156 protein-coding genes are annotated in these 171002 nt (G+C 63.5%); 74 read left to right on the forward strand and 82 right to left on the reverse strand.

Translation table 11 applies throughout. The features are described from left to right. Window positions 1-103: 103 nt before the first annotated feature. Window positions 104-373 (forward strand): hypothetical protein, encoded by a 270-nt coding sequence (locus A9971_RS30335; protein ID WP_011063558.1) that lies wholly within the window; start codon window positions 104-106, stop codon window positions 371-373. Between the two features lie 90 nt (window positions 374-463). Here the strand turns inward: A9971_RS30335 and A9971_RS30340 are convergent, their stop codons facing one another. From A9971_RS30340 to A9971_RS30350, 3 genes are all read right to left on the reverse strand, one after another. Then, complete coding sequence (locus A9971_RS30340) at window positions 464-1081, reverse strand: FKBP-type peptidyl-prolyl cis-trans isomerase (protein ID WP_007924751.1); 618 nt, start codon at window positions 1079-1081, stop codon at window positions 464-466. A gap of 127 nt (window positions 1082-1208) precedes the next feature. Further along, window positions 1209-1514: a DUF6482 family protein gene (locus tag A9971_RS30345; RefSeq protein WP_011063559.1), complete on the reverse strand. Its 306-nt coding sequence runs from the start codon at window positions 1512-1514 to the stop codon at window positions 1209-1211. A 135-nt stretch (window positions 1515-1649) separates the two neighbouring features. Beyond that, complete coding sequence (locus tag A9971_RS30350; RefSeq protein ID WP_015637095.1) at window positions 1650-2138, reverse strand: TIGR00645 family protein; 489 nt, start codon at window positions 2136-2138, stop codon at window positions 1650-1652. A gap of 162 nt (window positions 2139-2300) precedes the next feature. On the opposite strand from A9971_RS30350, the gene A9971_RS30355 reads away from it, so the two are divergent. Then, complete coding sequence (locus A9971_RS30355) at window positions 2301-4127, forward strand: hypothetical protein (protein WP_183001041.1); 1827 nt, start codon at window positions 2301-2303, stop codon at window positions 4125-4127. A 3-nt stretch (window positions 4128-4130) separates the two neighbouring features. On the opposite strand, the gene A9971_RS30360 is transcribed toward A9971_RS30355, so the two are convergent. Both A9971_RS30360 and A9971_RS30365 read right to left on the reverse strand, forming a co-directional pair. After that, window positions 4131-4472 carry a hypothetical protein gene (locus A9971_RS30360; RefSeq protein ID WP_015637097.1) on the reverse strand — a complete coding sequence of 114 codons (342 nt, stop codon included), beginning with the start codon at window positions 4470-4472 and terminating at the stop codon, window positions 4131-4133. Between the two features lie 214 nt (window positions 4473-4686). Continuing rightward, entirely contained in the window at window positions 4687-7125 is a 2439-nt protein-coding gene (locus A9971_RS30365) for a Lon protease family protein (protein ID WP_015637098.1), read from the reverse strand. A gap of 276 nt (window positions 7126-7401) precedes the next feature. Between A9971_RS30365 and A9971_RS30370 the strand changes: the two genes are divergently transcribed. From A9971_RS30370 to A9971_RS30385, 4 genes are all read left to right on the forward strand, one after another. Continuing rightward, window positions 7402-7890, forward strand: coding sequence for a DUF3015 domain-containing protein (locus tag A9971_RS30370; protein WP_011063564.1), 489 nt, complete (start codon window positions 7402-7404; stop codon window positions 7888-7890). Window positions 7891-7982: 92 nt separating this feature from the next. Further along, window positions 7983-9836 carry a DUF4105 domain-containing protein gene (locus A9971_RS30375; RefSeq protein ID WP_026020072.1) on the forward strand — a complete coding sequence of 618 codons (1854 nt, stop codon included), beginning with the start codon at window positions 7983-7985 and terminating at the stop codon, window positions 9834-9836. 159 nt (window positions 9837-9995) lie between these two features. After that, complete coding sequence (locus A9971_RS30380; protein ID WP_041119948.1) at window positions 9996-10352, forward strand: hypothetical protein; 357 nt, start codon at window positions 9996-9998, stop codon at window positions 10350-10352. A 73-nt stretch (window positions 10353-10425) separates the two neighbouring features. Then, complete coding sequence (locus A9971_RS30385) at window positions 10426-10917, forward strand: GreA/GreB family elongation factor (protein WP_183001042.1); 492 nt, start codon at window positions 10426-10428, stop codon at window positions 10915-10917. Window positions 10918-10923: 6 nt separating this feature from the next. Here the strand turns inward: A9971_RS30385 and gdhA are convergent, their stop codons facing one another. Then, window positions 10924-12261: an NADP-specific glutamate dehydrogenase gene (gdhA, locus tag A9971_RS30390; protein ID WP_041119950.1), complete on the reverse strand. Its 1338-nt coding sequence runs from the start codon at window positions 12259-12261 to the stop codon at window positions 10924-10926. A 288-nt stretch (window positions 12262-12549) separates the two neighbouring features. Next, a complete protein-coding gene (ettA, locus tag A9971_RS30395) occupies window positions 12550-14214 on the reverse strand; it encodes an energy-dependent translational throttle protein EttA (protein ID WP_011063569.1) in 1665 nt (554 codons plus the stop codon). A 282-nt stretch (window positions 14215-14496) separates the two neighbouring features. On the opposite strand from ettA, the gene A9971_RS30400 reads away from it, so the two are divergent. The 5 genes from A9971_RS30400 to A9971_RS30420 all read left to right on the forward strand — a co-directional run bounded on the left by A9971_RS30400 (window position 14497) and on the right by A9971_RS30420 (window position 22985). Beyond that, window positions 14497-18345, forward strand: a complete 3849-nt coding sequence (locus A9971_RS30400) for an EAL domain-containing protein (RefSeq protein WP_404944732.1) — start codon at window positions 14497-14499, stop codon at window positions 18343-18345. Between the two features lie 196 nt (window positions 18346-18541). Next, complete coding sequence (glyA, locus tag A9971_RS30405; RefSeq protein WP_183001044.1) at window positions 18542-19795, forward strand: serine hydroxymethyltransferase; 1254 nt, start codon at window positions 18542-18544, stop codon at window positions 19793-19795. 352 nt (window positions 19796-20147) lie between these two features. After that, window positions 20148-21461, forward strand: a complete 1314-nt coding sequence (locus A9971_RS30410) for a C4-dicarboxylate transporter DctA (RefSeq protein WP_015637104.1) — start codon at window positions 20148-20150, stop codon at window positions 21459-21461. 79 nt (window positions 21462-21540) lie between these two features. Beyond that, on the forward strand, window positions 21541-22254 hold the full coding sequence (locus tag A9971_RS30415; protein ID WP_041119954.1) for a FadR/GntR family transcriptional regulator: 714 nt from the start codon (window positions 21541-21543) through the stop codon (window positions 22252-22254). Window positions 22255-22289: 35 nt separating this feature from the next. After that, window positions 22290-22985, forward strand: coding sequence for a GntR family transcriptional regulator (locus A9971_RS30420; RefSeq protein ID WP_183001045.1), 696 nt, complete (start codon window positions 22290-22292; stop codon window positions 22983-22985). 6 nt (window positions 22986-22991) lie between these two features. On the opposite strand, the gene yjiA is transcribed toward A9971_RS30420, so the two are convergent. The 3 genes from yjiA to A9971_RS30435 all read right to left on the reverse strand — a co-directional run bounded on the left by yjiA (window position 22992) and on the right by A9971_RS30435 (window position 26358). After that, window positions 22992-23963 (reverse strand): GTPase, encoded by a 972-nt coding sequence (gene yjiA, locus A9971_RS30425; RefSeq protein WP_019095101.1) that lies wholly within the window; start codon window positions 23961-23963, stop codon window positions 22992-22994. 114 nt (window positions 23964-24077) lie between these two features. After that, window positions 24078-24275: a YbdD/YjiX family protein gene (locus A9971_RS30430; protein ID WP_007937254.1), complete on the reverse strand. Its 198-nt coding sequence runs from the start codon at window positions 24273-24275 to the stop codon at window positions 24078-24080. A gap of 16 nt (window positions 24276-24291) precedes the next feature. Next, window positions 24292-26358 (reverse strand): carbon starvation CstA family protein, encoded by a 2067-nt coding sequence (locus tag A9971_RS30435; RefSeq protein ID WP_011063576.1) that lies wholly within the window; start codon window positions 26356-26358, stop codon window positions 24292-24294. A 216-nt stretch (window positions 26359-26574) separates the two neighbouring features. On the opposite strand from A9971_RS30435, the gene A9971_RS30440 reads away from it, so the two are divergent. Next, window positions 26575-27036: an isoprenylcysteine carboxylmethyltransferase family protein gene (locus A9971_RS30440; RefSeq protein ID WP_015637107.1), complete on the forward strand. Its 462-nt coding sequence runs from the start codon at window positions 26575-26577 to the stop codon at window positions 27034-27036. 54 nt (window positions 27037-27090) lie between these two features. Beyond that, window positions 27091-27459: a PilZ domain-containing protein gene (locus tag A9971_RS30445; protein ID WP_011063578.1), complete on the forward strand. Its 369-nt coding sequence runs from the start codon at window positions 27091-27093 to the stop codon at window positions 27457-27459. A 7-nt stretch (window positions 27460-27466) separates the two neighbouring features. Here the strand turns inward: A9971_RS30445 and A9971_RS30450 are convergent, their stop codons facing one another. From A9971_RS30450 to katB, 4 genes are all read right to left on the reverse strand, one after another. Continuing rightward, window positions 27467-28195, reverse strand: coding sequence for a hypothetical protein (locus tag A9971_RS30450; protein WP_019095099.1), 729 nt, complete (start codon window positions 28193-28195; stop codon window positions 27467-27469). 34 nt (window positions 28196-28229) lie between these two features. Beyond that, on the reverse strand, window positions 28230-29597 hold the full coding sequence (gene radA / locus A9971_RS30455; RefSeq protein ID WP_011063580.1) for a DNA repair protein RadA: 1368 nt from the start codon (window positions 29595-29597) through the stop codon (window positions 28230-28232). Between the two features lie 45 nt (window positions 29598-29642). Then, a complete protein-coding gene (locus A9971_RS30460; RefSeq protein WP_015637109.1) occupies window positions 29643-30203 on the reverse strand; it encodes an ankyrin repeat domain-containing protein in 561 nt (186 codons plus the stop codon). A 66-nt stretch (window positions 30204-30269) separates the two neighbouring features. Beyond that, window positions 30270-31811: a catalase KatB gene (katB, locus tag A9971_RS30465; RefSeq protein WP_183001046.1), complete on the reverse strand. Its 1542-nt coding sequence runs from the start codon at window positions 31809-31811 to the stop codon at window positions 30270-30272. Window positions 31812-32098: 287 nt separating this feature from the next. Here katB and mscL point away from each other — a divergent pair, with 287 nt between their 5' ends. Beyond that, window positions 32099-32512, forward strand: coding sequence for a large-conductance mechanosensitive channel protein MscL (gene mscL, locus A9971_RS30470; protein ID WP_011063583.1), 414 nt, complete (start codon window positions 32099-32101; stop codon window positions 32510-32512). A gap of 47 nt (window positions 32513-32559) precedes the next feature. Here mscL and A9971_RS30475 read toward each other — a convergent pair whose 3' ends face one another. Beyond that, window positions 32560-33336 (reverse strand): ferredoxin--NADP reductase, encoded by a 777-nt coding sequence (locus A9971_RS30475; RefSeq protein ID WP_019095097.1) that lies wholly within the window; start codon window positions 33334-33336, stop codon window positions 32560-32562. Window positions 33337-33550: 214 nt separating this feature from the next. On the opposite strand from A9971_RS30475, the gene A9971_RS30480 reads away from it, so the two are divergent. Then, window positions 33551-34675, forward strand: a complete 1125-nt coding sequence (locus A9971_RS30480; RefSeq protein ID WP_015637112.1) for a methyltransferase — start codon at window positions 33551-33553, stop codon at window positions 34673-34675. Between the two features lie 96 nt (window positions 34676-34771). On the opposite strand, the gene A9971_RS30485 is transcribed toward A9971_RS30480, so the two are convergent. From A9971_RS30485 to A9971_RS30495, 3 genes are all read right to left on the reverse strand, one after another. Continuing rightward, window positions 34772-34939: a DUF2474 domain-containing protein gene (locus A9971_RS30485; protein WP_011063586.1), complete on the reverse strand. Its 168-nt coding sequence runs from the start codon at window positions 34937-34939 to the stop codon at window positions 34772-34774. Window positions 34940-35051: 112 nt separating this feature from the next. Next, window positions 35052-36059, reverse strand: coding sequence for a cytochrome d ubiquinol oxidase subunit II (gene cydB / locus A9971_RS30490; protein WP_011063587.1), 1008 nt, complete (start codon window positions 36057-36059; stop codon window positions 35052-35054). Between the two features lie 3 nt (window positions 36060-36062). Continuing rightward, window positions 36063-37502, reverse strand: coding sequence for a cytochrome ubiquinol oxidase subunit I (locus tag A9971_RS30495; RefSeq protein WP_011063588.1), 1440 nt, complete (start codon window positions 37500-37502; stop codon window positions 36063-36065). Between the two features lie 573 nt (window positions 37503-38075). On the opposite strand from A9971_RS30495, the gene A9971_RS30500 reads away from it, so the two are divergent. Next, a complete protein-coding gene (locus A9971_RS30500; protein WP_019095094.1) occupies window positions 38076-39314 on the forward strand; it encodes an MFS transporter in 1239 nt (412 codons plus the stop codon). A gap of 34 nt (window positions 39315-39348) precedes the next feature. On the opposite strand, the gene A9971_RS30505 is transcribed toward A9971_RS30500, so the two are convergent. Further along, on the reverse strand, window positions 39349-39645 hold the full coding sequence (locus A9971_RS30505; RefSeq protein ID WP_047289358.1) for a hypothetical protein: 297 nt from the start codon (window positions 39643-39645) through the stop codon (window positions 39349-39351). A gap of 437 nt (window positions 39646-40082) precedes the next feature. Between A9971_RS30505 and A9971_RS30510 the strand changes: the two genes are divergently transcribed. After that, window positions 40083-40361, forward strand: a complete 279-nt coding sequence (locus A9971_RS30510) for a type II toxin-antitoxin system RelE/ParE family toxin (protein ID WP_183001047.1) — start codon at window positions 40083-40085, stop codon at window positions 40359-40361. Window positions 40362-40376: 15 nt separating this feature from the next. Next, complete coding sequence (locus A9971_RS30515) at window positions 40377-40667, forward strand: HigA family addiction module antitoxin (RefSeq protein ID WP_053154009.1); 291 nt, start codon at window positions 40377-40379, stop codon at window positions 40665-40667. Between the two features lie 3 nt (window positions 40668-40670). Here A9971_RS30515 and A9971_RS30520 read toward each other — a convergent pair whose 3' ends face one another. After that, on the reverse strand, window positions 40671-41222 hold the full coding sequence (locus tag A9971_RS30520) for a DJ-1 family glyoxalase III (RefSeq protein ID WP_103407251.1): 552 nt from the start codon (window positions 41220-41222) through the stop codon (window positions 40671-40673). A gap of 66 nt (window positions 41223-41288) precedes the next feature. After that, the gene (locus tag A9971_RS30525; protein WP_019095092.1) at window positions 41289-41738 is read right to left on the reverse strand and encodes a DUF4879 domain-containing protein; all 450 of its coding nucleotides are present in this window, start codon (window positions 41736-41738) and stop codon (window positions 41289-41291) included. A 206-nt stretch (window positions 41739-41944) separates the two neighbouring features. Between A9971_RS30525 and A9971_RS30530 the strand changes: the two genes are divergently transcribed. Both A9971_RS30530 and trmA read left to right on the forward strand, forming a co-directional pair. After that, a complete protein-coding gene (locus tag A9971_RS30530; protein WP_015637118.1) occupies window positions 41945-43237 on the forward strand; it encodes an NCS2 family permease in 1293 nt (430 codons plus the stop codon). After that, on the forward strand, window positions 43234-44313 hold the full coding sequence (gene trmA / locus A9971_RS30535) for a tRNA (uridine(54)-C5)-methyltransferase TrmA (RefSeq protein WP_183001048.1): 1080 nt from the start codon (window positions 43234-43236) through the stop codon (window positions 44311-44313). The genes A9971_RS30530 and trmA overlap by 4 nt, the downstream gene beginning before the upstream one ends. 171 nt (window positions 44314-44484) lie before the next feature. On the opposite strand, the gene A9971_RS30540 is transcribed toward trmA, so the two are convergent. The 7 genes from A9971_RS30540 to A9971_RS30570 all read right to left on the reverse strand — a co-directional run bounded on the left by A9971_RS30540 (window position 44485) and on the right by A9971_RS30570 (window position 54313). Next, entirely contained in the window at window positions 44485-45822 is a 1338-nt protein-coding gene (locus A9971_RS30540) for a TolC family outer membrane protein (RefSeq protein ID WP_183001049.1), read from the reverse strand. Beyond that, window positions 45819-47168, reverse strand: a complete 1350-nt coding sequence (locus tag A9971_RS30545; RefSeq protein ID WP_183001051.1) for an HlyD family type I secretion periplasmic adaptor subunit — start codon at window positions 47166-47168, stop codon at window positions 45819-45821. The genes A9971_RS30540 and A9971_RS30545 overlap by 4 nt, the downstream gene beginning before the upstream one ends. After that, complete coding sequence (locus A9971_RS30550) at window positions 47165-48958, reverse strand: type I secretion system permease/ATPase (RefSeq protein ID WP_183001053.1); 1794 nt, start codon at window positions 48956-48958, stop codon at window positions 47165-47167. The genes A9971_RS30545 and A9971_RS30550 overlap by 4 nt, the downstream gene beginning before the upstream one ends. Window positions 48959-49176: 218 nt before the next feature. Next, a complete protein-coding gene (locus A9971_RS30555; RefSeq protein ID WP_183001055.1) occupies window positions 49177-49794 on the reverse strand; it encodes a heme acquisition protein HasA in 618 nt (205 codons plus the stop codon). A gap of 83 nt (window positions 49795-49877) precedes the next feature. Beyond that, window positions 49878-52583: a TonB-dependent receptor gene (locus A9971_RS30560; protein WP_053154025.1), complete on the reverse strand. Its 2706-nt coding sequence runs from the start codon at window positions 52581-52583 to the stop codon at window positions 49878-49880. Between the two features lie 131 nt (window positions 52584-52714). After that, complete coding sequence (locus tag A9971_RS30565) at window positions 52715-53728, reverse strand: FecR family protein (protein ID WP_183001057.1); 1014 nt, start codon at window positions 53726-53728, stop codon at window positions 52715-52717. A 63-nt stretch (window positions 53729-53791) separates the two neighbouring features. Then, window positions 53792-54313 carry an RNA polymerase sigma factor gene (locus tag A9971_RS30570; RefSeq protein ID WP_011063603.1) on the reverse strand — a complete coding sequence of 174 codons (522 nt, stop codon included), beginning with the start codon at window positions 54311-54313 and terminating at the stop codon, window positions 53792-53794. Window positions 54314-54572: 259 nt separating this feature from the next. On the opposite strand from A9971_RS30570, the gene aroQ reads away from it, so the two are divergent. Both aroQ and A9971_RS30580 read left to right on the forward strand, forming a co-directional pair. Then, window positions 54573-55022 (forward strand): type II 3-dehydroquinate dehydratase, encoded by a 450-nt coding sequence (gene aroQ, locus A9971_RS30575; protein WP_011063604.1) that lies wholly within the window; start codon window positions 54573-54575, stop codon window positions 55020-55022. Continuing rightward, the gene (locus A9971_RS30580; RefSeq protein ID WP_183001059.1) at window positions 55019-55873 is read left to right on the forward strand and encodes a shikimate dehydrogenase; all 855 of its coding nucleotides are present in this window, start codon (window positions 55019-55021) and stop codon (window positions 55871-55873) included. Before aroQ ends, A9971_RS30580 begins: the two co-directional genes overlap by 4 nt. Window positions 55874-55940: 67 nt before the next feature. On the opposite strand, the gene A9971_RS30585 is transcribed toward A9971_RS30580, so the two are convergent. The 3 genes from A9971_RS30585 to quiC form a co-directional block, all read right to left on the reverse strand. Beyond that, window positions 55941-56165, reverse strand: coding sequence for a hypothetical protein (locus tag A9971_RS30585; protein ID WP_015637127.1), 225 nt, complete (start codon window positions 56163-56165; stop codon window positions 55941-55943). Window positions 56166-56279: 114 nt separating this feature from the next. Further along, on the reverse strand, window positions 56280-56957 hold the full coding sequence (locus A9971_RS30590) for a TetR/AcrR family transcriptional regulator (protein ID WP_011063606.1): 678 nt from the start codon (window positions 56955-56957) through the stop codon (window positions 56280-56282). Window positions 56958-57059: 102 nt separating this feature from the next. Then, a complete protein-coding gene (gene quiC, locus A9971_RS30595) occupies window positions 57060-58970 on the reverse strand; it encodes a 3-dehydroshikimate dehydratase QuiC (RefSeq protein WP_011063607.1) in 1911 nt (636 codons plus the stop codon). Window positions 58971-59507: 537 nt separating this feature from the next. Between quiC and A9971_RS30600 the strand changes: the two genes are divergently transcribed. After that, window positions 59508-60842 carry an MFS transporter gene (locus A9971_RS30600; RefSeq protein ID WP_011063608.1) on the forward strand — a complete coding sequence of 445 codons (1335 nt, stop codon included), beginning with the start codon at window positions 59508-59510 and terminating at the stop codon, window positions 60840-60842. 90 nt (window positions 60843-60932) lie between these two features. After that, entirely contained in the window at window positions 60933-62555 is a 1623-nt protein-coding gene (locus tag A9971_RS30605) for a methyl-accepting chemotaxis protein (protein WP_183001060.1), read from the forward strand. A 6-nt stretch (window positions 62556-62561) separates the two neighbouring features. Here the strand turns inward: A9971_RS30605 and A9971_RS30610 are convergent, their stop codons facing one another. The 4 genes from A9971_RS30610 to A9971_RS30625 form a co-directional block, all read right to left on the reverse strand. Further along, the gene (locus A9971_RS30610; protein WP_183001062.1) at window positions 62562-63440 is read right to left on the reverse strand and encodes a DMT family transporter; all 879 of its coding nucleotides are present in this window, start codon (window positions 63438-63440) and stop codon (window positions 62562-62564) included. A 100-nt stretch (window positions 63441-63540) separates the two neighbouring features. Next, window positions 63541-64356 carry a sugar phosphate isomerase/epimerase gene (locus A9971_RS30615; protein WP_183001064.1) on the reverse strand — a complete coding sequence of 272 codons (816 nt, stop codon included), beginning with the start codon at window positions 64354-64356 and terminating at the stop codon, window positions 63541-63543. A gap of 7 nt (window positions 64357-64363) precedes the next feature. Next, window positions 64364-65416 (reverse strand): Gfo/Idh/MocA family protein, encoded by a 1053-nt coding sequence (locus A9971_RS30620; RefSeq protein ID WP_015637134.1) that lies wholly within the window; start codon window positions 65414-65416, stop codon window positions 64364-64366. A 196-nt stretch (window positions 65417-65612) separates the two neighbouring features. After that, window positions 65613-66389: an IclR family transcriptional regulator gene (locus A9971_RS30625; protein ID WP_015637135.1), complete on the reverse strand. Its 777-nt coding sequence runs from the start codon at window positions 66387-66389 to the stop codon at window positions 65613-65615. A 304-nt stretch (window positions 66390-66693) separates the two neighbouring features. On the opposite strand from A9971_RS30625, the gene A9971_RS30630 reads away from it, so the two are divergent. Further along, window positions 66694-67542: an aldo/keto reductase gene (locus A9971_RS30630; RefSeq protein WP_015637136.1), complete on the forward strand. Its 849-nt coding sequence runs from the start codon at window positions 66694-66696 to the stop codon at window positions 67540-67542. Window positions 67543-67598: 56 nt separating this feature from the next. On the opposite strand, the gene pcaG is transcribed toward A9971_RS30630, so the two are convergent. The 3 genes from pcaG to pcaQ form a co-directional block, all read right to left on the reverse strand. Next, window positions 67599-68204: a protocatechuate 3,4-dioxygenase subunit alpha gene (pcaG, locus tag A9971_RS30635; protein WP_015637137.1), complete on the reverse strand. Its 606-nt coding sequence runs from the start codon at window positions 68202-68204 to the stop codon at window positions 67599-67601. Window positions 68205-68214: 10 nt separating this feature from the next. Beyond that, window positions 68215-68934 carry a protocatechuate 3,4-dioxygenase subunit beta gene (pcaH, locus tag A9971_RS30640; protein WP_011063616.1) on the reverse strand — a complete coding sequence of 240 codons (720 nt, stop codon included), beginning with the start codon at window positions 68932-68934 and terminating at the stop codon, window positions 68215-68217. Window positions 68935-69037: 103 nt separating this feature from the next. Next, window positions 69038-69967: a pca operon transcription factor PcaQ gene (gene pcaQ, locus A9971_RS30645; RefSeq protein WP_015637138.1), complete on the reverse strand. Its 930-nt coding sequence runs from the start codon at window positions 69965-69967 to the stop codon at window positions 69038-69040. 139 nt (window positions 69968-70106) lie between these two features. On the opposite strand from pcaQ, the gene A9971_RS30650 reads away from it, so the two are divergent. Continuing rightward, window positions 70107-71003: a neutral zinc metallopeptidase gene (locus A9971_RS30650; RefSeq protein ID WP_011063618.1), complete on the forward strand. Its 897-nt coding sequence runs from the start codon at window positions 70107-70109 to the stop codon at window positions 71001-71003. Further along, window positions 71004-71975, forward strand: coding sequence for an alpha/beta hydrolase (locus tag A9971_RS30655; protein WP_183001066.1), 972 nt, complete (start codon window positions 71004-71006; stop codon window positions 71973-71975). It abuts the gene before it with no gap. A gap of 72 nt (window positions 71976-72047) precedes the next feature. Here the strand turns inward: A9971_RS30655 and A9971_RS30660 are convergent, their stop codons facing one another. From A9971_RS30660 to A9971_RS30670, 3 genes are all read right to left on the reverse strand, one after another. Next, entirely contained in the window at window positions 72048-72641 is a 594-nt protein-coding gene (locus A9971_RS30660; protein ID WP_183001068.1) for an HAD family hydrolase, read from the reverse strand. Then, complete coding sequence (gene tesB / locus A9971_RS30665; RefSeq protein ID WP_077934829.1) at window positions 72638-73507, reverse strand: acyl-CoA thioesterase II; 870 nt, start codon at window positions 73505-73507, stop codon at window positions 72638-72640. Before tesB ends, A9971_RS30660 begins: the two co-directional genes overlap by 4 nt. A gap of 103 nt (window positions 73508-73610) precedes the next feature. Beyond that, complete coding sequence (locus A9971_RS30670) at window positions 73611-74180, reverse strand: GNAT family N-acetyltransferase (RefSeq protein ID WP_047337875.1); 570 nt, start codon at window positions 74178-74180, stop codon at window positions 73611-73613. Between the two features lie 75 nt (window positions 74181-74255). Here A9971_RS30670 and A9971_RS30675 point away from each other — a divergent pair, with 75 nt between their 5' ends. Both A9971_RS30675 and A9971_RS30680 read left to right on the forward strand, forming a co-directional pair. Further along, window positions 74256-75176 (forward strand): histone deacetylase, encoded by a 921-nt coding sequence (locus A9971_RS30675; protein WP_077934830.1) that lies wholly within the window; start codon window positions 74256-74258, stop codon window positions 75174-75176. A 455-nt stretch (window positions 75177-75631) separates the two neighbouring features. Then, the gene (locus A9971_RS30680; RefSeq protein WP_183001069.1) at window positions 75632-76873 is read left to right on the forward strand and encodes a TIGR03862 family flavoprotein; all 1242 of its coding nucleotides are present in this window, start codon (window positions 75632-75634) and stop codon (window positions 76871-76873) included. A 77-nt stretch (window positions 76874-76950) separates the two neighbouring features. On the opposite strand, the gene A9971_RS30685 is transcribed toward A9971_RS30680, so the two are convergent. Then, the gene (locus A9971_RS30685) at window positions 76951-78285 is read right to left on the reverse strand and encodes a DEAD/DEAH box helicase (protein WP_161466711.1); all 1335 of its coding nucleotides are present in this window, start codon (window positions 78283-78285) and stop codon (window positions 76951-76953) included. A gap of 215 nt (window positions 78286-78500) precedes the next feature. Between A9971_RS30685 and A9971_RS30690 the strand changes: the two genes are divergently transcribed. The 3 genes from A9971_RS30690 to A9971_RS30700 all read left to right on the forward strand — a co-directional run bounded on the left by A9971_RS30690 (window position 78501) and on the right by A9971_RS30700 (window position 83433). Next, window positions 78501-78959, forward strand: a complete 459-nt coding sequence (locus A9971_RS30690; protein WP_041119988.1) for a hypothetical protein — start codon at window positions 78501-78503, stop codon at window positions 78957-78959. Between the two features lie 341 nt (window positions 78960-79300). Beyond that, window positions 79301-82195: a carbohydrate-binding protein gene (locus tag A9971_RS30695; RefSeq protein ID WP_183001071.1), complete on the forward strand. Its 2895-nt coding sequence runs from the start codon at window positions 79301-79303 to the stop codon at window positions 82193-82195. Between the two features lie 176 nt (window positions 82196-82371). Further along, on the forward strand, window positions 82372-83433 hold the full coding sequence (locus tag A9971_RS30700) for an alpha/beta fold hydrolase (protein ID WP_183001073.1): 1062 nt from the start codon (window positions 82372-82374) through the stop codon (window positions 83431-83433). Here the strand turns inward: A9971_RS30700 and yedA are convergent, their stop codons facing one another. Continuing rightward, window positions 83434-84342: a drug/metabolite exporter YedA gene (gene yedA, locus A9971_RS30705; RefSeq protein WP_015637147.1), complete on the reverse strand. Its 909-nt coding sequence runs from the start codon at window positions 84340-84342 to the stop codon at window positions 83434-83436. It abuts the gene before it with no gap. 161 nt (window positions 84343-84503) lie between these two features. Between yedA and A9971_RS30710 the strand changes: the two genes are divergently transcribed. Further along, entirely contained in the window at window positions 84504-84950 is a 447-nt protein-coding gene (locus A9971_RS30710; protein ID WP_011063630.1) for an Lrp/AsnC family transcriptional regulator, read from the forward strand. A 10-nt stretch (window positions 84951-84960) separates the two neighbouring features. Here the strand turns inward: A9971_RS30710 and A9971_RS30715 are convergent, their stop codons facing one another. The 3 genes from A9971_RS30715 to A9971_RS30725 form a co-directional block, all read right to left on the reverse strand. Further along, window positions 84961-85572 (reverse strand): PolC-type DNA polymerase III, encoded by a 612-nt coding sequence (locus tag A9971_RS30715; protein ID WP_011063631.1) that lies wholly within the window; start codon window positions 85570-85572, stop codon window positions 84961-84963. A gap of 27 nt (window positions 85573-85599) precedes the next feature. Continuing rightward, a complete protein-coding gene (locus A9971_RS30720) occupies window positions 85600-86079 on the reverse strand; it encodes an NYN domain-containing protein (RefSeq protein ID WP_011063632.1) in 480 nt (159 codons plus the stop codon). Between the two features lie 136 nt (window positions 86080-86215). Then, the gene (locus A9971_RS30725; RefSeq protein ID WP_053154073.1) at window positions 86216-86998 is read right to left on the reverse strand and encodes a DUF2076 domain-containing protein; all 783 of its coding nucleotides are present in this window, start codon (window positions 86996-86998) and stop codon (window positions 86216-86218) included. Between the two features lie 181 nt (window positions 86999-87179). Between A9971_RS30725 and A9971_RS30730 the strand changes: the two genes are divergently transcribed. Together A9971_RS30730 and A9971_RS30735 are read left to right on the forward strand one after the other, a co-directional pair. Further along, window positions 87180-87842: a YciC family protein gene (locus tag A9971_RS30730; protein ID WP_011063634.1), complete on the forward strand. Its 663-nt coding sequence runs from the start codon at window positions 87180-87182 to the stop codon at window positions 87840-87842. Between the two features lie 88 nt (window positions 87843-87930). Next, window positions 87931-89007 (forward strand): endonuclease/exonuclease/phosphatase family protein, encoded by a 1077-nt coding sequence (locus A9971_RS30735; RefSeq protein ID WP_015637151.1) that lies wholly within the window; start codon window positions 87931-87933, stop codon window positions 89005-89007. A 181-nt stretch (window positions 89008-89188) separates the two neighbouring features. On the opposite strand, the gene hrpB is transcribed toward A9971_RS30735, so the two are convergent. Beyond that, the gene (hrpB, locus tag A9971_RS30740) at window positions 89189-91708 is read right to left on the reverse strand and encodes an ATP-dependent helicase HrpB (protein ID WP_183001075.1); all 2520 of its coding nucleotides are present in this window, start codon (window positions 91706-91708) and stop codon (window positions 89189-89191) included. Window positions 91709-91838: 130 nt separating this feature from the next. Between hrpB and A9971_RS30745 the strand changes: the two genes are divergently transcribed. Beyond that, window positions 91839-92258 carry a hypothetical protein gene (locus tag A9971_RS30745; RefSeq protein WP_011063637.1) on the forward strand — a complete coding sequence of 140 codons (420 nt, stop codon included), beginning with the start codon at window positions 91839-91841 and terminating at the stop codon, window positions 92256-92258. A gap of 27 nt (window positions 92259-92285) precedes the next feature. Beyond that, entirely contained in the window at window positions 92286-93182 is an 897-nt protein-coding gene (locus A9971_RS30750; protein ID WP_077934836.1) for a cation diffusion facilitator family transporter, read from the forward strand. Here the strand turns inward: A9971_RS30750 and A9971_RS30755 are convergent. Next, complete coding sequence (locus A9971_RS30755) at window positions 93176-94276, reverse strand: DUF6515 family protein (protein ID WP_011063639.1); 1101 nt, start codon at window positions 94274-94276, stop codon at window positions 93176-93178. The two genes, A9971_RS30750 and A9971_RS30755, sit on opposite strands and share 7 nt — an antisense overlap. A 417-nt stretch (window positions 94277-94693) precedes the next feature. Here A9971_RS30755 and A9971_RS30760 point away from each other — a divergent pair, with 417 nt between their 5' ends. Together A9971_RS30760 and A9971_RS30765 are read left to right on the forward strand one after the other, a co-directional pair. Then, window positions 94694-95173: an Lrp/AsnC family transcriptional regulator gene (locus A9971_RS30760; RefSeq protein ID WP_011063640.1), complete on the forward strand. Its 480-nt coding sequence runs from the start codon at window positions 94694-94696 to the stop codon at window positions 95171-95173. Between the two features lie 110 nt (window positions 95174-95283). Next, a complete protein-coding gene (locus A9971_RS30765) occupies window positions 95284-95493 on the forward strand; it encodes a DUF2788 domain-containing protein (protein ID WP_003228500.1) in 210 nt (69 codons plus the stop codon). Here A9971_RS30765 and A9971_RS30770 read toward each other — a convergent pair. From A9971_RS30770 to A9971_RS30785, 4 genes are all read right to left on the reverse strand, one after another. Continuing rightward, window positions 95488-96054: a pseudouridine synthase gene (locus A9971_RS30770; protein WP_161466734.1), complete on the reverse strand. Its 567-nt coding sequence runs from the start codon at window positions 96052-96054 to the stop codon at window positions 95488-95490. The genes A9971_RS30765 and A9971_RS30770 overlap by 6 nt on opposite strands. A gap of 146 nt (window positions 96055-96200) precedes the next feature. Then, entirely contained in the window at window positions 96201-97673 is a 1473-nt protein-coding gene (amn, locus tag A9971_RS30775) for an AMP nucleosidase (RefSeq protein WP_015637154.1), read from the reverse strand. A 99-nt stretch (window positions 97674-97772) separates the two neighbouring features. Next, a complete protein-coding gene (locus A9971_RS30780) occupies window positions 97773-99425 on the reverse strand; it encodes an acyl-CoA dehydrogenase family protein (protein WP_065363626.1) in 1653 nt (550 codons plus the stop codon). Between the two features lie 74 nt (window positions 99426-99499). Then, the gene (locus tag A9971_RS30785) at window positions 99500-101866 is read right to left on the reverse strand and encodes a hybrid sensor histidine kinase/response regulator (protein ID WP_183001077.1); all 2367 of its coding nucleotides are present in this window, start codon (window positions 101864-101866) and stop codon (window positions 99500-99502) included. A gap of 289 nt (window positions 101867-102155) precedes the next feature. Here A9971_RS30785 and A9971_RS30790 point away from each other — a divergent pair, with 289 nt between their 5' ends. The 4 genes from A9971_RS30790 to A9971_RS30805 all read left to right on the forward strand — a co-directional run bounded on the left by A9971_RS30790 (window position 102156) and on the right by A9971_RS30805 (window position 105669). Next, window positions 102156-102953 (forward strand): hydroxymethylpyrimidine/phosphomethylpyrimidine kinase, encoded by a 798-nt coding sequence (locus tag A9971_RS30790; protein ID WP_015637156.1) that lies wholly within the window; start codon window positions 102156-102158, stop codon window positions 102951-102953. An 18-nt stretch (window positions 102954-102971) separates the two neighbouring features. Then, window positions 102972-103595 carry a thiamine phosphate synthase gene (gene thiE, locus A9971_RS30795; protein WP_011063646.1) on the forward strand — a complete coding sequence of 208 codons (624 nt, stop codon included), beginning with the start codon at window positions 102972-102974 and terminating at the stop codon, window positions 103593-103595. A gap of 17 nt (window positions 103596-103612) precedes the next feature. Next, window positions 103613-104896, forward strand: coding sequence for a glutamate-1-semialdehyde 2,1-aminomutase (hemL, locus tag A9971_RS30800; protein WP_011063647.1), 1284 nt, complete (start codon window positions 103613-103615; stop codon window positions 104894-104896). A gap of 218 nt (window positions 104897-105114) precedes the next feature. Next, on the forward strand, window positions 105115-105669 hold the full coding sequence (locus A9971_RS30805) for a tetratricopeptide repeat protein (protein WP_011063648.1): 555 nt from the start codon (window positions 105115-105117) through the stop codon (window positions 105667-105669). A gap of 77 nt (window positions 105670-105746) precedes the next feature. Here the strand turns inward: A9971_RS30805 and A9971_RS30810 are convergent, their stop codons facing one another. Beyond that, complete coding sequence (locus tag A9971_RS30810) at window positions 105747-106073, reverse strand: DUF1820 family protein (RefSeq protein WP_007927079.1); 327 nt, start codon at window positions 106071-106073, stop codon at window positions 105747-105749. A gap of 134 nt (window positions 106074-106207) precedes the next feature. Here A9971_RS30810 and miaB point away from each other — a divergent pair, with 134 nt between their 5' ends. From miaB to lnt, 5 genes are all read left to right on the forward strand, one after another. Beyond that, on the forward strand, window positions 106208-107536 hold the full coding sequence (gene miaB / locus A9971_RS30815; RefSeq protein ID WP_011063650.1) for a tRNA (N6-isopentenyl adenosine(37)-C2)-methylthiotransferase MiaB: 1329 nt from the start codon (window positions 106208-106210) through the stop codon (window positions 107534-107536). Window positions 107537-107649: 113 nt separating this feature from the next. Then, window positions 107650-108669 carry a PhoH family protein gene (locus tag A9971_RS30820; protein WP_011063651.1) on the forward strand — a complete coding sequence of 340 codons (1020 nt, stop codon included), beginning with the start codon at window positions 107650-107652 and terminating at the stop codon, window positions 108667-108669. Then, window positions 108662-109120: an rRNA maturation RNase YbeY gene (ybeY, locus tag A9971_RS30825; RefSeq protein WP_011063652.1), complete on the forward strand. Its 459-nt coding sequence runs from the start codon at window positions 108662-108664 to the stop codon at window positions 109118-109120. The genes A9971_RS30820 and ybeY overlap by 8 nt, the downstream gene beginning before the upstream one ends. Before the next feature lie 42 nt (window positions 109121-109162). Further along, window positions 109163-110002: an HlyC/CorC family transporter gene (locus tag A9971_RS30830; protein WP_011063653.1), complete on the forward strand. Its 840-nt coding sequence runs from the start codon at window positions 109163-109165 to the stop codon at window positions 110000-110002. Between the two features lie 190 nt (window positions 110003-110192). Next, window positions 110193-111716 (forward strand): apolipoprotein N-acyltransferase, encoded by a 1524-nt coding sequence (gene lnt, locus A9971_RS30835; protein WP_053160199.1) that lies wholly within the window; start codon window positions 110193-110195, stop codon window positions 111714-111716. A gap of 44 nt (window positions 111717-111760) precedes the next feature. Here lnt and A9971_RS30840 read toward each other — a convergent pair whose 3' ends face one another. Both A9971_RS30840 and A9971_RS30845 read right to left on the reverse strand, forming a co-directional pair. Then, the gene (locus A9971_RS30840) at window positions 111761-112522 is read right to left on the reverse strand and encodes a YdcF family protein (RefSeq protein WP_183001081.1); all 762 of its coding nucleotides are present in this window, start codon (window positions 112520-112522) and stop codon (window positions 111761-111763) included. Window positions 112523-112649: 127 nt separating this feature from the next. Next, window positions 112650-112970 (reverse strand): hypothetical protein, encoded by a 321-nt coding sequence (locus A9971_RS30845; protein WP_011063656.1) that lies wholly within the window; start codon window positions 112968-112970, stop codon window positions 112650-112652. Between the two features lie 260 nt (window positions 112971-113230). Here A9971_RS30845 and leuS point away from each other — a divergent pair, with 260 nt between their 5' ends. From leuS to A9971_RS30870, 5 genes are all read left to right on the forward strand, one after another. Next, the gene (leuS, locus tag A9971_RS30850; RefSeq protein ID WP_183001083.1) at window positions 113231-115837 is read left to right on the forward strand and encodes a leucine--tRNA ligase; all 2607 of its coding nucleotides are present in this window, start codon (window positions 113231-113233) and stop codon (window positions 115835-115837) included. Between the two features lie 89 nt (window positions 115838-115926). Next, on the forward strand, window positions 115927-116532 hold the full coding sequence (gene lptE / locus A9971_RS30855; RefSeq protein WP_011063658.1) for an LPS assembly lipoprotein LptE: 606 nt from the start codon (window positions 115927-115929) through the stop codon (window positions 116530-116532). A gap of 39 nt (window positions 116533-116571) precedes the next feature. Next, the gene (gene holA / locus A9971_RS30860; RefSeq protein WP_011063659.1) at window positions 116572-117609 is read left to right on the forward strand and encodes a DNA polymerase III subunit delta; all 1038 of its coding nucleotides are present in this window, start codon (window positions 116572-116574) and stop codon (window positions 117607-117609) included. A gap of 112 nt (window positions 117610-117721) precedes the next feature. Beyond that, entirely contained in the window at window positions 117722-117883 is a 162-nt protein-coding gene (gene arfA / locus A9971_RS30865; protein ID WP_015637164.1) for an alternative ribosome rescue factor ArfA, read from the forward strand. A gap of 63 nt (window positions 117884-117946) precedes the next feature. After that, window positions 117947-119269: a lytic murein transglycosylase gene (locus A9971_RS30870; protein ID WP_015637165.1), complete on the forward strand. Its 1323-nt coding sequence runs from the start codon at window positions 117947-117949 to the stop codon at window positions 119267-119269. A gap of 46 nt (window positions 119270-119315) precedes the next feature. On the opposite strand, the gene A9971_RS30875 is transcribed toward A9971_RS30870, so the two are convergent. From A9971_RS30875 to A9971_RS30935, 13 genes are all read right to left on the reverse strand, one after another. After that, window positions 119316-120263, reverse strand: coding sequence for an LD-carboxypeptidase (locus A9971_RS30875; protein WP_011063662.1), 948 nt, complete (start codon window positions 120261-120263; stop codon window positions 119316-119318). A 151-nt stretch (window positions 120264-120414) separates the two neighbouring features. Further along, window positions 120415-121437 (reverse strand): lipoyl synthase, encoded by a 1023-nt coding sequence (gene lipA / locus A9971_RS30880; RefSeq protein WP_011063663.1) that lies wholly within the window; start codon window positions 121435-121437, stop codon window positions 120415-120417. A gap of 1 nt (window position 121438) precedes the next feature. After that, a complete protein-coding gene (lipB, locus tag A9971_RS30885) occupies window positions 121439-122086 on the reverse strand; it encodes a lipoyl(octanoyl) transferase LipB (RefSeq protein ID WP_015637167.1) in 648 nt (215 codons plus the stop codon). Then, complete coding sequence (locus tag A9971_RS30890) at window positions 122086-122361, reverse strand: DUF493 domain-containing protein (protein ID WP_011063665.1); 276 nt, start codon at window positions 122359-122361, stop codon at window positions 122086-122088. The genes lipB and A9971_RS30890 overlap by 1 nt, the downstream gene beginning before the upstream one ends. Before the next feature lie 81 nt (window positions 122362-122442). After that, entirely contained in the window at window positions 122443-123600 is a 1158-nt protein-coding gene (locus A9971_RS30895; protein ID WP_125062968.1) for a D-alanyl-D-alanine carboxypeptidase family protein, read from the reverse strand. Window positions 123601-123786: 186 nt separating this feature from the next. After that, window positions 123787-124785, reverse strand: a complete 999-nt coding sequence (locus A9971_RS30900; RefSeq protein ID WP_011063667.1) for a septal ring lytic transglycosylase RlpA family protein — start codon at window positions 124783-124785, stop codon at window positions 123787-123789. Further along, window positions 124785-125795: a lytic murein transglycosylase B gene (gene mltB / locus A9971_RS30905; RefSeq protein WP_011063668.1), complete on the reverse strand. Its 1011-nt coding sequence runs from the start codon at window positions 125793-125795 to the stop codon at window positions 124785-124787. The genes A9971_RS30900 and mltB overlap by 1 nt, the downstream gene beginning before the upstream one ends. 17 nt (window positions 125796-125812) lie before the next feature. After that, window positions 125813-126916 carry a rod shape-determining protein RodA gene (gene rodA, locus A9971_RS30910; protein ID WP_015637169.1) on the reverse strand — a complete coding sequence of 368 codons (1104 nt, stop codon included), beginning with the start codon at window positions 126914-126916 and terminating at the stop codon, window positions 125813-125815. A gap of 31 nt (window positions 126917-126947) precedes the next feature. Next, entirely contained in the window at window positions 126948-128843 is a 1896-nt protein-coding gene (gene mrdA, locus A9971_RS30915; protein WP_011063670.1) for a penicillin-binding protein 2, read from the reverse strand. 12 nt (window positions 128844-128855) lie between these two features. Next, window positions 128856-129323 (reverse strand): 23S rRNA (pseudouridine(1915)-N(3))-methyltransferase RlmH, encoded by a 468-nt coding sequence (gene rlmH, locus A9971_RS30920; protein WP_011063671.1) that lies wholly within the window; start codon window positions 129321-129323, stop codon window positions 128856-128858. Between the two features lie 9 nt (window positions 129324-129332). Next, on the reverse strand, window positions 129333-129755 hold the full coding sequence (gene rsfS, locus A9971_RS30925; RefSeq protein ID WP_015637171.1) for a ribosome silencing factor: 423 nt from the start codon (window positions 129753-129755) through the stop codon (window positions 129333-129335). Between the two features lie 60 nt (window positions 129756-129815). Then, window positions 129816-130460 (reverse strand): nicotinate-nucleotide adenylyltransferase, encoded by a 645-nt coding sequence (nadD, locus tag A9971_RS30930; protein WP_011063673.1) that lies wholly within the window; start codon window positions 130458-130460, stop codon window positions 129816-129818. Then, window positions 130460-131725, reverse strand: a complete 1266-nt coding sequence (locus A9971_RS30935) for a glutamate-5-semialdehyde dehydrogenase (RefSeq protein WP_011063674.1) — start codon at window positions 131723-131725, stop codon at window positions 130460-130462. The genes nadD and A9971_RS30935 overlap by 1 nt, the downstream gene beginning before the upstream one ends. A gap of 176 nt (window positions 131726-131901) precedes the next feature. Between A9971_RS30935 and A9971_RS30940 the strand changes: the two genes are divergently transcribed. Together A9971_RS30940 and A9971_RS30945 are read left to right on the forward strand one after the other, a co-directional pair. After that, a complete protein-coding gene (locus tag A9971_RS30940) occupies window positions 131902-132588 on the forward strand; it encodes a DNA-3-methyladenine glycosylase (RefSeq protein WP_019094179.1) in 687 nt (228 codons plus the stop codon). 45 nt (window positions 132589-132633) lie between these two features. Then, entirely contained in the window at window positions 132634-133950 is a 1317-nt protein-coding gene (locus A9971_RS30945; RefSeq protein ID WP_053160163.1) for a bifunctional DedA family/phosphatase PAP2 family protein, read from the forward strand. A 42-nt stretch (window positions 133951-133992) separates the two neighbouring features. Here A9971_RS30945 and A9971_RS30950 read toward each other — a convergent pair whose 3' ends face one another. The 3 genes from A9971_RS30950 to A9971_RS30960 are packed head-to-tail and all read right to left on the reverse strand — an operon-like array spanning window position 133993 to window position 135669. Continuing rightward, on the reverse strand, window positions 133993-134583 hold the full coding sequence (locus A9971_RS30950) for an LON peptidase substrate-binding domain-containing protein (RefSeq protein ID WP_015637174.1): 591 nt from the start codon (window positions 134581-134583) through the stop codon (window positions 133993-133995). 10 nt (window positions 134584-134593) lie between these two features. Next, a complete protein-coding gene (locus A9971_RS30955) occupies window positions 134594-135310 on the reverse strand; it encodes an LrgB family protein (RefSeq protein WP_183001085.1) in 717 nt (238 codons plus the stop codon). Continuing rightward, window positions 135307-135669, reverse strand: coding sequence for a CidA/LrgA family protein (locus tag A9971_RS30960; protein WP_011063679.1), 363 nt, complete (start codon window positions 135667-135669; stop codon window positions 135307-135309). The genes A9971_RS30955 and A9971_RS30960 overlap by 4 nt, the downstream gene beginning before the upstream one ends. A 178-nt stretch (window positions 135670-135847) precedes the next feature. Between A9971_RS30960 and A9971_RS30965 the strand changes: the two genes are divergently transcribed. From A9971_RS30965 to A9971_RS30975, 3 genes are all read left to right on the forward strand, one after another. After that, on the forward strand, window positions 135848-136303 hold the full coding sequence (locus tag A9971_RS30965) for a MaoC family dehydratase (RefSeq protein ID WP_015637175.1): 456 nt from the start codon (window positions 135848-135850) through the stop codon (window positions 136301-136303). 103 nt (window positions 136304-136406) lie between these two features. Continuing rightward, a complete protein-coding gene (locus A9971_RS30970; protein WP_183001087.1) occupies window positions 136407-138125 on the forward strand; it encodes a C13 family peptidase in 1719 nt (572 codons plus the stop codon). A 28-nt stretch (window positions 138126-138153) separates the two neighbouring features. Then, on the forward strand, window positions 138154-138795 hold the full coding sequence (locus tag A9971_RS30975; RefSeq protein WP_011063682.1) for an oxidoreductase: 642 nt from the start codon (window positions 138154-138156) through the stop codon (window positions 138793-138795). Between the two features lie 60 nt (window positions 138796-138855). Here A9971_RS30975 and A9971_RS30980 read toward each other — a convergent pair whose 3' ends face one another. The 4 genes from A9971_RS30980 to A9971_RS30995 form a co-directional block, all read right to left on the reverse strand. After that, window positions 138856-139143 carry a YceK/YidQ family lipoprotein gene (locus A9971_RS30980; protein ID WP_015637176.1) on the reverse strand — a complete coding sequence of 96 codons (288 nt, stop codon included), beginning with the start codon at window positions 139141-139143 and terminating at the stop codon, window positions 138856-138858. Next, window positions 139136-139768 (reverse strand): flavin prenyltransferase UbiX, encoded by a 633-nt coding sequence (gene ubiX, locus A9971_RS30985; protein ID WP_011063684.1) that lies wholly within the window; start codon window positions 139766-139768, stop codon window positions 139136-139138. The genes A9971_RS30980 and ubiX overlap by 8 nt, the downstream gene beginning before the upstream one ends. Continuing rightward, window positions 139765-141114, reverse strand: coding sequence for a UDP-N-acetylmuramate:L-alanyl-gamma-D-glutamyl-meso-diaminopimelate ligase (mpl, locus tag A9971_RS30990; protein WP_011063685.1), 1350 nt, complete (start codon window positions 141112-141114; stop codon window positions 139765-139767). The genes ubiX and mpl overlap by 4 nt, the downstream gene beginning before the upstream one ends. 131 nt (window positions 141115-141245) lie before the next feature. After that, window positions 141246-143168 carry a sigma-54-dependent Fis family transcriptional regulator gene (locus A9971_RS30995; protein ID WP_041120007.1) on the reverse strand — a complete coding sequence of 641 codons (1923 nt, stop codon included), beginning with the start codon at window positions 143166-143168 and terminating at the stop codon, window positions 141246-141248. A 375-nt stretch (window positions 143169-143543) separates the two neighbouring features. Here A9971_RS30995 and A9971_RS31000 point away from each other — a divergent pair, with 375 nt between their 5' ends. The 16 genes from A9971_RS31000 (at window position 143544) to A9971_RS31075 (ending at window position 159276) form a co-directional block, all read left to right on the forward strand. Continuing rightward, window positions 143544-145064: an aldehyde dehydrogenase family protein gene (locus A9971_RS31000; RefSeq protein ID WP_011063687.1), complete on the forward strand. Its 1521-nt coding sequence runs from the start codon at window positions 143544-143546 to the stop codon at window positions 145062-145064. A gap of 177 nt (window positions 145065-145241) precedes the next feature. Next, window positions 145242-146522, forward strand: a complete 1281-nt coding sequence (gene eutH, locus A9971_RS31005) for an ethanolamine utilization protein EutH (protein WP_011063688.1) — start codon at window positions 145242-145244, stop codon at window positions 146520-146522. A 25-nt stretch (window positions 146523-146547) separates the two neighbouring features. Then, complete coding sequence (locus A9971_RS31010) at window positions 146548-147984, forward strand: ethanolamine ammonia-lyase reactivating factor EutA (protein WP_011063689.1); 1437 nt, start codon at window positions 146548-146550, stop codon at window positions 147982-147984. Between the two features lie 29 nt (window positions 147985-148013). Further along, complete coding sequence (locus A9971_RS31015) at window positions 148014-150209, forward strand: ethanolamine ammonia-lyase (RefSeq protein WP_183001089.1); 2196 nt, start codon at window positions 148014-148016, stop codon at window positions 150207-150209. A gap of 51 nt (window positions 150210-150260) precedes the next feature. Beyond that, complete coding sequence (locus tag A9971_RS31020) at window positions 150261-151655, forward strand: ethanolamine ammonia-lyase subunit EutB (RefSeq protein WP_011063691.1); 1395 nt, start codon at window positions 150261-150263, stop codon at window positions 151653-151655. Window positions 151656-151666: 11 nt separating this feature from the next. Further along, entirely contained in the window at window positions 151667-152491 is an 825-nt protein-coding gene (eutC, locus tag A9971_RS31025; protein WP_041120010.1) for an ethanolamine ammonia-lyase subunit EutC, read from the forward strand. 106 nt (window positions 152492-152597) lie between these two features. Further along, entirely contained in the window at window positions 152598-153056 is a 459-nt protein-coding gene (locus tag A9971_RS31030; RefSeq protein WP_011063693.1) for an N-acetyltransferase, read from the forward strand. 242 nt (window positions 153057-153298) lie between these two features. Further along, window positions 153299-153955 (forward strand): DedA family protein, encoded by a 657-nt coding sequence (locus A9971_RS31035; protein WP_011063694.1) that lies wholly within the window; start codon window positions 153299-153301, stop codon window positions 153953-153955. 5 nt (window positions 153956-153960) lie between these two features. Beyond that, window positions 153961-154773: a zinc-dependent peptidase gene (locus A9971_RS31040; RefSeq protein ID WP_053160168.1), complete on the forward strand. Its 813-nt coding sequence runs from the start codon at window positions 153961-153963 to the stop codon at window positions 154771-154773. Window positions 154774-154990: 217 nt separating this feature from the next. Next, complete coding sequence (gene ppa, locus A9971_RS31045; RefSeq protein WP_011063696.1) at window positions 154991-155518, forward strand: inorganic diphosphatase; 528 nt, start codon at window positions 154991-154993, stop codon at window positions 155516-155518. Between the two features lie 15 nt (window positions 155519-155533). Continuing rightward, on the forward strand, window positions 155534-155923 hold the full coding sequence (locus A9971_RS31050; RefSeq protein ID WP_183001102.1) for a hypothetical protein: 390 nt from the start codon (window positions 155534-155536) through the stop codon (window positions 155921-155923). A gap of 52 nt (window positions 155924-155975) precedes the next feature. Continuing rightward, window positions 155976-156452 (forward strand): hypothetical protein, encoded by a 477-nt coding sequence (locus A9971_RS31055; protein WP_015637184.1) that lies wholly within the window; start codon window positions 155976-155978, stop codon window positions 156450-156452. A gap of 138 nt (window positions 156453-156590) precedes the next feature. Then, complete coding sequence (locus A9971_RS31060) at window positions 156591-157079, forward strand: GGDEF domain-containing protein (protein ID WP_183001091.1); 489 nt, start codon at window positions 156591-156593, stop codon at window positions 157077-157079. Window positions 157080-157235: 156 nt separating this feature from the next. After that, complete coding sequence (locus tag A9971_RS31065) at window positions 157236-157607, forward strand: hypothetical protein (protein ID WP_011063715.1); 372 nt, start codon at window positions 157236-157238, stop codon at window positions 157605-157607. Between the two features lie 10 nt (window positions 157608-157617). Continuing rightward, window positions 157618-158067, forward strand: coding sequence for a DUF3828 domain-containing protein (locus tag A9971_RS31070; protein ID WP_011063716.1), 450 nt, complete (start codon window positions 157618-157620; stop codon window positions 158065-158067). Between the two features lie 126 nt (window positions 158068-158193). Further along, the gene (locus tag A9971_RS31075; protein ID WP_183001093.1) at window positions 158194-159276 is read left to right on the forward strand and encodes an alpha/beta hydrolase; all 1083 of its coding nucleotides are present in this window, start codon (window positions 158194-158196) and stop codon (window positions 159274-159276) included. Between the two features lie 33 nt (window positions 159277-159309). On the opposite strand, the gene nirK is transcribed toward A9971_RS31075, so the two are convergent. The 7 genes from nirK to A9971_RS31110 form a co-directional block, all read right to left on the reverse strand. Next, window positions 159310-160398, reverse strand: coding sequence for a copper-containing nitrite reductase (gene nirK, locus A9971_RS31080; RefSeq protein WP_183001095.1), 1089 nt, complete (start codon window positions 160396-160398; stop codon window positions 159310-159312). A 113-nt stretch (window positions 160399-160511) separates the two neighbouring features. Then, window positions 160512-161330, reverse strand: coding sequence for a YfaP family protein (locus A9971_RS31085; protein WP_015637188.1), 819 nt, complete (start codon window positions 161328-161330; stop codon window positions 160512-160514). A 3-nt stretch (window positions 161331-161333) separates the two neighbouring features. Further along, on the reverse strand, window positions 161334-162977 hold the full coding sequence (locus A9971_RS31090; protein ID WP_183001097.1) for a DUF2300 domain-containing protein: 1644 nt from the start codon (window positions 162975-162977) through the stop codon (window positions 161334-161336). A gap of 1 nt (window position 162978) precedes the next feature. Next, complete coding sequence (locus A9971_RS31095) at window positions 162979-167556, reverse strand: alpha-2-macroglobulin (protein WP_183001099.1); 4578 nt, start codon at window positions 167554-167556, stop codon at window positions 162979-162981. Further along, window positions 167553-168212: a DUF1175 domain-containing protein gene (locus A9971_RS31100; protein WP_015637191.1), complete on the reverse strand. Its 660-nt coding sequence runs from the start codon at window positions 168210-168212 to the stop codon at window positions 167553-167555. Before A9971_RS31100 ends, A9971_RS31095 begins: the two co-directional genes overlap by 4 nt. Further along, a complete protein-coding gene (locus tag A9971_RS31105) occupies window positions 168197-169909 on the reverse strand; it encodes a DUF2138 domain-containing protein (RefSeq protein ID WP_183001100.1) in 1713 nt (570 codons plus the stop codon). Before A9971_RS31105 ends, A9971_RS31100 begins: the two co-directional genes overlap by 16 nt. Before the next feature lie 37 nt (window positions 169910-169946). Next, the gene (locus A9971_RS31110) at window positions 169947-170738 is read right to left on the reverse strand and encodes a YfaP family protein (protein ID WP_169893396.1); all 792 of its coding nucleotides are present in this window, start codon (window positions 170736-170738) and stop codon (window positions 169947-169949) included. Window positions 170739-171002: the final 264 nt, after the last annotated feature.

The following is a 171002-nucleotide window of genomic DNA, read 5'->3' on the forward strand; positions in this document are numbered from 1 at the left end:
AAAACAATTTCTGCACAGAAAAAAGCAGAAACCGCCAATAGGCACTTGCTATTCACTGAATAAGAATTATTCTCATTGAACCCCATTCAAGGAGATGACGACCATGACTTATTTGATTGATGCCTGGCTGGACCGCCCACACCCTTACCTGCGAATCCTGCATCGGGAAACCGGGGAAGTCTGTGCGGTACTGGAAGAGGAAGCCCTGAACGAGCTGCAGGACCAGGGAGATCTGGACCTGAACGGCCTGAGCTCCAGCGAACCGCTGGTACTCAAGGAATTGGTGCGCAACCTGTTTTTGTTCTGCTACGCCAGAGCCTTGCGGCCGACCGGTACCGATGGTCAAAGCCTGGGCGCAAAAATCCGTCTATGAAACCTAAGCCGATCAAGGGGCAAGCTTGCCGGCGATGAGCAGACCGCGAGTGCGCAGCCTTCATCGCCAGCAAGCTGGCTCCTACAGGGGTTACAGAACGTCCAGCAGCTCGACGTCGAACACCAGGACGCTGTGCGGCGGGATGCTGCCCACGCCTTGTGCACCGTAAGCCAGTTCGCTCGGCACGTACAGACGCCATTTGCTACCGGCGTTCATCAGTTGCAGCGCTTCGGTCCAGCCCGCGATCACGCCGCCAACCGGGAATTCGGCAGGCTGGCCGCGCTCGTAGGAGCTGTCGAACACAGTGCCGTCGATCAGGGTGCCGTGGTAGTGAGTGCGAACGCTGTCTTCACGGGATGGCTTGGCGCCTTCGCCCTGGGTCAGCACTTCGAACTGCAGGCCGGAAGCCAGGGTGGTGATGCCTTCACGCTTGGCGTTTTCCGCCAGGAATGCCAGACCGGCACCGGCAGCCGCTTCAGCCTTGGCAGCGGCTTCAGCCTGCATGATTTCGCGGATGACTTTGAAGCTGGCAGACATTTCTTCCTGACCCACACGGCTTGGCTTACCGGCGAAAGCGTCGGTCAGACCGGCCAGGATTGCATCCAGGCTCACGCCCGGTGGCGGGTTGTCACGCAGTTGGTCGCCCAGCTGACGGCCGATGCCGTAGCTGACGCGGGTTTCGTCGGTGGACAGATTTACTTCGGACATGACACTGCTCCGCTGTGCGGACGGCTCGGGAAAGGCCGTGGAAACACAGCACCTTCCGGAGCGCCCGGAACCAAAAGGGCGAGCAGACTAGCACAGAAGTCCGGCGACAATCAGCGCAACCCCGGCGCTACCAGCCGGAGTGCAGGGTGATTGGCACCTTGAGGCTTTCCTCGGCGCTGGCAGACAACCCGCACATCTCGTCATGCACCGAGGTGTGGATCAGGTTGAACGGCAGCTTGGGAAACGACTGCAGCACTTCACGGGCATGCTCCACCGAACGCAGATGAAACATCTGCCCATGGGCATCGCTCAACGGGTATGCAGCCCCGTGCATGCGCGCCTCAAGCAGGTAGATTCCGCCTTCCAGCGAAATCAGGTTCAACTCATCGACTTTTCCGGCAATGGCGTAGGCATTCATTTCCTGCAGGTTCATGAGCGCACCTCGTGCAATTGAAAGCCATGACCCCTACAGGCATATGCCCCGCCCGGAAAAAGCACAAGCCACAAACAACGCCGCCCGTCCGTTTCGCAACGGCCGGGCGGCAAGTGTCCGGTGGGCAGGGGGCGGTCAGTGCTTGGTCAGCTTGTCCAGGTACCCCATGGCAAATGCCGAGATCACGAAGGTCATGTGGATCACCACGTACCACAGCAGGTACTCGGTGGGGGTGTTCTTGGCGTCCATGAACACCCGCAGCAGGTGGATCGAGGAGATCGCGACGATGGACGCCGCCACTTTCATCTTCAGCGACGAAGAATCCATCTTGCCCAGCCAGCTGAGCTTTTCCTTGTCCTCATCGATGTCCAGCTGCGACACGAAATTTTCGTAGCCGGAAATCATCACCATCACCAGCAGGCCACCCACCAGCGCCATGTCGATCAGCGACAGGAGCACCAGGATCAGGTCGGACTCGGCCATGGAGAACACATTGGGAATAACGTGGAAGACTTCCTGGAAAAACTTCAATGCCAGTGCCAGCAGGCCCAGGGACAATCCGAAGTAGATCGGCGCCAGCAGCCAGCGTGAGGCATACATTGCATTTTCGATAAAACGTTCCATTGAATCTCGTACCCGGTGTAAAAACGGCGGCGAGTATATCAGCGCGCCAAAAGCCCATAAACCACAGACAATCCCCTGACCCACGGGTTTTTCCGAGCGTTTTTTCTGCTAGTGTCGAAGCCATTGCCACCGCCCACCGACACTGGACAGGAAGACTGGAAAATGGATTTGCGATTGCCTTTGGCCAGCTTCGGCCTTGGTCTGGCGCTGCTGATCAGCGGCGGCTGTTCACCCAGCGACGAAAAGAAGCAGGCCAGCCTCGAAGAGAGGACCGCACAGTTTGAAAAATCCCTGGACGCCATCCAGGACCCCAAGCTCAAGGACGCCATCGCCGACCTCGGCGGCTCACTGCTGCTGCTGGAGCGTGCACAGATCAAGCTCGACAGCAAGCCGATCGAAACCGAATACGGTGACGACAGCCTGGCCCTGCTCAAGCACTACCCCACGGCCCAAGCGCTGGTGGACACCTACGTCAATGGCCTGTTCGTGCTGCGCAAGCCCTCCAGCTCGGACTACCTGACCGACCTGCAGCCGGTGTTCCCCTTCAGCTTCAACATGCCCGCGCAGTTCCCTTTTCCCCATGGCCTGGAGTGGCAGTCCGTCACCCTGAGCAACAAGAAGGTCATCCCCTTTCAGCCCGAATGGTCGGAAACCGACCCGGGGATTCAACTCAGCCCGTCCAGTTCCAACCTGACCAACCCGGATGACCTGACCGTGACCTATCCCTTCATCGAGGGCCTGGAAGTGGACAACAAGAACCAGCCGCAGCCGGTCTCGCTGCAGGGCAAGCTGGAAGTGATAGCTCCCGGCCGCACCCTGACCTTCGAACTGACCCGGGCCGACATCGGCAAGCCACGCCAGGACGGCAACATCAGCCTGACCTTGCTGGCGCTGGAAAAGAATGTCGCCGAGATCGAACTGAGCAATAACGCCGCCCTGCCTGAGGAAGCCGACGACGCCTCCCTCAACCCCTTGCTGGCGCAGGCTCGGGACAGCAGCGGGCAAATCCTCTCTCGGTCGGGCTCGATCAATGAGAGCGCCCAGCAGGTCGCCTTTTATCGCCGGCAACTGGCCGAGATGCAGAAGCAGAAGAGCTGGAGCGAGGCCTTCGAGAAGCAACTGGAGGATGAGCAGAAAGCCTTCGACCAGCAGCACACCCAGCATTACGCCAAGGTGTATTTCAACGGCCAGATCGACAAGCTGGAGGTCGCCGTACTCGACTTCGCTCAGGCCAGCGTGACCCGCAAGGACCTCGACCTGCCGGTACACCGCTTCGATCGGCTCACCACCGACAAGAACATCCAGCCACTGCCGATGCCGGTGGTGGTCTATGACGATCAGGCCGCCAGCTACCTCAAGGGCGCGGAGCTTGATGAGGATTCATTGAAAAAGTCCGTGACCATCAGCCAATCGGTGGAAGATGCCAGTGCGGCACGCATTGAGTTCAGCCATCCGCGGACCTTCAACGACGAACTGCTGGGCTCGGAGTTCAATGCCGGCGACACCCCGCTGACCTTCTTCACTCAGGACGACAAGGGCCAGCGTGGCGAACCGATCGAACTGCCGGACGAGGCCTTTGAAATCGACCCCATGCGTGGCGTCATCACCTACGACCTGAACCTGTTCCCGGAAACCCCGGCCTATGCCGTCGGCTCTATCCCGCTGTTTCTCGCCAACATCGAGAAAAAGACCATCAGTGCCCAGCAACTGCCCAAGGGCCTGGAGCTCAAGGGCAATGCCCTGATAGTCGACCAGAAGCTCTTTCCCGGGGATGCCTGGCGCTTCTATGCCAAGGACGACAGTGGCCAGTACCTGAAGGAGATCCTTGCCGTCAGCCACGGCGCCTCGAACAACGGGCCCGCGCTGTTCGACGTGCATTACTTCTACGGCCAGCCCAGCCAACTGGAAAGCTACGAGCGCAGCGAACTCAATGCCGTCGAATACGGCTTCGAGGTCAAACTCGACAAAGCCGAGCCGACACCACCCTAGCCATCAATGTTCGGGATGGAACTGGAAATCCCCGGCGTGACGCCCCCGCTCACCGTTGATCTGCCGCAGTTGGGCCTGCAGATGCAGGCACCATATCTGCGGATCGTCGGCCAGTTGGTAACCGTGGGTAGTCAGGCTTTCAACGATCGAATCGAGGATCGATTCGGCCACCACAGGTCCGCAGAACGGCCCCTGGGACTTGATCGCCGAGGGTTGTTCACCGGCCATTCCGGCGGCGAAGAGAAGGGTCCACATACCGTTGTCCCCCGCCAAAGGGCGAACAATGCATTCGATACGGGTAACCAGGCCAAGGCATTGGCGAGTAAGGCAAAGGTTGCGCGACATGGCGGCGACCCTCGGTAGATCCACTATTCAGCCTTCAACGCAAGGCTGTTTCGATCCAGCGACGACTGTCGTTCTCCTTGCCCTGAGAATAGAAGAAAAGCCTGATAAACAAAGTTGACCGATCCAACAGGCGCCGAATGGTCTATTTTGAAAAATTGGCGTCAGCGGCCTGGCGCCGATGGCGAGGGAATACTCCCCTCGCCATCGAACAGCATCACGCCGGCTTGGTATCGGCCAACGCCTCCTGGGCCTGTTCCTTCTCGGCCTCCTTCAGGTCGTCTTCGCTGATCATCTCGGCAATCACCCGCAGCCGCTCCACCACACGCGCATTGACGCTGCCCTCGGGGAACTGCCCTTCGGCATCCGGCTCGCCAGCCGGCTCGCCCACCAGGAGGCTCAGGGCCTCATCGGCCTGGCGCACCGCATACACATGGAACTGCCCGGCTCGCACCGCCTGCAAGACCTTCTCGTCGAGCATCAGTGTGGCGACGTTGGCCTGGGGAATGATCGCCCCCTGCTCCCCGGTCAGGCCACGGGCCTCGCACAGACGGAAGAAGCCCTCGATCTTCTCGTTGACCCCGCCGACCGCCTGCACCTCACCAAACTGGTTGATCGAGCCGGTAATGGCGAAGCACTGCTTGAGCGGGGTTTTGGAGAGCGCCGAAATCAGCGTGCAGGCCTCGCCCAGCGAAGCACTGTCACCGTCCACATAGCCATAGGACTGCTCCAGGGCGATGCTCGCGGAAATCGCCAGGGGGAACTCCTGGGCGTAACGGCTGCCCAGGTAACCCGTGAGGATCATCACCCCCTTGGAGTGGATCGGCTGGCCGAGATTGACCTCGCGCTCGATGTCGACGATACCGCTGCCGCCGGGGTAGACCGTGGCCGAGATCCGCGCCGGCACGCCAAAGGCCGAGTCCCCGACCTCCAGCACCGTCAGGCCGTTGCACTTGCCTACCGCGGCACCATCGGTGTCGATGAGGATGATGCCCGCCAGCATGTCGTCGAGAATCCGCGCCGACACCCGCCCGGTACGCGTGGCCTTGGCCTTCAGCGCGCGCTCGATATGCCCGGCGTCGGTCATTTCATCCGAAGCCAGGTGCCGGATGAAATCGGCTTCGCTGACCAATTGGAACAGATCACCGATACGCGCCGACAAGCGTCCCTGATGCTCCGCCAGGCGCGCACTGTAGGTGGCCAGCCGCGCCACGGCGTCGGCGGTCAGTGGCGCCATGCCCTCTTCCGAGGTGCGGGTTTTCAGCAACTGGGCGAACTGCTCCAGGCTTTCGTCCACCATCGGAATGTCTTCGTCGAAATCCACCAGTACCCGGAACATCTCCTGGAAGTCCGGATCCAGGTCCTGCAGCGTGTAATACAACTGGCGGGCGCCAATGATGATGACCTTGACCTGCAGCGGAATCACCTGCGGCGTCAGGGTCACAGTGGCCAGGCGGCCCATCTCGCCCAGTGGCGACTCCATCTTCAGCTTGCGCGATTGCAGGGCGCGCTTGAGCGCGTCCCAGACAAAGGGTTCGCTGAGCATCTTCTCGGCTTCCAGAATCAGGAAACCGCCATTGGCCCGGTGCAAGGCGCCAGGGCGCAACTGCCGGTAGGTGGTGTAGAGCGCCCCCTGGTCGGTGCTGTACTCGATGCGCCCGAACAGGTTGTCGTAGGTCGGATGGGGCTCGAATACCACCGGGGCGCCACCGCTGGCCGGGTGACCGACCACCAGGCTCGGGCAGTACTGTTCTTCCAGCAGCTTGCGCGCCACGGCGTCGGTCTTGCTGTCGTCCACCAGTTGTTCGACCACGGTCTTCAACAGATAGACCTGCATGGCCTGCAGGTAACCGCAGACCGCGGCGTTTTCCGCGTACTTCTCGGACAGCGGCGCGAGCAAGGGCTGCAGGGCCAGGGTGATGGTTTCTTCATTGAGCTGGCGCAACTGGTTGCTCGACTCGCGCTTCCATTGCGGCAGGCTCGCCAGTTCTTCGTTGAGGCGCTCCTCCAGGGCGGAAATGTCCTCGTGGAAGCGTTCGCGATCGGCCTCGGGCAACTGGGCAAACTCAGCCTCGTCCAGGGCCTTGCCTTCGAACATCGGGGTAAAGGCGATGTTGCTGCTGTCGCGGTACAGCGCCACGTCCTTTTCCAGGGCCAGGCGCTCGATCACATCCAGGGCGCGGTCATAGCGCTGGTTGAAGGCGCGATCGATGGCGCTCTTCTTCTGCTGGTACGAAGGGTGCTCGAAGACCGCCGGAAAGGTGGCCAGCAGGTTATCGATCAGGCCGTTGATGTCGCTGATGAAACTGCCCGCGGCCCCCGCTGGCAGCTCCAGTGCCCGGGGTTCCCGGGGCTCGTCGAAGTTGTTGACATAGACCCAGTCCGACGGGGTCTGCAGGCGCTTGCCTTCGGCCTTCAGATAGCGTTTGACGAAAGAGAAGCGGCCGGTGCCCGGCTCGCCCATGACAAAGACGTTGTAGCCGGGGCGCGGCATGGCCACGCCAAACTGCAAGGCTTCGACCGCACGTTCCTGGCCTAGCACACCGCGGAAGGGCTCCAGATCATTGGTTGTGGAGAAGCTGAACTGTTCAGCAGAGAAAGGACGGGTCAGCGCTTCAGGCGCAAGACGCAGGCTGGCAGCAACAGGATCAGGCATCGGGCTTCCTTACATCAGGCGGGGCAGATGGCGGCATTCTGGCGCCGGGTATGCCCGGCTGGCAAGGCGCGCCTCAGCGGAAAGCATAGCCAAGCCGCAGGCCACGACCCGCACCAAGTAAAACCAGCTGTTTCAGGTATTGTTTTGTAAATAGTTACGGAACCTGAGGAACCTGCCTAAACTCCAAACTGCGCGGCTGGATAGATAACCGGCCCACTGGCGCCCACACGGGCCAGTCTCCCTGTCCATTGGTATGCACACAAAGAGAACAACGCTATGAAACGGATTCTTCTCGGTACTCTTTTCACCGCTGTATCCCTCAACGCCATGGCCCAGGCGCCAGGCGGCCCGGATTGCGGCTGGGGCAACATGCTGTTCGAAGGCCAGCGCGGCACTCCGGCGCACTTCCTCGCATCCACCACCAACGGCACCTCAGGCAACGCCACTTTCGGCATGACCTCCGGTACCAACGGCTGCTCGACCAATGCCTCGCTGACCTATGGCGGCAAGTCCTGGTTCGCCATGAACGGCATGATGAACGAGCTCTCCGAAGACATGGCCAAGGGTCAAGGCGAAGCCCTGACCACCTACGCCGTGGTACTCGGTGTAGCCCCTGAGGATCGCGCGCACTTTGCCGCGGTTACCCACGAGCACTTCCAACAGATCTTCAGCAAGGCTGACGTGACCGCGGAAGATGTGCACACCAATACCCTGGCCGTGTTGAAAAACGACGCGCGCCTGGCCAAGTACGCAACCCCAGCTTAAGCTCGCCCCACCCGCTCCTCGCGAGGAGCGGGTTTTATTTTCCGGACCTTGCCCACCTTGGGTCTTTGTATTTCCGACTTAAGTTGCCCAACATGCTCAAACGCCTTGCCTACCTGGCGCTCTGTGTCTGCGCCCCGCTGTATGCCGCGCCTCACATCGACCCTCAACGTTTGCAGCAACTGGCCAATGACCCCTTCTGGATATCCATAGGTCACTACGAAACTGCCAAGCTCGGCGGCTGGCGCAGTTATGTCAGCGACCCGAAATTCTTCCTCGCTGCCGACGGTGCCCATCATCCCGACGCTGAGCTGGCCGCGACTCTGAACGCCCTCTACGCCCCCGCCGATGCGGGTGACCAGCATGCCCAGTGCGTCTACCCGTCCCGCACCCGCTGGCTCAAGGCGCAACTGGGCCTGAATGACTTGCCTGCGGTGGAGTGCGCCGAGTTCAAGCAATGGTTCAAGGATGTCTCGCCCCACAGCACGGTGATGATCTTTCCCGCGGCCTACCTGAACAGCCCCTCGTCGATGTTCGGCCACACCCTCCTGCGCATCGATCAGGCGGACGTACAGAGCAACAACACCGCGCTGCTCAGCTACGCAATCAACTTCGGGGCCTATATCGAGGGCTCGGACAACAGCATTCTCTACGCCTGGAAAGGCCTGATGGGCGGCTATCCGGGGCTGTTCGCTCTGGTGCCCTACCAGGAGAAGCTCTCGGAATACCGCAGCCTGGAAAACCGCGACCTGTGGGAATACCGCCTGAACCTGACCCAGGCCGAAACCGAACGCATGGTGGAGCATGTCTGGGAACTCAAGCAGATCAAGTTCGACTACTTCTTCTTCGATGAAAACTGCTCCTACCGGCTCCTGGAACTGCTGCAAGTGGCGCGCCCCAGCCTGCGCCTGACCGAACAGTTCCCGCTGACGGCGATCCCTACCGATACGGTCAAGGCAGTCAAGGACGCCGGGCTGGTGGAACGCATCGACTATCGCCCGTCCCGGGAGCGGGAGCTGCTGAGCCGCGCCCAGCCCCTGGACCCGGAAGAACAGCAATGGGTGCTCAAGGTCAGCGCTGACCAGAAGCAATTGCAGGCCCCTGAGCTGAAGGCTCTGCCCCGGGATCGCCAGGCCTTGATCGTGGATGCCGCCTACCGTCTTGAACGCTACCGGGCCAACGGCCTGGAACGAGATGCGCAGCGCTCGCAACGCAGTTTCGAACTGCTGCGGGCAATCAACCAGAACCCGGCACCGGAGCTGCAGATCCAGCGCCCCGGCCTGCCGGAAGACGGCCACCAGTCGCGCACCTGGCAGCTGGGAGTCGGCACCCGGGACGACAAGGCCTTCGCCGAGTACGGCCTGCGCATGGCCTATCACGACCTCAACGACAACGCCGAAGGCTTCCCGCTGGGGGCGCAGATCGAGATCCTGCAGATGAAGCTGCGCCAGTACGAAGGCAACCACTGGCAGTTGCAACAGTTGGACCTGGCGACCATCCGTTCCCTGACCCCACGCAACGACCTGCTGCAACCCTGGTCCTGGCAGGTCACCGGCGGCCTGGAGCGAGTACCGGGCAAACACGACGACGAGACCCTGGTCAGCCACGTCAACGGCGGGGCCGGCGGCACCTGGCAGTTGGGCGAGGACACCCTGGGCTTTGTCCTGGGCACGGTGCGGGTCGAGCACAACGCCGACTTCGCCGGTTTCATCGCCCCGGCAGCGGGCTTCAACTCTGGGCTGCTGTGGAAAAACCCGCTGGGCAACTTCAGCCTTGAGGCCAAGGGCGACTACTTCACCAATGGCGAGGTACGCCGCAGCCTGAGCCTCAACCAGCAGTGGGAGCTGTCGCGCAACCTGGGCCTGCGCCTGAGCGCACAGCGGGAGTTCAGCCAACTGGCGACTCCGGTCAACGAGGTCATGCTCGAACTCAAGTGGTATCACTACTAAAGGCAGCCAGAGGCCGCTCTCAAGGGCCCTGGAAGGTGCTGCGAACCTTGTCGCAGCCTGCGCCAGCGGCCCCAGGTAAATGGGTTGATCACCCGGCTTTCACGGCTTGCTGACAAACGCCCTTCTAGACTTCACGCAGAGGAAGCCTGGGAGACGAAAATGTGGCGGTACGGGTGGGCAGTGCTGTTGCTGGCGCTAGTCGCTGGCTGTGAATCAACCCATGAGCATCTGCTGGCGCAGGGCTATCCGCCGGCCTTTGCCGATGGCTTCGATGCCGGCTGCGTGAGCGGCCGCCAGGCGGCAGGCTCCATGAGCGGAGAGTTTCGCAAGGACGTACCGCGCTATCTCAAGGACGCGCAATACGCCGAAGGCTGGAACGACGGTTTCCGCCAATGCCAGGCCATGTTGGAGAACCAGGACCGCAACGAGTATCGAGAGCGGCACTGGGACGAGCGCGAGCGAGCCTGGCAGCAGGAAAAGGACCGCGATGCGGCCCGGGCCTATCGTTCGCCGTAGGTCGCTTTCAGGTAACCGCCCAGGTGAAAAGCCTGCAACCATGGTCCACCCGCCTCCCTTCAAGGAGAAAACTGTGAGCCGCGCTTTCGTCAATGAAGATCAAGCCGCCCAGACCGAGCAGCCGGTGGAGCGCCAGATCAGCGCCCAACCCAATTACGTCACGCCCCAGGGCCTTGCCGAATTGCAGGCCAGGGTTGCCCTGCTGCACAGCCAGCACAGCGAGCAAAACGACCTGGGAGATGACGCCGACAAGCAGCGAATGGCCGAGCTTGAGCGCGACCTGCGCTATTTCACCCAGCGCCTGCACAGCGCCCAAGTGGTGACGACGGCCACTTCAACCGACAAGGTGCAGATCGGCAGCCGAGTGACCTTCGCCGATGAACAGGATCGCCAGCAAAGCGTGCAATTGGTGGGGGAGGATCAAGCGGATGCGGCCAAGGGGCTGATCAACTGGGCCTCGCCCCTGGGTCGTGCCCTACTGGGAGCACAACCGGGGGACGAAGTCCTGTGGCAAAGGCCGGCGGGCAATCAGTTGATCGAGATCATCTGCATCGAACCGGCCTGAGACGGTTCAGACCACGCCCTGGGCCAGCATGGCATCGGCGACCTTGACGAAGCCGGCGATGTTCGCGCCCTTCACGTAGTTGATCCGGCCATTCTCTTCGCCATAGTGCACGCAAGCGTGGTGGATCGACTGCATGATGTTGTGCAGCTTGCTGTCCACTTCACCGGCGGTCCACAGCAGGCGCATGGCGTTCTGCGACATTTCCAGGCCACTCACCGCCACGCCACCGGCGTTGGACGCCTTGCCCGGGGCGAAGAGGATGCCCGCGTCGATAAAGATATCCACAGCCTCCAGAGTGGTCGGCATGTTGGCACCTTCGGCGACACAGGTGCAGCCGTTGCGCAGCAGGGTACGGGCCGCCTCGGCGTCCAGTTCATTCTGCGTGGCGCAGGGCAAGGCGATATCGCACGGCAGGTCCCACGGAGTCTTGCCGGCGCGGAACTCCAGGCCGAACTGGCTCGCCAGCTCGCTGATACGCCCACGCTGCACGTTCTTGAGTTCCAGTACCGCCAGCCACTGCTCTTCGCTCAGGCCCGACTCGCAATACAGGGTGCCTTCGGAATCGGACAGGGAGATCACCTTGCCACCCAGGTCCATGACCTTGCGCGCCGCATACTGGGCCACGTTGCCGGAGCCGGAGATGGCCACGCGCTTGCCTTCGACCCGATCACCGCGGCGCTTGAGCATTTCCTCGGCGAAGTACACGCAGCCAAAGCCCGTGGCTTCGGGGCGGATCAGGCTGCCACCGTAGCTGATGCCCTTGCCGGTCAGCACCGACGTGAACTGGTTGCTCAGGCGTTTGTACTGGCCAAAGAGGAAACCGATTTCCCGGGCACCCACGCCGATGTCACCGGCCGGGACGTCAACGTCGGCACCGATATGCCGGTACAACTCGCTCATGAAGGCCTGGCAGAAGCGCATCACCTCGGCGTCGCTCTTGCCCTTGGGGTTGAAGTCCGAACCGCCCTTGCCGCCGCCCATGGGCAGGGAGGTCAGGGAGTTCTTGAAGGTCTGCTCGAAGGCGAGGAATTTCAGCACGCCCATGTTGACCGAGGGATGGAAGCGCAGGCCGCCCTTGTACGGGCCGATGGCACTGTTCATCTGGATGCGGAAGCCGCGGTTGACCCGGACCTTGCCCTGATCGTCGACCCACGACACGCGAAACACCACCGCGCGTTCAGGCTCGCAGATCCGCTCGAGAATACCGGAGCTCAGGTAGTGCGGATTGGCTTCGAGAAACGGCCAGAGGCTGCGCAGGACCTCTTCCACCGCCTGATGGAATTCAGGCTGGTCCGGGTCGCGTTTTTTCAGGCGGGCGAGGAAGTCTTCGACGGATTCGATCATGGGAAGTCTCGGCAAATTTATTGTCGTTAAGAAGAGATTTGCCCGGGACTTTATCAATTCAATCCGCACCGCGACAGCGCAAAATGTCGCAGATATGAATTTAAATGGTGCAATAAATATAAATAGCCCGGTTCTACAGGTATTTTACGCACCGAATTGGTGACAAAAATTGACTGTTTTGCACTCACTTTGAACGTTGAGCCACGCCCCCAAATTAACCGCCGTGGTTTCTGCCAGGCATAAAAAAACGGAGCCCGAAGGCCCCGTTTTTTTCAAGCAGCTAACCGATCAGGCCAGCTTCTTGTGCCGTACCCGGTGCGGTTGCGCCGCGGCTTCGCCCAGGCGTTTCTTGCGATCGGCTTCGTACTCGGTGTAGTTGCCTTCGAAGAACACCGCTTGGGAGTCGTCTTCGTACGCCAGGATGTGAGTGGCCACCCGGTCCAGGAACCACCGATCGTGGGAGATCACAATGGCGGCGCCCGGGAAGTCCAGCAGGGCTTCTTCCAGGGAGCGCAGGGTTTCAACGTCGAGGTCGTTGGAAGGTTCGTCGAGCAGCAGGACGTTGCCACCCTCCTTCAGGGTCAGGGCCAGGTGCAGGCGGCCGCGCTCACCACCGGACAGGTCCTTGACGAACTTCTGCTGGTCGCCGCCCTTGAAGTTGAAACGGCCGACGTAGGTACGCGACGGGATCTCGTAGTTGCCGATGCGGATCTGGTCGGAGCCGTCGGAGATCTGCTGGAACACGGTCTTGCTGCCGTCCAGGTCCTCACGGCTCTGGTCCACGCAGGCAAGCTGCACGGTTTCACCGATCTCGATGCTGCCCGAATCCGGGGTTTCCTTGCCCATGAGCATGCGGAACAGGGTCGATTTACCGGCACCGTTACCGCCGATCACGCCGACAATGGCGCCCTTGGGCATGGAGAACGACAGGTTGTCGATCAGCACGCGATCGCCGTAGCCCTTGGTGACGTTCTTGAATTCGATGACCTTGTCACCCAGGCGCGGGCCGGCCGGGATGTAGATCTCGTTGGTTTCGCTGCGCTTCTGGAATTCCTGGGACTGCATTTCCTCGAAGCGTTGCAGACGAGCCTTGGATTTCGACTGGCGGGCCTTGGCGCCTTTGCGCACCCACTCCAGCTCTTCCTTCATGGCCTTTTCATGGGCCGACTGCTGCTTGGATTCCTGGGCCAGACGGTCGGACTTGGCTTCCAGCCAACCGGAGTAGTTGCCCTCGTAAGGAATGCCGGCGCCGCGGTCGAGTTCCAGAATCCAGCCGGCAACGTTGTCCAGGAAGTAACGGTCGTGCGTGATCGCAACCACGGTGCCCGGGAAGTCATGGAGGAAGTGCTCCAGCCAGGCGACGGAGTCGGCGTCCAGGTGGTTGGTGGGTTCGTCGAGCAGCAGCATGTCAGGGGCCGACAGCAGCAGGCGGCACAGGGCCACACGACGCTTCTCGCCACCGGACAGGTGCTCGACCTTGGCGTCCCAGGCCGGCAGGCGCAGGGCGTCGGCGGCCACTTCCAGCTGGCGCTCCAGGTTGTGGCCGTCGCTGGCCTGCAGGATGGCTTCCAGCTTGGCCTGCTCGGCGGCCAGCTTGTCGAAGTCGGCATCCGGCTCGGCATAGGCGGCGTAGACCTCGTCCAGGCGAGCCTGGGCATCCTTGATCACGCTGACCGCTTCCTCGACCACTTCACGCACGGTCTTGGCCGGGTCCAGCTGGGGTTCCTGGGGCAGGTAACCGATGTTCAGGTCCGGCATCGGGCGGGCTTCGCCCTCGAACTCGGTGTCGACGCCGGCCATGATCTTCAGCAGCGTGGACTTGCCCGAACCGTTGAGGCCCAGCACGCCGATCTTGGCGCCAGGGAAAAAAGACAGGGAGATGTTTTTCAGGATTTCCCGCTTCGGCGGAACAACCTTGCCCAGCCGATGCATGGTGAAGACGTATTGAGCCATGGTGAACCTAGCGTCAGTGACAGATGAATAGAACGGGCCGGGCCCGGGCCAGGCCATGCGCTGCGCCGGCATTGACCATGATCAATACCGACGGGCGGAAAAAGCCTGATTGTCTGGAGCTGGAACGCTCCCGCGTAACCGGCAAAACTACCTCAATGCACGATCCAGGTCCAGCCAGGCGGGACTGGCACTTTGCCACAACTCAAGGCATGCTAGCCGCCCTTCGGGCGTCCGGCTTATAGTGCACGTCGCGCCAGCCCAGCCAAACCGCAGGATCACAGCTTGTTCAACGTCACTTCGCCAAAGCCCGCGCGCGCCGCAGCCCCCGGGCCGGCCTATCCTATGCGTGGCACACTCAAAGGCGCACTGGCGACGCTGGTGCTGTTGCTGCTGGCCCTGTTGTTCTGGCAGTTGCTCGATCAACTGCAACAGACCCGCCAGGACCAGCGTCAGCATGCCATCGACTACAGCGCCGACCTGGCCGACCACCTGAGCCTGAACCTGGCGCTCAACGCCCAGATCGCCCTCAATCTGCTGCCCATCATCGAGGCACCGCAAGACAGCCAGCAGCAACAGCAACTGCTTCAGAAACTCCAGCGCTCGCTGCCAGACGTACGCAGCTTTGCCCTGCTGGACAGCAAGGGGCAGATCCTCAGCGACAGCGCCACCGACAGCCAGGACGCCCTGTGGCTCGCCGAGCTGGTCCAGCGCATCCGTGCCCAACGCTACTACTACAGCAACCCCGCCGATGGCTCGGTGGTGCATGTCCTGCTGCACCAGTCCAGCGGAGGGAGCCGCGGCTACTGGGTCCTGCGCCTGGCTCCGAGCTTTCTGCAGACCCTGGTGCGGCAAAGCGAAGAGGGCTTCAAGCCCACCTGGGTGATCGAGAACCGCCTCAGCCACCAGGTGATCAAGCGCGATGAGCGCAGCACTTCGACCCCAGGCATGCTGGATCCCGACGAAATGGCCAGCAGCGTACTGCTGGTGCCCCTGAGCAACAGCGACTGGCAACTGCGCGGCCTGTTCGACCAGCGGGCCGTGCTCGAGGCGCTGCTGCCGGCCTTCATTGGCAAGTGCCTGCTGGGCCTGGCCTTCTCCCTGCTGCCGGTGATCGCCCTGCTGAACATGCGCCGGCGCCAGCGCCAACTGCACGAAGGCCGGCGGCGCTATCAGGACATTTTCGAAGGCACCGGCGTGGCCTTGTGCGTCATGGATATCTCCGGGCTTCCAGGGTTGCTCGACAAGCACAACCTGCACAACAGCGACCAACTCAAGCGCTGGCAGGCCAGCGATCCTGGCCACCGCCTGCAACTGCTCAGTGAATTGCGCATCACCGAGGTCAACCAGGTTGCCCTGCGCCTGCTCAACGTCGAATCCAGCGAGCAGGCCTGGCAACTGCTGATCGAAGGCAGCCCGAAGAACGGCAACGCCATCGGCAGCCAGTTGCTCGAAGCCGTGATCAACCAGCAGAAACAGCTGGAACTGGAGATCAAGCTCAGCGACGCCCAGGGCAACGACCAGCATCTGTGGCTGGTCCTGCGCCTGCCCGAGGCCATCGCGGACTACAGCGCGGTGATCCTCAGCATCAGCGACATCACCAGCCGCAAGCTGATCGAACTTTCACTGCTGGAGCGCGAAGGTTTCTGGTCGGACGTGGTGCGCACCGTGCCCGATCACCTGTACGTACAGGATGTGATCAGCCAGCGGATGATCTTCAGCAACCACCATCTGGGCCAGACCCTGGGCTACAACAAGACCGAGCTGCACCAGATGGGCGAGTACTTCTGGGAAATCCTCCTGCATCCGGAAGACGCCGACCTGTACCACCGCCTGCGCCAGGAGCAGCGGCACTCGGCCTATGCCCAATTGCTGCAATGCCAGTTGCGTTTCCGCCACCGCAGCGGCCAGTGGCGGCGCTTCGAGATCCGCGAGCAGGCCCTGGCCCGGGACCGCTACGACCAGGTGACGCGGATCATCGGCGTGGCCAAGGACATCACCGACCAGATCGAGGCCAGCGAGTCCCTGCGTGACAGCGAGCAGCGCTACCGCATGCTCGCCGAAAGCATCAGCGACGTGATCTTCTCCACCGACAGCAAGCTTTCGCTGAACTACGTCAGCCCTTCGGTGCACGCGGTGCTCGGCTACGACGTGGAGTGGATCTTCCAGAACGGCTGGCAGTCGACCATCGCCAACCCGCAGCAGCTGAGCGGCATCTACACCCTCATGGACCGGGTCAGCAAGGCCCTGGACAAACCCGAGCAACTGGCGCAATTGCGCAGCCAGGTGCAGACCCAGCTGTTCCTGTTCGACTGCCTGCGGGCCGATGGCCGCAAGATCCCCATCGAACTGCGCCTGGTACTGGTGTGGGACGAGCATGGCGCCTTCGAGGGCGTGCTCGGGGTCGGCCGCGACATCAGCCAGCAGCGCCGAGCGGAAAAGGACCTGCGCATGGCGGCCACGGTATTCGAGCACTCGACCTCGGCGATCCTGATCACCGACCCCGCCGGCTATATCGTCCAGGCCAACGAGGCGTTCAGCCGGGTCAGCGGCTACGCGGTGTCCCAGGTGCTCGACCAGTTGCCGAACATGCTCACCGTGGACGACCAGCAGGAAGCCCACCTGCGCTATGTACTCAAGCAACTGAACCAGCACAGCACCTGGGAAGGCGAAGTCTGGCTCAAGCGCCGCAATGGCGAGCACTACCCGGCGTGGGTCGGGATCACCGCAGTGCTCGACGATGAAGGCGACCTGGCCAGCTACGTGTGCTTCTTCAGCGACATCAGCGAACGCAAGGCCAGTGAACAGCGCATCCACCGCCTGGCCTACTACGACGCCCTGACCCACCTGCCCAACCGCACTCTGTTCCAGGACCGCCTGCACACCGCCCTGCAATCGGCAGAACGACAGAAGTCCTGGGTGGTGCTGATGTTCCTCGACCTGGACCGCTTCAAGCCGATCAACGACTCCCTGGGCCATGCCGCCGGCGATCGCATGCTCAAGGAAATGGCCACGCGCCTACTGGGCTGCGTCGATGACGACGACACCGTGGCACGCATGGGCGGCGACGAATTCACCCTGCTCCTGCAGCCGCGCTCCAGCCGTGAGATGGCCCTGAACCGGGCGATCCATGTGGCCGAGCAGATTCTCGCCAGCCTGGTCAAACCCTTCGTCCTCGAAGGCCGCGAGTTCTTTGTTACCGCCAGTATCGGCATCGCTCTGAGCCCCCAGGATGGCAACGAGCTGAGCCAGTTGATGAAGAACGCCGACACCGCGATGTACCACGCCAAGGAACGCGGCAAGAACAATTTCCAGTTCTACCAGGCAGACATGAACGCCAGCGCCCTGGAGCGCCTGGAACTGGAAAGCGACCTGCGCCACGCCCTGGAGCAGGAGGAATTCGTGCTTTATTACCAACCGCAGTTCAGCGGTGACGGCAAGCGCCTGACCGGCGCCGAGGCGCTGCTGCGCTGGCGCCACCCGCGTCGCGGCCTGGTACCGCCGGGTGACTTCATTCCGGTGCTCGAAGAACTGGGGCTGGTGGTGGATGTGGGCGACTGGGTGATCAGCGAAGCCTGCCGCCAGCTCAAGTCCTGGCACCAGGCCAAGGTGCGGGTGCCGAAGGTTTCGGTGAACATCTCCGCCCGGCAGTTCTCCGACGGCCAGCTGGGCATGCGCATCGCCACCATCCTCAAGGACACCGGCCTGCCACCGGCGTGCCTGGAGCTGGAACTGACCGAAAGTATCCTGATGCGCGAAGTCAGCGAGGCGATGCAGATTCTGGATGGCCTGAAGAACCTCGGCCTGAGCATCGCGGTGGACGACTTCGGCACCGGCTACTCATCGCTGAACTACCTCAAGCAGTTCCCCATCGACGTACTGAAGATCGACCGCACCTTCGTCGACGGCCTGCCGTCCGGCGAGCAGGATGCGCAGATCGCCCGCGCCATCATCGCCATGGCCCACAGCCTGAACCTGGCGGTGATCGCCGAAGGCGTGGAAACCCACGAACAGCTGGAGTTCCTGCGCGAACATGGCTGCGACGAGGTCCAGGGCTACCTGTTCGGCCGGCCGATGCCGGCCAACCGCTTCGAGGCGCAGTTCAGCAACGACGCCCTGTTCATGTTCGACTAACATCCCCTGCTTGCGTAATTGCCGGCCTGCCGGCGAAGGCGGTCTCAGGGGCCTCTTCGCTGGCAAGCCAGCTCCTATACAAGCCCGTACCCAAGTGAAGGCCACTTGTCTGCGACATGATGTCCTTTCATATGCCATCTAAAACCCATTGGGTTAGAATGCCTCCCTTTTCTGCCCCCGATCCTTGAGGACCGCCATGTTCAGCCGTGATTTGACTATTGCCAAGTACGACGCCGATCTCTTTGCCGCCATGGAGCAAGAAGCTCAGCGCCAGGAAGAGCACATTGAGCTGATCGCTTCGGAAAACTACACCAGCCCAGCGGTGATGGAAGCTCAAGGCTCGGTACTGACCAACAAGTACGCCGAAGGCTACCCAGGCAAGCGTTACTACGGCGGCTGCGAATACGTCGACGTGGTTGAGCAGCTGGCCATCGACCGCGCCAAGGAGCTGTTCGGCGCCGACTACGCCAACGTCCAGCCACACGCCGGTTCCCAGGCCAACGCCGCGGTCTACCTGGCCCTGCTGCAAGGCGGCGACACCATCCTGGGCATGAGCCTGGCCCACGGCGGTCACCTGACCCACGGCGCCTCGGTGTCCTCCTCCGGCAAGCTGTACAACGCTATCCAGTACGGCATCGACGCCAACGGTCTGATCGACTACGACGAAGTCGAGCGCCTGGCCGTCGAGCACAAGCCGAAAATGATCGTGGCCGGTTTCTCCGCCTACTCGCAGATCCTCGACTTCCCGCGTTTCCGCGAAATCGCTGACAAAGTGGGCGCCTACCTGTTCGTCGACATGGCCCACGTGGCCGGTCTGGTCGCCGCTGGCGTCTACCCGAACCCAGTACCATTCGCCGACGTGGTCACCACCACCACCCACAAGACCCTGCGCGGTCCACGTGGCGGCCTGATCCTGGCTCGCGCCAACGCCGACATCGAGAAGAAGCTCAACTCCGCCGTATTCCCTGGCGCCCAGGGCGGCCCACTGGAGCACGTGATCGCCGCCAAGGCCATCTGCTTCAAGGAAGCACTGCAGCCTGAGTTCAAGGCTTACCAGGAACAAGTGGTGAAGAACGCCCAGGCCATGGCCGAAGTGTTCATCGAGCGCGGTTTCGACGTGGTGTCCGGTGGTACCAAGAACCACCTGTTCCTGCTGTCGCTGATCAAGCAGGACATCTCCGGCAAGGACGCTGACGCCGCTCTGGGCAAAGCCTTCATCACCGTGAACAAGAACTCCGTGCCAAACGATCCACGCTCCCCGTTCGTCACCTCCGGCCTGCGCTTCGGTACTCCGGCCGTGACCACTCGTGGCTTCAAGGAAGCCGAGTGCAAGGAACTGGCCGGCTGGATCTGCGACATCCTGGCGGACCTGAACAACGAAGCGGTGATCGACGCTGTGCGTGAGAAGGTCAAGGCCATCTGCAAGAAGCTGCCGGTATACGGCGCTTAATCAGCCCGCAGACTGCAGCAGAAAAAGCCCGGCCCAGTGCCGGGCTTTTTTGTGCCCGCAGGGCCGCGGCGACAGGCGGTGAAAGGAGCCTGCGAGGTCTTGCGAACGCAAGATGCCCGGGCGGCTGGTCCGGCCGATCGCAGCCTGCGACACCGGCTACAGTGGCCAGGGGAGGAAAAACCACTGGTCAGACCGGTAAAGCCAATCTGCACCCTCCCCCTTGTAAACCCATAAAACCCGAGCGTAGACTGCGCCTGCACTGGACATACCGGTAAGACCACAATAATTAAGTCCTCCATCCGCTGCGCATCCCCCGCGCACGGCAGACAGGACACCGACCAGGATTCCCCCCATGCTCAGATGGTGCTCGCGTTCGATTTTCCTCCAGGTTGTCCTCGGACTGATGCTCGGCATCGTGTGCGGACTCACCCTCCCCGAATACTCCTCCCAGCTCAAACCCCTAGGCGATGGTTTCATCAAGCTGATCAAGATGCTGATCGGGCTGATCGTGTTCTGCGTGGTCGTCAGCGGCATCTCCGGTGCCGGCGACCTGAAAAAGGTCGGCCGCATCGGCCTCAAGTCGGTGATCTACTTCGAGATCCTCACCACCGTGGCCCTGGTGATCGGCCTGATCATGGCCTTCAGCACCGGCATCGGCAGCGGCGCCAACATCCATCTGGAGCAACTGTCCACCGCGGACATGGGCGACATCGCCCAGCGTGGCCAGCACATGCACACCACCACTCAGTTCCTCATGGACCTGATTCCCACCTCGGTGATCGGTGCTTTCGCCGAGAACAACATCCTCCAGGTACTGCTGTTCTCGGTGCTGTTCGGCAGCGCCCTTAACCTGGTGGGTGAGGCCGCCTCGGGCATCTCCCGGCTGATCAACGAACTGAGCCATGTGATCTTCCGCATCATGGGCATGATCGTGCGTCTGGCGCCCATCGGCGTGTTCGGTGCCATCGCCTTCACCACCAGCAAGTACGGCCTGGATTCGCTGCAGCACCTGGGCAGCCTGGTGGGGCTGTTCTACCTGACCTGCTTTGCCTTCGTCGCGGTGATCCTGGGCCTGGTGATGCGTTTGTCGGGCCTGCGCATGCTGCCCTTTCTCAAGTACCTGCGCGAAGAGTTGCTGATCGTCCTCGGCACCGCTTCCTCCGACGCCGTGCTGCCGCAGATCATGCGCAAGCTGGAACACCTGGGGATCGGCAGTTCCACCGTAGGCCTGGTGATTCCCACCGGCTACTCGTTCAACCTCGACGGCTTCTCCATCTACCTGACCCTGGCCATCGTCTTCATTGCCAACGCCACCGGCACTCCGCTGTCCATGTCGGACCTTTTGACCATTCTTCTGGTGTCGCTGATCACCTCCAAGGGCGCCCACGGCATCCCCGGCTCGGCGCTGGTGATCCTGGCGGCAACCCTGACTGCAATCCCGGCGATTCCGGTGGTGGGCCTGGTGCTGGTGCTGGCGGTGGACTGGTTCATGGGCATTGGCCGCGCCTTGACCAACCTGATCGGCAACTGCGTGGCCACCGTCGCCATCGCCCGCTGGGAAAAGGACATCGACGTGCAGCGGGCCAACAAGGTGCTCAGCGGCCAGCAGGGCTACACCTTCCAGGCCCGAAAACCGGTGACCGGCGCCCACCAGCAGGAATTTTGACCCGACCTTGTGCCTGTCATCGGCAGGCACAACACTCGGCGCGGCAACAGCGCGCTATTAATCGTTCATGGAGTCAACAGTGATCAGCTCGTCAACAGTGGTGAATTCAGTGGTAGAAAAGCTCCGGGCCGCCCTGGCCCGCGGCCAGTGGCGCTCCGGCGACATGCTGCCAGGGCAACGCGAATTGGCCGAGCAACTGGGCATCAGCCGCCCCAGCCTGCGCGAAGCGGTGATCGTCCTGGAGACCCTGGGCCTGGTGCGCTCCATGCCCGGCAAAGGCGTGGTGGTGCTGGACACCCCCCTGGACGAAGCGCAGGGCAGCGACAGTGCAGTGGCCGGGGCCAGCCTCGAAGACGTGCTGCAACTGCGCTACACCCTGGAGCCCTTCATCGTCGGCCTGGTGGCGCAATCCATCAGCAGCAAGGAAGTTGGCCAGTTGCGCCTGACCCTGATGGACATGCGCGAAGCCCTTGAAGCCGGCGACAGCGAAGCCGGGGTCAACGCCTACATCGCCTTCCACGAGGAACTGTTCACCCTGACCAGCAACCCGATCTTCCAGAACGTGGTGCAACAGACCAGCAATGCCCTCAAGCAAAGTGCACAGATCCTGCGCAATTCACCGGAGCACCTGGCCGAACGCCTGGAAGAAAACGAGGCGGTGGTGCGGGCCATCCGCAACAAGAACAGCGCCCTGGCCAGCGCCGAGATGCGCCGGCACATCCTCCAGGAAGGCCAGCGCATGGGCATCGAACTGAATATCCCGGACGATCACCTGGGCAACAGCGCCCAGTAATCCCCCCGAGTCAGCAACCGGACTGGAGACAGGCCATGGTCAGCTACGCCCTGAAAAACAATCCCTTCACCCGGGTGGCCAGCCTGCCAAGGCGCCCTCGGGGCGAAAGGAAGCTGCTGGTGGATGATGTCTACCCGCAGATCTTCGACGCCATTCTCGAACAGCGCATCGCTCCCGGCAGCCGCTTCACCGAAGACAGCCTGGGGCAGGCCTTCGGCGTCAGCCGCAGCATAGTGCGCCAGGTCCTGGCGCGGCTTTCCCATCAGCAAGTGGTGATCCTGCGGCCCAATTACCGGCCCCAGGTGGCGGCGCCGGACCTGGAACAGACCCGGCAGATCCTGCATGCCCGGCGCCTGACGGAAATCACCCTGGTGCGCCTGGCCTGCCAGCAGCCCCGGTGCCAGTTGCAACCCTTGCGCGAGTTGATCGCCCAGGAGCGCGAGGCCATCGCCCGCGACCAGCGCGGGCCGGCTATCCGCCTGTCCGGGGAGTTCCACCTGCAACTGGCGGAAATCGCCGGCAACGGGCCCCTGGCACAGTTCCTCGGCAGCCTGGTGCCCCTGACCTCACTGGCCATCGCCCAGTTCGAGGGCCAGGCCCGCAACTACTGCTCCTGGCAGGAACACTCGAAGATCATCGATGCACTACAGGAGGCCGATGCCGAAAAGGCCGAAACCCTGATGAACCAGCACCTGGCGCACCTGGAGCAGCGCCTGCTGGGCGGCCTGTAGCCGCCATCAGCCCGCGAGCATCCGCTCGAACCCCTGCCGGATCTTCTCTTCCGGCAGATCGTCGGCAATGAACACCATCACGCTCTCGCGCACTTCGCCTTCGGCCCATTCGCTGTCCCAATCGAAGCCATAGAGCTTGAGCACGCCCTGGAACACCATGCGCCGGGGCTCGTCGATAACGCTCAGCACACCTTTGTAGCGCAGCAGTTGCTTGCCGTGGTCTTCCAGCAGCTCATTCATGAATTCGCTCAGGCGATCCAGGTCCAGGGCTTGCTCGGTGCGCAGCACCAGGCTGGAAATCCGGTCCACTGACGGCGCCTTGCTCACTGGCCGCAGGCTGAGGCCGCCCCCCAGGTCGGCATTGAGATTGAACCCCCGCACATCCAGCAGCTCGGCCAGGTCGATCTGGCCGTGCTCCACCAGGCGGATCGGTGCCCGGCGGTTGATCCGGGTCAGGCGCTGGCCGAGGGCTTCGAAAGTCGCCTCGTCCACCAGGTCACGCTTGCTCACCAGCAGCCGGTCGGCAAAACCGATCTGCGCCTGGGCAATGGTCTGGGTCAGGTGGAACTCGGCGTGCTTGGCGTCCACCAGGGTGATGATGCCGTCGAGGATATAGCGTTCGCGCAGTTCCTCATCGATGAAGAAGGTCTGTGCCACCGGCGCCGGATCGGCCAGCCCGGTGCACTCGATCACCAGCCGGTCAAAGGCGATCTCGCCGCTGTCCAGACGCTCCAGCAACAGGTACAGGGCCTTGGTCAGGTCGGTGTGGATAGTGCAGCAGACGCAGCCGTTGGACAGGGTCATGACCTGTACCGGCTGCTCGCCCAGCAACTGGGTGTCGATGCCGGCATCGCTGAATTCGTTCTCGATCACGGCGATCTTCAGGCCGTGCTCGGCCTTGAGCAGGTGGCGCAACAAAGTGGTCTTGCCGGCGCCAAGAAAACCGCTGAGCACGGTCACGGGAATAGGGTTGTGCAAAACAGGATCTCCCACGCATAAAAACGTAGAAGCCGGCTTGTCGGCGATGGCGTCCGAAGAACCGCTATCGCCGGCAAACCGGCTCCTACAGGGGTGTGGCTCAAACGCTGTGTTTCAACAGCACTTCGGACCGCCCTTACCGCCGTATCGCGCCTCCTGGCGTTCCCGGAAGAACGCCTCGTACGACATCACCGGCTTGTCCGGGTGCTTGGTTTGCATATGCTCGACATAGTTGTCGTAGTCGGGCATGCCGACCATCAGGCGCGCGGCCTGACCGAGGTATTTACCGAGGCGACTCAGGTCATTGAACATCGTTGCAATCCTCGAGTTACGCGTCCGGCACGGCCTGATAGGGCGATTCTTTATCCGTACGCTCCTTGCTGCCCCAGGCGGCGATGCCGACCTTGAGCGCGTAGAACAGGATGCTGAACACCACCAGCAGGAACAGGGCTGTCAGGGTCGCGTTGGTGTAGGCGTTGAAGATCACGTGCTGCATCTGCGTGATGTCCTTGGCCGGAGCGATGATCTGGCCGTTGGCCATTGCATCGCTGTATTTCTTCGCCAGCGACAGGAAGCCGATCGCCGGGTTGGCGTCGAACAGCTTGATGAAGCCTGCGGTGGTGGTGCAGATCAGCAGCCACACAGCCGGCAGCAGGGTGACCCAGATGTAGCGCTGGCGCTTCATCTTGATCAGCACCACGGTACCCAGCATCAGGGCGATACCGGCCAGCATCTGGTTGGAGATGCCGAACAGCGGCCACAGGGTGTTGATGCCGCCCAGAGGATCGATCACGCCCTGGTACAGCAGGTAGCCCCAGAGCGCCACGCAGCCTGCGGTGGCAATCAGGTTGGCGGTCCACGACTCGGTGCGTTTCAGCGCCGGAACGAAGGAGCCCAGCAGGTCCTGGAGCATGAAGCGCCCGGCACGGGTACCGGCGTCCACCGCAGTGAGGATGAACAGGGCTTCGAACAGGATCGCGAAGTGGTACCAGAAGGCCATGGTGTTCTCACCCGGCAATACATGGTGGAGGATCTGCGCGATCCCCACTGCCAGGGTCGGCGCGCCGCCGGCACGGGCCAGGATGGTGTTTTCACCGATGTCCTTGGCCACCGCCTGCAGTTGGTCCGGGCTGATCGCAAAACCCCAGCTGCTGACAGTCTGGGCTACCGCCACCACGTCGCCGCCGACGATGGCCGCCGGACTGTTCATGGCGAAGTACACGCCCGGTTCGATCACCGAGGCCGCGACCATGGCCATGATCGCCACGAAGGACTCCATGAGCATGCCGCCGTAGCCGATGTAGCGGGCGTTGGCTTCGTTATCCAGCAGCTTGGGCGTGGTGCCCGAGGAGATCAGCGCATGGAAACCGGAGACCGCGCCACAGGCGATGGTGATGAACAGGAAGGGGAACAGGCCGCCTTTCCACACCGGGCCGGTGCCGTCGGTGAACTGGGTCAGGGCCGGCATCTTCAGCTCGGGCATGGTGATCAGGATGCCGATCGCCAGAGCGATGATGGTGCCGATCTTGAGGAAGGTCGACAGGTAGTCCCGCGGTGCCAGGATCAGCCACACCGGCAGTACTGCCGCGACGAAACCGTAGCCGATCAGCATCCAGGTGATCTGCACGCCGGTGAAGGTGAACATCTTGCCCCACACCGGATCCGCCGCCACCTGGCCACCCAGCCAGATGGAGCCGAGCAACAGCAGCACGCCGATCAACGAGATCTCACCAATGCGGCCCGGGCGGATGTAGCGCATGTACACGCCCATGAACACCGCGATCGGGATGGTCGCCATCACCGTGAAGATGCCCCACGGGCTCTCGGCCAGGGCCTTGACCACGATCAGCGCCAGCACCGCGAGGATGATGATCATGATCAGGAAGCAGCCGAACAGCGCGATGGTCCCCGGGATACGGCCCATTTCCTCACGGACCATGTCGCCCAGGGAACGGCCGTTACGCCGGGTGGACAGGAACAGCACCATGAAGTCCTGCACCGCACCGGCCAGGACCACCCCGGCAATCAGCCACAGGGTGCCGGGCAGGTAGCCCATCTGCGCCGCCAGCACCGGGCCCACCAGGGGGCCTGCGCCGGCAATGGCCGCGAAGTGGTGACCGAAGAGGATGTGCTTGTTGGTCGGGACGTAGTCCAGACCATCATTGTTGACCACGGCGGGCGTGGCCCGTCCCGGGTCCAGCTGCATCACGTTGTTGGCAATGAACAGACTGTAATACCGGTACGCCACCAGATAGATGGCCACGGCGGCGACCACAATCCACAAGGCGTTGATCGCCTCGCCGCGACGCAATGCAACTACGCCAAGGGCGCAAGCTCCTACGATTGCCAGCAGCAGCCAAGGAACATGGCGCAACAGGCTATTATTATTTTTCATTTTTTTATTCCAGCCAGGAGGATAGAAAAACCGCGTTTCGAGTGTAGCGCTACTGCTCTTAAAGACCACCCCCCACGTTGGTCTAGAGCCTTCTTTTAACTTATGAGGGCGGTTTTTCTTGCTCCCGATCTGCCTGAGCGGCGCCCGCCAGGAAAAAACCGGAACCCTGGGCACTTGCCGACAGTCGCACGCTTGAGCCTTGGTGCAGGAACCTCCATGTCAACGCCACCCGAACAACCGCCATTGCCACCGCCACTCCTGTATTTACTGTGCCTGACCCTGGCGCTGTTTCTCAGCGGCTGGCTGCCCTTGCCGCTGCCGGTCAATAACGGCGTGCGCAGCCTGGCAGTGATCCTGATCGTCTTCGGGCAGGGCTTGTCGTTCTGGGCCATGTGGCGTTTCCGGCAACAGCGCACCACCTCCAGCAACTTCGACCAGCCCGACCAGTTGCTCCGCGATGGCCCCTTCGCCATCTCGCGCAACCCGATCAACCTGGGCGACACCCTGGGCTACTGCGCCATTGCCCTGCTGCTGGGCAACCTGTGGCCCTGGCTGTTGCTGCCGGGGCTGCTGTACCTGATGAACCGCACGGTAATCCGCCCGGACGAGAGACAACTGCTGGAGCTCTTTGGCCAGCCCTACCGTGACTACTGCCGCAAGGTCCGGCGCTGGTTGTAGCGACAGGCGCGAACCGGGGTCTATAGTTCAGGGCACCATGCAGAGGGCCAGCCCATGACCGAGCAACACGACGACCGCCGACGCTTCAAACGCATCGCCTTCGATGCCCGGACCGAACTCAGCCAAGGCACCCACCGCTGGCCGGTACGGCTGCTGGATCTTTCACTGAAGGGCCTGCTGATCGAGCGCCCCGATCCGTGGCTGGGCGACCCGGCGCGCCCCTTCGAGGCCGACATTCACCTGAGCTCCGACGCCGATGTGCGCATGGACGTACAACTGGCCCATGACAATAAGGGCCAACTGGGCTTCGTCTGCCTGCACATCGGCCTGGAGTCCATCGAGCACCTCAGGCGCCTGATCGAATTGAACCTGGGAGACCCCGAGGAGCTGGAGCGCGAGCTCGGGGCCTTGATCGATATCTGATGGCCTTTCAGGGAAACAGCGCGGGCTCGGGAAACTCGCTTTCCGTGTCCCAGTAACCCGCCTGCTGGCGCGTGGCGACAGTCCACTGGCCGTCGGCATAACGGAAGGTGCGATAGGTGGTAACGAACTCTTCGTTCTCCATCGATGAAGCGGACGACACCTGCTGGATGCTTTCCGTGCCGCCACCAACGGACGGTACGATCTGCCAGGCCGCCTTGCCGGTCTGGGCAAACACCAGCGGCTGCTTCTCCGCGCCCTCCCCCTGGCACAGCACCGGGTCCAACTGATTCTGTTCCGGCATCAGCACTTGGGTGGCCGGGCCGCTGTAGCTGCCCATGGGAGCGGTCTGGTCGATGGTCAGGAAAAACGCCGGGGACGGCAGGCCGTTCAGCGGTGCCTTTTCCACGGTGGCCATCGGGTAGCCCAGGGACTTCTGCGCCAGTACCTCGCCGCTATCGGACACCAGGCGCGCCTGGGCTCCCAACGGCGCGCTCGGCTGATCCCCCTCCGGCTCGGCAAAGCTGTCGGCGTCCAGGCCATTGCCCCAGCTATCGGCATGCAACTGGGGGGTGATGCGCACATCCTCCAGCACCTCCAGCACCGAACCGTCGCCCACCAGCACCTGCTGGGCAATCCGATAGCCTTCCGGCACCTCGGCCGGCTGTGCCAGGGCCAGGCCGCAATAGCCCAGCAACCCCCAACCCAACACCCGCCCCCTGAATCCGCTCATGGCCATATCACCTGCTTCCTTTCAAAAAAGACCTGCATGCTTACTCGAAAAGTGCATCCAGCGCCTGCTCCAGGCGGGTCACGGCAATGATCTTCAAGCCCGGCGGCGCCTCTTTCGGCGCGTTGCCCTTGGGCACGATAGCTCGCTTGAAGCCGTGCTTGGCCGCTTCCTTCAAGCGCTCCTGACCGCTGGGCACCGGGCGCACCTCACCCGACAGGCCGACTTCGCCAAACACCAGCAGGTCATGGGGCAACGGACGGTTGCGCAGGCTCGACATCACGGCGGCCATCAACGCCAGGTCGGAGGCGGTTTCCAGCACCTTGACCCCGCCCACCACGTTGAGGAACACATCCTGATCGTGGGTGGGGATGCCGCCATGGCGATGCAGCACCGCCAGCAGCATGGCCAGGCGGTTCTGGTCCAGGCCCAGGGTCACCCGGCGCGGGTTGGCCAGGTGGCTGTCATCCACCAGCGCCTGGACCTCCACCAGCATCGGCCGGGTGCCTTCCCAGGTGGCCATCACCACGCTGCCCGGAACCTCTTCCTGGGCACGAGTCAGGAAAATCGCCGAAGGATTGGAGACCTCCTTCAATCCGCGGTCAGTCATGCCGAATACACCCAGCTCATTCACCGCACCGAAACGGTTCTTCACCGCCCGCAGCAAGCGCAGGCGCCCGTCGGATTCGCCTTCGAAATACAGCACGGTGTCCACCATGTGCTCCAGCACCCGCGGCCCGGCCAGGGCCCCTTCCTTGGTCACGTGGCCGACGAGGAAGATCGCCGTGCCGCTCTGCTTGGCGTAGCGCACCAGCAAGGCCGCGCTCTCGCGCACCTGGGACACGCCGCCCGGGGCCGACTGCAGTTGTTCGGTGAAAATCGTCTGGATCGAGTCGATCACCATGACCTTGGGTTTTTCTACCCGGGCCGTGGCGATGATGGTTTCGATGCAGGTCTCGGTCATCACCCGCAGTTGGTCCTGGGGCAGGCCCAGGCGCCGGGCGCGCATCGCCACCTGCTGCTGGGATTCCTCACCGGTGACATACAGCGCCGGCATGCGCGTGGCGATATTGCACAGGGTCTGCAGCAGGATGGTCGACTTGCCGATCCCCGGATCACCACCGATCAGCACCACCGAACCGTCCACCAGGCCGCCGCCCAGTACCCGATCGAGTTCACCGGAAGCGGTGGAGAAACGCGGAATTTCCTCGACGCTGACTTCCGCCAGGGTCTTGATCTGCGCCTGCTGCCCGGCCCAGCCGGTGCGCCCGGCAGGTGCCGCCGCGCCGCCGCTTTCGATCATGGTCTCGGTCAGGGTGTTCCAGGCCCCGCACTCACCGCATTGCCCGGCCCATTTGGGAAAGGTGGAGCCGCACTCGGTGCAGCCGTACATGCGCTTGGCCTTGGCCATCTGAACCCCCGGCAAAAACCGCGATGATAGCTCAGCTGGCGCGGATCAGCGCGGTGCGGCGGTACGTATCTGCCCGCTGGCCAGGCGCGTGGCGCTATTGCCCAGGGGATCCTCGGCATTCAGGTCGGCGCCCTTGGCGGCCAGGGCGTCAAGCAATTCGACCCGCTTGAACAACCCGGCGTACATGGCGGCGGTCTGCCCGGCGCCATTGCGCTGGTCGGGGCTGCAATCGGCGGCCAGCAGGCGCCGGGCGATCTGCACCTCGCCCTTGAAGATCGCCCCCATCAAGGCCGTGTTGCCACGCTTGTCCTGGGCGCAGGCGTTGGCCCCAGCGGCCAGCAGGCGCTCCACCGCCGGGCCCTGGCCGTGATAGGCCGCGAGGATCAGCGCGGTGTAGCCCTTTTCATCCTGGGTATCGAGGGAATAGCCGGCCGCGATAAAGGTGTCGAGCATTTCCACATCGCCACGGCGGGCGGCATCGAAATAGTAGTTTTCCAGCTGGACCTTGACCGCCACCGGGTCGGCGGCGGCCGCTGCTTCGGCCGTAGGCTGCGCGTAGGCGGCAAACGACCAGGCCACTGACAGCAGCGCTATAAAAAGACGCATGGCGCGACTCCTCTGTCGGAAAAAGACGTCACGCCCGGGCGGGCGTGACGGGTAAGGCTCGCTCGATCAGTCGCTCAACTTCGCCGCCAGGGCCTTGACTCGGGCCAGGTCGCCCTTGGCCACCTTGGTCACCCCAGTGCCGTATTCAGGGTCGGCCTTGTAAAGGAACGACAGCATGATGTGCTTGCTCTCATCATCAGTGGTGGCCAGGGAGCCGCCGAAGCTGTCGATCAGGTCCTGGCGTTCCTTCTTGCTGAAGGAGCGATACAGGTCACCGGCCTGCTTGAAGTTCTGCTCGCGCTGGATCTTCGCCTGCTGGGTGCTGCCCGCCAGCGCCATCTGGCTGTAGCGCGCGGTCTGCGGCTCTTCGCGTGGCATCAGGCGGCTTGGCTGGTAGTTGACCCCCATGCTGCTGTGGCCCAGGTTCATCGCGCCGTCCTGGTTGCCGTTGTTCACCGGGTTCTTCGGCGCGTTGATCGGCAGTTGCAGGGCATTGGCGCCGATGCGGTACATCTGGGTATCGGCATAGGAGAACACCCGGCCTTGCAGCAGGCGGTCTTCCGACGGTTCGATGCCTGGCACCAGATTGGCCGGTGCCATGGCCACTTGCTCGGTTTCCTGGAAGACGTTGGCCGGATTGCGGTTCAACACCATCTGCCCGACTTTGCGCTCGGGCACACCGGGCCAGATCTTGGTAGCGTCCAGCGGGTCGAAATCAAACTTGGCCAGGTCTTCGGGTTTCAATACCTGGACATACAAGTCCCACTTGGGAAAGTCCCCTTTATTAATGTGGGTTACCAAGTCATTAGTCATATGGCTGTAATCGCGGCCCTGTACCTCCACCACTTGTTTCGGGTCGAGATTCTTCAGACCCTGCAGGCTCTTCCAGTGGAACTTCACGTAGTGCACTTCGCCCTTGGCGTTGATCAACTTGTAGGCATGCACACCATTACCGTCCATTTCCCGGTAACTGGCCGGAGTGCCGGAGTTGGAATACAGCTCGGTCAGAGTACGGGTGGCTTCTGGAACATGGGAGAAGAAGTCGAAACGCCGCGAGTCATCGTCGAGATTGGTGCGCGGATCGGGTTTGAACGCATGCACCATGTCCGGGAACTTGATGGCATCACGAATGAAGAAGGTCGGGAAGTTGTTGCCCACCAGGTCCCAGTTACCGTCCGCGGTATAGAACTTGGTGGCGAAGCCCCGTGGATCGCGCAAGGTTTCCGGGGAGTGGTTGCCATGCACCACCGCCGAGAAACGCACGAATACCGGGGTCACTTCGCCGGCGGCAAACACCTTGGCACGGGTCAGGTCCGTGAGGTTGTCGGTTACCGTGAAAGTACCGTGGGCACCCGTGCCACGGGCATGCACCACACGCTCTGGAATGCGCTCGCGGTCGAACCGCTGGAGTTTCTGAATCAACTGCACGTCTTGCAACAGCACCGGGCCGGTGGCGCCCGCAGTCTGCGAATTCTGGTTGTCGCCCACTGCCGCACCGTTGTCGCGGGTCAGCGTGGCGGCCTGTACGGAAAGGGAAAGCATACTGGCGGCAAGCACGCCCAGTACGCGTCGCTGGGAAAGACTCCCAAGGCCAAGAGAAGCGGTCATGTTGTATTCCTCTAGTTATATAAGGCGCATCTCGATGCGCCTGCTAGAGGCTAGTGACTAAATATTTGAAAGATAAATAGAAAGGCCGTAACCGCTCGATTGACAGAATGTACTGGTTATATCGTGGGGCGCGGGGTATATCGCGCGCGACTTGATGGCACTTTGAATAAACTATTTGCCTCTTTATCGGTCGATAACCCCGCGAGCTGTAAAAAGTTGTTTCGGCAAAATACTTTTTGCTGAATTACACTGCCGTAACCAACCTCATCTGTAGCAAGGAATAACCTATGGGCGTGCTAAGTGAATTCAAGGCCTTCGCGGTCAAAGGTAATGTGGTCGATATGGCCGTCGGTATCATCATCGGCGCCGCGTTCGGCAAGATCGTCTCGTCCTTTGTTGGCGACGTGGTCATGCCGCCAATCGGCCTGCTGATCGGTGGGGTGAACTTCGGGGATCTGGCGGTCACCCTCAAGGCGGCTGCGGGCGATACGCCGGCAGTGGTCTTGGCGTACGGCAAGTTCATCCAGAGCATCATCGACTTCGTGATCATTGCCTTCGCCATCTTCATGGGGGTCAAGGTGATCAACCGTCTCAAGCGCGAAGAGGCCGTGGCCCCGACGCTGCCGCCGGTGCCGACCAAGGAAGAAGAGCTGCTGGGGGAGATCCGCGACCTGCTCAAGGCTCAGAACAACAAGCCCTGAGGCTGATCCCGCAATACGACAACGGCGCCCTGATGGCGCCGTTTTCATTACCAGTAGTTTTCCACCGCCACCTGCCCCGGTCGCCGGGTCAGGCTCAGGCTCATGCCCCGCTGCTTGAGCAGGGCGCGGGTGTCATCGATCATCTGCGGGTTGCCGCAGAGCATCACCCGGGAGTGCTCGGGGCTCAGCTCCACGCCGGCGGCACGCTCCAGCTCACCGTTCTCGATCAACTGGGTGATGCGCCCGTTGAGGCTGCCCGGATGCTGCTCGCGGGTCACGGTGCTGATGAATTGCAGCTTGTGGGCAAATTCCGCCAGGTATTCGCGCTGGGGCAACTCGGCCAGCAGGCGCTGATAGGCCAGCTCCTTGGCCTCGCGCACGCTGTAGACCAGGATGATGCGTTCGAATTTTTCCCACACCTCGAAGTCCTGGAGGATCGACAGGAACGGCGCAATCCCGGTGCCGGTGGATAGCAACCAGAGGTCGCGACCATCGACGAAACGGTCCAGGGTCAGGTAACCAAAGGCCTGGCGATCCACCAGCAGGCTGTCCCCCACTTCCAGGCGGCTCAGCTCGCTGGTGAACTCGCCGCCGGGCACCACGATGGAAAAGAACTCGAGAAACTCATCGAACGGCGACGACACCATGGAATAGGCGCGCCACACCGTACTGCCGTCGGCCTTGGTCACCCCGAGGCGAGCGAACTGCCCGGCACGAAAGCGAAAACCCGCATCCCGGGTGGTGCGCAGGGTGAACAGGCTGGAGGTCAGGGGCTGGACCTCGAGCAGGGTCTGGCGGGTGTACTTTTCTTCACTGGCAGTCATGACAGGCTCCACAAAACCGATGCGCTAGTGTCCCGCAAAGCGCCGCGCAGAAACACCGGCGGTTTGTAGTGGCATAGAGCGCGGGCAATCAGCGACAAAAAAACGTACCATTTAGCCCCGCTTCGAACAGCCCGCGCTGCCGCTGTCCGAAGGTTCCCGTGCGCTCGACAGCCCCCACCGCCGGGACATTCACCGATTACCTAGAGTCCGCCCCATGCCCCTGCTTGCAAGCCCCTTCGCCCAGCTCGACCTGATCCGCCAGCCCGAACAGCAGAACGAGCCACTGCAAGCCTTCGACGCGGCGGACGAATACCTGCTCAATCACCTGGCCGAACAACAACCGGCCAGCGACACCCGGGTGCTGGTGCTCAACGACAGCTTCGGCGCCCTGGCCGCGAGCCTGCTGGGCAAGGTCCAGGTCAGCAGCAGTGGCGACTCTTACCTGGGCGCCCTGGCCCTGGAAAAGAACCTGGTGCGCAACGGCCTGCCCTTCGACGCCGTGCGTGTGGTGCCGGCCAGCGAGCCCCTGGCCGGCCCCTTCGACCGGGTGCTGATCCGCGTCCCCAAGACCCTGGCCCTGCTGGAAGAGCAACTGATCCGCCTGCAAGGGCAGCTGGCCCCCGGCGCCCAGGTGGTGGCGGCGGCGATGGTCAAGCACCTGCCCCGCGCCGCCGGTGATTTGCTGGAGCGCTACATCGGCCCGGTCCAGGCCTCGCTGGCGGTGAAAAAGGCTCGGCTGCTGATTGCCACGCCGCAAGACAAGCAGCCCGTCGTGTCGCCCTACCCGACCCGCTATCGCCTGGAACAGCCGGCCATCGAGCTGCTCAACCACGCCAACGTGTTCTGCCGCGAAGGCCTGGACATCGGCACCCGCGCCTTCCTCCCGCACCTGCCGCAGAACCTCGGCAGCGCCCGGGTCGCGGACCTGGGCTGCGGCAACGGCGTCCTGGCCATTGCCAGCGCCCTGGACAACCCCCAGGCCCATTACACCCTGGTGGACGAATCCTTCATGGCGGTGCAATCGGCCCGGGAGAACTGGCAGGCCGTGCTGGGCGAGCGCGAAGCCCAAATGCGAGCCGGCGACGGCCTGGCCGGACAGGCAGCGCAATCCCTGGAGGTGGTGCTGTGCAACCCGCCGTTCCACCAGCAGCAGGTGGTGGGCGACTTCCTCGCCTGGCGCATGTTCCAGCAGGCCCGGGAGGCCCTGGTGGTAGGGGGCGCACTGTACATCGTCGGCAACCGCCACCTGGGCTACCACAGCAAGCTGGCGCGGCTGTTCCGCGGCGTCGAGCAAGTGGCGGCAACCCCCAAGTTCGTCATCCTCAAGGCCCGCAAGTAAGGGCTCGCCAGAACACAGCGGCCTTTTCGACAGGCAAAAAAAACCCTCCACCAAGGGAGGGTTGAAACCGAGCCGCAAGGCAACGGGATGGGATGATCAGTGGGTGGTCAGGCCTGCGGCATTCATGAACATGCGCATCAGGCTGGCGACCACGAACAGGGCCAGGACACTGCCGCCCCAGATCATTACCAGCCAACCCAGGCGCTGCCACAGCGGCTTCTTTTCCGCCTGTTCGATTTCCTGCAAAGAGTGTTTACCGCTCATGACCTCAACTCCTGCCTAACCCGTATTCCCGTAGGAGCTGGCGTGCCAGCGAAAGCGACCGCAAGCTCGGCGCAAGGCGCGAAGGCCTCTTCGCCGGCAAGCCGGCTCCTACCTAGTGATAACCGTCTTCGTGGGTGACCTTGCCGCGGAACACGTAGTAGCTCCAGAAGGTATAACCCAGGATGAACGGGATGATGAACAAGGTGCCCACCAGCATGAAGCCCTGGCTCTGCGGCGGCGCGGCGGCGTCCCAGATGGAGATCGACGGTGGCACTATGTTCGGCCACAGGCTGATGCCCAGGCCGCTGTAGCCGAGGAAGATCAGCACCAGGGTCAGCAGGAACGGCGTGTAGTGGGCGTTGCGGGCCACGGCGCGGAGCAGGCCGTACATGGTCACCAGCACCAGGATCGGCACCGGCAGGAACCAGAACAGGTTCGGCAGGGTGAACCAGCGCGCGGCAATCTCGGCGTGGGCCAGGGGCGTCCAGATGCTGACGACGCCGATCACCGCCAGCACCACGTAGGCCAGGGGCCGCGCCAGGTCATGCATCTGCAGTTGCAGCTTGCCTTCGGTCTTCATGATCAGCCAGGTGCAACCGAGCAAGGCATAGGCCACCACCAGCGCCAGGCCGCAGAACAGGGTGAACGGGGTCAGCCAGTCCAGGGAACCGCCGGCGAACTGGCGGTTGACCACCGGCAGGCCATCGATAAATGCCCCCAGGGCCACGCCCTGGAAGAAGGTCGCCGCCACCGAGCCGCCGATGAAGGCCTTGTCCCAGATGTGGCGCTTGTCTTCCTTGGCCTTGAAGCGGAACTCGAAGGCCACGCCGCGGAAGATCAGGCCCACCAGCATCAGGATCAGCGGCAGGTAGAGTGCCGAGAGCACCACCGAGTAGGCCAGCGGGAAGGCGCCGAACAACGCCGCGCCCCCCAGTACCAGCCAGGTTTCGTTGCCGTCCCAGACAGGCGCGACGGTGTTCATCATTACGTCACGGTCGCGGTCGTCCTTGACGAACGGGAAGAGAATCCCGATCCCCAGGTCGAAGCCGTCCATGACCACGTACATCATGATGCCGAAGATGATAATCACGGCCCAGAGCAGCGGAAGATCAATACCCATGACTCAGTTCCCCTTGTTCAGGCGGGTGCCGTGGTCGGCGTCGTGGTCATCGTCGGCTGCGGACAGCGGACGGGCCGGGGTGCGTTTCTGGCCGGGGCCACCGTGGCTGGTTTCGGCACCTTCGTTGGTAACCGGGCCTTTGCGCACCAGGCGCATCATGTAGCCGATACCCACGCCGAACAGCGAGAAGTACACCACCACGAACAGCGCCAGGGTGATGCTCATCTGCACAAAGCTGTGGCCGGAAGAGGCATCCGCCGTGCGCATCAGGCCATAGACCACCCACGGCTGGCGGCCGATCTCGGTGGTGAACCAGCCGGCCAGGATCGCGATCAACCCGGACGGGCCCATCCACAACGCCAGGTACAGGAACGGGCGCGAGGTGTAGAGGGTGTCGCGCTTGCGCAGCCAGAGGCTCCACAGGCCGGTGAAGATCATCAGCATGCCCAGGCCGACCATGATCCGGAACGACCAGAAGACGATGGTCGAGTTGGGCCGGTCCTCGGGTGGGAACTCCTTGAGCGCCGGCACCTGCTTGTCCAGCGAGTGGGTGAGGATCAGGCTGCCCAGGTAAGGGATTTCCACCGCGAAGCGGGTTTTCTCGGCCTTCATGTCCGGCCAGCCAAAGAGGATCAGTGGGGTCGGCTCGTTGCCGACGTTCTCCCAGTGGCCTTCGATGGCGGCGATTTTCGCCGGCTGGTGCTTGAGGGTGTTGAGGCCATGGAAGTCGCCGATCACCGCCTGCACCGGCGCCACGATCAGGGCCATCCACATGGCCATCGACAGCATGCGACGAATGGCCGGGTTGTCCCGCCCGCGCAGCAAGTGCCAGGCTGCGGACGAACCGACGAAGAACGCCGTGGCGACGAACGCCGCTACAGCCATGTGCGCCAGGCGATAGGGGAATGACGGGTTGAAGATCACCGCCAGCCAATCCACCGGGATCACCTGGCCGTTGACGATTTCATAGCCTTGCGGGGTCTGCATCCAGCTGTTGGACGAGAGGATCCAGAACGTCGAGATCAGGGTGCCGATGGCCACCATCACCGTGGAGAAGAAGTGCAGCTTGCGCCCGACCTTGTTCCAGCCGAACAGCATCACCCCGAGGAAACCGGCTTCGAGGAAGAAGGCCGTGAGCACTTCATAGGTGAGCAAGGGGCCGGTGACGGACCCGGCAAAGTCCGAGAAGCGGCTCCAGTTGGTGCCGAACTGGTAGGCCATCACCAGGCCGGAGACCACGCCCATGCCGAAGTTGACGGCAAAGATCTTCGACCAGAAGTGGTAGAGATCGCGGTAGGTGTCGTCGCGGGTCTTCAGCCAGAGGCCTTCGAGTACCGCCAGGTAGCTCGCCAGGCCGATGGTGATCGCCGGGAACAGGATATGGAACGAGATGGTGAACGCGAACTGAATTCGGGCGAGATCAAGAGCCTCTAAACCGAACATAAGCTTTCCTCTATCAGGTAATACCGGCTGCCGGCCAGAGGCCTGCACCCACTGCCCCCACGGATATGGAGTGCGGCGAATTCGGATTCGTTCTTTTTTAAACCATCGCTACGCAGGGAGTCTGGCACTTGGGCCACCACATCAGCCTTTGCAAAAAGGTTTTGATCTGGATCAAGCAACATTGAAAGAGTAGTCCTAATTTCGCCATGCAACTCTGTGGTTATTTGCCGCGTGACAGCTTGCCTCACCCTCTCAAGCCCGGGGTTTTCCCGGCTTTTCCCCACCCAAAACGCCTGTAGCCGCTGCTGAGCCTGCGAAGCTGCGAAAGGCCGGGCCGCGTTCGGTACGCAGGGCCTTGGCTGGCAACTTCCCGTCGAACCTGCGGCGTATTCAAGATCCTGGCGTCTCCTTCGGAGCCGTTCGCAGCCTGCGGCAACGGCTACAGGGTTCGCGACCAGGTGTTCGAGCGAAAAACAAGATAGATGCGCGGCTAACGAATTTTCCCCGAGCCGCAACTATTGGTTACATCTTGGTGATAATCTCGTGGCACTCCCCGCTCAGATCTACCGCCCGATGCCCAGCCAAGACCCTCTGCTGCTCCGTCACCATCGTCCGTTCATCGCGTTCTGGCTGGCGCGGATCTTTACCGCCAGCGGCTTCCAGATGCTCACCGTGGCCATTGGCTGGAACCTCTACCAACTGACCGGCAATGTGCTGGACCTGGGTCTGGTGGGGCTGGTGGAATTCGCCCCGCGGGTGCTGTTCATGCTGCACACCGGGCATGTGGCCGACCGCTACGACCGGCGTCGGGTGGCGGCCATCTGCCAGTCGCTGCAAGCCCTGATCGCCCTGGCCTTGGCCGTCGGCAGCCTGACCGACAGCGTCACCCGGGAAATGATCTTCATCCTGGCCTTCCTGCTCGGCGGCGCCCGCTCCTTCGAAATGCCCACCACCCAGGCCCTGCTGCCGAGCATCGTGCCCGCGGCGCTGTTTCCCCGGGCGGTGGCCGCCGCGCAATCGGCGCAGCAGTCGGCGACCATCGTCGCCCCGGCCTTGGGCGGGTTGCTGTACGCCTTCGGCAGCGTCTGGGTCTACGGCCCCACCGTGGTCCTGTACCTGATCGCCTGCCTGCTGATGCTCAACCTGCCGGCCCGGCAGACCCCGTTGAACAAGGGCAAGGCCACCCTCGATTCGCTGCTGGCGGGCATCCGCTTCATCCGCAGCCGCCCGGACATCCTCGGCGCCATCTCCCTGGACCTGTTCGCGGTATTGCTGGGTGGCGCCACCGCGCTGCTGCCGGTGTTCGCCAAGGACATCCTGCTCACCGGCCCCTGGGGCCTGGGGCTGCTGCGTTCGGCGCCAGCGGTGGGGGCCTTGCTGATGTCCCTGTGGCTGGCGCGTTTTAGCGTCGAGCGCAAGGTCGGGCGGGTGATGTTCACCGCGGTCGGGGTGTTTGGCGTGGCCACCATCGCCTTCGGCCTCTCGACTTCGTTCTGGTTTTCCCTGGCGGTGCTGGTGGTGCTGGGGGCGGCGGACATGATCAGCATGGTGATCCGCGCCTCCTTCGTGCAACTGGAAACCCCGGACGAAATGCGCGGCCGGGTCAGCGCGGTGAACGGCCTGTTCATCGGCGCTTCGAATCAGTTGGGGGAGTTCGAATCCGGGCTGACCGCCCACTGGTTCGGCACGGTGCCGGCGGTGGTGCTGGGCGGGGTCGGCACGCTGCTGGTGACCGGCGTCTGGATCAAGCTGTTCCCGACCCTGGCCCAGCGCGATCGGATGATCGAACGGGTCGAGCAACCCAAGGCCTGAAGCCGCGCCGGGCTGGCGCGGCCAGGTTCAAGCCTCAGTGGCTGGGCTGAGCCTCAGCACAGGATCGCCATTTCGCCGCCTCCAGCAGGTCGCAACCATCCTGGGTCAGCACATAGAGCACGTCGATGATGTGGGGAATGTCCTTCACATCGCCGTGGCTGAAGTTCAGGCAGCAGAGGGTTTCCAGCAGATTGGCAGCCGTGCGCATGCGTTGCTCGGCGGCTTCGTGCAGCGCCTCAGGGGAGGCATTGGCGTTGATAAAAAACACACCTGGCCGGCTTATGTTGGATTTAAGCGGCACATAGTGAGCAGCAGTTTTCGGGGTATTCATCATTAGATCCTTCTTTATGAATGACCGCCCCAATCGTGACCAAACGATGGGTGGCGGACTGTGCACAGGTTGGTCAACCGGGAAGAAGGCACCCGGCACACCCGAAGGTGTCCCGCGCACAGCCCACCATTAAGCGTGCGGACACGAAAAAGTGCCTGCAAACCAGGGTGGCGCGTGCGCCTTCTAATTTCGGGTGACCAAACCCGGCCGCTGAATTGGCAGCGACGGCGCGAACTATAGGGGTGATGGGACGGGCGGTGCAACAAGCGGCTGGTTAGCCTTTGTTACCCGTTCACAAGCCCCGTGCCCGACTCCTTGCCGAACCGAGCTGCGACAGAGAAACGCCCCGTGGGGGGCCTCGTAACAGGTTATTGATCATTCTCTGCAATACAAAACCGCTACGAAGCGTGTAAGGTATCGCCTTACACTCGCACCCCATGATCAAGTCCTTTCAGCACAAAGGCCTGCACGCCTTCTATGAAACCGGGTCGACTCGTGGAATACGGGCCGAGCATGCACGCCGGTTGGCCCGCCAGCTGTCGTTCATGGATCACGCCAGCGAACCGGCAGACCTCAATCTGCCGGGCTGGCGGCTGCACCCGCTCAGGGGCGACCTGCTTGGCTACTGGTCCCTGGTAGTGTCCGGCAACTGGCGAGTGATCTTTCGTTTCGTAGGTTCGGATATCGAGCTGGTGGATTATCTGGACTACCACTGAACAGGAGGCAGGATCATGCCCATCCACAACCCGCCCCACCCCGGTGACACCCTGCGCCTGGATATCTTGCCCGAACTGGGCATCAGCGTGACGGAGCTCGCGCGGCATATCGGCTACGCCCGCCCGCACCTGTCCAAGGTGTTGAACGGCCATGCGCCAATCCGCGCGGAACTGGCGGTCAAGCTGGAACGCGCCGGAATCGGCAAGGCCAAGGTCTGGCTGGCGGTACAGGCCGATTACGACATCTGGCACACCGAGCAGGAACTGCAACCGCTGATCGAGCCCATCGTGGCCCATGTTGGCTGAGCCCTAAACCAGCAGCTCTCCAGCCACCTTGGCGCGCTTGCCGCGACCGCACAGCGCTTCCACCAGGGCCAGGGCAAACGCCAGGGCCGCGGCGGAGCTCTGGGCGGTGATGCAGTTGCCATCCACCACCACCGGCTGGTCGACAAAGGTGCAGCCCAGCAGATGATGGCTGGCGCTGGGCAGGCAGGTCATGCGCCGCTGGCGCAGCACGCCATACGCCTGCAAGGCCAGGGCCGGGGCTTCGGCGATGCCGGCGAACAGGCGCCCCGCTGCGGCCTGATCCTTGACCAATTGCTGCAGCGGTTGATGGGCCGCCAGGTGCTGGGCGCCCACCGCGCCGCCGGGCAATACGATCAGGTCGAAGCGTTGGGCCAGCACGTCCACCAGCATGGCGTCGGCGGTCAAGCGGGTGCCCCGGGCGCAGGTGAGCATGCGCCGGCCTTCGACGCTGGCGGCCAGCACTTCGACTTCGGCACGGCGCAATACGTCGATCAGGGTCACGCTTTGCAGGTCGTCGATGCCTTCGGCAAGGGTGACCAGGGCTCTGAAGGTCATGGGGATGACTCCGCGTGGAGGTCTTTAAAGCTTAGTCAGCTTTGCCGGCTGCCGTTCAGGGCGCCGTCACTTGATGTAGATCTGCGCGCCCAGGCTGTTGCCCGGGGCGTTGAGCGAGGTGTTGCGAAAGCTGAAGGTGCCCTCCTGCTTGCCCGCCAGGTCGAAGACATAGACATAGCCGACGGTAGTCCCCGAGTTGCCGCAGGGCACATAGCTGGAGCCGTCCTCGCACACCGGCGAGCGGGTGCCATCGACCTCGAAGCCGTCCAGGGTCACATGGGGCTCGCGGCCGTAGCCGATCTCCAGCACGTAGACCTTGATGTTCGGGCCGTTGTGATCGCACTGGGTCCGTTCACGGCCGTCGGAGACATCCTCCAGGCCGCAGGAAGGTGACAGCACCTTGAGAATCTCCACCCGGCTCAGCGGCGGGGCCGAGCGCGCCATGACCGGGGCCGCCAGCCAGCAGGCTGTCGCGCCGAGCAATGCCAGGGCTGTCATTTTCACTGTGCTGCGCATAAATCCCCCCTAAAACCAGGGCGCAGTATGCGCTACTTGCCAGCGCGGCAAAACATCGCCGACGATCGCAGCCATTGGCCCACGCTGCTGGTATGATGCGCGGCTTTTTCCGACCCAGAGCAAATCCGCAGGCACCTTATAAAGTCTGTGCTTTGCTGTTGGAGTCGATACATTCACGGCGCCCGGCGGCGCCACGGGGAGCAGACATGCTGGAAAGGCTGTTTCAACTCAAGGCACACAACACCAACGTGCGCACCGAGATTCTTGCGGGCGTGACCACCTTCCTGGCCATGGCCTACATCCTTTTCGTCAACCCGAGCATTCTCGGCGAGACGGGCATGGACAAGGGCGCGATCTTCGTTGCCACCTGCCTGGCGGCGGCCATCGGTTCCACCGTCATGGGCCTGATCGCCAACTACCCGATCGCCCTGGCACCGGGCATGGGCCTGAACGCCTTCTTCACCTACACCGTGGTCCTGCACATGGGCCACACCTGGCAGGTGGCCCTGGGTGCGGTATTCATCTCGGCGGTGCTGTTCTTCCTGCTGTCGATCTTCCGCATCCGCGAATGGATCATCAACAGCATCCCCCTGCCCCTGCGCTCGGCCATTGCCGCCGGTATCGGCCTGTTCCTGGCGCTGATCGCCCTGCATAACGCCCAGATCGTCGTGGGCAACGAGTCGACCCTGGTCGGCCTGGGCGACCTGAGCAAACCGGCCCCTATCCTCGCGGCCCTGGGTTTTGCCCTGATCGTGGCCCTGGAAGCCCTGAAAGTGCGCGGCGCGGTGCTGATCGGCATTCTCGCGGTGACCGTCGTCTCCATTCTCATGGGCGTCACCCCGTTCGGCGGCGTGACCTCGATGCCACCGTCCCTGGCCCCGACCTTCCTGCAACTGGACATCAAGGGCGCCCTGGATATCGGCCTGATCAGCGTGATCTTCGCCTTCCTGTTCGTCGATCTGTTCGACAACTCCGGCACCCTGATCGGCGTCGCCAAGCGCGCCGGCCTGATGGGCAAGGACGGCCACATGCCGAAAATGGGCCGGGCGCTGATCGCCGACAGCACCGCCGCCATGGCCGGTTCCTTGCTGGGCACCTCGACCACCACCAGCTACATCGAATCCGCGGCGGGCGTGAGCGCCGGCGGCCGCACCGGCCTGACCGCCATCGTGGTCGCGATCATGTTCCTGCTGGCGCTGTTCTTTTCGCCACTGGCAGCCAGCGTACCCGCCTTCGCCACCGCACCGGCCCTGCTGTTCGTCGCCGTGCTGATGACCTCGGGCCTGGCAGAAATCGACTGGGAAGACATCACCGTCGCCGCTCCCGTGGTCGTCACCGCCCTGGCCATGCCGTTCACCTATTCCATCGCCAACGGCATCGCCTTCGGCTTCATCGCCTGGACCGTGATCAAACTGCTGTCGGGCCGTGCCCGTGAGCTGAACGCGCCCCTGGTGATCCTGTCGATCCTGTTCGTGATCAAGCTCGGTTACCCCGCATGACTTTTGACGCCGCAAGCTACACCACCCAGTTGAATGACAAGGTCGCGCGCTTGCGCGACCTGCTGGCCCCCTTCGATGCCCCCGAGCCCCAGGTCTTCGACTCGCCCCTGCAGAACTTCCGCCTGCGGGCAGAGTTCCGCCTGTGGCGCGAGGCCGGGGAACGGCACTACGCGATGTTCTCCCAGGACGACAAGCGCACGCCGATCCTCATCGAGGAGTTCCCCATCGCCAGCCAGCGCATCAACCAGTTGATGCCCCGGCTCAAGGCCGCCTGGCAAGCCAGCGCGCCCCTGAGCCACAAGCTGTTCCAGGTGGAGTTCCTCACCACCCTGGCCGGCGACGCGATGATCACCCTGTGCTATCACCGCCCGCTGGACGAGCACTGGCACAAGGCGGCGAGCCAACTGGCCGCCGACCTCAAGGTCAGCGTGATCGGCCGTTCCAAGGGCAAGCGCGAAGTCATCGGCCAGGACTACGTGGTGGAAAAGCTCGAAGTCGGCGGGCGTACCTTCAGCTACCGCCAGCCCGAAGGCGCCTTCACCCAGCCCAACGGCACGGTGAACCAGAAGATGCTCAACTGGGCCTATGAAGCCCTGGGCGAGCGCCAGGACGACCTGCTGGAGCTGTATTGCGGCAACGGCAACTTCACCCTGCCCCTGGCCACCCGGGTGCGCAAGGTGCTGGCCACCGAGATCAGCAAGACCTCGGTGAATGCCGCCTTGAGCAACCTCAGCGAAAACGCTATGGATAACGTCACCCTGGTGCGTTTGTCGGCCGAAGAGCTGACCGAAGCCCTGAACGAAGTTCGGCCGTTCCGCCGCCTGCAGGGCGTGGACCTCAAGAGCTACGAATTCGGCAGCGTGTTCGTCGACCCGCCTCGGGCCGGCATGGACCCGGACACCTGCGAACTGACCCGGCGCTTCGACAACATCCTGTACATCTCCTGCAACCCGGAAACCCTGGCGGCCAACATCGCCCAGTTGCACGACACCCACCGCATCACCCGTTGTGCTCTATTCGACCAGTTCCCCTGGACCCACCACATGGAATCCGGGGTTTTGCTGACCCGCCGCTGATTTGCCGTGCAATAGCCAACAGCCGTCCTCGTGACGGCTGTTTGCATTCTGCCGCCCTCCCGCTCCGTAGGAGCCGGCTTGCCGGCGAAGGGGCCCTTGAGCCTTGCGCCAATCTGGCCGACGCTTTCGCTGGCAAGCCAGCTCCTACAGGGGGCGGTACGGCAATGGGGTTCAGCCCAGGGGGCGGAAGTAACCGGCCAGTTGCTGCAGGTCCTGTTCGTTGAGCAGGCCGGCGTAATACTTGAGCTGAATCCGCGCCAGCAGGTAGGCATGCCGGGCATCCGCCAGGTCGCGACGGGCGGTGAATAGCTGTTGTTCTGCATCCAGGACGTCGAGGTTGACCCGCTCGCCGCCGTGCACGCTCTTCTGGGTCGCGGTCACCAGGGCCTCGGCGGAGCTGACGGCCATTTCATAGGCCCGGACCTTGGCCGCGGCGCTGGTGTTGAGGTTGAACTGCTTGCGCAGTTCGTTGAGGGTGGTGGCGGTCTTGGCGTCCAGTTCGAACTGGGCCTGGGACAGCTGGCTGGCCGCCTGTCGGGTCGAGGCCGATACCGAGCCACCGGCAAACAGCGGCAGGCTGACCTGGATGCCCACGGTATTGGTGTCGTACTTCTGGTTGTAGGAGCTTTCCGAATCGGAACTGGTTTGACGGCTGCTGGCATACAAACTCACCTTGGGCAGGTGCCCGGCGCGCTTGCGCTCCACTTCGTACTCCGCCACTCGCAGCGCCTGCTGCTGGGACGCCAGGTCCGGGTTGTTGGCCATGGCCAGGTCACGCCAGCTGTCGAAGCGGTTGGGCAGCAGCGGCTGGATCTGGAACTGCCGGGTCAGCGGATCCAGTTCGTCGATCTGCAACGGTTCGCCGACTATGGCTTGCAGCTCGCGCAGAGCGGCATCCTGCTGGTCCTGGGCCTCGATCTCCTGCGCCAGGGCCAGGCTCAGCCGGGCCTGGGTCTCCAGCACATCGGTGCGGGTGCCCTCGCCGCCCTTGAGCAGGCGCTCGTTGAGCTGCAAGCGTTCGGCGTAGGCACGCTTCTGCGCCCGGCTCAGTTCGATACGCTCCTGGGCCAGCAGCGCCTGGCTGTAGGCACTGAGCAGGCGCACCGCCAGTTCCTGACTCTTGCCGCGAAAGCGTTCGTCGGAAAACAGCGCCTGGGCCGAGCCCTGGCGGTAGCGCGCATAGGCTTCGTAGTCCAGCAGCGGTTGCTGCAGGGTCAGGGTCGAGGCGTAGCTGCGGTAGTCCCGGTCATTGGTGACATCACCGCGAACGGTCTCCTGGGTCACTTCGGACTGGTTGCGCGAATTGTTATAGCTCCAGGACAGGTTCGGCAGCAGCCCGGCACGGCCAATGGCCCGGTTCTCTTCCCCGGCATCGCGCTCCTTGATCGCCGCCTGGAAGGTCGGGTCATTGCGCAAGGCCAGGTCATAGGCGTCCAGCAACCCCAAGGCCCGGACCGACGGGCTGCTCAACAGGCACAGCAGGGGCAGGTAGCACCAGGCTCGAATCATTCTTCCACCAACGCCATGTGAGTACGGTCAAGCAGGGGCTTGAACAGGTAGTTGAGCATCGAACGTTCGCCGGTACGGACAAAGGCTTCCACCGGCATGCCCGGGCGGATCTGCAAGCCCTGCAACTGCTGCATGCCCTGGGCGCTGACCGTGGCCCGCAAGGTGTAGTAAGGCTCCTCGGTGCGCTCGTCCACCTGCCGGTCGGCGGACACCAGGGTCACCTCCCCCGGCACCCTGGGCGTGGTGCTCTGGTTGAAGGCCGAGAACATCAGCTCCACGGGCAGCCCCGGGTGCACCTTGTCCACCAGTTGCACCGGCACCCGGGCCTCCACCAGCAGGGGTTCGTCCTGGGGCACGATGTCCATCAGCGGCTGGCCCGGCTTGATCACCCCGCCCTCGGTGTACACCTCCAGCCCCACCACCACCCCGGCGGCCGGGGCGCGCACCTGGCTGTTGGCCAGTTCGAACTGGGCGGAGGCCAGGCGATTGCGCAGGTCCTCGGTACGCACCCGGGTATCGGCCAACTGGCTGCGCAGGTCTTTCTGGAAATCCTCGGTGGTCTGGCGGATGCGCAGGCGCAGTTCGAGGATCTGCCGCTGCAACTGGCCGATGCGGCCGAAGTCCTCGGCGATCGAGCCGTCGATCTGCGCGTACAGGCGCTCGCTGTCCAGCAGCCGGTTGCGCGGGATATAGCCGTCCCGGGCCAGTTCCCGCAGGCCCTGCAACTGTTCATTCAAGGCGCGGCGCTGCGCCAGCTTGCTGGCCTGGGAATCCCGGGTGCCACGCAACTGCGCCTCGGAGCCGGCGATGGTTTCGGCAATCCCCTGCTGCTCCATGCTCAGGGCCTGGCGCCGGCTGCTGAACAGCTGCCGTTGCAGCGCCAGGCTGGCGGCCACGTCCGGCTCGCTGGCCAGGGCCTGAAGTTGCGGGTCGAAGACGATATCGCTGGCGCCGTCGCGCTCGGCATTGAGCCGCGCTTCGCTGGCCAGCGAGCCCAGGTACTGGCTGCGCAGGGACTGCATCTGGGTGCGCAGCGGCGTCTCGTTGAGGCGAAGCAGCACCTGCCCGGCGCTGACCCGGTCGCCTTCCTTGACTTCGATCCGCTCGACGATGCCGCCGCTCTGGTGCTGCACGGTCTTGCGATGGCCCGAGACCATGACCTTGCCCGACACCGCCACGCCCTTGTCCAGCGGCGCCAGGGCGGCCCAGCCGATAAACCCGGCAAAACCTCCCAGCACCAGGAGCCAGCCCAGCCGCGAATACTTCCTGTCGTCCAGGGACAACACATTGCTGGCGGCCGGCCCCGCGACCGGCGCAACAGAGCCTGTGGATAAACTCGCCTTCATGCTTTTTTCCCTTCGCCGCCGGCCACGCCCAAGCGGTAGTTCATGTTCAAGCTGGTCACCGGGCTGCTCGCCGGATTGCTCATCGGTACAGCCGGCGGCGCGGCCTTGGCCTTCTGGTTCGCCTCCAGCACCCGCGCCGTCGGACCGTAGGCCTGCAACTGGCCGTCGCGCAGGATCATCAACTGGTCGGTCAGGGTCAGCACGTTGGGCTTGTGGGTGATCAGCACCAGGGTCCGCTGCCGCTGCTTGAGCTGGCTGATGGTTTGCAGCAGCGCCTGCTCACCGGCCTCATCGAGGTTGGAATTGGGCTCGTCGAGCACGATCAGCGCCGGCAGGCCATACAGGGCCCGGGCCAGGCCAATGCGCTGGCGCTGGCCGCCGGACAACCCGGCACCGCCCTCGCCCAGGCGCGTGTCATAGCCCTGGGGCAATTGCAGGATCAGTTCGTGCACCCCGGCCATTTGTGCGGCCTGCAGGACCTGATCCGAGTCCAGCTGGGCAAAACGCGCTATGTTCTCGGCGATGCTGCCGGCGAACAGCTGGATGTCCTGGGGCAGGTAACCGATATGCGGCCCCAGTTGCTGCCTGTCCCACTGAGCCAGGTCTGCGCCATCCAGGCGTACCTTTCCCGTCAGGGGCGTCCAGGCACCGACCAGCAGCCGGGCCAGGGTCGACTTGCCACAGCCGGAAGGGCCGATCACCCCCAGCACCTGGCCAGCCTCCAGGGTGAAGCCAAGGTTGCTCAAGGCCGGGCGACGGCTGCCCGGGGCACAGGCGCTCAACTGCTCGACGCTCAACTTGCCCTTGGGCGTCGGCAGGCTCATGCGTGCCGGGCGCGGCGGGTTGGCCTGCAACAACTCGGACAAACGCTCGTAGGCCAGGCGCGCCGAACTCCATTGCTTCCATACCGCGATCAACTGGTCGATGGGGCTGAGCACGCGGCCCATTAGGATCGAGCCGGCGATCATCATCCCCGGGGTGATCTGGCCCTGCACCGCCAGCCAGGCGCCCAGGCCCAGCACCAGGGACTGCAGGGCCATGCGCACGCCCTTGGACCAGGCGCTGATGGTGGCGGTCTTTTCGCTGGCCAGGTTCTGCTGGGCGAGAAAGCCCTGGTGGCCGATGAACCAGCGCTCGCGCAGGGCGCCGAGCATGCCCATGGCTTCGATCGCGTCGGCATTGCGCAGGTTGGCGGTGGCCTGCTGGCTGGTGATGATCGACAACTGGCTGGCCTGGGCCAGGGGTGCCTGGCAGATATGCTGGTTGATCCAGGCCAGCGCCACCAGCAGCACCGCGCCGGCCAGGGCCAGCAGGCCGAGCCAGGGGTGAAAGAGAAAGATCACCAGCAGGTAGACCGGAAACCAGGGCGCATCGAAGAACGCGAACAAGGCATTGCCGGTGGCGAACTGGCGCAGCGCGGTCAGGTCGTTCAAAGCCTGGCCGGCGGCCTGGGGGCTGCCCTTGAGCTGGGCTTCGAAAGCGGCGTCATACACCCGCTGGTTCAGGCGCATGTCCATCTGGGTACCGAGGTGGATCACCACCTGGCTGCGCACCCACTCCAACGCCCCCATCAGGCCGAACAGGCCGAGGATCATCAGCGTCAGCATCAGCAGGGTCATCTGATTGCCCGAGGCCAGCACCCGGTCGTAGACCTGCAGCATGTAAAGGGCCGGGGCCAGCATCAGCAGGTTGATCACCGCCGAGAACAGGCCGATGTTGAAAAAGCCGCCCTTGTAGGCCGTCAAGGCCGCCAGCGTCTCGGAAGCGGCAAGTGGATTCGGCCTGCTCATCAAGGTGTCCTGTGGAGAGTGTAGGGTTACAGGGCCTTCCGCTCGGGCAGAGCGGAACGACAAGAGGCGCGCCCGGTGCGTTGACAGGCACCACGGCGCTCCCCAGAATTTGCCACCGCCGCCGCCCTGGCCTTCGAAAACTCGGGCGACGGAGGTGAGTCAAGCCAGCGAATGGAGGAGCGATCCTGCATTCGCTTTTTTATGCCTCAGGCCTGCACTCAGGCGGCCAGCACCCAGTCCTGGGCCACGTCCTGCACACCCACCAGGCCAACATCGGCAGCGGCTGCGGCAGCCGGATTGACGTGAGCAACGCCAGCAGCGGCCAGGTCGTCGAAGGTGGAGTTCACCGACAGGCTTGGGTCGATCGCCTTGAGCAGGGCATCGATCTCGCCGGCCAGCGCCGAGCTGTCGCCACTCATCAGGCCGTAGACCACCTTGTGCACTTCGCCTGCACGGCCTTCTTCCTTCAGGCTGTTGAGGCCCAGGTTGGTGAAGCTGACTTCCTGGCTGACCAGGTTGTAGTTGCTGCCCGAACCACCGGCGAGGGTGTCGCCCAGGGAGATAGTGTCCACCGAGCCCCAGAGGGTGTGGCTCGGGTTGCTGAACAGGGTGTAGTGCAGGTTGCCGTCGGCGACGAAGGCCGCATCACTGGCGGTGCTCTTGATGGCGTACTGGGTGCCGTCGAACGGGCCCGGGTTGAAGCCACCGGTGTTGGTGCCGTCGACCACTTCGCCTGGGCGGTGGTTGACGTCGCCGAAGTAGGCCGACCAGTCAGTCAGGTATTGCGCAACAGTATTACCGCCGTAGGTAGCGCTGTAAGAGATCGAAATGCTCATGCAAAACTCCAATACATTAGGGGGGTCATGTCCGCAGCACGCCACTGCCTGCTGCGGTTTTGCCCATCAATGGGCAAAAGCGGTCAGAACTGATACTCCACGGTGCCCTGCAAGGTCCGGCCACGGCCGAGGGTGAAGGCCAGGACATCGCCGAGGGGCACCAGGTAGGCGCGGTCGGTAACGTTTTCCATGGCCAGGCGCAGGGTCAGTTCTTCAGTGGCCCGGTAGCTGCCATACAGGTCGTAGACGGTGTAGGGCTTCCAGTCGGCCGGGTAGACGCCGGTCTGGCTCACGGTGCCGGTGGCGGAGCCGGCGATCGAATAGCCGGCGCTGTAGCGGGCCCGGGCGCCGATATCCAGCTTGCGGTCGAAAAAGCGTGCGCCCAGGGTCAGGGTGCCGCGGTCCATGGGCATGTGTTCGGCCGAACCGAGGATCGCCGCATTGCAGCGGCTGGCGTTGTTGGCCGCATCATCGGGGCGCATGCCGGTGACGATCGCACCACGCCCGCTGCCATTCTTCACCGGCTGGGTCACGCCCCCCAGCCAGGCGATTTTCGTGCAGAAATCGTTGTCGCCGATCATGCGGGTGTAGTTCAGCTGGCCGTAGGCGCGGCCGGCGTCATAGTCCAGCTGGTACTCCACGCCCTTGAAGCGGGTGCTGCTGAGGTCGTTGACATAGGCACTGTTGCCGATGCCGGGCGAGCCGTAGCCAGGGGGCTGCACACCCATGGCCATATAGATGAAGTCATCGACCCGGGTATCGAAGTACGCCACCTTGATCCCCAGGCGGTCATCGTTGAACCAGAGGTTTTCCTTGAAGACGTTGACCCCCGCTTCCCAGGTGCTGGAACGCTCCGGCTTGAGGAAGGGGTTGGGGAAGGTGCTCTCCGAGCCGCCGCCGTGGGGCCGGCCGGTGATCATGGTTTCGGTCACCGCCGGTGGCCGCCAGCCCTTGCCATAGCTGGCGAACAACTGCAGCCATTCGACGCCCGGCTTGACCGACAGGCCGAAGGTCGGCGAGAAGCGCCCTTCCTCGTTGTCGATGTCATAGGCCACCGGCACCGAAATCTGCTGGGGCGTCTTGCCGATCACGAAGGTGCGGGTGTTGATTCCGGTCTCGCCCCGCAGGCGGTAGCGGTCGTAGCGCAAACCGGCGTTGAGGTTCAGCCAGCCGTCGTAGTCGAAATCCAGGCGGGTGAACAGGCTGCCCAGGGCACGATCGCCCTCGGGGGTCATGCTGGCCGCGGGCGAAGCGCTGACCGCCGATCCTTTGGGCACCGGCTGGCTGGAGTCGGGGCGGACCTTGTCATAGAAGAACTCCAGGCCGTAGTTGGCCTTCAGCGTGGCCAGCTCGCCGAGCGCGAAGGTCGAGGTGTTCTGCGCCTGAGCGCCATAGGTGTCGGTCTGGTAGGTGATCGAGTAGCCGGGGCTGCTGCGCCGGGTCAGGGTGCTCTGGTCGTTGCTGTTGTCGACGTAGTAGAGCTTGGCCTTGAAGTCGATCAGCGGGTTGTCCGGCGTGTAGCTGTAGTCGAGGCCGAAGTTCTGCGAGCGCACATCGCTGCTGCCGAGCTTTTCCCAGAGCTGTTGCTTGTTCTCGACGTTCATCATGTTGGCGTCGTCGTAGGACACCTGGGTGGTCAGGTAGCTCAGTTGCAGGCGCTGGTCCTGGGGCAGGTTGAGCCCCAGCTTGGCCAGGCGCGAACGCATCACGGAAGCGGAATAGGCCACCTTGGAATTCTTCACCCGGTCATTGATCGACGGGTCCATCCAACTGCCGGTACGCAGCTCGCCAATGCCGCCCTTGGTCCCCGGGTTGTAGTCCCCCAGGTGCCGTTCACTGGCGGCCAGCAGCATGTCCCAGACCTCGGTGCCGATGGCGAAGGCGGTGCTGCCGATGAAATGGGTACCGTTGCTGCGGCCACCCAGGCCGCTGGTCACGCGGATCCGGCCACCGATTTCCTGGCCGGGCTTGAGCAGGTCACGGGCTTCGACGGTGCGAAAATTGGCGACCCCGCCAATCACCCCGGCGCCGCCCATGGTCGAAGTGGCGCCCTTCTCCACCACCACCTCGGAGAGCAGCTCGGGGTCGACGTAGAGGGTGCCGTTGCGCTGCTGGTGGCCGCTCTGCTGGTAGTTCTGGCGCATGCCGTCCACCGACATGTTGACCCGGCCATAGTCCTGGAGGCCGCGGATATTCACGGACAGGCCCGGGTCCTGCTGGCTGACTGCCGAATACACACCGGAGGTTTCCTCCAGCATGTCGGCCGCGTGCCGGGGCGGGTTGCGATCGAGCTGCTCGCGGCCGACCACGCTCACCGAACGTGGCGCGTTATACACCCAGTCGCTCTGGCGGCCTTCGAGGTTGCCGGAGATGGTGGTGGGCGCCAGGGCCAGGGCGCCGTCACGGCCGGTTTCCACCCGGTTCAGGGTCACTTGGCGCTCGCCGGTGAAGCGGTACTGCACCGGCGCATTGCCCAGCAGCCGCGCCAGGCCCTCCTCGGCGCTGTAGCGGCCCTTGAGCGGCGAGCTGTGCAAGCCATGCAGGCGCAGGCTGTCGAACAGCACCTGCACCCCGGCCTGCTCGGCAAACACCAGCACCGCACTGCCGAGAGCCTGGGCGGGGATATCGAAATCCATCTCGCGTTGCTGCTGGGCGCTCTGTGGGGCTGCACCCACAGGCTCTGCCGCGTGCAGCAAACCGCCTCCTGCCAACAGCCCTGCGACGCCCAAGTGAATGGCCAGGGCCAAACGACTTGCTGCGTGAATTCCAGTGCGACTGCCTACCCTCATGTCCCTTGTTCCTGCGCTGGCTATTTTTGTTTATGCGAATGCATCTCAATTAGCTAGACGTGCCAGGCAGGAAAACTCAGTAAGGTTTTTTTGAATTATTTTGCACAAGGGTGGAAAAAGGCCCGCAGGCCTCAGTAAATCAGGCTGACGCCGGCCAGGTCGAAACGCTGCACCTGCAGTTCCTGGGTCAGGGTAACCAGGGCTGCATCGAGCATGTCCAGGCGGAAGACACCGCTGACCTGGCGCTGGGCCAGGGCACTGTTGGTCAGCACCACCCGCCCGGGCCGATAGCGATTGAGGCGCTCCACCACCAGGCCCAGGGGCTGGCGGTCGAACACCAGGACGCCGCGCCGCCAACTGGTGGCCCGCTGCAGGTCGAGCCCATCAAGCGCCACCACCCCCGACTGCGGGTCATAGCGCACGCTCTGCCCCTCTTGCAGCACCCGCTCGGAGGCCCCGCGTTGCGCCGGGGCATCCAGGCTTACCGCGACACTGTGCTGCAACACGCCGACCCAGGCTTGTTGAGCGCTCTCGCGCCCGACCACGAAACGGGTGCCCAGGGCGCGGGTCTGGCCGCCGGCACTCTGCACGATAAAAGGTCGTTTTTCCTCGCCGGCCATGGGCGCCACGTCAAACACCGCGGAGCCGGCCAGCAATTGAACCTGGCGCTTGTCGCCGCTGTAGTCCAGGCGAATGGCGCTGCCCGAATCCAGCTCCACCTGGCTGCCATCGGCCAGTTGTACGGTGCGCACCTCGCCCTTGCCGGTAAGGTAGTCAGCCTGCAGGTACAGCAGCGCCTGCGGCCCTTGCAGCCAGCCCAGGGCCACCGCCAGTACCAGCATCGCCGCGCTGGCGGCCCGCACCAGCCGGCGTCGACGGCGCGGGCGCGGTATTGTCGCCGCAGGCCGCGCCGCCTGGCGCCGTGGTGGGGCAGTGGCCGCCAGTTCGGGGTCCAGGCGCAACTCGCCCAGGGCCTCCCAGGTCTGCCGGGCAAACACCAGAGCCTGGGGATGACGCGGGTCGGCGGCCTGCCATTGGGCAAGCTGCGCCTGCTCGGTGGCGCTCAGGCCTCCCGCGTGCAAACGCACCGCCCAGTCGGCGGCGGCCTCGGTGATACTGCGCTCTTGCGGACCCTGGCTATTCACGTGTGAATCTCGATTTCTCGTTATATATAAGAAGTGACGTCTGACCCCGACTTTTACCGTAACTCACTCGTCGACCGGCCGACCGTCGGTAGCCTGCAAACGCTGCATCACATAGGCCAGCGCCCGGGACAGGTGCTTTTGCACCGAGCTGTCGGAAATATTCAGGTGCCGGGCCACCTCGGCGTGGGTCATGCCTTCGATACGGTTGAGGCGAAAGATTTCCTGGGTCCGCGGGGGCAGTTCCATGATCGCCTGTTTCAGTGCCTTGCGCTGTTGCTGCGCCATCGCCTGAGCCTCCAGCCCGGCCGCCTCATCCTCGATGTCGGCCAGCACTTCATGGGGCACGGTCTCGGTCTTGCGCCGCGCCTCCTGACGTACATGGTCGATCAGCAGATTGTTCGCCGTGCGGTAGAGATAGCCCTGGGAGTTGTCGATACGCTCGCCGCGCGTGTGCTCGGCCAGCCGCAGGAAACTCTCCTGCACCAGATCAGCGGCCAACTGCGGGTCCCGTATCTTGCGCGCCAGGTACCCACGCAAGGCAGCGGCATGCTTGAGAAACAGTCCCTTGAGATCCACGTCCGACAAACCGACTCCCTGGAACATGAAGGAAATTGCCGGGCATCTTACGGTCAGTCGAGAATGATTTTCAATTGATATAAGCACTCATTGGCGGCAGCCTTGCACCTGCGAGCCCTACGCTGCCGTTCGATTACCGAACACTTAATCCGCCCGCCCCCCGTTGTGCATCTACCGCCAATTGACCAAATTAACCAGTTAGTACAATTTACCTTTCAACGCCTCGTACGCTCTCCCGAGGCCGACAATAACAACGGAGATTTACCCCATGCGTCCTATCGTTCTGGTGCTAAACGGCCCGAACCTGAACCTGCTCGGCACCCGCGAGCCGGCCACTTACGGCCACGAAACCCTGGCTGACATTTCCGCCCTGTGCGGCCGCGCCGCCGAGGAGTTCGGCCTCGCCGTGGAGTTTCGCCAGACCAACCACGAAGGCGAGTTGCTCGACTGGATCCACGGGGCGCGTGGTCGCTGCGCCGGCATCCTGATCAACCCGGCCGCCTGGACCCACACCTCGGTGGCAATCCGTGACGCCCTGGTGGCCAGCGAGCTGCCGGTGATCGAAGTGCACCTGTCCAACGTCCACGCGCGCGAACCGTTTCGCCATCACTCCTTCGTTTCCGCCATCGCACAGGCGGTGATGTGCGGCTTTGGCAGCCATGGCTATCGCCTGGCGCTGGAACACTTCAGCCAGCGGTTCAAGGAGCAAGGCGCATGAGCCGGCAAGCCAGTGTTCTGGCCGGGCTGATTGGCGCCGGCATCCAGGCCTCCCGCACCCCGGCCCTGCACGAACAAGAGGGCGATGCCCAGCATTTGCGCTACCTGTACCGCTTGATCGACCTGGATCAACTGGGCCTGGACAGCAGCGCCCTGCCTGAACTGTTGCGCGCCGCCGAGCAGATGAGCTTCACCGGCCTGAACATCACCTTTCCCTGCAAGCAGAGCATCCTGCCGCTGCTCGACGAACTGTCCCCGGAAGCCCGGGGCATCGGTGCGGTGAACACCGTGGTGCTCAAGAATGGCAAACGAGTCGGCCACAACACCGACTGCCTGGGTTTTGCCGAGGGCTTTCGCCGCGGCCTGCCGGACGTGGCAAGGCGCCAGGTGGTGCAGATGGGCGCCGGCGGTGCCGGGGCCGCAGTGGCTCACGCCCTGCTGAGTGAAGGCGTGGAGCAACTGAACATTTTTGACGTGGAGCCGCAGCGGGCGCAAAGCCTGGCGGACAACCTCAACCAGCATTTCGGCAGCGCCCGGGCCCGGGCAGGCGGTGATCTGTCGAGTGCCCTGCACAGCGCCGACGGGCTAGTGAACACCACGCCCATGGGCATGGCCAAGCTGCCGGGCATGCCGGTGCCGGTGGAACTGCTGCGAGCGCAGCTGTGGGTTGCCGAGATCGTCTACTTTCCCCTGGAAACCGAACTGCTGCGCAACGCCCGGGCCCTGGGTTGCAGGACCCTGGACGGCGGCACCATGGCGGTGTTCCAGGCGGTCAAGGCGTTCGAGCTGTTCAGCGGCCAACGCGCGGACCCGCAGCGTATGCTGGCGCACTTTCACAGCATGAACGGCTGAGACAGGGCTCGGTAGCAGCTGCTGCCTTCAGGGCGCTGGCGAGCCTGCGGCAGCGGCTACAGCCTGCTTAGTCGGATTTGAGCTGCAGGCGCGAGAGCAGGCCGATCAGCAGCACATTGAAGAGAATCATCAGCAGGCTGCCAAGGATGCCCACCAGACTGATCACCGACGACGGCAACCAGTCGAACATGCTGAACCCGGTGAGGGACAGCAGGCGCTCGCCGAACCAGAACGTGTCGACCACGATCATCAGGATCAGGATTATTTTCAGGGTTGGAACGGGGTTGCCCATGGTGCCTTCCTTGTCGTGGTGCAGGTTGCAGAAGCCTTGGTGGCGATGGCGATCTTACGGGCGCTTTCGCTGGCAAGCCAGCGCCTGCCAAGCCAGCGCCTACAAAGAGTGGGATCAGGCCTGCAGGTAGCGCAGCACCGACTCGCAGATCATCTCCCGGTGGCGTTGCTTGATGCCTTCATCCGGCAGGTCGATCTGGAAGATCTCGCCAAAGGTGTGGCGATTCGAGACCCGGTAGAAACAGAACGAGCTGATCAGCAAATGCACGTCCAGCGGATCCAGGCCGCCGCGGAACACGCCTTCGCGCGCGCCGCGCTCGAGGATCTCGCCGAGGGCATGGAGAATGGTGTTGTTCATGGCCTTGATCACGCCGGACTGCTTCACGTACTCGGCCTTGTGGATGTTCTCGATGCTGACGATACGCACGAAATCGACGTTGCGGTCGTGGTGATCGAAGGTGAACTCCACCAGCCGGCGAATCGCTTCCTGCGGCGCCAGCTCTGCCAGGTGCAGGCGGCTCTCGGTACTGCGGATATCGCCGTAGAGCTTCTCCAGCACCTCGACGTACAGCTGCTCCTTGCTGCCGAAGTAGTAATAGATCATGCGCTTGGAGGTATGGATGCGTTCGGCGATCGCATCCACTCGCGCGCCGGACAAGCCCTGCTGGACGAACTCGACAATGGCTTCTTGAAGGATGTTCTCGCGGGTCTTTTCCGGGTTGTTCTTGCGACTCTTGCGCGGTTCGAGAGCAGGCTCATCGGGCGCAATCGAGCGTTCACTGGTCATTGTCATTCTGGGCTCACGGCCATCACTGCACACGCGGGCGATTATGGGCCGCGTCACCCTGCGAAAGAAAGCGCGACGGCGGCCGTTACCGCCGTCGTTAACAATCTTCTACAACTTGGCCTGGCGCACGGCACCGCTGCGTGATTTGGCCATGGCCGCCAGGCGCACCGCGACGTTGGCCGCACCGTAGCCGGCATAGCCGTTCTTGCGCTGGATGATCTCGAAGAAGAAGCGCCCTTCGAAGGGCTCGGTGTAGACGTGAAACAGCTCGCCGCCCTGGGCATCGCGGTCGTAGAGGACGTTGTAGTAGGCCAGTTCGCTGAGAAATTCGTCGTCGAAATCAAAGCGTGCCGCCAGGTCGTCGTAGTAGTTGAGCGGGATGTCCAGCAGCGGCACACCAGCCTCCTTGGCCCGGCTGACTTCGGCAAAGATGTCGTCGCAATCGAAAGCGATGTGGTGCACCCCGGAACCGCGATAGCTGGACAAAGCATGGGAGATCGCAGTATTGCGATTTTCCGAGATGTTCAGCGGCAGGCGGATCGAGCTGCAACGGCTGCGCAGGGCGCGGCTTTTCACCAGGCCGTAGGGGTCGGGCAGCACCACTTCGTCGTCGGCCTCGAAGTCCAGCAGGCTCTTGTAGAACAGCACCCAGCTGTCCAGGCTGTCCGCCGGCAGGGCCATGGCCATGTGGTCGATGCGCTTGAGGCCGCCCTTGGCCACCACGCCGCTGTGCATATTGAAATCGGTGTCGTACAGGTGCTGGCCGCCCTGCTGCTGATCCACCAGGTAGATCAGGCTGCCATCGGGCTCGCGCACCGCCGCCAGCTCCAGCTCATTGGGGCCAACCAGGCCGCGATAGGGCTGGCCCTTGTAGGCCACCGCCCGCTCCAGGGCCTTGGCGCTGTCCTTGACCCGGATTGCCGTGGCACACACCGAAGGGCCGTGGGCCTCGAAGAAACTGTGGGCGAAGGAATAGGGCTCGGAGTTGAGGATCAGGTTGATATCCCCTTGGCGCATCAGGCTGACGCTCTTGGAGCGATGCTGCCCGGCCCTGGCGAACCCCAGGCGCTCCAGCCAGCCGCCGAGCTTGGCGCCCAGGGCCTCGTCCACGGCGAACTCGAGAAACTCGGTGCCGCCATAGGCCTGCACCGCAGGCGGCGCGAACAGGGTGTCGATGTTCGCCACCGGCTGGCCTTCCTGCAGCAGGCGCTCGCGGGTCTTCTCTTCCAGGTACAGCAGCGAGCGCAAGCCATCGGCGGCGTTGGCCCGCGGCGGCGCGGCGCGAAAGCCGTCGTTGAAGATCTCCAGGGACAGCGGCCCGGTGTAGCCGCTCTTGATGATCGGCGCCAGAAAGCCCGGCAGGTCGAATTCGCCCTGACCGGGGAAGCAGCGGAAATGCCGGCTCCACTCCAGCACATCCATGGCCAGGATCGGCGCATCGGCCATCTGCACGAAGAAGATCTTGTCCCCCGGAATCTCGGCAATCGCCGCCGGGTCGCCCTTGAGCGACAGGGTGTGGAAGCTGTCCAGCAACACCCCGAGGCTTGGGTGATCGGCGCTGCGCACGATGTCCCAGACCTGTTGATAAGTATTCACGTGACGGCCCCAGGCCAGGGCTTCGTAGCCGATGCGCAGGCCCCGGGCACCGGCCCGCTCGGCCAGCAGGTGCAGGTCGTCGATGAGGATCTGCCGGTCCCCCAGGCTGTCCGCCGAGGCGTTGCTGCACACCAGCACCAGGTCGGTGCCCAATTCCTGCATCAGGTCGAACTTGCGCTCGGCGCGCTCCAGGTTGCGCGGCAGGCGGTCGCGACGGCAGCCCTCGAAATCCCGGAATGGCTGGAACAGGGTGATGGCAATGCCCAGGTCGGCGCACATCTGCTTGATTTCCCGAGGGCTGCCGTCGTAGTAGAGCAGGTCGTTCTCGAAGATCTCCACGCCGTCGAACCCGGCGGCGGCGATGGCTTCGAGTTTTTCCGGCAGGGTACCGCTCAGGGACACGGTGGCAATGGAACGCTGCATGATTCGACTCCCGGGTAAGGACGGCCAGTCGGGCACAGGGGGACCGCGGCTTTTTATTGGATGTTGCGGATTATTCCACAGGCCTTGTTAAAGTGTACGAACCAGTTAGTTTTGTGTTCGATTATCGAACAAAATACAGATTGGCGAATTGACGATTTTTCAGCCACTGCGCACCATCGATAGCACGTTGAGCCGGCCCCAAACCCCCGGCTTCAATCACCCAGACCCAGAACACACCATAAAAATTTCAAAAATCGGGTACACCCTCATGCTTGCACTCAACGCCCTTCACTGCTGCACATCCCTTTGGCTGATACCGCCAACGGCCTCAACCGGCACCCTGGAATACGCCGCGCTACAGCCCTGAGCTGCAGCCGACCCGATGGCGTTCGCCTGCCCGGCATCTGCCGCAGCGACGCGCCGCCCCAGCCGATCAACCCGCAGGTTCCCGGGCTGCCATGCCCCCGCCGACGGTTGGTCACGCGCCCTTGAGTTCCGACGAGCCCCGGCTCGCCAGTCACTGAACGGATGGCCCACATGACTCCTTCCCAAAGCTCTCGCATCGCCCCGAGCCTCAGCGTTGCCGGCGGCATCGGCGACAAGATCCGCGGCGCCATGGCGGTCGGCAAGACCCGCTGGGGCATGCTCGCCCTGGTGTTCTTCGCCACCACCCTGAACTACATAGATCGCGCCGCACTGGGCGTGATGCAGCCGATCCTGGCCAAGGAAATGAACTGGACGGCGATGGACTACGCCAACATCAACTTCTGGTTCCAGGTCGGCTACGCCGTGGGCTTCGTGCTCCAGGGCCGCCTGATCGACCGGGTTGGGGTGAAGCGGGTGTTCTTCTTCGCCGTGCTGTTGTGGAGCCTGGCCACCGGCGCCCACGGCCTGGCCACTTCGGCGGCAGGCTTCATGGTCTGCCGGTTCATTCTCGGGCTCACCGAAGCCGCCAACTACCCGGCCTGCGTGAAGACCACGCGGCTGTGGTTCCCGGCCGGCGAACGGGCCGTGGCCACCGGGATCTTCAACGCCGGGACCAACGTCGGCGCAATGTTCACGCCCATGCTGCTGCCGCTGATCCTCCACGCCTGGGGCTGGCAGGCCGCGTTCCTGTGCATGGCCGCGCTGGGTGGCATCTGGCTGCTGTTCTGGGGCCTGAAGTACTTCAACCCTGAAGATCATCCAAGCGTCAAAGCCTCCGAGCTGGCCTACATCCAGCAACAGGTGGAGCCGGAAGAAACCCGCGTGCCCTTCAGCCGCATCCTGCGCATGCGCGGCACCTGGGCCTTCGCCCTGGCCTATGCGATGACAGCGCCGGTGTTCTGGTTCTACCTGTACTGGCTGCCGCCGTTCCTCAACCAGCAGTACAACCTGGGCATCAACGTGACCCAGATGGGCATCCCGCTGATCATCATCTACCTGACCGCCGACTTCGGCAGCGTCGGCGGCGGCATCCTCTCCTCGTTCCTGATCGGGCGCGGCATGAACCCGATCAAGGCGCGGCTGCTGTCGATGTTCCTGTTCGCCTGCTGCATCATCGGCGTGATCATGGCCGCCGGCACCGCCAACCTGTGGCTGGCCGTGTTCGCCATCTCCCTGGGGATCGGCGCGCACCAGGCCTGGACCGCCAACATCTGGAGCCTGGTGATGGACTACACGCCCAAGCACATGATGAGCACGGTGTTCGGCTTCGGCGGCATGTGCGCGGCCATCGGCGGCATGTTCATGACCCAGATCGTCGGCCACATCCTGACCGTGACCAACAACAACTACACCCTGCTGTTCACCCTGATCCCGGCGATGTACTTCATTGCCCTGACCTGGATGTACTTCATGGCCCCGCGCAAGATTCCCCGCGTAGAAGACTGATGCTCCTTTCACGCAGGCCCACTCCGGGCCTGCGTTTTTTTATCGGCTCGCCCTCCCCCCTTTTGTTTTTCCAGACTCGGAGATCGTCCCATGACGCTCGGTAACCTGAGCATCGCCCAACGCGCCGTGATCAGCTTCGGCGTGATTGCCCTGCTGGTCCTGCTGCAGGGGCTGTTCGCCCTCAAGCAAGTGGCCGAAGTCCGCGCCACCGGCCAACACACCGAAAACATTTCCCTGCCCAGCACCCGATACCTGGGAGAAGTGCGCGACTACGTGTTGAGCATCCGCGTGCTGAGCCTGCGCATGGCCCTCAACCGTGAACCGCAAGTGCTGGAAAGCACCATTGCCCGCCTGCATCAGGTACAAGCCTGGCTCGACCAGGCCCTGGCCAGGTTCGCGCCGCTGGTGGGCGATCACAATCGGGTGCCATACGAAGCATTCCTCGCCACGGTCAAGAGCTACCAACAGGCACTGGCCCAGTACGAAGCCCTGTCCCGGGACAACCGCAGCAGCGAGATGACAGCGCTGCTCAACGGCAAGATCCAGGATTACTCGACCCAGACCGGCGACCAGTTCACCGAGCTGATGAACCTGACTGCCGAGGAAGTCAGCCAGTCGGCGCAGCATGCCGACGCGCTTTACACCCAAGTAAAAATCACGGTGATCGGCGCCCTGATCGCCGTCGCCCTGCTGACCCTGTGCCTGGCCTGGCTGTTGATTCGCAGCATCGTCGTGCCCATCCGCCAGGCTGTGGACGTGGCCGAGCAAGTGGCCGCCGGCGATCTCGGCCGCCCCATCCACTGCGAGGGCAGCGATGAAACCGCGCGCCTGCTCAAGGCCCTGGCCAGGATGCAGGCCAGCCTGCGTGAAACCCTGCAACTGATCAGCAGCACCTCGACCCAACTGGCCGCCGCCGCGCAACAGATGAGCCAGAGTACCCATCAGGACTCCAGCCGGCTGCAGCAGCAACACAACGAAATCGAGCAAGCAGCCACGGCCGTCAACGAGATGACCGCGGCCGTCGAGGAAGTGGCACGCAACGCAGTGTCCACCTCCGACACCACCCGCCAGTCCACCGCCCAGGCCACCCAGGGGCAAGCCCGGGTGACCCAGACCCTGGACGCGATCCAGGCCATGAGCAGCGATGTCGGCATCGCCCTGCAGCAAGTGCAGACCCTGGCCGAGCAGTCACGGGAAATCGGCAAGGTGCTGGACGTGATCCGCGCCATTGCCGAACAGACCAACCTGCTGGCCCTGAACGCCGCCATCGAGGCCGCGCGGGCTGGGGAAGCCGGCCGTGGTTTTGCCGTAGTGGCAGACGAAGTGCGGGCCCTGGCCCATCGCACCCAGCAGTCGACCCAGGAAATCGAACAGATGATCGGCCGGGTCCAGGGCGACACCGACAGCGTGGTGCAGTCCATGCACGGCAACAGTCAGCGGGTGGCCCAGACCCTGTCCATCGCCGAGCAGGCCGGGCTGGCCTTAGGGGAAATCACCCGGGCCATGGAACAGATCCACGAGCGCAACCTGGTGATCGCCAGTGCCTCGGAAGAACAGGCCCAGGTGGCCCGTGAAGTGGACCGCAACCTGCTGAACATCCGCGACCTGTCCCTGGAAAGCGCCGACGCCGCCACGCGCACCAACGCCACCAGCCAGGAGCTGTCGCACCTGGCGGCCGGCCTGCAGAACCTGGTGGTGCGCTTCCGCTTTTGAGCCGTCTCAGCGGTGGCGTTGCTGCCAGGCCGCCGCCAGCCCGCTGAGGCAGATCACGACGATGCCCACCTGGGTGATCAACGACGGCGCGTGGCCGAACAGCAACCAGCCCAGCAACCCGGCAAAGACAATCTGGCAATAACCGAAGGGCGCCAGCAGCGCCGGCGCCGCATGACGAAAGGCCTGGGTCAGGAACAGATGGGCACTCATGCCGCAGGCGCCCAGCGCCAGCATCAGCAAGCCATGGAGGAACCCGGGGGTCTGCCAGAAGAACGGCACCAGCGCCGTCATTACCAGGGTGTTGCACAACCCGGCAAAGAAGTTGCTGGTGGTGGGGCTGTCATGCTCGGCCAGCTTGCGTGTGAGCAGTTGATAGAAACAGAAGAACAGCGCCGAACAGAACGGCAGCAACACCGCCGGCGTGAACAGCTCGCCGCCCGGATGCACGATGATCAGCACCCCGACGAAACCGCAGATTACCGCCAGCCACTGGCCCCGGGTCACCTGCTCGCCAAGCAAAGGCACCGACAACGCGGTGACCAGTACCGGGGCGAGAAAGTTGACCGCCGTGGCCTCGGCCAGGGGGATGAACAGCAACGCCGAGGTGAACAGCAGACTGGTGCTCAACAGACACAGAGCCCGGGCCAGTTGCAGCAGTGGGCGCTTGCTGCGCAGCACACGCAGGCCCGATTGCGGCAGGAAGATCCCGGCCATCAGCAAGGTATGGATCAGGTAACGGGCCCAGACCACCATGATCACCGGGAAGAACCCCGACAGGTATTTGGACAGGGCATCGTGGCTGGCGAACAGAAAGGTCGCCAGGACGATCAGCAGAATGCCCTTGAAGGGGTGATTGATCCCGGAAAGTGGCGTGCTGCGGGTCATGGGCATTCCTTGGGGTGATTGAAAACACAGCTTCGCGGTCCGCCAGCGCCTACCGGGTATTTGTAGGAGCCGGCTTGCCGGCGAAAGTCCTCCCGCCGACTCAGATCCTGGCCAGCAGCGCGCGAGTTGCATCCAGCGCCATCTGCGCTCGCTGCAAAGCACTCACACCCTGCTCCAGCAACTGCACCGTGGGTATTTCCAGGCTCAGGGGCAGTTCTGGCGGCAGGCACTTGAGCAGCCCCGCCAGATCACAGTCGCCCTCCCCTGGAAAACGCCGCTCGTTGCGGGCCTGGCGCAGGATCTCCTGCATATCGTCCGGACAGGGCCCGGCGACATCGCACAACTGTGCATAACGCAGGCGCGCCGGATCAACCTTGGCCAGGTCCTCCAGGCGCGATCCCGAGCGGTCGAAGTGAAAGGCGTCCACCAGCACGCAGCCGTTGCTGCGAGCGGCGTTCTCCACCACGCGCACGGCTTGCTCCAGGTTGCGCGCATCGGTCCAGGGCATGAACTCCAGATGGGGATGCAGTCCGTACTGCTGCGCCAGATCGCACAAGGCGGCGAAGTTGTCGGTCATGCGCACCTCATCGGGATCATTGCCCGCCACCAGCAACTCGCTGGCGGCAAACTCGGCGCCCACCGCCAGCACCGCCTCGAAGTCGCTGATCCGGGTCTGCGGCTTGAGCCGCAGGATCTCCACATCCAGCACCCGCACCCCGGTATCGCGCAGGCGATCCCGGGTTTGCCGACGCAAGCCGGTATCGGCCACCAGCGGAAAGTGATGTTCCTCCGGGGTTGCCGGCACCAGCCGCAGGCCCAAATGGCTGTAGCCGGCACGGGCCGCCACTTCCACCATCTCTGGCGGAGACAGCTCCAGCACGGTCAGGCTGGCCAGGGAAAAAATCCGTTCACTCATCAGTTGTTCACTCAATGGGGGTTGGGGTGCAGGCGCGACCCGTGGCGGCGGCCTGGCGAATGGCTTCGATCAGGGCCAGGGTACGAGCGGCATCGGCGGCGCTGACCAGGGGCGCGACTTCGCCCCGGGCGACCTTGACGAAATGCTGCAGTTGCAAGCGCAGCGCCTCATCCGGCACGAAGCTTTCCTGCTGCATCAACAAGGGCTGGTGCCAACCGGCGCCCGCTTCGGCGTAGTGCCAGCGCTTGAGCTGAGGAATGCTCAAGGCTCCCTGAGTGCCGGCCAGCAGGTAGCAAGGCTGATCGGCCTGGCGCGGATACACCGGGTTCTCCCCGGAATCCAGCTCCCAGCTCCAGGGCGCCGCCACCGCATCGGAACCGGTGAGGCTGCCCAGGGCGCCGTTGTCGAACTGCAGCAGCACCGCCGCACAATCCTCATTGGCGTAACCACGCACGGTGTTGCTGGTGATGGCCTGCACCTGTCGCACTTCTCCGCACAGGTGCCGCAACAGGTCGAGGTCGTGGATCAGGTTGGTCAGCAACATGCCGGCGCCGGGCTCACGACGCCAGGGCACATCGAAGTAACTCTCGGGCTTGTGCAACTGCCAGAGCGCAGTGACTGTGGTCAGCCGGCCCAGGGCGCCGCCGTGCACCAGTTCATGGGCCCGGGCGATCAACGGATTGTGTCGCCGATGATGCCCCACCAGCACCGGCACGCCGTTAGTGCGCGATGCCGCCACCAGCTCGCGCACTTCATCCAGGTGCACGCCCACGGGTTTTTCCAGCAGCACCGGGATACCCGCCGCCAGACAATTCAGGGCAGTGCTGACGTGAAGGTTATTGGGGTTGGCGACGATGACCGCATCCGGGCGCGCGTCCTTGAGCAAGGTCCGGTGATCGCTGAAATGCGGCACCTGCCATTGCCCCGCGATGGCTTGCGCCTGGGGCCCGGGGTCGGCCACGGCGCACAGACTGGCCTCGGCCAGGGTCTTGAGGTGTTGATAGTGCTGCTGCCCCATATTGCCGACGCCGATCAGGGCAATGCGCAGTGGCGGGTTCAATGGCGAATCCTCTTGTGATTGTTATCGGGACGCTGATATTCAATTATTTAGAACTCAGTTCCAATTTCACACAAGAGCGATAAAAAATACTGTCCGATTACCGAACGGCTTTGTAAGGATTCGCGGAAACCCTGCGCCTTCCTGCTCTGCCCGTAGCCGCCAGGGCAAGCAACGGCTACGGGCAGAGCGCGTGGCGTCAGTTGAACAGTTCGGAAGCCTGGCTGGCGGCCGACAGCTCTTGGGCAAATTGCAGCAGCAATGGCGCCAGTTCATGCAGCCGCGCCAGGGGCAGGCGCGCGCTGGGGCCGGCAACGCTGAGCACACCCACGACCCGGCCATCGATGGGATGGCGCACCACCGCGGCAATCGCCGAGGTGCCGACCGCCGAGCTTTCCTCGACCCAGGCGTAGCCCTGCTCGCGGGCCAGGCGCAGGCGCTCCAGCAACTCGATGTTCGAGCGCGGCGCATTGGGCCCCAGGTCCGCCGGGGTTTCCACGCGCTGGCGCTCCACCAGGGACAACGCCTCGGCGTCACTCAGAGTGGCCAGCCAGGCATGCCCGGAAGCGGTGTAGAACAGCGGCGCCTCGCGGCCCATGTCCGGGTCGTAACGCAGCCCGGAACGGGCGCCCTGGGACTTGGCAATCCAGGTCTGGCGCTCGCCTTCGATCACCCCCAGGCGTACCAGCTCGCCGGACTCCTGGGCCAGGCGATCGAGTACCGGCTGGACGATGTCCGCGCCGCTGGCAGACAGGTAGCGAAAGCCCATGGCCACCAGCCGGGTGGACAGCTGGTAGCGCAGGTTGTCCGGGTTCTGCCGCACATAGCCCAGGCGAATCAACTCCGCCAACAGGCGATGGGTTGCACTTTTGGGGATTTCCAGCTGTTCCGCCAGGGTCTGCAACGGCAGGCCGCGGGGATCACCGGTAAGACGTTCGAGAACGCTGAAGACGCGTTCGATTTGACTGCCAGCCATGGTCGGGTCCCGACAAAATTTGGCCGATTCTAGTGACAACGGGCCGGTTGGGGAACTGCAGGGCGTGGTTCGATTACCGCCCGGAATCGACGAAAGCGGGCTTTTCACCCGACACAACGCCTTGTGCGCAGGTTAGCCGAGCTCGTATATTTTTTGGAATCACTTTCCATAAATACAACAACCACCACAGGCCTCCACACTCGATTCGCCGGGCATTTTCTGTGCGGCTGCGCTGTCCAAACCAGCGACGCCCGACAGCCCTCGCCGACCCGGCCGTGTTCTTTTATCCACAGGGAGATTGCCCATGCCTCACTCCGTAGATTGCCCAGTCCTGACCCACAGTGGCCTGCACATGCCCAAGCTTGGCCTCGGCACTTGGCCGATGCTCGATGACGAGTGCACTCGCGCCGTGGAACAGGCCCTGGACCTGGGTTACCGACACATCGATACCGCCCAGGCCTACAACAACGAAGACGCCGTGGGCCAGGCCCTGACCAACACCCCGGTGCCCCGGGAGCAGATCCACCTCACCACCAAGGTCTGGTGGGACCAACTGCGCCCCGAGGCCATGCGCCATTCCCTGGAGCGCAGCCTGAAAGCCCTGCGCTGCGATTATGTGGATCTGTTTCATATCCACTGGCCCACCAGCGATTGGGAGCTGGAACGCAGCATCGAAACCCTGGTGTCGTTCAGGGAACAGGGACTGGTGAAGCACATTGGCGTGGCCAATTTCCCCCTGGCGCTGCTGCGCCGAGTGATTGAAGGGCTGGGCGCACCGCTGTCGGCGATCCAGGTGGAATACCACGTGCTGCTGGGGCAAAGCGGCCTGCTGGACTATGCCCGCAGCCGCGACATGGTGCTGACCGCCTATACGCCGCTGGCACGCAACAAGGTGTCCGAGGTGGCCGAGATCCGGCAGATCGCCGCCAAGCACGGCGTGCTGCCGACCCAGGTGGCGCTCAAGTGGTTGCTGGATCAGAACAACGTCGCGGCCATTCCCAAAGCCAGCAGTCGGGCCAACCAATTGGCCAACCTGGAGTCCCTCAAGCTGCAGTTGGACGATGAAGACCGGGCACTGATCGCCGGCCTGCCCAAGGATCAGCGTCAGGTCAGCCCGGACTTCGCTCCGGTCTGGGATCATTTCGATCATTGACCCACTGCGGCCATGGGTGGGCCCCGCAGGGTGCCATGCATGGCCTCAGGCTTTTTTCAGAAGTCGAAGAACACCGTCTCGCCTTCACCCTGGATGCGAATGTCGAAGCGATAGGCGCGCTGGCCATTCACCTCGCAAGGATGGGCCAGCAGGGTTTCCCGGCGCTGGGGCTGTTCGATCAGGTTCAACACCGGACACTGGGCGTTGGCCTCCGGCTCGTCGGCAAAGTACAGCCGGGTGTGCAGGTGGATATTGATCCCCCGGGCAAACAGCGACAGGTTGATGTGCGGCGCCATCGGCACGCCGGCGGCGTTGTTCACCACCCCGGGCTTGACCGTGTTGAGTGTCCATTCCCCGGCATCGAAGGTGGTGGCGGTGCGACCGAAGCAGTTGAACGGTTTCTCCGTATCGAACACCGGGTCGTAGACCCCGGCGTGGTCGGCCTGCCAGAACTCCAGGAATGAATCGCGCACCAGGTGGCCATTGCCATCGTAGACGTGGCCGATCAGCAGGATCCGCTCACCCGGCGCATCGGCCTTGGCCATCTGGTTCCAGATTTCCTCGGGGCGCGGCGGGTTTCCCGCGGCCGCCAGGGCCAGGCCGATATGCACATAGGGGCCGGCCGTTTGCGAGGGGGTTTCAGGCAGCAGTTGAACAGGCATGTCAGGCTCCTCAGCAGTTCTCGAAGTGGGTCTTGCGCTGGCCGCGCAGCACGATGTCGAAGCGGTAGGCCAGGCAATCCATGGGGTTGGCGCCGCCCATGTCCAGGCGCGCGATCAGGCTCTGTACCGCGTCCGGGTTGGCGATGGACTTGACGATCGGGCACAGCGGGATCAGCGGGTCGCCTTCGAAATACAGCTGGGTGATCAGGCGCGTGGCGATCGACGGGCCACTGATGGAGAAATGGATATGCGCCGGGCGCCAGTCATTGGGGCCGTTGCGCCATGGGTAGGGGCCGGGCTTGATGGTGCGGAAACTGTAGTAGCCATCACGGTCGGTGAGGGCCCGGCCGACGCCACCGAAGTTCGGGTCCAGGGGCGCCAGGTAGCGGTCGTTCTTGTGCCGGTAGCGGCCGCCGGCGTTGGCTTGCCACATTTCCACCAGGGTATGGGGAATGGGTTTGCCGTACTGATCGCAGACCCGCCCGGAAACGATGATCCGCTCGCCCACGGGCAAGCCACCGTTGTTGAAGTTGAGCAGCAGGTCGTTGTCGAAACGCCCGGTGCGCAGGTGGGAAAAGTCCGGGCCTGTGGTTTCACTGACCGATTGTGGGATGCTCACCAGCGCCTGGCGCGGGGAGCGAGTGACGGAGGTCTTGTAGTCGGGGGTCAGGGCCTTGGGGTGCCAATTACGGTCGCGAATCACGAAGCGACTGCTGTCTGCATCAGACATGTCGATCTCCTGTTGTTTGATTTATGGAGCGCAGCCGGCGCAGTTTCAAACAAACCAGGAGCGGGGAAAATTGAAATGCCGCCCTCAATCAATAACCAAATGGTTATGGATAACTGCCCTCGCGATAGGCCAGCCCCACTTCCCGGAGCACCTCCACCGCCCATTGCGCCGCCAGGGACAAAGGCAGGCTGGCATTGCTGGAAATCCCCACCGAGCCACCGGGTTCGTGCAGGCCCAGGTCCAGCTCCTGCAGTTCGCCATTGGCCAGGTCCAGGCGCACGGCATCCAGCGGCGCGATCCACAGCGCGTCGCTGGACAAGGTGTAGCGCCGGCTCAGGGCCACCGAGAGGGTTTCCAGACGCTGCTGCGACGGGGCAATGCCGCACTGGATGAACAGGCTGTCGGCGTGCTTGCGAATGCTGGTGCCGGCCAGGGGCAGCACCAGGGGATAGGCGCTCACCGCGTCGCGGTCCAAAGGGCCGGTTGCCAGTGGATGCTGCGGACGGGCCACCAGGGTCATAGATTCGCTGTACAGATGCTCGAAGCTCAGGCCGTGGATCTCCGGACTCTCGGTCATGCGCCCCACCACCAGGTCCAGGTCGCCGACCCGCAATTGCGACAGCAGGTAAGCACTGGGGCCGGTCAGCACACTCACGGTCAGCGCCGAATGGCGCTGATGCAGGCGCCGCATCACCTCCGGCAGCAGCAGGCTTTCCACCGTGGAAAGCACACCGATGCGCACCAGCCCGGCGGCGTACTCACCGCCGCGCAGGCTGCTGACACCCTCCCGCAGGGCCTGCACCGAAGGCCCGGCATAACGCAGGAAGGCCCGCCCGGCCTCGGTCAGGCTGAGGCCGGCCTTGCTCCTGGCAAACAGCCGGGTCTCCAGCAACGCTTCCAGTTCCTTGAGGGTTTTCGACATCGCCGGCTGGCTCACCGCCAGGACATCGGCCGCCCGGGCCAGGCTGCCCTGGCGGGCCATTTCAAGAAAACACACCAAGTGACGGAATTTGATGCGGGTATCGATGTTCAATAGGGAGCCCCGAATGCGCCTGGACCGGATCGATCCGTAACCGGGCCATGGTAGCGTGCAGAAAAATCCCTGACGACCGGACTGGCGCCGGTTCGAGCCACCAGCAACACTGACCAGCAGAAAAAACGAGGACACCCCCATGCTTTGGAAAAAAGGCCGGCGCAGCGACAACGTCGTGGACGCGCGAGATGACAGCAGCGCCGGCGGTGGCGGTGGCATGCGGTTCGGTGGAGGCAAGGGCTTGAGCCTGACGGCGATCGTACTGATCGTCGGCATCGGCTGGGCCACCGGCCAGGATCCGCTGCAGATCCTCGGGCAACTGCTGGGCCAGCAGAGCGGGCAGACTTCAGCGCCGGCCACCACCCAGGCACGCAAGGCACCACCGGCCAATGACGAACAGGCAGAGTTTGTCCGCGCCATCCTCGGTGACACCGAAGACACCTGGGGCCAGATCTTCCAGCAAGCCGGCCGCCAGTATCAGCCGCCCAAGCTGATCCTGTTCCGGGGCCGGGTCAATTCCGCCTGTGGCGCGGCCACTTCCGCCAGCGGGCCCTTCTACTGCCCCGCCGACCGCCAGGTGTACCTGGACATGGACTTCTTCCGGGAGATGGCCCAGCGCTTTTCCGCCGCCGGCGACTTCGCCCAGGCCTACGTGATTGCCCATGAGGTCGGGCACCACGTGCAGACCCTGCTCGGGGTCTCGGCAAAAATCCAGGCCGCGCGCCAGCAAGGCCAGCAGATGCAAGGCGATGGCGGCCTGCTGGTACGCCAGGAGCTGCAGGCCGACTGCTTTGCCGGGGTCTGGGCCTATCACGCACAGAAGCGCCTGAACTGGCTGGAACCCGGGGATGTGGAAGAAGCCCTGAACGCCGCCAATGCCATCGGTGACGACCGCCTGCAGCAGCAAGGCCAGGGCCGGGTGGTGCCGGACTCCTTCACCCACGGCACCTCGGCGCAGCGAGTGCGCTGGTTCAAGACCGGCTTCAGCCAGGGCCAGGTCAGCCAGTGCGATACCTTCAGCGCCAGGAGCCTGTAGATGCGCCGCTTGCTGGCCCTGCTGCTGTGCCTGGGTGGCTGCGGCGCCCAGGCGGCGGAACAGGGGGTCAAGGTCATCAGCCCGCAACGCCTGCCCCTGGAGGGCGGGCAACTGGCGCTGGGCCTGAGCCAGGATTGGCGCCAGCCGCTGCCGGGCGTAGAGCGGGCCCTGATCATCGTTCACGGCCGGCTGCGCAACGCCCAGACGTATCTGCACAGTGGGCAAAGCGCTGCCGGGCAGGCCGGGCAAAGCACAACAACCCTGGTGATCGCCCCGCAGTTTCTCAACCAGAGCGACATCGCCCGCCATCAATTGCCAGACGCGCTACTGCGCTGGAAGGGCAATGGCTGGATGGCCGGCGAGCCTTCAGTGGGCCCGCAGGCCGTCAGCTCCTATGCGGTGCTCGATGCCATCCTCCAGCGCCTGGAAGACCGCAAACGTTTTCCGGCACTCAAGGAAGTGGTGATCGCCGGTCACTCCGGCGGCGCCCAGGTGGTGCAGCGCTATGCGCTGAGCACCGGCAGCCACCCCGAGCTGGAAAAGGCCGGGATCGGCCTGCGCTACGTGATCGCCAATCCGTCGTCCTACGCCTACTTCGACGCATGGCGCCCGGTGGCATTCGAACCGGCCAGTTGCCCGGGCTTCAACGACTGGAAGTACGGCCTGAACCGGCTACCGGCCTATGCCGGCGACCATTCCCCGGCGCAGCTTGAACAGGGCTACGTGACGCGCGACATCACCTACCTGCTGGGCCAGCAGGACACCGATCCCAACCATCCCGCCCTGGACAAGAGCTGCGCCGCCGAGACCCAGGGCGCGTACCGGTTAATTCGCGGGCACAACTACTTCGACTACCTGGTGCGGCGTCATCCGCAAGGCTTGCTGCAACGGCTGGTGGAAGTGCCCGGGGTCGGGCATGACGGTGACCGGATGTTCACCTCGCCCGAGGGGCAGGCGGCAGTGTTCAAGTAAAGAAAAGCGCTGCCTGGAACGACGCTTTCGCCGGCAAGGCTCCGACGGGAGCCTTGCCGGCGAACAGGGCCCTCAGGCCGACAGCAGGTCGCGCAACTGCGCACAATCCCGGGCATGCCAGTCGGTCAGCTCCGGCCAGGGGTTGTCCGGCAGGTTGACCAGCACCGTACGGGTCCCGGCGGCCCGCCCGCAGTCCAGGTCGAAGCGGTAGTCCCCCACCATGACCATCCGTGACGGCGAGATATCCCAGGCTTCAGCCAGCTTCAGCAAACCGCCCGGATGGGGCTTGGGCGGTGCTTCGTCGCGGCCCAGCACGTCGGCCTCGGCAAAGCAGTCCGACAGGCCGATGGCCTCCAGGGTCACATGGGCCAGCTCTCGCGCATTGCGGGTGAGGATGCCCAGGCGATAACCGCGCCCGGCCAGTTCCCGCACCAGTTCCACCGCACCCGGCGCCGGGCGCGAACCCTGGGCCAGGTCGCGCTCGTGTTCCAGCAGCCAGGCATGCTTGGCCGCGGATTCGTCCGCCGGCAAGGCCGCCAGGTGTGTGAGGATGTCATCCTCGGCAGGAATCGACAGCGCCTCGCGGATCGCCGCGAAATCATGCACAGCGATGGTCAGGGTGCCGTCCATGTCGAACACCCAATGTTTTATCTCTGAAAGACTCATACCCAATCCTTGCGATGGCGGATCAACCCTTCCTGAGTCACCGAGGCCACCAACTGCCCGGCACGGTTGAACACGCTGCCCCGGGAAAAGCCCCGGGAGTTTCCGGCCCAGGGGCTGTCCATGGCATACAGCAGCCAGTCGTCAGCGCGCAGGTCGGCGTGAAACCACAGAGCGTGGTCGAGGCTGGCGACCTGCATGTCCTTCTGCCACACCGACTTGCCGTGGGGCAGCATCGAGGTGGTCAGCAGGCCGAAATCCGAAGCGTAGGCCAGCAGGTACTTGTGCAGCGCCGGGCTGTCGGCCAGGGCGCCGTCGGCGCGGAACCAGACGTACTTCACCGGATCCATGGGCTGCGGGTTATAGGGGTCCTTCTCGGTCACCGGGCGCACTTCGATCGGCTTGGGGCACAGCAGCTTCTCGCGCATGTGCTCGGGAATCAGGTGGGCGCGCTGGGTGGTGATCTCCAGCTCCGATGGCAGGTTTTCCGGCCCGACCACCTGGGGCATGCTGTTCTGGTGCTCGAAACCCTGTTCGTCGTACTGGAACGAGGCGCTGCAGGTGAAGATCGGATTGCCCTTCTGGATCGCCGTCACTCGCCGGGTGCTGAAGCTGCCGCCGTCGCGCACCCGGTCCACCTGGTAGACCACCGGCAGCGCGGCATCCCCGGGGCGCAGGAAATAGCCGTGCATGGAGTGCACGTGGCGTGCCTCCTCCACTGTCTGACTGGCTGCGGACAACGACTGGCCGAGCACCTGGCCGCCAAACAGCTGGCGAAAACCCAGGTCCTGGCTGCGACCGCGAAACAGGTTTTCTTCAATGGCTTCCAGGGTCAACAGATCGACCAGATCATCCAGCACATGACTCATTCAGACTCTCCTCACACAGGGCAACACCGCGCAATCTCGGCTGCGGCGGTGATATCAATTGGGGCCAGGTATCTCGTCGGCACATTCTAAACGTGCGCGCCTGCTATCCATGCAAGGTTTCCAGCCATTGTTCGCGGGTAATGCGGTACAGCACATGCTCGCGCAGCGGGTGATCGCCGGCGAGGTTCGGATGCTCGAAGTCATCCTCGGCAGCGTGATGCATACCAATGGCCTGCATCACCTTCTGCGACGGCAGGTTGTTGCGGGTGGTAAAGGCCACGACTTCGTCGAGGGACAGACGATCGAAAGCGCAACGCAAGGCTGTCCAGGCCGCTTCGCTGGCATAACCCAGGCCCCAGTGCTCGCGAGCCAGGCGCCAGGCGATTTCCACTGCCGGGGTGAACGACGCCTCGAAACCGACGACGCCCAGTCCGGTAAAACCGATGAACGCACCAGTGTCCTTACGCTCCAGGGCCCAGACCCCGAAGCCGTGCTCGGCAAAATGCCCGCGTATCCGCCCGATCAGCGCGGCACTTTCCAGACGACTCAAGGGCGCGGGAAAGTAGCGCATGACCTGTGGATCGGCACACATTGCTGCAAATGCCGGCAAATCGTCGTCGCGCCATTGGCGCAGCAACAGGCGCGCGCTCTCGAGTTGCAATATCGGCTCCATCGGTGCCCTCCGTTTTCATGGGTGCAAGTCTACATCGCTGGTAGGATCCTTCACGGGTTCATCTAAGAAAATGCCATGACATTGCCGCTGATCTATCACGACGACTACAGCCCCGAGTTCCCGGCGGAGCACCGCTTCCCCATGGACAAGTTCCGCCTGCTGCGCGATCACCTGGTGGCCAGCGGCCTGACCCACGACGCCGACCTGCTGCGCCCCGAGCTATGCCCGGCAGAAATCCTCGCCCTGGCCCACGACCCGGCCTATATCGAACGCTACATGGGCGGCGAGTTGTCCCGGGAGGACCAGCGGCGCCTTGGCCTGCCCTGGAGCGAAGCCTTGGCCCGGCGCACGGTGCGTGCCGTCGGCGGCTCCTTGCTGGCCGCCGAACAGGCACTGGAACATGGTCTGGCCTGCCACCTGGCCGGCGGCACCCACCACGCCCACTATGACTACCCGGCGGGGTTCTGCATCTTCAACGACCTGGCGGTGATCAGCCATTACCTGCTTGAAAGCGGGCGCGTGGGCCGGGTGCTGATATTCGACTGCGATGTGCACCAGGGCGATGGCACCGCGCGGATCCTGCAACATACCGCCGACGCGGTGACCGTCTCGTTGCACTGTGAAAAGAACTTCCCCGCGCGCAAGGCCCAGAGCGACTGGGATATCCCGCTGCCCATGGGCATGGGCGACGCCGACTACCTGAACGTGGTGGACGACACGCTCAACTACCTGCTGCCCCTGTACCAGCCGGACCTGGTGTTGTACGACGCCGGGGTCGACGTGCATCAGGACGACGCCCTGGGCTACCTCAAACTCACCGATGCCGGCGTGGCCGAACGCGACGAACGGGTCATGCGCCACTGCCTGGGCCGCGACATCCCGGTGGTCGGCGTGATCGGCGGCGGCTACAGCAAGGACCGCCAGGCCCTGGCCCGGCGCCACGGCATTCTTCACCACAGTGCCCAGAAGGTCTGGGAATCGTCAGGGTGCTACTGACATCCGCAGGCCTTACCCACATCCACTGTGGAACCGCTTGTGGATAAGCTGGGAGAAAGCCTCTGCAGCCCTTGTCCCACGGGGCCTCAAGGCCATCGCCTGTTTTTTGATCAGTGACATCAGATGGTCATACAGTTGTGAGTGTCTTACCCCCAATCCCTGTGGAGCCGCCTGTGGATAACCTGCGCGAAAGACGCTAGGCCCCTTGCTCTGCAAGGCCTGCAGAGCGGTGCCTGTTTTTTGATCAGGGCGCAGCAGGCCTCCGGCGACGCCGTAGCGCTTACCCCCAATCGCTGTGGAGCCGCCTGTGGACAACCTGCGCGAAAGTCGAGCCAGCCCACGGGACACAAGGCCCGCAGCCCGCTGTCTAGTTTTTGACCAGGCATCATCGACCCAGCAAGCCCCCTGCACCTCGGGTAGAATGCCCGGCCTATTTCCTCAGCCCCGCCTCTGCCATGACTGCATCGCACTCTTCCACGCCCCACCACGTCGCGATTATCGGCGGCGGCCCCGCCGGCCTGATGGCCGCCGAGGTACTGAGCCAGGCCGGGGTTCTGGTCGACCTGTACGACGGCATGCCATCGGTGGGCCGAAAATTCCTCCTGGCTGGGGTCGGTGGCATGAACATCACCCACTCCGAAGCCTATCCGGCCTTCCTCTCGCGCTACGCCGAGCGTGCACCGCACATCGCCCCGTTGCTGCGGGAATTTGGCGCCGAGGCGCTGTGCCAGTGGATTCATGAGCTGGGTATCCAGACGTTTGTCGGCAGCTCCGGCCGGGTGTTTCCTACCGACATGAAGGCTGCGCCGCTGCTGCGCGCCTGGCTCAAGCGCCTGCGCGATGCCGGAGTCGTTATCCACACTCGGCACCGCTGGCTGGGCTGGAAGGCCGACGGCAGCCTGCGCATCCGGCATGCCGAGGGTGAAAGTGCGGTACGGGCGGATGGGGTCCTGCTGGCATTGGGCGGCGGCAGTTGGGCACGACTGGGTTCCGACGGGGCTTGGCTGCCCCTGCTGGAACAGCGCGGTGTGCAGCTTGCGCCCTTGCAACCGAGCAACTGCGGTTTTGAGGTCAACGCCTGGAGCGAACTGCTGCGCAGCAAATTCGCCGGCGCGCCGCTGAAGAACGTGGCCATCGGCCTTGATGACGACGCACCACGGCTGGGTGAATGCGTGATCACCGCCAGCGGCATCGAGGGCAGCCTGATCTATGCCTTGTCGGCGTCGATTCGCGAATCCATCAACCGGCACGGGCAGGCGACGATCCATATCGACCTGCTACCGAACAAGCCCCAGGACAAGGTCCAGGCCGCCCTTTCCAAGCCACGCGGCTCGCGGTCCATGGCCAAGCACTTGCAGAGCCAGTTGGGGATCGAGGGGGTGAAGGCGGCGTTGCTGCGAGAACTGACACCCGCCCCGGCCTTTAATGACCCGGCGCTCCTGGCGGCAGCCATCAAGGCCCTGCCCCTGACGCTGATCAAGCCTCGCCCACTGGACGAAGCCATCAGCAGCGCTGGCGGCGTAATGTTTGAAGCCCTGGACGACGACCTGATGCTTCGGCAGTTGCCTGGAGTGTTTTGCGCAGGGGAAATGCTCGACTGGGAAGCGCCGACCGGCGGCTACCTGCTGACCGCCTGCTTTGCCAGCGGGCGCCAGGCGGGGCTGGGTATGCTGAAGTGGTTGCGGCGCCAGCCATAAACAGCTTCGCCGGCAAGTCGGCACCTACGCAAGGGTAGGAGCCGGCTTGCCGGCGAAGGGCCCGGCGCGATGTCAGATCAAGGTTTGCGCTTGCGCGGCCCGGTGTTGAAAGCCGGCACCTTGCGCACCGGTTTCACCACCGGAGCTTCGGCCACTTCGCCGCTGTCCACCCACTTGCCCAGGTTGCGCTTGCCGCCACCGCCGGAGGTTTTCGGCTTCTTGGGCTTCTTCGGCTTTTTCACCACCTGGCCGCTGGCGTCGGTTTCCGGCACCCGGTGCTCGGGTTCGAAATCCTGTTCCTCATGGCGCTTGAGGGTCTGGCGGGTGAGCATCTCGATCGCCGAGAGCAGGTTCACCTCGTCGGCGCACACCAGGGAAATCGCCTCGCCGGTGGAACCGGCACGGCCGGTACGCCCGATGCGGTGGATGTAGTCCTCGGCCACGATCGGCAGGTCGAAGTTGACCACCAGGGGCAGGTCTTCGATGTCCAGACCGCGGGCCGCCACATCGGTGGCCACCAGGATCTGGATCTCACTGGCCTTGAACCGGTCCAGGGCGCGCTGACGCGTGGCCTGTGGCTTGTCGCCATGGATACCGTCGGCGTTCACGCCCTGGCCCTGGAGTTTCTCCACCAGCGCATCCACACCGTTACGGGTCTTGGCGAACACCAGCACCTGCTTCCAGCGGTTCTTGCGCAGCAGGTGGCTGAACAGCTCCGGCTTGCGCTTCTTGTCCACCGGCACCACCCATTGCTTGACCGTATTGGCGGCCACGTTGCGCGGGCTGACCTCGATGCTCAGCGGATCGTTGAGCATCTGCCCGGCCAGCTGGCGGATGGCGTCGGAGAAGGTGGCGGAGAACAACAGGGTCTGGCGTTTCTTCGGCAGGGCCGCGTAGATGCTCTTGAGCTCTTCGGAGAACCCCAGGTCGAGCATGCGGTCGGCCTCATCCAGCACCAGGGTCTGCAACTGGCTGAACTTCACCGCATTCTGACGGAACAGGTCCAGCAGACGCCCCGGAGTCGCCACCAGCAGGTCCACGCCTTTGCGCAGCTTCATCATTTGCGGGTTGATGCTGACCCCGCCGTACACCGCATAGGTGCGCAGCGGCAGGTGTTCGGCGTACTGGCGCACGCTTTCGTGGACCTGCTCGGCCAGTTCCCGGGTCGGCACCAGGATCAGCGCGCGTACCGAGTTGCTATCGACTTTCGGCCCTTCCAGGGTCAGCAACTGCAACAGCGGCAGAGCGAAACCGGCGGTCTTGCCGGTGCCGGTCTGGGCCGCGGCCATCAGGTCACGCCCGCCCAGCACTGCCGGAATGGCTTGCGCCTGCACCGGGGTCGGGGTCTGGTAGCCGAGGGTTTCGAGGGCGCGCAGCAGGGGTTCGATCAGGCCAAGAGTGGCGAATGTCATGGGGGTACCGTAGGAAAAAGTCAGCACAGGGACGCAATGGGCGGCAGTTTACCCTAATTCAGGGGCTCGCTCCCGGGCCGCCCCAGGCCTGCCAAGCCCGCCCCGGTGAGTGTATGCTCGCCCCACTGTTTGCCACGGGTCGCGCACAAGGGCAGCGCAACACCCGAGCTGGCACTCAACCGCCCCTTTGCCCTTCCCAAGGAGCCTCACCGCGCATGGACAACCAAAACCCCTTCCAGGCCCCTGCCGCCGAACTACTGGCCAGCAAGCCAACCGATCAGAGCCTGTGCCTCTACAGCGTGGCGGCCATTGGCCTGAGCACCTTCATCGGCACCTCCGTGGCCGGCGCCTATTTCATCAGCCAGAACCTCAAGGCCATGGGCCGCGAGAGCGAAGTGAACAAAGTCTGGGCCATGGGCATCGGCCTTTTCATTGCCATGAGCGTGGCAGGCTTTTTTCTTCCGGAAAGTATCCCTGCGGTGGTGTTCATCCTGCCGCCGATCTACGGGATGAACGCCTACGCACGCCAACTGTTCGGCCCCCAGGTGATAGAGCACAAGGCCGGCAACGGGCGCTTCTTCTCACTATGGCGAGTGGCGGGAATCAGCCTGCTGTTTTCCCTGGCCCTGGCGGCAGTGTTATTCGCCCTCGTCCTGCTGAGCGGGTTCGAGTGACCCGTTCAGGCTGAAGCCACCGCGCCGGGCATTGCCCGGCGTTTTTTATTGCAACCACGCTGTCTCCCCGGCCGTTCTAGCCAACTCGCCGGCCCTTCTGCACCCTCCGCCGGCAGCACCCGACACACGGCAAACGCCCCTGGCACAACAGTGCTCTTGCCCTTCGTACGGGCAAGTTCCCTAGGACAGGTACTAAAAGCCAGGCTTCGAATATACGGCACCAGCGCCGCTGCCTATGATGCCCGCCGCCGGCACAACTCCTCATCCACATCATCAGCGCGGACGCTTTCACGATCCTGTTCGCCAGGTTTGCGCCGCGCTGTGTATATCCAGGAATGGTTATGCCGACCTTCAGATTGAACACCCTGTCCCGTGCCACCCGCCTTTGTGTGGCCAGCCTGGGAACTGTCGTATTGCTACCCATGACGGGCCTGGTACAGGCCGCCGATGAACCTGCCGATGCGGCCCTGCCACGCGCCGAAAGCGCGGCCGACGGCCCCTTCATCAATATCCAGGCGCTGATGGCCAATCCGGCCCAGCGCAACATCGCCGACGCGGGAACCGAACGTCTGCAGCAGGAAATCGGCATGCGCCTGCGCAGCCTCATTCCGGACCGGAACGACAGTTTCAAGGGCCTCAAGGTCATGGTCGGCACGCTGCAAAGCAACAACCGCTCCCAGAGCGCCGCACAGGAAATGTTTGTCGCCGCCCGTGGCGACGGCAGCTTCATCGCCCTGATGCCTGACAGTAACCTGATGATTCGCGGCAACGCCAGTGGCGAACAGTCGCTGATTCGCCTCAACAACCAGCACTCCTTCGACCCGCGCAATATCGACTCCGTGCCCAACGAAGGCGACGACGTACCCAACCTGATCGAGACCCAGAGCGGTCAGCGCAACTACCTGACCCACCGCAACGCCCAGGGCGAGATCGTCATCGATCTGCTGGCAGGCTTCACCCAGAAAGCCGCCAACTACATCGGTGACCATGAGGCCTACGCCCTGGCCCAGGTCGCCTCGGTCAACCGTGCCGTGGAAAACTCGCAGATCAAGAATGTGCGTGTGCGCCTGGCCGGCACCCAGGTGATAGCCAACGACTACCCGATCACCACCCCGGTGCTGGCCGATGTCAAAAACCTGTTCGCCGATGGCATGCGCAAATACAGCCCGGACCTGGTCGCCGCATTCACCGTTGGCACACCCGGGGTGGACACCGCCGCCGGCTGGGCCTACGTGAACGGCCGCTACTCGGTCAACGCCATCAGCGCCTCGGCCGCCTTCCGCCACGAACTGGCGCACAACATCGGCGGCAGCCACTGCAACGACGGCAACGACAACTACCGCTTCGGCCACAACAACGGTCGGGTCGGCACCATCCTCTGCGGCAACCACGTCGGCTACTTCTCCAACCCGGACCTCAAGGACCACCTCGGCGTGCCCCTGGGCGATGCTCGAACGGCGAACATGGCCCGGGGCTGGCGCGAGAACGCTGCGAAAATTTCCGCCTACGCCCCCTCAGTCGTGCCGCTGGACAGTGAAAACCTGATCACGATTCTCGAAGAACGGATCAACCAGGCCAAAGGCCAGACCCGCTACTTCCCACTGGATGTACCGGCAGGCACCCAGCGCCTGGCCTTCACCGTGGTGCCCGGCACCAGTACCAACAAGGGCGGCCAGGTCCAGTTGTCGCTCAAGTATGGCGCTCAACCAACCACCACCAGCTACGACTACCGCTCGGCCCTCAGCCAGATAGTCGGTCTCGGGGCCAAGGATCCAAAACCGGGCCGCTGGTACCTGGCTATCAGGACCGAAGGTATGGCGGCTGAAGACCTGATCCTGCAAGGCAACGCTTACGGCCACACCCGGGAAACGGCCCAAGGCACCTACCTGAAGCTCGTGGCGACCTCTTCGGTGGACGGCAAGAACAACGCCAGCATCGCCGAACTGATGCTGGCCAGCGCCAAAGGCGAGCCCCTTCCTCGAAACAGCTGGCGTGTCCACTCAACCAGCAGCGTGGCATCCGGCACCACCTCGGGCTCGAACGTGCTCGATGACAACCCCAACTCCTACTGGAGTTCGGCCGCCGACGCCCGTTATCCCCACCAGATCGTGATCGACATGGGCAGCAATAACAGTTTCTCTCAGTTGCGCTACCTGCCACGCCAGGGCCAGACGGGTAATATCAAGGGCTACCAGGTGTACTCCAGCCACAGCTTCAATGGCCCCTGGAGCTTGCTGGCAGACGGTGAGTTCAGCGCCGACAACCAGGTCAAGGTGACCTCGCTCAAACCTGTGGATGCCGGCACCCCGCCAGTGGCCGTGATCCGCGGCAAGACTGAAGCCAATGCAGGTGAACAGATCGTGCTGGATGCGTCCGCCTCCAGCGACCCACAAGGCGCGGCCCTGAGCTTTGCCTGGGAAGCCTCGCCCAAGCTGGACTTTACCTACGACGGTCCGCGTATTGCCTTCACCGCACCAGAATTGGCTGAAGACACCCGCTACCGTTTCACCCTGAGCCTGAGCAACGGCAAGCAGAGCACCCTCAAGACCCACGAAATGCTGATCAAGGGCAAGGCCGGCAGCGGCAGCTGCAAGCCCCAGTGGCAGGTTCGCGGTACCTATGTAGCCAAGGACCAGGTGCAGTGGAAAGGCCGTCAATACGAAGCGCGCTGGTGGACCCAGGGCAGTGAACCGGGCACCCCGGCCTTCACCGGGCCCGATGGCTCCGGCAAGGTCTGGCGTGACCTGGGTCCGTGCGCCAGCGAAGGCGAACAGCCGGCGGTCAAGCCGCCACTGGCCAGCATCGACGGCCCGGGCCAGGCCAAAGCCGGAGCAACGGTGGTGCTCGACGCCAAAGGTTCCAGCGACCCTGCTGGCCTGCCGCTGAATTACCGCTGGAATGTGAACCCGAGCGTGGACTTCCAGGCGGCCGGGACCTCGATGAAGTTCGCCGCCCCCAAAACAGCACAAGACGTCACCTACCGCATCACCCTGAGCCTGGGCAACGGCCATCACAGCGTGACTCGCGAGCACAGCGTGACGGTCAAGGCAGAAAGTACCGCTTGCCAGGGCCCATGGTCGGCCCAGGGCACCTATGTGGCGAAGGACCGAGTCAGCCATAACGGGCGCTTTTACATCGCTCGCTGGTGGGTCAAGGGCAATGAGCCGGGCAACCCGGCGTTCACCGGGCCAGATGGTTCCGGTAAGGTCTGGCTCGACGCCGGAACCTGTAACTGATGCGAAGTGGGTGACCGCCAGCTGCACAATTGGGTCACCCTTTCCCGGCAATGTGGGTTAAAAGGGTGGGCGGCGACTGCCCCGGTCGTCGCCCACCCACTGCCCTCGATCGCCGCTCGATTCCACCCAGCGCGCCCATTGGCAGGCCACTGACGTTTTGCCCATGGAGTTCTTCAATGCCCAAGACTGCCCTGTCCGCACGGATGCTAGCGGGCCTTTCACTCTTCCTGTTCCTGCCCCTGGCCTGCGCCGCCGAGCTCGTCGGTTTTCGTGAAATAACCCTGCCCGATGCAAGCAAACAGCGCCCCCTGCATGTCGCCCTCTGGTACCCCACCGAAACCGCCAGCCCGCTTCTGGTATCGGCAGAGAACCCGGTCTTCCAGGGCCTGCCCACCATCAAGGATGCCTCTCCTGCCCCTGCGGCCCATCCCTTGGTGGTCCTGTCACACGGCTATCGCGGCAACTGGCGCAACCTCAGCTGGCTGGTCACTTCGCTGGTCGGCCAGGGTTATGTGGTCGCCGCCCCTGACCACCCGGGCACCACGAGTTTCGACCAGCGTCCGGAAGAAGCGGCGAAGCTTTGGCAGCGTCCCCGGGATCTGAGCCGGGTCATAGACGCACTGAGCGCTGACCAGTCCCTGGCAGGCGCGGTCGACCCACAGCGCATCGCCGCCATCGGCCATTCGCTGGGCGGCTGGACGGTCACCGCATTGGCCGGCGCCCGCTATAGCCCGCAACGCTTCCTTGAGGAATGTCGGCTGCATCCCAACCCGCGTCTGTGCGGGCTGGCTCCGGAACTGGGGATTGCGCCGCAAAACCAGGGCTCTCTGGGCACCGACCTGCGGGACCCGCGAGTCAAGGCGGTCGTCTCCCTGGACCCGGGGCTGGTCCGTGGGTTCACCCCGCAAAGCTTGTCAGCGGTGCAGACGCCGACCCTGATCCTGGGAGCAGGAGTCGATATTGCCAGCATGCCGGTGGAGCAGGAGTCGGGCTACCTGGAAACCCACCTGCCGTCGGCCACCTCCAGCCTGCTGGTGATCGCCGATGCCAGCCATTTCAGCTTCATGCAAATCTGCAAGCCAGGCGCCACGGCCCTGCTCCGGGAAGAGAACCCCGAGGATGAAATCATCTGCCGGGACGGCGGCCAGCGCAGCCGCGAAGCGATTCACCAGCAAGCGAGCCAGGTCATCGGCGACTTTCTCCAACGGAGCCTGGCCGGCCTGCCACCGGGACAGTGATCAGGCCGCCTCTTCCTGGACCCCGGCCTTGGGCTTGCGCCATTGGGGCAGGCCGATCAGCACTACGGCACTGATGATCACCAGCATGGCCATGGCCTCCTCGATGCCAATGGTTTCGCCGACGAAGACGATGCCCAGCAGCACCGCCACCGCCGGGTTGACATAGGCGTAGCTGGTGGCCGCGGCTGGGCGCACGTGCTTGAGCAGGTACATGTAGGCGTTGAAGGCGATGATCGAACCGAAACCGGCCAGGTAGGCCAGGGCCAGCCAGCCTTCCATCGGAGGCAGGGTGTCCAGATGCTCACCGCTCAGGGCACTGCCGATCATCAGCACCACGCCACCGACAAGCATTTCCGCGGCACTGGCCATGGCGCCCTGGGGCAGCGGCAGATGCTTGCTCCACACCGAGCCGAAAGCCCAGGCCGCCGCAGCGAACAGCAGCAAGGCGGCGCCCATCGGGCTCGACTGCAGGTTGGACCCCAGGTTGAGCATGCCGATGCCAATCATCCCGAGGACGATCCCGGCCCACTCCAGGCGCGTGTTGCGTGCACCCCAGAAATACCCGCAGAGCAAGGTGAACAAAGGCACCGTGGCCACCGCCAGCGCCGCGACGCCGGAGGTCACCCCGGAGTGTTCGGCCAGCGTTACCGCGCCATTGCCACAGCTCAACAGCAGCACACCGATGATCCCTGCGGCCTTCCATTGCGCCCAGGTCGGCGCCGGCACCCCGCGCCAGCGCAGAAAGGCGTACATCAGGCTACCGGCGATGATGAAGCGAATGCCGCCGAGCATCAGTGGCGGCCAGTATTCGACACCGATGCGAATCACCAGGTACGTCGAGCCCCAGATTACATAGAGGGCAAAAAAGGCGGCGATCAACGGCAGCGGAAAACGGCTTTGGCCAGGCATGGGAGGCGGCTCTGAGGCAGGCAGGGGGAGGTCTATTCTAGAAACTCGGCCCAGGGAACTTAAGTTACAAAACCTGTTTATAACGCCCGTACACTTTCCAAAAGATGGAGATAAGGGCTATATACCGTGCTTTCGAAAGCTGGATAGATCGAGAGCCTTCCATGGACAAGTACGACCGCATGCTCCTGGCCAGCCTGCTGGAAAATGGCCGGGCGAGTTACGCCGAGCTGGCACGCAAGGTGAATCTCTCGGCACCGGCGGTGGCCGAACGCGTGGCCAAGCTGGAGGCCAGCGGAGTGATCACCGGCTACCAGGCCAAAGTCGACATGGCCAAGGTCGGCTTGCCGATCCAGTGCGTGATCGAACTGCGCCTGGCCCAGCACGGCAACCAGAAGGCCTATGACGAACTGATCAAGATTCCCCAGCTCACCGAGTGCCACCGGGTCACCGGCGACCCTTGCGTGATCATGCAGGCCGCAGTGGGATCGATGCCGGAGCTGGAGGAGTTGATCAACCGCGTGGCCCAGTTCGGTTTCAGCAAGACCTCCATCGTGCTCTCCAGTGCCATTGAACGGCGCGTGCCCCTGGGGCAACTGGAAAGCAAATGAACCTCGGGACTCAGAACCCGCGGTGGCGCTTGAGGTGTTCGGGGACTTTGGCCGCGGGAACCTTCTGCAGTTTGCACAGGAAGTCATGGGACAGCTCGCGCAGGCCATGCTTGTGCCTCAGTTCGCCGGCCAGGTGGGCCACCAGGTTGGCTGCCATTTCCGCATCGGCCATGGCCCGGTGAGCCTGGCCGGTGTGCGGCAGGCCGGCGAATGAAGTCAGGGTGCCCAGCTTGTGATTAGGAGCCGCCGGCATCAGGCGACGCGCCAGCAGCAGCGAACAGGCGAAGTTCTGCAGGCGGGTGCGCTTGATCCGGCCCAGCTCGAAATCCCAGAACTTCTGGTCGAAGGCCGCGTTGTGCGCCAGCAACGGCGTGATGCCGACGAACTCGTTGACCTCGTTCATCACCTGCTCTGCCGGGGGTGCGCTGCGCAACATGGCATTGCTGATGCCGGTCAGTTGCTCAATAAACGCCGGCACCCGCACGCCGGCGTTCATCAGGCTCTGGTAACGCTCGACGATGCGCCCCTGCTCAAGGATCACCACGGCTATTTCCGTGGCCCGGCAACTGCTGCTCGGGGAGATCCCGGTGGTTTCAAAGTCGATGACGGCAATGCGTTCCAAACCTGTCCTGCTCCGTATGAAAATTGATCAGCTTTTAAGCAGCAAGGCGCCTTCGATCGGCACATAGCGCGTAGCCGCGCGAATCAGCGAATTGGCGGTCAGCCCCGGCACGCCATAGGCCACCGCGCTGACCCCGTGCTTGTGGATGATGCGCTCCAGCAGCAGGTCGAAATCACCGTCGCCGGAAGCCAGCACCACTTCGTCGACATGGGCCGCAGCGTCCATGATGTCGATGGTGATGCCCACGTCCCAGTCGCCCTTGGCCGAGCCGTCGCTGCGCTGGATGTAGGGCTTGAGTTTGACCGTGAAGCCCAGGTTGCGCAGGATCTGCTGGAACTGCTGTTGCTTGCTGTCACCACGGTCGATGGCATAGGCATAGGCTTCGACTATCTGCCCTTGCTTGCTGATATCCGCCCACAGCGCCGCATAGTTGAAGTGGCAACCATAGGCCTGACGAACGGTGTAGTAGAGGTTCTGGACATCGGCGAACACAGCGATTTTCTTCACCGCTAATCCTCATGGCGCAGCAGCGCAAGGGCTGGATCGGGCCTCGGGCCCCGAAAAGTCGCCCAGTATGCCAGTCGCAGGGATTGTTCCGCGAATAATCGGTCCGGGGCAGGTGTTTGCCCCGGACCGACGCAGGTCAGACGAAGGAGTCGTCGTCGGAGAAGAACGAGCTGTCGTCGTTGTCGTAGTCGGCGTTGCTGAAGCCACCCTGGTCGTTGTTGCCCCAGGAGTCGTTGTTGGCCAGGCGCTGGTCGTCATTGCCCCAGCCGCTGTTGTCGCTGGCCGGCGCCGGTTCTTCCTTGATGACTTCGACGATTTCCTGGGGCTGCTGGTTGTTGTGGAACAGGCTGCTGATGCCCTGGGCCAGCATGACCCCGCCCGCAACGCCGGCGGCAGTTTTCAAGGCGCCGCCCAGGAAACTGCTACCCGCCGCCGGTGCCTGCTGCGGTGCATAGTTCTGTGGCGGTGCGGCGTAATTCTGCTGCGGCGCGCCGAAGTTCTGTTGCGCAGGGGCGCCAAAGGAAGAACGCGCCGGTTCACGCCAGCCACCACCGGACGACGGCGGCGGCGCGCTCTGGCTCGGTGCCGGCTGTGGCTCGCGGGAACCGCCGAAGATGCTCGACAGGAAACCGCCACCGGCCGCCGGTGCCGGAGCACTGGCCTGGGCCCGGGCCTGTTGCAGGTCAGCCTGCAATTGCTGGACTTGCTGGGTCAGTTGCTGGTTCTGCTCGTTGAGGCTCTTGAGTGCGGCCTCCTGCACCAGGATCGCCTGGGTCATGAAATACCCGGCCGCAGGCTGGCGGGTCAGATGCTCCTTGATCCGCGCCTCTGCCTGGGCGTCGCGCGGGGCTGAATCCGTTTCGGCTTGCTGCAACCGTGAAAACAGTCCATCGATCAGGGTTTGCTCTTGGTTGTTCATGGCGACCTCTTTAGATTGCCGGTAGAAATCTGGTCCGCCGCTCGGACAGAGCGGTGGTACGCACCAGTTATGGGGCTGGTGCGACGACTTTCAATGGTCTTTACCCAAGGTTTACGTTTGCTCGGGCGGGGCCTGCATCGGTTAAAGTGTGCAACCGCTTCTTCAACTGCGATCTCATCGAATGAATCCGTTAGATGTACTGCGTGACTCTCTGTATTTCTTCCAGCGCAACCTCGGGCAGATCGCCCAGCTGTGCCTGCCGCTGGTGATTCTCGAAGCCTTGCTGCAACAAGGGGTCAACAGCGCCCTGGGCCCCGACACCTTCCCGGGCTACAGCGTGGTGGTGGGCCTTCTGGTGTATCCGTTGTACACCGGTGCGCTGATCCTGTTTCTCGACGCCCGCACCCGGGGCGAGTCGCCACGTACCCGGGACCTGCTGGCCATGGCCCTGGCCCTGTGGCCGCGTTTTGCCCTGCTGACGGCGGTCAGCACCCTGCTGATCCTGCTGGGGTTGTCGCTGTATTTCCTGCCGGGGCTGTGGCTGATGGTGGTACTGGCTTTCGCCGAGTACCTGCTGGTGCTCAAGGGCATGGCGCCGCTGGCGGCCATCAGTGAAAGTTTCCGCCTCAGCCGTGGGCACTTCCTGCGGATCCTGGTGTGCATCCTGGCGGTAATGACCCCGCTGTGGCTGCTCAAGGGTGCCAGTGAAGCGGCCTATTCCGAACCGCTGAACCCGCTGCTGTCCCTGGCCATCGATAGCGCCTACAGCTTCCTGCAGCTGTTCACCAGCGTGGTGCTGTTCCGCCTGTTCATGCTGATCAGCGAGCAGCCGGACAAGCGCTGAATCCTCCCTCGGCCGCTCTGCCCCTTGGGTGACGGCCGTGCTCTCGGTTATGCTCCGGGGCCATCCTGCAACGCCATAAGCCGAGCCGATGATCCGTCTACTTCGCATCACCCTGTTGAGCCTGTTGTTGATCGGTCTGGTGCTGGCCGGGCTGGTCTACAGCCTGACCTGGCGCCCGGAAGCCAAGGAAAGCCTCGCTGTCAGTTGCAGCGCCCAGGCCGCGCCGCTGGTGCCGGGCCAGGCCCTGAAAGTGATGACCTGGAACCTGCAGTACCTGGCGGGCAAGCGCTATGTGTTCTGGAACGACCAGGCACAAGGCGAGGACGAGCAGCCGACCCTGGAGGACATGGCCTTCAGCCTCGACGAAGTGGCTCGCGTGATCCGCGACGAACAACCGGACCTGGTGCTGCTGCAGGAAGTGGACAACGGTGCTAAGGCCAGCGCCTACCAGGACCAGCTCAAACTCCTGCAGGAACGCCTTACCGATCTCTACCCCTGCAGCACCCAGGCTTACGACTGGAAAGCCGATTTCGTACCATCGCCGCATATTTTCGGCAGTGTCGGCCGACAACTGGCCACCCTCAGCCGCTATCGCATCGATCACGCCGAACGCCTGCAACTGCCCACAGCCGAACACGGCTTCATCGGCCGGCAGTTCCAGCCCAGGGAGGCCCTGCTGCTGAGCTACCTGCCCCTGAACGACGGCGGCCAGGTGGCGGTGCTCAATACCCATCTGGAACGTGCTCGCACGCCTGGCCAGACGCAATCAAGGCAGGTCGCAGCCATTGGCAAAGTCCTGGATAAACTCGAAGGCCGCGGCACGCCCTGGCTGATTGGCGGGGATTTCAACCTGTTGCCCCTGGGCCAGTACCAGCGACTGAGCGACGTGCAACGGGCGCCCTACAGTGCCGACAGCCCGCTGCACCTGCTGTGGGACAAATACCCGATGATCCCCAGCAACACCCAGGCCAGCGGCGTCGACCGCGCACATTGGCTGACCCACTACCCCAACGACCCGAGCCTCGACGGCCCGGATCGCACGGTGGACTACCTGTTCTACAGCCCGCGGCTCAAGCGAGTCGAATCCCGGGTGCGCCAGGACGACACCTTGCGCATCTCCGACCACCTGCCGGTGCTGGCCCGCTTCCTCTTGCCGGCGCAATAAACCCCAGAGCGGCACCCATCACCTGTAGCCGCTGCCGAGGCGGCGATCGAGCGTGTAGCGCTCGCAACGGCTTGGCCCAGATTCCGTCTGACACACCGCGGCGTCCGTTTTGCGGGGGCTGCGCCCCCGGGCGCAGCCTCGCACGCTCGGCAGCGGCTACAGGGCAGCACGGGAGTTCGGGTTATTTGCGCGGTTTGACCCGCGCCGTGGCTTCGGCGATCAGCGGGTCATCCGGCCAGTAGTGCTTGGGGTAACGGCCCTTGAGGTCCTTTTTCACCTCGGCGTAGGTGCTGCGCCAGAAGTTCGCCAGATCCTGGGTGACCTGTACCGGACGTCGTGCCGGAGACAGCAGGTGCAACTTGACCACCTGGCGGCCACCGGCAATGCGCGGTGTTTGCGCCAGGCCGAACAACTCCTGCAGGCGTACCGCCAGGATGGGTGGATGCTCGCTGTAGTCCAGGCGAATCGACGACCCGGAAGGCACCGTCAGGTGATGGGGGGCCAGCTCATCCAGGCGCTGAGGCAGTGGCCAGGGCAGCAGGTTGTGGATAATTCCGGCCAGTTCCAGGTTGGCGAAGTGGCTGAGCCGCGAGACGTTGCCCAGGTAGGGCTGCAACCACTGCTCCAGCCCCTTGAGCAAGGCCCCGTCACTGACATCCGGCCATTGGCTGGCGCCCGTGGCCTCCAGGTCCAGCTGGCGCAGCAACGCTACCCGGGCCTGCCACTGGCGCAGCTCCGGGGTCCAGGGCAGCAGCTCCAGGCCTTTGCGCCGGACCAGATTGACCAGGGCCTGAGTGCGGGCGGACTCATCCAGCCCGCTTAGCGGTTCGCGGCTGAGCACCAGTTCGCCGACCTTGCGCTGGCGTTCGGCCCGCAACACGCCTTCGCGCTCGTCCCAATCCAGCTGATCGACTTGCCGCACCTGCTCCGCCAGTACCGAATCGAACAACACCGGATCGAAATCCGCCGCCAGGTAGATGCGCTCCTCGCGCTGCCCCTGGCGGCTGCCCAGGTCGGCGATCACCAGCCAGGGTTGCTTCATCAGGCTGTCAGTTTCGCTGAACAGCGCCGCACGGCCGTTGGCCAGGCGGTATTCGGCACCGCCGGGGCGCCGCTGCTGGGCCACCCGATCGGGATAGGCCAGGGCCAACAGGGCGCCGAGCCAGCGCGGGTGCTCGGGGTCGGCCACCGCAGCCTCGGGCTGCCCGCGCAGATAGCCCCGGTACTGGCGCGCTAGTTGTCGGGCACGCTGCACCCCGCCCTGGGCTCCGCGAACGGCACGCTCTTCCCCGCAAAGCAGCACCAGGCGGCTGTGCAGGTCGGCGCCGGCGCCGCGCAGGATATCCCGCTCCCCCAGCAGCGCCGCGACATCGCAAGCCATCGGCGCCAACCCCAGGGACTGGCCGCGCAGCAGCAGATGGGCGATGCGCGGGTGAGCCGGCAACTCGGCCATGGCCTGGCCGTGGCGGGTCAGGCTGCCATCGTCATTCAACGCCCCCAGGCGCACCAGCAAGTCCTGGGCCTGGGCATAAGCGGCACTGGGGGGAGCGTCCAGCCATACCAGTTGATTTGGCGTCACGCCCCAGCGCGCCAGTTGCAGGGCCAATCCGGCCAGGTCCGCCTGGAGGATTTCCGCACTGGCATAGGCGGCCAGTTGCTCCTGTTGATCGGCCGACCACAAGCGGTAGCACACGCCGGGCTCCAGACGCCCGGCACGCCCGGCGCGCTGGGTGGCGCTGGCCCGGGAGATACGCTGGGTATCGAGGCGGGTCATGCCGCTGCCGGGATCGAAACGCGGCACCCGCGCCAGCCCGGCATCCACCACCACCCGCACGCCATTGATGGTCAGGCTGGTTTCGGCAATGTTGGTGGCCAGCACCACTTTGCGCTTGCCCGACGGCGCCGGGTCGATGGCTGCGCGCTGGGCTGCCAGGTCCAGCTCGCCATGCAACGGGCAGAGCAGGATCTCACTGCGCTCACCCAGGGCTTCGGCCAACTGCTGGTGCACCCGGCGGATCTCCGCCTGGCCGGGGAGGAACACCAGCAGGCTGCCGCTTTCATCGTTGAGGGCCTCGAGCACGGTCTGCACCACCCTTGGCTCGATGAATTCACCGGGCTGGAAGGGTCGGCCCCAGCGCTGGGTCACCGGGTACATGCGCCCTTCACTGCGCAGGATCGGCGCATCGCCGAGCAGGGTCGACAGGCGCTCGCCTTCCAGCGTCGCCGACATCAGCAGGATCTTCAGTGGCTGCTCGTCACGAAACAGCTCGCGGCCATTGAGGCTCAGGGCCAGCGCCAGATCGGCGTCCAGGCTGCGTTCGTGGAATTCATCGAAGATCAGCAGGCCGACGCCTTCCAGGGCCGGGTCATCCTGCAGGCGCCGGGTGAGGATGCCTTCGGTGACCACCTCGATGCGGGTACGCGGGCCGACCTTGCTGTCCAGGCGGATGCGATAACCCACGGTCTCGCCGACTTTCTCTCCCAGCTCGCTGGCCAGGCGCTCGGCGGCGGCCCGGGCGGCCAGGCGCCGGGGTTCGAGCATGAGGATGGTCTGTCCGGCCAGCCAGTCCTGGTCCAGGAGCGCCAGGGGCACGCGGGTCGTCTTGCCGGCACCGGGCGGGGCTTCGAGCACCGCTTCATGGCGTGTCGCCAGGGCGGTACGCAGTGCAGGCAAAACTTCATCAATTGGCAAAGAATTCATGCTGGCTCCAAAACAGAGGCGCGAGTATAACGGCGAACTGCCTGGGGTTAATCATGGTCTGAGTGCTGATCGACAAGACTCAACACCCCGCTTCATCCCTCGTTGCTTTCGTGCTTGCTAGGAGATTTCCATGCGTATTTCCCACCGTGTCATCGGCGGCGTTCTGGTGGCCACCCTGCTGACCCAACTCACCGCCTGCGGCTCGATCTTCTTCCCCGACCGGCGCGGCCAGATCGACGGCAAGATCGATCCCCTGGTGGCTGTGCTGGATGCCGTTGGCCTGCTGTTCTACGTGATCCCAGGGCTGATCGCCTTCGGCGTCGACTTCGCCACCGGGGCCATCTACCTGGAGCCGGGCAAGACCGCGCAGATCGCGCCGGAAAAACTGCAACAGGCCATCGGCGCCGACGGTAAAGTCGACAACCGCAAGCTGCAGGCCATCCTGGAAAGCGAACTGGGGGGCAGTTTCCCCCTGGATGACCCACGCCTGATCCAGCACAAGGGCAGCGTGCAGCAACTGGCGCTGTACGGCCTGCAACCTGCTGCCTGATCACTTTTACCCAGGAACCCGCCGTCGATGACCGCCAACTCGGAACACGCCCGCCTCCTGCGCCTGGCCACCCGCGCCTCGGTCACCGTGGCGGGCATACTGATCGTGACCAAGGCTGTCGCCTGGTGGCTCAGCGGCTCGGTGAGCATGCTCGCCGGGCTCACCGACTCGGTGCTGGACGGTTTCACCTCGCTGCTCAACCTGCTGGCAGTGCATTACGCCCTGCGCCCGGCAGACGACGACCACCGCTATGGCCACGGCAAGGCCGAGTCCCTGGCGGGCATGGCCCAGGCATTGTTCATCGCCGGCAGCGCAGTTCTGATTGCCTTCCAGGCGGCGCAACGCCTGCAACATCCGGAACCGGTAGGCGCGCCCTGGCTGAGCATCGGGGTGATCGTCCTGTCGCTGGCGCTGACCATCGCCCTGCTGCTCCTGCAGCACCGGGTGATCCGGGCGACCGGCTCCAATGCAGTGCGCGCCGACTCCCTGCACTACCGCTCCGACCTGATGCTCAACGGCAGCATCCTGCTGGCCCTGGTGCTGGCGGCGTTCGGCCTGCATCAGGTGGACGCCTGGTTCGGCCTGGGGATTGCCGTCTACATTCTCTGGAGCGCGATCCAGATCGCCCGGGAGAGCTTCTCGGTGCTGATGGACCAGGAGCTGCCACCGGACGTCAGCCAGCACATGCTGGAGCTGGCGTGCAGTGTGCCGGGAGTACTGGGGGCCCATGACCTGCGCACACGGATTTCCGGCAGCCACTGGTTCGTCCAACTGCACCTGGAATTACCCGGGGAACTGACCCTTTCGGTGGCCCATGGCATCAGCGACCAGGCCGCCGATGCCATCCAGAAGGCCTATCCACGGGCCGAAGTGCTGGTGCACGCCGACCCGCAGGAAGTGGTGGAGGCAGCCAGGGCTCAGTAGGTCACCTGATAGCCCCGTGAGCTCAAGCAGTTGCCCTGGGCCTGGCGGTAAGCCTGGACCACTTGCGGGGCCGGCTGATAGGTCACACTCGCAGGATCGAAGCCGCTCTGCTGCACCGCCCAGCGATAGCAGTCGTAACGGTCCTGGTCGATCTGCTGCGGCGACTGGCCGTTGACCGGGTAGGCCAGCACGTCATAGCCATTGCCGCTCTGCTGCGGGTCCGCAACCGGCACGCCGGCAGGTGGCTCGACCACCACGTACTGCTGGGTGTTGGCTTCGTAGGTGTAGTAAGCCCCTGCCGCCAGAAAGAACAGCGCGCTGCCGATCCAGACTTCCCGCGCATAGTCGGGCAGGTACGTCACGCGAATGCCATAGGGCGGGCGCACCACCACATAGCGCGGGCCTTGCGGGCGGTACCAGTAACCACCGGAAAAAAAGTAATCCTGGCCGCGATAGGCGACCCGGTCATTGCGCCCGGGGAAGCGGTCGATCACATACCCGGGGCGGTACTGCGGCCCGGGGCCCCAGCCATTGCCATGGCCATCAGGGCGGCCCGGCCAGCGGTAGTCGTTGGGATGGCCGCCACCTGGCCGAGAGCCCGGGCCGCCAGCCTGCCAATGCTGGTTGTAGTCGTTGCGCCGGGGAATGTCCTGATAGTAGCCACGCTGTGGCTCCTGGGTCTGGCGCACGGTGTCGGGGCGGCCCTGGATCGGCAGGTTGTTTGGCTGCTGCACCTGGGGTTGTGGCACAGGGGCCGGGCGAACCTGCTGATTGGGATCGTGCTGAGGCCGGTTCTGCCACTGCCCTCCCGGGTTCTGGCCGTTGTGCTCGAACTGACGGCTGTTATCGCCGCGAATGATTTCATTCTGCGGCCGCTGTGGCTGCGCACTGGGTGGTGGACGGTTGGGAACATTGGCGGGCCGCGGCGGGGCATTTTCCGGGCGGCCCTGGCCTTGATGCTCTCGCTGCTCGCCCCCGGGAGCGCCATGCTGCGCAGGCGGCCGATTCTCGTCTCGCTCATCGGCGAGCAACTGAGCGTTGACGCTCAGGCACAACACACCAACACCTGCCATACGCCAGATGCGCGACTTCATGCTATTCCTCACTGCGGATAGGGGGGGGCCTGTACATAAGACTGAAAAAGCCCTGGGCGGTTCTGCATCAGGTTATCAGTCACGAGACTTATTTCGCAGGCAATAAAAAAGGGCGGCCCGTCGGCCGCCCTTTGAGATTTTGTCCGTGCTCGGCGCTTTTGACGCCGGCTCACCTCACTCCGTCTTCTGGACAGTGTGTAGCCCGGGGGCCGGCTCAACCCTGTGGGATTGGCGGCCGCGGCAGGCCTGATTCGGCGGGCCGCAGTGGACTCTATGTCCGGGCAGTGATTCTGGTGATAAGAATAGGCGCGCAGCGAAGACAGAGGATTGCGAAGATTGCTTGTAAAAACACCACTTGCGCAATTTTTAACTCAAGATAGATAATTCAACGCAATAGTTACGACAAAGGCCTGATTGATGAGCAAACTCGACCGCTACGACCTGAGCATTTTGGCGGAGTTGCAACGCGACGCCCGTATCTCCAACCAGGAACTGGCCGAGCGCATCGGCCTGTCGCCCTCCCCCTGCTCGCGCCGGGTCAAGCAGCTGGAGGACGATGGCTACATTTCCCGCCAGGTCGCCCTGCTGGACCGCAAGATGCTCGGTCTGAGCCTGACCGCCTATGTCCTGATCGGCATGGACCGGCACACGCCGGAACGCTTCGAGAATTTCGAAGCCGCGATCCGCAGCCTGCCCCAGGTGCTGGAGTGCAGCCTGGTGACCGGGGTCGATGCCGACTACCAGCTCAAGGTGGTGGTACCGGACATGGACCATTACCAGAAGCTGCTGCTCGGCCATCTGACCCGTATCGAGGGCGTGACCAGCGTGCGTTCGAGCTTCGTGCTCAATCAGGTGCTCAACAGCACCGAACTGCCGCTGACCCACTTGCGCAACTGAATCCCGGCCCCCGCTGTGGCGACATAACGCATGCAGATCAATGCTTGGGCCGCGGGCGTTGGCGTATACTCGCCCGGCATTTTTTGCCCTGCCTGCACTGGAGATGAGTGATGGACCCAGCAGTATTCGAAGAGTGGATGATGACCGGCCTGGTCAGCATCCTGATCATTTTCATGGGTTTCATCGTCTGGGACCTGGCCAAGAAGTCCAAGGCCGGGCGCTTCGGCTCGTTCATCCTGTTCTTCGTGCTGGGCCTGGGCGTTGCAGCATTCATCATCAAGAGCGTGGTGATCGGCCTGATCGAGTCCGGCGCCTTATAAGCGCGCCGCCACCTCTTTCCACTGGCCCTGCTCCAGGCCGTCCAGGGTCCAGTCGCCGATCCTGACCCGCACCAGGCGCAAGGTCGGTAGCCCCACCGCAGCGGTCATGCGCCTTACCTGGCGGTTGCGCCCCTCGCGTATCACCAACTCCAGCCAACTGGTGGGCACGCTCTTGCGAAAGCGCACCGGCGGGTTGCGCGGCCATAGCGTCGGTTCTTCGAGCTGGCGCGCCTCGGCCGGCAGGGTCATGCCGTCATTCAACTGCACACCTTCGCGCAAGCGCTGCAACTGCTCGGCACTGGGCTCGCCCTCGACCTGCACCCAATAGGTCTTGGCCAGCTTGTGCTTGGGATCGGCGATGCGCGCCTGCAACTGCCCGTCATTGGTCAACAGCAGCAACCCTTCACTGTCGCGATCCAGGCGCCCGGCCGGGTAGACCCCGGGAACCGCAATGAAGTCCTTGAGCGTGGCCCGCCCCTCGCCATCGCTGAACTGGGTCAGCACATCGAAAGGCTTGTTGAACAGGATCAGCTTCGGCTCGACCGGCGCGGCCTTGGCCACACGCTTGGCGGGAGAGGAGGAAAACGGTTTGGCGCCAGGGCGGCGGGAAGCGGGACGGGGCGGACGGGACATGGGAGCAGGAACATTCAGCGATCAGGACCGACAATGCTAGTGGCCTGACCGCCAAATGACCATGGCTTAAACGCTTAGCGGAAAGGCGGCTCGTCGAAGCTGCGCAGTTTGCGCGAGTGCAGGGAGTTGAGCTCGCTGCGCATCAGGTCCACCGCTTCGATACCGATCTTCAGATGCTGGCTGACCGCACGCTCATAAAAGGCGTTGGCCGCGCCCGGCAACTTGATTTCACTGTGCAATGGCTTGTCCGAGACACACAGCAAGGTGCCGTACGGCACCCGCAGGCGATACCCCTGGGCGGCGATGGTGCCGCTTTCCATGTCCACCGCCACGGCCCGGGACAGGTTGATCAGCGGACGTTCTTCGGCCCAACGCAACTCCCAGTTGCGGTCGTCGTAAGTCAGCACGGTGCCGGTGCGCAGGCGTTTCTTCAGTTGTTCGCCCTTTTCCCCGGTGACATTGGCCGCCGCCTGCTGCAACGCCAGCTGGACTTCGGCCAGGGCCGGAATCGGAATGTTCGGCGGCACCACGCGGTCGAGAATGCCGTCGCGCCGCATATAAGCGTGGGCCAGCACGTAGTCGCCAATGGTCTGGGACTGCCGCAGGCCGCCGCAGTGGCCGATCATCAGCCAGCAATGCGGACGCAGCACCGCCAGGTGGTCGGTGATGTTCTTGGCGTTGGACGGGCCGACACCGATATTCACCAGGGTCACACCGTGGCCATCGCTGGCCTGCAAGTGGTAGGCCGGCATCTGGTAGCGGTGCCAGACCACACCGGCGGCGATGGCCGAGGCCTCGCCGTGATCCATGCTTTTCTCGATGATCACGTTGCCCGGCAGGACCATGCGCACAAAGCGCGGATCGCTGCGCAACTGCTCCAGGCCATGAACGATGAACTGGTCCACATAGCGGTGATAGTTGGTCAGCAGGATCCACGGCTGCACATGACGCCAGTCGCTACCGGTGTAGTGCACCAGGCGCCGCAGGGAGAAATCCACTCGCGCGGCATCGAACAGCGCCAGGGGCAGCGGATGGGTATTTTCCCAATCGTAGAGGCCATCGGCGATGCCATCGGTGGCGGCCGACAGGTCGGTACTCGGGAACACCCGCGCCAGCGCCGCAGCGGTCACGCCGGAACCTGCCAGCTCGTCGCCCTGCTCCACGACATAGGGATAAGGAATGTTCTGCTCACTGACGCCCACTTCCACCGTCACGGTGAAGTCGTGCATCAACGGCACCAATTGTTCGAGCAGATAATTACGGAAGGCTGCAGGATGGGTCACGGTGACACTGTAGGTGCCCGGCAACTGGACCTTGGCATAGGCCCTTGTGGTCTGTGGGACTTCGCCGTGGCAGTGGTAGGTCAGGCGCAACTCAGGGTAGCGAAACAGTGCTCGTTGCTCGGCATCCGGCTCGACCCGGTCCTTGAGATAACGCTTGAGCGCCTGGCTCAGCGCCGTGGTGGCCCGCTCATGCAGGGCGGCAAGCCGATCCACGGCTTGCTCGGCGGTTTGAACGACAATAAAAGCTTCGGTCACGATAAGCATCCTGTGTTCTGAACTTGCAGGCGTTCATCTTGCCTGCAAGACCGTCCCACGGGAACAGCGTAATCACCGCAGGCGCCGGGAAGCCGGCGCCAGGGAGGGTCAGAAGCCCTGAGGGGAGGAGCGGGCGACAATGGCTGCCACGTCCAGGCCACGCGGCAAGGTGCCGTAGACCCGGCCGCCCTGGCCGCCCAGGCGGCTGGCGATAAAGGCGTCGCTGACCACCTGGTTGCCGGCTTCCAGCAAGAGCTTGGCCTGCAGGCCCAGGGCAATGTCCTCGGTGAGTTGACGAGCACGGTATTGAATGTCGCCGGTGTCCTTGAAGCTCTCCTTCAGCCCGTTGATATGGGCGGCCAGGCGCTTGTCGCCATGGCCATCGCCCAATTCGGCGAACAAGGCGTCCAGCACGCCCGGCTCCTTCGACAAGGCTCGCAGCACATCCAGGCATTGCACGTTGCCGGAGCCTTCCCAGGTGGAGTTCACCGGCGCCTCGCGGTACAGCCGTGGCAGGATGCTGTCCTCGACGTAACCGGCACCGCCCATGCACTCCGCCGCCTCGTTGATCATCGCCGGGGCCCGCTTGCAGATCCAGTACTTGCCCACCGCCGTCACCAGCCGGGAAAACTTCGCCTCCTGGGCATCGTCCAGATGATCCAGGGCCCGCCCCATGCGCATGCTCAGGGCCAGGGCCGCTTCGCTTTCCAGGGCCAGGTCGGCCAGCACGTTCTGCATCAGGGGCTGCTCGCTGAGCACCCGCCCGCCCACGGTGCGATGGGCACAGTGATGGCTGGCCTGGGTCAGGGCCTGGCGCATCAGGGAGCTGGAGCCGACCATGCAATCGAAACGGGTCATGGCCACCATCTCGATAATGGTCGGCACGCCGCGGCCTTCCTCGCCGATCATCCAGGCCAGGGCACCGCGGAACTCCACTTCGCTGGAAGCGTTGGAAAGGTTGCCGAGCTTGTTCTTCAGGCGCTGGATATAGAACTGGTTGCGCGTGTCATCGGGACGGTGCCGGGGCAGGAGGAAGCAGGTCAGGCCCTTGTCGGTCTGGGCCAGGGTCAGGAAGGCATCGCACATCGGCGCCGAACAGAACCATTTGTGGCCCACCAGCTCGTACGCCTGCCCGGGGCCGCCAGCCCCCACCGGGTAGGCCCGGGTGGTGTTGGCACGCACATCGGTGCCGCCCTGTTTCTCGGTCATGGCCATGCCGATGGTCAGCCCGGCCTTGTGTTGCATGCCGACATTGCGCGGGTCGTACCGGGTGGCAAGGATCTTGGGCAGCCACTGGTCGGCGATATCCGGTTGCAGCTTCAAGGCCGGTACACAGGCGAAGGTCATGGTCAGCGGGCATCCGCTGCCGGCCTCGGCCTGGCTGTGCAGATAGGTCATGGAGGCGCGGGCAACGTGGGCCCCCGCTTGCGGATCGGTCCAGGGCAGTGAGGTCAGGCCGGCTTCGATCGCCGCCTGCATCAATTGGTGATAGGCGGGATGAAACTCCACCAGATCGATCCGGTGGCCAAAGCGGTCGTGGCTGGAAAATACCGGTTTGTTCTGATTGGCCAGGAACCCCGCCTCCATCAACGGACCACCGGCCAGGGCGCCATAGGCGTCGACCCGCGACTCGGCCCAACCGGCATCGAAACGGCGCATCCATTGCTGCAGCGGCAGGTCGATCCGATAGAGATTGGCGCCGTCCAAAGCTGGCGGCTGGTTGGTGACTTCGTGGGTTTCAGCGAACTGGTGGAGGTTCATCGCGGGGCTCCTTCAGGGTGTGCCAAGACCCCAGTTAAGCACCGCCCCCACCCCGAACAAAGTGGCATACCTGCCTAAATGTCGGCGCTTTCGCCCTGTTCCACAGAGAGCACATATCTCGACAATGCCGTTTGCAAGGCCTCGAACTTCACCGGTTTAGCCAGATAGTCGGAGCCAGCCCCCGCCGGGCAGCCCTCTTTGCCGGGCACGCAGGCCAGCAGGATGGGCAATTGGGAGTAGCCGGGCAGCGCCTGGGCCTGCAAGCGAAACGCCCCCAGTTGCGCCGTGGACATCTCGCCATCGATCAACACCGCACTGACCAGCTCACGCCCGAGCAATTGCAGGGCATCAGTAGGGCTACCGGCGGTGCGCACCTGGTAGCCCAGCTTGAGCAGCATGCCCCTGACCACCAACTGATTGACGTCGTTGTCGTCCACCAGCAGCACGGTGCAGTCCCGGGGCAAGCGTCGCGCCACTGCCGCCGGCGAGCGCGGGGCGGGTTCCTGGGCGTCGAACTCCACCAGCAGGCGGAAACAACTGCCCCGGCCTGGCGTGGATTCGTGGGTCAATTGCCCGCCCAGCAACTCCACCAACTGCCGACAGATCGCCAGGCCGATACCCAGCCCGCCATATTCACGGGTCATGGAACCATCGAGCTGGAAGAAACGCTGATACAGGGTCGCTTCATCCAGGTTGACGAAGCCAATACCACTGTCGATCACCTCGAAACTCAGGCTGACCCGCTGCGCCGACACGGAACGCGTGAGCACCCGCAGCACCACGCTGCCCGAAGGGGTGAACTTGATGGCATTGTCCAGCAGGCACTCCAGACAATGGCTGAGTTTGCAGCGGTCGCCCTGCAAGCGATCGGGCAGCCCGGCGCTCAAGTCGATCTGGAAAGCCAGCGACTTGGCGGCGGCACTGGCGCCGTATTGGGTCTGCAGTGTCGTCAGCAGGGAGCGCAGGCTGAACGGCTGACGCTGGGCGCTGAGCTTGCCGGCCTGCAGCTCGGTCAGGGTCAGAATGCCGTTGACCATGCGCATCATGTCCCGCGCCGAGCCGGCCGCTGTCTGCTGGTATTGCTCCAGCTCCGGATCCAGTTCCAGGGTCTGCATCAGTTCCAGGGAGCCGATGACGCCGTTCATCGGGGTCCGCAGCTCATGGGTCAGGGTGGCCAGGAATTCGTCCTTGAGCCGGTTGCTGTGGGCCAGTTGCTGGTTCAACACTTCAAGCTTCTGCCCGGCTTCGAGCAGTGTCTGGGCCTGTTGCTCACGCATGGCATTGATGCGATCGGCCAGGGCCAGGGACAGCAACGCCACTTCGATCGCCGAGCCGATCTGGCTGGCGTACATGGTCAGGAACACATTCGGCAGGTAACCCAGCACCATCAAGGTGTTGATCACCCCTCCAAACAAAAAGGCCGACCAGGCGATGATGAAATAGCGTGCCACGCGCAGGCCTCGACACCAGGCGACAATCCCGGCCACGTAGATCACCACGGTGAACACCAGGGCCAGGGTGGTGGCCAGGCGCAATGCCAGGGCATAACTGGTCATCAGTGAAAGCGCCATGACCAACGCGCCAAAGGCCATCAAGGCCAGTAGTACGCGGTCGACCCAGGGGCTGTGGCGGGAAGTCTGCAGGAAGCTGCGGGCGAACTGGCTGCCGAACAAACCTGCCGAACCGATGAAGAACGGTGTCGCGGCATTGGCCCACCAGGGGCTGTCGGGCCAGAAGTACTCCACTGCGGCGCCGTTGACCGACAGCTGATAGAGACCGAAGGAAGCGATATAGACGATGTAGTAGAGGTAGCTGGTGTCCCGCACGCTGAGGTAGATGAACAGGTTGTACACCAGCATCCCCAGCAGCACGCCGTAAATCAGCCCGAGCACATACAACCGCACCGGCTGGGCTTCCAGGTAAGCACTGCTGGACCACAGGCTCACCGGCGCCTGGATCGAGCCTTCGCTGGCCAGCCGCAGGTAGACGGTCTTGTGCTCGTGGGGAGAAAAATTCAGGTTGAACAGGTAATTGTTCTGGCGAATCTCTCGACTGTCGAAGGGCAAGGCATCCCCGGTACGACCCGCCAGGCGATAACCACCAGACTCGTCAGGGACGTACAGTTCAAGGTGGTCCAGAGGCGGATAGGCCAACTCCAGCAACCAGCTGCGTTGTGCGCTCGGGTTGGCGGGGCGATAGTCGAGGTCGATCTTCAGCCAGAACGCCGAGCGCGAATAACCGGCGTTGAGGGTGTCTTTATCGTGGGGTCTGAATTGTTCAGCCAGAGGCCCCGAGCTGACATCGGCAATGGTCGCCTCACCCCCCGCGTCTTCGAGTACTTGCATCACTCGGCCCAAGGGCAGGCGTTGAGTGAACTCGTCGAACTCGACGGCGCCAGCCAGCATCGGCAAGCTCAACAGCAACATCAGCAAATAGTGCATAAAGCCCCAGCGTGGCTTGTCCGGTGGTGTCAGGAAGTCCCCCATTTCCCTTGAGCAGACGTAGAACCGGCATGACCTGTTATTGATTTGAATCCACTCTAGCATAGCCGCTGATGGCCATTGAACACCATTGTAAGTTTTAGTCTAAGGGCTCTAGAACGGGGCTTTCAGCGCAACCCAGCGGGCTAGAGCTGTTGCTTCGGTCAAGTGGGCTGGCCGGCGCCAGATCGCCCCTCTCTTATATGTCGAGCGCCGCGAAAAAAAACGTTTGGTGGTAAGCTCGCCGCCCATGAATATCTACAGCTCTCGCCCCGTTGTCCTCTGTCTCTCCGGCCACGACCCCAGTGGTGGCGCCGGCCTGCAGGCAGATATCGAAGCCCTGCTGGCTCAGGGTTGTCATGCCGCTCCGGCTGTCACCGCGTTGACCGTGCAGGACACAGTCAATGTCAGCGACTTCCGCGTCCTGGATCGCGAGTGGGTATTGGCCCAGGCCAATGCCGTGCTCAACGACTCCACGGTAGCGGCGGTCAAGCTGGGCATGCTCGGTTCCCTGGAGATGGTCGACACCGTGGTCGAGCTGCTCCAGGCCCACCCGCACCTGCCAGTGGTCTGCGATCCGGTGTTGCGCGCCGGCGGCGGTGGCCGGCTGGGCAAGGATGAGGTCGGCTACGCCATGCGCGAGCGCCTCCTGCCCCTGGCAACCATTGCCACCCCCAACCTTCCCGAAGCCCGAATTCTCGCGGAACTGCCTGAAGGCAGCGCCGACCAATGCGCCGAAAAACTCCTGCCCTTCGTCAAGCATTTGCTGATCACCGGCGGCCACGGCGATGAACACGAAGTCCACAATCGCCTGTACAGCCGTGACGGCCTGCGCAAAACCTATACCTGCCAGCGCTTGCCGGGCAGCTACCACGGCTCCGGCTGCACCCTGGCCAGCGCACTGGCCGGCCGCCTGGCCCAAGGTGAACACCTGGCCAGTGCGGTGAAGTCCGCCCTGGATTACACCTGGCGCACCCTGCGCGATGCCGAACAGCTTGGCCGTGGCCAGTTCGTTCCGCGCCGCTTGCCGCTGGATTTCTGCTCGTAATGTCATGAGGCCTGCTCAATGAAACTACGTGGTCTGTACGCCATCACCGACAGCCAACTGTTGGCCGGCAAGTTTCTGAAGTACGTGGAGGCGGCGCTGGAAGGCGGTGTCACGCTGTTGCAGTACCGCGACAAAAGCGACGACCAGGCCCGCCGACTGCGGGAAGCCGAAACCCTGCTGGCCTTGTGCGAGCGCTACAAGACCCGTTTGATCATCAACGATGATGCCGAGCTGGCGGCGCGTATCGGTGCCGGCGTGCACCTGGGCCAGACTGACGGCCCATTGACCCCGGCCCGAGCCTTGCTGGGCCGCCAGGCGATCATCGGTGCCACCTGCCACAGCCAGTTGCCACTGGCCGAGCAAGCTGCCAAGGAAGGCGCCAGCTATGTCGCCTTCGGCCGTTTCTTCAATTCCACCACCAAGCCCGGCGCGCCTGCGGCCAGCCTGGAGCTGCTGGACCAGGCCCGGGCCAGCCTGCACCTGCCGATCTGCGTGATCGGCGGCATCACCCTGGACAACGCCGCACCATTGGTGAACCACGGCGCCGACCTGCTGGCGGTGGTCCACGGCCTGTTCGGCGCCGAGAGCGCCGAGGAAGTGACTCGCCGCGCCCGCGCCTTCAACGCCCTATTCAACAGCTGATTTTTGAGAGCCCGATCATGTCTCGTTCCGAAACCCTGTTTGCCAACGCCCAGAAACACATCCCGGGTGGCGTCAATTCGCCTGTCCGCGCCTTCAAGAGCGTGGGCGGCACCCCGCTGTTCTTCAAACACGCAGAAGGTGCCTACGTCACCGACGAAGACGACAAGCGCTATGTCGACTACGTTGGCTCCTGGGGCCCGATGATTCTTGGCCACAGCCACCCTGATGTCCTGGACGCCGTGCGCAAGCAACTGGAACACGGCCTGTCCTACGGCGCACCGACCGCCATGGAAACCGAAATGGCCGACCTGGTGTGCTCCATCGTGCCGTCCATGGAAATGGTGCGCATGGTCAGTTCGGGCACCGAAGCCACCATGAGTGCCATTCGCCTGGCCCGTGGCTTCACCGGCCGGGACAGCATCATCAAGTTCGAAGGCTGCTACCACGGCCACTCCGACAGCCTGCTGGTGAAGGCTGGCTCCGGCGCCCTGACCCAAGGCGTGCCGAGCTCCGCCGGTGTGCCCGCGGCTTTCGCCAAGCACACCCTGACCCTGCCCTTCAACGACATTGCGGCGGTGGAAAAAATGCTCGCCGAAGTAGGCCAGGAAGTGGCCTGCATCATCGTTGAACCAGTGGCCGGCAACATGAACTGCGTACCCCCGGCACCGGGTTTCCTCGAAGGCCTGCGTCGCCTCTGCGATCAGCACGGCGTAGTGCTGATCTTCGACGAAGTGATGACCGGTTTCCGTGTTGCCCTCGGTGGCGCTCAGGCCCATTACGGCGTGACACCCGACCTGTCGACCTTCGGCAAGATCATCGGCGGCGGCATGCCGGTAGGCTGCTTCGGCGGCAAGCGCAAGATCATGGAGCACATCGCGCCCCTGGGCCCGGTCTACCAGGCCGGCACCCTGTCCGGCAACCCGCTGGCCATGGCCGCTGGCCTGACCACTCTGCGTCTGATCAGCCGCCCGGGCTTCCACGCCGAACTGAGCGACTACACCAGCCGTCTGCTCGAAGGCCTGCAACAACGCGCCGATGCAGCAGGCATTCCGTTCGTCACCACCCAGGCTGGCGGCATGTTCGGCCTGTACTTCAGCGGTGCCGATGACATCGTCACCTTCGACGATGTGATGGCCAGCGACGCCAACCTGTTCAAGCGCTTCTTCCACCTGATGCTGGAAGGCGGCGTGTACCTGGCGCCGAGTGCCTTCGAAGCGGGCTTCACCTCCATCGCCCACGGCGAGGCCGAGTTGCAGCTGACGCTGGATGCGGCAGAGCGGGCATTCGCCGCCCTGAAGTAAGCGCTGGACGGCGGGCGTGTGAAACATCACGCCCGTTGTAGTCTTTACTTGAATTTTCTGCAGTGAAACCTGGAAATGCTGATGAATCCTTGGGATATAGCGCCCACGCAGCAGAAAAACGAGTAAAGACTTTGTAAGGTGGGCCCTGCTTATTTCATAATGCGCGCTTATTGGGCCCCACGCTGGGCCCCGCGCCCCTCAGAGGTAAGTCGATTCCCATGAACCGCACCGGCCGCGCCCTGACACTGGGCTGCCTGTTGCTCCTTCAGCCCCTGCTCGCGCATGCACAAGCAGGTGGCAACTCGTTGTTGATCCCGGCGCTGGGTCGCTGCACCCTCGATCCCCAGGCTCAGGACCAGGCCGAGGCCCTCACCGCCTGCCAGAAGGCCGCCGACGAGGGGGATGCCGAGGCGCAATACGAGTTGGGCGAGTTCTACTACGAGGGCAAAGGTGCGCCGCAAGATTTCAATCAAGCCCTGAGCTACTTCGAAAAGGCCTCCTTGCAAGGCCATGCCCAGGCGCAATTCAAGCTGGGCACCATGTTCTTCCACGGTGAAGGCGTGCCGGCCAATAACGTGCAGGCTTACATCGTGCTGAAGATGGCTGCGGTCAATGGCGCCGAAGACGCCCTGGACACCGCCGACGAAGTCGCCGAGCACATGCAGCGCGACGAACTGGAAGTTGCGACCCAGGTACTGGGACAGATTTTCCGCAAATACCTGATGGAACTGCAGAGCGCCGATGGGCGTTCACCCTTCTCGCCCCTGCCGTAGGCATTTGCGCCTCAGTCGCCGGTGAGCCGGCTTCCACACAGACAACCGCCCTCCCGGAAAGACGGCATCGGCCAGGCTTACTTTTCCGGCATCGGCATCGGGAACGGCATGACATTGCTCACCCCGCGGGCCTCGCTGATCTTCGGCGTACCCAGGCGCTCGACTTCATCGATGCGCACGATCGAATGCATCGGCACAAAGCTGCGCACTACACCTTCGAACTGGGCCTTGAGCTTCTCCTCGCTCGGGTCAACGACCACTTGCGTGCGCTCGCCAAAGACGAACTCTTCCACTTCCAGGAAACCCCACAGATCACTCTGATAGATCTGCTTGGCGTACATTTCGAACACCTGGCCCTGGTTGAGGAAAATCACCTTGTAGATTGGAGCTTCACGTTTGGTCATGGCGGGCGGGTAACACATCGGGGGACAAAAATAGGGCGCGAACTATAGCATAGCTACCCGATGCACAACCCTAGGAACCTGTGGGCATGGCCCCTATAATGCGCGGTTCTTTGAATCACGTGATGATCCCGTCCATGGCCAAGAAGCTTTACATCGAAACCCACGGTTGCCAGATGAACGAGTACGACAGCTCGCGCATGGTGGACCTGCTGGGCGAACATCAGGCCCTGGAAGTCACCGCACGCGCCGAAGATGCGGACGTCATCCTGCTCAACACCTGCTCCATTCGCGAACGCGCCCAGGACCGGGTGTACTCCCAGCTCGGGCGCTGGCGTGAGCTCAAGCTGGCCAATCCGGACATGGTGATCGCCGTAGGCGGTTGCGTGGCCAGCCAGGAAGGCGCGGCCATCCGCGACCGCGCACCCTATGTGGACGTGGTCTTCGGCCCGCAGACCCTGCACCGCCTGCCGGAAATGATCGACGTCGCGCGCATCACCAAATTGCCGCAGGTCGACGTCTCGTTCCCGGAAATCGAAAAGTTCGACCACCTGCCCGAGCCCCGGATCGATGGCCCCAGCGCCTATGTCTCGGTGATGGAAGGCTGCAGCAAGTACTGCACCTTCTGCGTCGTGCCCTACACCCGCGGCGAAGAAGTCAGCCGGCCCTTCGACGATGTGATCGCCGAGATCATCCACCTGGCGGAAAACGGCGTCCGCGAGGTGACCCTGCTGGGCCAGAACGTCAACGGCTATCGCGGCCAAACCCACGACGGGCGCATGGCCGACCTGGCCGAATTGATTCGTGTGGTTGCCGCGATCGATGGCATCGAGCGAATCCGCTACACCACCTCACATCCGCTGGAGTTCTCCGACAGCCTGATCCAGGCGCATGCCGAAGTACCAGAACTGGTGAAGCACCTGCACCTGCCGGTGCAATCCGGCTCGGACCGGATCCTCGCGGCCATGAAGCGCAATCACACCGCCCTGGAGTACAAGTCCAAGCTGCGCAAGCTCAGGGCGGCTGTTCCGGGAATCTGCATCAGTTCGGACTTTATCGTCGGCTTCCCAGGCGAGACGGAGAAGGATTTCCAGCAGACCATGAAACTGATCGAAGACGTCGGTTTCGACTTCTCCTACTCCTTCGTCTACAGCCAACGGCCGGGAACACCGGCCGCCGACCTGGCCGACGAAACACCGGAGGCGGTGAAAAAGGAACGGCTCAACGCCTTGCAGCACCGCCTCAACCAGCAAGGTTTTGAAATCAGCCGACAAATGGTCGGCTCTACCCAGCGCATCCTGGTGACCGACTACTCGAAGAAAGACCCGGGCGAACTGCAGGGACGGACCGAGAACAACCGCATCGTCAACTTCCGCTGTGACAATCCCACACTGATCGGCCAGTTCGCCGACGTGTACATCGACTCGGCGCAGCCTCACTCGCTGCGCGGCTCCCTGCTGCAATAACCTGGCAGGGAAAAGCCCCAGCAGCCCTTGCTCCGCATAAGAGCTTTCGCACCCAGGCTGCTGGCGTTATCCTTGAATTCATCTTAATTGCCGTTGGGCGGCTAAAAACGACCTTGAACGCACCCATAGAACCTCATCGTTTCATCCTCGAGCCCTTCGAGGCTCGCCGCTTCGCCAATCTGTGCGGGCAATTCGACGAGCATCTGCGCTTGATCGAACAGCGCCTGACGATCGAGATCCGCAACCGCGGCAATCAGTTCGAACTGATCGGCGAACCCAAGCAAACCACCTCCGCGGAAAACCTTCTGCGCCGTCTCTACCGGGAAACCAAGGGCACCGAGCTGTCGCCGGACCTGGTCCACCTGTTCTTGCAGGAGTCTGCCGTGCAAGAGCTGGACAACCCTTCGGTAGCCGATGCCGCCGTGGCCCTGCGCACCAAGAAAGGCATGATTCGCCCCCGCGGCCTGAATCAGCAGCGCTACGTCAAAGAGATCCTCGGCAACGACATCAACTTCGGCATTGGCCCGGCCGGTACCGGCAAGACCTACCTGGCCGTGGCCTGCGCCGTGGACGCCCTGGAACGCGAGCAGGTGCGACGCATCCTGCTGGTGCGCCCGGCGGTAGAAGCCGGCGAAAAGCTCGGTTTCCTGCCCGGCGACCTGGCCCAGAAGATCGACCCCTACCTGCGCCCGCTGTACGACGCCCTGTATGAAATGCTCGGCTTCGAACACGTGGCCAAGCTCATCGAACGCCAGGTCATCGAGATCGCGCCCCTGGCCTACATGCGCGGCCGCACCTTGAACAACAGCTTCATCATCCTCGATGAGAGCCAGAACACCACGGTGGAACAGATGAAGATGTTCCTGACACGGATCGGTTTCGGCTCCACTGCGGTGATCACCGGCGACATCACCCAGGTCGACCTGCCCAAGGGCACCAAGTCCGGCCTGGCCCATGTGATCAACGTACTCAAGGATGTGCCTGGTATCAGCTTCACTCACTTCATGCCCAAGGACGTGGTGCGCCATCCGCTGGTGCAACGCATCGTCGAAGCCTACGAGCGCTTCGAACTGCACGCTGCCGACGAGGCCGCCAAGGCTGCCGCAGACCGAGGCAACCGCCACGATGCTTGAGCTTGACCTGCAGCGCGCCAGCCAACAGCCGGCCCCCAGCGATGAACAGTTCCGCCAGTGGTGCGAGCTGGCCCTGCGCCAGCGCACCGCCGATTCGGAACTGACCATCCGCCTGGTGGACGAAGCAGAAGGGCGTGAGCTGAACCACACCTGGCGTCATAAGGATTACGCCACCAATGTGCTGTCATTTCCTGCCGATGTACCGGATGAGCTGCTGGATATCCCATTGCTGGGGGACCTGGTGATCTGCATTGCGGTGGTCGAGCGCGAAGCGGCTGAACAAGGCAAGGAACTTCAGGCCCACTGGGCCCATCTGGTGATTCACGGCTGCTTGCATCTGTTGGGCTACGACCATATAGATGACGACGAAGCCGAAGAAATGGAAGCGCTGGAACGAACGTTGCTTGCAGAACTGGGTCATCCGGACCCTTATGCAGACGACGAAAGCTGATCAACAACCCCCTGTAACAACCAAGGATTCAGAGCAATCGCTATGAGCGAAGATCGATCGAGCAACGGGCAAAAGTCATGGCTGGGCAAACTGACCCAGGCTTTTGCCCATGAGCCGAAAAACCGCCAGGAGCTGCTGGAGCTGCTGCGCGAAGCCCATCAGAACAAGTTGCTGGACAGCGAAGCGCTGGCCATCGTCGAAGGCGCCATCCAGGTCGCTGACCTGCAAGTCCGGGACATCATGGTTCCGCGCTCGCAAATGATCAGCATCAAGGCGACCCAGACCCCTCGGGAGTTCCTGCCCGCAGTCATCGATTCGGCGCACTCGCGCTACCCGGTGATCGGCGAAAGCCATGACGACGTGATGGGCGTCCTGCTGGCCAAGGACCTGCTGCCGCTGATCCTCAAGGAGAACGGTGACAGCTTCAACATCAAGGACCTGCTGCGCCCGGCGACCTTCGTCCCCGAGTCCAAGCGCCTGAACGTGCTGTTGCGCGAGTTCCGCGCCAACCACAATCACATGGCCATCGTCATCGACGAGTACGGCGGCGTGGCGGGCCTGGTGACCATCGAAGACGTGCTGGAACAGATCGTCGGCGACATCGAGGACGAGCATGACGTCGAGGAAGACAGCTACATCAAGCCACTGCCCAGCGGCGACTTCCTGATCAAGGCGCTGACGCCCATCGAGAACTTCAACGAGTTTTTCGACAGCGACTTTTCCGACGACGAATTCGACACCGTAGGCGGCCTGGTCATGAGTGCGTTCGGCCACTTGCCAAAACGCAACGAAATCACTGAAATCGGCGCCTATCGCTTCCGCGTGCTCAACGCCGACAGCCGGCGGATTCATCTGCTGCGCCTGACCCCCATTTCCCGCTGAGGAAACGGGTCATCTGCCCTCCCCCGCACCGCGATATCGTCTTGAGGCCACTTGCCCGGCCTCAGGCGATACAGTGCGGGGACGCATCGGCCGAGCAGCGCTGCGTGACTCGACGCTCATCTGAAACAACCCAACCATTCTCCTCGTGCCTCGCCCGGTACGACACAGGAAAGAGCTGATGAAACGCCTCTTGCAGCGCTCAACCCGCCCCGGCTGGCCCGGCAACCTGCTGGCCGTGATCGCCGGCGCCATCACCACCCTGGCCCTGGCCCCCTACAACATCTGGCCTCTGGCGCTGCTAGCAGTCGGCCTGTTCTATGCCGGGCTGCGCGAGCTGACACCGCGCCAGGCCCTGGGCCGCGGCTGGTGCTTCGGCTTCGGCCTGTTCGGGGCCGGCACCAGCTGGATCTACGTCAGCATTCACACCTATGGAGGCGCCTCGGCCCTGCTTGCCGGCCTGCTGATGCTGGCCTTCATCGCCGCCATCGCCTGGTTTTTCGCACTGCCTGCCTGGCTCTGGGCCCGCTGGTTGCGACGCAATGAAGCGCCGCTGGCGGACGCCCTGGCATTCGCGGCCCTGTGGCTGGGCCAGGAAGCCTTTCGCGGCTGGTTCCTCACCGGTTTTCCCTGGCTGTATTCCGGCTACAGCCAGCTTGACGGCCCACTGGCCGGGCTTGCGCCGCTGGGCGGCATCTGGCTGATCTCCTTCTCCCTGGCCCTCACCGCAGCGCTGCTCTACAACCTGCCGCGACTGATCAAGGCCGGGCGCAAAGCCTTCATCGTTGCGGGCGTGCTCCTGTTGGCAGCCCCCTGGGTCGTGGGCCTGGCCCTGAAAGGCCATGCCTGGACCAGCCCGGCCGGAGAGCCGCTATCGGTCGCCGCCATCCAGGGCAATATCGAACAGAGCATGAAGTGGGACCCGGCCGAGCTCAACGCCCAGCTGGCGCTGTATCGCGACATGAGTTTTCGCAGCAAGCGCGTAGACCTGCTGGTCTGGCCGGAAACCGCAGTACCGGTGCTCAAGGAGTCGGCCGAAGGCTACCTGACGATGATGGGCAACTTTGCCGCCGACCGTCATTCCGCGCTGATTACCGGCGTTCCGGTGCGCCAACTGGTACGCCATGAAAAACGCTACTTCAACGGCATCACCGTGACCGGCGAAGGGGACGGCACCTACCTCAAGCAGAAGCTGGTGCCTTTTGGCGAGTACGTGCCCCTGCAGGAAGTGCTGCGCGGCCTGATCGACTTCTTCAACCTGCCGATGTCGGACTTCGCCCGCGGCCCGGCCGACCAGCCGCTGCTGCAGGCCAAGGGCTATCAGATAGCGCCGTTCATCTGCTACGAAGTGGTCTACCCCGAATTCGCCGCCAGCCTTTCGGCCCGTAGCGACCTGCTACTGACCATCAGCAATGACACCTGGTTCGGCACTTCCATCGGCCCCCTGCAACACTTGCAGATGGCGCAGATGCGCGCCCTGGAAGCCGGGCGCTGGATGATTCGCGCGACCAACAACGGCGTCACCGGGCTGATCGATCCGTTCGGCAGGATCACGGTGCAGATTCCCCAGTTCGAGCGCGGCATTCTGTACGGCGAAGTCGTGCCCATGCACAACCTGACGCCGTATCTGCAATGGCGCTCCTGGCCGCTGGTGGTGCTCTGCACCCTGCTGTTTGGCTGGGCCTTGCTGGCCAGCCGTATTGCCAAGACCGTTTGAGGGCCCTCACTGGCAATCCGGCTCCCGAGGGAGCCGGATTGCCATCAGCGATAGAACAACCGGTAGCCCAATTGGCCCATTGCCTCATTGAGCAACTGCCCGCTCTGCCAGATCGACTTGAACTCAGGCATCCAGCCTCCCAGCGGACGGGCGTTATCCATTCCCAGGAACCCCACGGGTGCAGGCACCACTTCAAACCCGGCGTGCTCGAAACTCCACACCGAGCGGGGCATGTGCCAGGCCTGGGTCACCACCACCACACGCTTGATCCCCAATGGCAGCAGGACTTCGGCGCTGAACTGCGCGTTTTCCCAGGTGGTGCGGCTGCGGCCTTCCTGCCAGCGCACCGTCACGCCAAAGTCATCGAGCAGGGATTGCGCCATCAACGCAGCCTCGGTGGGCGGCGTACTGTAATGCAAGCCGCCGCTGGTCAGCACCGGCAACCCGGAGGCCTTGGCCAGGCGCGCGGCATAGCGTTCGCGCTCCAGGCCCACGCCGGTGGGCTGATCAGAGCCCCACGCCGGATCGCCCCGCTCCCGCCCCGAACCCAGCACCACAATCACATCCGCCTGCTCGGCCAGGCTCGCCCATTGGCTTTGGGGCAAGGGCGGCAGGCGCTCCAGACCGCGCGCGCCCCACTCCACCATGACCGGCAGGCTCATCAACCAGAAACCACCCAGCCCCAAGGCAAAACACCAACCTGCCAGCCGTGGCCGGGAACGGAGCAAGCCCCAGGCAAGCAGCAGCAACAGCAATAGAATGCCGGGCGGCAGCAGCAACTGTTTGATGAAATAGCGAAAAGGCATCGAGCATCTCCAACAAGATGCCCGAAGCCTAAAGGGGATACCTGTCCGGCAACAACCAATGCCTGGTATTTTTGCTCCCGAGGTCCTCGGCCGCGACCTCGCTCGACCCGATAAGGGGCCCTGGGACCTACTTGAACTGCTGAGATCGGACTTTCACCGATGCCTTGACGGGCGCCTGATCCTTCAGCCAAATGATCTTGGCCGAACGAGGCACCTCCTGGTGTTGCAGACTGCCCATTGGATTGATCTGCATTTCACGTTGATGGCGGGCCAGATAGGCCCTGATCAATTCAAACTCCGCCCGGCTCAAACCCCGCAGCTCCAGCTCGATAGGCCGCTCATTGCGCAGTCGATCCGCCGTTTTTGCCGCATCCAGGGCCAGAGCCAGTCGATTGAGGAGCCTTTCATACACCTCCGGTTCTGTTGCTTTTCGCTGCGATTCAAGCATCCGTTCACCTCATCGAAGATAAGACTCACTCCCCTTTTTGAGCTTAGTCGGACAGCCGAAAGCGACGCGCCGCCGCGACCAACGGCCCGCCCGAGCAATCAGGGTTTCCCTCGGCAGAGTGCGGTCATGTATGCTACGGCGCTTCCTGTAACTCCACTTCCAGCTCCATCGGGCACTGAAAAACGCCGCATTTGGCGTCATCGCCACCCGAAGTTGCGTTGAAGAGGATTAGGCCACCCCTATTCAGTACAAAAGTAGCCATGCACGAACACTATCAGCCCCGTGAAATCGAAGCCGCCGCCCAGTCGTTCTGGGACGAGCAAAAGTCCTTTGAAGTCAGTGAACAGCCAGGCAAGGAAACTTACTACTGCCTATCGATGTTCCCTTACCCCAGCGGCAAGCTACACATGGGGCACGTGCGCAACTACACCATCGGCGACGTGATCTCCCGCTACCAGCGCATGCAAGGCAAGAACGTTCTGCAACCCATGGGTTGGGACGCCTTCGGCATGCCGGCGGAAAACGCCGCGATGAAAAACAACGTGGCTCCCGCCAAGTGGACCTACGAAAACATCGCCTACATGAAGACCCAGCTGCGCAGCCTGGGCCTGGCGGTGGACTGGTCCCGCGAGGTCACCACCTGCAAGCCGGACTACTACCGCTGGGAACAGTGGCTGTTCACCCGCCTGTTCGAAAAAGGCGTGATCTACCGCAAGAACGGTACCGTGAACTGGGACCCCATCGACCAGACCGTGCTGGCCAACGAACAGGTGATCGACGGCCGCGGCTGGCGTTCCGGCGCGCTGATCGAAAAGCGCGAAATTCCGATGTACTACTTCAAGATCACCGCCTACGCGGATGAGCTGCTGGAGAGCCTCGACGAACTGCCGGGCTGGCCCGAGCAGGTCAAGACCATGCAACGCAACTGGATCGGCAAATCCCGTGGCATGGAAGTGCAATTTCCCTACGACCAGGCCTCCATCGGCGAAGCCGGGACCCTGAAAGTCTTCACCACCCGTCCAGACACCCTGATGGGCGCGACCTACGTTGCCGTGGCAGCCGAGCACCCGCTGGCCACCCTGGCAGCACAGGACAACCCCGAGCTGCAGGCCTTCATCGCCGAATGCAAGGGTGGCAGCGTCGCCGAAGCCGACATGGCGACCCAGGAAAAGAAAGGCCTGCCGACTTCGCTGTTCGTCGAGCACCCGTTGACCGGTGAAAAACTCCCGGTCTGGGTCGCCAACTACGTGCTCATGCACTACGGCGACGGCGCAGTCATGGCGGTACCGGCCCACGATGAGCGCGACTTCGAGTTCGCCACCAAGTACAACCTGCCGATCAAGGCCGTGGTACGCACCAGCGCTGGCGATGAAACTCCGGCGCCCTGGCAGGACGCTTACGGCGAGCATGGCGAGCTGATCAACTCCGGCGAGTTCAACGGCCTGGACTTCCCTGGCGCGTTCGATGCCATCGAAGTGGCGCTGCTGAAGAAGAACCTCGGCCAATCGCGCACCCAGTTCCGCCTGCGAGACTGGGGCATCAGCCGCCAGCGCTACTGGGGCTGCCCGATCCCGATCATCCACTGCGACAGCTGCGGCGATGTACCCGTCCCGCAAGAGCAGTTGCCGGTGGTATTGCCGGAAGACGTGGTTCCCGATGGCGCCGGTTCGCCACTGGCGCGCATGCCCGAGTTCTACGAGTGCAGCTGCCCGAAATGCGGAGCACCTGCCAAGCGTGAAACCGACACCATGGACACCTTCGTCGAGTCCTCGTGGTACTACGCCCGTTACGCCTCGCCGCACTATGAAGGCGGCCTGGTAGATCCGGCCGCGGCCAACCACTGGTTGCCGGTGGATCAGTACATCGGCGGTATCGAACACGCCATCCTGCACCTGCTCTACGCGCGCTTCTTCCACAAGCTGATGCGTGACGAAGGCCTGGTGAGTTCCAACGAGCCGTTCAAGAACCTGCTCACCCAGGGCATGGTGATTGCCGAGACCTACTACCGTCGCGAAGCCAATGGCAGCTACACCTGGTACAACCCGGCGGATGTCGAGCTGGAGCGTGACAGCAAGGCCAAGATCATTGGCGCCAAACTCATCTCCGACGGCCTGCCGGTGGAGATCGGTGGCACCGAGAAGATGGCCAAGTCGAAGAACAATGGCGTCGACCCGCAATCGATGATCGAACAATACGGCGCCGATACCTGCCGCCTGTTCATGATGTTCGCCTCGCCGCCCGACATGAGCCTGGAATGGTCCGACTCTGGCGTTGAAGGTGCGCACCGCTTCCTCAAGCGCGTCTGGCGCCTGGCCCAGGCCCACGTCAGCCAGGGGCTGCCGGGGGCTCTGGATGTAGCGACCCTGAGCGACGAGCAGAAAGCCATTCGCCGTGCAATCCACCTGGCCATCAAGCAGGCCAGCCAGGACGTAGGCCAGCATCACAAATTCAACACCGCCATCGCCCAGGTGATGACTCTGATGAACGTCCTGGAAAAAGCGCCGCAAGGCAGTGAACAGGACCGTGCACTGCTGCAGGAAGGCTTGCAGACCGTAGCCCTGTTGCTCGCCCCGATCACTCCCCACATCAGCCATGAGCTGTGGGGCCAACTGGGTCAAGGCGGCGCGATCATCGATGCCGGCTGGCCAGCATTGGACGAAAGCGCGCTGGTGCAGGACAGCCTGCAACTGGTGATCCAGGTCAACGGCAAACTGCGTGGCCAGATCGAGATGCCAGCCAGCGCCAGCCGTGAAGAAGTCGAAGCGGCCGCTCGCAGCAACGAGAACGTACTGCGCTTCACCGAAGGCCTTACGATTCGCAATGTCATCGTGGTGCCGGGCAAACTGGTCAACATCGTCGCCAGCTAATTGGATCAGGCGCCCGGTCCGGGATCGGGCGCCGAATAAAACCTCCAGGGCCACAAGGTTGGCCCATCTGGTTTCAAGGGGAGCAATACATGATCAAACGTAATCTGCTGGTGATGGGCCTGGCCGTGCTGCTGAGCGCCTGCGGCTTCCAGCTGCGCGGTACTGGAACCCAGGAGCTGTCCATCAAGGAACTGGACCTGAGCGCCCGGGACGCCTACGGCACCACCATCAAGATGCTCAAGCAGCAGCTGGAAAGCAGCGGTGTGCGAGTCCATGCCGGCGCACCTTACAAGCTGGTGCTGCTGAGCGAGGAGAACTCCCAGCGTACCCTCAGCTACACCGGCGGTGGCAACTCGGCCGAGTACGAGATCGGCACCACCCTCAGGTATGAGATCCTGACTCACGACAACCTGCACCTGCTGGACGACAAACTGGAAGTGCAGAAAGTCTTCCTGCACGACGGCAACAACATCACCGGTTCCGACCAGGAGTCTTCCGAGACCCGCAAGGAAATGCGTCGCGACCTGATCCAGCGCATGCTGATCCGCCTGCAATTGCTGACCCCGGAACAGCTTGCCCAACTGCAGGCGACCGCCGAAGCCAAGGCCAAGGCAGAAGCCGACGCCCTGGAAGCCGCACGCAAGGCTGAGGCGGAAACACCGCAACAGTCCCCTATGGAACTGCCGAACCAGTAAGCCATGCGGGGCGCTCCGGCGCCCCCCTGGCACCCGCCTATGAAACTAGCCCCCGCCCAACTCGGCAAACACCTGCAAGGCACTCTCGCGCCGATCTACGTGATCAGCGGCGATGATCCACTGCTTTGCCAGGAAGCCGCCGACGCCATTCGCTCTGCCGTACGCCAGCAGGGGTTCGATGAGCGCCAGGTATTCAGCGCCGACGCCAGTTTCGACTGGGGCACCCTGCTGCAAGCAGGCGCCAGCATGTCGCTGTTCGCCGAAAAACGCCTGCTGGAATTGCGCCTGCCCTCGGGCAAGCCTGGTGACAAGGGCGCAGCAGCGCTGATCGAATACTGTTCGCGGCCTGCCGAAGACACGGTGCTGTTGATCAGCCTGCCCAAACTCGATGGCAGCGCGCAGAAAACCAAATGGGGCAAGGCGCTGGTCGAGGGTGCCCAGACTCAGTTCGTACAGATCTGGCCGGTGGATGCCAACCAGCTGCCGCAGTGGATTCGCCAGCGCCTGTCCCAGGCCGGCTTGTCCGCCAGCCAGGATGCCGTCGAATTGATCGCCGCCCGGGTCGAAGGCAACCTGCTGGCTGCCGCCCAGGAAATCGAGAAGCTCAAGCTGATGGCCGAGGGTGGGCAAATTACCGTCGAAACGGTCCAGGCGGCGGTGGCCGACAGTGCCCGCTTCGACGTATTCGGCCTGGTGGACGCCATCCTCAATGGTGAAGCGGCCCATGCCCTGCGCATGCTGGAAGGCTTGCGCGGCGAAGGCGTGGAACCACCGGTGATTCTCTGGGCACTGTCCCGGGAACTGCGCCTGCTGGCCAACCTGGCCCTGCAGTTCAGCCAGGGCGTGCCATTGGACAAGGTCTTCAGCCAGGCTCGCCCGCCCGTCTGGGACAAACGCAAACCCCTGATGAGCAAAGCCCTGCAGCGCTACTCCGCACAACGCTGGGGCCAACTGCTGCTCGATGCCCAGCGCATTGATGCGCAGATCAAGGGACAGGCCAGTGGCTCGCCCTGGAGCAGCCTGAGCCGCTTATCGCTGCTGATGGCCGGCCAGCGCCTGGCGCTTGCGGCCGAGTAAAGCGGCCACCCCGTCACGCTTACAATTTTCTGCATCCATGATGCTGGACAGCGGCCCGACTCTGGCCGATGATCTGCGCCGCAACACCTCCCTCCCAAAGTGAGTATTGAGCATGAGCAAGCCATCCAAGCATGGCCCCAACAAGGCCAAATCCATCGTCGCCCAGCCACTGTTCCGCAGCCGTCAGGAACGCCCGGCCAAGGGCAAAGGCAGCTACCGCCGCGAAGCCTTCCAGTCTAAAAGCTGGGAGGCTTCTTACTTTCTGGCTGCCTGAAGCCCAGAACCCCGCCGGCATGATAAGGTCTGCACCTGATTGTTATTCTCTCTGGACCCGTGCATGCCCTTTTGTCTTTCCCGTCGTTGGCACATGCGCCAACTGATCGCTGCCTCCAGCCTTATTCTGCTAGTCGCCTGCGCGGAAAAACCCACCGCCGCCGACGCCCAGCCACTGCCCAGCCTCCAGGCAGCCCCTCTTGCCGCACCTGCCACTGTCGCGCCCCTGACCGTCGACAACCTGGATATCCAGCCCACCCAGACCTTTGACCAATGGTTGAACGCCTTCCGTGCCGAAGCCTTGGGCGCCGGTATCCGTGCCGAAGTATTTGATCGCGCCTTTGCCGGCGTGACCCCGGACATGAGCGTGATCAAGGCCGACCGCAGCCAGCCCGAGTTCAGCCGCCCAGTATGGGAATACCTGGAGGGGGCGCTGTCCCCGGTACGGGTACGCAAGGGCCAGGCACTGCTGGTGCAGTACAGCGACATCCTGCAACGGATCGAACAGCGCTATGGCGTCGACCGCCAGGCATTGGTGGCGGTGTGGGGCATGGAAAGCAATTTCGGCGACTTCCAGGGCAACAAATCGGTCATTCGCTCCTTGGCCACCCTGGCCTATGAAGGTCGGCGCCCGGCGTTTGCCAACAGCCAATTGATCGCTGCGCTGCAGATCATCCAGCATGGCGATATACAGCCCGAGAAAATGCTCGGCTCCTGGGCCGGAGCCATGGGCCAGACCCAGTTCATTCCCACCACCTACAACACCCACGCCGTGGACTTCGACGGCGATGGCCGCCGGGATATCTGGAACAGCCCGGCCGATGCACTGGCCTCCACCGCGCACTATCTGCAGAGTTCCGGCTGGCAACAGGGACAGCCCTGGGGTCTTGAAGTACAGCTCAACAGTGGTTTCGACTACGCCCTGGCCGACGCCTCCACCCGCAAGACCGTGGGCGAATGGATGCGCCTGGGCATGACTCCTGCCAATGGCAAGGCCCTGCCTTACGGCTCGGAACACCTGTCGGCCTCACTGCTCTTGCCAGCGGGTTACCGCGGCCCGGCGTTCCTGATCCTGGACAACTTCCGGGCAGTGCTCAAATACAACAACTCCTCGTCCTATGCCCTGGCGGTGAACCTGCTCTCCGAACGCTTCGGCGGAGCCGGTCAGATCAGCGGCAGTTGGCCCAAGGACGACCTGCCCCTGAGCCGCTCCGAGCGCATCGAGCTACAGACACTGCTCAGTGCCAACAGCTATGACGCCGGCAATCCCGACGGCATCATCGGCGCCAACACCCGCAAGGCCATTCGCAATGCCCAACAGGCACTGGGCTGGCCCGCGGATGGCTATCCGACCCACAAGCTGCTGGAAAGCCTGCGCAATCGTTAGGGCCCGCTCCGGCGCAGGGGAAACACTCCCCTCGCCGGCCCTGCGATTACTTGAAGACCACATCCTGCGCCAGAGTCAGTTCCCTGGCTCCCGCATCCAGCCTGACCAACGCGCCCATGGGCAAGGTCAGGTTGGGGTCGCAGTGACCACTGCGCCATCCCGCCAGCACCGGAATCCGCAGCGGTTCGAAGGTCTGCTTGAGCAAAGCGCACAACGCCGCAAAATCCACACCGGCCACATCCCCCACCAATACCCCACGCAGATTTTCCAGCTTGCCGGCCAGGCGCAGGTGATTGAGCAGGCGATCTATGCGGTACAGCGGCTCATTGACATCCTCGATAAACAGGATGATGCCGTCGGTATTGATCTCATACGGGGTGCCCAGGGTACTGGCGATCAGCGACAGGTTCCCGCCCAGCAGGGAGCCCAGCGCAATGCCCGGCTCGATGGTGGTCAAGGGGAAGGCCACGGGATGGGGCAGCAGGCTGCCAGCCCGGGCCTGGCCTCGAAGCAGATTGAAAAAGGAGGCCTCGGTGGGCGCCTGCTTGTCGCCCAGCAGGTCGGCGTTGAGCATCGGCCCGTGAAAGCTCACAAAGCCGGCATAACGGTTGATCGCCAGGTGCAGGGCGGTGATATCGCTGTAGCCGACAAAGGGCTTGGGATTGCGTCGCAACAGATCGAAATCGATCTTGTCCAGCAGGCGGGGGCTGCCGTAGCCGCCACGCAGGCACAGAATGGCGTCTATGTCCGTGTCGGCGAAAGCCTCATGCAGGTCCTTGAGGCGCGCTTCGTCGCTACCGGCCAGGTACCCCTCCTGCAACCCGACACCCGGGAAGATCCGTAGGCTGTATCCCCTGGAGCGCATCCATTGGTGGGCTTTTTCAGTATCCAGCGCTGCGGGACCGGCAGGTGCAATAAGGCCGATAACGCCTTCTGCGGCCAGCGCCGGCACCGGCAGGTGGGCGTTCAGCGCAGCAGTCGGTTGGATAGGCATGCAGATTCTCCCTGTGTGAATTCACTCAAGCACAGTAGCCATGAATGGTGTCAAACAGAAGAGGCGGGATTTAAAAAGCGGCGGGCGTTGCGAAAGTGCTCGAAAGAGCCGGGGAACTGCCCGCAAGACGTGCGCCTTGCGGGCAGGCAGATCAGGAAACCAGGCCTGCCTTGGCCAGTTTCGCTTGTTCGTCGGCATGGTACGAAGAACGTACCAGCGGGCCGGAAGCAACGTTCTTGAACCCCATCCGATAACCTTCCTCGGCGAACCAGGCGAAGGTGTCAGGGTGCACGAAGCGCTGGACCGGCAGGTGGTTGCGCGACGGTTGCAGGTACTGGCCAAGGGTCAGCATGTCGATGTCGTGCTCGCGCATGCGCTTCATGACCTCGATGACTTCGTCATCGGTTTCACCCAGGCCCAGCATCAGCCCGGACTTGGTCGGCACATGCGGCACCAGTTGCTTGAATTTCTGCAGCAGGGTCAGCGACCACTGGTAGTCCGAGCCAGGACGGGCGGCCTTGTACAGGCGCGGCACGGTTTCCAGGTTGTGGTTGAACACGTCCGGCGGCGTGGCGGCGGTGATTTCCAGGGCAACATCCATGCGGCCACGGTAGTCGGGAACCAGGGTTTCCAACTGCACGTTCGGCGACAACTTGCGGATTTCACGGATGCAGTCGGCAAAGTGCTGGGCACCGCCGTCACGCAGGTCATCGCGGTCCACCGAGGTGATCACCACGTATTTCAGGCGCAGATCGGCGATGGCCACCGCCAGGTTCATCGGCTCGTCGACATCCAGAGGCTTCGGACGGCCATGACCAACGTCACAGAAGGGGCAGCGACGGGTGCAGATGTCGCCCATGATCATGAAGGTCGCGGTGCCGCCGGAGAAGCACTCGCCCAGGTTCGGGCAGGACGCCTCTTCGCAGACGCTGTGCAGCTTGTGCTTGCGCAGCAGCTGCTTGATCCGATCGACTTCCGGGGAGACGGGGATGCGTACGCGAATCCAGTCCGGTTTCTTCGGCAGTTCGGTAGTCGGAATGATCTTCACCGGAATGCGCGCGACCTTTTCCGCACCGCGCAATTTGACGCCGGTTTCAACTTTCGGACGGGCCGCTCGCTCGGAGATATCCAGCGTCGGGATCAGGGTTTGAACAGCGTCTTGCGCAGTAGTCATATCAGTCGATTCCGCCCGTTAGGGTCGTCTGCTCAGCATAGTCGAGGTGTTTGACGAGCTGCGCACGCAGCCGGGCACTTACCTCGGCAAATTCAATCGGCCCTGCATGGTCGCTCAGCTGGGTCATCGCCAACCCGGCATAACCACAGGGGTTAATCCGTCGAAACGGCTGCAAATCCATGTCCACGTTCAAGGCCAGACCGTGAAAAGAGCATCCGTGACGGATACGCAGGCCCAGGGAGGCGATTTTCGCCCCATTGACGTAGACGCCCGGTGCATCGGGCTTGGCCGCCGCCGGCACGCCGTAGCTGGCCAGCAGCTCGATCAGGCAGTGCTCCATGCGGTTGACCAGGTCCCGCACACCGAAACCTAATCGGCGCACATCCAGCAGCAGGTAGGCCACCAGCTGGCCAGGGCCGTGATAGGTCACCTGGCCGCCGCGGTCCACCTGCACCACGGGGATATCCCCCGGGAGCAACAGGTGCTCGGCCTTGCCGGCCTGGCCCTGGGTGAATACCGGCGGATGCTGCACCAGCCAGACCTCATCCGGTGCATCGCTACCGCGTTCATTGGTAAAGCGCTGCATCGCTTGCCAGACCGGCTCGTAAGCCATCTGGCCAAGCTCACGAAAGCCCAGCGTCTGTGGCATCACAGCACCATGTGGACGACACCGGTAGCACGCAGGGCACTATTGATATCACGCAATTGGTCTTCACCGGTGGCGGTGATGTGCAGTTGTACGGTGGTGTACTTGCCGTTGCTGCTTTGACGCTCGGCCAGGGACTTGATGTCCAGCTTGGCGTACTTGGCAAGGATCTCGATCACGGTGTCCTTGAAGCCGACAACCGTGTCACCGATCACCTTGATCGGATAGTCATCGACGGGAAACTCAATCTTGTGCGACTTAACGTCAGTGTCTGTCATGGCAGTAACGGCCTCGTATAGCCGGACGACGGACATGGCCCCCGCTCCACTGGGGAACGAGGGCCACGCAGGTCGACAATATCAGTTGAACAAGCCGTAGAAGAATAGACGGATGCTATCCCACATGCGACGGAAGATACCACCTTCGTCGACCGCTTCCAGGGCGATCAGGTCAGCGCTGTGCACCACCTTGTCGTCCAGTTTCACTTCGACTTTACCAATCACGTCGCCCTTGGCGATCGGCGCGACCAGTTGCGGGTTCATGGTCATGCTGGCGGCGAGCTTTTTCAACTGGCCTTTAGGCATAGTCATGGTCAGGTCTTCGGCCAGACCGGCTTTGACCTGATGAGTGGTGCCCTTCCAGACCTGGGCCTGGGCCAGCTCGGTGCCCTTCTGGTAGAAGGTCTGGGTTTCGAAGAAACGGAAACCGTAAGTCAGCAGCTTCTGGGTTTCAGCAGCACGAGCCTGTTCGCTGTTGGTACCGAACACCACGGCGATCAGGCGCATGCCATCACGCACCGCCGAGGACACCATGCAGTAGCCGGCTTCGTCGGTATGGCCGGTCTTCAGGCCATCAACGGTCTTGTCGCGCCACAGCAGCAGGTTGCGGTTGGGTTGCTTGATGCCGTTCCAGAAGAACTCCTTCTGCGAGTAGATCGCGTAGTGCGCAGGGTCTTCGTGGATGATCGCGCGAGCCAGCACCGCCATGTCGTGGGCCGACGAGTAATGCTCTGGGTTCGGCAGGCCGGTAGGGTTCATGAAGTGGCTGTTGCTCATGCCCAGGTCGGTAGCCGTCTTGTTCATCATGTCGGCGAACGCGTCTTCGCTACCGGCGATATGCTCGGAAACCGCGACGCTGGCGTCGTTGCCCGACTGGATGATGATGCCGTGCAGCAGGTCGCTGACGGTGACTTGCGAACCCACCTTGATGAACATCCGCGAGCCGCCGGTACGCCAGGCGTTCTCGCTGACGGTCACCGGATCGTTCTCGCCGATCTGGCCGCGACGGATTTCCAGGGTCGCGATGTAGGCGGTCATCAGCTTGGTCAGGCTGGCCGGCGGCAGGCGCTGGTCACCATTGTTCTCCACCAGCACGTTACCGCTGCTGGCGTCCATGAGCACATAGGATTTGGCGGCCAGTTGCGGTGGCGACGGCATCGCTTCGACCGCCCAGGCGGCGGGCGTGATGATCAGCGGGACAAGCAGGCACAGGCGTTTGGCAAAGGTGGTGATGTTCATCCGTCTCTCGAAGTTGCTAATGGAAACTTGCCCTTGCGGGCAAAACTATTTCAGACAGCCTTCTAAAGGGCTGTCGCGTGTGCAGTTGTTCACTCACTGACCCTTGCCGGGCTTTTGTTGTTCGACGAGCCAACAACCAGGACCCACCCCCCAATACCGCAAGCGGATCTTCAATCTTCAGTATTCTTACTCGGCAGAGACCACGCTGGCCTGCCCAAGGTTCGCCAGGCGTACGCTGTTCTGCGCTTGCTGGGCCTCACCCGGCGTGCCGAATGGCCCCAGGCGGACCCGATGCAGCGTCTGTTGATTGCGGACGATCGAGCTGATGAACACCGGGGCGCTCACCATGCCACTCAATTTCGACCTCAACAGCTCGGCAGCGTCAGGGTTGGCGAAGGCGCCCACCTGCAGATACTGGCCAGAAGCTGCTGCCGTGTTTTTCACTTGTACGGGAACCACAGCCGCCGCGTGCTGCTGGGGCGGCGGGGTCCATTGTTCGACAGTGCCGGCCGAGGCCGTAACCACCGGCGCGCTATTCTGCGCCACTTGCGGCTCGTTGAGCATCAGCGGCGCCGGGCGGCCACGCTGAGCCCACCATTGCTGCGGATCGATGCCCTCGACCTTGACCCGGGCGGTGCCGGTCTCGGCATAGCCGAGCTTCTTGGCCGCGGCGTAGGAGAGGTCGATGATCCGGTCGGAATAGAACGGCCCACGGTCGTTGACCCGCAGGATCACGCTGCGATTGTTGTCCAGGTTGGTGACCTTCACGTAACTGGGCAACGGCAGGGTCTTGTGCGCGGCACTCATGCCGTACAGGTCATAGACCTCGCCATTGGCGGTGTTCTGGCCGTGGAACTTGGTGCCATACCAGGACGCCGTGCCGGAGGCCACGTAGTTCTTCGATTCCTGGATGGGGAAATAGGTCTTGCCCAGTACCGTGTAGGGGTTGGCCTTGTAGGGGCCGGTATGCAGGGTCGGGGTCGCATCGGGGATGCGCGAAACGTCGACATCCCACCACGGCGCGCCATCCTTGTGGGCGCGGTTGACGTCCAGGCCCGGCATGGAACGCACAGCGGTGGAAGATTTCTGCTGCGGCGAGCGACTCGTCGAGCAACTGACCACCAGCAAGGACAACGCGGCAAAAGCCACCAGCTTCAGGGGTTTGCGAATTGGCATTGCCAGCATTACTTGACGCCCCGTGCTTGGACCAGCTGTTCAGACAACTGATGTACGGCCATGGCGTACATCACGCTGCGGTTATAGCGAGTGATCGCGTAAAAATTCTTCAGGCCCATCCAGTATTCCGGGCCATTGTCACCTTCCAGACGGAAAGCGGTGACCGGCATATCATCGCGCAGCGCATCATGACTCGACCAGCCCAGGGCCCGCAACTCCCCGACGGTTTTCGTCGGTTCGATCCCGGTGGTCAAGCCTTCATCTACCCGATCGCCACGCACATCGGCGCGACTGACCACCGGCTCGCCGGCCACCCAGCCGTGGCGTTTGAAATAGCTGGCCACACTGCCGATGGCATCATCGGGGTTGGTCCAGATATTGATGTGGCCGTCACCGTCGAAGTCCACCGCATAAGCCCGAAAGCTGCTGGGCATGAACTGTGGTAGGCCCATGGCTCCGGCGTAGGAACCCTTGAGGCTCAATGGATCGACCTGCTCCTCACGCGCCAGCAACAGAAACTCGCGCAGTTCCTTGCGGAAGAACTCGGCACGGGGCGGATAATCGAAACCCAGGGTGGACAATGCGTCGATCACCCGGTAATTCCCGGTATTTCGACCGAAAAAGGTTTCAACGCCGATGATCGAGACAATTACCTGGGCCGGTACGCCATATTCCTGCTCGGCGCGGGCCAGCACCGCTTCATGCTGGCGCCAGAAATCCACACCGCGGGCAATGCGCGCGTCGGTGATGAACATCGGCCGGTATTCCTTCCACTGCTTGACCCGCTCGGCGGGCCGCGAAATGGCGTCAAGAATCGACTGCTTGCGCTCGGCCTCGCGGAACACAGCCATCAGCTGCTCCCCGGCAAAACCATAGTCCCGAGTCATTTCGCCCACGAATTCGGCCACCTGGGGCGAACCTTCGTAATCACCGGCGAACGCGGGCTGCGCTGCACCAAGGATGCTTACCAGACCGACCCACGGCGCCTGCCGAGCGGCCCAGCCACGCATTGCTTGCATTGAATTCTTCACCTTAATCAAACCTGCGCGATCCACTTGCGATGGGTATGGATCGACATCAAAACCCCAAACGCTGACAGTAGCGTCACCAGCGAAGTTCCTCCGTAGCTAATGAACGGCAACGGCACCCCTACGACCGGCAACAAGCCACTGACCATACCGATGTTGACGAAAACGTAAACAAAAAACGTCATGGTCAGGCTGCCCGCGAGCAATTTGCCAAACAGTGTCTGGGCCTGGGCGGTGATCACCAGCCCGCGCCCGATCAGCAGCAGGTAGATCAGCAGCAGCGCACAGATGCCCACCAGGCCGAACTCCTCGCCCATGACAGCGATAATGAAGTCGGTGTGGCTCTCCGGCAAAAAGTCCAGGTGCGACTGGGTGCCCAGCAGCCAGCCCTTGCCGAACACCCCACCGGAGCCGATGGCGGCCTTGGACTGGATGATGTTCCAGCCGGTGCCCAGCGGATCGCTCTCCGGGTCGAGGAAAGTCAGGATCCGCTGCTTCTGGTAGTCATGCATGATGAAGAACCACATGGCGATGGCCACGGGAACCGCAGCCGCCAGCACGCTGAGGATCCAGCGCCAGCGCAGGCCGCCCATGAACAGCACGAAGGTGCCGCCGGCCAGGATCAGCAAGGCCGTACCCAGGTCAGGCTGACGCACGATCAGGATGAACGGAATGCCAATCAGCACCAGGCTGATCCCCACATGCTTGAGATGGGGTGGCAGGGTGCGCTTGGACAGGTACCAGGCGATGGTCGCCGGCATGATGATCTTCATGAACTCCGACGGCTGGAAGCGGATCACCCCGGGGATGTTGATCCAGCGGGTCGCTCCCATGGCGTTGTGGCCCATGACATCTACCACCACCAGCAGCACCACGCCGAACACGTAGCCCAGCGGCACCCAACGGGCCATGAAGCGCGGCTCGAACTGGGCGATGACGATCATCGACACCAGGCCGATACCGAATGAAGTGGCCTGCTTGGCCAGCAGGTCCCAACTCTTGCCGCTGGCGGAATACAGCACGAACAGGCTGCCGGCAGCCAGGGTCAGCAGCAGCACCAGCAGCGGGCCATCGATATGCAGGCGCTGCAACAGCGTCGCGCGACGACGCATCACATCCTCACTGGAGAGGATGCGGTCAAAATTACTCTTCACGGGCCGTAGCCTCCGCGCTGATAGGGCTGGCGAACTCGGGCTTGAGCTGGCCGTCCTGGCCGAGAAGCCAGGCATCCATCACCTGACGCACTACCGGTGCCGCGACGCCGGAGCCCGACTCACCGTTCTCGACCATGACCGAGACCACGATCTTGGGGTTTTCCGCCGGCGCGAAGCCGACGAACAAGGCGTGGTCACGATGCCGTTCCTGGACCTTGGAGCGGTCGTACTTCTCGCCCTGCTTGATCGCCACCACCTGGGCGGTACCACTCTTGCCGGCAATCCGGTACGGCGAACCGGCCGCAGCCTTGCGCGCGGTGCCCCGGGCACCGTGCATCACCTGCTGCATGCCATGGTTGACCTTCGTCCAGTCCGAGGGGTCACGCAGGACAATGTCCGGCATCGGGTTGTGATCCACCGGCTTCTCGCCCTCGATGCTTTTGGCCAGGTGCGGCCGGTTCCACTTGCCCTTGCTGGCGACCAGGGCGGTGGCCTGGGCCAGTTGCAACGGCGTGGACTGCATGTAGCCCTGGCCGATCCCGAGAATCAGGGTCTCCCCCGGGAACCAGGCCTGGCGCCGGGTGGCGCGCTTCCATTCGCGGGTCGGCATCAAGCCCGGCGACTCCTCGAACATGTCCAAAGAGACCTTCTGGCCGATACCGAACTTGCTCATGTAGGCGGACAGCCGGTCGATCCCCAGCTTGTGGGCCAGGTCGTAGAAATAGGTGTCGTTGGACCGCATGATCGCGGTATCCAGGTCGACATAACCGTCACCGGTACGGTTCCAGTTGCGGTACTTGTGGTCGTAGTTGGGCAACTGGTAGTAGCCCGGGTCGTAGACCCGGGTCGAAGCCGTGACCACGCCGGCATCCAGCCCGGCAATGGCCACCGCCGGCTTGATGGTCGAACCCGGCGGATAGAGGCCCCGCAGCACCCGGTTGAACAGCGGCCGGTCGATGGAATCGCGCAGCTCGGCATAGGCCTTGAAGCTGATGCCGGTGACGAACAGGTTGGGGTCGAAGCTCGGCTGGCTGACCATCGCCAGCACTTCACCGGTACTCGGATCCAGGGCTACCACCGCGCCACGGCGCCCGCCCAGGGCCAGTTCCGCGGCTTCCTGCAACTTGATGTCCAGGCTCAGGACAATGTCCTTGCCGGGAATCGGGTCGGTGCGCTTGAGCACCCGCAGCACCCGGCCACGGGCGTTGGTCTCGACCTCTTCATAACCCACCTGGCCGTGCAGCTCAGGCTCGTAGAAGCGCTCGATGCCGGTCTTGCCGATATGGTGGGTGCCGCTGTAGTTCACCGGATCGAGGGACTTGAGCTCTTTCTCGTTGATCCGCCCCATATAGCCCACGGAGTGCGCAAAGTGCGCGCCCTGGGGGTAATGCCGGACCAACTGGGCCACCACTTCCACACCGGGCAGGCGGAACTGGTTCACCGCGATCCGGGCGATCTGCTCTTCCGTCAGCTCGAACAGGATCGGCACCGGCTCGAAAGGCCGACGCCCCTGCTTCATGCGCTTTTCAAACAGCACCCGGTCTTCCGGAGTCAGCTCCAGCACCTCGACGATCACGTCGAGCACCTGCTGCCAGTCGCCGGAACGCTCGCGGGTCATGCTCAGGCTGAAGCTGGGCCGGTTGTCCGCCACCACCACGCCATTGCGGTCGAAAATCAACCCGCGAGTCGGTGGAATCGGCTGCACGTGGACTCGGTTGTTCTCCGAAAGGGTGGAGTGATAGTCGTACTGGATCACCTGCAGGTAATACAGCCGGGCAATCAGCACACCGATCAGGCAAACCACCATGATGGCGCCGAACACGACACGGCCACGCACCAGACGGGCGTCTTTTTCGTGGTCCTTGATGCGGATCGGCTGGGACATGAGGGGCGCGGGCTACTTGTGGTAAGGGTGCCCGGACAGCACGGTCCAGGCGCGATACAGCTGTTCACCGATGAGAATCCGCACCAGCGGGTGCGGCAAGGTCAGCGGCGACAGCGACCAGCGCTGATCCGCCCGCGCACAGACCTCCGGCGCCAGCCCTTCCGGGCCGCCGACCATGAAATTCACGGTGCGCGAATCGAGACGCCAGCGATCCAGTTCCACCGCCAGTTGCTCGGTGCTCCAGGGTTTGCCATGCACCTCGAGGGTGACGATGCGCTCGTTATGCCCGACCTTGGCCAGCATGGCCTCGCCCTCCTGACGGATGAAGCGAGCCACGTCGGCGTTCTTGCCCCGGGTATTGAGCGGAATTTCCACCAGTTCCAACGCCAGCTCGGATGGCAGACGCTTGGCATACTCGTGCCAACCCTCTTCCACCCACTTGGGCATGCGTGAACCGACAGCGATCAGACGCAGGCGCACAGCCGTCCCTTATTGCTGGTCTTTGTTGAGCTTGGTGAAGTGCTCGTGGCCATGCTCCGGGCTGTGGTGCTTGCCATCGGCCGCGCGGCTCTGCTCGGCGCCCTGCCACAGACGCTCCAGGTCGTAGAACTGGCGGGCCGAGGCGGTCATCATGTGCACGATCACGTCGTCCAGGTCCAGCAGCACCCAGTCACTGTCGCCCTTGCCTTCTTCACCCAATGGGCGCACGCCCTGGGCCTTGACCATTTCACGGACCTTTTCCAGCATCGCGCCGATCTGGCGGTTGGAGGTACCGGTAGCGATGATCATGTAGTCAGTGATGCTCTGCTTGTCGCGAACATCGATCACCAGGACGTCCTGGGCCTTGACGTCTTCCAGCGCGGCGACAGCCACCTTGACCAGATCTTCGCCTTTCATTACTTGGTTAGTCATATAAAACTCGTTTAGCTCGTATGTTTGGAACGCCGCTCAGCACAGGCCGGCAGCGCTCCTTCAGTTCGGCGCACGGTAAAGCCCGTGTGCATCGATATAGGCCAGGACCGCGTCAGGCACCAGGAAACGTACCGACTTACCGCTGGCCAGCAGTTGACGGATCTGGGTGGCGGACACCGCAAGCGGCGTCTGCCAGACGAATGCAATGTGTCCCCCAGGCCCTTGCAGGGCCAAAGGGTCGCTCACCGAACGCGCTGCCAGCAGGTTGCGCAAGGCATCCGGCGGTTCGCTGTCGGCATCCGGGCGTTGCAGCACCAGGATGTGGCAATGCTGGAGTAACTCTTCCCAACGATGCCAGGTGGGCAGGCCGCAAAACGCGTCCCAGCCCAGTAACAGAAACAACTGGTCATCTGCGGCCAGCTCGGCCCGCATCTGTTCCAGGGTGTCGATGGTGTAGGACGGCTTGTCCCGTTTCAGCTCACGGTCGTCCACCACCAGGGGTGAAACGCCCGCCACCGCACACTCGACCATCGCCAGACGATCGAGGGCCGACACCTGCGGTGTATCCCGATGGGGCGGCCTGGCACTGGGTACCAGGCGCAGCTCATCGAGTTGCATGGATTCCGCCACCTCCAGCGCGCCACGCAAGTGGCCGATGTGCACTGGATCGAAGGTGCCGCCCAGCAGACCGATACGTTTGCCCATCAAGTACGCACGTGACCGTCGCCAAAGACTACGTACTTCTCGCTGGTCAGCCCTTCCAGCCCAACCGGGCCACGGGCGTGCAGCTTGTCGGTGGAAATGCCGATCTCCGCGCCCAGGCCGTACTCGAAGCCGTCGGCAAAGCGCGTCGAGGCATTGACCATGACCGAACTGGAATCCACTTCGTTAAGGAAGCGCCGGGCGTCACTGAAGTTTTCGGTGACGATCGAGTCGGTGTGGTGCGAGCCATAGGTATTGATGTGCTCGATGGCCTGCTCCAGGTTGTCCAGCACGCGGATCGAGAGGATCGGCGCGGTGTACTCGGTGCGCCAGTCTTCTTCGGTTGCCTCCAACACACCGGCACCGAGGAGTGCGCGGGTTTGCGCACAACCACGCAGCTCGACGCCCTTGTCGCGGTAGATCGCGGCCAATGGCGGCAATACGCGCTCGGCAATGGCGGAGTGAACCAGCAGGGTTTCCATGGTGTTGCACGGTGCATAGCGCTGGGTCTTGGCGTTGTCGGCAATGCGAATGGCCTTGTCCAGGTCCGCCGCGACATCGATATACACGTGGCAGACGCCGTCCAGGTGCTTGATAACCGGCACCTTGGCGTCACGGCTGACCCGCTCGATCAGGCTCTTGCCGCCACGGGGCACGATCACGTCGACGAACTCGGGCATGGTGATCAGCGCTCCAACCGCAGCGCGGTCGGTGGTTTCCACTACCTGCACCACGTGAGGCGGCAGGTCGGCCGCCGCCAGGCCCTGCTGAATGCAGGTGGCGATGGCGCGGTTGGAATGGATCGCCTCGGAACCGCCGCGCAGGATGGTGGCGTTGCCCGACTTCAGGCACAGGCTGGCCGCATCGATGGTCACGTTCGGGCGCGACTCGTAGATGATGCCGATCACCCCCAGGGGCACGCGCATCTTGCCCACCTGGATGCCCGACGGCAGGTAGCGCATGTCGCGGATTTCACCGATGGGGTCAGGCAGCTTGGCCACCTGACGCAGGCCTTCGATCATTTCGTCGATACGCGCCGGGGTCAGCGCCAGGCGATCCAGCAGAGCCGGCTCCAGACCATTGGCCCGGCCGTTGGCCAGGTCCTGCTCGTTGGCCGCAGTCAGTTCCGGTCGTGCCGCGTCCAACGCATCGGCAGCCGCCAGCAGCGCACGATTCTTTTGCGCGGTGGTGGCACGGGCGATCACCCGGGAAGCCTGGCGGGCAGCGCGACCCAGGCGGGTCATGTAGTCAAGAACGGACTCAGTCATGGTCTGGTGTGGTCTTGGCAAAGAGGAAAGCGGCTGATTATAGCTGTCGCGCCGGCCCACGGACAGCGGTCACGGGCGGATGGTCGAAATGGAGTGCAAATACCCGGCGTTCAGCCTGAATTAAGCCTGGAGTTGTTACCATTGCGTCACCTTTTCCGCCATAACCCTTCGCCACCATGTCCATTCTGACCTCTGCAAAACTGCCAAAAGCCCTGCCGGACGGCTTTTTCGACCGTGATGCCGAGCTTTTGGCCCGCGAACTGTTGGGCAAAGTCATCCGCCATAAAGTCGGCGATCTGTGGCTGTCCGCGCGCATTATCGAAACCGAAGCCTATTACTGCGAGGAAAAAGGCAGCCACGCCTCCCTCGGCTACACAGAAAAGCGTAAGGCTTTGTTTCTGGACGGCGGCCACATCTATATGTACTACGCCCGCGGCGGCGACTCCCTGAACTTCAGCGCCCGGGGCCCTGGCAATGCCGTACTGATCAAGTCCGCCTATCCCTGGGTCGATGAAGTCTCCGGCCCTGCCAGCCTGGCGCAGATGCTGCTGAACAATCCGGACGCCAGTGGCCGGCCGCGCCCCGCGCAAAAGCTCTGCGCCGGCCAGACCCTGCTGTGCAAGGCCCTGGGCCTGAAGGTTCCGGTCTGGGATGCGAAACGCTTCGATCACGAGATTCTCTTCGTCGAAGATGTGGGTGCCGCCGTGCCACACATCCTCCAGACCACCCGCCTGGGCATCCCCCATGGGCGTGACGAACACCTGATGTATCGCTTTGTCGATGCCGCCTACGCCCCCTACTGCACGCGCAACCCTTTGCGTCGCGGCCAGGTCGAAGGGCGCGACTACCTGGTGCTCGGCTGACGCCACCGTCCCACCTCAGCAAAAAACAACAACGGAGTTGAATTTATGGGCCCATGGCTCGACAGCGTGACCGCCTGGCTAACCAGCAACCCCCAATGGCTGGCAGCCGCAGTGTTCATCGTGGCCTGCATGGAATGCCTGGCGATCGTGGGCCTGATCGTGCCGGGCACGGTCCTGCTGTTCGCGATTGCGGTACTGGCCGGCAATGGCGCCCTGTCACTGGGGGAAACCCTGCTCCTGGGTGCTGCCGGCGGATTGCTGGGGGACGTGATGTCCTATCTGCTGGGACGGCATTTCCACCAAGGCATTCGCCGCTTGCCCGGCCTTCGTCATCACCCTGAATGGATCAGCGGTGCGGAAAGCTACTTCCAGCGCTATGGCATCGCCAGCCTGCTGGTGGGCCGCTTCATCGGCCCGCTACGACCGATGCTGCCAATGGTGGCCGGAATGTTCGACATGCCGTTCCCACGCTTCCTCGCCGTCAGCCTGCTGGCGGCAGCGGGCTGGTCACTGGCCTATCTGCTGCCGGGCTGGGCCACGGGCGCGGCGATTCGCCTGCCCCTGCCCGAAGGCTTCTGGCCCCAGGCGGGCATCGTCATTGGCAGCCTGGTGGTGCTTGTCGGCCTGAGCGTCAACAGCAGCCTGCGGCGCCATCGCCGGGCAACCCTGTTGATGTCCGGCCTGAGCCTGCTGATTCTGGCAGGGCTGTTCATCGGCTATCCGTACCTGACGCAGTTCGACCAGGGCCTGATCGCCCTGGTACAGGAGCACCGGGACCCAGCTCTGGACAAGATCATGGTCATGGTCACCCAGATCGGCGAGTTCCGCGCCATGTTCATCCTCAGCGCAGTGCTGACCCTGCTGCTCCTGGCCCTGCGCCAATGGCGCCAGGCCGCGTTCGCCGGAGCGACCCTGCTGTGTACTGCCCTGGCCAACACCGGCAGCAAATGGTTCTTCGCACGGGTACGCCCTGAAGTGCTGAGCGAGCCTCTCACCAGTTTCAGCATGCCCAGCGGTCACTCCTCCGGCTCCTTCGCCCTGTTCTTGACCCTGGCAGTTCTGGCCGGCCGTGGCCAGCCACCCCGCATGCGCCTGACCTGGCTGTTGCTGGGCTGCCTGCCGGCGGCCTCCATTGCCTTATCCCGGGTCTATCTGGGGGCCCATTGGCCAACCGACATTCTCGCCGGTGCCATGCTCGCGGCCTGTGTCTGCGCCGCCAGCCTGACCCTGAGCCAATGGCAAGGCCCGCTCAAGCCGATGCCGGCCAGGGCCTGGTGGCTGCTACTGCCGGTCATGCTGTTGATGTGCGGATACATGGCGACACGGCACTTGCCTCACGCCCTGCTGCGGTACGCCTATTAAAAGCGCCAGAGGCAAGCTGCGGCCGCCACTACAGGCTGCGGCTCAGGCGAAGAGTTCGCCTTGCAGCTCGTCCAGCAACTGCTGGATGGCATCCAGACGCTGCTGTGGATCATCCAGTTGCAGCAGGTCGATCTTGTCCTGTTCGGAAAAAGGCAGCAGGTAGGCCAACTGATTGGCCAGTGACAGCTGCCCCGTAGCCTCGACCCCCATATCCAGGGCCTCGACCATCGGATGTTCGGCCAAGGCCTTGAGCAGCGCAATCAGGTCCGCATCCTCATCCTGCAACGGCTGTTCGGGGGCCTCTTCCAGCCATTGCACCCGGGCCACCGTCAGTTGGTCTTTCTGCACTTCGCTTTGCAGAATGCGAAAACGCCGACCGCCCCTGACCCTGATTCCCAGCAGCCCGTTGTCCTGCTGGTGGAAGTCGGTGATCAAGGCTTCACAGCCAATTTGCGCATAGCCCTGGGCGGCCGTCCCGACCTCCTCCCCTTCAAGGATGCACACCACCCCAAACCCGCTGCCCTGCTTCATGCAGCGCCCGATCATGTCGAGATAACGCGCCTCGAAAATCTGCAGATCGAGAATGCAATCGGGAAACAGCACGGTATTCAGAGGAAAAAGCGCCAGGTTCATACTTCCTTCCTTAAACCAGCAACGACACCGCCAACGGCAGCAACACTGCAGTGGCCACGCCCATCAGACTCATCGCCAGCGCCGCAAAGGCGCCGCACTCCTCACTTTCCTGCAGGGCCACCGAGGTGCCCACTGCGTGGGCGGTCATGCCCAGGGCCATGCCTCGCGCTTCCGGGCCATGCACCCCCAAACGGTTGAGCAGCCCCGGGCCAAATATCGCTCCGATCACTCCGGTAATCAGCACGAAGACCGCCGCCAACGCCGCCACGCCACCAATCTGCTCGGCCACCAGCATGGCAATGGGCGAGGTCACCGACTTGGGCGCCATGGTCATTAGAATCATGTGCTCGGCACCAAACCACCATCCCAGCAGTACGCCCAGGCTGGTAGCCACGACGCCACCCACCACCAGCGTAGCCAATATCGGCCAGAACAATTGGCGGATCCGTCGCAGGTTGAGGTACAGCGGCACCGCCAGGGCTACCGTCGCCGGGCCCAGCAGAACGCTCAGGATTTCGGTGCTCTTGCGGTACTCGGCATAGCTCAGGCCGCAGCCGAGCAGCACGCCGATCACCAGTAGCATGGACACCAGCACCGGCTGCAGGAACATCCAGCGGGTCTTCTCGAACGCCGCCAGCACCAGTTGATAGGCACCCAGCGTGATGCCGATGCCAAACAGCGGGTGATGGATCACCGCGGCCCAGGCCCCCTGCCAATCGAAGATCATTGACTGTCCTCCTGCCGGCCCTGGCGCTTGACCAGGCGCTGCATCAGCACGCCGACAAAGGCCATCGAGATCACCAGGGACAACACCAGCGCGCCGGTAATGGCCCAGAAGTCCGCGGCGATGTCCCGGGCATAGACCATGACCCCCACCGCAGGCGGCACCAGCAGCAGCGGCAGGTAACGCAGCAGGCTGCCAGCCGCGAGATTCAGCGGCTCGCCCACTTCACCGCGCACCACCAGGAAAACCAGCAGCAGCAACAGGCCGATGATGGGCCCGGGAAGCACGGGCAACAGCAGGTGATTGAGCGCCGTTCCGAGCAATTGGAACAGCACCAGCCATGTCAAACCGCGTAACAACATACCGCCTCTCCAGCCAGATCCCGTCGCGCATTATAAGCACGCAGGTGCTATGAACCGGCATTCGCCAAAAGCATGGATGTTTACCGGGAAGGATCGCCATGATGATCTAAAGTGGAAGTTTCAGAGCGCACCACACAACGTCGAATACTAATAAATCGTTGATCCAAGGAGAGTCTCAATGCCCCATGTTCCTGTTGCAGAGCTCAAAGATTATGTCGGGAAGGAACTCGGACGTTCCCCATGGCTCACCATCGACCAGGAGCGCATCAACCTCTTCGCCGAGGCGACCGGTGACTTCCAGTTCATCCACGTGGATCCGGTCAAGGCCGCACAGACCCCGTTCGGCAGCACCATTGCCCACGGTTTCCTGACCCTGTCGCTGATCCCCAAACTGATGGAAGACATCCTCGTGCTGCCCCAGGGCCTGAAGATGGTGGTCAACTACGGCCTGGACAGCGTGCGTTTCATCCAGCCGGTGCCAGTCAATTCCAAGGTGCGGCTCAAGGTCGACCTGACTGAAGTCACCGAAAAGAAACCCGGTCAGTGGCTGCTCAAGGCGACTGCCACCCTGGAAATCGACGGCCAGGAAAAACCGGCCTATATCGCCGAGCCGCTGTCGCTCTGTTTCGTCTGAAATCCCTCCGATGCGAAACAGCTCACGCTGTTTCGCTCAACCTCTCTATATATAAGACACACCGCTGCGGCATACTCGGTCCCCTAATTATCCGGAACCCGTTATGCGCCCACTTGCACCCCTGGTTTTGACCCTATTGCTCAGTGCCTGTGGCGACGGCGAATCGCTGTTGCCGCCCGATGCCCGCCTGCCGGACGGCGGGCGCTATCGAGGCGACCTGGTCAATGGCCTGCTCCAGGGACAAGGGCGCATCGACTACCCCAACGGCAGTTGGTACGCCGGCCAGTTCGACAAAGGCCAGTGGCATGGCCAGGGGGAATGGCACGGCAGCAACGGCGAGGTCTATCGCGGCCAGTTCCAGCAAGGGCTGTTCCATGGTCAGGGCACCCTGACCACCAAGGACAGCAGCTACAGCGGCGGCTTCAAGCTCGGCCGCCGGGATGGCGAAGGCACCCTCAAAGAAGACGGCATGACCTACCGCGGCGAATTCAAGGCCGACCTGTATTCGGGCCTCGGGCGCCTGGAACTGGACGACGGCAGCCAGTACCAGGGCCAGTTCGCCAAGGGCAAGCCCAATGGCGAAGGCCAGCGCAGCGACGCCAGCGGCAACCAGTTCACCGGCAACTTCGTCAACGGCCAGCTGGAAGGCAACGGCACCTTCAACAGTGCCGAAGGCGACATCTACGTCGGCGGCTTCAAGCACAACCAGCTCAACGGCAAGGGCCGCTACGAAAACTCCGACGGCGACGTCTGGATCGGCCAGTTCAAGGAAGGCGCCCTGAGTGGCAAGGGCGAACTGACCGGCGCCGACGGCAGCCACTATGTCGGCACCTTCAGCGACTGGCGCTTCAGCGGTGAGGGGCGGCTAAATCTCAGCGATGGCAGCTTCTACGTTGGCGGCTTCGACAGTGACAACTACCAAGGCCACGGCGTACTGGTACTGCGCGATGGCAGCGTGCAAAGCGGTATGTGGAACAACGGCCTGCGGGTTCGCGACGCCGATGGCAAGCTACTGCCAGACCCGCTGGAAACTGCGCTGCTGGTCCAGGGCCGCTTGCTCAAGGAAGCCCTCGATACGGTGCCCGCCTCCACCCCGGCCATCGAACTCTACAGCCTGACCCTGGCCGGCGACGGCAAGCAGAGCGTGTTCCTGCGCGAGGCCGACTATGTCAGCAACATGCTCGCCAGTCGCTTCGGCGCCTACGGCCAGATCCGCCTGGTCAATCACCGCGACCACCTGATGAACCGGCCCATGGCCACCCGGGAAAACCTGCGCCGCGCCGCCCAGACCCTGGCCGAACGCAGCGGCCCGGAAGACCTGGTGTTCATCTACCTCACCAGCCACGGCACCAGCGCCCACGAACTGGTGCTGGACCAGCCGCGCCTGGAGCTGGCAGACCTGCCCGCCGATGAACTGGCCACCGCCCTGGCCCCGCTGAAGAACCGCGACAAGATCATCGTCATCTCTTCCTGCTACTCCGGCGGCTTCATCCCGGCCCTCAAGGATGAGCGAACCCTGATCATGACCGCATCCCAGGCAGACCGGGTGTCCTTCGGCTGCTCGGAAGAGGCCGACTTCACCTACTTTGGCGATGCCCTGTTCGCCCAGGCGCTGAACCAGACCGACGACCTGGAGCATGCATTCAAGCTGGCCCGGGGCATCGTTGCCGAGCGTGAGCAGGCAGACGGCTTCGAAGCGTCGGAACCGCAGATCTGGGCGCCCAGAGGCGTCATTGCCCATTGGCAACAATTGCGCAAACAGCAGGCACGAAAGGCCCTGCAGAGTGTCTCTATAAGCAGCAAGGAAGCACAGAGCAACTAAGCTGAAACAGTATCAAGGGGGAATGACCATGTACTTGACGCCTCAGCATATCCTGCTCGCCGGCGCCTCCGGCCTGACCGGGGAGCAACTGCTCGATCGTCTGCTCAACGAGCCCACCATCACCCGCGTCCTCGCGCCCAGCAGACGCCCACTGAGCGAACACCCACGCCTGGAAAACCCGGTCGGCGACCCCGCCGTATTCCTGCCGCAACTCAGCGGCAAAGTGGAAATCGCCTTCTGCTGCCTGGGTACCACCCTCAAGCAGGCCGGTTCCGAAGCCGCTTTTCGCGCGGTGGACCTGGACATGGTGGTGGCCTTCGGCAAACGCGCGCGGGAGCTGGGCGCACGGCACCTGATCGTGATCAGCGCCCTGGGCGCCGACCCCAAGTCGTCGATCTTCTACAACCGGGTCAAAGGTGAAATGGAAGAAGCGCTGAAACTGCAGGGCTGGCCACAACTGACCATCTGCCGGCCATCACTGCTGCTGGGGGATCGCATCGAGCCGCGCCTGGGCGAACAGCTGGCCGGACCACTGTCGCGGCTGATACCGGGCAAGTACCGCGGGATCGAAGCCTGCCAACTGGCCCGGGCCATGTGGCGCCTGGCCCTGGAAGAGCAGACCGGCACGCGGATCGTCGAGTCCGACGAACTACGCAAGCTGGGCAAATGAATCGCTCGCCCGCAAGCCGCTCCTGCACGTACCTGTAGGAGCCGGCTTGCCGGCGAAGCATTACAACCCGCCCGTTGCCTGAAACCCCACCCCCAATACCGTCAGCACCGACAGCGGCAGCAACAGGGTATCGAGCAGGGCACTGGCTGGCAGATCCACGCCAGGATAGCTCGGTGCCTCGGCGCCAAAGCGGTCCATGGCGCAGCACCCACCCTGCATCGCATACAAGTCCAGGCGCGTCCCCGAATACACCACCGGCGCCCCGGGCTGGGCGGCATTCAAGGTCCGGGCCGTGGCACAGCCGCCCAGTTGCAGGGCGGCCAACAGCACCAGCAGGGGCTTACTCATCGCTGCTCAGATGATGCTCGCCCCAGCGCGGCAACATGTCCTGCGGGATGTTCAACAGATTGAGAATCCGCGCGACGACAAAATCCACCAGGTCATCGATGGTCTGCGGCTGGTGATAGAAGCCCGGCGAGGCCGGCAGAATGGTCACGCCCATGTTCGACAACTTGAGCATGTGCTCCAGGTGAATGCTGGAGTACGGCGCCTCGCGAGGCACCAGAATCAACTGCCGGCGCTCCTTGAGGGTCACGTCCGCGGCGCGCTCGATCAGGTTGTTGCAGGCACCGGTGGCAATCGCCGACAAGGTGCCGGTGGAGCACGGCACCACTACCATCGCCGCCGGCGAGCCGGAGCCCGAGGCCACCGGCGACATCCAGTCCTCCTTGCCATAAACGCGAATCTGCCCCGCCGACGCACCGGTGTATTCGGTGAGGAAGGCCTGCATGGTCTGCGGCTTGGGCGGCAGGGTCACATCGGTTTCCGTGGCCATGACCAATTGCGCAGCCTTGGAGATCAGAAAATGCACCTCCCGGTCCTCACGCACCAGGCAGTCCAGCAGGCGCAGGCCGTACTGGGCGCCCGAGGCACCGGTCATGGCCAGGGTGATGCGTTCCGGGCCGTTGTTCATCGCAGCGCCTCGGCCAGTTTGCCGTGCAGGCCGCCAAAGCCGCCGTTGCTCATGATCACCACCTGGGTGCCCGGCTTGGCCTGGCTCTTCACCCGCTCGATGATGCCTTCCAGAGAGTCGCTGACAATCGACGGCACCGTGCACAAGGCCGCCGTGGCGGCCAGGTCCCAGCCCAGGTTGGCCGGGGCATACCAGATCACCTGATCGGCCTGGTTGACGCTTTCCGGCAGGCCATCGCGGTGCGCGCCAAGCTTCATGGAGTTGGAGCGCGGCTCGATGATGGCGATCACCGGGGCATCGCCAACCCGCTTGCGCAAGCCATCCAGCGTAGTGGCGATGGCCGTCGGGTGATGGGCGAAGTCATCGTAGATGGTCACGCCATGCACTTCGGCGACTTTCTCCATGCGCCGCTTCACGCTCTTGAACGCGCTCAGGCCGGCAATGCCCATCGATGGCACCACGCCCACATGGCGTGCCGCAGCCAGGGTGGCCAGGGCATTGGCGACGTTGTGCTGGCCGGTCAGCTCCCACTCCACCACGCCCTGGCTCACGCCTTCGAACATCACCTCGAAGGCCGAACCGTCGGCGCTCAGCAACTTGACCTGCCACTGGCCACCGGCGCCGGTAGTCTGCACCGGGGTCCAGCAGCCCATCTCGATCACCCGCTGCAAGGCAGGCTCGGTGGTGGGATGGATCACCAGGCCTTCGCTGGGAATGGTCCGCACCAGATGGTGGAACTGCCGCTCGATAGCCGGAAGATCAGGGAAGATGTCCGCATGATCGAATTCCAGGTTATTGAGGATCGCGGTCCGTGGGCGGTAGTGGACGAACTTCGAGCGCTTGTCGAAGAAGGCGCTGTCGTACTCATCAGCCTCGATCACGAAGAACGGCGTACCGCCCAAGCGCGCGGAGACGGCGAAGTTCTGTGGCACGCCGCCGATCAGGAAGCCCGGGCTCATGCCCGCATGCTCCAGGACCCAGGCCAGCATGCTGCTGGTGGTGGTCTTGCCGTGGGTCCCGGCCACCGCCAGTACCCAACGCCCCTGCAGCACATGGTCGGCCAGCCATTGCGGGCCGGACACATAGGGCAGGCCCTTGTTCAGCACGTACTCCACCGCCGGGTTGCCGCGGGACATGGCATTGCCGATCACCACCAGGTCCGGCGCCGGGTCCAGCTGGGCAGGATCGTAGCCTTGGGTCAGCTCGATGCCCTGGGCCTGCAACTGGGTGCTCATCGGTGGATACACGTTAGCGTCGGAACCGGTGACGTGATGGCCCAGCTCTTTGGCCAGAACCGCCATCGACCCCATGAAAGTGCCGCAGATACCGAGAATATGGATGTGCATAGTCGACCTCGAAAAACATCGGCGCAGGTTAGCGTAGAGGGCTGCAAATCGCACCCATTAGCTGACCGGGAGGTTGCTGCTGGCCTGCGCCGGCGCAAGCCCGACGGGCCAGCAGCGGCCGGCAGCTCGGACTAGCGCGCGATGCCGTGCTTGCGCAGCTTTCTATAGAGGGTGTTGCGGCTCACGCCCAACTGCTCGGCGGTATGGGTCATGTGCCAGCGCTGCTGCTCAAGGGCCGCCAGCAACGCCACCCGCTCGGCATCCTCCAGTGGCCGCTCCGGCACCTCTGCTACCGCTTCGCCCAGCGGCGCCGGGCGGCTGTGGCGGATCAGCGGCGGCAGATCATCCAGGCCAATGCGGCCGTTTTCACACAAGGCCGCCAGGGTACGCAGCACGTTGCGCAATTGCCGCACGTTACCCGGCCAGGAATAACTCAGCAGGCTCTGGCGCACCGCGTCCTCCAGCATCACCGGCTGGCCGCCCGCCTCTTCGGCCAGGAGGAAATCCAGCAACTGGGATTTGTCGCTGCGATCGCGCAAGGCCGGCAAGGCGATCTCCAGGCCATTGAGCCGGTAATACAGGTCCTCACGGAAGCTACCGTCGCGCACCCGCTCCAGCAGGTCACGGTGGGTCGCGCTGATGATGCGCACGTTGACCGGTTGCGGCTCGCCGCCGATCGGCACCACCAGCCGATCCTCCAGTACCCGCAGCAAACGGGTCTGCAGGGCCAGGGGCATATCGCCGATTTCATCAAGGAACAAGGTACCGCCATCAGCCTGCTGCAACTTGCCGCGCATGCCCTCCTTGCGCGCCCCGGTAAAGCTGCCGCCGCGATAACCGAACAGCTCGCTCTCGATCAGGCTTTCCGGGATAGCCGCGCAGTTGAGCGCGACAAAGGCCTTGCCCGCCCGCGCGCTGCCCTGGTGCACCGCCTTGGCGAAGGCTTCCTTGCCGGAGCCGGTCTCGCCATTGATCAGCAACGGCACATCGCGCTCGAACACTCGCGAGGCGCGGCGAAAATCGTTCTGCAGGCCGTCATCCCCCAGGCAGATCCCCGAGGGCCGCGCCGGCGCAATGGCCTGCGGTGCCCGCAGCACCGCTGGTTGTGCGGCCGGCTGTGGCTGGCCGCGCAACAAGGCGAACAGGCGTCGCCCGTCCCGGGTGCGCAATGGCCAACTGGCGCTGGCATTGATACTGGCGCGGCCGAGCAGTTCATCCAGGGAGCAGTCGAAAAAGCTTTCCACCGGCTTGCCCAGCAACCCGCCGCGAATATGCCCCAGCAGGTTCAGGGCGCTCTGGTTCACCGCACAGATCCGGCCATCGCCATCGAACGCCAGCAGGCCCTCGCTGAACAGCCCCACCGACTCCGCCTGCAGATGAAAGCGCAGCAGCCACTGGTTCTCGAAATAACGCAGGAAATAGCAGCTCTCGATCATCTTCGCCGACAGATTGACCAGGGCCATGGTGTGGAACTGGCTCTGCCGGGACACGTCCTGGCGCGCCGACGACACATCCAGCACCGCCAGCAACTCGCCATGGGGGTCGAACACCGGGCTCGCAGAGCAGGTCAGGCCGGTGTGCCGGCCGCGGAAATGCTCGCCCTGGTGAATGGTCAGCGGCTGGCGCTCCACCAGGCAGGTGCCGATGCCGTTGGTGCCCTCCCGGGCCTCGCTCCAATCGGCGCCCAGCCACAGTCCGGCATGCTCGAAGATCTTGCGTTCGCTGGGGGCGGTAATGCAGTTGAGGATCACGCCCCGGGCATCGGTCAGCAGCACCGCATGCCCGGCGCCGGACAGTTGTTGGTGCAGGTTGGCCATCTCGGTGCCGGCAATCTGCAAGACATCTTGCAGGCGCTCGCGGCTCTCCAACAGGCGGCCATGTTCAAGCACCGTAGGGGCCATGACCTGGGCCGGGTCGAGATGATAGTCCTCGAGGCAGCGCAGCCAGGAGCGGGCAATGGAAGGATCGCTGCCCGGGCCCTGCAAATGAGCCTTGCCCTGGGCCACGGTGAGCACCTGCTGGGCATGCCGGCTCAAGTAATTGCTAGTGTGCATTTCTTATTATTCTCCTGCTGCGCTGTCACGCTCAGACGAAATACTGTCGCCACTGCCGGGCTGCAATCGACTACGAAGGAGGAATGCTCATCAGACTTGTCCGACAAGATTCGACACGCGAACCAGCATCCTCCAGGCGCTGCTGCATTGCAATGCCGGCTTGACTCCCGAGTCACAGGTTGTGCCACTTAGGTTACAAACTGTCACTCAAGCCTGTACCGGATCCGTCACAGCGCCCCGTAGCGGTCCCCTCGAAACATCCGCAAACCCTTGATGCATATGGCCTGTAGCACGCTGGCCCGACCTTTGCTCTACGCTTGATATGCGCTACGGCGCGTCCTCCCCCATAAGCATAAAAGCCAGGAGATACCCACCATGCGTTACGCACACCCCGGTACTGAAGGCGCTATCGTTTCGTTCAAGAGCAAATACGGTAACTACATCGGCGGCGAGTTCGTCGCGCCTGTCAAAGGCCAGTACTTCACCAACACCTCGCCGGTCAACGGCCAGCCGATTGCCGAATTCCCCCGCTCCACTGCCGAAGACATCGACAAGGCCCTGGACGCCGCCCATGCCGCCGCTGACGCCTGGGGCGCCACCTCGGTGCAGGCGCGCTCGCTGATCCTGCTGAAGATTGCCGACCGCATCGAACAGAACCTCGAACTGCTGGCCATCACCGAAACCTGGGACAACGGCAAGGCCGTGCGCGAAACCCTGAACGCCGACATTCCCCTGGCCGCCGACCACTTCCGCTACTTCGCCGGTTGCCTGCGGGCCCAGGAAGGCAGCGCTGCGGAAATCGACGGCAACACCGTGGCCTATCACATCCATGAACCCCTGGGCGTGGTCGGGCAGATCATCCCGTGGAACTTCCCGATCCTGATGGCCGCCTGGAAACTCGCCCCGGCCCTGGCAGCGGGCAACTGCGTGGTACTCAAGCCCGCCGAGCAGACCCCGCTGGGCATCACCGTGCTCATGGAAGTGATCGGCGACCTGCTGCCACCCGGCGTACTCAACGTGGTGCAAGGTTTTGGCCGCGAAGCCGGCGAAGCCCTGGCCACCAGCAAGCGCATCGCCAAGATCGCCTTCACCGGCTCGACTCCGGTGGGCTCGCACATCATGAAGTGCGCCGCCGAGAACATCATTCCGTCCACCGTGGAACTGGGCGGCAAGTCGCCGAACATCTTCTTCGAAGACATCATGCAGGCCGAGCCCAAGTTCATCGAAAAGGCCGCCGAAGGCCTGGTGCTGGCATTCTTCAACCAGGGTGAAGTCTGCACCTGCCCATCCCGCGCCCTGGTGCAGGAATCGATCTACGACGAATTCATGCAAGTGGTGATGAAGAAGATCGAGCAGATCAAGCGTGGCGACCCACTGGACACCGACACCATGGTCGGCGCCCAGGCTTCCGAGCAGCAGTTCGACAAGATCCTCTCCTACCTCGACATCGCCAAGAACGAAGGTGCGCAGCTGCTCACCGGCGGCAAGGTGGAAAAACTCGAGGGCGACCTGTCCAGCGGCTACTACATCCAGCCGACCCTGCTCAAGGGCACCAACAAGATGCGCGTGTTCCAGGAGGAAATCTTCGGCCCGGTGGTCAGCGTCACCACCTTCAAGGACGAAGCCGAAGCCCTGGCGATCGCCAACGACACCGAGTTCGGCCTGGGTGCCGGGGTCTGGACCCGCGACATCAACCGCGCCTACCGCATGGGCCGCGGGATCAAGGCCGGCCGCGTCTGGACCAACTGCTACCACCTGTACCCGGCCCACGCCGCGTTCGGTGGCTACAAGAAATCCGGCGTCGGCCGTGAAACCCACAAGATGATGCTCGACCACTACCAGCAGACCAAGAACCTGCTGGTGAGCTACGACATCAACCCGCTGGGCTTCTTCTGATCGATCCTCCCGGCGGCCCAGGCCGCCGGGAGGCCTTTTCGCGGCCCTGCCGCACAGGTTCACCTGCTCTGATCCGGTGCCGACGGCTTGCCGGACGGGACACTGCTGTCGGAAGTTCTGCGCCAAACCAGTCGTGCACAGACCCTGCTTGAAAAACAATAACAAGGGACAAACGCAATGGATCAGATCGGCAACTACGTGCTCTACCTCATCATGCTCTGCGCCGTACTTGGCGCCTTCGCCGCCATCTATGACAGCGAGCGAGGCCTGGGCAAGGAATTCATGGAAGGCATTCACGCCACCGGCTACATCTTCGTGCCGGCCGCGGGCATCATGGCCTCCATCCCCTATCTCACCGTGGTCATCGAAACCGTCTTCGGACCGTTCTTCAATTCCCTGGGAGCCGATCCGGCCCTGGCGGCGACCATGATCATCGCCTCGGACATGGGCGGCTATCAGCTGGCCTCGGCCCTGGCCGCCAGCAAGGAAGCGCTGGTAATGGCGCTGATCACCGGCTTCATGGGTGGCGCCACCATCGTCTTCTCGATCCCCATGGGCCTGGCGATGCTCGACAAGCGCGACCACAAGTACATGGCCCTGGGGATCATGTCCGGGATCCTCACCATTCCCGTGGGCGTAATGATCGCCAGCCTGATCCTGGCCTTCAGCAACCCGCAGGTACGCGAACTGGTCAGCACCAGCGGCGAAGCCAGCTACCAACTGGCCCTGGGCCTGGGCAGCATCTTCGCCAACCTGCTGCCGATCCTGATCTTCGTCGTGGCCCTGGCCCTGGGCCTGCGCTTTTTGCCGGACATGATGATCAAGGGTTTCATCATCTTCGGCCGGGCCATGGACGCGGCGATCAAGCTGGTACTGGTGTTCTCCATCGTCGAGTACTTCACCGGGGCCTTTTCCGCGGTGTTCGGCGGCTGGGGCTTCCACCCGATCATCGCCGACGCCGAGGACCAGACCCGCGCCCTGGAAACCGCCGGCTACATCGGCATCATGCTGGCCGGCGCCTTCCCCATGGTCTACCTGCTGCGCAAGTACCTGGGCAAGCCCCTGGAAAACCTCGGCGGCAAGATCGGCCTCAGCGCGGTAGGCAGTGCCGGCATGCTGGCCACCATCGCCAACATCCTGGCCATGTTCCGCCTGGTGCGCTTCATGCCGCCCAAGGACAAGGTGGTGAACATCGCCTTCGGTGTCTGCGCCGCCTTCCTGCTGGGGGACCACCTGTCCTTCACCGCCAACTTCCAGCCGACCATCATCCTCCCGGTATTGATCGGCAAGATCAGCGCCGGCTTCGTCGCGGTGGGACTGGCCTATTGGCTGTCGGTGCCCAAGGCCCTGCAACTGGAAGCCCAGGACCGGGCTGCCGGAATCATCGGCGAAGGCGAGTACCTGGGCGGCACGGCCCTGGAAACCCCGGAACCGGCAGGCCAGAAGGCCACGGCCTGACTCCGGCGCGGCGAGGAACGCCTGCATGCAAGCCTTCACCGGCGGCGCCCAGGTCTTGCTGCTGGGGCTGGACTTCGGGTCCACCACCAGCAGCGTGCTGATTGCCCAGGCCAGCCTCAGCAGCCACTGCATCACCGGGCGCATGGCCCTCAACGAACCCCGGGTGCTGTTTCGCGGCGACCCGGTGTTCACGCCCTTCAAGGATGAAGTCATCGATGAAGCCGCGATCCGCGGCCTGATCGAAACCTGGCTTGAACAGGCGGACGTGCGCCCGCAGCAGTTGTTTTCCGGCGGGGTGATCATCACCGGGCTGGCGGCCCGGCGGCACAACGCTCAGGCCCTGGCGCAACTGGTGGGGCAACTGATCGGTAACGCACTGATCACCCGTGCCGACGATGGCGGCCTGGAGTCCTGGCTGGCGTTCATGGGCAGTTGCTCGGCCCTGAGCCGCTTTCACGCGCAGCAGCCCATGCTCAACCTGGATATCGGCGGTGGCACCACCAATGCCGCCTGGGGCCTGGAGGGCAACGTGCTGGCCAGCGGTTGCCATTTCATCGGTGCCCGGCACCTGCAATTCGAGCCGGGCAGCTATCGGCTCAGCGGAATGTCGGAGTTCGGCCGGGCCCTGCTCGATCACCTGGCGATTGGCAAAACATCCGGGCAACTCCTCGACAGCTCACAACTGCAGGCCGTGCTGGATTGGTACATCGACGCCCTGCTGGCGCTCGTGTCGGGGGACCGAGCGTTCTTCGCCAGCCCGCTGGGCCGGTTGACGGAGCAACTGCCGCTGAACCTTCCGGCTCACGAACCTGATGTGGCGCTGACCTTTTCCGGTGGCGTCGGCGAGTTGCTGTATCGGCACTTGCAGGGTGAAACCCTGCCCGGCACCACCCACTACGGCGACCTGGGCATCGACTTGGCCCTGGCCATTGCCCGCCAGCCGCGGCTGGTGCGTGACGCCCGCCGCCTGGTCCCGGAAAACCGTGGCCGGGCCACGGTCTACGGGCTGACCCTGCACAACACCGAAATCTCCGGCAGCACCTTGTTCCTGCCCCGGCCCGAAGCACTGCCGCTCAAGGACCTGCCCATCGTTGCCCGTCTATCGGTGCGCGCCTCCCGGCAGCAACTGGAGGCGGCCCTGGAGCTGGCCCTGAGCAGCCGCGACGGTGCCTGCCTGCAACTGCTCGATGGCGGCCAGGCGCCGGGCCTGGAAGAAATACGCCACCTCGGCGCCCTGCTGTGCCGGGCCCTGGGCACTGCCCGCCCGGCTCCCCAATGGCCGCTGGTGCTGCTGTTGGAGAGCAACGTCGGCAAGGTCCTGGGCAACTACGCCACGGATTGGGGGCGCAGTTCTTGCAACCTGATCGTCATCGACGAAGTACGTGAACGCTCGGCGCACTTCATCAATCTGGGAACACCCCATCAGCACATAGTGCCCGTCGCCTTTTACGGTGTGCACTGATGCCGATGCCGGCCAAGGAGAGTCTTGCCATGTCACTCACCGAACTGCAGCACATCCGCCTTCCCGTCGTCCCGGCCGAACGTGGCTACAGCACCCGGGTGCTGGATCGCCAGATCGCCTTCGACAGCCTCAAGACGGTGCTCGGCGCCGCCGACATCAGCAAGGCCGGGGACCGTGTGGCGGGGCTGGCCGCCGTGGATGAAATCACTCGCGAAGCAGCGCGCAAGGTGCTCTCGGAACTGACCCTGGATCACTATTTCCAGCACCCGCTGACCGACCGCCACGGCCATATCGACAGTGTCATGCAGGTCAACTACGACATCGACCACGAAGTGTTCGGGGAAATCGCCCCTCTTACCCTGGGCGCCCTGAAAGATCGCCTGCTGCGCAGCCACGGCACCGAAATACGCCGCATCGGCCGCGCCCTGACCGGGGTAATGGTGGCCGCCCTGGCCAAGCTGCTGGATGTGCATGAACTGATCCTGCTGTCGAAAAAGCTCAAGAGTGGCGCGGCCGCCAAGGCCCGAACCCTGGTGGGCCTGCCCGGCACCCTGTCGTCGCGCCTGCAGCCCAACCATCCCACCGACAACCTCAGCGGCATTACCCTGCTGGTCTACACCGGCCTGAGCATGGGCTCGGGGGACGCGTTGATCGGCCTCAACCCGGCCATCGACACCGTGGACAACATCAGCGCCACGCTCCACCACCTGGACAAGCTGCGCCGGGAAACCGGAGCACCCACCCAAATCTGCGTGCTGTCCCATATCAAGACCCAACTGGCCTGCCTCGACCAGGGCGCTCCAGTGGAGATCATGTTCCAGAGCCTGGCGGGCACCGAACGTACCCTGACCGACGAGTTCGACGTTACCGTGCAACTGCTGGACCAGGCCTGGCAGACCATGGCCGAGCGCGGCCCGCTGCGGGACGTGGCGGAAAACTTCATGTACTTCGAGACTGGCCAGGGCAGCGAGCTGACCTACGGCAAGCACGAAGGCATCGACATGACCACCTGCGAAGCCCTGTGCTACGGGCTTGCCCGGCGCTACCGGCCGTACATGGTGAACAACGTCACCGGCTTCATCGGCCCGGAAACCCACCTCGACAACTTCGAGATGACCTATTCCTGCCTGCAGGACCAGTTCATGGGCAAGTTGCTGGGCCTGCCCATGGGCATGGCCCCCTGCTACACCCTGCACTCGCAAGTGACCCTGGAAGGCCAGCAGATGGCCACCGAATTGCTGACTGCCGCAGGCGCCAACTTCTTCATGGACGTGTACCTGAGCACCGACCGCATGCTCGCCTACTTCGACACCAGCGCCCACGACAACCAGACCCTGCGCGAGGTGCACGACCTGGCACCGGCCCCGGAATACCTGCGCTGGGCCCTGGGCAAGGGGATTTTCCAGGAAGACGCCCACGGCAACGTGGAACGCGGGCCGAACTGGGGCAACCCGAGGATTTTCTGCCAGTCGGACATCGACTTCCAGCGCCTGCTGGAATCCACCCCGGCCACCTACGGCTTCGACAACGCCGGGCCGCGCCCGGCCAACAGCGTGTCGCGTACTGTACGCGCCAACCTGGCAGTGGCCCGCGAGGCAATCTACGTCGACTTGCGCCCCACCGAAATCGGCGCCATTCCCCTGCGTGAGTTGCGCACCGCCGCCCCGGACAAGCTGGCCCATCTGCAAGACCCGGAGCTGGGCGCGCGGCTGACCGAGGAAGTGCTGCGGCGCCTTAAACCGGAATACAACGACGTGCAGATCGTGATTTCCGACGGCCTCAGTGCCGAGGCCATCCACCACAACATTCCCGAGCTGCTGCCGGTGCTGCTGGACGGCTTGCACAGCCGCGAGCTGCGCATCGGCCAGCCGATCCTCGCGCCCTATGGCCGGGTCAAGCTGGCGGAGTCGGTGGGCGAGGCCCTGCAACCCCAGCTGATCATCGTGCTGATCGGCGAGCGGCCCGGCGGCGATGCCCTGGCCTCACGGAGCATGTCCGCCTACCTGGGCTACCGCCTGCCGGACGATCAGGCGCGCCGCGCCGCCGCCCAGTTCAGCGGCAATGCCGACATTCGCTATGAATACACCGTGATCTCGAACATCTACAGCGGTGGCCTGCCGCCGCTGGAAGGCGGCAGCCTGGTGGCGGAAAAGGCCTTTGCCATCCTCCATCACCGGGCTGCCGGCAATCGTCTGGAAAACCTGCTGAAGAAGGTGGCATCCTGATGATCCGCCAGCACTCGGCAACGCCCCTACATCGTTGAAACGGAGACTGAGATGGCCCAATTTTCCCACAGCGTAGGTTCTCAGACCTATCGCTTCGACAGCCTCAAGGACGTCATGGCCAAGGCCAGCCCGGCCCGTTCCGGCGACTTTCTGGCCGGGGTTGCCGCCCTCAACGACGGCGAGCGGGTTGCCGCCCAGATGACCCTGGCGGATATCCCACTCAAGCACTTTCTCGAAGAGGTGCTGATTCCCTATGAGTCCGACGAAGTCACCCGGCTGATCATCGACACCCATGACCGCGAGGCCTTCGCCACCGTCAGCCACCTGACCGTGGGCGGCTTTCGCGACTGGCTGCTCAGCGACGCCGCCGACGAACAGAGCCTGCGGGCCCTGGCGCCGGGCCTGACCCCGGAAATGGCCGCCGCGGTGTCGAAGATCATGCGCGTGCAGGACCTGATCCTGGTGGCGCAGAAGATTCGCGTGGTGACCAAGTTCCGCGGCACCCTGGGCCTGCGCGGGCGCCTGTCCACCCGCCTGCAACCCAACCACCCCACCGACGAGCCGGCGGGCATCGCCGCAAGCATTCTCGACGGCCTGCTGTACGGCAACGGCGATGCGATGATCGGCATCAACCCGGCCACCGACAGCATCGCCTCGATCTGCGCCATGCTGGAAATGCTCGATGCCATCATCCAGCGCTACGAGATCCCCACCCAGGCCTGCGTGCTGACCCACGTCACCACCTCCATCGAGGCGATCAATCGCGGCGTGCCCCTGGACCTGGTCTTTCAATCGATTGCCGGCACCGAAGCGGCCAATGCCAGCTTCGGCATCAACCTCAACGTGCTCCAGGAAGGCTACGAGGCGGGCCTGAGCCTGAACCGCGGCACCCTGGGGCAGAACCTGATGTACTTCGAGACCGGCCAGGGCAGCGCCCTGTCGGCCAACGCCCACTTCGGCATCGACCAGCAGACCTGCGAAACCCGCGCCTACGCCGTGGCCCGGCACTTCAAGCCGTTCCTGGTCAATACCGTAGTGGGGTTCATCGGCCCGGAATACCTCTACAACGGCAAGCAGATCATCCGTGCCGGCCTGGAAGACCACTTCTGCGGCAAGCTGCTGGGCGTGCCCATGGGTTGCGACATCTGCTACACCAACCACGCCGAAGCCGACCAGGACGACATGGACAACCTGCTGACCCTGCTGGGCGTGGCAGGAATCAACTTCATCATGGGCATCCCCGGGTCCGACGACATCATGCTCAACTACCAGACCACGTCCTTCCACGACGCGCTCTATGCTCGCCAGACCCTTGGCCTGAAACCCGCTCCCGAATTCGAGCAATGGCTGGCCAGGACCGGCATCTTCACCCAGGCCGACGGCAAGGTGCATTTCGGCAACAACCTGCCGCCGGCTTTCCGCCAGGCGCTGGCCCAGTTGGGATAAGGAACAGGCTCATGCAAAAACACCCCACCGATTCGCAGAACCCCTGGCTGGAACTGCGCCGCCTGACCCCCGCGCGCATTGCCCTGGGCCGTACCGGCACCAGCCTGCCCACCGATGCTCAACTGGACTTCCAATACGCCCACGCCCAGGCCCGGGACGCCGTGCACCTGCCCTTCGACCACGCCGGCCTGAGCGCTCAATTGGCCGAGCGCGGACGTGACAGCCTGCTGCTGCACAGCGCCGCCACCGACCGCCACAGCTACCTGCAACGCCCCGACCTGGGACGCCGGCTCAGTGACGACTCGGCCCAGGCCCTACGCGACTACGCCAGCGCCCATCCCGGCGGGTTCGATCTGGCAGTGGTGGTAGCCGATGGCCTGTCGGCCCTGGCGGTGCATCGCCATACCCTGCCATTTCTGGCACGCATGGAGGAACAGACCGCCGCCGAAGGCTGGTCGCTGTCGCCCGTGGTGCTGGTGGAACAGGGCCGGGTGGCGGTGGCCGACGAGGTCGGGCAACTGCTGGGGGCGAAGATGACGGTGATCCTGATCGGCGAACGCCCGGGGCTCAGTTCCCCCGACAGCCTGGGGCTTTACTTCACCTACCAGCCGAAAATCGGCCTCACCGACGCCTATCGCAACTGCATCTCCAATGTGCGCCTGGAGGGCCTGAGCTACGGCATGGCCGCTCACCGCCTGCTCTACCTGATGCGTGAAGCCTGCCGCCGCCAACTGTCGGGGGTGAACCTCAAAGACGAGGCGCAAGTGCAGACCCTGGACAGCGACGAGCCGGCAGATATGAAGGGCAACTTCCTCCTGGGCCCGCCCCAAGCGTGATTTTGCAAGACGATTGCGCTTTTTCGCCGCTTTGGGCAGCATCGCAACACGGCTGCCCGAGTCATCCAACCTGTGCCGTCACATCCACTTGAAGTTGAGAGCCACCATGCGGATTACTCAAGCAACCCTCGAGCACCTGGATCTGTTGACCCCCTTATTCGTCAAATACCGCGAATTCTATGGCGCACTGCCCTACCCGGATTCGTCCAGGGCCTTCCTGGAAAAACGCCTGCGGCGCAAGGAATCGGTGATCTACCTGGCCCTGGCCGACGACGACAGCAACAAATTGCTGGGCTTCTGCCAGCTGTACCCGAGCTTTTCCTCCCTCTCCCTCAAGCGTGTGTGGATTCTCAACGATATCTACGTTGCCGAAGACGCCCGACGCCAGCTGGTGGCGGACAACCTGATGCGCACCGCGAAGAAGATGGCCAAGGAAACCAACGCCGTGCGCCTACGGGTGTCCACCAGCAGCAACAACGAAGTGGCACGCAAAACCTACGAGTCCATGGGTTTTCGCGAAGATACCGAGTTCAAGAACTACGTCCTGCCCCTCAGCGACGACTGACTCTGCAGACAGCGGCCCCAGGGCCGCTTTGGCATTTCCGCCCCTGACGCGCGCCCTCCCGGCAATTTACCAAGCACCGGCCAAGCCGAAACGCCCCGCTACAATCTGAACACGCATTTCACTTGTCAGCCCTTATAATGCCGACCTTTTCGGATCGTAAGAAAAGCTACACACCCCTGTAGTCCCTTTCTCCGAGTCATCGCACAGGCCTGCCGAGCCAGGCTGTCATCACAGGTGCCCCAATGGATTTCAACCCGATCGACCTAATCCTTCATCTCGACGTTTATCTCGACATGCTGGTGACCAACTACGGGCCCTGGATCTACGCCATCCTGTTCCTGGTGATTTTCTGTGAGACGGGCCTGGTGGTAACCCCCTTCCTGCCCGGCGACTCCTTGCTGTTCATCGCCGGCGCGGTGGCCGCAGGCGGCGGCATGGACCCGGTGCTGCTGGGCGGCCTGCTGATGCTGGCGGCGATCCTTGGCGACAGCACCAACTATGTGATTGGACGAACGGCAGGGGAACGGCTGTTCAGCAACCCCAACTCGAAGATCTTCCGTCGCGACTACCTGCAGAAAACCCACGACTTCTATGAAAAGCACGGCGGCAAGACCGTGACCCTGGCGCGCTTCCTGCCGATCATCCGCACATTCGCGCCCTTCGTCGCCGGCGTGGCGCGCATGCCTTACCCACGGTTCTTCGCTTTCAGCGTGGCCGGCACCATCCTCTGGGTCGGCGGCCTGGTGACCCTGGGCTACTTCTTCGGCAACGTGCCCTTCATCAAGAAAAACCTCTCGCTGCTGGTGGTGGCCATCATCCTCCTGTCCCTGGTGCCGATGATCATTGGCGTACTGCGCAGCCGTTTTGGCCGCAGTACCGAAAAAGCCGAAACCCGCTAAGCACCATGTGGTCCCTCAGCGCCTGGCGCCGCAAGCGCCGGCTGGCCAGGCACCCGGTCAGCGATGAAACCTGGCAGCGGGTACGCCAGCACCTGCCCTTCCTCGACGGCATCAGTGCCGCCGAGGACCAGTGGCTGCGCGAGGCCAGCGTGCTGTTTCTCGACGACAAGCACCTCACCGCCCTGCCCGGGGTCGAGCTGCATCAGGAACAGCGCCTGCTACTGGCGGCCCAGGCACAGCTGCCGCTGCTGCACCTGGGGGACCTGAACTGGTATCAGGGCTTCCACGAAATCATCCTTTACCCCGACGACTTCCTCAGCCCGCAACGCCATCGCGACGCCAGCGGTATCGAGCACGAATGGGATGGCGAGCACAGTGGCGAAGCCTGGCAGCAGGGGCCGATCATCCTCGCCTGGCCCGGAGTCCTGGCCAGCGGTGGCTGGGAAGCCTACAACCTGGTGATCCACGAACTGGCCCACAAGCTGGACATGCTCAACGGCGACGCCAACGGCCTGCCGCCGCTGCACAGCGACATGCGGGTCAGCGAGTGGGCGCAAGTGATGCAAAGCGCCTACGACGACCTCAACCACCAGTTGGACCGCAATCCGGACGCAGAAACCGCCATCGACCCCTACGCCGCGGAAAACCCGGCGGAATTCTTCGCCGTCACCAGCGAATACTTCTTCAGCGCCCCGGACTTGCTGGTGGCGGCCTATCCGAAAGTCTATGCACAACTACAGCTGTTTTATCGGCAGAATCCACTGGCCCGGTTACAGCAACTTCAAGCAGAAGATCCGGTCTATCAAACGCACCACTAATGTCCTGTCGCGCTATTTAAGCTGTTCATCTGAAGACCTGTTACCTGACAACCAGGCCGCCGGTCGCTCGATAAACCCGAACACGCCCGCGACACAGTACAACCAAGGTTCTACGACCCTTGGCACGTGGCATCGGTAGCGGAGTGTGTCTATAATCGCCGCCACTTTTTGGTCAATCCGGCCAAGTCATTTGGTCAACTAACGGGGGCAACGCCCAATGAGCTACAGCAAGATTCCGGCGGGCAAAGACCTGCCGAACGACATCTACGTCGCTATCGAAATCCCGGCCAACCACGCGCCGATCAAGTACGAAATCGACAAAGACAGCGACTGCCTGTTCGTTGACCGCTTCATGGCCACCCCGATGTTCTACCCGGCCAACTACGGCTTCATCCCCAACACCCTGGCTGACGACGGCGACCCCCTCGACGTACTGGTCGTGACCCCTTACCCAGTAGCGCCAGGCTCGGTGATCCGTGCCCGTCCAGTGGGCATCCTGAACATGACCGACGACGGCGGCGGCGATGCCAAAGTGATCGCGGTACCACACGACAAGCTGTCCCAACTGTATGTCGACGTGAAGGAATACACCGACCTGCCAGCCCTGCTGCTGGAACAGATCAAGCACTTCTTCGAGAACTACAAAGACCTCGAAAAAGGCAAGTGGGTGAAGATCGACGGTTGGGGCAATGCCGATGCAGCCCGCGCCGAGATCCTGAAGTCGGTTGCTGCCTACAAAGGCTAAGAAGCAACTGCACGCTTGGAGCAACAAGCTTCAAGAAAGAGCCCCGGTCATCCGGGGCTTTTTTATGCCCGCACGCAGCACCGGTTGCCTGCTGGCGCCGGCTTGCCGGTGAACCGCTTTCTCGGCCGACCACGCATCCAGCAACATATTCTTCGCACTTTTTACTGCTTCAAGGCCTCTGGAACGCGCTTCGCACTGGGAATTCCCGGCGAATATGCGTATGCTGCGCCCCACATTTGCGCATCGCCCCTTCAAGCGGTCAGAGCGCCTGACGAAGCGGATGACTTTCTCGCCCAGTCCCACAGCCAGCCGCAAGAGCTGGGTGTACGTTTTGAAGGCTGGTGCGGTTTACCAAAAATGAACCAAGCCAGTCCCCGAGAAGCCGGCCACAAGCCGGCTTTTTAATGCCTGGAACCCGGGCACGGGAAGGACCGGCCACTCCTACAGCAGGTGCAGGATGCACGACCTACGCAGCTTTGCAGCTCCCACAAGATCCCCTGCGGTGAATTTTCAGCCCCTGCGGCGAGCCATCAACGGTGCATTGCTGGCGGCGCTGACAGCCCTTGGCCTTTGCGGGTGCGTGGGTGCCTGGATGGATATGCCCGAAAGGCAAGTCACCAAGACCGACGCTCACCAAACGCTGGTGGGCCACTCCATGACCCCGGTCATCACCCGCACGCAGAAGAGCCCCGCCGAACGCCAGTGGTGCGGCACCACCGTTTTGCTCGTGATCCTGCCAATCCCGCTGAAACTGCCGGTTTGCGAGTCCTACAGCGCCACCTCGTACGGCAACGATATAAACGGCGCCGAAGCTGCGTTGCTGTATGTGAACCAGAAAGTCAGTTCGGACTTCTACGCCTGTGGCCCATTCATGTTCCTCGGGCCAATCGCGCACGGTTACCAGGGCAACGCGCTTTGCGGGAGGTTCCGCTAGGCCCTTCCCTCCTTGGCCCCCACACCAAGGCCCTCACGTTCTCGCTACAATCCCGCCCATTGATGGCAATTCGCCCGCTCTGCAACGGCCGGCTTCGACTCCTGCCCCTTGAGCGCGACGTTAACGAGAATTCCGGACATGGCCCTGCACATCCCCACCCTGCTCGTAGTCTCGGTGTTCATTTTCTTTCTGATGAGCCTGCTGACCTTCCACGCCTGGCTACGGGAAACCCGTGAGCGGCCACTGGCTTATCTGGGCGGCATGATGCTGCTGGCGGCGGTGGGCGTGGTGCTGGTCGCATTCAGCCAGGTGCTTGCAGAAACCCTGGGTACAAAAGACGTATTTGCCCGCATTGGCGGTGAAGAGTTCGCCTGCCTCCTGGCCGCGACCGATGAGCAGGCCGCAGTAACGGTAGCCGAGCGGGTTCGCCAGGCTTTTGCCCGCTTGCCTCTGCTGGAACCCGGGCTGCTCAGCGTCAGCATCGGTGTGGTCAGCAGTGAAACCCGGGGCTACGACCTGCCGCGCCTGTTGTCCCTGGCCGACGAAGCCCTGTATGGCGCCAAGCACCAGGGGCGCAACCGAGTGCACACGGTATCGCGCAGCGCCCTGGAGTTGCAGCCGGACTGAACGGCCAGGCCGCCTGGCTCCTGCGTGGTTTTGCCAATCAGCGAGATAACTGTGATACGCCCCCCAAAGGCGGCAAATAAGGCACTTAGCCAGTATTTCCGGCGCCCTTGGGCAAGAATAAACTCGCCGCTCTCCAGGACTCTCGGATGACAAGGAATGTGGAATAAAGAAGCCGCTATCAGTCACTTGAACGCTCACGCTCACGCCGGTAGTACGGGGCGCTGTGCGGCCTATACTCGCCAGGCGATCGAAGCCGGTGGCGGTGGGGTGATTCTGCACAGGAAGCACTCGGCCAAGGACTTCGGCTCATCATTGACTTCTGCCGGTTTCATCGAACAGCCGGCCGGCCAGACGCCCGCAGCGGGCGATGTGGTGATCATCCAGCCCATTCCAGGGCACCCCCACGGTCACATGGCGATGTTCAACGGCACACTCTGGGTGTCAGACTTCAAGCAACTGCACGGTTTCTACCCGGGGCATTCCTACCGGGTGCAGAAACCTGCCTACAAAATCTATCGCCATCCGTAAGGGGTCCTCCATGAGAATGCTGTTCTGCTCGCTGCTGGCAGCGGTCGCGATGCATCAGTCGGTCGCCCTGGCCGACTGCGCCAGTTCGCCAAAGCCCGCAACCCAGGCGTTTTATAGCTGGTACCTGCAAACCTTCAGCGAAGACAAGGATCCGTTGACCGACAACGTGGCGGAAATGAAGAAGTACGTCTCCGACTCGCTGATCACCAAGATCAAGAAACAGATGGCCAGCCCCGACGGCCTGGAAGAGGACTACTTCCTCAAGGCCCAGGACTACATGGATGAGTGGCTGACCCAGATCAAGGTCAGCGAACCACAAGTCCAGGGCTCCAGCGCCAAGGAGCAAGTGACGTTGGGCAACACCCCGGACACCACCCAGATCGTCGATGTGCGGATGATCAAGGACAAGGGCTGCTGGAAGATCGATGAAGTGATTTCCACTGCCGACCAGAGCGATTGACCTACCGCTTCGGCGCTGACTCCGGCCACAGCGCGGGTCGTCCATCCGGGCGATCCGCCATGCTAAGCTGCGCGCCGTTTCGGGCAACGGCCCGGGACCTCCTTCACTGAAAAAGGACTCTCAGTCATGTCGTTGCCGGCCGCAGTACGCCTGCCCCTGTCATTTCTCTCGCTGTTCAGCGTTCTCAGCCTCAGCAGTTCCTGGGCCCATGCCGATGCGCAACAGGACGTCGCCAAGGGGCGCTGGCAAGGCCTGGCCGGCATGGCCAACCTGTACCTGGACGAAGCCACGCCAGCGGATTTCATCGAGGCCGGGGACAATGAGAAGAGCCAGCACGACAACTACGCCGGCGCCCTCGCCTACTACCTGACCGCTGCCCGCCTCGACCCGAAGAATGCCTACGCCCCCTACCAGGCCGCCGGCAGCCTGGCGGCCATGGACAAGAACAAGCGCGCCGCCGAATACCTCGACCAGGCCCGCGAGCGTGGCTTCTGGCAGCTGGTGCTGCTCAAGGAAGACGACGAACTGGAATCGTTGCAGCAGGACCTGGCCTACAAGAAGCTGTTGCAGGCCGCCGAGAAGAACTACCCGGCCAAGGCCAAGGATGCAGGCCTTGCGGCCTTCAGCATTCCCCAGGGCAAGGCCCCGGCCGAGGGCTGGCCGGTGGTGGTCTGGCTGTCGGGGTTCGGCACCGAGGGCAGCGACGGCATCGACATGCGCACCGACCTTGTGGGAGAGAACGCCGTGCTGGTGGGGATCAACGGCACTCTCAAGCGCGACGAGCACCAGTTCATGTGGCAGCAGCATTCGGTGGCTCCGACCGAAGCAGCGGTCAGCGCGGCGCTGAAGAAACTGGAAAAGCAGACCCGCATCGATCGCTCGCGCATCGTCCTGATGGGCTTCTCCCAAGGTGCCGAGCACGCCTCGCACCTGATCGCCGAGTACCCGCAGCATTACAGCGGCGCGCTGCTGCTGTCACCCGGCGGCTACCGGATTCCCTTCGGCGAAACCAAGGCCCGGGACAAGCGCATCGTCATCGTCCATGGCACCAAGGAGCACGAGAGCAACCAGAAGCTCACCGCCGCCACGCAACAGGCCCTGGAACCGGGCAACCAGGTCCAGAGCCATGAACACGAGGAAGGCCATACCTTCCAGGACAACTGGCGCCAGGCGTATGCGGGCTACCTGAAGTTCGCCCTGAACCTCTGATGCCAGGTGCCGGGGCCTGAGCCCCGGCCGCCATCACTTGGCCGGAGTCATGGGCCCGGGGGCCTTTACCTGAGTCATCAGGTCATCGTCCCACTGCCCCTCGACCTTGACCTGAGCCAGGGCCCCCAACTCCATGGCCTCGATCAGGTTGTGGTTGAGGTACACGTAGGTGCCCGGCTGCTTGAAGGTGTAGAGCGCCGCCAGGGCCGAACCGCCGGGGATGAACCAGGTCTCCAGGTTGCGTTGCGGGGCGTTGGCGAACTTGCCGGTGGTCCAGACCCAGTCGCCATGGCCGCCGATCAGGTGCGGACGGCTGTCGCGGTTGGCCTGGGAGTGGATGAACAGCACGCTTTCGCCGACCTTGGCGGTCAGGGCGTTGGCTCCGGTCAAGGCGCCGACACGGCCGTTGAACACCACGTGGCTCGGGGTCAGGGTACGCATCACTTCACGGGTGTCCTGGTAGCTGGAGGCCAGGTCCGGGTAGCTCTTGTAATGCCCGTCCTTGTTCTTGGGGATGTACAGGTCGAACTCGCCGATGGTGTAGGCCCGGTCATAGTGCAAGGGCTTGCCGGCAGGGTCCTGCAAGCCTTCGCGCGGCAGCACCATCAAGGTCCCGCTCATGCCCGAAACCACGTGCCAGGGCACCATGCCCGGCGGCGCGCAGTGATAGACGAAGGTCCCGCTGCGGTCAGCCTTGAAACGCAGCACCACTTCCTGCCCCGGCAGCACCTGGGTCAGCGCCGCACCGCCCAGGGCACCGGTGGCCGCATGGAAGTCGATGTTGTGGGGCATGCTGTTGCTGGCCGGATTGCTCAGGGTCAGCTCGACGTAGTCGCCCTCGTGCACCACCAGGGTCGGCCCCGGCATGGAGCCGTTGAAGGTCATGGCCTGCAGGGTGGTGCCCTGATCGTCCACCACCATCTTTTTCTCTTCCACGTTCATGCGGAACTGCACGACCTTCGGCGGCCCGCTGACAGCCTGCTCATGAACATGCACCTGGGGCGGCGCCACCAGGTCCACCTTGACCCGCTGCAAACCGTCGGCGCCCGCAGCCAACACCAGGCTGGAGGCACAACTTCCGGCCACTACACAGCACTTCAACCACGATTGAAAAGCACCCATGTTCTGCATTTCCCTGCCAATGAATGGTGATTCATTGCAAGGCAAACACCGGGGGCCCGTATTGTCTCAGGGCAATGAACGGATGGCCGGGAAAGCGCATCCGTTGAGCCCGGTCATGGATAACTGAAACTGCGCACCAGGGTCAGTTCCCCGGGGGCGCGCATCGGCACCACAAAGGTCTCGCTCTTTTCATCCGGCGTGCCTTCCTCGGTAATCACTGTGACCTGGGCGGTGGTCAGGGGCTGCACGGCATTTTCCTGGCCGCCGTCTTCATCGTCGTCACTGCGATAACCGCCACCGTAGTAGTTCACATAGACCAGGTACTGGCCCTTGAGCGGCGCCGGCATGGAGAAGATCTCCGGGCCGTAGCCCGTGGTCACGTCCACATCCAGGGTCGCGCCGTTGGGAGCCACGCGGTCGCCGTACCAGATGTGCGCGCCGTCCGGGGTTACCAGGTGCAGGTCGAGGTCGGTGTTGTCGCTGTCCCAGGACAGCAGCACGCGCAACTTGGGCGGGGTCACGCCACCGCCGGTGTTGAGAAACTGCACGCGCTTGCGCTGCTGGCCATCCGGGCTGCGCACTTCGACGCTGTTGCTGCCGTTGGGGAAGGCGTACGGCCGGTCGAAGCTGCCTTGCTCATCGAACTTGAGCGGCATGCTGACGCCATTGACGATCAGCTTGCCGGGCTCTTTGTTCGCTTTGGGCGCACCCTTGATCTGCCCGCGAATACGCGCGGTATCGGCCTGGCCTTGGGGGGTATTCACCGAGGAGGCCGGGTAGTTGACCTCCTGAATGTACTGTTCACCATCCATGGCTCGAGTGCGCCAGCCGCCCTTGGGGGTGTCGAGCTGGATGCCGCTGTCGGCCAGGGCCATGGGCAGGCTGAACATTCCACAAAGGAACAGGAGGACCGGGGGAGCAGGAAGTTTCATGGCCTATTCCAATAAAAGATGACGGGCGAGCCCTTCGATGTAGGTTTCATCCTGGCCGTTGGGATGAGCTTCAAAGGCCAGGTGCAGGTATTCGTGAGTCAGGTCGAGGCGGTCTTGCAGCGAGAGCACGCCCCGCACATAAATGCGTTGCCGTTCACGGTCGACGTAGGGCCGGCCGAAACTCAGGCGGCACACGGCGAACTGGCTGATTTCGTTGTAGCCGATCTCTTGCTCCAGCGGTTGGCGCCAGCGCCGGCGCTGCTGCAGCAGCCACTCCTGGGCCGCCGGCAAGGGTTCGCAGGAGGCCACGGGGTTGTCCCAGCGGCTGAGGCTGGCCCGGGGATAGGCGTGCAGCAGGATGGCGTCGTAGCGTTGCCCGGACCGGGCCTGCTCCACGGCCTGTTGCCAGGACAGTTTGTCCGGCGCCTTCAGGTCCGAGTGATAGGTGACTTGAGTGCCGGCCAGCACCAGGTCGCTGGTCCAGGCGGCAATGGCCCGGGCCTGGGCAGTGGCCGGGCGCGGCGCGACCCGCTGGCGGTTGCTGCTGTCGTCGATGCTCAGGCATTCGCCGCTGCGCCCGGCGTTCTGCAACAGGTAGGTACGGATGGCCACGGCCAGCGCCTTGGCGGCCTCCACTGGCTCACTGGTGGCTTCGCGCTGCAGTACCCGAGCGACATATTCCTCACGGTCCAGGCGCGCCACCAGTCGCTGGGCCGCAGGGTCTTGCTGCAGGAAGAGCTCGCCGGCGCTGTGGATATCCAGCTGGTTGCCGTTGGCAAACTCCACCCGGTAATCCCCTTGCAAGGCACCCGGTTTAGCCGGCTGGCCGCCCTGGCTGACGCTTTTGAGCGGGTAGCGGGAAAACAGGCTGACCTCCACACAGCGGCCTTTATCCACAGGCGGGTTGTCCGGCAGTTCCTGGTTCAGGGCCTGGGCGTAGTCCTTCAACACCCGTTGGCTGGTGCCACGCCCGCCCACCCACAGCGGTGTGCCATCCACCAGCCAGCCGGCAAAACCACCCTGGCGCGACTGCGGGTCCTGATCCGCCAGCCAACTCCAGGTCTTGACCCGCAAGCGCCCGCCCAAGGCGCCCACTACAGCGCCGTCGGCGGCATTGAGCACCACATCCAGCAGCACGCGCCGGGCCGTGTCCCGGGCCGGCAACAGCGCCAGCACCTGCAGCAGTTCCGCCACCGGGACCCGGGTCTGGGGCTGCAGCTGGTTGAGGTCCTGCAACCAGTCGGGAGCGTTGCGGGCCTGCCAGTAATGGCGCCAGTCAGCGGCGGACAGTTGCAAGCGCTGGGGCTCGAAATACAAACCGCAGGAACGTACCAGCGCCTGATCACGGGCGATGCTGGCACCCACCGCACAGCAGTAGACCTCTTCCTTGGACTTGCCCTGGCAGGCATAGGCCGGCTCCTGGGCGCCGGTGTCCACCAGCCAGGCGTAGACAAAGAGTTTCCAGACACTGCCCAGGGGCGCTTGCAGATCCTTGGGCAACGGCTCGCGAGACAGAACCTGGGTCTTGCTCAGGCTCACCAGCTCACTGTCCGGGGCGTTTTTCCAGGCCAGGCGCAGGGGCTCGTCCTGGGCCGTCACCCACCCAGGAAGCAAACACAGACATAGCCAGGCCCAGCACCGCGCCATGTTATTTGACCGTGACCTGACCCAGGGCCGGGGTGCGTTCCTGAGCCTGATGCTCCGGTGCGTACACCTGGTAGAAACGTGCCGGCGGCAGATTGAACTGGCCTTTCTGGGAGAAGCGAACCAGATGGCGCAAGCGCACTTCGCTGCTGTCGTTCAACGCATCCAGCGGCACCGCGTAGCTCATCTGCCCCGGTTCGGAGCGAGCCTTCTCCAGGGAGGCCGCTTCCGTACCGGCCGGGCCGGCCAGCTTGATGCCCCAGGTGGTGCGCTCGACATCGGCGCCCGGCGGCAGCGGCACTTCCAGCATGCCGTACAGCAGCGGCCGGTTGCCTTCGTTGGCGATGATCACTTCGTCCAGGTACAGGCCGTCACTGGCGATCGGCTTGTTGCCCACCGGTTCCAGCTTGAAGGTGAAGGATTCGTCCCCCGGCACCAGGCGCAACAGGCGGCGGGTGATGTTCACCGGCGACGGCGTGCCCATGTCCAGCTTGCTCAGGTAGCTCACCGACGCCCGCAGCGGACGTTCCGGCACAGAGCCCAGGGCCAGTACCGTCGGCACCTGCGCCCCTTGCCACTGCCAGTAGCTTTCACCGCTGGCGCCCTGGCGCTGTTGCCAGCCCTGCCCCGGGTTCAAGGCCACCGCCGGGGTCGACTGGGCGATGCTGCGCTGCAACCAGGTCAGGGCCAGGGCCCGTTCCAGGGTCGATTGCGACGGCAGCAGGCGTTGCAGCAAGGCACGCGCCGCGCCTTGGTCGAACGGTTTGAGCGACAGGCTCAGGGCCTGGGTGAACGGCTGGGAGCTGATATCCAATTGCTGCTGCGCCGCTTCCAGTTGGGCGACGAACGCCGCGGGTGGCGTGACCTTGGCATCCCGCGCCAGGGCCGCGGCCAGCACCCGGGCGCTGGCCAGGCCGAGGGCCGAATCCGGATCGTCCATCACCAGGCTGTCGCTGCCGTTGTCCTGCATGCTGGCTGCCGGGCCGCTACCGGCCTTGGCCAGGTCGTCCATCAGGCCGCTGACCAGGGTGTTGATCGGCAGTTTCATTTCACGGGCGAACGACAGGATCAGCGCCCGTTGCAGCAACGGCGTATTGCCAGCCTGCTTGGCGTAGACCTCCAGCACCCGCTGCCAGTGCTCCGGCGGCAGGTTCAGGTCCAGCACCTTGCTCGCATTCCAGTCGGCGTAATAGGCGTAGGCGGTGAGGAAGGCATCCGGCTCGGCATCTTCGCCCCACCAGGTGAATGCCGCTTCCGGCCCAGCCATGTGCACCAGGCGCAGACGACTGTTCTGCATCATCAGCCGCAGCCGGTCGCGGATCTGCGGATTGCTGGCCAGCGCCGGGTAGGCAACGCTCAGCGGCAGCAACTGGCTGGCGGTCTGTTCTACGCCGCCATACGGGTATTCCAGCAGGTCATCCAGGGCCGAACGGAACAGCGCTTGCGGGCTGTCGTCCAGGCGCAGGCGAATGTCCGCAGCATCGGCCGGCAGGCCCAGCGGCGTGCTGATGGTGACCACGTCCAGGCTCTGGGTCTGCACGCTCTGCCAGCCGGCCGCACTGCTCACCAGGCGCACCGCCAGGGCATCCACGGTCTTGCCGCCCTGCACCAGCTCGGCGCTCCACTCGCCATTGCCCGGAGCAATGGCCGGCAGCGCCACATAGTTGATGCCGCTGTTGAGGGTCAGCGGCAGGCGCTGGGACTCACCGGCGTAATGGATCACCAGTTCGGCCTTGGTGGGTTGTTCGGACTGGCTGAAGGCGAATACCCCCAGGTCCGGCTTGTCACCCGTGCGGAAGCGGGTCGGACCGCTCCACTTCAGGTACAGGGCCTTGTCGGAACGCACGAACTGCTTTTTCTGCCCCACTTGGCCGTCATCGGCGATGGCCCGGGCAGTGATGCGCCAGCGGGTCAGGGAATCCGGCATGCGGAAGGTGAAACGCGCCTTGCCGCTGCCGTCGGTGACCAGCTCCGGCTGCCAGGCAGCGGTGTCGACATCTTCGCGCCGCGGACGCTCCAGTACCTTGACCCCGCGTTCGCTGCGGTTGGCCTTGCCCGGGGCGGTGGGGCTGCCCGGCAGGGCCACGTCGTAGCTGATGAACGACAGGCTGGCGCTGGTGCGCACATTGTTGCGCCGCGGGTGGTAGAAGAACTGGTCGATGCTCGGCGCCACTTCCGGTTGCAGGGCGTAGACCATTTCGTCCACCACGCTGACCGTCAGGTGTGCGGGCACCGGCTTGCCGGCGAACTGGGTAGACAGGTCGACGGTGACCATGTCACCCGGCTGGTATTTGTCCTTGTCGGTATGGATGGCCACATCGATCTGCGGCGTCAGCACCTTGATCCCGGCGTTCTGGAAGCTGTACTCGCCGCCCTTGGTGTAGAGCACGGAAAAGGTCAGGTTCGGCGCAAAGCCGTCCTTCACCGGCACCCGGGCGCGGTATTGGGTGGGGCTGAGTTTTTCCACCTTGAGCCAATCGCCGCCCTTGGACAGCAGCGCCGTGGCCTCGACCTTGTCCCGCTCCAGGGACAGCAGGGCGTCGTTGATCGGCTCCGGGAAGGTGATCAGCGCCAAGGCTTCGTCACCAGCCTTGTACTCGGGCTTGTCGAGGACGATTTCCACGGTGCCCGGCACCGCTTTCACGCCCTCGCCAGTGACCGAGTGGCTGGTGCCGCCCAGTACACGATCGTGCTCGTCGCGCAGGGTCAGGTTGTAGGTACCGGGGCGCTCGAAGGCCAGGGCGAAACCGCTGTCGGCGGCAGCCAGCTTGCCCTCGCCGGTGGACTGGTCCTCCATGCGCACCCAGCCGTAGCGGCTCGGCTTGACGTTCTTGCTCTGCTCGCTGGTGTTCTGGTTGGCGTAGCTGAACTGCACCTTGTCGCCGGCCGCGCTGAAACGCTGCGGCGCGCTGAGGCTGAAGCTCGCCGCGCCACGCTCGATGAGGATTTCCTTGGTGGTCTTGACCCGATACGCAGCGCCATCACTGGCGAATACGGTGAGCATGTAGCGGCTGGGCTTGTCCGCCGCCGGCAGGTCGAGGGTCGCACTGCCCTTGGAATCGGTGGTCAGTTCGGCGCTGGTCAACTCCACCGGGAACTGGCCCATGTACTGCAGTTCGTTGTCCACCATGGACAGCTGCTGGGCCCGCAGGCTCAGTTGCAGGCGAGCGTTGGCCACCGGTTTGCCGTCGGGGTAGAGCAGCACCAGGTTGCCCTTCACCGGCTCGCCGGTCTTGAAGTCCGGCTTGGCCAGGGCCAGGGAAACCTCAAAGTGCGGCTTGATGTACTCGGCCACGCGGAAGGCACTGCTGTAGACCTGGCCCTTGTAGCCAAAACGCAGTTCATAACCACCGGCCACGGCATTTTCCGGCAGTTGGAAGCGGCCCTGGGCGCCGGACTTGGAATCCAGGTTCAGGGTCATGTTCTGCAGGGCGGTGCCGGCGGCATCCAGCACGCTGACGTTCACCGTGCCGGCACCCGGCTGTACCGAGTCCCGGGCGTTCTTGAACTCGCGACCGACGATCTTCAGCGATACCCAGTCCCCCGGGCGATACAGCGGCCGGTCGGTGAAGGCATACAGTTTGGTGTCGTAGATTTCGCTGTCGTAATAGAAGTTCTCGGAGACGAACACCCCGCCTTCCTGGTCTTCGCCGATCACGTAGGAGCGCTCGGGGCTGACGTGCTTGAGGCGCACCAGGCCCTGTTCGTCGGTGGCGCCGCTGTTCATCACGCCGAGGCCGTCGGTCCACAGCACATTGACCTTGGGCACCGAGTTGCCTTCATGCTTGCCCGCGGCCCAGACCAGCAGTTCGTCGCCGGCGATCTTGCTCACCGCCACGGTGTTGGAAACAAAGACCATGGTGGTGGCGCGGTACTTGCCCACCAGGGCCTCCACCAGGTACAGGCCGGGCTTGAGCTGCCCCAGCGGGATGTAGACGTTGCCCGGGGCGACGTTGATGAACTGGCTGGAGGAACCGGACAGGTTTACCCCGGCCGGCGGCTGGATCGGCTTGGCCTGCCACAGCGGATAACGGAACTGGGTCACCAGGGGCAGCCCCGGGATCAGGGCGAATTGCGGCTGGGCGTCATACGGCGTCGGCGCCAGCATGGAGTTGCCCACCTTCAGTTCCGGCACCTCTTCGGTGACCTGCTTGCGTGACTCGTAGGAGAAGGCGCGCTGCATCACCCGGCGGGATTTGCGGTACCAGTTGTCCCACAGGTAGGCCAGGGTGTTGGACAGGCCCTCGCCCTTGAACTGGCCGTCGCTGACCACCCGGTGCAGGTTCTTCTGGCGCTTGAGAAAGTCCAGCGGCTGGTCGATCCGGTACACCCGGATGTCCGCGCCGCCATAGGGCTCCATGCGAAAGCGCCGGTAGTCACGGCCCGGGGCCTCGAGGCGCACCATGGCCTGTTCGTCGCTGGCGAAACTGCTGTCGGCCAGGAGGAAGAAACTCTCGCCGGAGACCGCCGCATAGTCGCTGGGCGGCACCGAGTCTTCGGCGTTGACCAGGGCCACGGGGGTGAGCAGGGTCAAGGCCAGGGTCAGGCGAAACAGAAAACGGGACATACGGGATTCGCTCATTGGGTGAGGAAGTTCAGTCGATAGATGCCGATGAAGTTGGGGTTGGCTGAGTCGGGTATCCATCGAGTGTCCTTCCATGTCATCAGTTGCTGCACGCTAGCCGAGCGCATGCCGTTGTCGGTGGGAGTGGTGGTGCCGGTGTGATAGGCGATGTTGCGGCCCATCCAGATCATCAGGTGCTGGTCGTCGCCCTGGTCGAAGAACAACAGGTCACCGGGGCGCGCCTGCCCCAGGTCACGGCTCACCAGATGGCTGTTGAACTGGATCAGCTTGATGGCATTGACGTAGGGCCCGGTCTGGCCGCCGCCCTGCTGCCACTGCTGGGCCAGGCCGCGCTGGCCTTCGCTCAGTTGCAGCTCCGGCGGCAGGTAGCGATTGGACATGCCGTTGGCCCGCAGCCATTTGTTGTCGTGGACCTTGAGCGCTTCGTTGGCGGCAAAGCGCACCAGGCCCGCGCAGTCCTGCTGGTACCAGCGCGGGCTCGGGCCCTGGCTCAACTGCTCCTGGGCGATGCGCACGAACCAGGCACGGAACACCTGGGACTGCTGCACGTCCAGCGGCGGAGCCTGGGTCGCGCCCACGGCGCTGCTCAGCAACAAGGCCAACAGGCCAAGGCTGCTCAGACCTTTGCGCAGTGCACTCACAGGGCACGCCATTGCAGGGGCAGCCATTGCCAGTGACCGTCGGGCTCGCTGCCGTCGGGCAGGGTCAGGGCGTACTTGCCATAACCGCCGAGGGTACGCAGCTTGGGCACCAGGTAGGTTTGCGCGGCGTTGTTGAACACCGGCTCCATGTCCTGGGGCAGGCTGTCGAAGGTTTCCTGCTGGATCAGCTGGGCCAGGGACTGCGGGCCCAGGTACACCGGCATCAGTGCATCCTTGGGCACCACGTCCGCCAGGGGCGGGAAGCGCTTGTCCAGGGTGCCCAGGGCCTTGCTCACAAGCTTGTCATCCAGGGAAAACACCAGGGTCGAGCCATGGCGGGCCAGGCTGACCTGCATGAAGGCGCGACCGGTAATGGTTTGCGGGTCCTTGGCTTCCTTGGCCGGGTACTGGCCGAAGTTGGAACTGACCTGGCGCTGCCACTGGTGCACGTCGCCGTTCTGCTGCTCGACCACCGGGAAGATGCGCTCCGCCACCTTGCTTTCCCGGGTGCCGACCATGGAGCCGAACAGCTTGCCCAGGTCCGCATCGAGCTTGGCATTGTCCTTGTCCTTGAGGCTGGCCACCAGCAGCGGTGTGTACAGCCGCGAGTCGGCGTACCAGCACAGCCCGGCGGTCCCGGCCATGTGCTCGGTCAGGGTGGTGGCCACCGCTTCTTCGGCCCCCAGCTTGACCAGCAACGGCTTCTGCTGCTCCGCCGCCAGGGGCAAGGCTACGCAGGCGCTGGCGCCCATGGGCATGGCCTGCCAGATCGGCTTGAAGTCGAACGCCGGCTGGTTGTCCTGCTCTTGCATGGCCAGGTAGCTGTGCCAGCCCTTGTCGTCCATGTCGAAGCGCAGGCCGGCGAAGTTGGGGATAAAGCGCTGGTAACCCATGGCCAAAACGCTGGAATTGACTGCCAGCCGCTGCTGCACTTCAGGCTTGCGCGCTTCCAGGCCAAAGGCCTCGGGAAACAGTTTGTCGCCGTTGAGCAGGGCCTCCAGGGCGGTGGTGGACACCGCACCATGCTCGTCGTCGGCGCCGGTGGCGGGGTCGTACAGCTTGGCGGGGTTGGACAGCACCACCAGCTTGTCGCCGTGGGAGGCGAATGCCAGGGACCGGCTGGCGTTGTAATTCAACTGGTACAGGGTCACCGCATCGCCACCCACCTTCAGGTCCGCCAGCTTGCTCAACTGGGTGTCATCCAGGGCCACCTTGGCCAGGGGCTCCAGCAGCTTGGCCAGGCCGCCGCGGTCCATCACCAGCAGGAAGTCCTTGAGACGCCCGTCGGCGCCGCGCCACAGCGCCACGTCGGCCGGCTGGTCGAACAACTGCTCGATCAGGTTGTCCTGCAGCTTCAGGTCATGCTCGTAGATGATCCGCCGCAGGCTGCCGATCAGGCCCAGGCGGTCGGCGTGAGTCTGGTAATAGAAGACGAAATCCTCGGTCAGGGTTTCCTTGAGGAAAGGCACCGCCAGCAGGTCCTTGGGCAACTGCGCCAGGGAATGGGTTTCCAGCAGCCCATCGGGGCGGCTCAGGCCCAGCTTGTCGCCGGCCAGCTCCGCCACCGGAGTCTTGGGCTTGCAGCCCATGCCGGTGACCGCGGCCGCCACCAGGCACAGGCCCATGACCAGGAACGGCCAGCGCCGCTTGCTGGCGGGTTGTTCAGTACCGGGCACGCCGGCTGCCGGGGATGCTGTGTTTTCGCTCATGATTCACAAAGCCCAATTCATCCGTGGTGCGGGATGTTCAATAGTTGAAAGACTTGACCAGCAACAGGTCGCCGATGGCCCGCATGGGCACGATAAAGGTCTCGCGTTTCTCATCGACGGTGTTTTCGTTAAGGATCAGGTTGATCTGCGAGGTGATCACCTCGTTCTGATTGCTGCCTTCGTCGAAGTTGTATCCGCCGCTGCCGAAGTTGCCCCAGTAGTTCACGTAGATCAGGTAGGTGCCCCGCAGCGGTGCGGTCATGGTGAACATTTCCGGGCCCGGGCCATCGACGCCGTCCGGGTCCAGGCCGCCGCCATTGGTCAGGCCGGGGTGGCCGAAGAAGGCGTGCTGACCGTCCGGGGTAATGATGTGCATGTCCAGCTCGGCCTTGGGATCGTCCCAGCCCAGCACTACGCGAATGCGCGGTGGCGTCTTGTTCAGGTTGGCTTCATAGAACTGCACGCGCTTGAGGGACTTGCCCTCGGAGCTGCGCACTTCGACGCTGTTGGAGCCGGCACCGAACGCATAGGGCCGGGCAAAACGGCCCTGCTCATCGGTGTAGAGATTCAACGGGTTGCCGTTGACCGATAGGCTGTGGGGCTGGCGCAAATGGCCAATGGCCTTGAGCTGGCCTTCGATCAGGGTGCGGTTGCGCTGGATGCCGCGGTCGATGGGCGGCGTCGGATAGGCCACGCGATCCTGCTCGGTGCGGTCCAGCAGGCCGGAATAACGCCAGCCGGCCAGGGGTTCCTGCAGATCGGCAGAAGGCTCGGCGAATGCCGGCCCGGCCAGCAGCAAGGTCAGCAGAAGGGAGGATAGAGCGCGCATGTAATGCGTCCTGCCATGCATGGGAAAACCCTGGCGCCAGATCCTCGGCGCGGCTGCAAATATTCGGAAAGAGTGCCCGGCAACAAAGGGCGTTGGAAAGGCCGCAGATTAGCGACTTGGCGCCTGTTGCACAATTGCCGAAAAAGGAATTTGCGAGGGAATCGGCAATGCCCTGACCCCCCCGCAGCAAGTGCCATTACAGCGCCATCAACCCCTCCACTCCCGGGAGCGATGCACGTCGTGAAACCCCCAGCCCCCCTACCC

Origin of the sequence: Pseudomonas sp. UME65, from assembly GCF_014170225.1 — a bacterium.
Classification (GTDB): Bacteria; Pseudomonadota; Gammaproteobacteria; order Pseudomonadales; family Pseudomonadaceae; genus Aquipseudomonas; species Aquipseudomonas protegens.

Excerpts from the sequence above, each read along its gene's own strand:
- rodA (WP_015637169.1), bottom strand. The coding sequence starts at position 126,916 with ATGCGTCGTCGCGCGACGCTGTTGCAGCGCCTGCATATCGATGGCCCG.
- A9971_RS30410 (WP_015637104.1), top strand. The coding sequence starts at position 20,148 with ATGCTCAGATGGTGCTCGCGTTCGATTTTCCTCCAGGTTGTCCTCGGA.
- A9971_RS30970 (WP_183001087.1), top strand. The coding sequence starts at position 136,407 with ATGCGCCCACTTGCACCCCTGGTTTTGACCCTATTGCTCAGTGCCTGT.
- A9971_RS30670 (WP_047337875.1), bottom strand. The coding sequence starts at position 74,180 with ATGGAGCCGATATTGCAACTCGAGAGCGCGCGCCTGTTGCTGCGCCAA.
- A9971_RS30700 (WP_183001073.1), top strand. The coding sequence starts at position 82,372 with ATGCCCAAGACTGCCCTGTCCGCACGGATGCTAGCGGGCCTTTCACTC.
- trmA (WP_183001048.1), top strand. The coding sequence starts at position 43,234 with ATGACTTTTGACGCCGCAAGCTACACCACCCAGTTGAATGACAAGGTC.
- A9971_RS30655 (WP_183001066.1), top strand. The coding sequence starts at position 71,004 with ATGCGCCGCTTGCTGGCCCTGCTGCTGTGCCTGGGTGGCTGCGGCGCC.
- A9971_RS30520 (WP_103407251.1), bottom strand. The coding sequence starts at position 41,222 with ATGACCTTCAGAGCCCTGGTCACCCTTGCCGAAGGCATCGACGACCTG.
- A9971_RS30950 (WP_015637174.1), bottom strand. The coding sequence starts at position 134,583 with ATGAACCTGGCGCTTTTTCCTCTGAATACCGTGCTGTTTCCCGATTGC.
- A9971_RS30780 (WP_065363626.1), bottom strand. The coding sequence starts at position 99,425 with ATGAACCTCCACCAGTTCGCTGAAACCCACGAAGTCACCAACCAGCCG.
- A9971_RS31105 (WP_183001100.1), bottom strand. The coding sequence starts at position 169,909 with ATGAGCGAAAACACAGCATCCCCGGCAGCCGGCGTGCCCGGTACTGAA.
- A9971_RS30870 (WP_015637165.1), top strand. The coding sequence starts at position 117,947 with ATGCCCTTTTGTCTTTCCCGTCGTTGGCACATGCGCCAACTGATCGCT.
- lipB (WP_015637167.1), bottom strand. The coding sequence starts at position 122,086 with ATGCCACAGACGCTGGGCTTTCGTGAGCTTGGCCAGATGGCTTACGAG.
- A9971_RS30755 (WP_011063639.1), bottom strand. The coding sequence starts at position 94,276 with ATGAAGTCGCGCATCTGGCGTATGGCAGGTGTTGGTGTGTTGTGCCTG.
- A9971_RS30495 (WP_011063588.1), bottom strand. The coding sequence starts at position 37,502 with ATGTTCGGTTTAGAGGCTCTTGATCTCGCCCGAATTCAGTTCGCGTTC.
- A9971_RS30345 (WP_011063559.1), bottom strand. The coding sequence starts at position 1,514 with ATGAACCTGCAGGAAATGAATGCCTACGCCATTGCCGGAAAAGTCGAT.
- A9971_RS31000 (WP_011063687.1), top strand. The coding sequence starts at position 143,544 with ATGCGTTACGCACACCCCGGTACTGAAGGCGCTATCGTTTCGTTCAAG.
- tesB (WP_077934829.1), bottom strand. The coding sequence starts at position 73,507 with ATGAGTCATGTGCTGGATGATCTGGTCGATCTGTTGACCCTGGAAGCC.
- rsfS (WP_015637171.1), bottom strand. The coding sequence starts at position 129,755 with ATGACTAACCAAGTAATGAAAGGCGAAGATCTGGTCAAGGTGGCTGTC.
- A9971_RS30545 (WP_183001051.1), bottom strand. The coding sequence starts at position 47,168 with ATGAAGGCGAGTTTATCCACAGGCTCTGTTGCGCCGGTCGCGGGGCCG.
- A9971_RS30975 (WP_011063682.1), top strand. The coding sequence starts at position 138,154 with ATGTACTTGACGCCTCAGCATATCCTGCTCGCCGGCGCCTCCGGCCTG.
- ettA (WP_011063569.1), bottom strand. The coding sequence starts at position 14,214 with ATGGCTCAATACGTCTTCACCATGCATCGGCTGGGCAAGGTTGTTCCG.
- A9971_RS30940 (WP_019094179.1), top strand. The coding sequence starts at position 131,902 with ATGTCCATTCTGACCTCTGCAAAACTGCCAAAAGCCCTGCCGGACGGC.
- ppa (WP_011063696.1), top strand. The coding sequence starts at position 154,991 with ATGAGCTACAGCAAGATTCCGGCGGGCAAAGACCTGCCGAACGACATC.
- A9971_RS30515 (WP_053154009.1), top strand. The coding sequence starts at position 40,377 with ATGCCCATCCACAACCCGCCCCACCCCGGTGACACCCTGCGCCTGGAT.
- pcaG (WP_015637137.1), bottom strand. The coding sequence starts at position 68,204 with ATGCCTGTTCAACTGCTGCCTGAAACCCCCTCGCAAACGGCCGGCCCC.
- mpl (WP_011063685.1), bottom strand. The coding sequence starts at position 141,114 with ATGCACATCCATATTCTCGGTATCTGCGGCACTTTCATGGGGTCGATG.
- A9971_RS30540 (WP_183001049.1), bottom strand. The coding sequence starts at position 45,822 with ATGATTCGAGCCTGGTGCTACCTGCCCCTGCTGTGCCTGTTGAGCAGC.
- A9971_RS30725 (WP_053154073.1), bottom strand. The coding sequence starts at position 86,998 with ATGAACAACCAAGAGCAAACCCTGATCGATGGACTGTTTTCACGGTTG.
- A9971_RS30530 (WP_015637118.1), top strand. The coding sequence starts at position 41,945 with ATGCTGGAAAGGCTGTTTCAACTCAAGGCACACAACACCAACGTGCGC.
- A9971_RS30680 (WP_183001069.1), top strand. The coding sequence starts at position 75,632 with ATGACTGCATCGCACTCTTCCACGCCCCACCACGTCGCGATTATCGGC.
- A9971_RS30555 (WP_183001055.1), bottom strand. The coding sequence starts at position 49,794 with ATGAGCATTTCGATCTCTTACAGCGCTACCTACGGCGGTAATACTGTT.
- A9971_RS30895 (WP_125062968.1), bottom strand. The coding sequence starts at position 123,600 with ATGAACATCACCACCTTTGCCAAACGCCTGTGCCTGCTTGTCCCGCTG.
- quiC (WP_011063607.1), bottom strand. The coding sequence starts at position 58,970 with ATGCAGCGTTCCATTGCCACCGTGTCCCTGAGCGGTACCCTGCCGGAA.
- A9971_RS31085 (WP_015637188.1), bottom strand. The coding sequence starts at position 161,330 with ATGAAACTTCCTGCTCCCCCGGTCCTCCTGTTCCTTTGTGGAATGTTC.
- A9971_RS31015 (WP_183001089.1), top strand. The coding sequence starts at position 148,014 with ATGTCACTCACCGAACTGCAGCACATCCGCCTTCCCGTCGTCCCGGCC.
- mrdA (WP_011063670.1), bottom strand. The coding sequence starts at position 128,843 with ATGTCCCAGCCGATCCGCATCAAGGACCACGAAAAAGACGCCCGTCTG.
- A9971_RS30420 (WP_183001045.1), top strand. The coding sequence starts at position 22,290 with ATGGTCAGCTACGCCCTGAAAAACAATCCCTTCACCCGGGTGGCCAGC.
- A9971_RS30450 (WP_019095099.1), bottom strand. The coding sequence starts at position 28,195 with ATGGCCATGAGCGGATTCAGGGGGCGGGTGTTGGGTTGGGGGTTGCTG.
- A9971_RS30980 (WP_015637176.1), bottom strand. The coding sequence starts at position 139,143 with ATGAGTAAGCCCCTGCTGGTGCTGTTGGCCGCCCTGCAACTGGGCGGC.
- A9971_RS30960 (WP_011063679.1), bottom strand. The coding sequence starts at position 135,669 with ATGTTGTTACGCGGTTTGACATGGCTGGTGCTGTTCCAATTGCTCGGA.
- A9971_RS30590 (WP_011063606.1), bottom strand. The coding sequence starts at position 56,957 with ATGACAATGACCAGTGAACGCTCGATTGCGCCCGATGAGCCTGCTCTC.
- nirK (WP_183001095.1), bottom strand. The coding sequence starts at position 160,398 with ATGGGTGCTTTTCAATCGTGGTTGAAGTGCTGTGTAGTGGCCGGAAGT.
- A9971_RS30615 (WP_183001064.1), bottom strand. The coding sequence starts at position 64,356 with ATGAGTGAACGGATTTTTTCCCTGGCCAGCCTGACCGTGCTGGAGCTG.
- mscL (WP_011063583.1), top strand. The coding sequence starts at position 32,099 with ATGGGCGTGCTAAGTGAATTCAAGGCCTTCGCGGTCAAAGGTAATGTG.
- A9971_RS30355 (WP_183001041.1), top strand. The coding sequence starts at position 2,301 with ATGGATTTGCGATTGCCTTTGGCCAGCTTCGGCCTTGGTCTGGCGCTG.
- ubiX (WP_011063684.1), bottom strand. The coding sequence starts at position 139,768 with ATGAACAACGGCCCGGAACGCATCACCCTGGCCATGACCGGTGCCTCG.
- A9971_RS30475 (WP_019095097.1), bottom strand. The coding sequence starts at position 33,336 with ATGACTGCCAGTGAAGAAAAGTACACCCGCCAGACCCTGCTCGAGGTC.
- A9971_RS30435 (WP_011063576.1), bottom strand. The coding sequence starts at position 26,358 with ATGAAAAATAATAATAGCCTGTTGCGCCATGTTCCTTGGCTGCTGCTG.
- A9971_RS30340 (WP_007924751.1), bottom strand. The coding sequence starts at position 1,081 with ATGTCCGAAGTAAATCTGTCCACCGACGAAACCCGCGTCAGCTACGGC.
- A9971_RS30510 (WP_183001047.1), top strand. The coding sequence starts at position 40,083 with ATGATCAAGTCCTTTCAGCACAAAGGCCTGCACGCCTTCTATGAAACC.
- A9971_RS30660 (WP_183001068.1), bottom strand. The coding sequence starts at position 72,641 with ATGAGTCTTTCAGAGATAAAACATTGGGTGTTCGACATGGACGGCACC.
- A9971_RS30935 (WP_011063674.1), bottom strand. The coding sequence starts at position 131,725 with ATGACTGAGTCCGTTCTTGACTACATGACCCGCCTGGGTCGCGCTGCC.
- A9971_RS30690 (WP_041119988.1), top strand. The coding sequence starts at position 78,501 with ATGGACAACCAAAACCCCTTCCAGGCCCCTGCCGCCGAACTACTGGCC.
- A9971_RS30735 (WP_015637151.1), top strand. The coding sequence starts at position 87,931 with ATGATCCGTCTACTTCGCATCACCCTGTTGAGCCTGTTGTTGATCGGT.
- yedA (WP_015637147.1), bottom strand. The coding sequence starts at position 84,342 with ATGCCTGGCCAAAGCCGTTTTCCGCTGCCGTTGATCGCCGCCTTTTTT.
- amn (WP_015637154.1), bottom strand. The coding sequence starts at position 97,673 with ATGCTTATCGTGACCGAAGCTTTTATTGTCGTTCAAACCGCCGAGCAA.
- hemL (WP_011063647.1), top strand. The coding sequence starts at position 103,613 with ATGTCTCGTTCCGAAACCCTGTTTGCCAACGCCCAGAAACACATCCCG.
- A9971_RS31030 (WP_011063693.1), top strand. The coding sequence starts at position 152,598 with ATGCGGATTACTCAAGCAACCCTCGAGCACCTGGATCTGTTGACCCCC.
- A9971_RS30845 (WP_011063656.1), bottom strand. The coding sequence starts at position 112,970 with ATGCTTGAATCGCAGCGAAAAGCAACAGAACCGGAGGTGTATGAAAGG.
- A9971_RS30710 (WP_011063630.1), top strand. The coding sequence starts at position 84,504 with ATGGACAAGTACGACCGCATGCTCCTGGCCAGCCTGCTGGAAAATGGC.
- A9971_RS31065 (WP_011063715.1), top strand. The coding sequence starts at position 157,236 with ATGTGGAATAAAGAAGCCGCTATCAGTCACTTGAACGCTCACGCTCAC.
- A9971_RS31090 (WP_183001097.1), bottom strand. The coding sequence starts at position 162,977 with ATGGCGCGGTGCTGGGCCTGGCTATGTCTGTGTTTGCTTCCTGGGTGG.
- A9971_RS30675 (WP_077934830.1), top strand. The coding sequence starts at position 74,256 with ATGACATTGCCGCTGATCTATCACGACGACTACAGCCCCGAGTTCCCG.
- gdhA (WP_041119950.1), bottom strand. The coding sequence starts at position 12,261 with ATGATCGAATCCGTCGAAGACTTCCTCGCCCGCCTGAAAAAACGCGAC.
- A9971_RS31040 (WP_053160168.1), top strand. The coding sequence starts at position 153,961 with ATGTGGTCCCTCAGCGCCTGGCGCCGCAAGCGCCGGCTGGCCAGGCAC.
- A9971_RS30625 (WP_015637135.1), bottom strand. The coding sequence starts at position 66,389 with ATGGCTGGCAGTCAAATCGAACGCGTCTTCAGCGTTCTCGAACGTCTT.
- A9971_RS30380 (WP_041119948.1), top strand. The coding sequence starts at position 9,996 with ATGTGGCGGTACGGGTGGGCAGTGCTGTTGCTGGCGCTAGTCGCTGGC.
- A9971_RS30525 (WP_019095092.1), bottom strand. The coding sequence starts at position 41,738 with ATGCGCAGCACAGTGAAAATGACAGCCCTGGCATTGCTCGGCGCGACA.
- A9971_RS30460 (WP_015637109.1), bottom strand. The coding sequence starts at position 30,203 with ATGCGTCTTTTTATAGCGCTGCTGTCAGTGGCCTGGTCGTTTGCCGCC.
- radA (WP_011063580.1), bottom strand. The coding sequence starts at position 29,597 with ATGGCCAAGGCCAAGCGCATGTACGGCTGCACCGAGTGCGGCTCCACC.
- A9971_RS30890 (WP_011063665.1), bottom strand. The coding sequence starts at position 122,361 with ATGACAGACACTGACGTTAAGTCGCACAAGATTGAGTTTCCCGTCGAT.
- A9971_RS30875 (WP_011063662.1), bottom strand. The coding sequence starts at position 120,263 with ATGCCTATCCAACCGACTGCTGCGCTGAACGCCCACCTGCCGGTGCCG.
- pcaH (WP_011063616.1), bottom strand. The coding sequence starts at position 68,934 with ATGTCTGATGCAGACAGCAGTCGCTTCGTGATTCGCGACCGTAATTGG.
- miaB (WP_011063650.1), top strand. The coding sequence starts at position 106,208 with ATGGCCAAGAAGCTTTACATCGAAACCCACGGTTGCCAGATGAACGAG.
- A9971_RS30365 (WP_015637098.1), bottom strand. The coding sequence starts at position 7,125 with ATGCCTGATCCTGTTGCTGCCAGCCTGCGTCTTGCGCCTGAAGCGCTG.
- A9971_RS30500 (WP_019095094.1), top strand. The coding sequence starts at position 38,076 with ATGCCCAGCCAAGACCCTCTGCTGCTCCGTCACCATCGTCCGTTCATC.
- A9971_RS31110 (WP_169893396.1), bottom strand. The coding sequence starts at position 170,738 with ATGCGCGCTCTATCCTCCCTTCTGCTGACCTTGCTGCTGGCCGGGCCG.
- A9971_RS31020 (WP_011063691.1), top strand. The coding sequence starts at position 150,261 with ATGGCCCAATTTTCCCACAGCGTAGGTTCTCAGACCTATCGCTTCGAC.
- katB (WP_183001046.1), bottom strand. The coding sequence starts at position 31,811 with ATGACCGCTTCTCTTGGCCTTGGGAGTCTTTCCCAGCGACGCGTACTG.
- A9971_RS30480 (WP_015637112.1), top strand. The coding sequence starts at position 33,551 with ATGCCCCTGCTTGCAAGCCCCTTCGCCCAGCTCGACCTGATCCGCCAG.
- A9971_RS30785 (WP_183001077.1), bottom strand. The coding sequence starts at position 101,866 with ATGCACTATTTGCTGATGTTGCTGTTGAGCTTGCCGATGCTGGCTGGC.
- A9971_RS31070 (WP_011063716.1), top strand. The coding sequence starts at position 157,618 with ATGAGAATGCTGTTCTGCTCGCTGCTGGCAGCGGTCGCGATGCATCAG.
- A9971_RS30810 (WP_007927079.1), bottom strand. The coding sequence starts at position 106,073 with ATGACCAAACGTGAAGCTCCAATCTACAAGGTGATTTTCCTCAACCAG.
- A9971_RS30630 (WP_015637136.1), top strand. The coding sequence starts at position 66,694 with ATGCCTCACTCCGTAGATTGCCCAGTCCTGACCCACAGTGGCCTGCAC.
- A9971_RS31035 (WP_011063694.1), top strand. The coding sequence starts at position 153,299 with ATGGATTTCAACCCGATCGACCTAATCCTTCATCTCGACGTTTATCTC.
- A9971_RS30750 (WP_077934836.1), top strand. The coding sequence starts at position 92,286 with ATGACCGCCAACTCGGAACACGCCCGCCTCCTGCGCCTGGCCACCCGC.
- glyA (WP_183001044.1), top strand. The coding sequence starts at position 18,542 with ATGTTCAGCCGTGATTTGACTATTGCCAAGTACGACGCCGATCTCTTT.
- holA (WP_011063659.1), top strand. The coding sequence starts at position 116,572 with ATGAAACTAGCCCCCGCCCAACTCGGCAAACACCTGCAAGGCACTCTC.
- A9971_RS30585 (WP_015637127.1), bottom strand. The coding sequence starts at position 56,165 with ATGGGCAACCCCGTTCCAACCCTGAAAATAATCCTGATCCTGATGATC.
- A9971_RS30610 (WP_183001062.1), bottom strand. The coding sequence starts at position 63,440 with ATGACCCGCAGCACGCCACTTTCCGGGATCAATCACCCCTTCAAGGGC.
- lipA (WP_011063663.1), bottom strand. The coding sequence starts at position 121,437 with ATGACTACTGCGCAAGACGCTGTTCAAACCCTGATCCCGACGCTGGAT.
- ybeY (WP_011063652.1), top strand. The coding sequence starts at position 108,662 with ATGCTTGAGCTTGACCTGCAGCGCGCCAGCCAACAGCCGGCCCCCAGC.
- A9971_RS30900 (WP_011063667.1), bottom strand. The coding sequence starts at position 124,785 with ATGCTGGCAATGCCAATTCGCAAACCCCTGAAGCTGGTGGCTTTTGCC.
- A9971_RS30995 (WP_041120007.1), bottom strand. The coding sequence starts at position 143,168 with ATGCACACTAGCAATTACTTGAGCCGGCATGCCCAGCAGGTGCTCACC.
- A9971_RS30375 (WP_026020072.1), top strand. The coding sequence starts at position 7,983 with ATGCTCAAACGCCTTGCCTACCTGGCGCTCTGTGTCTGCGCCCCGCTG.
- A9971_RS30560 (WP_053154025.1), bottom strand. The coding sequence starts at position 52,583 with ATGAGGGTAGGCAGTCGCACTGGAATTCACGCAGCAAGTCGTTTGGCC.
- A9971_RS30955 (WP_183001085.1), bottom strand. The coding sequence starts at position 135,310 with ATGATCTTCGATTGGCAGGGGGCCTGGGCCGCGGTGATCCATCACCCG.
- A9971_RS30335 (WP_011063558.1), top strand. The coding sequence starts at position 104 with ATGACTTATTTGATTGATGCCTGGCTGGACCGCCCACACCCTTACCTG.
- A9971_RS30790 (WP_015637156.1), top strand. The coding sequence starts at position 102,156 with ATGAATATCTACAGCTCTCGCCCCGTTGTCCTCTGTCTCTCCGGCCAC.
- arfA (WP_015637164.1), top strand. The coding sequence starts at position 117,722 with ATGAGCAAGCCATCCAAGCATGGCCCCAACAAGGCCAAATCCATCGTC.
- A9971_RS30805 (WP_011063648.1), top strand. The coding sequence starts at position 105,115 with ATGAACCGCACCGGCCGCGCCCTGACACTGGGCTGCCTGTTGCTCCTT.
- A9971_RS30430 (WP_007937254.1), bottom strand. The coding sequence starts at position 24,275 with ATGTTCAATGACCTGAGTCGCCTCGGTAAATACCTCGGTCAGGCCGCG.
- A9971_RS30580 (WP_183001059.1), top strand. The coding sequence starts at position 55,019 with ATGAGCCGGCAAGCCAGTGTTCTGGCCGGGCTGATTGGCGCCGGCATC.
- A9971_RS30745 (WP_011063637.1), top strand. The coding sequence starts at position 91,839 with ATGCGTATTTCCCACCGTGTCATCGGCGGCGTTCTGGTGGCCACCCTG.
- aroQ (WP_011063604.1), top strand. The coding sequence starts at position 54,573 with ATGCGTCCTATCGTTCTGGTGCTAAACGGCCCGAACCTGAACCTGCTC.
- A9971_RS30685 (WP_161466711.1), bottom strand. The coding sequence starts at position 78,285 with ATGACATTCGCCACTCTTGGCCTGATCGAACCCCTGCTGCGCGCCCTC.
- mltB (WP_011063668.1), bottom strand. The coding sequence starts at position 125,795 with ATGCAAGCAATGCGTGGCTGGGCCGCTCGGCAGGCGCCGTGGGTCGGT.
- thiE (WP_011063646.1), top strand. The coding sequence starts at position 102,972 with ATGAAACTACGTGGTCTGTACGCCATCACCGACAGCCAACTGTTGGCC.
- A9971_RS30360 (WP_015637097.1), bottom strand. The coding sequence starts at position 4,472 with ATGTCGCGCAACCTTTGCCTTACTCGCCAATGCCTTGGCCTGGTTACC.
- cydB (WP_011063587.1), bottom strand. The coding sequence starts at position 36,059 with ATGGGTATTGATCTTCCGCTGCTCTGGGCCGTGATTATCATCTTCGGC.
- A9971_RS31095 (WP_183001099.1), bottom strand. The coding sequence starts at position 167,556 with ATGAGCGAATCCCGTATGTCCCGTTTTCTGTTTCGCCTGACCCTGGCC.
- leuS (WP_183001083.1), top strand. The coding sequence starts at position 113,231 with ATGCACGAACACTATCAGCCCCGTGAAATCGAAGCCGCCGCCCAGTCG.
- A9971_RS30605 (WP_183001060.1), top strand. The coding sequence starts at position 60,933 with ATGACGCTCGGTAACCTGAGCATCGCCCAACGCGCCGTGATCAGCTTC.
- A9971_RS30600 (WP_011063608.1), top strand. The coding sequence starts at position 59,508 with ATGACTCCTTCCCAAAGCTCTCGCATCGCCCCGAGCCTCAGCGTTGCC.
- A9971_RS30485 (WP_011063586.1), bottom strand. The coding sequence starts at position 34,939 with ATGAGCGGTAAACACTCTTTGCAGGAAATCGAACAGGCGGAAAAGAAG.
- A9971_RS30730 (WP_011063634.1), top strand. The coding sequence starts at position 87,180 with ATGAATCCGTTAGATGTACTGCGTGACTCTCTGTATTTCTTCCAGCGC.
- A9971_RS30550 (WP_183001053.1), bottom strand. The coding sequence starts at position 48,958 with ATGAGCAGGCCGAATCCACTTGCCGCTTCCGAGACGCTGGCGGCCTTG.
- A9971_RS31075 (WP_183001093.1), top strand. The coding sequence starts at position 158,194 with ATGTCGTTGCCGGCCGCAGTACGCCTGCCCCTGTCATTTCTCTCGCTG.
- A9971_RS30440 (WP_015637107.1), top strand. The coding sequence starts at position 26,575 with ATGTCAACGCCACCCGAACAACCGCCATTGCCACCGCCACTCCTGTAT.
- hrpB (WP_183001075.1), bottom strand. The coding sequence starts at position 91,708 with ATGAATTCTTTGCCAATTGATGAAGTTTTGCCTGCACTGCGTACCGCC.
- A9971_RS30840 (WP_183001081.1), bottom strand. The coding sequence starts at position 112,522 with ATGCCTTTTCGCTATTTCATCAAACAGTTGCTGCTGCCGCCCGGCATT.
- A9971_RS30370 (WP_011063564.1), top strand. The coding sequence starts at position 7,402 with ATGAAACGGATTCTTCTCGGTACTCTTTTCACCGCTGTATCCCTCAAC.
- A9971_RS30945 (WP_053160163.1), top strand. The coding sequence starts at position 132,634 with ATGGGCCCATGGCTCGACAGCGTGACCGCCTGGCTAACCAGCAACCCC.
- A9971_RS30695 (WP_183001071.1), top strand. The coding sequence starts at position 79,301 with ATGCCGACCTTCAGATTGAACACCCTGTCCCGTGCCACCCGCCTTTGT.
- eutH (WP_011063688.1), top strand. The coding sequence starts at position 145,242 with ATGGATCAGATCGGCAACTACGTGCTCTACCTCATCATGCTCTGCGCC.
- A9971_RS31060 (WP_183001091.1), top strand. The coding sequence starts at position 156,591 with ATGGCCCTGCACATCCCCACCCTGCTCGTAGTCTCGGTGTTCATTTTC.
- A9971_RS30505 (WP_047289358.1), bottom strand. The coding sequence starts at position 39,645 with ATGAATACCCCGAAAACTGCTGCTCACTATGTGCCGCTTAAATCCAAC.
- A9971_RS30760 (WP_011063640.1), top strand. The coding sequence starts at position 94,694 with ATGAGCAAACTCGACCGCTACGACCTGAGCATTTTGGCGGAGTTGCAA.
- eutC (WP_041120010.1), top strand. The coding sequence starts at position 151,667 with ATGCAAAAACACCCCACCGATTCGCAGAACCCCTGGCTGGAACTGCGC.
- lptE (WP_011063658.1), top strand. The coding sequence starts at position 115,927 with ATGATCAAACGTAATCTGCTGGTGATGGGCCTGGCCGTGCTGCTGAGC.
- A9971_RS30965 (WP_015637175.1), top strand. The coding sequence starts at position 135,848 with ATGCCCCATGTTCCTGTTGCAGAGCTCAAAGATTATGTCGGGAAGGAA.
- A9971_RS30830 (WP_011063653.1), top strand. The coding sequence starts at position 109,163 with ATGAGCGAAGATCGATCGAGCAACGGGCAAAAGTCATGGCTGGGCAAA.
- A9971_RS31055 (WP_015637184.1), top strand. The coding sequence starts at position 155,976 with ATGCACGACCTACGCAGCTTTGCAGCTCCCACAAGATCCCCTGCGGTG.
- A9971_RS30445 (WP_011063578.1), top strand. The coding sequence starts at position 27,091 with ATGACCGAGCAACACGACGACCGCCGACGCTTCAAACGCATCGCCTTC.
- A9971_RS31100 (WP_015637191.1), bottom strand. The coding sequence starts at position 168,212 with ATGGCGTGCCCTGTGAGTGCACTGCGCAAAGGTCTGAGCAGCCTTGGC.
- A9971_RS31010 (WP_011063689.1), top strand. The coding sequence starts at position 146,548 with ATGCAAGCCTTCACCGGCGGCGCCCAGGTCTTGCTGCTGGGGCTGGAC.
- A9971_RS30350 (WP_015637095.1), bottom strand. The coding sequence starts at position 2,138 with ATGGAACGTTTTATCGAAAATGCAATGTATGCCTCACGCTGGCTGCTG.
- nadD (WP_011063673.1), bottom strand. The coding sequence starts at position 130,460 with ATGGGCAAACGTATCGGTCTGCTGGGCGGCACCTTCGATCCAGTGCAC.
- A9971_RS30765 (WP_003228500.1), top strand. The coding sequence starts at position 95,284 with ATGGACCCAGCAGTATTCGAAGAGTGGATGATGACCGGCCTGGTCAGC.
- A9971_RS30650 (WP_011063618.1), top strand. The coding sequence starts at position 70,107 with ATGCTTTGGAAAAAAGGCCGGCGCAGCGACAACGTCGTGGACGCGCGA.